Raw genomic sequence first — 224,941 nt, forward strand, 5'->3', positions numbered from 1 at the left:
TGCTGGCCGAGCGCGATGTAGTCGAGGGAGCGCTGCCGCTGGCGCTCGGCGACCAGCGGGCCGACCTGGGTGGCGGGGTCGAGCGGGTGGCCGACGGCGAGCGCGTCCGCGGCGGCGCTGAAGCGCTCGGCGATCTCGTCGTAGCGCGAGCGGGGCGCGAGGATTCGGGTCTGGGCCACGCACGCCTGCCCGTTGATCATCCAGGCGAACGGGGTGATGCCCGCGACCGCCGCGTCCAGGTCGGCGTCCGGGAGCAGGACCGCCGCCGACTTGCCGCCCAGCTCCAGCGTGACGCGGGTGAGATTGCGGGCCGCGACCTCCATGACCCGCTTCCCGGCCGCGACCGAGCCGGTGAAGGAGACCTTGTCGACGCCCGGGTGTCCGACGAGGTACTCGCTGACCTCGCGGTCCGCCGGAAGGATGGACAGCACGCCCTCCGGCAGCCCGGCCTCGCTCGCGATCTCGGCGAGGAGATACGCGTCCAGCGGCGTCTCGGGCGACACCTTCAGCACCGCCGAGCAGCCGCTGAGCAGCGCGGGCGCGAGCTTCGCCGCCGCCGTGAACTGGGGGACGTTCCACGGCACGACGCCCGCGACCACGCCCACCGGCTCCCGCCGCACGAGGAGCGGCCCGAGCACCCCGGCCCGCCGCTCCTCGTACGGGAAGTCCTGGGCGACCTTGATCGCGGTGTCCCACGCCATCATCGCGGCGAGCGACTGGACCATGACGCCGGTCGAGTACGGAGTGCCGTTCTCGGCGCTGATGACGCGGGCGATCTCCTCGCTGCGCACGGCGAAGGCGTCCTTGATCCGGGTGACGACCTCGATCCGCTCCTCCAGGCTCCGCCCCGCCCACACGCCGGAGTCGAAGGCGTGGCGCGCGGCGGCGACGGCCCGGTCGACGTCCGCCCGGGAGGCGTGCGGGACGCGCCCGATGGGCTCCTCGCTGTGCGGCGAGACGACCTCGATCGTGTCACCGCCCGCGGGGTCGGTGAGGACACCGCCGATGTAGAGCTGCGCGTGCTCGACGTACGCGAAGTCGAGGTCCGTTCCCGTTCCCGTTCCGGCCGTCTGGTCCGCCATCGCCCTGCCCCTGTCTCGGCTGCTGTCCGGGCCGCTGACCCGGCTGTGACGCTTCTGACACTGCATCAGAACTAGTACCAGTTCTAGTTCTAGGGGACAATGCCCGCACCGACGAGACTCGTCGCCGTACGGACGACGTACCGGGGACCGGAGTGGGGGAGCCGCCGTTCATGTCTGAGGCACCGACTGAGGCACCGCAGGTCACCGAGCACGGCGGCGGGGTGTGGAGCATCCCGGTGCCCATCCCCGACAACCCCCTCGGGCACACGCTGGTCCATCTCCTCGACACCGGCCGCGGCCCCGTCCTCATCGACACGGGCTGGGACGACCCGGACTCCTGGGACGCCCTCGCCGCGGGCCTCGCCGCCTGCGGCACGGAGGTCTCCGCGCTGCACGGCGTGGTGGTCACCCACCACCATCCGGACCACCACGGGCTCTCCGCGCGCGTACGGGAGGAGTCCGGGGCGTGGATCGCGATGCACGCGGCCGACGCCGCCGTGGTCCGCCGCACCCGCGAGGCCGAACCCACCGCCTGGCTGCGGTACTACACGGAGAAGCTCGCCTCCTCCGGCGCGCCGGAGGCGCACACCGCTCCCCTGCGCGCCGCGCTCGACCGGGGCTGGAGCGGCGGCGACACCGTGCCGGGGCGGCGCGCGGCCCTGCCCGACCGGGAGATCGAGCCCGGCGAGCTGCTCGACCTGCCGGGGCGGCGGCTCCGCGCGATCTGGACGCCGGGGCACACGCCGGGCCACGTCTGCCTGCACCTGGAGGAGCGGCACCCGGGCGCGGTGGCGAGGCCGGAGCACGGGCGGCTCTTCTCCGGGGACCATCTGCTGCCGACGATCACCCCGCACATCGGGCTCTACGAGGACCCGGAGAGCGACACCGCCGCCGACCCCCTCGGCGACTACCTCGCGTCGCTGGAGCGCGTCGGACGGCTCCGCCCGGCGGAGGTGCTGCCCGCGCACCAGTACGCGTTCACCGACGCGGAGGCCCGGGTCGCCGCGCTCACCGCCCACCATGAGGAGCGGCTCTCCGATCTGCGGGCGCTGCTGTCCGCCCGGGCCCTCACGCCCTGGGAGCTGGCCGAGTCCATGCGCTGGAACCGCCCCTGGGCCGAGATCCCCTTCGGCTCCCGCAACATCGCCGTCGCGGAGGCCGAGGCCCATCTCCGCCGCCTGGTCAAGCTCGGCCACGCGGAGACGGTCCCCGGCTCGGACCCCGTCCGCTACCAGGCCGTCGAGGAGTGAGACCGAGGGCGGGCGGGCCTACGGGCCTCCCGTGCCCCTCCCGTGCTCCGTGTCGTCCGTACGCGCGCCGCCGCTGACGTCCTGCGGCAGGAGGCGGGTCAACCGGTCGCTTATCGCGGCGAGTTCGGGGCCGCCGCCCGCCTTGACCGCGCGCCGCCCCCGCGCGATCAGGGCGTCCGCCTCGCCGCGGGAGGCCATCGCGTCGCGCGCGTCGCAGAGCAGCAGGAAGCGCGTCGTCTCCCAGTCGCCGCCCTTGCCCAGCAGCCGTACGCGCAACTCCCGTGCCCTGTCGAGCAGTTCGGCGAGGGTGTCCGCGTCCCCCTCCCCCGCTCCGCCCCCGGCCCTGTTCCAGCCGCGCAGCACGGTGTCCGCGTGGGCGCACAGGTGGTCCAGCTCCTGGCGGTCGTCCGTGTCGCCCTGCGAGGCGGCCTGGTCCTCGCACTCCGCCAGCAGCTCCCGCAGCTCGCGCGCCCGGCGGGGGACGCGGAGGGCGCCCTCGACCGCGTCCAGTTCGGCCTGGAGGCGGCGGAGCCCTGCCGCCGCCCCGGCGGCGGCGCCCGGTTCGCCGCCCGCCGCCGCGCGGACGCGGTCGCGCGCGTCCTCCCTCAGCCGCTCCGTGGCGAGCCGGGCGAGGCGCCGCGCCGCGGACAGGATCCCGGCGTCCTCCGCCTCGGCCCGCAGCCGCGCCAGCCGCGCCCCCGCCTCGCGCAGCACGCACTCCAGCGCCGCCTGCCCCGGCGGCCGTACGGGCGCGGGCCCGCCCTCCGCCGTGAACCGGGAACGGGCGAGCGGGACATCGGCCCGCACGGTGAGCGTATGGTCGACGCCGACCTCGAACGTCACATCCACGTCGCTGCGTTCGGGCAGCCCGGCGCGCCCCTCGCGGGCCCGTATCGCGACGGTGCCGACGGTGGTGTTGCGCTCGACGCGGCCCCGTTCGCCCTCGACGACGGGGATGAGAAGGACGTCGGCGCCCGAGGTGCCCCCGGCCCCGCCGCCGCCCCGCCGCAGCGGTACGGGTGTGCGGTAGGTGCGGGTGCCCGTCGCGGGCAGGACGCTGCCCTTGCGCAGCAGCGGCGCGAAGCTGCCGTCGGGCAGGCCGATGCCGAGGGTGTGCGGCAGCACGGGCGCGTCGACGCGTACCCGTGCCGCCGCACCGGCGGGCCTCGGCGCGCGCTCCCCCGCGCGCGAAGTCCCGCCGTGCTTCTCCCCCTCCGTCCACGCCTCCGCCGCGAGGAGTGCCGCGCCGTGCGCGACCGCCGTCAGCGGATCCGGGCCCGGTACGGCGAGCACGCCGAGCCCCTCGGCGGGGTCGGCCAGCAGTTCGCGCAGGCCGGGCGCGAGGGTCACGCCGCCGGCGCACAGCAGGCCGTCGAGGTCGTCGGGGACGAGCCCGCCCTCGGCGAGCGCCTCCCTGGCCGCGCGGACGGCACGCGCGTAGAACGGCGCGGCGACATCGTCCAGCGCGCCGCGCGTGAGGGTGTACTCGAACGGGACGACGCCGCCCGCGCCGTCGCCCAGCTCGGCCACGAGCCGGACCGAGTCCTGGCGCGAGAGCCGCACCCTGGCCGCCTCGGCGGCGGCCCCGAGCCGGGCGAAGTCGCCGCGCCAGACCGGGTTGTCGCGGGTGAACCCGGCGAGCCCGGCACCGTCTGCGACGGCGGGCGCCAGCAGCGTGTCCACCACGGCACGGTCGAGGTCCCTGCCGCCCAGGTGCGGATCGCCCGCGTGGTGCCGCACCCGGAGCACGCCGTCGCGCCGGGTGACGACGGCCGCGTCGAACGTGCCGCCGCCCAGGTCGAGCACGAGCCAGTGGCCCGTACCGCCGGGGGCGTGGGCGTGCGGCTCGTGGGCGAGCGCCGCGGCGACCGGGTCCCGCACCAGCGCGCAGCGCGGCCCCAGCCCCGCCAGCTCCGCCGCCGCGCGGGCCGCCGCGCACTGGTTGAGGGTGAAGGACGCGGGCACCGTGAGCACCGCCGACTCCGGCGGGCCGCCCAGCCGGTGCGCGGCGTCGTCGCGCAGCGACCTGAGCACCTCGGCGCACAGCTCCACGGGCGTCAGCGCGACGCCCGCGCGCGCGAAGTGCCGCTCGGCGCCCACCGTTCCGAGGTCGGGCTTGAACCCGGCGTGCGCGTCGCCCGGGGCGCTGCCCGTACGCGCGCGGGCCCGCCGTCCGACGTGCACGACGCCCTCGCGGGGGATCCAGACGGCGGTCGGCGTGGTGGCGCGGCCCTCGTGGCTGAGGACGGTGCGCGGTACGCCGTCGGCGCCGACGACCGCGACGGCGCTGGACGTCGTGCCGAGGTCGATGCCGAGCCGTATGCCGCTGCTCCCCGCACCGCTCTCCGCGTCGCCGCCCCCGCCGCCCTCGCCACCGTCCGTACCGGAATCCCGGCTCGCGCCGTCGGATGCCCGCATGACCGTCCCGCCCCCCCCGTTACCGTCCGAACTCCCGGAGGCGGGGTGGGGAGGGGGATCCACCCCGCCGGCTCCCGGATCGCCCCGCGCCGCGCGAGCACGCGAAGGCGGCAGGTCCGCGCCGTGCCGCGCGTACCGCCGCGTCCCCCTGCCGCCGCCGTCGCGGCGGACCGGCCGCCGCTCCCCGCGTCCGTACCGTTCAGCATGCGATTGGCCGTTCGGGCGAACAAGCGGCGGTAGGCACGGCTAAATTCCCCTTGTCACAGGGGAACTTGCCGTGTGCCCCCACCACCGGCGCCGCGGCGGTACGGAGGAGTGTCATGCTGCGGGTCGTCTTCACCGCCGAGGATCTCGCGCGGCTGCGCGTCGCGAGGGAGCCGGACGCCCTGTGGGAGATCACCAACAGCGTGCAGACGCTCCAACGCCGCGACGGGCGCGCCGTCTTCGGCACCTGGCGGCACGCCGTACGGCCCCGGCTCGGGCCCGAGAGCAGGCTCCTCGCCTCCCTCCTCCCGCCCTGCGGCTACTCCCCCGACTTCCTCACCCCCGGCACCCGGGAACCCGCCGCGCTCGACGCCGCCGTGGACACCATGCTGAGCACCCCGCGCCGTACGCTCGCCGCCGACCTGGAGCGGTTCGCCGCCGAGCACGGGCGCGTGCCGCGCTGGGCCGGCGCCCTCGCCGACGCGGGAGGGCGGAGCGGCGCCGAACCGCTGCGGCGCCTGGGCGGCGCGGTGCGCGCGTACTACGACACGGCCGTCGCGCCCTACTGGTCCCGCGTCCACGCGCACGTCGACGCCGACCGCAACCTGCGGCTGCACGCGCTGCTCGACGGCGGCGCGGAGGGGCTGCTCGCCTCCCTCGGACCGCACTTCCGCTGGCGGCCACCGGTGCTGGAGGTCGCCTACCCGGTCGACCAGGAGCTGCGCCTGGAAGGGCGCGGCCTCCTCCTCCAGCCCTCCTACTTCTGCTGGCCCGCGCCGGTCTCCCTCGCCGACCCCGAACGCCCGCCCGTGCTGGTCTATCCGGTCTCCCACGAGCGCGGGGACGGCGGGCCGCCTACGGGCGACGGCCTCGGCGAGCTGCTCGGCCGCACGCGGGCGGCGCTTCTGCGGGCCACGGGGTGCGGCTCCTCCACGACGGAGCTGGCCCGTCTGCTCGATGTGACGGGGCCTGCGGTGAGTCAGCACACGGCTGTGCTGCGGGAGAACGGACTGCTGGTTACTGTCCGTAAAGGAGGCCGCTCCTTTCACAGCGTCACGGCTCAGGGCCGAGCCCTGATCCACGCCGCCGAACACGGCAGCCTGCAGTAGCCCCTCCTTTCCCGAGGCTCCCTTGCCGCGTGCGCGGACCTCGGGGCTGGCTACGGGCTGCCCCGCTGCGCGCATCGCAGGCTGCGACTGCGCCGTGGCTGGTCGCGCAGTTCCCCGCGCCCCTGGAGGGGCAAGCCCCGGTGTGTTGTGACCGGGCGCGCCCACGCGGCGGAGCCGCAAATTGGATACAGGCCCGCGCCCCCTTAGTGGGCAAGCCCCGAAGTCTTGCAGCGGGCGCGCACGCGCGGCGGAGCCGCAGGGGGGCTGGGCGACCTGGGGCCGCTCCCTCACGGGCGTGCGGCTAAAGTGGCGGGGACAGACAGCGTCTCCGTTCGGGGGAAGCCGGTGGGAATCCGGCGCTGACCCGCAACCGTGAGCGGCGAGCGTCCCCGCGACGCCGCGAGCCGGATCGCCCGCCCGGAGGCACAGGCTCCTGCGGTGCCCCGCCGAGCGGGGCACCGCACGGCACCGTCGGGGTATACGGAGCCGAGCCCGGTGTGCCGCCGCGCGGACCCGCGTGGCGGGACGGCCGTGCACGGCTGCGGCCCGCTCCCGTCACGTCACCGTCAGCGAAAGGCACCCGCATGTTCCCGCGCCAGCGCCGCAGCCGCCGCTTCTCCGTGGCCGTCGCCGCCCCCCTCGCGCTCTGCGCGGCAGCAGCGGCAGCGACCGCAGTGGCGGCCGCCCCCACCGCCGTCGCCGACGAGAAGACGCCGCCGGAGCTGTACGGCAAGGCCGACCCGAAGTTCGACGGGGTGTGGCGGCAGTCCGTCGCGCTGCTGGCGCTGGACGCCGCGGGCGCCAAGCCCTCGCCGAAGGCCGTGAGCTGGCTGTCGACGCAGCAGTGCGAGGACGGCTCGTTCCCCGCGTACCGCGCCGACCCCAAGGCGAAGTGCGACGCGAAGAAGACCCCGGCGGACGTGAACGCCACCGCCGTCGCCGTCCAGGCCCTGTCCGCCTCGATCGGCGGGCCGAACGCCGGGACCGACAAGGCCCTGGACTGGCTGAAGTCCGTCCAGAACAAAGACGGCGGCTGGGGCTACAACCCCGGCAGCCCCTCCGACGCGAACTCGGCCTCCGTCGTCGTCGGCGCCCTCGTCTCCGCGGGCGTGAATCCGACCGAGTGGAAGAAGGAGGGGAAGACGGCGTTCGACGCGCTGCTCTCCCTTCAGATCGACAAGGACACCAAGGGCGCGAAGAAGGACGCGTACGGCGCGTTCGCGTACCAGCCCGGCAAGGGCGACGAGCTGGACCCGAACGACGACGCCACGGCCGCGGCGGTGCTCGCCGGGATGCGCCAGGACCTCAAGCTGACCGGCGACAAGGAGGGGCACGGCGCCTCCCCGAAGAAGCAGGCGGACAAGGGCGCCGAGTACCTCGCCGCCACGCTGAAGAAGAACGGCGGCTATCTCAAGGCCGCCACCCCCGGCGCCAAGGGCAAGGGCAAGCCGGACTACGCGAACACCGCCGACGCCGTGATCGCCCTGTCGGCGGCGGGTCACAAGGACGAGGCGAAGACCTCCCTCGACTGGCTCGGCGACAACCTCGGCAAGTGGGACAAGGCCGAGGACGACCCGGCGGCGCTCGGCATCCTGATCCTCGCCAACCGCGCCACGACCGACGGCGACCCGGCGCAGCTCGGCGGCACCGACCTGCTGAAGCGCCTCGCGGCCACCGGCCCGAAGCCCGCCGCGATGCCGTCGCATGAGAAGGACGCGGACAAGGGCGAGGAGAAGAAGGACGACGACGGCGGCTCTTCCCTGCCGACCTGGTCGTTCATCGTCGTGGGCGTGGCCGTCGGCGCGGGCATCGGCATCCTGCTGAGCGGCCGCCGGAAGAAGCAGTCGCTGTGAGGCGCCCCCGGGTCCTGCCCGCCCTCCTGGGCGCGCTGCTCCTCGCCGTCCCCCTGGGCGGCACGGCGCAGGCGGCCGACGACGGCTACCGCTACTGGTCGTTCTGGGAGCGGAAGAAGGACGACGGCGGCTGGGCGTACGCGACGAAGGGGCCCTCGTTGCTGCGCCCCGGCGACGGCGACGTGCTCGGCTTCCGCTTCGCGGTCAGCGAGGACTCCGCGGACGCCACCCGGCCGCGCGGCGAGATCGCCTTCGACGCGGCGTGCGCCCGTACGGAGGAGAAGTCCGGCACGAAGCGGGTCGCGCTGCGCCTCGACTTCGGCACGCGCGGCGACGCGCCCGGCGGGGAGGATCCGCCCCGGGCGCGGACGGCGTGCGCGCGGATCGACGAGGACGGTTCGGCCGCCGACGCGCTCGCGGCCGTCGCCGAGCCGCTCCGCTACAACTCCGACTCCCTCCTGTGCGCCATCGACGGCTACCCCCGCAAGGGCTGCGGCGAGCAGGCGTCCAAGGAGGAGAGCAAGGACAGCGGCGACAGCTCCCCGGGGAAGAAGAAGGACGACGACGGCGGCATGTCCTCGGGACTCGGCATCGCCGCGGGCGTCGCCGCCGTGGCCGTGCTCGGCGCGGCGGCGCTCTGGCAGGCGCGCCGCAGGCGGTGAAGTCGCAGGAGGTGAGGGGCGCCCGCATGGCCGGACCCCGGGCCCGGGCGCTGCGCGCGCCCCTCGCGACCCGCTCCACCTCGCTCCACCCCGGGGCGTGGTGGCTGTGGGCGCTCGGTCTCGCGACGGCGGCCTCGCGCACGACGAACCCGCTGCTGCTCGGCCTGCTGATCGCCGTCGCGGGCTACGTCGTCGCGGCGCGCCGTACGCACGCGCCGTGGGCCCGCTCGTACGGCGCGTTCCTGAAGCTCGGGCTGCTCGTGCTGGGCATCCGGCTGGTGTTCGCGTTCTTCCTCGGCTCGCCGGTGCCCGGGACGCACGTCCTGGTGACGCTCCCCGAGGTGCCGCTGCCCGAGTGGGCGCGGGGCGTCCGGGTCGGCGGCAGGGTCACGGCCGAGGGCATGGTCTTCGCGCTCTACGACGGGCTGAAGCTGGCGGCGCTGCTGATCTGCGTCGGCGCCGCGAACGCCCTCGCCAGCCCGGCCCGCCTCCTCAAGTCGCTGCCCGGCGCGCTGTACGAGGCGGGGGTCGCGGTGGTCGTCGCCATGACGTTCGCGCCGAACCTGGTGGCCGACGTGCAGCGGCTGCGCGCGGCCCGGCGGCTGCGCGGCCGGAGCGACCGGGGCCTGCGCGGGCTGCTCCAGGTCGGACTGCCGGTCCTGGAGGGCGCGCTGGAGCGCTCGGTCGCGCTCGCCGCCGCGATGGACGCGCGCGGCTACGGCCGTACGGCCCGGGTGCCGCGCGCCGTGCGCCGTACGACGGCGGCGCTGACGGTGGGCGGGCTGCTGGGCGTGTGCGCGGGCACGTACGGGCTGCTGGCCTCGGAGGGCGCGTCGTTCGGGCTGCCGGTGCTGCTCGGCGGGCTCGTCCTGGCGCTGGCGGGGCTCGCGCTGGGCGGGCGCCGCACGGTCCGTACCCGCTACCGGCCCGACCGGTGGGGCGTACGGGCCTGGCTGGTCACCGCGTCGGGCGCGGCGGTGGCGGCGGCGCTCCTGACGACCGACGCCGACCTCCACCCACCCGCCGTCCCCCTGACGGCCCCGGAACTCCCTCTGCTCCCGGCCGCGATGATCCTCCTCGGTCTCCTCCCGGCAGCGGTGGCCCCGACCCCGGACTCTCCGCAGAGGAGCGCCCCGGGAAACGCCCCGAGAAGCGCCCCGAAGGGGCGCGGGGAACTGCGCGAGCAACCCTCACCCGCCCGCAGCCCGCGGCGATTCAGCAAGGGGCAGCCCCTGCCCGGTCCCGGGAAAGAGCCCAACCCATGATCCGGTTCGAGAACGTCAGCGTCACTTACGAGGACGCCACGGAAACCGCCCTCCACCACGTGGACGCCCACATCCCGGAGGGCGAGCTGTGTCTCCTCGTCGGCCCCTCAGGAGTCGGCAAGTCGACACTGCTCGGCACCGTCAGCGGCCTCGTCCCGCACTTCACGGGCGGCACCCTGCGCGGCAGGGTCACCGTCGCGGGCCGCGACACCCGTACGCACAAGCCCCGCGAACTCGCCGACGTCGTCGGCACCGTGGGCCAGGACCCCCTGGCCCACTTCGTCACGGACACGGTCGAGGACGAGCTGGCGTACGGGATGGAGTCGCTGGGCCTGCCGCCGGGCACGATGCGCCGCCGCGTCGAGGAGACCCTCGACCTGCTGGGCCTCAACGAGCTGCGCGACCGCCCGATCGCCACCCTCTCCGGCGGCCAGCAGCAGCGCGTGGCGATCGGCTCCGTCCTCACCCCGCACCCGCGCGTGCTCGTCCTGGACGAGCCGACCTCCGCGCTCGACCCGGGCGCGGCCGAGGAGGTCCTCGCCGTCCTGCAGCGCCTCGTCCACGACCTGGGCACCACGGTGCTGATGGCCGAGCACCGGCTCGAACGGGTCGTGCAGTACGCGGACCAGGTGCTGCTCCTGCCCTCCCCCGGCGCCCCGGCCCGGCTCGGCGACCCCGCCGAGCTGATGGCGGTCTCGCCGGTGCGCCCGCCCGTCGTCGAGCTGGGCGCCCTCGCGGACTGGTCGCCGCTCCCGCTGTCGGTGCGGGACGCCCGCCGCCGGGCCGCGCCCCTGCGCGCGCGGCTCGAAGGCCGTACCCCGCCGGCCGCGCCCGCGCCGGCCCCCGAGGCCCCCGTACTGGCGCAGACCGCGCGCCTCACCCTCCTGCGCGAGCGGGTCACGGCGCTGCACGAGGTGACGCTCGCGCTGCGCGCCGGGGAGACGGTCGCCCTGATGGGCCGCAACGGCGCGGGCAAGTCCACGCTGCTGGGCAGCCTCGTCGGCCTCCACGCGCCGACCTCCGGCTCGGTCTCGGTCGGCGGCGCGGCCCCGCACCGTACGCGCCCCGCCGAACTCCTCCGGCACGCCGGGCTCGTACCGCAGGAGCCGCGCGACCTGCTCTACGCGGACACGGTCGCGCGCGAGTGCTCCTCGGCGGACCGGGACGCGGGCGCGGAGCCCGGCACCTGCCGCGCGCTGGTCTCGGAGCTGCTGCCCGGCATCCCCGACGGCACGCACCCCCGCGACCTCTCGGAAGGCCAGCGGCTGGCGCTCGCCCTGGCGATCGTGCTGACGGCGGGCCCGCCGCTGCTCCTGCTGGACGAGCCGACGCGCGGCCTCGACTACGCGGCCAAGTCCCGCCTGGTGGCGCTGTTGCGGGACCTCGCGGCGCGCGGCCACGGCACCGTACTGGCCACGCACGATGTCGAGCTGGCGGCAGAGGTCGCGCACCGGGTGGTGATCCTGGCCCAGGGCGAGATCGTCGCCGACGGCCCGACGGGGGAGATCGTCACCTCGTCCCCGGCCTTCGCCCCGCAGACCTCCAAGATCCTGGCACCGGAGCCCTGGCTGACGGTGCCGCAGGTACGGGAGGCGCTGTGAGGGACATACGCGGACGCGGTCGCGGCGTGCGCGCGATCCGGCTGGGCCCCCGCTCCGTCACGGCCCTGGGGCTGACGAGCGCCATTGGCGTGGCCGCGTTCGGCTGGCCGCTGCTCGCGAGCCGTACCTCGGGGCTGGCCCACTCGCAGGACGCGCCCTGGCTCTTCGCGGCGCTGCTGCCCCTCCTCCTCGCGGTCGTCGTGGCGACGATCGCGGACACGGGGCTGGACGCCAAGGCCGTGGCGATGCTCGGCGTCCTGGCGGCGGCGGGCGCCGCGCTGCGTCCGCTGGGCGCGGGGACGGCGGGCCTGGAGCCGATGTTCTTCCTGATGGTGCTCTCCGGGCGGGTGCTGGGCCCGGGGTTCGGCTTCGTGCTCGGCGCCGTCTCGATGTTCGCGGGGGCGCTGCTGACGGGCGGCGTGGGCCCGTGGATGCCGTTCCAGATGCTCACCATGGGCTGGGTCTCGATGGGCGCGGGCCTCCTCCCGGGGCCCGAACGGCTGCGCGGGCGGCGCGAACTGCTGATGCTGGCGGCGTACGGCGCGGTCGCGGCGCTGCTCTACGGGCTGGTGATGAACCTCCAGGGCTGGCCGTACATCGCGGGCCTGGGCTCCGGGATCTCGTTCGTCCCCGGCGATCCGCTGCACGAGAACCTGGTCCGCTTCGTCGCGTACGTCCTGGCGACCTCGCTCGGCTGGGACGTGCCCCGGGCGCTGCTCACCGTTGTGCTGACGCTCACGCTGGGCGGCACGGTGCTGCGGGCGCTGCGCCGGGCGACGCGCCGCGCGGCGTTCGACGCGAGCCCCGTCTTCACGGAGCGGGTCTCGGAGGCCTCGGCAGCCTCGGCGGCCCCGGCGGCTTCGGCGGAGTCCACGGGCGGGACGCCTCCCGCGTGCCGGTGACGCCGTGTTCCCGTCCTCCCCCGAGCGACGGGAACACGGCTCCCGCCCCCCGGCGGGGTCGGGGCGTCTCTCGCCTTCTTGCCTCCGAGGCAAGAGAACGCCCGTTCTCCCGGGAGGGACCGTAGTCTAGAGAACGCACGTTCTCAAGCGCGGTGGCCTACGGACGGGGAGTGGACGGGGATGGAGACCGAGGATGCCGCGGAGTGCTCGCGCGTACTGGCCGTCGCCGACGGGCTGTTCTACGCGCACGGGATCCAGGCCGTCGGGATGGACCGGATCCGGGACGCGGCGGGAGTCTCGCTCAAGCGGCTCTACCGCTGCTTCCCCTCCAAGGCGGCGCTGGTCGAGGCGTATCTGCGGACGCGGGACGAGTGGGCGCGGAACGAGCTGTCCGCGTATCTGACGGGCATCGAGTCGCCGCGCGAGCGGATCCTCGGGGTCTTCGACTGGCTGCACGCCTGGGCCCAGGGCGCCGACTTCCACGGCTGCGCGTTCCTCAACGCGTACGGCGAGCTGGCCTCGGGCTCCGAGGGCGTGGTGCGCGCGGTGCGCGACCACAAGTCGGCGCTGCGCCGCTATCTGCGGCACCTGGCCGGGACCACCGCGGCGCGCGACCCCGAGACCCTGGCCGCGCAGCTCGCGCTGCTGCTCGACGGGGCGCTGAGCGGCGCCCACGTCAGCGGGACCGCGGCGCCTGCTCTGGACGCGCGCGCCGTTGCCGCGACGCTTCTCGACGCGTCAGGCGCCGGGCGCCCCGCCCCCGCGTGAGGCGCAGCGCGACGAACACGGCGACGGCGAGGGCGACTCCGGCGAGCACGAACTTCGAGTACAGCCCCACCAGATCCGTGACCTCGTGCCAGCGCGCGCCCAGGCCGTACCCGGCGAGGACGAAGAGGGCGTTCCACAGGGCGCTGCCCGCGGTGGTGAGGAGCAGGAAGACGGGCACGGGCATCCGTTCGACGCCCGCGGGGACCGAGATCATGCTGCGGAAGATGGGGATCATCCGGCCGAAGAAGACGGCCTTCGTGCCGTGCCGCGCGAACCAGCGCTCGGTCTTCTCGATGTCGGACACCTTCACCAGCGGCAGCCGCGCGGCCAGCGCCACCGTGCGCTCGCGGCCGAGCAGCGCCCCGACCGCGTAGAGCGCGAGGGCGCCGACGACCGAGCCGACGGTCGTCCACACCAGCACGGCGACGAGGCTCAGGTCCCCCTCGCTCGCGGTGAACCCGGCGAGCGGCAGGATCACTTCACTGGGCAGGGGCGGGAAGAGGTTCTCCAGCGCGATGGCGATTCCGGCGCCTATGGCACCCAACGACTCCATGAGCCCGGCGGCCCACCCGGCGATGCCACCGGTTTCCTCGGCGGCGATGTCGATCAGCATAAGGTAAAAGATAAGCAAAGGACGATCCTTCGCTGTACCCGGGAGGCCGTACGGCCGGGGTGCGGTTTTCCGCACTCCCCCACGGCGGAGCGCCCCGGCCTCTACGATCTTGTGCGGGGATCGGACCAGGACCAGAACCCGGAGCGTCGCGGAGGAAGTCGAGCATGGTGCTGAACGTGGCGGTGGTGGGCGGCAGTGTCGCGGGGTGCGCGGCGGCCCTGGCGGTCTCGCGGGGCGGCGGCGCGCAGGTCACCGTCTTGGAGCGCGCCGCGGGCGAACTCCGCTCCCGGGGCGTCGGGGTGAGCCTCCACGACGACCGTTACGCGGAGCTGGAGGCCGCCGGGTACGTCGACGCGGCGATGCCCTGGGCCGAACTGAACCGCCGGATATGGACCGTCCGGGACGGGGACTCCCCCGAGGGCCGCGCGATAGCCACCCACCCCTTCCCGTTCCGCGCCTACGGCTGGGGATCCCTCTGGAACGAGCTGCGCCGCCGGGTCCCCGACGAGGTCGACTACCGTACGGGCGCCGAGGTCGCCGCCGTCGAGCCGGACGCCGACGGCGTCACGCTGCGGTTCCGGGACGACGGTGGCGACGGTGGCGACGGCCGTACGGAGCGCTTCGACGCGGTGATCGGAGCCGACGGCTACCGCTCGGTGGTCCGGAACACGATGTTCCCCGAGCTGAGCCCCGACTACTCCGGCTATCTCGCCTGGCGCGGCAGCTCCCCCGGCGAGGGCCCCGGCACCGACGCGCGCATCGTGGTCTTCCCCGGCGGCCACTGCATGATCTACCGCATCCCGGGCCCCGACGGGGAGCACCGCGTCAACTGGGTGCTGTACACGGTGCCGCCCCCGCTCGACGGCACCCAGCCGGACCTGCGCACCCCCACCTCGCTCCCCCCGGGCCGTCTCACCGAGGACCTCACGGAGCACCTCCGGGCGCTCGTCGCCGAGCACTTCCCGCCGGTCTGGGCGGAGTGCGTGCTGAGCACCCCGGCCGAGGACACGCTCGTCCAGCCGATCTACGACATGGAGGTGCCCCATTACGCCACGGGCCGTCTCCTGCTGGTCGGCGACGCGGCCACCGTCGCCCGCCCGCACACCGGCGGCGGCAGCGTGAAGGCGCTCCAGGACGCCTGTTCCCTGGAGGCGGCCTGGCGCGCGGGCGGCGGCGACCTGGCGGAGGTCCTCGCCGCGTACGACGCCGACCGCACCTCCGTGGGCGCCACGATGGTCGCCCTCGGCCGCCGCCTCGGCCGCGCCCAGGTCGAGGAGACCCCGGACTGGGCTGCCATGAGCGAGCCGGACCTGGAGGCGTGGTGGCAGCGTCAGCACCAGGGCGACGCCCGCAGCAGCGGCTTCGGCGGCCAGGCCCTGGGCAGGCCCTAGGCAATCCCTGGGAAAGCCCTAGGCCCCGGGCCTCGGGAACTCCCGTACGAGGTCTCCGCCCCGGGGCTCGTAGCACGACATGCCGACGTTCCACCCGAACCCCGTGAGCAGGGCGTGGAGTTCCTCCCACCGCTCCGGCTCGACCTGGCCCGCGAAGCGGATGAGGCCGGGCTGCGAGAGCGTGCCGAGCCGGGCCCAATCGGTGGAGACGGCGGCCTCGCCGCGGAACCGGTCGCTCGGGCCCGTCTCCCAGCCCGCCTGCTCGAAGGTGGTGACGAACTCGTGCAGGGTGGGGCTCAGCGCGCCGTCGGGGCCTTCGGCCTCCGGGTGCACGGCCCCGTAGACGTTGGGGAGCCCGTCCACCTTCTTCCGCAGCCAGTCCGGGACGTTCTCCTCCGCGCGGGGGAAGTACGCGAGGTCCTTCGCGTAGTTCTCGGGCGTGAAGGACGGCGCGTCCGGCTCGTTGTCGTAGTCGTACTGGACCGAGTAGCGCTCCGGGGACATCGTGTACGTCAGCGTGAACCAGGTGCCGCCGGTCTCCGAGTACATCCCCAGCCGCAGCTTCCGGCACAGCTCGGTGATGCCCTTCGGGATGCCCGCCGCAGTGAGGCTGCTGCCGTCCTCCGCGACGACGGCGAGGGAAGCCGACGAGCCGCCCACGGCCAGCTCGGCCCAGCGGAGGGTCGCCTTCGCCCAGCCGTCGGGGAGGCCGCCGCGGAGCACTCCGCCCAGCTCGGCGCATATCTCGGCCTGTTCGGTGGGATCCAGGGCAGGGTGTCGCACGGTGTCACCTTTCCTCGGGTTGCGGTTCACAGAAATCGGGTCAGCGGTTCACAGAAATGGGTCAGGGGCGGGTCAACGCCAGTGCCTCACGCAGCCGTTCGGGGTCGGCCCGCACCTCCGGCCCGGAGAACCGGCCGGTCACCCGCCCCGCGGTGAGCACGCTCACCTCGTCCGCGCACGCGGCCGCGAACCCCGGGCTCGGGGAGACCAGGAGAAGGGTCATCCCCTCCCCCGCGAGCGTCACGACCACCTCGCGCACGCGCCGTACGACGACGGGCGCCAGCCCCTCCGTCGGCTCGTCCAGCAGCAGCACGCGCGGCGCGCCCAGCAGCGCGCGGGCGAGCGCGAGCATCTGCTGCTCGCCGCCGGAGAGCTGGGCGCCCCGGTGGCCGCGCCGCCCGGCGAGGCCCGGCAGCAGTCCGAGGACCCGGTCCGGCGTCCAGTCGCCCTTCCCCCGGTACGAGAGCCGCAGATGCTCGTTCACCGTCAGCCCGGCGAAGACCCGCCGCCCCTGCGGCACGAGCCCGACACCGGCGCGCGCGACCCGGTGCGCGGGGCGGCCCGTCACATCGGCGCCGTCCACGAGGACCGTGCCCGAGGCGGGAGCGAGCAGCCCGGCGACGGCGTGCACGAGGGTGCTCTTGCCCGCGCCGTTGTGCCCGACGACCGCGTGCACGGTGCCCTCGGGCACGGAGAGGCCGACGCCGTGGAGGACGGTGCCGCCGTCGTATCCGGCGGTCAGTCCGCTGAGTTCGAGCACGGCTCGTCGTCCTCCTCCGCCGCCGCGGTCCCCAGGTACGCCTCGCGCACGGCGGGGTGGCTCAGCGCCTCCCCCGTCGGCGCGGTGACCAGCGCCCGGCCCTCGACCAGCACCGTGACGGTGTCGGCGAGGCGGGCGACCAGCTCGGTGTTGTGCTCGACCAGCAGCACGGCGACCTCGTCCGGGAGCCCGCCGAGCAGTTCCACGAACCGCTCGACGTCCTCGTCCGTGAGCCCGGCCGCCGGCTCGTCCAGCAGCAGCACGCGCGGCCGGGCGACGAGCGCCGCGCCCAGGTCGAGCAGCCTGCGCTGGCCGTGGGAGAGCGCGGAGGCGGGCGCGGAGGCGAGGTCGCGCAGCCCCACGGCCTCCAACTGCCGCTCCGCCTCGGCCGCGCACTCCCGGTACCGGCCGGGGCTGCGCCAGGCGCCCCGGCGCCGGGGGTGGTGCCGCCAGACGGCCATCACGAGGTTCTCGCGCACCGTCAGATCCGCGATCACGGACGGCTGCTGGAAACTGCGGGCGATGCCGAGCCGCCCGCGCCGGGCCGGTCCGGCGCGCGTGAGGTCGCGGCCGTCGAGGACGACCCGCCCCCGCTGCGCGCGGGCCGTCCCGGCGATGAGGTTCAGCAGGGTGGACTTGCCCGCGCCGTTGGGCCCGATGACCGCGTGCCGGGCGCCGGTCGCGAGGTCGAGGGAGACGCCGTCGACGGCGGTGAGGGAGCCGTAGCGGCGGGTGAGCCCGGAGAGGGCGAGCCCGGAGGGTACGAGCCCGGAGTCGTCCGTCATACGGCCTCCTCACGGGCGGCGAACGGCAGCCGTACGCCCGCCAGTCCGCGCGGCAGCACGTACACCGCGACCACGAACAGCACGCCCAGCAGCAGCGGCCCGTGTCCCGGCCAGGCCCCGGAGAGCCAGTCGCGGGTGAAGACGATCAGCCCGGCGCCGAGCATCGCCCCGACGACGGAGGTCGTGCCGCCGATGACGGCGGCCAGCAGCGCGAGCGCGGCGATCTCGAAGCCGACGTCCGCCGGGGAGACGTACGCCTGGACGGTGACCATCAGCGAGCCGCCGACCCCGGCGAGGACGCCCGCGCCGATGTGCGCCAGCAGCAGGTACCGCGCCACGGGGTGCCCGGAGGCCCGCATCCGCGCCTCCGCGCCGCGCGTCCCGGTCAGCAGCGTGCCCGCGGGCGAACGCAGCAGGACGAGGGCCGCGGCGAGGACGACCGCCGTCGCGGCCAGGACGTAGCCGTAGACGGCGGTCTCGTCGGCCAGCTCCTCAAGTCCCCACAGCGGTACGGGCGCCGGGAACCCGGCGAGGCCGTCCGTCCCGCCGGTCACGGACTTCATCTGCCCGATGGCGGTGCTGGTCAGTTCGCCGACGGCGAGGGTGATCATGAGTACGGTCGTGCCGCGGGCCCTGATGACCGCGGGTCCGGTGACCGCCGAGAAGAGCGCCGCGGCGGCCCCGGCGAGCGCGAGCTGCGCGACTCCCGTCGTCCACCCGGCGTCGGCGGCCAGCGCGGTCGCGTACGCGCCGACCGCGAACGGCGCGGTCTGTCCGAGCGTGGGCAGTCCGGCGTACCCCGTCATGATGCCCGCGCTCACGGCTACGAGGCCGAGTGCGAGGGCGTACCCGGCGAGGGTGACGCTGTACTCATCGAGCACGTACGGCACGACGGCGCATGCCGCGATCAGCACGACCAGGGGCGCCGCCGCCCGTACCGTTGCCCTCTCCCCGAGGGCCGCGAGGAGACTGCCCCCGCGACTGCTTCGCGGGCTGCGAGCGCGTCGTGGCTGGTCGCGCAGTTCCCCGCGCCCCTTACGGGGCACCTCTGCGTCTCCCCTCTGTGCTTGGGAGGTCTGCCTTTGGGGGTACCTCCCTGCTCGAAGAGCTTGGGGGAGCAGGGCTGGCAAGCGCAGCCGCCGATGCCGGGTACGCACAGGGCCGGGCCCGCCGCCGGGTTCCGGGATCGCCCCGCGTCGGGCGCGGACCGTCAACACCGCCGCCATCGCGGCGAACAGCAAGTAGGGGGCCCAGTCAGGCGCGAGGGAGACGCCGAGCGTCTGGACCTCGCCGACCGCGACGGCGGCGAGCAGGGTGCCCCACAGCGAGCGCAGCCCACCCAGCACCACGACCACGAGCGAAAGCATCAGCACCGTGTCGGCCGTACCGGGCCCGGGGCCCACGATGGGCGCACCCAGCACCCCGGCGGCACCGGCGAGCGCGCCCGCCGCCGCCAGCACCCCGGTGTGGACCGCGCGCGGCCCGATGCCCGTGGTCGCGAGCATCTGCGGATCGTCCGCGGCGGCGCGCACCGCGGCCCCGGCCCGGGTGCGGGTCAGCACCCAGGTACCGAGGCCCGCGAGCACGACGGCCATGACGACGAACACCAGCCGGTACGTCGGATACCGGTGCCCGAGCAGCGTCGTCGAGGCGTCCAGCGCCTCCGGCACCCGTACCGGGATCTCGTCCGCGCCGAAGAACTCGATCAGCAGGTTGCCGCCGATCAGCGCGAGCCCGAACGTGAGGAGGGCCTGCGCGAGGTGGCCGCGCCTGGACAGCGGCGCGGTCGCCACCGACAGCAGCACTCCGGCGGCGGCCGAGCCCGCCGTGCCCACGGCCAGGCCGAGCGCGAGCCCGCCCCAGGTGCCGTCGCTCAGTTCGGCGCCCGTATAGGCGCCGACGGCGTAGAGCGTGCCGTGTGCCAGGTTCAGCACGCCCGCCGTGCCGAAGGCGAGGCTCAGCCCGGCGGCGACGACGAACAGCAGCAGCCCGTAGGCCACGCCGTCGACCGCCGGGACGAAGTGCGCGTCGAGTACCCCCACGTCGAGCCCGTCCGCTCAGTCGCCGAGCGTGGCGAGATCCTCGACCATGACGTTGGCGAGCTTCTTGCCGTCGGGCTTGACCTGGCGCAGGTACCACTTCTGTACGGGCGCGTGGGTGCGGTCGCCGAACTCCCAGGTGCCGCGCGGGCTCTCGATCTGGCCGAGCCCGCCGATGGCCTTGTTGATGCTCTCCGACGTGACCTCCTTGCCGCCCTTGCCCGCCTCGGCGATGGCCTTGTCGAGGACGGCGGCGGCGTCGTACGAGGACATCGCGTAGGTCGTCGGCGACGAGTCGTGCTCGGCGGTCCAGTCGGCGACGAACTTGCGGTTGGCCTCGTTGTCGAGGTCCGCCGCGTAGTTGAGCGAGGAGTAGATGTCCTTGGCGGCCTTGCCCTGCGCGGGCAGAGTGCTGCCCTCGGTGAGGAACCCGGCCGAGTACAGCGGCAGGTCGGCGGCGTCGGACTGGGCGTACTGCTTCACGAAGTCGATGGCGGCCTTGCCCGCGTAGAAGCAGTAGACGGCCTTGGCGCCGGACTTCTTGATGTCGGAGAAGTAGGGGGTGAAGTTGGTGGTCTTGGGGAACGGCGTCCAGCGGGTCTTGCCGTCGGGGTTGGCGAGCTTGCCGCCCGCCTTCTTGAACGCCTCGGTGAAGCCCCGGAGTTCGTCGTGCCCGCCCTGGTAGTCGGGGCCTATCGCGTAGACGGGACCGTCGACCTTCTTCTCGACGTGCTTCGCGATGGCCTCGCCGGGCTCGTCGGACAGATAGCTGGTGTGCCAGACGTTGCTGACGTCCTTGACCTCGGGGCGGCCGTTCGAGCCGACCAGCGGGATCTTGTTCCGCTTGGTGAGGGGCAGCACGGCGTTGAACGAGCCGCCGCCGACGATGCCCGTGAGGACGTCCACCCGGTCCTTCTTGATCAGCTTGGTGGCCGCCGGCACGGCGGTCGGCGGCCCGTCGCCCTCGTCCCCGACGGACAGCTCGACCTCGCGCCCGCCGAGCTTGTTGCCGTGGGTGTCCAGGTACAGCTCGAACCCGGCGCGCATGTCCGTGCCGACGGCCTTGTAGGTGCCCGACAGCGAGGCGAGCAGGCCGATCTTCACCTTCTTGTCGCCGTCCGACCCGGCGCCACCGCCACCGCAGGCCGCGACGGCGGTCAGCGTCAGGGCGAGACCCGCGGCCCAGACGGTCCGCCGCGCGCCACGTGCGGCACGGCTGGATCTGCGTACGTTCACTGTCACGAGGGCTCCCATTCGATCGCGCCTACGACGAGGCGGGCTGCTGGCCGGACTCGCGCATGGCGGGGGACAGCGCGTCGCCGACCTGGTTGATCAGTTCGGACATCATGTAGCTGACCTCGCCGATGTCCGCCTCCCTGGTGGTGGTCACGAGCAGGGAGGCGCCGGTGGAGACGGCCATCGAGAAGAGGTAGCCGCCCTCCATCGCGGTCAGGCTGTGCTCCACGGGGTCCGCCTCCATGAGCTGGGCGGCGCCGGACAGCAGGTTGACGATGCCGGAGGCGATGGCGGCGAGCCTGTCCGCGTCGTCCTGCTCCAGCCCCGTGTAGGCCAGGGCGAGCCCGTCGACGGAGACGGCGATGGCCTGGGTCACCTCCGGGACGCGGTGGGCGAAGTCGGTCAGCAGCCAACTGAGGTCTCTGGCGGAATCGGTGGTCATGAAGTGCTCTGTTCTCCGTTACCTGTCGTCTGCTACCTGTCGTCTGCGTCGTGGGCGGAGGCACCCGCCTCACGGCCGCCTCTGTTGCGCGTGCTCCGGTTGATGCCCTGCGCGTAGGCCGCGAGGACGTCGGAGACCTGCCGGGAGTCCCGGCGGCGCGGCGGGGTGGTCCTGGACCCGCCGCCCTTGGTGCCGCCCTTCGCGCCGCCGCCGGTCCTGCCGCGCTCGGCTCCCGGCTGCGCCGCGGCCCCTGGCCGCTCCTCGGGCAGCGGGCGCCGGCGGATCGGGAGCCCGGACGAGCTGAATCCGGCGACCCTGGCCTCGGCGGGGACCTCGGTCCTGGGCCGCGGCACGCGGCGCGGCGCCCCGCCCCCGGAGCCCGAACCGGAGCCGGTCCCGGCCCCGGTCCCTGTCCCGGCGCTCTCCTTCTCCTCGCCAACGCCGCGCTCCCGAGGCGGGCGGGGAGGAAGGGGCGGCGTCGGGGAAGCCGTCACGACCGGTCCGGCGGGCCCGGCAGGTCCGACAGGCCCGGAGCGCGGCACGTCCGCCGGCTCGCCGGTCCCGTCCGCCCGCTCGCCGGTCCCGTCCGGGTGACCGGCGGCGTCCGGGTGGTCCCCCTGCCCCGGCGCGTCCGCGCGGGTCCGCTTCTCCAGGGCCGCCGACGGCTTCGGCACGCCGTCCCGCGCGGCGACCTCGGCCGCCTTCCGGCGTACGGCCTTCTCCCGTACGGCCCTGTCCCGTACGCCCGTTCCCGCGCCGGGGGCCGTCCCCGCTCCGCCCAGGACGCCGGGGGCGCGGGCGATCTCGGCGAGGCACTTCTCCGGGAGGGTGACCTCCGCGATGGTGCCGGGGCCCGAGGAGACGCGCAGCTCGACCGCGATGCCGTGCCGCCCGGCGATGCGGGCCACGACGTGCAGGCCCATGGAGCGCACGGCCGCGCCGAGGTCGGCCCGAGGCTCGGCCAGGCGTGCGTTGAACGCGAGGCGCCGCTCCTCCGGGATGCCCACGCCCTCGTCCACGATCTGCACCACGGCGCGGTCCCACAGCCGCCACGCCGCGACCCCCACCTTGGTGTCGGGCGGCGAGAACCGGGTGGCGTTGTCGAGGAGTTCGGCCAGCAGATGGGCGACGTCGTCGACATAGCGGGCGGCGATGCCGAGGCCGGGCTCGACATGGCCGAGGGTCACGCGCCCGTACCGTTCGATCTGCTGCGCTGCGGCGAAGACGACGTCCGTGCAGGGCGCGTCGGCGGTGCGGACCTTGCCGCGCCCGTGGCCGCCGAGCACGAGCAGGTTGTTGGTGTTGCGGTCCATGCGGATCGCGAGGTGGTCGAGGGCGAACAGCACGTCCATGCGCTCGGGGTCCAGCTCCTCGCGCTGCACCTGGTCGAGCTGGGAGGCCATGACGCCGGTGAGCACCGCGCCGCGCCGGGCGACGCCGACGAGGGTGTCGGCGAACTGCTCGTGGGAGGCGGCCTGCTGCGCGGCGAGCCGCACGGCCTCGTAGTGCACCGCGTTGAACGCCTGGCCGACCTCGTCGATCTCGTCCTTGCCCGTCGAGGGCAGCGGACTCCCGGCCCGCTCGGCGACCTGCTCGGGCGTGGCGCCGCCGAGCGCGCGGGGCTGGGAAAGGTCCGTCATGACCTCGGGCAGCCGCTTGTGGGCGACGTCGTGCGCGGCGTTCCGCAGGTGGCGCAGGCGGCGGATCATGGCGCGGCCGAGCTGGTAGGCGATGCCGAGCGCGACGGCGAGGGTGAGCAGCACGGCGCAGAGTTCGCCGACGGCCCACCAGATGAGGGTGGTGCGCTTCTCGTTCGCGGTGTCGAGGACGGCGGCGTCGATGCGCCGCTCGACCCCGCGCAGCATCGACAGCCGCTCCGTGGAGGCCGCCTCCCACTTCTTCCAGGAGAGCGTGAGCGGCCGGCCGGCGGCGCTGCGGCCGACCTCGTCCTCCATCCGCTGCGCGGCGAGGGCCTTGGGCCCGGCGAGCGAACGTTCGAGCCAGGAGCGCCACTCGGAGGGGCCGAGCGTGTAGACGTCGCCGGTGGCCTCGGTGTAGCCGAGCCGGGTGGCGTCGAACGAGCGCTGGGCCGCGGGCGTGAGCCCGCCGCCGTCGAGCGCGCGGGCCACCGCGACCTGCTGCTGGCCGAGGTGCTCGGCGGCCTTGGAGAGGGCCGCCGCGGCGCGGATACGGTCGGCGATGCCGGGGTCCACGCCCTCGGCCTGCGCGATGCTGTCCCGGTAGGTGATCAGGTCGGCGACCACGATGCGGTAGCCGAAGGCCAGCGAGGACAGCGCGCCGCTGCCGGACCTGACCTGCGCGCGCAGCGCGGGCAGTTCGGCGAGCGAACGGTCGATCCGCTCCAGCGCGGCACCGCTGCCCTCGGGCGTCGAGGAGACCCGGCCGCGCTGCTCCTGGTACCGCTCGATGCTGCGGTCGGTGGTCTTGGTGCGGCTCTGGAAGCGCGCCGTGGTCCCCTGCGAGGCCACCAGCGAGGTGGCGGCGACGCGTTCGCGCTGGAGCGCGTGGGTCAGCTCGGCCGCCGAGGCGGCGACCTCGATCATCGTCGTCAGGCGGTTCGCCTGGAGGGCCTGGCTGGTGGCCGGGGTGAGCGCGCGCCCGGCGAAGGCGACGGCGACCACCAGCGGCACCGCGACCAGCAGGACGAGCCGGGGAGCGATCCTCACGGCGTGGTCCTCCCGCCTGGTCGGGACGGGAACTTCTGCGACACAACAACACCTGTCGTGCTTGTCGGAGGGCTGACGAGGGCGGCCGCGAACGGCCGCACCTGGTGGAGGAGTTACTGAAGTTTCGGATGTTCCCCCGTGATACGAACACCGATGCTAAGCCCGACGCGGCACGATTCGCGAGGAGTTGACACCACCGAACCGGAGAAACTCCGTCCGACCCTACGACCAGCCACAACGCAAAAGGCAGCGCTTACAATCTCTCTTCCCCCCTCTCGCCCCCGTAAGTCCCGTTCTGCCCGGGGTCACTTACCGCCGAAGTGCCCCACCTCGCAGAACTCGCGCCGCGCGAAGACCATCGGCCCGGCGTCCGGCCGTCCCACCGACGTTCCGACCACGGAACCGACGACGAGCGTGTGATCGGCGACGGCGAGACGGCGCTCCACCCGGCAGTCGAGGACGGCCAGGCTCCGGTCGAGCACCGGGTTCCCCGTCACGGGCGAGGGCGCCCACCCCGCGCACAGGAACGGGTCCTCCTCGGGGTCCGTACGCGCGAACAGCTCGGCGTGGTCCCGCTGGTCGGCGGCGAGGATGTTGACGGTGAAGGTCGGGACGGCCCGGACGATCGCGTGCGTACGCGCCCGGCGGTGGATCGCGACGAGCAGCGTCGGCGGGTCCAGCGAGACCGACATGACCGCGTTCGCCGTCATCCCGTGCGGGCCCTCGGGGCCAGTGGTCGTCAGGACCGTGACCCCGGTGGGAAAGTGCCGCATGACGTCCCGGAACCGCTCCGCGGAGGCCCCGGCTCCGTCCACCGGGACCCCGCCCGCCCCGTCCACCGGGATCCCTTCCGCCGCGGCCCCGTCCACCGCTGCCGCGCACGCGAGTTCGGGCGCTCCGGCCACGCACTCCACGGGCCCCGTCACCACGCGGGCTCCTCCGGCGCGGCGGCCCCGGCGAGCGCGGGGAAGTGCGGGACGACCTCTTCCGCGAGCTGGGCGACGACTTCAGCGGCGGGCCGCGAGCCGTGCTGCACGCCGAGCGCCGCGTGGTTGACGCCCCGCTCCTGCCACCGCCGCAGCACCTCGATCAGCCCCTCCGAGCCGGTCCGCAGGACGAAGCCGCCGCGCAGCGGCGTCGGGCGGGTGCGCGGGTCCTCGGTCAGGTCGATCCACTCGTTGGTGGCGACCGGCTTGAACCGGCCGCCGGGCACCAGCTCCCGCCAGCCCGCGGCCCGTTGGCCGAGCGCGTCGGCACCGGCGAGGGTGTGGCTCGTGCCGGGATAGACCAGCCAGCCGTCGGCGTGCTCGGCGATCCACTCCGGCTTCTGCTGCGAGGAGCCGGTCACCAGCAGCGGCACGCGGCCCGCGTACGGCTTCGGCAACAGGTCCACGCCGTCGAGGCTGCCCAGCGGCGAGGTGAGGCGCGGGCTGCGCGCCTCGGTCAGCTCGCGGAACCAGGCGAACGTGTCGCGGTAGCGCTCGCCCCGCGCGGCGTGGTCGATCCCGTACGCGGGGAACTCCGAGGCGCGGTCGCCGGAGGCCGCGCCCAGCACCAGCCGCCCGCCGCTGAGCTGGTCGAGCGAGGCGGCCTGCTTGGCCAGGTCGACAGGGTGGCGCAGCGGGAAGACCGCGCTGCCCGCCGCGAGCGACACCCGCCGGGTGTGCGCGGCCAGCCAGCCGAGGTACGTCCAGGGGTCGAAGACCTGCCCGGCGTCGCCGAACCCCGGGTCGAAGAGCGGCACGTCGCGCACCCAGACCGCCGCGAACTCCGCCTCGTCGGCGCGCCGGACCGTCTCCGTCTGCCCCTTCATGGCGGCCATGTCGCCCGCGTACTGCCACAGCGGCAGGAAGAGGCCGACGGTCAGCCGCCCGGGAGCGAACATGCGCCCGAACCCCGGGTGCGCGTCAAGAACGGATGAGTTGCTCACTTCGCCTCCACGAAAGACTAGATCGATCGATCTAGTGGGAGAGTAGCAGACTGGATCGATCGATCTATTCGGTAATCTGGCCCCATGGACGACGTCACGGAAGAGCGAGAGCGCAGCGACACCCGCACCCGGCTCGTCGTGGCGACGGCGGCCCTGCTCCAGCGCCAGGGGTACGAGGGGACGAGCATCAAGCGGATCCTCAAGGAGGCCGGAGCCACCTACGGCTCGCTGTACCACTTCTTCCCGCACGGCAAGGAGGAGCTGGCCGCCGAAGCGCTGCGCTTCGGGGCCGACGACTTCGCGCGCCTGCTGCGCGAGGGCCTCGCCTCCTCGCCCGACCCCGCCGAGGCCGTCGCGCACTGCGCGCGGCTGCTGGCGGAGACGCTGCGCGACTCCGACTGGACGGACGGCTGCCCCGTCGCCGCGACCGCGCTGGAGATCATCGGCCGCTCCCCGCTGATCCAGAGCGCCTCGGACGAGGCCCTCAAGCAGTGGCGCGGCATGATCGAGGCGAGGCTCACCGAGGGCGGCGTCCCCGGTGCCAGGGCGGCGGCGCTGGCCTGCACGGTCCTCTCCGCGCTGGAGGGCGCCGAGCTGCTGTGCCGGGTCTCCGGCGACGACGAGCCGCTGCGCTTCGCCGGGGAGCAGCTCGCGGTCCTGGTCCGCGCCAACGCCTGACGAGCCCGCGCCCCACACTGCCGAACTGCGGTTTTCCGCAGTCCCGGGCCGTACGCCGCTCGGCTAACGTGATCGTCCATGCGCCCCCTCCTCCGCTGGTTCAAGACCGCCCTGGCACTCGTCCTGGGCGTTCTCAGCGCGGTCGGCGGGGTCCTCTTCCTCCTCTCGGCCGCGCTCTGCCCACCGGTGCGACGCCGGGCCCCGGCGCTGGCGGCGGTGGAGCGGCGCCGCATCGCGGGCTGCTACGACGCGGAGGTCGGCCCCGTCTCCCCGTCCCCGCACCGCGCGCTGGGCTTCCTCACCGCGCGGCTCGGCCCCGGCCTGCTGGGCGGGCTCGTGCTGTTCGCCGGGGTGATCGGCGCCGGTTACGGCTCGCTGGTCCTCTGGGGCTGGTTCCTGCTCACGATCCACGACCCGCTGAACGTCTTCTGGTCGGCCTGCGCCGGGCTCTTCCTGCTCTTCCTCGCCGTGCAGGGCATGTACGGGGTGGCGCTGCTGGAGGTCCGGATCGCCCGGCGCTTCTACGGGCCCGACGACCGCGCCGAACTCGTGCGCCGCATCGGCGAGCTGGCCGAGAGCCGGGCCGGGGTCGTCGAGGCCGTGCACGACGAGCGGCGGCGCATCGAGCGCCATCTGCACGACGGGGTGCAGCAGCGGCTGGTCGCGCTGGGCCTGGTGCTGGGGCGGGCCCGCCGCTCCGGCGACCCGGCGAAGGCGGACGCGCTGCTGGGCCAGGCGCACGAGGAGGCGCAGCGGGCGCTGGACGAACTGCGCGAGGTGGCCTGGCGGGTGTATCCGGCGACGCTCGACGAGGGCGGGCTCGGCGCGGCGCTGGAGACGGTCGCCGAGCGCGCGGGCATCGCGGGCGTCCCGGTGCGGCTCTCGGTCGGCCTCACGGCCGAACCCCCGGAAGCCGTCCGCGCGATGGCGTACTTCGTCGCCGCCGAGGCCGTCACCAACGCGGTCAAGCACTCCGGCGCGAGCGCCGTCACCCTCGACGTCACCCAGCGCGACACCCCGTCCGGCACCCTGGTGACCGTACGGACCCGGGACGACGGGCGCGGCGGCGCGGATCCGGCGGGCGGCGGCCTGACCGGGCTCCGGCGCCGGGTCGCCGCGCTGGACGGCCGGTTCTCCGTCGACAGTCCCGTCGGCGGTCCCACTCTCATCACCGCGGAGCTGCCGTGCGCGTGACCCTGGCCGACGACTCGACCCTGCTGCGCGAGGGCCTCGCGCGGCTGCTGGCGGACGAGGGACACGAGGTGGTGGCCACCGCGGGGGACGCGGCGGGGCTGCTGGAGGCGGTGGCGCAGGACCCGCCGGACGTGACGGTGGTGGACGTACGGATGCCGCCGACGCACACGGACGAGGGGCTGCGCGCGGCGCTGGAGATCCGCGAGCGCTGGCCCCGGGTCGGGGTGCTGGTGCTCTCGCAGTACGTCGAACGCCGGTACGCCACCGAGCTGCTGAGCCGCCCCGAGGGCGGCGTGGGCTATCTGCTGAAGGACCGGGTGGCGCAGGTCGACGAGTTCCTGGAGGCCCTGGACCGGGTGGCCGAGGGCCGTACGGCGTTCGACCCCGAGGTGGTCAGGCGGCTGCTGGCGCGCAGCACGCACACCGATCCGCTGGAGCGGCTGACGCCGCGCGAGGGCGAGGTGCTGGGCACGATGGCGCAGGGCCACACCAACGCGGCCATCGCGGCGCGGCTGCACCTGTCGCAGAGCGCGGTCGAGAAGTACATCAACTCGATCTTCGCGAAGCTCGATCTGGACAGCTCACAGGGGTACAGCCGCCGCGTCCTCGCGGTCCTGCGCTACCTCGACTCGTGAGAGCCCATGCCCACCGGGACCCGAACGCGACGTCCGGATCGCGCCAGCGGCCCCGGGCATCCGGGGGCATGCTCACGGCATGACGATTGAACATTCAACGGAATCGGTCGCCGTCCTCACCGGCATGTACGCGGCCGAAGCCGCCTACATGGCGGCGGGCGGCCCCGGAAAGGCCGACTTCTCGGCCATGGCCCCGTACTTCGCGCCCGACGCGGTCCTGCACCAGGCCCAGGCCCTGCCGTACGGCGGGGTCTGGCGCGGACACGAGGGCATCGAGGCGTGCGTACGGGCCATGGCCGGGACCTGGGAGACCTTCGCGTTCGTACGCCAGGAGTTCCTCGGCACCGGCCCGACGGCCGTGGTCCTGACCGAGGTCCACGCCCGTTCCCGCGCCACGGGCCGCGAGATCGACTTCCCGATCCTCCAGACGGCCACCGTCACGGACGGCCGCATCACCGACATCCGCCCGTACTACTGGGACACGGCGGCCATCGCGCGCACCTGCGGCCGGGAGGCCGGGAGCCTCTGATTCAAGCTATTGATTATCGATAGGAATCCATCGACAATCGATAGATGCACCGGTACCTCATCGCGACGCTCCGCGTCGGCATAGCGCTCGCCATCCTGCTGGGCCTGTTCGGGCAGACCGTCGTGATCCCCGCGACGGCGGCGAACGAGGTGGAGGTCTTCCCGCCATACGCGCCGTACGAGGGCCCGTACGTGACGGTCGCGATCCTCGGCGTCCTCTGCGTCCAGGTCGCGCTCGTCGCCGTATGGATGCTGCTCACCATGGTCGAGCACGAGGCGATCTTCACCGCGCGGGCCTTCCGCTGGGTGGACCTCGTCATCGGCTCCTCGCTGGTGGCCACGGCGCTGGCGCTCGGCGTCGCCGGGCATCTTGCCGTGGCCGAGATCCCCTCCCCCGACGGCGGGATGCAGGTGGAGAGCGCGCTGGCCGGCGCGGTCGCGTGCGTCGGCGTGGGGGCCGCGTTCGCGATGCTCGTCGTCGTGATGCGCGGCCTCCTGCGCAAGGCCACCGCCCTCCAGACAGAGATGGCCGAGGTGGTCTGATGGCGATCGTCGTCGACCTGGACCTCCAGCTCGCCCGGCGCGGCATGTCCGTCGGTGAGTTCGCCGAGGCCGTCGGCATCACGCCCGCCAACGTCGCCGTGCTCAAGAACGGCCGCGCGAAGGCCGTCCGCTTCACCACCCTCGACGCGATCTGCCGCACCCTCGGCTGCCAGCCCGGCGACGTCCTGCGCTGGGTGCCGGACGAGGAAGAGGAACAGGCCCGCCCCGAGGAAGGGAGCTAACGCGCCAGCGCCTTCCGGTCCGGGCCCGGCAGCCATACGTCCGCGTCGGCCGGGTCCGGCGGGACCGGGAAGGGCAGCGCCTCCAGCAGCGCGCGGAGCTGCGGCGAGGGGTTGTCCCGGCGCCAGACGACCGACCACAGGTGCAGCGGCGTCGGGTCGGCCAGGGGGATGAGGCGGAACTCGTCGTCGAAGGGGAAGTCCGTGCCCGCCTCGCTCACCCCGATCGCGTGCGGCTCGCGGCGGATGCGCTCCCCGTAGTCCCGTCCCCCCACGGCCTGTTCGGTGAAGCGCACCGGCACGCGCAGCTCGTCCGAGAGCCGGGTGAGATAGCCGCGCCACTCCTCCGAGCCGCCCGGGTCCGGCATCGCGATGCCCGCCTCCCTGATCTCGGCGACGCGCAGCATGGAGCGGTCGGCGAAGTCGTGCCCCGTGAAGACGGTCGCGTGGATCGGCTCCAGCCGCACGGGCCGGTGCGCCAGCGCCGCCGGCCACGGCCTGCCGATGTCCCGCGCCCGGCCGAACGCGGCGTCCAGCTCCCCGCTCTCCACGGCGGGCAGCGCCGTCGCGAGCCCGTTGCGCATGCTCAGCTCGACGCGAACACCCGGCAGCCGCGCCAGCGTCTCGCGCAGCACGCGCAGCGGCGTGAACCGCTCCGCGTAGACGTCGATCCGCAGCGGCTCGACGGCGCCCCGGCCCGCCGCGACGGCCGCGTCGTACGCCGCGACCGCGTCCCGCGCCGGGCCCAGGAACCGCTCCCCGGTGGACGTGAGCCGCACCGTGCGCGTCGTGCGCTCGAACAGCGGTGCGCCGAGGGCCTCCTCCAGCCGCCGGACGCGCTTGGACAGCGCCTGCTGGGTGAGGAAGAGGCGGGCTGCGGCACGGCCGAAGTGCAGCTCCTCCGCCGCCGTCACGAACGCGCGCATCCCCGGAAGATCGGGCTCCATGCCCCCAGGCTCGATTGACAACCGCCGGTTGTCAATACGGTGCCGGAAGTTGTTGGACGCACGCGCTGAGCTGGGGTTTCTCTGGGTGCATGACCCTCATGTACGCCGAATCGGCCACCGCCCCCGCCCCGCCCGCCGCCCTCGCCGCCCCGGAACAGCTCTCCCAGCGCCTGCTGCGCGAGCGGATCATCGTGCTCGGGCAGCAGGTCGACGACGAGATCGCGAACCGGATCTGCGGCGAGATGCTGCTGCTCTCCGCCGAGGACCGGCACCGCGACATCCACCTCTACATCAACTCGCCGGGCGGCTCGGTGACCGCGGGCCTGGCGATCTACGACGTCATGCAGTTCATCCCCAACGACGTCGCCACGCTCTCGATGGGCTTCACCGCCTCGATGGGCCAGTTCCTGCTGAGCGCGGGCACGCGCGGCAAGCGGTACGCGCTGCCGCACGCGAGCATCCTCATGCACCAGCCGTCCGCGGGGCTGGGCGGCAGCGCGTCGGACATCCGCATCCAGGCGGAACAGTTCCGCGCCGTCAAGCGGCTCACGCAGCGGCTCACCGCGGAGCACACCGGCAAGACCGTCGAACAGATCGAGGCCGACGCGGACCGCGACCACTACTTCACCGCGGACGAGGCCTTGGCGTACGGCTTCATCGACCACGTCGTCTCGTCCTACGACCAGTTGCGCTGAATCCGGGTTCCGATCAGGGGCTGCCCCGACCTGTGCATTGCGGGCTACGGCTGCGTCGTGGCCGCTCGCGCAGTTCCCCGCGCCCCTGACGGGGCACGTCCACTGCTCCCTGCCGCGCTTACCGGCACTCAGAGCCGCTGCAGGATCGTGGCTGTCGAGAGCGCGCCGCCCGCGCACATGGTGATGAGGGCGAACTCCTTGTCGCGGCGTTCCAGTTCGTGGAGGGCGGTGGTGATCAGGCGGGCGCCGGTGGCCCCCACCGGATGGCCGAGAGCGATCGCCCCGCCGTTCACGTTCACCTTCTCCAGGTCCTGCTCGAAAACCTGCGCCCAGGACAGGACGACCGAGGCGAACGCCTCGTTGATCTCGACCAGGTCGATGTCCTTCAGCGACATGCCCGCCTTGCCCAGCACGGCCCGCGTCGCGTCGATAGGCCCGTCGAGGTGGAAGTGCGGGTCGGCGCCCACCAGGGCCTGGGCGACGATCCGCGCCCGGGGCCGCAGCTTCAGCGCCCGCGCCATCCGCTTCGAGGCCCACAGCACCGCGCACGCCCCGTCGGAGATCTGCGAGGAGTTGCCCGCGGTGTGCACGGCGGTCGGCATCACGGGCTTCAGGCCCGCCAGCGCCTCCATGCTGGTGTCGCGGAGGCCCTCGTCGCGGTCGACGTGCCGCCACATCCCGAGCCCGGCGGCCTGCTCGTCCTCGGTGGTGGGCACCTGGACGGCGAACGTCTCGCGCTTGAACCGCTCCTCGGACCAGGCGACGGCGGCCCGCTCCTGGGAGACCAGCCCCAGCGAGTCCACGCGCTCGCGCGAGAGCCCCCGATGCCGGGCGATCCGCTCGGCGGCCTCGAACTGGTTGGGCAGGTCCACGTTCCACTCGTCGGGGAACGGCTTGCCGGGCCCGTGCTTGGAGCCGCTGCCGAGCGGGACCCGCGACATGGCCTCGACGCCGCAGCCGATGCCGATGTCGATGACGCCGGCGGCGACCATGTTCGCGACCATGTGGTTGGCCTGCTGCGAGGAGCCGCACTGGCAGTCGACGGTCGTGGCCGCCGTCTCGTACGGGAGGCCCATGGCGAGCCAGGCGTTGCGCGCCGGGTTCATGGACTGCTCGCCCGCGTGGGTCACGGTGCCGCCGACGATCTGCTCGACGCAGTCGGCGTGGATGCCGGTGCGGCCGAGGAGTTCGCGGAAGGTCTCGCCCAGCAGATAGGCCGGGTGGAGATTGGCGAGGGCTCCTCCGCGCTTGCCGATGGGGGTGCGTACTGCTTCGACGATGACGGGTTCGGCGGCCATGAGTCGTCCTCTCGGGGCGGCCAACTAGTACGCGTTCTAGTTCTGCGAACAGTCTGGGAACCAGGACCCCCGCCGCGCAAGGGTCGTGCAGCGGCGTGCATGAGTCCGGCACACACTCCCCACGCAAGATGTCCGGGCGTGACCCTTGCCACTTGTAGAACCCGTTACTACCTTCAGGGCACTTCTGATGGACCGTCAGAAAGATCCGGCAGAGCACAGGCAGAGCCCAGACAGGGAGTGGAGCCGCCGATGTCCTCGTGTCCCGCGCTGCCCGACGGGTTCGACTTCACCGACCCGGACGTCTACGAACAGCGCGTACCCCTCCCCGAGTTCGCTCTCCTCCGCGAGACGGCGCCCGTCTGGTGGAACCCCCAGCCGCCCGGCACCGGCGGCTTCGAGGACGACGGCTACTGGGTCGTGACCCGGCACGCGGACGTCAAGGAGGTCTCCACGCACCCGGAGATCTACTCCTCGAACCTCAACACCGCCGTCATCCGCTTCGCCGACTACATGAAGCGTGAGCAGATCGAGGTCCAGCGGCTGATCATGCTCAACATGGACCCGCCCGAGCACACCCGGGTCCGCGGCATCGTCCAGCGCGGCTTCACGCCCCGCGCCATCCGCGCCCTGGAGGAAGCGCTGCGCGCCCGCGCGACCCGTATCGTCGAGGGCGCCAAGGAGCGCGGCACGGGCGACTTCGTCACCGACATCGCCGTCGAACTCCCCCTCCAGGCCATCGCGGAGCTGATCGGGGTCCCGCAGGAGGACCGCGCCCGGATCTTCGACTGGTCCAACAAGATGGTGGCCTACGACGACCCCGAGTACGCCATCACCGAGAAGGTCGGCACCGACTCGGCGGCCGAACTCATCGGCTACGCGATGACGATGGCCGAGGCGCGCAAGGAGTGTCCCGCCAAGGACATCGTGAGCCGCCTCGTGGCCGCCGAGGGGGAAGGGAACCTCAGCTCGGACGAGTTCGGCTTCTTCGTGATCCTGCTGGCCGTCGCCGGGAACGAGACCACGCGCAACGCCATCAGCCACGGCATGCACGCCTTCCTCACCCACCCCGAGCAGTGGGAGCTGTTCAAGCGCGAGCGCCCGGAGACGACCGCCGAGGAGATCGTCCGCTGGGCCACGCCCGTCGTCTCCTTCCAGCGCACCGCCACCCAGGACACCGAGCTGGGCGGCCGGAAGATCAAGGCGGGCCAGCGCGTCGGCCTCTTCTACTCCTCCGCCAACAACGACCCCGAGATCTTCGACTCCCCCGAGGTCTTCGACATCACCCGCGACCCCAACCCCCACCTCGGCTTCGGAGGCGGCGGCCCGCACTTCTGCCTCGGCAAGAACCTCGCCGTGGTGGAGATCAACCTCATCTTCAACGCGATAGCCGACGCCCTCCCGGACATCTCCCTGGAGGGCCCCGACCCCCGCCGCCTCCGCTCCGCGTGGATCAACGGCATCAAGGAGCTGCGGGTGAATTACGGCTGAGGGCTGTCCCGTAATCGATCTACGGAACGTGCGCTGACGTGTTCGTCGTGGGGGCGTGGACGGGATTGTGCAGGCCGGTGATGCCGAGGACTCAGTTCTGGTTCACTGGCCAGACCGCCGCCGGATCGCAGTGGGCCGGGCACGCCAGCAGGTAGACCTCGTTGCCAAGAAACAGCCCGTAGGTGTCGGCCCCAACGCTGTAGGGCTGCTCTGGTTGGCCAGGATGGACCGCAAATTCCATGCCTTCCGGAACCTGGCAGAGGTATTCCAGATCGGCGCCGCACACGCACGTGTAGTACTCGGGATCCTGCGCCCAGGAGGGTGTGCCGCCCACCTTGAACGTCTGGGCTCCAAGCCCGCGTGGGTTGGGGGTGTCCACGAAGGGCTGAAGCGTCAGCGGCAGTGCACATACAGACGGTTCGGGCTCCACAGTTGGAAGCACCGCGTGTTGCTGGAGCAGGACACGCCAGAACGGACGCGGGTAGGGCAGTTGCGGAGCGTCCCAGTACTCGGGCACGAGCCGGCCATCAGCAATTTCGGGTTCGGACGCGTCATTGTGCGCACGGCAGTGGAAGACCAGTAGATGGTCTCCACCAAAAGGCCCCAGGTCCAGGGGCACGTCGAGCTGGAAGAACAAGGCCATCTGCTCCCCGCAGAAACACGAGGGCCACTCCTGTGTGTCGTCGAGGAAGGGCCAGCCGCCAACGGAGTTCCGCGTCGGTCGGTCCAGCGGATCGGACCCGACCTCGACCGCGTGAGCAGGCAGCGCCGCCCGAATCTTCCCCACATCTCGTCCGGCCATCCGCTCACCCTAAGGGCTGCCCTGTGACTGCTGATCGTGGGCGAGAAGGTCTGGCTGTGACTGGTGTGATCACGGCGTCCGAACCATCCTGGATATACCCATTCACCGGGTTGAGCCAGCGCCAGTTCGGGAAGCTGCTGACCGTGCTCCGATGCCAGGACGCTGCAGCGGTGCGACGGGGTCGACCGTGGGGACTCCCCTTGGAGGACCGTCTCCTGCTCGTTGCGGCCTACTGGCGCACGAACTTGACACTGCGCCAACTCGCCCCGCTGTCCGGCACCTCGAAGTCGGCAGCCGACCGCATCATCGGTCAGACCGGTCCGCCTCTCGCGCTGAAACCCAGGCGACGCTTCGCGAAAGACACCGTGCTCATCGTCGGCGGCACCCTTGTCCCGACCCGTGACCATGAGATTGCCGAGCAGTCGAAGAACTACCGATACTCCACCGACCACCAGGTTGTCATCGACGCCGACAGTCGCCTGGTCGTCGTGGTCGGTCGGCCGCTTCCCGGCAACCGCAACGACTGCAAGGCGTGGGAAGAGTCCGGAGCCGAGAGCGCCGTCGGCGCCACTATGACGATCGCTGACGGCGGATGTCCAGGCACCGAGCTTGTCATGCCCCACCGTCGCCGCGCAGGCGAGGAACCGCCCGGCTGGAGAGAAGCACACAACAAGTCTCACAAACAGGTCCGCGCCCGCGTGGAGCACGTCTTTGCCCGCATGAAGACCTGGAAGATCCTCCGTGACTGTCGCCTCAAAGGCGACGGTGTCCACCACGCCATGCTCGGCATCGCCCGCCTCTACAACCTCACTCTCGCCGGGTAGGCGAGCAATCAATATCGCGACCGACCCACGTCTGCATCGACTCGAAGATCGATTACAGGACAGCCCTTAGGACGGAGCAGGTCCTAGCCCGCCGCGCGGAAGGCTCCCGGTGTGATGCCGTAGGAGCGGACGAACCAGCGGTGCAGGTGGCTCTGGTCGGCGAAGCCGGACTCGACCGCCGCGTCCGAGAGGGAGTAGCCCCGCATCAGCAGACGGCGCGCCCCCCGAAGCCGCAGCAGGCGCTGGTAGTCGGACGGCGCCATGCCCAGCTCGGCGCGGAAGGCGCGGTAGAGGGCGTACCGGCTGCATCCGGCGGCCGCGGCGAGCCGTTCCGCCGGTACGTCCTGGTCCCAGGCGTCCTCCAGGAGCGCCCGCGCGCGCCGTACGGCCGACGAACCGGCCGCGCGCTCCCGCGTCCGTACGGGCCCGCGCGCCCCGCGCCGCACCATGGCCAGCACGGTCCGGGTGAGCCGCTCGTCGCGGGCGAGGCCCGTCGCGGCCGTGCCGTCCGCGAGGGCGCCGTGCAGGGACAGCAGCGCGTCCCGCAGCACCGGGTCCTCCCGCACCGGGTGCGGGAAGAGCGGCATGGGCGCGTCGCGCCCCGCCGCGTCCGTGAGGACCTCGCGGACGAGTCCGGGGCCGATGTGGATGATCCGGTACGTGAAGCCGAGGGGCGTGGCGGCCTCGCCGTCGTGCGGGTCGTCGGGGTTGAAGGCCATGACCATCCCGGCGCCGCTGGTGTGCCGTCCGCCCCGGCAGTGGAAGCTCTGGGCGCCGGTCTCGGTCACCGCGAACGAGTACGCGTCGTGGCTGTGCGGATGGAAGCGGTGCCCGGTGAAGTGGGCACGCATGGCCTCCAGGGGCTGCCCCGGCGCCCGCCAGTACCGTGCCCAGTCCTCGGCCATGCCCTCAGTCTCGCACCGCACCAGCGTTCAAGACCCGGGGCCCGGGTCGGCGCCAGGCTCACCGCATGCGTTTCGACACGAAGATCGCCGTCGTGGTCCGCGAGGACCTGGCGGACTGGCAGAAGCTGAACGTGACCGCCTTCCTCGCGGGCGGCGTGGCCCACGCGACCGAGGACGTGGTGGGCGAGGCGTACGAGGACGGCTCGGGCAACCGGTACCTGGCGATGTTCCGCGAGCCCGTGCTCTGCTTCGCGGCCGACGCCGAGGGCCTGTCGAAGGCCCACGGCCGCGCCCTCTCGCGCGGCCTGGCCACGGCGCTCTACACCGACGAGATGTTCGCCACGGACAACGACACCGACAACCGCGCCGCCGTGCGCGCCGTGGAGGCGGAGAAGCTCAGTCTCGCCGGGCTGGCTCTGTACGGTCCGCGGAACTCGGTCGACCGGGCGGTGAAGGGTCTGAAGCTGCACCGCTGACCTCGCCGCCCGAGGCAGGCGCGGCGGGCTTCGCGTCCGGCCGCCGGTTCTGGATCACGCGCTGGATCCCGAACCCGGCCGCGACGACGAGGACGCCGCCGGCCGCGTCCAGCAGGTAGTGGTTGGCGGTGGCCATCACCACGAAGCAGGTGAGCGACGGATAGAGCGCGCCCAGGGCGCGCAGCCAGTGGTTGCGGGTGAGCTTCCAGACGACCACGGCGCACCACAGCGACCAGCCGACGTGCAGCGAGGGCATCGCCGCGTACTGGTTGGACAGCTCGGTCAGCGCGCCGAAGTCCGGGTTGTTCGGGTCCTGCGGGCCGTGCGCCGTGTCCACGTACCCGAGGCCGGGCATCAGGCGCGGGGGCGCGAGGGGGTAGAGCCAGAAGCCGATGAGCGCGAGCAGGGTGGCGAAGCTCAGCGCGGTGCGGGCCTCGCGGTACCGGCCGGGGCGGCGGGCGTAGAGGAAGCCCAGCAGCGTGATGGGCACCAGGAAGTGGAACGTCGTGTAGTAGAAGTCGGAGAAGTCCCGCAGCCAGCCGGTGCGCACGGCCAGGTGGTTGAGGGCGTGCTCCATGTCGATGTGGAGGAACCGCTCGACGGCGAGGATCTGGTCGCCGTGGCCCTCGGCCAGGTGCCGCGAGTCGGGCGCGTGGCCGCGCACCCAGGAGTACGCCCAGTAGCCGACGCGGATCAGCAGCAGCTCCAGCATCAGGTTGGGGCGGCTGAGGAGCCCGGAGCGCTCGGGACTGTCCCAGTACGGCGAGTCGCGGGTGAGGAACGGCATCGCGCAGGCGGCGAGCAGCGCCGCGAGCAGCACGGCGTTGTCGCCGAGCGCCGTGAGCGCGCTGACCTTCGGCACCAGCGCGTCGCCGTCCAGCGACATCACCAGCACCACGAACACCGGCCACACCAGCCGGTCCCCGGAACGCCGTCCGACGCGGCCGACGACGGCGAGCAGCACCCAGAGCTGCTGGTGCTGCCAGGCGGTCGGCGAGACGGCGACGGCGGCGCAGCCCGCGACGGCGGCGGCGAGCAGGAGCTGTCCGTCGCGGGCGTACCGCACGGCGCGGCGCAGCGCGAGCCAGCCGACGGCCGCCACGAGCACGACGAGCAGCACGGCCTCGAACGGGCCGCGCAGCCCGGCACGGAGCAGCGCGCCGTGCAGCGACTGGTTGGCGGTCGCGTCGGCGGGGTCGCCGAGCCCGACGCCCGCGATGTGGTGGATCCAGTACGCGTACGAGTCGTCGGGCATCGCGACCCAGGTGCCGAGCGTGCACAGCGCGAACGTTCCGGCGGCGGCGAGCGCGGCCGGGCGGCGGCCCGTCAGCCACAGCAGCGGCGCGAAGAGCAGTACGGCGGGCTGGAGCGCGGCGGCGACGCCGATGAGGGCGCCGCCTGCCTGCCTGCCCTCGCCCTTCATCAGCCAGCCGACGAGCACCAGCAGCACCGGCAATATGCTCGTCTGGCCGAGGTGGAAGGTGTTGCGGACCGGCACCGAGAGGGCGAGCAGGCTGAGGGCCACGGGCACGGCGAAAAGGGCCGTGCGCCGGGAGACGGGCCGGGGCAGGGCCCGTGCCGCGACGACGCCCACGGCGGCGACGAGCAGCATGGTGCCGAACGTCCACGCGACGCCGAGCCCTTGCTCGGCCGCCCGCGTCAGAGGTTTCAGCACAAAACCGGCAAGGGGCGTCCCGGTGAAGGGCGTCTCTCCGTCGTAGAGCGAGTCCCGCACGCGCAGGACGCCGTTGTCCCCGATCCACGCGAGGAGGTCGACGAGCCTCTCGTCCGGCGGCAGCCGCAGCACAGCCGCCGCCTGCCGCGCGGCCAGGGCCAGCGCGAGCAGCCACAGCCCCACCAGGGCCATGCCCCCGCGTGTCCCCAGCCCCAGTTGGCGGGCGAACCGTCGCCCGTACGAACCCTCCTGGTCGCCGTCCGGGCCCTCCGCCCGGTCGGCCGCCGTCTCCGCCGCCACGCCCCGTGTACTCCGTCCTGTGAGCCCTGTCCGTAACCCGGGGGGTCAGACGCAAGAAACCTACCTGCTACCTGACAAGTTCCCCGGAATAAGGACAAGAGATTTGTAAGGGGTTCGGCCGGTTTCGCCGGAGGGCCCCGGTTCTAGGATGGCGCTCATGAGCATCGTGAAGATCAATGTGCTGACCGTGCCCGAGGAGCAGCGCGAGACGCTGGAGAAGCGTTTCGCCTCGCGGGCGGGCGCCGTCGAGAGCTCGGACGGCTTCGAGTGGTTCGAGCTGCTCCGCCCGGCCGAGGGCACCGACCGCTATCTCGTCTACACCCGCTGGCGCGACGAGGAGGCGTTCCAGGCCTGGATGGCGGGCCCGGCCCAGGCCGCGCACCGGGGCGGCGGGGAGAAGGCCGGAGCCGGCGGGAGCGGGGAGAGCGGCGGGAACGGCGGCAGCGGCGAGGCCCCGAGGAGGCCCGCGGCGTCCGACGCGGAGGTATGGACGTTCGAGGTCGTCCAGCAGGCCGCCCCGAAGGCGTCGTCCCCCGGGGCGGGACAGGAGTAAGAGCGGTAATAAGGGCACGGGTTCACGCCGCCACGTGCAGGGCTATCCGGCCGTCGGGCAGCGCCTCGACCCGGATCTGCGTCAGGTCCCGCACGTGCGCGGTGGGTTCGAGTACCGCCGCCCGCTCGCCGACACCGACCACGCGCATGCCCGCGGCGCGGCCCGCGGCGACGCCCGCCGGGGAGTCCTCGAACACGACGCAGTCGGCGGGCTCGAAGCCCAGCTCGGCGGCGCCCTTGAGGAAGCCCTCCGGGTCCGGCTTGCTGGCGCTCACGGACTCGGCGGTGACGCGGATGTCCGGCATCCGTACGCCCGCCACGCGCATCCGCACCGTCGCCAGGCCGATGTCGGCCGAGGTCACCAGGGCGTGCGGCAGCGGTTCGAGGGCGTCCATGAAGGCGGGGGCCCCGGGCACCGGGACGATGCCCTCGGTGATCTGCGTCTCCTTGGCGAGCAGTTCGCGGTTCTCCGCGTAGTTCTCCTCCATGGACCGGTCCGGGAGGACGGCCGCCATCGTGGCGTGCCCCTGCCGACCGTGGGCGACCCGCATCACCTCGTCGGGGTCGAGTCCGTGCTCGGCGGCCCAGCCGCGCCAGATGAACTCGACGACGGCGTCGGAGTTGACCAGCGTGCCGTCCATGTCGAGCAGGAGGCCGCGAGCGACGAGAGGGCTGGTCGGAGTGGTCGGCATGGGCGCGGGGCTCCTCATCGGGACGGCGATCGGACGGAGCACAAGATGGTTCCGCCCGCCGGTCAGGGACGCCCCTTCCGTCAGGTGAGGGGCACGGGCGGAACCATTTTGTTCTTCCACGATACAAAGCGCGTCGCGTGCCCGCCAGCACGCCCCCCTCCCGGAGGCCTCCGGGAGGCCCGCCGGACTCAGGTACGGGACTCCAGGGAACGGCGCGTGTACGGCCCGTACGCGCCGGGCTCGTCCTCGTCGATCCGGTACGTGACCTGGTACCGGTAGACGCCCTCCTGGACGGTGCTGGAGTAGATGCCGTCCTCCTCCACGTCCTGCGCCAGGTACCCGACCTGCTTGAGCCGCCGCTGGAGGTCGGCCACCGCCGGGCCCGAGTCGCCCACGTTCAGCGTGGCGCCGCCGGGCCGCTCCGGGCGCTGGGGGCGGCGCTCGGGACGCTCGGGGCGCTCCTCGGACGGAGACGAGGCGTCCGCGCTCTCGCGGGGGGACGCGGACGGCGAGGGCCTGTCCTCGCGCTCGGTGTGCGCGTCGTCGTTCCGGTCGGCGCGCGGGGTGCCCGAGGCGCTGGTGCGCGACGGCAGCGAGCTGGGCGACTTCGAGGGCTTCGCGCTCTTCTCGCGCGGCGAGGGGGACGCCGAGTCCGAGGCCAGGCCGTGGGTGGGGGCGCCGGTGGGCCGCTCGCCCAGGGCGCGGTCCTCGGTACTCGTGCCGCTCTCCCCGCCCCGGTCGCCGGTCAGGGCCTGCGTGGTGAGGAGACCGGCGCCGAGCGCGGCGGCCACTCCGGCGGCGGCCAGCACGCCGGTGGCGGGACGGCGGCGCCCGCCCTTGCCCCCGCCCTTGCCCCCGGCGGCGCCCTTGCCGCGCCGGTGCGAGCGGGGCGCGTGGGGCGCGTGGGGCGCGCTGTCCGCACCCGGCCCGACGCCGTGCCCGACGCCCGTCTCCACGTCCGCCTCCGCGGCCGTACGGGCGCTGCGCAGCGCTCTCAGGCCCGCCTCGGCGGACTCCGGGGACCCGTGGGACCCGTGAGCCTCCCGAGACCTCGGGGATCCCTGCGGGACGACGGGGAGTTCGGCCGTCTCGGCCGTGCCCTGGCGGGCGAAGGGCGACAGGTCCGGCATCGCCGTGGTCGCCGCCTCGGCACCCGGCGCGCCGTCCGCCGCGCCCGCGGCATCGTCCTCCGGCAGTCTCACGTACGGGCGTATGTGCAGCGGATCGTCGTGCTCGCCGCCGTTCGCCGTCATGCGGACCCCTCCCCAGGGTTCGGGACCGGGCCGCGCGCGTCACGCCCGCCACGCCCGAATCGCCTGCAACTGTCCAGTGCGGGACCTTACGCGGTCCGGGGCGGTGGGGGTCAAGCGCGCCCGTACCGGATCTTCCTCACGTTTCACGCGGCGCGGGGCGGCCCGGACTTCCCCTCGCCGTTGCGCGGGCTCTCGCTCTCGTCGCCGCTCAGCTCGGTGTTCAACTCGTGGACCAGCTCCGTCAGATCGGTCGGACGGTCCGGGGTCCACCAGTCGCCGAGGAGTTCGGTGAGGGATTCCTCACGTGCGCGCGCGAGCGCGGCGGCCGTCTCCTCGCCCTCCGCCGTCGCCGAGAGCCGCAGCCCCTCCCGTACGGCCAGGCCGCGCTCCTCCAACTGCCGCGCGCCCGCGGCGATGACGTGGCGGGGCACCTGGTGCCGGTCGCCGAGCAGCGCGGGCTCGAACGGGCCGTGGTGGCGCAGGTACAGCAGCATCCAGCAGGCGGCGGGCCGCAGATCGATGCCCGCGCGCGCCGCGATACGCGCGTACAGGTCGCGGCGTCCCTCGCGGGAGCCCAGTTGGGACAGCGCACGCGCGACCTCCTCCGCCGAGGTGCGGTGCACGGGGCCCGGGCCCAGCGTCTCGCTCTCGTCGGGGACCTGGACGCTGCGGCGCAGCGGCGTCCCGCGCAGCAGCCAGGTCAGCAGGAACGCGAGGCAGGCGAGCGGTGCCGCGTAGAGGAACACGTCCGTGATGGCCGAGGAGTAGGCGCCCAGCACGCCCTCGCGGGCGGCGGGGGGCAGCCCGCCGATCGCGTGCGGGTCGTGCCGCAGCGCGTCCGGGGTCACGCCGGGCGGGAGGTCCTGGCCGCGCAGCGCGTCGGTGAGCTTTCCGCCGAGCCGGGAGGCGAAGACCGCGCCGAAGACGGCCACGCCGACGGAGGCGCCGATGGCGCGGAAGAAGGTGACGCCGGAGGTCGCGACGCCCAGGTCGGCGTAGTCCACGGAGTTCTGCGCGGCGAGCACCAGCACCTGGAGCACGAGCCCGAGGCCGAGCCCGAACACGGCGAAGTACGCGCTCATCTCGGCCACCGAGCTGCCCGGGTCCATCCGGTGCAGCAGGAGCAGCCCGGCCGTGGTCAGCGCGGTCCCCAGCACCGGGAAGACCTTCCAGTGCCCGGTGTGGCTGATGAGCTGGCCCGACAGCGTCGAACCGACGATCACGCCCAGCACCATCGGCAGCATGTGGACGCCGGACATCGTCGGCGAGACATCGTGCACGACCTGGAGGAACGTCGGCAGATAGGTCATCGCGCCGAACATCGCGAAGCCGACGACGAAGCTGATCGCCGCGCACAGGCTGAAGGTGTGGACGCGGAACAGCGGCAGCGGGAGCACCGGCTCAGCGGCGCGGCGCTCGGTCCGTACGAACGCGGCGAGCAGGACGACGGCGAGCACGGCGAGCCCGTAGATCTGCGGCGAGTTCCACTCCCAGGTCGTCCCGCCGAGCGAGGTCACCAGGACGACGCAGGTCGCGCAGGCGGCGATCAGGAACGTGCCGAGGTAGTCGATGACGTGCCGGGTCGTGCCGACGCGGATGTGCAGGACGGCGGCGATGACGAGGAGGGCGACGACGCCGATCGGCAGGTTGATGTAGAAGACCCAGCGCCAGTCGAGGTGCTCGGTGAAGAAGCCGCCCAGCAGCGGGCCCAGCACGCTGGTCGTCCCGAACACGGCGCCGAACAGCCCCTGGTACCGGCCCCTCTCGCGGGGCGGCACGAGGTCACCCACGATCGCCATGGAGAGCGTGATCAGCCCGCCGCCGCCCAGCCCCTGGACGGCCCGGAACCCGATGAGCTGCGGCATGTTCTGGGCGACGCCGCACAGGGCCGAGCCGATGAGGAAGATCACGATGGCGGTCTGGAACAGCTTCTTCCGCCCGTACTGGTCGCCGAGCTTGCCCCACAGGGGCGTCACGGCGGTCACGGCCAGCAGATAAGCCGTGACGACCCACGAGAGGTGGTCGAGACCACCGAGGTCGCTGACGATGGTGGGCAGCGCGGTCGCGACGATCGTCTGATCGAGTGCCGCGAGCAGCATCCCCAGGAGGAGCGCGCCGATCGCGAGAAAGACGCTCCGACGTGGGGCCTGCGGAGGCTGCGGGCGCTGCGCGGTCTGCGTCGCCATGGACCCTCCTGTTCGCCTCCCGCCTCCATGCTGACCGCCCCCGCCCACTTCCGCGCGCCGAGAGCGCCCCGAAGGGGCGCGGGGAACTGCGCGAGGAACCACGAAGCACGGAAGGTCTGCGAAGAATCCCAGGTGGCACCCCCTGCGCAGCCCCGGAGAAGAGGTCACGCGGAACTCACCGGTCACCTCACAGAGGCGGAGGCTCCCTCCGGTGCAGCCGCCCACGGGCGACCAGCTCCAGCACCGCGCCCACGGCAATCACCTGCACCAGCACGAAGAGCTGCACCGCGCCCGCCAGCACGGGCGACGCCCCGCCCAGCAGCATCCCGACGAAGGCGCCGGGCAGGGTCACGAGGCCCACGGTCCTGGTCTGGTCGAGCCCCGGCACCAGCGCCCCGGCGGCGGCGGGGCGGGCGATCTCCAGGCGGGCGTCGCGGTCCGGCATGCCGAGGGCCATCGCGGCCTCGACCTCGCCGTGCCGCTGCTTCAGCTCCTCCAGCGCCCGCCGCCCGGCGAGCACGGTGCCGGTGAGGGCGCCGCCGATGAGGATCCCGGCGATCGGGATGAGCGCGACGCCGCGCAACGGCACGAGCCCGGTCAGCACGAGCGTCAGGACGACGGGCAGGACTCCGGCCGCGATCGGCACGGCCGTCCACGCCCAGGTGCGGTTCGGGGTGACGCGGCGCCCGGCGGTCCGTACGGCGACGGCGAACATCAGCAGGACGAACGCGAGCAGCGTCGGCAGGGCGCCCATCACCCAGCCGATCACCAGGGAGACGGCGGCCAGTTGGACGGCGGCCCGCAGCCCGGCCCGTACGATCGCACGCGCGTACGGCTTCCCGTCGTCCTGGACGAGGTGCGCGTACGCCGCCAACACGGCCGCGGCGAGCAGGAGTACGGCCAGCACGGCGCCGAGGGTCGGGGTGACGGGCAGAAGCGCGTCGGCGGCGAGCGGCACCGGATCACCCTACGGCGCGGGCGGCGCGTTCCCGGCGCCCCAACAGCGCGCGACGCGCGCGTCAACGCGACCCCAACAGTGCGAACCGCGTGGCCCATGTGGGGGAAAGAGGGGTGCCGGAAGGGTGCGACACGGGCATGCTCTTGCAGTGACGTGCACACGACGTCACGCTGTCTTGCTCAAGGTCCCCCCACACCAAGGGAGTTCGTATGCCCGGTACGCACCGGATAGGACGGAAGCTCTACGCGCGTCGACGCCGCTGGGCGCTCTCCACGGCCCTCGCGGCCCCCGTCGCGGGGCTGCTCCTCTTCACCACGGGCGGCGCCGCGCAGGCCGAGCCCCCGGCCCCGCCGAGCGCCGCCGAGGCCAAGACGATGCTCGGCGAGATCAGCGAGAAGGCCGAGGGCTCCTCCGACGGCTACTCACGTGACAAGTTCCCGCACTGGATCGACCAGGGCGACGGCTGCAACACCCGCGAGGCGGTCCTCAAGCGCGACGGCGAGGGCGTCGAGACGGGCAGCGACTGCTACCCCACGAAGGGCAGTTGGACCAGCCCGTACGACGGCGAGACCTGGACGCAGCCCGGTGACGTCGACATCGACCACATGGTCCCGCTGGCCGAGGCCTGGCGCTCCGGCGCCTCGGACTGGACCCAGGACAGGCGCCAGGAACTGGCCAACGACCTGAAGACCGCCCAGCTCCTCGCGGTCACGGACAACGTGAACCAGTCGAAGGGCGACAAGGACCCGGCCGAGTGGATGCCGTCGAAGAACGACTACCACTGCACCTACGCGCGAAGCTGGATCTGGGTCAAGCACACCTACGAGATGACGGCGGACTCCGCCGAGAAGGAGGCACTGACCAAAGCGCTCGGCACCTGCTGAGCCGGTAGCGGAGAAACGGTGCTTCTCGCCGCCCCGCGGGGCGGTGGGGGGCACCGTTCGCCGTGCCGGGCCGCCCGGCGCCCTTCGACCGGTACGGAAACTGCTCGGCGCCCTCCGTCGTTCGTACCGTGCGGACGTTCCGTGGCCTGTGGACGTTCCATGGCCTGCGGACGTTCCGTACCGTGCGGACGTTCCGTACCGTGCGACCTGCGTGTGCGGGACGCACCCATACGCGGGGCGGGAGGAGAGAGCGACATGGCCGGGCTACGCCTAGGACCGCTGCTGCGCTACGTCGACGAGGACACGGCGACCGTGTGGGTCGAGACCGAGGGCCCCTGCGAGGCCGAGGTCCACTGCGACGGCACCACGGCGGGCGGCACGGCCCGCACCTGGGAGATCTCCGGGCACCACTACGCGCTGATCACGGTCGTCGGCCTGGAGCCCGGCACGGCGACGCCGTACCGCGTCACGCTGGACGGCGACGAGGTCTGGCCGCTCCCCGGGTCCGCCCACCCGCGCAGCGTCATCCGCACCCTGCGCCCGCCCGAGGAGCGGGACGAGACGCTGCGTGTCGCCTTCGGCTCGTGCCGCTGGGCCGCGCGCCCCGCCGACGCGCGCCACGACCCCGTCGGCCCGGACGCGCTCGACGCCCTCGCCCAGCAGGCCATCGCGGGCGGCACCCTCCCCGACCTGCTGCTCCTCCTCGGCGACCAGGTCTACGCGGACGCGACCTCGGAGCCGGTGCGCGAGAAGCTCGCCCGGCGCCGCGACCTGAGCGAGCCGCCCTGGGACCAGGTCGCGGACTACGAGGAGTACACCGAGCTGTACTACGAATCGTGGCTCGACCCCGAGGTCCGCTGGCTGCTCTCCACCGTCCCGAGCTGCATGATCTTCGACGACCACGACGTCATCGACGACTGGAACACCAGCGAGTCCTGGCAGCGCGACGTCCGCGCGACCGGCTGGTGGCGCGAGCGCGTGCTGGGCGGCCTCACCTCGTACTGGGTCCACCAGCACCTGGGCAACCTCTCCCCCGGCGAACTCGCCGAGGACCCGCTGTTCACGGCCGTACGGGAAGCGGGCGACGAGAGGGCCACGGAGCTGTTGCGCGCGTTCGCCGAGCGCGCCGACCTCGACCCCTCGGCGGCCCGGTGGAGCTACCGCCGCGACTTCGGCCGCGTCAGGCTGCTCATGGTCGACACCCGCGCCGGGCGCGTCCTGACCGAGAACAAGCGCGCGATGCTCGACGACGACGAGATGAGCTGGCTGTACGAGCAGGCGCTGGACGGCGGTCCCGGCGCCGTCGACCATCTGCTGATCGGCTCCTCGCTCCCCTGGCTGCTGCCGCCCGCCGTGCACGGGGTGGAGGTCTGGAACACCGCGCTGTGCGGCGGCGCGCGCGGACCGCGCTGGACGCGCTTCAGCGAGAAGCTCCGCCGGCGCGCCGACCTGGAGCACTGGGCGGCCTTCCCCCGCTCCTTCCGCGAGCTGACCGAGCTGATCGAGCGCGTCGCGACGGGCCCCGAGGCCCCGGCGACGGTCAGCGTCCTGTCGGGCGACGTGCACCACGCGTACGTCGCGGAGCCGGAGTTCCCCGGCACCGGCGCCGCGAACGGCGCCGACGGGACCTCCCACGTCGTGCAGCTCACCTGCTCCCCCATGCACAACAGCATCCCGGCCGTGCTGCGCCCCGCCTTCCGGTTCGGCTGGAGCCGGGCCGGCACGTGGCTCGGCCGCGCGCTGGCCCGGCACGGGCGCGGGGGCCCGCCGCAGGTGAAGTGGCGCCGCACGGGCGGCCCCTGGTTCGGCAACCAGGTCATGACGCTCGCGCTGCACGGCCGCCACGCCGAGTTCAGCCTCGACCAGGCCCGCACGGCGGAGGGGACGGACGCCGGTACGGGCACGGGCGCGGGTGGCACCCGGTCGGCGCTCACGCGGGTGCTGACCCGGTCGCTCACGCCTGCGGGAGGCCGCCGCGCGTCCCGTTAGCCACCCGTGTCAGGACGGGTTCAGGACGGGAGGTCGCCCGACTCGCCCGACGGCATCAGGCCCGGCAGCGGACGGCCGCCCTTGCCGGGCGCCCCGGACTCGAAGGGCACGGTGAAGCAGGCGAGGCGGTCGCCCGCCTGCCCGGCCTTGCCGTTGTGGGTGCTGGTGGCGTGCTCGTGCAGCACCACCGAGCGGGCCTCGCCCTTGCGGAACGTCCACTTCTGCCGGGCGACCGCCGAGCCGCTGCCGTGCTTGTCGGTGGCGAAGTCGAGCCAGACCTCGTTGCGCGGGTTCGCGTAACGGGCGCTGACGGAGGGCTGCCGCGGGTCCTTCCGGTGCTGGTAGTGCGGCCCGGAGGAGTCGGGCTTCGCGCCGCAGGGGCGGGTGTGGACGTGCACGCCGTACGTACGGTTCCGCGCGGCCCCGCGCACCGCGACCTCGATCTTCATGCTCTTGGGCCGGACGCGCTGGCCCACCTGGATCTCCGCGCCGACCGGCACCCGCCGGTCGTAGGTGAGCGCCGCGGAGCCGCCCTTCGCGCGGGGCGCGGCGAACCGGTCGCTGGTCCGCAGCGTGAACGAGCCGCCGGACTTCGAAACGGAGCCGGAGCCTGAGCCGGAGCCGCGGTCGGTGACCGCCGAGCCGGTGTCCGCCGTGCCGGTGATCCCGGAACCGGTGACCGCCGAGCCGGTGGTCCCGGAACCGTTCGCGCTCGCCGCGCCCGCTGTCGCGATCGTCACAGTGACCGCCGTCACCACCGCCACGCGAGTGGCCCTCCCGTGTCGCGCTGCCGCCATCGTGCCCGCCTCTCCGGCCTCTCGGCCCGTTCGTACCCCTGTGGTCCGATTCGGTGCATTTGTATATGGGCGGGTGTGTGAGAGGGGCGCCACGTGGCCCCGGCAGCCCTGTGCGGGGGACCCGGGCGTACGCTGTACGGCGGTAAACGTCAGAGAAACGAGAGCCGGGCAGGGGAGAAACGGGGACAGCGGTGCCGGAAGTCCTGGGGTCTGTGACCGGATCCCCATGGATCTACGCGGTCGTGGCCGCGTCCGTCCTCCTCGATGTCTTCGTGCCGCTGCTGCCCAGCGGCGTCCTCGTCGTCGCCGTCGCCACCGCCGCGGCGGGCACCACGGCAGCCGACGCGGCCGACCTCCCCAGCCACGCGCGCCACGCGGCCGACTACGCGCAGCTCCCCGAGATGCTGCTGCTCGTCCTCTGTGCCGCCTGCGCCTCCGTCGTCGGGGACCTCGCCGCGTACCGGCTCGCCTGGCGCGGCGGCGAGCGCTTCGACCGCGCCATCGCCCGCTCCCGCCGCCTGGCCACGGCGCAGGAACGACTCGGCCACGCCCTGGTCCACCGCGGCGGCGGCGCCCTCGTCGTCCTCGCGCGCTTCGCGCCCGCGGGCCGCTCCGTCGTCAGCCTCACGGCGGGCGCCTCGCACCGGAGCGCACGCGACTTCGTCCCCTGGTCGGCCCTCGCCGGTCTCGCCTGGGCCGCGTACAGCGTGAGCCTCGGCTACTTCGGCAGCCAGTGGCTCGGCGCGAGCTGGCTGGGCACGGCGGTCTCGGTCTGCGCCCTGTTCGCGGCCGGTGCCCTGGCGGCCCACCTGATACGGCGCGAGCCGCACGGCGGCAAACGCGCGAAGACCCCGGCCCCGGCCCCGGCCGCAGCCCGCGCCTCGGCCCTGGAGCCGGAGCCGGACTCCGGTGCGACGGCCACGCACGACCCCGAGTCCGGGGCCGAACCGGGTTCGGCGCCCGTCGCCGCCACGGAGGCGCTCTCCGCCCCGGGGCTGGCCGTCCCCGCCCTGACGGCACTGCCCGTACTCCCCGCACTTCCGACGCTGCCCGCGATGCGCGCGGGCGGCGCCGCGCCCGCCACCGCACCCGCACCCGCACCGTCGGAGGCCCCCTCCGTATGAGTTCCTCCATGAGCACACCCACCTGGTCAGCGCGCCCCGAGCACCCCGACGAGGCGGCCACGGTCCGCCGGATCCTGCTCGACGCGTTCGAGACAGCGGAGGAGGCCGACCTCGTCGACGCGTTGCGCGCCGATGAGGCGGCCTGGCTCGCCCCGTTCTCGTACGTGACGGTCGCGCCGGACGGCGAACCGGTCGCGCAGGCCCTGCTCACCCGCTGCCACGTCGGCGACACCCCGGCGCTCGCCCTCGCGCCGTGCGCCGTGCTCACCGCGTGGCAGCGCCAGGGCGCGGGCGGTGCCGCGATCCGGGGCGCGCTCGCCGCGGCGCGCGCCGCGGGCGAACGTACGGTCGTCGTCCTCGGCCACCCCGCCTACTACCCCCGCTTCGGCTTCGCCTCGGCCTCCGGCTTCGGCATCACGCCGCCCGCGGGCCAGGAGTGGCCGGACGAGGCGTTCCTCGCGCTCGCCCTCGACGGCGGCGCGCTCCCGCGCGGCGAGGTGCGTTACGCGGCGCCGTTCGGCATCTGAGGGTCCCGGCCGGTGATCCCCAGCAGCCGGTCGAGCAGCGGCGCGTCCTCCGGAACGTCGACGGGCGTGCCCCACAGCTCGGGGAGCGGCGCCTTCGGGACGAACTCGGCGACGTGCGCGTAGCAGGCGCGCAGCGTCTCCTCGGGCAGGTCGAAGGGCCGGCCCGTGGCCCGGGCGAGGTCCCAGCCGTGCACCACCAGTTCGGTGAGCACGATCTTTCCCCACAGCGCGTTGGGCAGCTCCACGCCCGCGCCGCCCGACTCCCCTTCCCAGGCCGCCGGGTCGTCCCAGGCCTCGCCGAGCGCCCGTAGCTCCCCGGCCAGCTCCTCGCGCCAGCCCTCCCGCGGCGGCGCGGCGAGCGGCACGGCGGACGTCCCGTCCTGCGCGCCCTCCGCCCGCTCCTTCCGCGCCACGGCGGTGAACCCCCGCGCGACCTGGGCGACGTGGGCGACCAGCGCGCTCACGTCGTACTCCGCGCAGGGCGTGGGCCCGGCGAGCAGGCCGTCCTCCACCCCCGCCACGACCTCGCTCATCCGCCGGCACGCGGGCCTCAGATCGATCACGGTGCGTCCCTCTCACTCGCTCGGCACATACGTTCGCTCCCCGTACCGACCACGGGAACGCCCCGAACTCATCGCTCCGCCGCGCACCGCACGGTAGACATGGCCCATGTATGGGACTGGCAGCGGGCCCGTACCGCCGCCCGGGAGGCGGAACGGGCGGCCGAACGCGCGCGACAGATCCGCGAGGCCCACGAACGCGGCTGAGCCGCGCACGGGCCGCCCCCAGGAGAGGAACAGACATGAGCAGAACGGACCGCGCCGACCGGACCGTCGCGGCACCCCCGGCCGCCGTCTACGGCGCCCTCACGGACCCCCGGGCCCTGGAGAGCTGGCTGCCCCCGGAGGGCATGCGCGGCCACGTCGACCACTGGGACCTCCGGCCCGGCGGCGGATTCCGGATGACCCTCACCTACCTCGACCCCACCGGCAGCCCCGGCAAGACGTCCGACGCCACGGACGTCGTCGACATCGGCTTCGCCGCCCTCGTCCCGCCCGAACGCGTCGTCCAGCGCGCCGTCTTCACCTCCGACGACCCGGCGTACGCGGGCACGATGACGATGACCTGGCACCTCACCCCGACCCCCACCGGCACGAAGGTCACGATCACCGCCGAGGACGTACCCCCCGGCATCGACCAACCCACCCACGAATCCGGCCTGGCCTCCTCCCTGGCCAACCTGGCGGCGTACGTCGAGGCCCGGCAGACGAGCCACCGTCAACCGTGACGCGCCCTGCCTTCGGCACACGCCACAGGGAGTGCCGCCCCTGATTCACTCCCCCTCACGCCGCGCCCGGCGGCGCAGCCACATCACCCATATCCCCGCGACGACGACGGGGAGCCCGCTGTACAGCACCGCCCCCATGGCGATCTCCGCCCACGAATCGTCCGTGAGCCAGCGGTTCAAGGCCAACGCCCCCGCCAACGCGACCCCGTACGCCGCTACTCCCCTGACACGTCTCCCCACGCTCTCCCCCTCCCCCGTCCCACCCGGCACGAGCCCCTCCGGACAACGGAACCATCATCCTCGTGCGGCCTTGGGCATGATGGCGGGTCGTGTGTCGTCGGCCCCGCGGCCCTCAGGAGCCCGGCGAGCTCCATTCCTCGGGGAGACGTATCCCCACGTACGGGCCGCTTGTCGGCAGGCCGGTCGGTGCGTCGCCGCCGGCGCGGCCGAAGTCGAGCGTCCCGCCGGAGAACTCCGAGCCACGGAAGCCGACCGTTCCCTCGGAGAGCACTGCCTCGCTGAATTCGACGCTGCCCCCGGCGAACAGGGACTCGCTGAATTCGACTGCTCCCCCGGCGAACACCGAGTCGTTGAAACTGACGAAGCTGCCGTCGAATATCGCGTTGTCGAAGCGGACCACGGCACCGGCGAACCATGCGCGCTCGAAGAAGACCAGCCCGTGAGGGAAGTGCGCGAAGGTGAAGTCGGCTGTCCCGGCGGTGAACACCGCGTCGCTGAAGGTGACGACGCCGCCGTTGAACGCCGTATCGCGGAAGTCGACCAGAGCACCGGAGAACTCAGCGGAGCGGAAGCTGACCGTCTCGCTGCTGAACTCGGAGCTGCTGAAGTCCACCGTGCCTCCGGAGAACACGGCTTCGCTGAAGTCACCGCCGTCGAAGCGCACGCCTGTGAAGTCGAAGTGGTGCCCCTGCCAGCTTCGGGGGTCTTCGGCGGGAAGCCGTAGGTGATCGCGAATCAGCCGGATGACCGTGAGCCGGACCTCGCGCAGCGCCCGGTACCCGTGCCGGGCCGCCGCGTCGTCCTCCGGGATGTCGGCCTCGGCCGTGTACGGCAGGCGGAGGTACGCGCACAGCACGTCGATACAGGTCTGGCGCAGCTCGCGGGTGGGCGCGTCGTCCGCGAGGCCCGCCAGCGCGTGCACCCCGCCCAGACGCACCGCGGCGGCCTCGTCGCCGAGCTGGGACACGGCGGTGGTGAAGCGCTCGGTGTGCAGACGGGTGGCCTCCCTGAGCGCGCCGTCCTCATCGATGCGCTGCCTCCGGTAGGCCACCACCAGAGCCACCAGCGCCCCCGCCCCGGCGACCACCCCGAAGGAGAGCTTCACCAGGTCGAACAGTGTGCTGGAGGCGAGTCGCCGCTCAGGCCGAAGCCCCTCGACGCCGAGCAGGCCCCACCCCGCGAGGAAGGCCCCGGCCGCGACCAGGACCGCGGCGAGGAACGACAGGACCAGGACCGGACCCACGGGCCACAGCCGTAAGCCGCGCCGCTCCGCCCGGCGCCGGGGCACGTTCGCTCTCACGCCCCAACAGACTTGACGGAGCCGCCGCTCGGTTGCAGCCCCGGGGCCACCCCCGTCCCCCGGCGTGCCCTCACGTCACAGGCATGCACCAGCGCGGAAGAGGCCCCCACGGCTACCCGTGGGGGCCTCTTGTGCGCTGGTCAGAGCCACTATGGCTGAGTGGGCACAACTGGGATCGAACCAGTGACATCCTGCTTGTAAGTCAGTTCCAGGAGCGCTTAGACCAGGATTGGCGGTTGTGCTGGCCTGCTGCGGTCGTCTCTCGACGTTCACCGTTGTTCGCCGCTGTTCGCGACGGTTGTCACGCAGTTGGTCACTCAGCATGAGCGGGCCTGACGGCGTGAGGTCGGTGGAGCGGCTTTGGGCTGGAGCTGCTTTGGGGCGAGAGATCATGGCCCCTTACGCTCGCCAGCGGATCGGGCAGCTTCTAGCCTGCCCGCAATAGCCCGATGTGGGGCCATGATCTTAGAGGCTCGCCCCAAAGTGGCTGCCTAAAGCCGTGGAGCCGACCGCCCCCGCCCCCACCTTCCCTCACCCCTTCGACGCCTCCACCTCCTGCACGCTCCGCAAGGGGCTGTCGCCGTGGCCGCCCCTCGCGTCGGCGCCTGCGTAGGGCCTTCGTGGATCATGCGGAGAGCACTGGAAGGCTCCTAGCCGGGGTGCGGGATCGGCACCGTGGGTGGGGGCGGGTCTCAGCGCTCGTTCCGGTGCAGAGCCCCTGGGCGTGCCAAAGCGTGAAGCGGGATCACCCCGTGGCAGCTATCAGGTGCCGCGGGGCCGGGGGCGCGTCGGCGCGGGCCGGAGGCAGGAGCGCAGGCGCGTCCCCGAGCTGCGCGGCGGCCCGCTGAGCGGGCCGGTGGGGTGTGGTCCCGTAGCGGCGGCTCGAAGGAGCCGATTGGGTCGCCGCACCGGATGCCCGAAAGGGCAAGAGCCCCCGCCCCTTCCCGCAAGCCGAAGACCGCTCCCGAACGGCCGCAGGGCCGCCCCCCGGCGCCCACAGGAAGCAAGAGGAACAACGGGCCCGCCCGCGCCCCCAAGGCCGCGCCCCGGGGCGCTGCGCGGCTCAGACTGCCCCGTCCAGGGTGCCCGTGCGGGAACTCCCGGAAGGGCGTCCCTCCCCCTCCCCGCCGCAGGCGGGGAGCTTGATGAGGTAGTGAAACCTGTAACAACACGGCCGCTACCTGGGCCCCGCTCGCTGCTGTCGGACGCGTCCTTTAGGGTGGAAGCACCCTAGGGAGCATAGGAGGATGATCAATGGCTGAGACCGCGCAGCAGATTGCCGATGACCTGCGGGCGCGGATCGACTCCGGTGAGTTTGCTCCCGGAGATCGCCTACCCGGTGAGCCTGCGCTCGTGCGTCAGTACGGCGTCGCCAAGATGACCGCCAACGGGGCACTGAAGATCTTGGTTGCGGAGGGAATCGCACAAGCACGTACCGGATCGGGTACGTACGTCCGCGAGTTCAAGCCCATTGTCCGCGACGCGGTGAAGCGGCTCGCCCGCTCCCAATGGGCCCTGGGCTCTTCCATCTGGTCCGCCGACGTTGAAGATCGACCGAGGGATGTCGCAGACCTCGACGTATCTGAGATCGAAGCCCCCAAGTGGGTTGCCCGCGCCCTGGGACTGAATGAAGGCGCGACCGTGATCTGCCGTAGCCGTCTGTACCTGGTTGAGGGTGAGCCGGTGCAGTCGGCTATCTCCTACCTGTCCGCTGACCTGGTTCGGGATACGCAGATTGCCCAGCCGGACACCGGCCCCGGCGGCACGTTCAAGCGATTGGAAGAGATCGGCAGCGCGCCTGAGCGGTTCGAAGAGGACTTGCGTGCGCGCATGCCGAGTGCGGAGGAAGCCGAGCGGCTCCAGGTGCCCGCCGGAACGCCCGTGGTGGAGATCTACCGGACGGCCTTCACAGGTGACGGTCGGCCGATTGAGGTCAACCGGATGCTGCTCGACGCCGGTTCGTACGTCATGAGGTACCGCTTCGAGAGCTGAATCGCAGCATGGAACTGGCCCGCTCCGGCGGGCTTTTTTCATGCCCGGGAGCCAAGAGGGTTGACCTCCCTAGGGATATTTGATTCTATCTCCCTAGGGAGGAGCAAGCTCCTCAAAGAGCGGGGCGACGCCCCACCGCCAAGTAGATGCGTCGCCCCTGGTTCCCACGAAGGGAAGTTCCATCATGGCGTCTTTCAAGATCGACCTTTCGACGGCCCTCGTGTTCGTGGCGACGGCTCCTGAGCCGAAGATGGCGAACAAGAAGACCGGGGAACGGGCCATGGACCGGGAGACCGGTGCGGGCCTCTCGACCGTGGGTCTGCTGGTCTCGGATGAAGGTGAGGGCAACCTCTACCAGGTGACCGTTCCGGAGACCGGTCTTCCGGAGGGTCTGGCGCCGGGGATGCCGGTGTCGGTCACGGGGCTGAAGGCGCGGGACTGGGAGAACGAGTTCAACGGCCAGAAGCGCCACGGCATCGCCTTCCGCGCGGTTGCGCTCACGACGGCGGCCTGATCATGTCGGACCTGATGACCGCACTGGAGGTGACCGGCCTCGCGGCCGGTGCCGGGGGTCTCGGCTACGCCAAGCACCGGGCGCCGCGCGTGTACTGGACGCTGGTGGGTCTGCCGGTGACCTGGGGCCGCTTTACCTTCACCTTCCGTTCCACGATGGAGGTGTGCGGGCTGACGGTGCAGGCGTCCGGGCTGAAGGCGGCCATGGCCCGTGCGGCTCGCCGCCAGGTGCGGCCCGCGATGCCGAAGATCCGCCGTGTCCGCGGGACCTCGACGGGTCTGCGGGCTCGGCTGAAGCTGCCCGCGGGGCTGGAGCCTGCGGACGTGTCCGCGTCGGCGGAGCGGCTGCGGCATGCCTGGGGGGTGCGCTCGGTGACTGTGGTCGAGACCCGGCCGGGGATGGTCGAGTTGCGCATGACCGGCTATGACGTGCTGGGCCGGGTGCGGATGCCGCGCCGCTTCAAGCCCGAGGGGCCGATGGTGGTTCCGGTCGCGCTGCGCGAGGACGGCACCGTCTTCATCCGCGACTACCGCAAGGTCCCCATGGCCCTGACGCTGGGCGCCACGCTCTCGGGCAAGTCGATGTACCAGCGCAACCTGATCAAAGGGCTTGCCGAACAGCCGGTCGCCTTGGTCGGCATCGACTGCAAGCGCGGGGTCGAGCAGTCCCCGTATGCGGCCCGCTTCTCCGGCATGGCCACCACCCCGGATGAGTCCGATGGCCTCCTGAAGGCGTTGGTGCGGGAGATGGAAGACCGTTTCGACCTGCTGGGCGACTACGGCGCCGCGAACGTGTGGGAGCTGCCGGACGCGGTACGCCCGGTCCCGCTCGTGCTGCTGGTGGATGAGGTGGCCGAACTGTTCATGGTCGCCGCCCGGAAGGACGAAGAACGCCGGGATCGCATGGTGCAGTACCTCGTGCGCCTGGCGCAGATGGCCCGCGCGGTCGGCATGTACCTGGAGATCTGCGGACAGCGCTTCGGCTCCGAGCTGGGCAAGGGCGCCACGATGCTCCGCGCACAACTCACCGGCCGCGTCGTCCACCGCGTCAACGATCTCCAGACGGCCGAGATGGGCATCAAGGACATCGCCCCCGAGGCACTGCCGGTGGTCACCACGATCCCGCCGGACCGCCCCGGCGTGGCCGTGGCCGGTGACACCTCCGGCGGCTGGTCCCGCATCCGCACCCCAGAGACCTCTCAGGCCGAGGCGGTCGCCGCCTGCCGCCGCTTCGCGCACCTGACCCCGGAGCTGCCCGCGCTGGCCGACTTCCGGCCGCTCGTGGACCCCGAACCGGCCCCCGAGCCGGACCCGGCCCCGGCGCCGGATGACGCCTCGCCGCTGGTTCCGCAGCCGGTGGCCGACTAGGCACCCCTTCTGCTTCACGGTCGGCGCGACCGCTTCGCGCCAGGTCCCTACCCGATTCATGCCCGAAACCGGGCCACACCGAAGGAGACAGATCGCATGGCGAAGAAGAACGAGCGCGAGACCGCCCGCGAGGACACCGCCCGCTTCAACGATCTGACCACCGCCTACCTGCGGGCCGAGGACCACCCGGACGAGGAGTTCATCGGCACGGTCGGCGTCGCGCTTCAGCACGAGCGCTGCGAGCGGCTCAAGGGCAACTACCCGCCCGCCGGTCACGGCTACCCGCGGAAGTGAGGCAGTCATGACGCGTCGTGAGAACGACAGGGACGACCAGGCGCGCACCCTGCGCCTGCTGGACCAGGTGGATTCCTCGTTCGAGTTCGACCCGGACGCCACCTTCGAGCCGGGCACCTTCGAGTCGGTGCTGCTGCACGGCATCGCGGGTGATCCGCGCCAGCCCTACCCGCCCGCCGGTCACAGCTATCCGAGGACGTGATCGCCATGGCTGCGAAGCGGAAGACCGCAGCGAAGAAGCCGTGCGGGCCCTGCAAGGGCACCGGAGAGGCCAGCGTCCGGGTGGTCGTCGGCGCCCGCCGCAAGCGCACCACCGAGCACCAGCAGACCGGGATGTGCCTCAACTGCCTCGGTACCGGCGAGGACCCCAACTGATCACCAACCTGCGGGCCGGGCGGCCGGACCTCGACCCCCGTCCGGCCCGTGCCCCAACTCTGCGAAGGAGGTGAGGACATGGCCCACTCGCTGCCCGTGCGGCTGGATGCCGTACTGGTGCAAGCGGTGATCGCCGGGGCGTTGTCCTTCGCCCACCTGCACGATCTCGCCGCTGCTGCGGGACAGGACGGCTGGAAAGCCTGGGCCTACCCGGTCAGCGTGGACCTGCTGTTGGTCGCCGCCTGGCGCAGGCTGCGCAACGGTGGCCCTGCGCGCCTGGCGTGGTGCTGGTTCCTGATCGCGCTGTTCGCCTCGCTCGGGGCCAACGTCGCCACCGCCGGGTTCCTCGACCTGCAACACCCCCCGGCCTGGCTGCGCTTCGGCGTCGCCGGGTGGCCCGCCCTCGCCTTCCTCGGCGGCACCCTCCTGGCACACGCCGCGGCCGACAAGCCCGACCCCGCACCGGCCCCTGAGACCGTGCCCGAGCCGCCTGCGGACCCCGTGCCCGAACCGGCCCCGGCACCCGCCCCGGAGCCGCGTGAGACCGCATCGCCGGAGACGGCCCCGGCCAAGCCAGTCGTACTCGACCCGGCTCCTGCTGAGCGCCCGGCGCCCGGCGTGCCCCCGGCCCTGCTGGACCACGCCCGGAAGCTCGCCGGTGAGCACCGCACCCGCACCGGCTCCGCCATCGACACCGACACCCTGCGCACCCGGCTCGGAGTCCCCGAACCCCTCGCACAGCAGATCGTCACCCAACTCGCCTGATCGGAAAGGAAATACCGCCATGGCTGGACAGGAACCGACCGCCCAGGACTTCCGGGATGCGGCAGACGAAATGGCCGCGACCGGACACCCCTTCCTCGCTCGCGAACTGATCGCGGAAGCCGAACGCCTCGAAAACCCCGACACCCGCACGGACGAGGAGAGCTGACCATGGCCCGCCCCAAGCGCTTCCACAAGATGATCCGGATCGGCCCGGTCGAGGTCGGCACCTACCGCGACGACCGCGGACGGGAGAAGCACACCGCCGCGTGCACCGCCCCGCGATGCGGCTTCTCCACCGACTACGCCGACCGCTCCGCCGCCGAACTCGCCGCTCGCACCCACCACTGCGCGCCCTGACCCGGGATGGAGGACTGTCATGCACCTGCCCGACGAACAGCTCCGCGCCGGACACATCCCCGCCGACCTGTACCGGCAGATCCCGCCCGGCACCGACCCGCGCAAAGTCGTGATCGTCCAGGAAGCGCCCCGCTCCTACAAGGGCCCCATTCTGGTGATCCTCTTTGGCACCGCCGGGATTGTCGCCGTGCTGCTCGTGCTCGCGTTCGTGGTGCAGATCATCGCAGCATCCATCGTCGCGGTCCTCTCCGCGAGCTGCGGCATCGGCTACACCCTCAACCGCGGCAGCAAGCAGAGCAAGTCCACCCCGCGTCCCGCGGTCAAGGCCCGCTCCCGCGCCCCGCGCAAGCCCGCCCGCCGCCGATCCCCGCGGCCCAAGGGCAAGTCCCTCTACCGCACGTAACGACCGCCCGGGGAGGCCTCTACCGCCAAGTATCCGCCGCCCCGGACGGCCTCCACCTTCCCGATCCACCGGACCCGAAAGGGAGATCCATCATGCCTGTACGCCTGACGACCCGGCACATCTGCGGCCACTGCGACGGCTTCCCCGTCGTCGCCATCACCACCGGCACCCACCACCGCGACGGCTCCCGCATCACCATCCGCGCCACCTGCCCCGACTGCCAGGGCACCGGCCGCGCCCCCACCCGCCCCACCCCGAACCGCACGTGCTGGGAGGTAACCGCGTGACCGACACCGCCACTCTGGCGGGCCTGGCCCCCGAGACCCTTGCCGACGTGCTGAGGGTCGCCGGGGACCCCGGCTTCGATCGCTGGCACGAACAGATCCGCCGCACCGGTGGCTGCTCCGACCCCATCCGGCTGACCGGTACCGCTAAGACGGTGGACCGGGCAACGGGCGCGGTGCTGCACGCCTACTCCACCGACCACGAGCCGGGCGGCATGCTGCGGATCGCCTGCGGCAACCGCCGCGCCTCCCGCTGCCCGGCCTGCGCCTGGACCTACGCCGGAGACACCTACCACCTGATCCGCGCCGGACTGACCGGGGATGAGGCCAAGGGCACCCCGCCGACCGTGCGCGAGCACCCCCGCGTCTTCGCCACCCTCACCGCCCCCAGCTTTGGCCCCGTCCACAACCGGCCCCGCTCCGGCCGCTGCCGCTGCGGCACCCGCCACCCCGAAGACGCCCCGGCCCTTGGCACGGCGCTGGACCCGGCCACCTACGACTACGCCGGGGCCGTGCTGTGGAACAACCACGCCTCTGAGCTGTGGCGGTACTTCACGATCTACCTGCGCCGTGAGATCGCCCGCCGCGCCGGACTCACCCAGGCCGAAGCGCGCGAGACCTCCCGTCTGTCCTTCGGCAAGGTCGCCGAATACCAGAAGCGCGGGGCCGTCCACTTCCATGCCGTGATCCGCTTTGACGGTCCGGACGGGCCCGACTCCCCGCCCCCGCACTGGGCCACCCTCGCGCTGTTGACCGACGCCATCCAGGCGGCAGCGGCTCGCGTCGCGCTCGTCGTCCCCGCCGCTGGCGACCAGCCCGCCCGCACCCTGCGGTGGGGCAAGCAACTCGACGTGCAGCCCATCGGCGCCTTCGGTCAGGGCGAAGACCTCACCGAAGCGGCGGTCGCCTCCTACGTGGCCAAGTACGCCACCAAGGCAGCCGAGACCACCGGCACCGCCGACCGCCGCATCGGCAGCCACGACGCCATTGAACTCCTGGGCATCCCCGAGCACCCCGCCCGGCTGATCGCGGCCTGCCTCGACCTGCACCCGCTCTACCCGGACCGCAAGCTACGCGACTGGGCTCACATGCTCGGCTTCCGCGGCCACTTCAGCACGAAGTCCCGCCGCTACTCCACCACCCTCGGAGCCCTCCGGCAGGTCCGCGCCGACTACCGCGCACGCCAGCAACGCGCACACCTCGGCCTCCCCGACCCCGACGACCACCCCGAGGCCACCACGCTCACCCTCGCGCACTGGACCTACGCCGGACACGGCCACACCCCCGGCGAATCCTGGCTCGCCGCTTCGATCCACCGCGAGATCCAATACAACCGCGAAACCGCCCGCGAAGCCCGCGCCGACCTCGAAAACGCGGAGGTGTGGGATGACTGACGAACTTCTGACTGTTCGCCAGGTCACGGTCACGCTCAAGATCGGCCGAACCAAGGTTTATGACCTGATCCGTACCAAGGAACTGCCCTCGCTGACCATCGGCCGAAGTCGCCGGATCCCGGCTCAAGCGGTGAGGGCCTATCTCGCCTCACGCATGAACCTCGGGGAGGTGGCCTGATGGCGAAGCGGCGCAGTCGAGGTGACGGGGGCCTTCACTGGGACGACAAGCGTCAACGCTGGATCGCCACGGCCAGCCTCGGCTACGACGGTGCTGGCAAGCGCATCGTCAAGCGAGGAAGTGGCCGTACGAAGACCGAGGCGAAAGCCAAGCTGAAGGAGGTGTTGCGGGACCACGAGGATGGGCTGTCCATCGCTCCGGGGGACACCACCGTGGCTGACGCCGTGGCTGACTGGCTCGCCTATGGGCTTGCGGACCGCACGGCGAAGACCGTGAAGGACTACACCGGGTTCTGCCGGACGCACATCGTGCCCGAGCTGGGAGCCCTGAAGCTCCGGGATCTTCGCGCAGAGCACGTAGACAAGTGGCTCGCCGCCAAGTCTCGGACGCTGAGCACCCGTACGCTCCGCATCCTGCATTCGTGCCTGAATCGCTCCGTGAAACGGGCCATGGCTCGGGACAAGGTCAAGCGCAACGTGGTCGAGCTGTGCAGCGTCCCCGTGGGGCAGCCTGGCCGACCGTCCAAGGCGCTCACTCTGGCTCAGGCGCATGCCGTACTCGAAGCGGCAGAGGGCTCGGCGCTGCACGCGTACATCGTCGTCTCTCTCCTCACCGGAGGGAGAACGGAGGAGCTGCGTGCACTCACCTGGGACCACGTTGACTTGCTCGGAGGGCCCGACTTGGCCCCACCCGTACCGCCGTACATCGCGGTGTGGCGTTCCGTCCGCGCCGGATCTGACACCAAGACGCGGAAGTCGCGGCGCACCCTCGCACTACCGGGGCGCTGCGTGGAGGCGCTGACCGCGCATCGGGAGCGACAGGAGCGGCAACGGAAGAAGGCGGGGCAGAGGTGGCAAGAGCACGGCTTCGTGTTCGCCTCCCGTGTCGGGACGAAGCTGCACGCCCGTAATGTGCGCAGGGCCTTCCGCACGGTGCTGCGGAATGTTCCTGGCATCACGGCCTCGGAGTGGACGCCCCGAGAGCTACGACACAGCTTCGTCTCGCTGCTGTCTGACGGCGGAGTGCCCGTTGAGGAGATCTCACGACTGGTCGGCCACCGGAGCACGGCAGTCACGGAGACCGTCTACCGCCACCAGATCCGCCCCGTGATCCAGACGGGAGCCGTCACGATGGACAAGATCTTCAGCGGCGATAGTGAGAAGGTCAACGACGCTTCGGATGCGAGTGGGACACCGGAACCGGAGGCTTAGTCACGCACATAGTCACTCAGCACGAATCAGGGCCCCGCCAATGATCATCGGCGGGGCCCTGACGTGCATCTGTGGAGTGGGCACAACTGGGATCGAACCAGTGACATCCTGCTTGTAAGGCAGGCGCTCTACCGCTGAGCTATGCGCCCGGGAAGTGAGCTGACAGCGTACCTTGCCGCCGGTCTCCGTACGCAATCACCTCGCGAACTAACTAGCTCGTGTGTTCGTTGTCCCCAGGTGGGAGAATGACCACCGATTCACATGACTGCACACGGGAGAGGGTTCGTGACGGCGATGAACGGCGGGGGCACCCGTCGCTGGGGCTGGGGGAGCGGTCGCGCGGAGAATCTGCGGGCCGACGCGCAGACCGCCAAGGACGCCGCAGCCGCTGCCTTCTACGAACTCGACACCGCCCAGCGCGATCTGCGGATCTCCATCGAGACGATCAGCGCGGTCGACAGCTCGCCGGGCGCCCGTAAGGCCGCGAGCGACTTCGCGGAGTTCGGCGCCCGTATCGACCGGGTCAGCCATGACTACATCACCGTGGTCGACGCCCATGATCTCGACAGGGACGATCTCGATTCCGGTACGGCCGCGCGGGCGCGGGCCGAGCTGGACCGGACGCGGCAGGACCTGGAGCGGGTCAAGGCCGAGCTGGACCGGTTCGGGCAGAGCCTGGGCCCGCTGCTGACCCAGGCGGAGAACCAGCTCGCGCGGCTCGCGCCCGCCGTGGAGCGCGCCCGGCAGGGCCTGCTCGCGGCCAGCGGGGCGCTGGACCAGGTGCGTGCGACGGGCCTGAAGGCCGACGATCTCGCGGCGCGCCTCGCCGCCCTCTCCCCCGACCTCACGAAGCTGAACGAGGGCGCGGGCCAGCACGGCGTCCAGGAGACCGTGCAGCGCGCCGACAGGGTCGTGCGCGAGGCCGAGGCCATCCGCGGCGAGGCCGAGCGGCTGCCCGAGAGAGCCGCGGAGATCGACAAGCGCCTCTCCTCGCTCCGTACGCGGGCGCAGGCGCTGCACACGCGCGCCGGGCAGGTCGAGCCGGTGCTCAGTGAGCTGCGCCGCCGCTTCAGCGCCGCCTGCTGGCAGGACCTCCAGCAGGTGCCGCGGCAGGCCGAGCGCTCGGTGGCCCAGGCGGAGGAGAAGCTGCGCGAGGCCCGTACGGCACGGGAGGAGCAGCGCTGGGCGGACGCGACGACCCTGCTGTCGACCGTACGGGCGCTGCTGAACACGACGGACGAGGGCGTGAAGGCCGCGGGCGAGCGCCTCCAGCGGCTCAATGAGGTCTCCTTCGACCACACGAAGGAGGTCGAGCGGACGCGTTTCGCGATCCGCGATGCCCAGCGGCTGGCGATGGCCGGGCGCAGCACGCCCGACCCGCGGCACGCGGCCCCGCTGGACAGCGCCGTCGAGCGCGTCGACCGCGCGGTGGCCTCGCTCACCGGCCGCCACCCCGACTACTGGCACCTGCTGACCGAGCTGGACGCCGTGAAGGAGACGGTGCAGCAGGCCGTGGAGCAGATCCGGCAGGACCGCGCGAGCGGGCACTGAGCCCGTCGGGAGCCCGCAGGAGCCCGCCGGGGTCCCGGTTGAGTTGATGGTCCGGCCCCGCGGGCGGATGCTGGAGGGAAGAGCTGGGCGCCTCCGCCACCGCACCCCCGGGAGGCCCGATCATGGCTGTCCTCCACCACCCGCTCGATCAGGCGAAACGGCATCGGTACGTCCTCGACGAGCATCTCCCCGTGGATCACAGGCTGAGCCGGATCTACCGCGTCGGCGCGGGCCTCGTCGGCCTGCTGCTGCTCGCGTTCGGGATCATGGGCCTGTTCGACAGGATCGGCTTCTTCGACACGAGAGGCGACACCGTCGCCGGGCTCAGCACGAACGGGGCCCTGAGCGTGCTGTCCATCGTCGTCGGGCTGCTGCTCTTCTTCGGCATGGTCCGCGGCGGCAATTTCGCCTCGTCCCTCAACATCGTGCTGGGCACGCTCTTCCTGATCAGCGGTTTCGTGAATCTGGCCCTGCTGGAGACGGGGCTCAACTTCCTCGCGTTCCGCATCCAGAACGTGCTCTTCAGCTTCGTCGTCGGCGTCCTGCTGCTGATCTTCGGGATGTACGGGCGCGTGGGCAGCGCCCTGCCGCACGACAACCCGTACTGGCGCCAGCGCCACCCCGAGCAGGCCGCCCGCGAGCAGCGCGCGCTGGCCACGGCCCGCGGCAAGGAGCTGCGGCGCAGCGCCTCCGTGCGCGGCGGACGGCTGGAAGGGCGACCGCATCCCGGCGGCCTGGAAGGGCAGCGCCCCAGCGGTTAGGAGGGGCCGCCCCGGCGGTTAGGAGGGGCCGCCCCCGGCGGTTAGGAGGGGCCGCGTCCCGGCGGTTAGGAGCCCGCGCGCAGCGCGCCCCTCGCCTCGCGCAGGATGCGCTCGCCCGCCAGTACGCCCCGCTCGGTCAGCGCCCGTACGTGCGGCGCGTCCCAGCCGCTGTCGGCCAGCTCGCCGTGCCCGGGGCGCCAGCCCCGGTCGGCGGCGAGCAGCAGGTCGGCGTCGAGGAGGGCGTCCCCGGCGGCGTACGTGTACGGCGCGTCCGTACGGCGCGCGACCTCGGCGACGGCAGCGCTCTTGGTGAGCGCGTGCGGCACGGCGTAGATCTTGCGGCCCTGGAGCGAGACGCCCCAGCCGCGCTGCCCTGCCCAGTCGGCCAGCTCCTTGAGCCAGGTGTCCGGGAGGAGCGCGCGGTCCACCACGAGGTACGCGAAGAGGTCCTCGGCCGTGCGCTCCTTCAGCAGCCAGTCGGGGTGCGCGGTGCTCCGCAGATGCGCGCGGACCTCGGCGAGCGGGACGCACTCGGTGAGCGTGCGGCGCACCCGCGCGTGCCAGTCGGCGTCGGCCTCGCCGTCGACCAGGATGTGGCCGCCGTTCGCGCACACCGCGTAGCGCGGCGGCGGGCCGGGCAGGCGGATACGCCCGTACTGCTCGCGGGTGCGGGTCGTCGTCGGCACCAGCAGGGCGTGGTCCGCGAGCCCGGTCAGCAGCCCCGCGGCCTCCTCGGTCATGAAGGAGAGCGGCTTGTGCTCGTACGTCTCGACGCACAGCAGCCGGGGCGCCTCGGCGTCCGGCATGGTGAGCGCGAGGGCCGCGGCCGAGTAGATGAGCGTGCGGTCGAGATCGCTGGCCAGGAGCGGAAGCGGAGACGGGAGCGGAGACGGGAGCGGAGACGTCAACGGGCTGCCTTTCCGTCGGCGCCCGTGGCGCCTCTCGTGTAGCGGGGGTGGATCAGTCCGACGCAGGTGTACGGCAGCCCGTCGACCTCCTCGACGGGGACGCCGCGCTGCTCGGCGAGGAGCCTGACGTGGTCGAGGTCGGCCCCGGGGCCGCGCCGTGCGAGGATCCGCCAGGGCACCCGGCGCAGCAGCACGCGCGTGGTCTCGCCGACGCCGGGCTTGACGAGGTTGACGTCGCCGATGCCGTACTCCTCGCTGATGCGTTCGACGGCGCGCCAGCCCTCCCAGGTCGGGGTGCGGTCGGTGGCGCGCAGGGCCCGGACGGCGCCGCCCACGTCCTCGCGGACGGCGTCGAAGTGCCGCTCGACGGCCTCCAGGAAGAGCCCGGAGACGTCGGCGCCGGACAGCTCGCGGTAGAACTTCGCGCCGTGGAAGTCGTCGGGCCCGACGAGCCCCGCGCGCAGGACGGTGCGCGAGATCAGCCCGGAGACGGTGGAGTTGAGGCACGCGGAGGGGATGAGGAAGTCCTCGCGCGTACCGAACGTACGGACGCACGAGCCCGGGTCCGCGAGCACGGCCAGCTCCGGGTCGAAGCCGGGGAACGGCTCCAGGGCCTCCGCCAGCTCGCGGGTGATGGCGCCCTTGCCGGTCCAGCCGTCGACGAACACGACGTCGGCGGGGTCGTGGTGCGCGGCGAGGTAGCGCAGCGCCGTCGTGTCGATGCCCTTGCCGCGCACGATGGAGACCGCGTAGTGCGGCAGCTCCAGGCCGTGCGCCGCGCGCGCCCAGCGGCGCATCAGCACGCCCACCGGCGTACCGGCGCGTGCGAGGGAGACCAGGACGGGGCGCGGGCCGCGCTCGGCCAGCACGGTTTCGGCCACGGTGCCCACGGCGCGCGCGATGCGCAGGGCCGAGGCGTCCAGGGCGCCGTGGAACAGCCGCTGGTACTCCTCGCTGGGCTGGTACTCGACGGGCAGCGACTCGGCGTAGTGCGCGCCGCCGCTCTGGATCGCCTCCTCGCGCTCCTCCGTCGGCGCCTCCAGTTCGACGCCGGAGAGATCCTGGAGCAGCCAGGCGACGTCCTCCGCCGGATACGAGGAGAAGTCCGGCCCGTACAGCGGGCGGGGCAGCGTCTCGTCGGGCAGCTCCCCGCCGTCCGCCGCGTCCGCCTCCGCATCCGCCCCAGCCGCCGTCCCCGCCGCCGGGCGATCCGGCACGGCCGACGACGGAACGTACGACGGGACCACCGCGAGCAGCACGCGCTCCGCGCACCCCGCCAGCGCGTCCAGCAGGCCGCCCGGCGCGTGCAGCTCCGGCCGGTCGCCCTCGCTGTCCACGACGGCGATCACCGTGTCGAAGCCCGCGCCCGCGACGTTGTACGCGTACCGCTCCTCGCCCGTGCCGCCCCCCGTGCCCGTGCCGTCCCCCGTGCGCCCCGGGGCGTCGTGCGCGGGGAAGCGCAGGGCCGTCCGTATCGCGTATCCGGGGTCGTCCACGGGGAGCACGGGCGAGCGCGTCGTGGTGGAGAACCGCACCTCGGCGCCCTTCCCGAGCCGCTGCTCCAGCTCGTGCGCGAGGCGCAGCGGCGCGTACATCAGCTCCTCGGTCCCGAGCACGAGGACACGGCGGGTCCCCTCCAGGGCCGCCAGCAGGCGGTCCGCCATGTCCGGCAGGGCCGCGTCGAGCGCGGCGCGGTGCTCGGGGCCGAAGCCGTGCCGGCCGCCGTCAGGCAGCCCGTCCGGCCAGTCGAGGTCCACGCGCAGGGCCGACGAACCGCCGGAACCGTCCCCTCCGCGCGCGGGGGCCTCCGCGCCGTACCGCTCGACCAGCTCCCGGCCGCGCTCCAGCACATCGTCGGGCAGCTCCACGCCGCCCGCCGCGAGCGCCACCACGTCCAGCCGCGCGCCGAGCCCGGCCGCGAACTTCTCCATCGCGGCCGTGTCGGCGGCCGACCGCATGTCCACCAGCGCGACCACGACGTACCGCTCGCGCGGGTGGAGGGCGTGCAGCGCGGCGATCGTGTTCCGCACGGTCCGGCCCGTCGAGAACTCGTCGTCCACCAGCACCAGCGGGCCGTCCCCCGCGAGCAGCCCCGGGTCCTCCGGCAGCAGCAGGTGGGACGTCGCGTGGCTGTGCTCCTCCTCGAAGCCGCCGACCGGGGCGACCCCGGGCACGGGCCGCCGCGTCGAGTGGAGGTACGGCGCGGCGCCGCCGGGCCCGCGGCCCAGGCCGTCCGCGACGCTGTGGCCGAGGGCGGTCGCCGTCTCCGCGTACCCGAGGACGACCGCGCGGTCGGCCTCCGCGTCCCCGAGCAGGTCGCGCACGCGCCGCCCGAGCCGCGCCCCGGCGCCCAGGACGACCATGGGCCGCTGCGGCACGTGCTTGCCGAGCAGCGTGGAGACGAGCAGGTGGGCGCGCTTGGGGTTGCGGCGCAGGGCCAGCCCGAGGAGACGCTCCGTCCCCTCGCCGCTCAGCCGGACGCCGAGCCTCTCGGTGACCCAGGCGCCGGACCAGACCCGGTCACGGGCCCGTTCGCGATCCTCGTACGTACCAGCCGTATCGCTCACTTGACTCCCGCCGCCAGCAGTTCCACGAAGCTCACGCCCTCGCGCGCCACGCCGAAGACCTCGCCGCGCAGCAGCGTGCGCTCGGCCCAGGCGCGGTGGGGCTTCACCTCGTTCATCTTGTTCGTGTAAGCGGAGCGCATCACTCCGCCGCCGTCGCGCTCCGGGCGCAGCACGTCGGACGCGTCGCAGAACTCCTCGTGGCTCACGACCGACAGCGCGTGCACCGGCGTGACGTGCGAGGGGTGGATGCAGGTCTTGCCCAGCAGCCCGTTGGCCCGGTCGAGCTCGATCTCGCGCAGCAGCCCGTCCATGGCGTGCTCGATCAGTGCCGTACGGATGTCCTCCGCGCGGCCGCTCAGGAACGGACTCTGCCGGAGCTGCGGCTTGAACATCCGCTCCTGCGGCCGGAAATACTCCCACACGGGCCCGGTCACGGTGAATCCGGTGCCGTCGGCCCTCCCCAGCACGTTCACGACGTCCCCGATGACGGAGGCGACGAGCTGCACGTCGTAGGCCGTCATCTCGGGCGTACGCCGCAGGCCGTACGCGGAGCAGAAGTCGGTCACGCCCAGGCGCAGCGCGAGGACCCGGTCCCGGTACTTCTCGACGGTCCTGGCGATCCCCGCGAGGGTCTCGGTCCGCGACTCCAGGTGCAGCAGCTCGGGCGACTCCAGGACGGGCATCCCGAAGAGCCGCAGCCCGTGCGCCGCCTCGGTCTCCGCGAGCGTGTCGAGAAAGGCGACGCCGCGCTCCTCGGTGAACTTGGGCAGCACGAAGCCGGAGAGCAGCCGCGCCGCGCCGCCCATCCTGGCCACCAGGCCCGCGATCTGGGCGGGCTCGCGCACCCGGACGAAGAGCAGCGGCAGCTCCCCGGGCGGGCCGTGCTCGCCGCGCGCCAGCTCCTGGAACTGTCTGACGAGGTTCGCCTCCGCCCTGTCCACGTCGGCGTCGGCTATCGAGTCCTCCAGGCACAGCACCATCGAGACCACGCCGCGGGCGGCCTGCTTCACCACGTCGGCCGCGATCCCGGGGCGGGTCGCGGGGCTGTAGAGCGTGGCGCCGAGGGCGACCGAGAGCGTCCGTGCGGGCGCGTCCGCCGTGAACTCGGCGGGCTCCCGGTGGAACAGCGCGCTCCGGCGCTCAGGCGCGAGGTGCCCGAAATGCCGCATGATTCTCCCCGTCTCGGCCTATGGCCCGTCCGTCTCGTCGTCCCGCCGCCGGACATCCGGCCGCCGGGAAGCCGACCGCCGGGTGCCCGACCGTCGGAATCCCGTCGGAAAACGGCCCCGAGGGCCCTCGCGTGGCCGAATCCGAACGGCGTAGGCCGTTCATCGTACGTACGAAGGCGGGTCAAGAGTTCCCCAAACCCCGAGAACCCGGCTCGTACGCCTTGTAAGAGCGCCCCCTCGGGATCCACGCGCACGCCTCCCCGCGTTGTCGCGCCCCGCGCGCGGAGGGCAGGATGAATCCATGACGCACGCGATGACGAAGGGATCGAACATCCGGCTAGAGGCCACGGCGGTGCGTGCCGTGCTCTGCTGGACGCCGGGTGCGGGCGTGCCGGATGTCGACGCCTCGGCCCTGCTGCTCGGCGAGGACGGTCAGGTGCGGTCGGACGACGACTTCATCTTCTACAACCAGCCGCGGCACCCCTCGGGCCTGGTCCGGCACCTCGCCAAGACCCGCGAGCCCGAGGGCCTGCGGGACACTGTCGAGGCCGACCTCACGGCGCTCGACGCCTCGGTGGACCGGGTGCTGCTGGCCGCCTCGGCCGACGGCGGCACCTTCGCGGACGTCCGGGAGCTGCGGCTGCTGCTGCACGACGGGACGAACGGCTCGGGGGCGCCGGTGGCGCGCTTCGACATCGAGCCCGAGACCGGGGCGGAGACCGCGATGGTCTGCGGCGAGCTGTACCGGCGGGGCGACGGCTGGAAGTTCCGCGCGCTGGGCCAGGGGTACGACACGGGGCTGATCGGCCTCGCCACCGAGTACGGCATCTCGGTCGACGAGGGCGAGCCCAGCCAGGAGACCCCGCCGCCCGCCTCGGACCCGGGCCCCGACCCGGACGCGACGATGGCCCACGTGCCGGGCCCGGACACGCTCGACGCCGACGACTACGCGCTGCGCGCCCCCTCGGCTCCGCCGGTCCCGTCGGTTCCTTCCGCCCCGACGTCCGCCCCGCCCCGGCCCTCCGCTCCCCCGGCGACGCCCGTGCCCGTGGGCTCTGCGCCGGCGGCCCCGGTGCCCGCGGCTTCGGTGCCGCAGCCGCCCTCGGAGCCGGACTTCCCGGAGCCCACGCCGGTCCCGGACCCGGGCCCCGAGCCGCATCCGGGCCCCGGACCCGCTCCGGGCCCCGGTCCAGGGCCCGGCCCGGGTCCCGGCCCCGGTCCCGGCCCGGAGCCGATGCCCGACCCGGGCCCGCTGCCGCCCTCGCCGCCGGAACCGCAGCCCCAGCCGGACCCGGCGGGACAGGGCCCGGCGCACCCGGCCGCGCCGGGGTACGGCTATCCGCAGCCGCCCCAGCCCCAGCAGCCGCCGACGACGCAGCCGGCCTACGGCTATCCGCAGCCCGCCTACGGCTACCCGCAGCCGGACCCGTCGTTCACGCTGCCGCCCCAGGGCCCGCAGTTCCTCAACCGCTGAGCCCAGGGGCGTACGAACCGCCGCGCACGGACGGAACGCGTACGGGCGGGCACGGTCTCCTCAGACCTTGCCCGCCTTGTAGCCCCGGCCCCACTGCAGGCCCCAGCCGTAGAGCCGGTCCAGCTCGGCCTGAAAGCCGTAGACGTACCGCACCTCGCGGCGCACGCTCAGCTCGCCCTTGTTGTTCTCCATCAGCAGCACCGCGCACGAGCGGGCCTGCGGCGCCCGCTCGTCCAGGGCGACCTCGACGCGCGGCCCGTTGCTCGGGAAGAGCGAGAGGACCGCGTGCGTACGGTCGAACGCGGGCGTGCCGTCGTAGATGTAGACGAAGAAGAGCAGCCGCTTGATCTCGTCCTTGTGGTCGAGGTTCACATAGATCGTCTCGCCCGACGGCGAGCCGAACCTGTCGTCGCCGCTGAGCTTCACGTACGGCGGCGCGTTCATGTCGCCCATGAAGCCGCCCAGTGGCTGTACGACGCCCTTGCTGCCGTCCACCAGCTCGTACAGGCACGCGAGGTCCAGGTCGACGTTGACGACGCCCTGGGTGTGCGCCTGCACCACGTCCGGCTTGAACATCTGGAGCGGATGACGGAGCGAGCCGGTCCGCCTCCGCTTCCCGTCGATGTCCGAACTCCGCATGCGCCAGGAGAGGTTCACGCGCATGCTGCCGGAGTCGGCGCTCTGTTTGGTCAGGGACAGCTCGGAATGGCGTTTCGTCAGCTCGACCGCATACGTCGACGGACCGCCGACGGTGTCGAATTTGGGCCCCCGCCGCCCCATCCCCACGCCACTCCGCCAGTTCTCCCACAGGGAGACCATCACGCACCCCCACTCAAGTGCTCCGGATACCCGCCGCGGGGCGGCGCCCGCTCCGGAACGGGCCTGGGCCCGCGCCGGGTACGGATGCCGCCCCGCTGGGAGCGTTCCTCATTCAGGAGACGGTCACACTCCGGACGTCACCTCTGATTCCTTGGATTCGCCCTCGCCTCCCCCGGAGTCATCACCGCCCCCTTCAGCCTCCAGGCGACGGTTGCGCCGCACGGACGACCAGAAGGACGTGGCGATCAGGAGCACGCCGATCGAGCCCGTGATGACCTCGTGGATCTCGTACTTGATCGTGATGAGGAGGATCGCCGCGAGCGCGCCGATCGCGTAGTGCGCGCCGTGCTCCAGGTACACGTAGTCGTCGAGGGTGCCCTGACGGACCAGGTAGACCGTGAGCGAACGGACATACATCGCGCCGATGCCGAGGCCGAGCGCCATCCAGAAGATGTGGTTCGTGATGGCGAAGGCGCCGATGACGCCGTCGAACGAGAAGGACGCGTCGAGCACTTCGAGGTACAGGAACATGAAGAAGGCCGCCTTGCCGGCGAGCCCGACCATGCTCGGATCCTTGCCGGCCCGTTTGGCCGCCTCCTCCGCCTCGTGCTCGCGTTCCTCTTCCTCTTCGAGCTTGTCCTCGAAGTGCCCGGAGAGGCCGCCGACGATCAGATAGGTGATGAGTCCCGCGATGCCGGAGAGCATCACCGTGCCGGACTTGTCGGCGTGCATTCCGCCGTGCTGGTGGGCGCCCGTGGCGATGGTCACGGCCACGACGAGGAGCACGATGAGCGCGAGGCAGACCGAGAGGCCGTTCACCTTGCCGAGCCGGGAGAGCGGGCGCTCCAGCCAGCCGATCCACTTGTGCTCACGCTCGTCGAAGATGAAGTCGAGGAAGATCATCAGCAGGAACATCCCGCCGAAGGCGGCGATGGACGGGTGCGCGTCGGTGACGAGCTGCTCGTACCTGTCCGGATTGTCCAGCGCCACTTCGACGGCTTCGATCGGTCCCACCTTGGCGGTGATGGCGACAATGACGACCGGGAAGACCAGCCTCATGCCGAATACCGCGATGAGAATGCCGATGGTGAGGAAGATCTTCTGCCAGAAGGCGTTCATCTTCTTCAGTACGCCGGCGTTGACGACCGCGTTGTCGAAGGACAGCGAGATCTCCAGGATGGACAGCATCAGCACGAGTACGAACGCTTCCCACCCCCAGAAGAACGCGGCGGCGGCGAGCCCGACGGCGGTGACGCCGAAGGACCAGCCGAAGGTTTTCAGGACCACTGGCTTCCCAATCAGGTATCCGGTCTACGCATGACGTTGATGTCGATGTCGTGACGCTGGCTTATGCGACATTGACGCCGAAGTCTAGGGCGATACCCCTCAGCCCCGACGCGTACCCCTGGCCGACTGCACGGAACTTCCACTCTCCGCCGTAGCGATACAGCTCTCCGAAGATCATCGCAGTCTCCGACGAAGCGTCCTCGGTCAGGTCGTAACGCGCCAGTTCGACGCCGTCCGCCTGATTGATCACACGGATGTACGCATCGGTCACCTGACCGAAGGTCTGGTGCCGCGCGTCGGAGTCGTAGATGGAGACGGGGAAGACCACCTTCTCCACCTGCGTGGGAACCAGCGTGAGGTCCACCAGGACCGTCTCGTCGTCGCCCCCGCTGCCGCCGACCAGCTCGTCACCGGTGTGCTCGACCGAGCCCTCCGGGCTCTTGAGGTTGTTGTAGAAGATGAAGTACTCGTCGCCGAGCACCCGGCCGTTGGCACCGCAGAGCAGCACGCTCGCGTCCAGGTCGAAGTCGGCGCCCGTGGTGGAACGGGCCTTCCAGCCCAGCCCGATCTGGACCTGGGTCAGGTTAGGTGCGGCCTTCGAGAGGGAGACGTTGCCCCCCTTGGCGAGCGTCACGCTCATGTTCCTGGTCCTCTCCCCTGTTCATGTCCCCGATCCGTGCGGGCACGGTGCCCCCAGTGTCCCCGCACCACCAAGCGCCGCACACCTCCAGGTGACGGAAGTCTGCGGCGCCCGTGATTGCCGGTCCGTGACAGCGCGGGGACGTGCTCCGGCGTGAGCCAGCGGTGACTCAGACGTTCACACCGAAGTCCTGCGCGATGCCGCGCAGGCCCGAGGCGTAGCCCTGGCCGATGGCCCGGAACTTCCACTCGGCCCCGTGCCGGTACAGCTCACCGAAGACCATGGCGGTCTCGGTCGAGGCGTCCTCACTGAGGTCGTAGCGCGCCAGCTCGTTGTTGTCGGCCTGGTTGACGACGCGGATGTACGCGTTCCGCACCTGGCCGAAGCTCTGCTGGCGGCTCTCCGCCTCGTAGATGGAGACGGGGAAGACGATCTTCTCCACGTCGGCAGGCACCCCCGCGAGGTTCACCTTGATGACCTCGTCGTCGCCCTCGCCCTCACCGGTCAGGTTGTCACCGGTGTGCTCCACGGAGCCGTCGGGGCTCTTGAGGTTGTTGAAGAACACGAAGTTCTGGTCGCTGCCGACCTTCCCCTGCGCGTTCGTCAGCAGGGCGCTCGCGTCGAGGTCGAAGTCACTCCCTGTGGTGGTGCGCGCGTCCCAGCCCAGACCGACGATCACGGCGGTCAGGTTCGGCGCCTCCTTGGTCAGCGAGACATTGCCGCCCTTGCTGAGGCTGACTCCCACGAGTCCTCCTGAATAATTGTTCGTAAGGAGCACTGCGTGCCCCCGTATTACGGATGCCGTCAGATCAACGATTCGATCCTAGTGAGCGGTTCCCTCCCCTACATCCCTCTGTCGGGAGTGACCGCAATTTTCTGTTACGCGGGGAGAGCGGTCTTGCACGAAACGTTCAGAGAGAGCCCAGGGCCTTCACGTACTCATTGAGGTCACGCGCGTCGGGCAGCCCGTTGACGACGGTCCAGCGCACGGCGCCCTCCTTGTCGATGATGAAGGTCCCGCGCACCGCGCAGCCCTTCTCCTCATCGAAGATTCCGTACGCCCGCGAGGCCTCGCCGTGCGGCCAGAAGTCCGACAGCAGCGGGTACTCCAGCCCCTCCTGCTCGGCGAATACGCGCAGCGAGAACGGCGAGTCGTTGGAAACCGCGAGCAACTGGACGTCGTCGTTCACGAACTTCGGCAGCTCGTCCCGGAGCGCGCACAGCTCGCCGGTGCACACACCGGTGAAGGCGAAGGGGTAGAAGAGCAGCACGACGTTCTTGTCGCCCTTGAAGTCCGAGAGGCGGACGGTCTGGCCGTGCTGGTCCTTGAGCTCGAAGTCCGGGGCCTTGGTGCCGACCTCGATCGCCATGGCGGTGTTCCCTTCGGTGGGCGGGACAGAGTCGCTCCCACCCTATGCACCGAGCCCCCGCCGGCCGGGGGCCGGGCAGGGGCTCGGTGGGAACTCTCGGGAAACCCGGGGAAGGGCCCGCGCTCAGCGCTTGCCCGGCGCCCCCTTGGGCGTGACCAGCCTGCTGCCCGTCCAGTCCTTGGCCGCGTTGAAGCTCTTGGTCTGGGAGAGCCCGGCGGTCTGGGACGCCTCGCCGATCTCGCTCGGCTCGACATACCCCTCACGGCCCGTCTTCGGGGTCAGCAGCCAGACCGGGGCGCCTTCGTCGATCATCGTGGTGGCGTCCACCAGCGCGTCCGTCAGGTCGCCGTCGCTCTCTCGGAACCACAGCACCACGGCGTCGGCCACATCGCCGTAATCCTCGTCGACGAGCTCCTGGCCGGTGATTTCCTCAATGGACTCGCGGAGCTCCTGATCGACATCGTCGTCGTAGCCGATCTCCTGGACCACCTGCTCGGGCTGGAAACCCAGCCTCTCGGCGGGGTTGGTCCGCTCCTCCGCGTGGCCCGCGGTCGCGCTCACGGATTGCCTCCTGTCATGTTTCTCGAATATGGCTTGCGCCCCGCGCGCACGTGGGGCATTGGCCGTAGTCCACACGGGCGGGGCGGATCACGCAAGTACCCGGCCGCCGATCCCGCACAAACGTTGACGTGTCATCCCACAATGCCTGATCGAGAGTGATTCGCACCACATTGAGTCCGCCGGGATCCACCAGGTTTGCCCCGGCTGGACCGGGGGAGCCGTACGGGTGCACTCGACAGCCGAACGGACGTTTGTCCAATGACCCGGGGCTCCGGGCGGCGCTCCGCCATGAGCGTAAAGTTGCGGTTTGGACATCTTTGCGGCGCGATCCGGCCGGCCGTCCTCCGGCCCGCCTCAAGCGGGGTTGGGTTACCTCTCGGTAGAGATGACGTAATCGCGGCAGCGGTACACGATGGAGGCGGCGCGAGACCTGCCGAGACCGCTCCGCGACCGACAGAGACCGACCGCGACCGACAGAGCACGAATCCACCGGCGTGCGCTGCCTTCATTGCGCGCAGAGCACGACACGACCGAAACAGCGAAGGAACAGCGTGGCTTCCGGATCCGATCGCAATCCGATCATCATTGGCGGCCTTCCCAGCCAGGTCCCGGACTTCGATCCCGAAGAGACCCAGGAATGGCTCGACTCGCTCGACGCTGCTGTCGACGAGCGCGGAAGGGAACGAGCCCGTTACCTCATGCTCCGGCTGATCGAGCGCGCCCGCGAGAAGCGCGTCGCCGTCCCGGAGATGCGCAGCACGGATTACGTCAACACCATCGCGACCAAGGCCGAGCCCTTCTTCCCCGGCAACGAGGAGATCGAGCGCAAGGTCCTCAACGCGACGCGGTGGAACGCGGCCGTCATGGTCTCCCGCGCCCAGCGCCCGGGCATCGGCGTGGGCGGTCACATCGCCACCTTCGCCTCCTCCGCCTCTCTCTACGACGTGGGTTTCAACCACTTCTTCCGGGGCAAGGACGAGGGCGACGGGGGCGACCAGGTCTTCTTCCAGGGGCACGCCTCCCCCGGCATCTACGCCCGCGCCTTCCTCCTCGACCGCCTGAGCGAGGCCCAGCTCGACGGCTTCCGCCAGGAGAAGAGCAAGGCCCCGCACGGCCTCTCCAGCTATCCGCACCCCCGGTCGATGCCGGACTTCTGGGAATTCCCGACGGTCTCCATGGGCCTCGGCCCGATCGGCGCGATCCACCAGGCCCGGATGAACCGCTACATGGAGGCCCGCGGCATCGCCGACACCTCCAAGTCCCGCGTCTGGGCCTTCCTCGGCGACGGCGAGATGGACGAGCCCGAGTCCCTCGGCCAGCTCTCCCTGGCGGCCCGCGAGGGCCTGGACAACCTCACCTTCGTCATCAACTGCAACCTCCAGCGCCTCGACGGCCCGGTGCGCGGCAACGGGAAGATCATCCAGGAGCTGGAGTCGTACTTCCGCGGCGCCGGCTGGAACGTCATCAAGCTCGTCTGGGACCGCTCCTGGGACCCGCTGCTGGCCCAGGACCGCGACGGTGTGCTCGTCAACAAGCTGAACACCACCCCCGACGGCCAGTTCCAGACCTACGCCACCGAGAGCGGCGCCTACATCCGCGAGCACTTCTTCGGCGGCGACCAGCGGCTGCGCAAGATGGTCGAGGGAATGACCGACGACCAGCTCCTCCACCTGGGACGCGGCGGCCACGACCACCGCAAGGTCTACGCGGCGTACAAGGCGGCGGCCGAACACAAGGGCCAGCCGACCGTCATCCTGGCGCAGACCATCAAGGGCTGGACCCTGGGCCCCAACTTCGAGGGCCGCAACGCCACGCACCAGATGAAGAAGCTGACGGTCGACGACCTCAAGGGCTTCCGCGACCGGCTGCACCTCCCGATCCCCGACAAGGAGCTGGAGTCCGGCCTTCCGCCGTACTACCACCCGGGCCGGGACTCGGAGGAGATCCAGTACATGCACGACCGGCGCAAGGAGTGCGGCGGCTATGTGCCCACCCGCGTCAACCGGTCGAAGCCGCTGAACCTCCCCGACGACAAGGCCTACGCGGCGGTGAAGAAGGGCTCCGGCCAGCAGCAGATCGCCACCACCATGGCCTTCGTCCGGCTGCTGAAGGACCTCATGCGGGACAAGGAGATCGGCAAGCGCTTCGTGCCGATCGCCCCCGACGAATACCGCACCTTCGGGATGGACTCCTTCTTCCCGTCCGCCAAGATCTACAACCCGCTGGGCCAGGTCTACGAGTCGGTGGACCGCGAACTCCTCCTCGCCTACAAGGAGTCGCCCACCGGCCAGATGCTCCACGACGGCATCTCCGAGGCGGGCTGCACCGCCGCGGCGATCGCCGCCGGGTCCGCCTATGCCACGCACGGCGAGCCGCTGATCCCGATCTACGTCTTCTACTCGATGTTCGGATTCCAGCGCACCGGCGACCAGTTCTGGCAGATGGCCGACCAGCTCTCCCGGGGCTTCGTGCTCGGCGCCACCGCGGGCCGCACGACGCTCACAGGCGAGGGGCTCCAGCACGCCGACGGCCACTCGCAGTTGCTCGCCTCGACCAACCCGGCCGCCGTCGCCTACGACCCGGCCTTCGGCTTCGAGATCGCGCACATCGTCCAGGACGGCCTCCGCCGGATGTACGGCTCCAGCCCCGAACACCCCCAGGGCGAGGACGTCTTCTACTACCTGACCGTCTACAACGAGCCCATCCACCAGCCCGCCGAGCCGGAGAACGTCGACGTCGACGGCATCCTCAAGGGGCTCTACCGCTATCAGCAGGGCGAGAGGGGCACCCACCGGGCGCAGATCCTCGCCTCCGGCGTCGCCCTCCCGTGGGCCGTGGAGGCCCAGCGGATCCTCGCCGAGGAGTGGGACGTCAGGGCCGACGTCTGGTCCGCGACCTCGTGGAACGAGCTGCGCCGCGAGGCCGTGGACGTGGAGCGGCACAACCTGCTCCACCCCGAGGAGGAGCAGCGCGTCCCCTACGTCACGCGGAAGCTCCAGGACGCCGAGGGGCCGAAGGTGGCCGTCTCCGACTGGATGCGGTCGGTGCCGGACCAGATCGCCCGCTGGGTGCCGGGCGCCTACCAGTCGCTGGGCGCCGACGGCTTCGGCTTCGCCGACACCCGGGGCGCCGCGCGCCGCTTCTTCCACATCGACGCGCAGTCGATCGTCCTCGGTGTCCTGACCGAGCTGGCCAAGGAGGGCAAGGTCGACAGGTCCGCGCTGAAGCAGGCGGTCGACCGCTACCAGTTGCTGGACGTGGCGGCGGCCGACCCGGGCGCCGCGGGCGGCGACGCGTAGCCACCGGAGCGCCTTCCGGGCGAGGTCCCGTGGCCGCCGCACGCGGCGGCCACGGGCCGGTTCGCAGACCGAGTCGCGGGCCGGGTCGCGGGCCCGCTCGTGGGCCGATCCGCAGGCCGGGGCGCGGGCCGGGTCGCGGGCCCGCTCGTGGGCCGATCCGCAGGCCGGGGCGCGGGCCCGCTCGTGGGCCGGTCCGCAGGCCGGGGCGCGGGCCGGGTCGCGGGCCGGGTCGCGGCCACGCTCGTGGACGGGTCCCATCTCAGTTCTCCCACACCTTGAACGCCCGGCCCCGGTACGCCGTCTCGGGCGCCCAGGAGCCGGTGGGGTGGGTGACGAACTCGCCCGTCTCCGCGCACTCACGGCTCTGGTACACGGTGACGGGCCGCCCCGTCCTGTTGGCCAGCGAGGCCGCCGAGACCCCCTTGGGGAGGGGCACGCAGCTCTCGATGTCGATCCCGCTCAGCTCATAGGTCCTGCGCTCGCCGCGGAACCCCGTGCGGTCCCACAGGCACAGCTCTCCCGCCGCGCACTTCCCCAGCTTCGGCTGCGCGGACGCGGGTGCGGCGGCGGGCGCGGCGGCGCCCGCGGGCTGGACCGCGGCCGCCAGCGCGGCGACGGCGAGGACACCGGCCGCCACCGGTGCGAGGACGGCGGGCCGGCGCGTGGCGCCCGTGAGGCCCGCGGATTCCGGCGTGGTCACGCCGGTGGAGCCCTGCGCGGACACGTACTTGGGCATGCTGCTCACAGCGGATCACTCCCCCGATTCGGGCCGGACGCGATCTCGCCCGGCGTGTGATCAGCATGTCCAGCGCCGATGTGCCGCGCCAAGAGCAAACGGCCCGGTTCACCGGGACAGGTGGCGGAGTTGTCCACAACTGGCGCGTTCTCCACAGGAGTTCGCGCTTCCGCTTCTGTCCCGGTCAACCGGGCACGTTTTCCGAAGGCTCGGGAGGCTTCAGACAGCTCGGGAGTCTTCCGAAGGCACGGAAGACTCCGGACTCCCCCACTGCCCCTGACGCCCCCGCCGCCCCTCTCGCCTCAGATGTGCACCGAGGGCCCCGCGTCGTTACTGCCGCGGCTGGTGAAGAACGCGACGCCCGCCGCCAGGACCGCGACGATGCCCGCGCAGGTGAAGGCGAGCCCCATGCCGGACATGAACGAGTCGTGCACGACGTTCCGCGTCGCCTCGATCATCTGGGACGGGGTGCCCTTCGGCGCGGGCGGCGCCATGCCGACCTCCGCCGCGCTCTTGAGCCCCGCCTCCTGCTTCGGCGCGAGCGGCGGGAGCTTGGCCTCCTGCCACTTGTCGGAGAAGACGCTGTTGACCTTGGACGCCATGACGGCGCCGAGCACGGCCGTACCGAGGCTGCCGCCGACCTGCATGGCGGCCTGCTGGAGGCCGCCCGCGACACCCGCGTGCTGGATCGGGGCGTTGCCGACGATGACCTCGGTGGCGCCGACCATCACGGGCGCCAGGCCGAGGCCCAGCAGGGCGAACCACAGGGAGGTGATCCCGGCGCCGCTCTCGGTACTCAGCGAGGAGAGCCCGAACATCGCGACGGCGGTCAGGACCATCGCGCCGACGAGCGGCACGCGCGGTCCGATCTTGGTGATCACGGCACCCGCCAGCGGCGAGGCCACGATCATCATCGCGGTGAGCGGCAGCAGCCGGAGGCCGCTGTCGACGGGGCTGAGCCCATTGACGTTCTGGAGGTAGAACGTCACGAAGAAGAGGCCGCCCATGAAGCCGAAGGCCATCAGCACCATCAGCACGGTGCCGGCGCTCAGCGGCACGGAGCGGAACATGCTCAGCGGGAGCAGCGGCTCCTTGGCCTTGGTCTCCCAGACCGCGAACCCGGCGAACGAGAGCAGGGCGATGCCGAGGAAGCCGAGCGTCTTGGGGTCGCCCCAGTGCCAGTCGGGGGCCTTGATGATGGCCCAGACGAGGCAGAACATCGCGACGGACAGCAGCACGATGCCGCCGATGTCGAAGGAGCGCGGGGCGTTCTCCACCCGGTTGGCGAGCAGGATCACCAGGCCCATGGCCAGCGCGAGCGCGCCGACCGGGACGTTGATGAAGAAGACCGATTCCCAGTTCACGTGCTCGACCAGCAGGCCGCCGATGATCGGCCCGGCCGCCGTCGAGGCACCGATGACCGCACCCCAGATGCCGATGGCGGAGTTCAGCTTCTCCGCGGGGAAGGACGCCCTCAGCAGGCCGAGGGCCGCGGGCATCAGCAGCGCACCGCATATGCCCTGGAGCACCCGGAAGGTGATGACGAGGGAGACGGACCCGGCGAAGCCGATCGCCGCGGACGCGGCCGCGAAGCCGACGACACCGACGAGGAAGGTCTGGCGGTGGCCGAAGCGGTCACCGAGCTTGCCCGCCGTGATCAGGGAGACCGCGAGGGCGAGCAGATAGCCGTTGGTGATCCACTGGACGTCGGCGAGCGACGCGCCGAGGTCCTTCTGGATGGCGGGGTTGGCGATGGCGACGATCGTGCCGTCGAGCGCCACCATCGCGACGCCGAACGCGACGGTGACGAGCGTCAGCCAAGGATGCCCGCGAACCCCCTTACGGGTGTCCGGTCCGGCATCCCGTGGACCTGACGGTTCCGGCGCCTCGTGCGCGACGGTGCTGGTCTGGGAACTCATGGCGCGAGAATAGTGACAGCCGCTGACAATTGACAAACCGAATTATTCGCCGGTAAATGTCAGCCCAACACCGCCCCTTGCCCCTACCCCCACCGGCGAGATCTTGAGAGGTTCGGACGTTGACAGGCCTGCGCGAACGGAAGAAGCAGCGCACCAGGGACGCGCTCATCCTGGCTGCCCACGAACTCTTCGTCACGCAGGGCTATGAAGCCACGACCGTCGATCAGATCACCGAGTCCGTCGAGGTCTCCCAGCGCACGTTCTTCCGGTACTTCGCCAACAAGGAGGACGTGGCCCTCGCCCTCCAGAAGATGTTCGCGGAGCGGTTCTTCGAGGCGCTCCACGGGCGCCCCCTGGACGAGGCTCCGATGGACACGCTGCGCGCCACGCTCGACGCGTCCTGGAGCGACTTGGGCGCGGCGGTCGAGGAGATCGTCCCGCTCGACCTCCACATGCGGATGTGGCAGGTCATCGAGGTGACGCCCGCCCTGCTCGCCGCCCATCTGCGGCAGTCGCTGGTCCTGGAGGAGCAGCTCGCCGGCGAGATCGCGCGCCGCGCCGGGCTGGACCCCGAGAGCGACCCCAGGCCGCGAGTCCTGGTCGCCGCCTTCTGTGCCGTCATGGGGGTGGCGGGGCGGCACTGGGCGATGCGGGGCAACGCGTCCCTGGAGGAGGCCCTGAAGGTCACGCGTTCCTATATCGACCATCTGACGCCCGCACTGAGCGCCAACTGGGGCGATGGCGGAGCGTGACGAGGGAACACACCCGCGCCCGGATTGCCACGAGTATCCAGTCCGAAACGTGAGATGACTCACGCGGCCCTCGTGAGCGCGTGGATGCCCGTCGGCATCTCCTAGGGTGGCGCCCCAGTGACTTACTTCTCCGCTCTCGGCAACCCGCTGTCCGGTTCCGACTCCCCCTGGACGGGAGTCCCCGGCAACACCGCTTGGCGCGCACTGCTCGCGCTGGCGGTGGTGTTCGTACTGCTGGTGACCACCGGATGGACGGCCATCCGCAAGCACGAGCAGGCGGAGGGGCCGCGTGCCGCCGCACTGCTCGCCTGGGAGAAGGGCTCGTTCGCCGGACGGCACCTGCCCGACCCCGACTCCCGGGCCTCCGGGATCGCCCGCTTCTTCAGCTCGCTCAGCCCCGAGCAGCAGCACCGTCTCGCAAGGCGCTATCCCCTGGTCGTCGGAAACCTGGGCGGCGCCCCGCTGAAGGTCCGCTACGAGGCCAACCGTGCGGCCCTGGTCGACGCGCGGGACGTCGAGCGCAAGAGGATGGTCGACGACAGGCTGACGGACGAGGGCCGCCAGGAGGCCGGACGCCGGATGCACCGCTTCGAGGCGATGCTCCGTCCCGACCGTCAGATCCTCGCGTTCGACCCCACCGGCCGTGGCCGCGCCGCCGAGGTCTTCGGGGACCTCGACCGCGCCCAGCGGGTCTCCGTCGTCGTCCCCGGCGTCGACACGGACCTGCTCACCTTCCAGCGGAGCTGGCGTCCGTACTCGGCGCCCGTCGGCATGGCCTCGTCCCTCCAGAAGGAGCAGCGCCGCACCGCACCGCAGGTACGTACGGCCACGATCGCCTGGGCCGACTACGAGGCGCCCGTCGGGCTCGGGGTGGACGCGGCTTCGGGAGGTCCCGCCGAGGACGGCGCGAAGCGCCTCAACAGCCTGGTGCGGAGCCTGCCTTCCACCGCGCGCGACTCCCGGGTGGAGGTCGCGCTCTTCTGCCACAGCTACGGCTCGGTCGTCTGCGGGGTCGCCGCCGACGACCTGCCGCGGCGGGTCACCGACATCGCCGTCGCGGGCAGCCCCGGGATGCGCGTGGACGGCGCCGAGGAGCTCGGCACCGCCGCGCACATCTGGGCGATGCGCGACCGGGACGACTGGATCGCGGACGTGCCGCACATGAACTTCGGCGGGCTCGGCCACGGGGCCGACCCGGTCTCCGACAGCTTCGGCTCGCGCCACCTGTCGGCGGGCGCCGCCGTGGGGCACACCGGATACTTTGTGCCACGTACTCGCAGTCTCGCGAACTTCGCGGCCGTTGGTACCGGCTCGTACGGAAACGTCGACTGCGACGCATCCGACCCCGACTGCGCGGCCGTCACGGATTAACGCGCGTAGCGCTTCGGAGGGGGACGTGAAGGCGACCGCCGCATACGATGGCCCACATGGGTGACGTACTGGCTGGAATTCACTCCACCTGGGAGTTCGACACGGACTCCGTGCTCATCCGCTTCGAACGGGGGATCCGCACACCGAAGCTCTTCCACGTGCTCGGGGAGCGGCGCGTCCCGTACGAGGCGCTGAGCTCTGTCGAACTGGCACCGGGTGGACGACGCGGCGCCGTGGCGCTGCGCGTCACTCCGCGCGAGGGGGCCGACCCTCTGCTGGAGGCTGCCGCCGGGCAGCTCAAGGAGGGCAACGATCCGTACCGCCTCGTCATACCCGCCGACCGCGAGACCCTGGCGGACTATTACGCGACGGAGCTGAGTTCCGCGCTCCCCGCGGACGCCGACAAGCCCGTCGAGAGCTACATGGTGGCCGCGCCCTCCGCCCCGCAGAGCTTCAAGGCGTACGACGGCAAGGCGTCGTTCGACGGCAAGGTCGTCACCTTCCGCTGGTTCTGGACCGGCGCGTCCTCCGCGAAATGGAAAGCGGGCGACCAGTTCTTCCCCGTGGGCGAGCTGGAGGACGTCGAATGGCGCTCCCCCGAGGTCTTCAACGGCCATCTGCGGCTGCGCCCACGCGGGACGGAGCCCATGACCGAGGCCGACCAGGACCCCGCCTCCGTGGTCTTCGGGCTCGGCTACGGACCGGTCTACGAGTCGCTGCCGTTCGCCGCCGCCGTCCTGGAGGCGGTGCGCGCCGCAGAGCCGGTCCTCAAGCCCGAGACGCCCGTGTCGCCGCCCCCTTCCGCCTCCAAGAGGCGCTCGGACCCCGCCGATGTCGCCGAGCGCATCCGGCACTTGGGGGAGCTGCACGACGCGGGGCTGCTGACGGACGACGAGTTCACGGCGAAGAAGGCGGAGCTGCTGGCGGAGCTGTGAGCCCGCCCCTCCGTACGCTGGGCACGCGATGTCTTCCTCCGGATCTCCCTCACCCTCGCCGTCTCCCCCGACCGGCACGTCCGGCACATCCGGTACGTCCGGGACGCTGCGGACCGCACGGCACGAACTGCGTGCCCTGGGGAACGCGCTGGCCACTCCCGCACAGCCGTACCGGCCGCCGCTCTCGGGGGCCTCCTCCCGCAAGGTGCGGCTGCTTCCGTACGTGCTCGCGTTCGGCTTCACCGCCGTGCTCCTGCCGGTCACCACCCAGGTGCTCATGCACGACTACCGCCTGGCGGGCGGTATCGCGGGCGCCCTGGGTGTCGCGCAGGCCGCCCCTCTGCTGCTCGCGGTCACCAGGCCGCTCCTCGCCTGGTGGATCGTCTTCGTCGCCGATGTGGCCGGCGCCCTCGCGCTGCTGGGCGCCCCGGGTCTGGCGGAGCGCTCCTGGCCGTGGACGCCCATGGTGATCGTCGGCTATCTGGTGCTGTGCCTGGCGCTGGCGCTGCGCGAGAGCCGTCGCACCCTGGCGGCCGTCTGGCTGGTCACCGTCGTCGCCTCCCTCGTTCTCGGGTTCGTCTCGACGGGGCACAGCGACGGCAGCAACGTCCTGCTGATCGTGCTGAGCGGCGCCATCCTGCTGCTCGGCGCGGCCCTGCGCGAACGGTCGGAGGCACAGCGCCGACTGGCCGAGCAGGAGACGATCAGCGAGGCCGAACGCGCCCAGAGGACGCTCCTCGAAGAACGCGCCCGTATCGCCAGGGAGCTGCACGACGTGGTCGCGCACCACATGTCCGTCATCACCGTGCAGGCCGACAGCGCGCCCTACCGGATCGCGGGCATCCCCCAGGAGGCCCAGGAGGAGTTCGGCACCATCGCGGCCACGGCGCGCGAGTCCCTCGCCGAGATGCGCCGCCTGCTGGGCGTGCTGCGCAGCGAGGAGGCCCAGGGCGAACGTGCCCCGCAGCCCGGCCTCGACCGGCTGGAGCAGCTCGTCGAGGCGACCGTACGGGCGGGCGTACCCGCCGAGCTGACCGTCGAGGGACTGGGCGGCCACGGGAGGGACGGCGACGGCGCGGACCGCGACGGGACGGACCTCGACGGCACAGCGCTGCCCCAGGCCGTCACCCTGTCCGCGTACCGCATCGTGCAGGAGGCCCTCGCGAACGTCGTACGGCACGCTCCCGGCGCGGCCACGCGGGTCTCGGTGACGGGCGGGCCGGACGGACTGACCGTACTGGTCGTCAACGGGCCCTCCCCCGTGCCGGACGGGCAGCCCCTGGAGACCACGGGGACCGGGCACGGCCTGGTCGGCATGCGGGAGCGCGTACGGCTCGTCGGCGGCGACCTGGACACCGGGCCGCTGCCGGACGGCGGGTTCCGCGTCGCCGCCCGGCTTCCCCTCGCCCCCGCGGACGTACCGCAGGACGAGGACGCATCCCACGACTCCGACCGTGACGGAAAGGACCCGACGACGGCATGAGCGGTACCGCTGCCTCTTCCTCGCCCCACGACGTGACCAAGGTGGTCATCGTCGACGACCAGGCCATGGTGCGCGCCGGTTTCGCCGCGCTGCTCGCCGCGCAGAGCGACATCGACGTGGTGGGCGAGGCACCGGACGGCGCCCAGGGCGTCGAACTGTGCCGCCGTACCCACCCGGACGTGGTCCTCATGGACGTCCGTATGCCCGAGATGGACGGCCTGGAGGCGGCCCGGAGACTGCTCGACCCTCCCGCGGGTGTCACCCATGTGCCGAAGGTGCTCATGCTCACCACCTTCGACGTGGACGACTACGTGTACGAGGCGCTCCGGGCGGGCGCCAGCGGCTTCCTGCTGAAGGACGCGCCGCCCGCCGACCTGATCGCGGCGGTACGGGTGGTGGCCGAGGGCGAGGCGCTGCTGGCGCCCTCGGTGACGCGGCGGCTCATCTCCGAGTTCGCCCGGCAGCGGGGCGGCGCCGCTTCCCGCAGGTCGCGTGAGGCGCCCGCGCTGCGTCTGAACGGGCTCACCGAGCGGGAGACCGAGGTGCTGGAGCTGCTGTCGCGCGGACAGTCCAACGGGGAGATCGCCGAGTCGCTCTTCCTGGCCGAGCAGACGGTGAAGACCCATGTCAGCCGGATCTTCTCCAAGCTCGACCTGCGGGACAGGGCGCAGGCCGTGATCTTCGCGTACGAGTCGGGGCTCGTCGCACCCGGCGACCAGTAACCGCAGGGGCCGCGTGGCGCGGACGGAGCCGTTCGGTACCGATCGGTTCCGTCCGCGCCGCGTCTCGTTCTGACCTCCTCCACCCCCTACCCCGGTATCACTCCGCGGTTGGCTCCGTGGTGTGACGCCCGCGTACAAGGCGTCACCGCACTCTTCCTTCCGTCGCACCGCCGGACCTCCCGGCGGCGCGGCAGGAGGAGGGAGAGCAGCCATGAAGCGCCGTCTCAAGCGCGCTCTGATCGCCGCGACGCTCGCCGCGGCCACCGTGGGCGGGACGACCGGCCTGGCCCTGGGCAGCGAACAGACCCCGGTGACGGGACCCGCGCCCGGCGCGGCCTCATGGCGGGCCGACGACTCCCTGGGCACGCCTCTCCCCGACCCGGAGACGGCGAGCCCCGGGCGGATCGCCTCCTTCTTCGCCGGCCTCTCCCCGCGCGAGCGGAAGGCGCTCGCCCACCGCCACCCGCTCACCGTCGGGAACCTCGACGGCGCGCCCGTGAAGCTCCGTTACGACGCCAACCGGCGCGCGCTGAAGACCCAGCGGGTCTCGGCGCTGCGCGCGGCCACCGACCCCGCGCGCACCGTCCAGGACCACAGGCGGGCCGAGGAGAAGGCCGAACGGTACGGCCGACTGCTCGCTCCGGGGCGGCAGATCCTGGCGTTCGACCCGCGTGGCAGGGGCCAGGTCGCCGAGGTCTTCGGCGACCTGCCGCACGCCGACCGTACGGCCGTGATCGTGCCGGGCTCCGACATCGACCTGGCGTCCTTCGACCGCGGGGGCAAGAACCGGTACGGCAAGCCCGCCGGGATGGCCAGGTCCCTGCGCGCCGGGATGACGGAACAGCGGCCCGGCACGCGGACGGCCGTCATCGCGTGGGTCGGCTACACGACGCCCGTGGGCCTCGGCCCCGACGCGGCGACCGGACGGCTCGCGGAGGCGGGCGCACCGCGCCTGGAGCGCTTCCTGCACGGCCTCGCCCGGACCGGGGCGCCCGCGCCCGCCGTCTTCTGCCACAGCTACGGCTCGGTCGTCTGCGGCGAGGCCGCGGACGGACTGACCCGGCGCGACGCCGCGGACCTCGTGGTCCTCGGCTCCCCCGGGATGCGCGCGGGCTCGGTCTCCGCGCTCCGCACGCCCGTACCGGTGTGGGCGACGCGGGATCCGGGCGACTGGATCGGCAAGGTGCCGAACGTCGAGGTCCTGGGCCTCGGCCACGGCGCCGACCCGGCCTCGCCCGCCTTCGGCGCCCGGGTCGTGACCTCGGCCGGGGCCGACGGGCACGCGGGCTACTTCGCGCCCGGCACCGACTCGCTCGCCAACTTCTCGTCCATCGCGCTCGGTTCCTACAGCTCCGTCCACTGCTCCGCCGCCTCCGAGGAGTGCCGCCATGCCCACTGAGACCCTGATCCGGCGGAAGGCCGGTGCGGCCGTCGCGGCCATCGAGGAGCGCACTCCCGCGCACCGCGACCGCGCCATCGACGGGCTGCGTGCCCTGGCGCTGCTCGCCGTACCGACCGGGCACTGGCTGCTCGGCGGCTTCACGCGGGACGCGGACGGCACGCTGCACAACGCGAGCCCCCTTGCCACGCTCGGCTACTTCGCGCCCATGAGCTGGGTGCTGCAGATGCTCGGGATCTTCTTCCTGGTGGGCGGCTACTCGTCGGTGCTGTCCTACCGGCGTTCGGCCGCGCGGGGCGAGTCCACGGGCCGCTGGATGCGCGGACGGCTCGTCCGGCTGGGCCGTCCCGTCCTGGGCGTGACCGCCGTCTGGGCGGCGCTCGTGCCCCTCCTGTCGGCCATGGGCGTACCGGGCGGAACGGTGCGTACGGCCGCCGTACTCGTCGTCCAGCCCTTGTGGTTCGTCGGGATCTACGCGGGCGTCACCGCGCTCACCCCGTACTGCGTCAGGGCCGCACGACGGCTCGGCGCGTGGGCGGCGGCACCGCTCTTCGGCACGGTCGCCGTGGTCGACCTGCTGCGCTACGGGCCGTACGGGGACGCGATGCCCTCCTGGCTCGGCATGGTCAATCTGGTGCCCGGATGGCTCTTCGCGTACCAGATCGGTGTCTCCTGGGGCGAGGGAAAGCTGGGCAAGAGGGGCGGCGCCCTTCTGCTCGGCTCAGGTGCCGCCCTCTTCGCGCTCCTGCTGCTCGTCTTCCACTACCCGGCGTCCATGGTCGGCGTCCCCGGGGAGACACGGACGAACTCGCACCCCCCGTCGCTCCTGGTGCTCGCCCTGGCCACGTTCCAGTGCGGCGCCGCGGTGCTGCTGCGCGACCGTCTGGCGAAGGTGCTGCGCCGCCCCGCGCTGTGGGCGCCCGTCGTGGTCGTCAACCTGTCGGCGATGACCATCTTCTGCTGGCACCAGTCGGCGATGCTGGCGGCGGCCGTGCCCAGCTCGTTCCTGGGGACGTTCGCCGGGCTGACGACGGCGCCGGACTCCCTGGGCTGGCTGCTGGCCCGGCTCGCCTGGATGCCGGTCTTCGCCCTCGCGCTCGTCGCGATCGGCAGCGTGACGCGCCGTTTCGACGCGCCCTGGAAGGGCGTGAACCGGGGACGGCGGGCGGTGGCCGCCGTCCTGGCCGGTGCCTTCGCGCTCTACGCGTTCGCCGTCGTATAGATGTCGATCTTGTGGTCGAGGACCGCGAGGGTGTCCTGCAGCTCCGTGATGCGGCGCCGGACGTCCTCGCGGGTGGCCAGGAGCAGTTCCTTGCGCTCCCCGAAGGTGCTCTCGCCCTCCCGGACCAGCTCGGCATAGCGCACCATGTCGGCGACCGGCATGCCCGTCAGCCGCAGCTTGCCCACCAGCCCGAGCCAGTCGAGGTCCTTGTTGCTGAAGCGCCGCTGGCCCGTGTGGGACCGGTCGACGTGCGGCATCAGCCCGATGCGCTCGTACCAGCGCAGCGTGTGCGCGCTGAGCCCGCTGATGGCCGCGACCTCGCTGATCGTGTAGCGGTCGTCACCGTCCGGACGGGGGTGGCGCCGGCCCTCCCCCTGGCAGTTCATGGGCTCCGTGTCCACGCTCGCTGTATCCATCACGGTCATAAGTGAACGCTACGGAGTTCGAGCGCACTCCAAGCAAGGGCAAAAACGGCGTGAAATCCCGACCGTTAGGCTCGGGGGCATGGACAGCCTGCGGATGATCGAGACCTGGCCGGTGCCCACGGCCGCCGCTGCCGTCGTACGCGCGGACGGCACCGTGGCCGGTACCCACGGCCCCATGGAGCGCCGTTTCGAGCTGGCCTCCGTCACCAAACCGCTGGCCGCCTACGCGGTGCTGGTAGCCCTGGAGGAGGGCGCGGTGGAGCTGGACGAGCCCGCGGGCCCCGAGGGCTCCACCGTCCGGCACCTGCTGGCCCACACCTCCGGGCTGGCCTTCGACGAGCACCGCACGATGGCGGAGCCGGGCACCCGGCGGATCTACTCCAACGCGGGGTTCGAGACGCTCGCCGACCACGTGGCCAAGGCGACGGAGATCCCCTTCCCGCAGTACCTGCGCGAGGCGGTCCTCGACCCGCTGGGCATGGCGGACACCGAGCTGCCCGGTTCGGCCGCCAAGGACGCCGTCTCGACCGCGTCCGACCTGACGCGCTTCGCGGCCGAGCTCCAGGCGCCCCGTCTGCTGCACCGTACGACGCTCGACGAGGCGACCTCCGTGGTCTTCCCCGGGCTCGGTGGAGTGCTGCCCGGGTACGGCAACCAGAAGCCGAACGACTGGGGGCTGGGCTTCGAGATCCGCGACTCCAAGTCGCCGCACTGGACGGGCGCTTCCTCGTCCCCCAGGACGTTCGGCCACTTCGGCCAGTCCGGCACGTTCCTGTGGGTGGACCCGGACGCGGGCGCGGCCTGTGTGGCGCTGACGGACCGCGCGTTCGGCCCGTGGGCGGTGGAGGTCTGGCCGGCGTTCACGGACGCCGTACTGGCCGATCTGGGTGCGGTACGGCCGTGACGGACGGTCGTTGAGCACTCGCTCAACGGCAAGAGGACGCCCGCGCGCTCAGCCGTAGCTCGGCTCGGCGTGCATCTCCCACATCAGCAGCTCGGCCGAGCCCTGCCCGCGCACCTCCAGGTCTCTCGCGTCGGCGATCCGCGCGGCGTCCCCCGTCCGCAGGGTCGCGCCGTCCAGCACGGCCTGGCCCCGCACCATATGGACGTACATCCAGGCCGCGTCGGGCACGGCCGTACGCTCCCCGTCGCCCAGGCGCCGTACGTGCAGGACCGCTTCCGTGCGCGGCAGCGCGAAGGGCGTGCCGTCGGCGATGCCCCGGACGACCTCGTACTCGGGCTCGGTCCCGAACGTGCCGGGCACGAGCCACATCTGCACGAAGCGCAGCGGCTCGTCCCCCGCGTTGCGCTCGACGTGCCGTACGCCGCTGCCCGCACCGAGGCGCTGCACGTCGCCGGGGCGTACGAGCGAGGTCTCTCCCAGGGAGTCCTGGTGCTCCAGCAGTCCTTCAGCGACCCATGTCACGATCTCGACGTCCCGGTGCGGGTGGAGCGGGAAGCCGGCGCCCGGGGCGAGCCGTTCCTCGTTGCAGGCCACCAGCAGGCCGAAGTTCACGTTGTCCGGGTCGTAATGGCCCGAGAAGGAGAAGGCGTGCCGGGTGTCGATCCCGGCGTCCGCGTCCCCGCCCCGGTACCGGTCGTCCGCTCGCCACACCTGCGTCATGGCCCCACCGTAGACCGCGGCCGGGGGCCGCTGTCCGCCCCAGCGCCCTCCCGCGCCTTCCGATAAGGCAGGCTTGTCCCGTGCCAGAACCCACAGACCCGTCTCAGCATCCGCATACCGCCACGCTCCGCAGGCTGGAGCAGTCCTCCGGCAAACTCGCGGCCGCCGCCATCGCGCGCATGGACGAGCAGCTCCCCTGGTACCGCGCGATGCCCCCGGAGAACCGTTCGTGGATCGGCCTCGTCGCGCAGGCGGGCATCGCCGCGTTCACCGAGTGGTTCCGGCACCCCGAGACGCCGCAGGCCATCAGCACGGACGTGTTCGGCACGGCCCCGCGCGAGCTGACCCGCGCGATCACCCTGCGGCAGACCGTCGAGATGGTGCGGACGACGATCGAGGTCGTCGAGGCCGCCATCGACGAAGTCGCGGCCCCCGGGGACGAGTCGGTGCTGCGCGAGGCCCTCCTCGTCTACGCCCGCGAGATCGCCTTCGCCACCGCACAGGTCTACGCGCAGGCGGCCGAGGCACGCGGCGCGTGGGACGCCCGGCTGGAGTCCCTGGTGGTCAACGCGGTGCTCTCCGGCGAGGCCGACGAGGGCGCCGTCTCCCGCGCGGCGGCCCTGGGCTGGAACTCCCCGGAGCACGTCGCCGTGGTGCTCGGCACGGCACCGGACGGCGACAGCGAGCTGACCGTCGAGGCGATCCGCAGGGCCGCACGGCACGCCAAGCTCCAGGTGCTGACGGGCGTGCTCGGCAGCCGTCTGGTGGTGATCGCGGGCGGCTCGGACGATCCGCTGCGGTCCGCGAAGTCCCTGATCGGGCCGTTCGCGGCCGGTCCCGTGGTGGCGGGCCCCGTGGTGGGCGACCTGCTCGCGGCGACGCGCTCGGCGCAGGCCGCGATGGCCGGGCTGAAGGCCTGCGCGGCCTGGCCGGACGCGCCCCGTCCGGTCCTCGCGGACGATCTCCTGCCGGAGCGCGCGATGGCGGGTGACCCCGTCGCCCGCGAGCTGCTGGTGGAGGAGATCTACAGACCGCTGGAAGAGGCGGGGTCGGCCCTGCTGGAGACACTGAGCGTCTATCTGGAACAGGCGAGTAGCCTGGAGGGCGCGGCTCGGATGCTCTTTGTGCACCCCAACACCGTGCGCTACCGGCTACGACGTGTGACAGACGTCACGGGCTGGTCGCCTTCCGATGTGCGCTCCGCCTTCACACTGCGTATCGCGCTCATCCTGGGACGTCTCGCCGACTTCGGGAGCCGTCCGTAGGTTCAAGCGCGCCTTTTGTCGAGGGCCCACAATTCCCCTCACCGTTCTTCGTCCCGGTCCTCACCGGCGGGGACCACAGCCCACAAGAGAGAGTGAGAGAGTGCTCGTACTCGTCGCTCCCGGCCAAGGCGCCCAGAAGCCTGGCCTCCTGAAGCCCTGGCTCGAACTCCCCGGTTTCGCCGACCGGCTCGCGGAGTGGTCGGCCGCGATCGGCCTCGACCTCGCCCACTACGGGACCGAGGGCGACGCCGACCAGATCCGCGACACCGCCGTCGCCCAGCCGCTGCTCGTCGCCGCGAGCCTGCTGTCCGCCGAGGCGCTGCTCGACTGGCGCCCCGGCCAGGAGTCCCCCGGCTCGCTGGACGCCGCGGGCGCGCTCGCCGGCCACAGCGTCGGTGAGCTGGCCGCCGCGGCCCTGGCGGGCGTGCTGACGCCCGACGACGCCATGAAGGTCGTCCGGACCCGCGGCAAGGCCATGGCGGACGCCGCCGCCGTCACCGAGACCGGCATGGCCGCGGTCCTCGGCGGGGACGCGGAGAACGTCGTCGCGCACCTGGAGAAGCTGGGCCTGACCCCGGCGAACATGAACGGCGCGGGCCAGATCGTCGCCGCCGGAACCGCCGAGCAGATCGCGGCCCTCGGGCAGGACAAGCCCGAAGGTGCCCGTGTGATGCCGCTCAAGGTCGCCGGTGCCTTCCACACGGAGCACATGGCCCCGGCGGAGCCCGCGATGAACGAGGCCGTCAAGGGCATCGAGCCCGGCGACCCCGCCGTGCGGTACGTGTCCAACCTCGACGGACAGGTCGTCGACTCGGGCTCCGAGGTCGTTCGACGGCTGGTCCACCAGATCTCGGCCCCCGTGCGCTGGGATCTGTGCATGGAGACCTTCCAGGAGCTGGGTGTCACCACCCTCATCGAGCTGTGCCCCGGTGGCACGCTCACCGGGATCGCCAAGCGTGCCCTCCCGGGTGTCCGCACGCTGGCGCTGAAGTCCCCCGACGATCTCGAAGCTGCTCGCGCGCTCATCGCCGAGCACGCGTCGTCCTGAACCCGAGGAGTCCCTGAGTAGCATGACCGCGAAGATCAAGCCCGCACAGGGCTCCCCGTACGCCCGTATCCTCGGCGTCGGCGGCTACCGGCCGACCCGCGTCGTGCCGAACGAGGAGATCCTCAAGCACATCGACTCCTCCGACGAGTGGATCCGCTCGCGCTCCGGGATCGCCACCCGGCACTGGGCCGGTCCGGAGGAGACGCTCGCGGAGATGACGCTGACGGCCGCGGGCAAGGCCGTGGCCGACGCGGGCATCACCGCGGACCAGGTCGACGGGGTCATCATCGCGACGGTCTCGCACTTCAAGCAGACCCCGGCCATCGCCACCGAGATCGCGGACCGTATGGGCGCGGGCAAGGCCGCGGCCTTCGACGTCAACGCGGGCTGCGCGGGCTTCGGCTACGGCCTGACGCTCGCCAAGGGCATGGTCGTCGAGGGCAGCTCGAAGTACGTGCTCGTCGTCGGCGCCGAGCGGCTCTCGGACCTGACGGACCTCACGGACCGCTCCACCGCGTTCCTGTTCGGCGACGGCGTGGGCGCCGTGGTCGTGGGCCCCTCGGAGGAGCCGGGCATCGGGCCGACTGTCTGGGGCTCGGAGGGCGACAAGGCGGACGTCATCTCGCAGACCGTCCCCTGGGACGACTACCGGGTCGGCGACGTCTCGCAGCTCCCGGTCGACGAGAAGGGCGAGCTGAAGTTCCCCGCGCTCCGGCAGGAGGGCCAGACGGTCTTCCGCTGGGCCGTCTTCGAGATGGCGAAGGTCGCCCAGCAGGCCCTCGACGCCGCCGGACTGGCGCCGGAGGACCTGGACGTCTTCATTCCGCACCAGGCCAACATGCGGATCATCGACTCGATGGTGAAGACCCTCAAGCTGCCGGACAGCGTCACGGTCGCCCGTGACGTGGAGACCACCGGCAACACCTCGGCCGCCTCCATTCCGCTCGCGATGGAGCGGCTGCTGGCGACCGGGCAGGCGAAGAGCGGCGACACCGCCCTCGTCATCGGATTCGGGGCGGGTCTCGTTTACGCGGCTACGGTCGTTACTCTCCCTTAGTCAAGATCCAAGCAGCCCCGTACAAAGGCGTCGGGCGCTGCGGACTCACCGCACATACCGAAGGAGCGCCGAATGGCCGCCACGAAGGAAGAGATCGTCGAGGGTCTCGCCGAGATCGTCAACGAGATCGCCGGGATCCCCACCGAGGACGTGCAGCTCGAAAAGTCCTTCACCGACGACCTGGACGTCGACTCGCTGTCCATGGTCGAGGTGGTCGTCGCCGCCGAGGAGCGTTTCGGCGTGAAGATCCCGGACGACGACGTCAAGAACCTGAAGACGGTCGGGGACGCGACCAACTACATCCTCGAACACCAGAGCTGAGACATCCGTTGACGCGTTTGTCGCCACCCGGCCGACGGGTGGCTCAAACGAGGTCACCCCTACCAGTGGAGAAAGAATTCCAGTGAACGCGACCAATCGCACCGTGGTCGTCACCGGTATCGGCGCAACCACACCGCTGGGTGGCGACAGCGCATCGACCTGGGAAGGTCTCGTCGCGGGACGCTCCGGCGTCCGGCTCCTGGACGAGGAGTGGACCGCCGACCTTCCCGTGCGGATCGCCGCCCGGGTCGCGGTGGAGCCGACCGAGACCATCCCGCGCGCGCAGGCGAGGAAGCTGGACCGCTCGGCCCAGTTCGCGCTGGTGGCGGCCCGCGAGGCCTGGGCCGACGCGGGCTTCAACGCCCGTGCCGGTGAGGACACCGCCGTGGACCCGGACCGGCTCGGCGCCGTCGTGGCCTCCGGCATCGGCGGTGTCACCACGCTGCTCAGCCAGTACGACACGCTGCTGGAGAAGGGTTTCCGCAGGGTGTCCCCGCACACCGTGCCGATGCTCATGCCGAACGGCCCCGCCGCCAACGTCGGCCTGGAGGTCAACGCCCGTGCGGGCGTGCACACTCCGGTCAGCGCCTGCGCCTCGGGCTCCGAGGCCGTGGGCTACGGCATCGAGATGATCCGCACCGGCCGCGCCGACGTGGTCGTCGCGGGCGGTACCGAGGCGGCGCTGCATCCGCTGCCCGTAGCGGCGTTCGCCAACATGATGGCGATGTCCAAGAACAACGACGACCCGCAGGGCGCCTCGCGCCCGTTCGACGTGGACCGCAACGGCTTCGTCCTCGGTGAGGGCGCGGGCGTGGTCGTCCTGGAGTCGGAGGAGCACGCGCGGCGGCGCGGCGCCCGGGTCTACGCCGAGGCGATCGGCCAGGGCATCTCGGCCGACAGCCACGACATCGTGCAGCCCGAGCCCTCCGGCAACGGCATCGCGCACGCCCTCCAGAACCTCACGGCGAACACGAGCCTCGACCCGTCGGAGATCGCGCACATCAACGCGCACGCGACCTCCACCCCGCAGGGCGACCTCGCGGAGCTGAAGGCGCTGCGCAAGGTCTTCGGCGACGACGTGGACCACATGGCCATCTCCGCCACCAAGTCGATGACCGGCCACCTGCTGGGCGGCGCGGGCGGCGTGGAGACCGTGGCCACGCTGCTGGCACTGCACTACCGCCTGGCTCCGCCGACCATCAACATCGACACCCTCGACCCCGAGGTGGACGCCGACATCGTGCGCGGCGAGACACGCGCCCTCCCGTCCGAGGGCCGTATCACCGCGCTGAACAACTCGTTCGGCTTCGGTGGCCACAACGTCGTGCTGGCGTTCCGCACGGTCTGATCCAGCACGCGTACGCGTGGGTAACGCGCTATAGGCGTACGTGTAAGGGGCGTCCTCCTCGGGAGGGCGCCCCTTACACGTTCCGCTTACACGTCCTGCTTACACGTTCCGCTGGGGCGCGTCAGTCGAAGCTGGCGAAGTAGGAGGCCGCCGCGTCCTCCCTGCCGTGCCCCCGCTCCTCCGCGCGGCGCAGCCGTGCGGCACCCGCGGGAGCGAGGTCCAGCCGGACGCCCGCCTCCTCGGCGGCACGGGAGATCAGTTCGGCGTCCTTGCGGGCCCCGGCGAGCGGAAAGCTGGCGGAGAATTCGCCGTCGAGGATCAGTCCGGCCTTCATCCGCAGGTACGGCATGTCCAGCGGGCCCCCGCCGACGGCTTCCAGGAACGAGCGGGGGTCGAAGCCGAACCCCTCCGCGAGGGCGAGAGTTTCCGCCGTCCCGTTGATGACGGTGAGCACCCAGTTGTTGACGACCAGCTTGAAACGGCTGGCGGCGCCCGGTTCCGTGCCGAGCCAGAGCGTCTTCTGCCCGATCGCGTCGAAGACCGGCGCGGCGTCGTCCCGTACGTCTTCGGGGGCGGCGGCGAGCACGGTGAGCTGCCCGGACTCCGCGGGCGCCTTGGTGCCGAGCACCGGGGAGTCGACGAAGCGGAGCCCGTGCTCCCCGGCGAAGCCGGTCAGCGGCGGGATGCCGTCCGGGCCGACGGTGCTGGCCTGCGTCCAGAGGGTGCCCTCCGCGAGGCCGGGCGCCGCGGCCCCCATCGCCTCCAGCACGGAGGGCGCGTCGAACAGCACGGTGAGCACCACGTCGGCGCCCCGCACCGCGTCGGCCGCGTCCTCCGCGACACGGATCCCCTCGTCCGCGAGGGGCAGGGCCTTGGCGTGGGTGCGGTTCCAGGCGCGGACGTCGAGCCCGGCGCGCGCGAGGTTGCGCGCCATGGCGGCACCCATGGTCCCGGTGCCCAGGACGGCTACTGAGGTTCGGTCAGACATGTCCGGCACGGTACGGCTTGGAGCACGCTCCAGGGCAAGCACGACGCCCCGGCGCGGCCCCCGGCACGAGGACGGGCACGGGACGCGTACGGGCGGGACGCGGCACGGGTGGGTGCGAGCCGTCGCGGGCCGCGACGCCCCTGGCAGGGGCGACCCCGTGAGCCCGGCAGGGGCGACCCCGCAAACCCGGCAGGGGCGACCCCGTGTGCCGCCTACACGACCTGGTGCAGCCAGCGCACGGGCGCGCCCTCGCCCGCGTACCGGAACGGCTCCAGCTCGTCGTCCCAGGGCTTGCCGAGCAGCCGGGAGATCTCGGCCTCCAGGTCGCTCTCGCCGCGCGAGGCGCGGGCCACGGCGGCCCTGAGGCGGTCCTCCGGGATGAGGATGTCGCCGTGCATGCCGGTCACGGCGTGGAAGATCCCCAGCTCGGGCGTCGAGCTGTACCGCTCGCCCTCGGCCGTCGGGCAGGGCTCGGCGGTCACCTCGAAGCGCAGCAGGTGCCAACCGCGCAGCGCGGAGGCGAGCTTGGAGGCGGTGCCGGGATCGCCCTGCCAGGAGAACTCGGCGCGCCAGGTGCCCGGGGAGGCGGGCTGTCTGATCCAGTCGAGGTTCACGCGCGCGCCGAGGACGCCCGCCACGGCCCATTCGACGTGGGGGCACAGCGCGCGGGGCGCCGAGTGGACGTACAGAACTCCACGTGTCGTCACCGGGACCTCCAGTGCGGTCCGAGGGTCGCCTCGCCGAGCGGCCTCGATCACCTACCGGTCATGCGCCGGTTCAGCGCCTGACATTTTTGCACCATCGGTCACTTCCCTACCAGCTCCCGAGGTTACGAATAGTAAACACCACCGCGCTCAAATATCCCCGAAAGGGACAGGAAGTGACGCGAGGTAATATTTACCAGCCGCTGTGCGCCCCCGCGTCAGCCAGTCACGGCCAAGCTACCGTGCGACGGCGCACGGTGAGTGACGTACCGTCGGATGGGGACCAGCGAACAGGGGGCCGGATGACGGACAGCCGCAGCGACACCGACAACCCGTCCCACGGGCTTACCCGCTCCTCCGGCCGGACACGCACCCGGACCGTCACCATCTGCGCCTTCGCCGCGATGCTCGCGGGCGGCCTCGGACTCGCCGCCGCCTGCGGGGACCCCGGAGGTGGCGGAAGCGACAGCTCCGCACAGCGTGCCGGTTCCTCCGCGCGTCCCCAGCACAAGCCGTCGCCGTCCCCCACCCCGATCTGGGACAGGAAGCCCGAGTCCCTCGCCGCCGTGGGTGACTCCATCACGCGCGGCTTCGACGCCTGCTCGGTGCTCGCCGACTGCGTGAAGGTGTCCTGGGCCACGGGGACCGAGCCGGAGATCGACAGCCTGGCCAGCCGCCTGTTCGACGACCCGCGGGGCAAGAGCTGGAACCACGCGGTGAGCGGGGCGGTGATCGCCGACCTGCCCGACCAGATGCGCAAGGCGGCCGCCTCCGGCCCCGACATGATCACCGTGATGAGTGGCGCCAACGACGCGTGCAGGCCGTCCGTCGGGGAGATGACCCCCGTCGAGGACTTCCGCGCGAGCTTCCGCGAGTCCCTGCGCGTGCTCCGTACGGAACAGCCGAAGACGCAGGTCTATGTCTCCAGCGTGCCCAACCTCAAAAGACTGTGGGAGCAGGGCCGGAAGAACCCCATAGGCCACCGGATATGGAACCTCGGCATCTGCCAGTCGATGCTCAAGGACCCCAACGCGATGGACAAGGCGGCCCAGGACCGCCGCCAGCAGGTCTACGACCGGGTGGTCGCGTACAACTCCGTTCTCAAGGAGGAGTGCGCCAAGGACCTGCGCTGCCGGTACGACAACGGCGCCGTCTTCCGCTTCCGCTTCACCGGTGAACAACTGAGCAACTGGGACTGGTTCCACCCGAGCAAAAAGGGGCAGCACAGTCTCGCGGAGCTGGCCTATCGGGAGATCACCTCTCCTCGCACCGCGCGCTAGTGGGTGAAGGGAGCCGTCAGTGACCACTGCCGCAGGACCGGCCGGGGCGCCCGGCCGGGCGGGACCGCCGGCGTCGGGGAGTGCCCGCGCCGTCGTGGTCGACCGGCCGGGCGAGCACCGGATCGTGAGCGGGCCGCAGCCCCTGCCGGAACCCGGCGAGGTGCGGATCGCCGTGCACGCGGCCGGGATCTGCGCCGGCGACCGCGAGCTGTACGACGGCACCCGGCACCCGGACTACGTGCGCTATCCCGTGACACCCGGACACGAGTGGGCGGGGACCGTGGATGCCGTGGGCGAGGGCGTGGACCCGGCTCTGGTCGGGCGGAAGACCGTCGCGGAAGGCTTCCGCGCGTGTCTGGCCTGCGAGCGCTGCCGGGAGGGCGCCACCAACCTGTGCGCGGGCGGGTACGACGAGACGGGCTTCACCCAGCCCGGCGCCTTCGCCGACCGGCTGGTGCTGCCCGCACGGCTGCTCCATCCACTGCCCGACGGCGCCGACCTGCGCGCCGCCGCGCTGCTGGAGCCCGCGGCCGTCGCCGCGGCGGCGGTGCTGGCGGGCGCGCCCCGGCCCGGTGACCGCGTGGCCGTCGTCGGCGCGGGAACGCTCGGCCTGCTCGCCGTCCAGCTCCTCGCCGCCTCGTCCCCCGCGGCCCTCCTCACGGTGGAGCCCCGCTCCGCGCGCGCCGAGGAGGCGCTGCGGCTGGGCGCCGACCGGGCGTGCGCGCCGGAGGAGGCGGGCAAGGAGGCGGGCGGTTACGACGTCGTCCTGGAGACGGCGGGCGCCGACGTGTCCGCGCAGGACGCGTGCATGCTGGCGCGGCGCGGCGGGCGTGTCATCCTCACCGGCATGTTCGACCCGGGGGCGCTCGGTGTGGATCCCCTGCACCTCGTCGTGAACCAGCTCACCGTCGGTTCCGTGTTCGGCGCCTCGTCCGCCGCGTGGTCCTTCGCCGTACGGGCGTTCACGGGCGGGCTGCTGGACCCCGCGCCCCTGATCACGCACGAACTCCCTCTGACATCCTTCGGGGAGGCGATGGCGGTGGTCGGCGCCGAGGGGCCGGACACCGGCAAGGTGCTGCTGCGGCCCTGAGCCTCTGAGTTACGGACGCCGACCGGCCAGCATGCGGTGGGGGCCGCTCCGTCGCTCGGGACGGGGCGGCCCCCACGTAGGTCCTGCCGCGCCGGTTACTTCACGCTGAGCGTGACCTCGATGTTCCCCCGGGTGGCGTTCGAGTACGGGCAGACCTGGTGGGCCTTCTCCAGAAGGGACTTGGCGGTGTCCGCGTCCACGTTCGGAATGGTGGCCGAGAGGGCGACGGTGAGGCCGAAGCCGCCCTCGGGGGTGCTGCCAATGCCGACCTCCGCAGTCACGGTGGAGCCGGAGATGTCGGCGCCCTCCTTGCGCGCGACGACGCCGAGCGCGCCCTGGAAACAGGCGCTGTACCCGGCGGCGAAGAGCTGCTCCGGGTTGGTGCCCGCGCCGCTTCCGCCCATCTCCTTGGGCGGGTTGACGACGACGTCGAGCTTGCCGTCGTCGGTGGCGACGCGGCCGTCCCGGCCGTTCTCCGCGGTGGCGACGGCCGTGTACTTGACGTCTATGGGCTGGATTGCCATGGGTCCTCCTGTCGGTGGCACGGCCGGGGGACTCGCGCCCAAATCCCGCCGGCCGGTGCCGAGCCTAGTCGCCCGCTGGTGAGGCGTCCTCCGGAGGTCAGTCCGCGAGACTGACGATCATCTTGCCCGTGTTCTCGCCCTTGAGGACGCCGAGGAAGGCATCCACCCCGTTCTCGATCCCCTCGACGATCGTTTCGCGGTACTTCAGCTCGCCGGACCGGACCCAGGCGGAGACCTCCTCGAAGAACTGCGGCTGGAGCGCGGTCTCGTCGCTCACGAGCATCCCCTGGAGACGCAGGCGCTTCCCGATGATGAGGGCCAGGTTCCGAGGGGCGGGGGTGGGCTCCGTCGCGTTGTACTGCGAGATCATGCCGCAGATGGTCGCGCGGCCGAAGGTGTTGAACGAGCTGATGGCGGCCTCCAGATGGTCGCCGCCGACATTGTCGAAATAGACATCGATGCCGTCGGGGGCGGCCTCGCGGAGCTGGTCCGCTACGGGAGCCGACTTGTAGTTGAACGCGGCGTCGAACCCGTACTCCTCCCTCAGGAGGCGGACCTTCTCGTCGGAGCCCGCGCTGCCGATGACGCGGGCCGCGCCCTTGAGCTTGGCGATCTGGCCGACCTGACTGCCGACCGCGCCCGCGGCGCCGGAGACGAAGACGGTGTCGCCCTCCTTGAAGGAGGCGGTCTTCAGCAGTCCGGCATACGCCGTGAGGCCCGTCGTGCCCAGGACGCCGAGGAAGGCGGTGAGCGGGGCGATCTCCGCGGAGACCTTGGTGGCGTACTTCGCGGGCAGCGTCGCGTACTCCCTCCAGCCCACGAAGTGCGCGACATGGTCGCCCGGAGCGAAGCCCTCGGCCCGGGAGGCGACCACGACGCCGACCGCGCCGCCGTCCATGGGCTCGTCGAGCTTGAAGGGGGCGATGTAGCTCTTCACATCGTTCATCCGCCCCCGCATGTACGGGTCGACGGAGAAGTGGAGATTCCGCACGACGATCTCGCCCTCGGCGGGCTCGGCGACGGGCACCTCGCGCAGTGCGAAATCGTCAGGGGTCGGCCAGCCCGAGGGGCGGGCGACGAGGTGCCAGGCCCGGGCGGTGGCCGGAAGGGACGCGTCGGCGGGCTGGGGCGATGCGGATGCGCTCATGGTGACGTGCTGCCTCTCCAGAACATTTCAGGTACTGAAACAACCATGCACCTCGATATTTCACCTTGTCAAGCATTGGAGTACCCTGGAGTCATGGCAGCCCGCTCTTCAGCACGCACCCGTCCCGCCGACGCGCTCACCCTCGAGGTTCTCGAACTGGTCGGCACGGTCGTCGCGCGTTATCACGAGGAGTACGAACTGGCCGCGGCGGAGCACTCGTTGACCGGTGCCCAGGCGCGCGTGCTGGCGCTGATCTCCCGCGAGCCCACCCCCATGCGCAAGCTGGCCCAGCGGCTCAAGTGCGAGCCGTCGAACGTGACGGGGATGGTCGACCGCCTGGAGTCGCGCGGCCTGGTGGAGCGCCGCGCCGACCCCGCCGACCGCCGGGTCAAGGTCGCCGCGGCCACCGACGAGGGCCGCACCACCGCGTCCCGTCTCCGCAGCGCCCTCGACTTCGCGGGAGAGCCCCTCGCCGGGCTGACGCCCCTGGAGCGCACCCTCCTGCGCGATCTGCTCAAGCGGATGCTCGGCCAGGAGCCGGAGGGAGCGGAGGGAGCGCAGGGGACGGACGAGCAGGCAGGGACGGAAGCCGCCGAGACGGCAGCGGGAGCGAAGAAGCCGGAAGAAGCGGGGGAAGGATCGCGGCCCTAGCCCAGCTCGCCTCGGAGCCGCATCGAGCGCAGGACCAGCTCCAGCTCGAAGCGGCTGTCCGGGTCGTCGATGTCGTCGCCCCACAGCTCCCGGATCTGGCGGAGCCGGTAGCGCACCGTCTGCGGGTGGACGCCCAGCCGTCCCGCGACCTCGGGGGCTCCGCCCCGGGTCTCCAGCCAGGCCAGCAGGGTCTCCGCCAGACGGCGGCTGTGCGTGGGCCCGCATTCGGCGAGAGGCGCGAGTCTGCGCCGGGTCAGTCCGGCGATGAGCTCCTCCGGGGGCAGCAGGACGAGCGCCTCGGTGTGCTCCGTGCAGTAGAGCAGCTCTCCGCCGGGGAGCAGGCCGCGCTCCATCAGGCCGACGGCGGCCTGGGCCCACCGGAGCGACTTGACCGCGTCGGCGAGCGGCACGGGAGGACCGACGGCTCCGGCCCATCCGGTCGTCGCCCTGCGCAGCAGTTCCGTCCGCCCCGGGGCCTCCGGTTCGGGCACGACCATGCGTGGCTGCTCGCAGTCCATGTCGAGCAGGACCTCGTCCCCGACGGCGGGCGGCACGGCCGACCGCGCGGGCCGTACGAGCACGGCGACGGCGACTGTACGGGGCACGCGCCAGCCGATGCGGGCCGCGCGGTCCGCGAGCAGGTCGGAGGGCTCACCGGCGGAACGGTGGTGATGGTGCTCGGAGAGGAGCAGGTCGAGCAGGCGCCGCTGGAGGCGCAGCCGCTCCCCCGCCTGCCGGGCCGCGGCCTCGGCGTAGCCCCGTACGGACTCGGCGACCAGTCCGTCCAGGTACTGGAAGCCCGACTCGGCCAGCTCGTACATCGCGGGCGGCGGGATCTCCATCTGGGTGCCGATCTCGGCGAGCCGGCGCCAGGCGAGGCGGATGCCGAGGCGGTAGATGGCCTGGAGGGAGTCCAGGCTGCGTCCCTGGAGCACCTCTCCGCGGCCGAACTCCTGGAAGACCTGTGGCGGCACGTGCGGGGCCTCCAGGCCCGTCGCCAGGTGCTCGACGAAGTGCTCCAGGGCGCGGCGGATGCCGATGAGGGCCATGGGTTCGCCCGAGTCGTCCAGGACGAGCGGGAGCCCGGGGTACTCACGGCGGATGGCGCCGAGGATGTCCTCGGCGAGCACGGGCACCTCGGCCATGGCGCGCTCGGCGAACTTTCGCACGCGCAGGGGCGGGACGTCCTGCCAGGCCGAACGGACCGGAGCGGCCTTCACGGGATCATTCCCCCGGTTCGGGTGAGGCGTCGGCGGAGCCGGATGCTCCGCCTCCGGGCTCATCCGGGGAGCCTCCCTGGGACGGCTCGGCCGAGCTTCCGGCCGCTCCTGCGGTCCCTGCCGATTCGCCGGGAGAGCTGTCCGGCGACCCGCTGGGGGAGCCGCTCGGTGATGCCTTGGGAGAGCCGCTCCGCGACGGCGAGGCCGACGGCGCAGCGGACTCCAGACCGGGCACCTCGTCCGGCGACGAGTGGAAGTGCACCAGGGGAACGTTGGGCTGGTCGGGAGTCGCGTTGAGCGAGGCGACGATGCCGAGGCCCGCGCCGACGGCTAGTGCCGCGGCGACCGCACTCGTGAGTGCGGCGGCGAGGAGTCTGTGCATGGCGGCGGCGAACCTCTCTTCGTGAGTGCCGTGACGGCCGTGATGGTCGTGCTGGCCAATACGGACCGCGCGCACACGGCCCTACGGCTCCGCCCCAGGAGCCAACCCCTCTTGAGTTGCCGAGTGTCGGTAACCATTGACTCCGTGTCAAGGGACGGCCTACGGTTTCCGGCCCATAAGGACCGTACCCACGAGTACTCCACGCTCTTCACGGACCGACCGTCGTTCGTGCACCTCTCCGCCGCAGCACCGCACCTGCCCCAGGACCACCCCTGCCGCAGGACAAGACCACCCTCGGAGTGCCCCGCCATGCGCCGTCACGCTTCGCCCCTCGCCCTGGTTCTGCTGGGCCTGGGTGTCTTTCTGCTCGTGCTCGCACCGATGCTCGCCTACTACGTCGAGCCACGTGCCAAGCGGAATCCCACGGACGTCAACATCACCTCGGTCTTCTACGGCAAGGGGAAGTACTTCGACCAGGGAGAGCTGAAGACCAAGAGCGACCAGAAGCTCAAGGTCACGCGGCGGGTGCTCGGCAATGTCGCGGCGAGCGAGAAGAGCGGCCGCGCGGTGTGGGACGTCTCCCAGACGATCGACAGCCCGAAGACGGTCAAGCTGGATGATCCTCGCAAATCGTTCCAGTGGACCAAGGAGCGCTGGGTGACCGACCGGAAGACCAACCGCCCGGTGCGCTGCTGCAAGGCGAAGCCCTCGGCGGGCAAGGTCTTCAGCGGTGAGGCCTACCTGAAGTGGCCCTTCGACGTCGAGAAGCGCGACTACACCTGGTGGGACAGCACCCTGGGCGGCACGGTCCCGCTGCACTACAAGGGCAAGGCCAAGGTCCGCGGGTACGAGGGCCTGCGCTTCACCGGGACCGTCGAGGCCAAGCGGGCGGGCTCCCGGCAGGTGCCCGGGATGCTGGTGGACCGCCCCAAGAGCGGGCAGGTCTTCGCCGAGCAGTGGTACTCGAACTCGGGCCTGGACTTCATCGTGGACGAGCGCACGGGCCGCATCCTGTACGCCGCCACGGGCCCCCGGATGACCCTCCGGGCGCCCGGCGGCAAGAAGGACAAGGTGACCCTGCTCCAGAGTGACAAGCTCGCGTTCGACGCCAAGACGCAGCAGGAGGCGGTGGACCTCGCGAAGGACGACAACGACCGTCTGGAGCTGGTCAGCAGCACGGCCCCGCTGGGTGCCGTCATTGCCGGTGGCGTCCTCGCGGTGGCCGGTGCGGTGCTGGTGATCCGGGGCAGGCCGGCCCGCGGTGGAGGGCAGGCCGCCACGGGCGGGATGTGACGACGACATGTGCGCGACGCACTCCGCGAATCCCGAGGAGAAGCCCGGAGAACCGAACATGGCGCTTACACGGGCTTCCCTCGGAGCGCGAAGTGATGAAGTATCAGTCCGATTCAGCGCCAAAATTGTCACCCCGGTGAGTAGCCACTCACGAACGGCGCGACGAACACTGAGCCATCCAACGTGCACCGCCCCCGCACACCCCCTGCGCACAGCCCCCGCACCGCGCACGCAAGGACTGGTCCCTACCGCACCCTGAGAACGAGTTGGAGCACGCATGCCCCAGCACGTACGACACTCCCTGGTCCCCCCACACGGCCCCCACGCCGCCTCCGCGCCCGTCGCGTCCGTCCCCACCGGCGCGCCCCACCGCAGGCAGCGTGCGACCGATCCAGGGTCCCCGCGCCGCATCGTGTTCCTGGCACGGCGTGATCTCGGCAATCCGGCCGCAGGCGGCTCCGAGCTGCTCATCGACCGGATAGCCGAGGGGCTCACCGCACACGGCCATCAGGTCACCCTCCTGTGCGGCGGCCCCGCCGCCTACCGCGACTACCGTGTCGTCTCCGCAGGGAGCGACGCGGGCCACTTCCTGCGTGCCCGCAAGGCCTTCGCCCGCCAGATCGGCGACTGCGACCTGCTGGTCGAGGTCTGCAACGGCATGCCGTACCTGGCGCCGCTGTGGCACCGCGGGCCGACGCTCTGCTTCGTCAACCATGTGCACACCGACCTGTGGGGAATGCGCTACCCGGCCCCCGCCGCCCGTCTGGGGCGCCAGTTGGAGCACTGGGCGCTGGCCCGCAACCACCGTGACAACCTGAAGGTCGCCGTCTCCGGGTCCACCGCCGAGGCGCTCACCCAGCTCGGCGTCCCCTCGGACGAGATACGCATCGTCCACAACGGCGTCGAGGACCCGGGCCCGCTGCACCCCAAGTCGTCCGAGCCGCTGTTCCTCGCCATGGGCAGGCTCGTCGAGTACAAGCGCATCGACCTGCTCCTGCGGCTCTGGGAGCGCGTCAGGCCCGTCACGGGCGGCCGCCTGGTCATCGTGGGCGACGGGCCCGAGAGAGGCCGCCTGGAGGCCATGGCGGGCCCCGACGTGACCTTCACGGGGCACATCAGCGAGGGCGAGAAGCACCAGCTCCTGTGCCAGGCGTGGATGCTGCTCCACCCCTCGCTCGTGGAGGGCTGGGGCCTGGTCGTGACCGAGGCCGCCGCGCGGGGCACGCCCGCGATCGGCTTCGACATCCCCGGGCTGCGCGATTCCGTCGAGGACGGGGCCACGGGCCTGCTCGCCCGGGGCGAGAGCTCCTTCGCCGCGCACTGGTGCGCGCTCGCCCTGTCCGCCGAGCGCCGCGAGGCCCTGGGCCGCGCCGCCGAGCGCAGGGCGGCACGCTACCGCTGGGCGAACACGGTACGGAGCTTCCGTGCCGTCGCCGCCGAGGCGTACGCTCGTGCCGCGTCGGCCAAGGCGTCCCCCCACGCTTCCCCCCAACCGATCTCCGTTGGGCGGTGATACGACCGTGCGGGACCCCTCTATCCGAAGATCCGTCGCTCTCTTCCGCGCCTTCATGCAGGAGCAGGCCGATCCGGAGTACTGCTACGGCCTGCTCGCGCGCGATGCCGCGCAGCAGGTCGAGAAACACGTCCCGCTGAAGGGCGCGACCGTCGTCGACATCGGCGGCGGCAGCGGGCACTTCACCGAGGAGTTCCGCCGCAGGGGCGCGCAGTCGTTCCTGTTCGAACCGGACCCGGGCGAGCTGTACGGGCACGGGCGGAAACCCGAGGGAGCGGTGGTGGCGGACGGCTATCTGCTGCCCCTCGCCGACGGCACGGCGGACGTGACCTTCTCGTCCAACGTGCTGGAGCACGTATCCGACCCGCAGACGTTCCTGTCCGAGATGGTGCGCGTGACGCGCCCGGGCGGGCTCATCTACGTGTCCTTCACCAACTGGTACTCCCCCTGGGGCGGTCACGAGACCGCTCCCTGGCACTATCTCGGTGCCGAGCGCGCCCGCGCCCGCTATGAGCGGCGCACCGGCCGCGCGGCCAAGCACACCCTGGGCGAGAACCTCTTCGCCGTGCACGTCGGGCCCACCCTCCGGCACGTCCGCTCACGCGACGACGTACGGATCGTCTCGGCCCGTTCCCGCTACTGGCCCTTCCTCGCCGGTGCCATCACCCGCGTACCGGGCCTGCGGGAATTCGCCACATGGAACCTCCTTCTCATCCTCCGGCGGTGTCCCTCATGACCACGACCGTCCAGGCGCCTCCCCAGGCCCCGGCTCCCACCCCCGAGCCCGCTCCCCCTCCGGAGCGGCCGCGGAGCCGACGCTGGCTGTTCGGCTTCTGGGCGGTCGTCCTCGTCGCCTTCCTGGCCAAGTCGCCGGGGAAGATGACGTTCGAGACCAAGCTGGGGGTCGCCACCGACCCCTGGCAGTTCCTGGGCGACCTGGGCCAGCTCTGGCACGACAGGGGCGGCTTCGGCGGGATCGCCGACCAGTACGTCGGCTATCTCTTCCCGTCGCTGCCGTACTACGGCCTGACGGACCTGCTCCAGATACCCACCTGGCTGGCGGAGCGGCTGTGGATGTCGCTCATCATCGCCGCCGCCTTCTGGGGCGCTCTGCGGCTCGCCGAGCGGTTCGGTGTGGGCACGTCCCAGACCCGGCTGTTCGGCGCCGCGGTGTACGCCCTGTGGCCGACGTACACCATCGTCGTCGGCTCGACCTCCGCCGCCGCGCTGCCCGGCGCCGTGCTGCCGTGGGTGCTCCTCCCGCTGGCCTCCGTCGCGGTCTCGCCCCGAGTGGCCGCGGCCCGTTCGGCGCTGGCCATCCCGTTCATGGGCGGCGTCAACGCGGCCTCCACCCTCGCCGCGCTGCTGCCCGCGCTGCTCTACGTCGCCAGCCGTACGGGCCGCAGGCGCAAGACCCTGCTCGCCTGGTGGCTGCCCGGCGTCATTCTCGCGACCATCTGGTGGTGGGTGCCGCTCCTCCTGCTCGGCGCGTACGGCGAGGACTTCATGCCGTACGTCGAGAACGCCCAGACGACCACGGGCACCATGTCGGCCACGGAGATGCTGCGCGGCAGCGGCAACTGGACGGCCTACCTGAACTTCGGCGACCCCTGGCTGCCCGCCGGCTGGACGGTCGCCGCGAGCTGGCTCGCGATCCTGGGCGGCGCCTTCGCCGCCGCGCTGGGCCTGGCCGGGCTCGCCCGACGCGACCTGCCCGAGCGGCGCTGGCTCGTGCTGACCGTCGTCACCGTCACCGGCATCATGCTGGCGGGGTACGGCGGCGCCCTGGGCGCACCGTTCTCCGGCGACATCCAGGGCTGGCTGGACGGCTGGCTGCGGCCCTTCCGGAACATCTACAAGTTCCAGCCCGGACTCGCCCTCGCCCTCGTCCTCGGGCTCGCCCATCTGACAGGGGTCGCACTCAGCACGAGAGGCACCCGACCGCTGCCCGGACGGCGCGCCCTCCTGTGGGTGGCGGTGCTGGCCGTCCTGCCGGGACTGTTCCTGCCCTACGCGAACGGTGACATCCTCCAGGCCGGTGCCTTCAAGAAGCTGCCCAAGCACTGGGAGCAGACGGCCGACTGGCTGGAGAAGCACTCGCCCCACACGCGGGCCTATGTGACGCCCGCGACGGCGCACGGCGTCTACACCTGGGGCTCCCCCATCGACCAGCCCCTGGACGTGCTCGCCAAGTCGCCCTGGGCGCAGCGCGACTACGTGCCGTTCGGCACGCCCGGCAACCGCAGGGCCACCGACGCGGTCGAGCAGGCCCTGATGAGCGGCGGCGAGGTGCCGGGCCTGGCCGACTTCCTGGCCCGCGCGGGCCTGTACGACGTGGTGGTCCGCAACGACCTCGACCCCGACCAGATGGGCTATGTGCCGCCCCAGACGGTCAAGCAGACGCTGGAGGCGTCCGGCTACAAGAAGGTCAAGTCCTTCGGCCCGGAGCTGACGGGCGGCCGTATCCCCTCCAACACGCCGCTCCAGGTGGCCGGCTTCTACCCGCGCCAGCGGGCTGTCGACATCTACGAGCCCGTCAAGACGGAACGTCCCAAGGACGTCGCCCTGCACCCCGTGTCGAAGACCGCCCAGGTCAGCGGCGGGCCCGAGTCCCTGCTGCCCCTCTCCGGCGACGACCGTCTCAAGGGCCGTCCGACCGTCCTGACCGGTGACAACCACCCCGGGGTCGCCAAGCCGGACCTCCAGGTCAACGCGGACGGACTGCGCCGCGCGGACACCCGTTTCGGCCTGGTCAACACCAACACCTCGTACACGTACACCGCGAACGAGAAGAACCATCCGGACAGCCTCCAGGACCCCGGGAAGAAGCCGAAGCAGATCCTGCCCACCGAGGGCAAGGGGCATCAGACGGTGTCCGTGCTGCGCGGCGCCAAGTCCGTGACGGCCTCCAGCAGCGGCAACTGGCTCTTCCATCTGCCCCAGTTCGACCCCGTGGGCGCCTTCGACGGCAACCCCGACACCGCCTGGGCGGAGGGTTCGGCGGGCGACCCGGTCGGACAGTGGGTCCGTGCCGACTTCAAGGGGACGGTCGACATCCCGTCCACCCTGAACGTCACGCCTCTTCCCGCCGACCAGACCCGTGCCGCGCCCACACGCGTACGGATCGAGACGAACCACGGCAGCAAGACCAGTGCCCTCCAGACGACGGGCAAGCGGCAGCAGGTCGCGGCGCCCAAGGGCGCGGCCCGCTGGCTGAAGGTCACCATCGTCGCCTCGGAGAACCCCCGCCCCGGTCTGTCCGGTGCGGGCTTCTCCGAGATCTCCCTCCCGGACACGCAGGTGACGCGGCTGCTCAAGCTGCCCACCGACGCGCAGCGGGGCGCCTCGGACAGCGAGCTGATCTCGCTCCACCGCGGCGACGACCCGGGCGGCCTCTCGCCGGTCTCGGCCGAGGTCGGGCTGCACCGCCAGTTCACGACGCAGGAGTCGAGCGAGTACGACGTCCGGGCGCGTGCCCTTCCGGTGCCCAGTGAGGAGCTGGACGAGCTGCTGGACGAGGCGGCCCCCGGATCCCGCGACAGGGTGAGGGCCACCGTCGACTCCACCGCCAAGACGGGCCGTTCGCTCGGCGGGCGCAACCTGGTGGACGGCAACCTGTCCACCGCGTGGATCGCCGGGGACAAGCCGACGATCCGGCTGCGCTGGCCGGAGAAGAAGGAGGTCGACGAGATCGTCCTCGCCGCGGCCGGAGGCATCTCGGCGGCGGCCCAGGAGGTCCGGATCACCTCTCCGGACGGCGCGACCACGGCTGCCGTGGACAAGAACGGGCAGGCCAGGTTCGAGGGCATCGAGACGGACCGGATGACCATCACGGTCACCAAGACGAAGTCCCTCACCGTGCACAACCCGATCGCCGACCGGAACCTCCAGCTCCCCGTGGGCCTCAGCGAGGTCTACGTTCCGGCGCTGGAGGAGTATCGGGTGCTCGCGCCCGACCCGAACGACAAGTTCGAGCTTCCCTGCGGCAAGGGCCCGATGCTCGCCGTCGACGGCACGCTCCACGCCACCAAGGCCGAGGGCAAGGTCCGCGACCTGACGCAGCGGCGCCCCATCGACGTCGAACTGTGCGCGGGCGAGGCACGGAAGGGCAGCCTGGAGCTGGACGCGGGCACCCACACGGTCGAGGCCGGTGACACCGGTCCCCTGGCGCTCACCGACGTGACGCTCGGCCGTGGCGACAGCGGCACGGCCACGGACGACTCCACCTCGGGCACCGGCGCCGGCCAGGCGGCGGCCGCCGACGAGCGTTCCGTCACCACGCACGACTGGAAGGGCGACGAGCGCACCGTCGAGGTCGGTGACGGCCCCGCCTCGTACCTCCAGACGCACGAGAACGCCAACGAGGGCTGGAAGGCCACCCTCAACGGCAAGGAGCTGACCTCGCTCCGTCTGGACGGCTGGCAGCAGGGCTTCCTCGTCCCGGCGGGCGAGACGGGCACCGTCAAGCTGGAGTACGAGCCCTCGGGCCTGTACGAGGGCGGGCTGTTCGCCGGCGGCGCCGGGATCCTGGCCCTGCTCGGCCTGGCGTTCGTCAAGATGCGCGGCGGCAGGCCCCTGGGCGACGACGACACCGACGTGCCGCCGACCGGCCTGGTGCTCGGCACCGTCGTGCTCACCCTCGTCGTCGCGCTGGTGGCGGGCCCGTACGCGCTGATCGTGCCCGCGCTCGCGGTGCTGGCCCGGTTCAAGCCCTGGGTGCTGGTGCCGGTGGCACTGGTGGCCATGGTGGGCGCCGGGGTCCTCGCCGCGGTCGGCGCCGGTACGGCCATCGACGAGGGCAAGGGCGCCTTCGGGCACGTCGCGCAGGCGCTGGCGCTGCTGGCACTGGCCGCGGCACTGGTGACACTGCCGTGGCGGGACCGCGAGCCCGCGCCGGACCTGGTGGCCCACCCCGCGCCGACGACGCCGGTCTTCGGGCCGCGTCCGCCGGAGTTCGGCGGGCCGGAGATGCCGCAGCCGCCCGTGCCGCCTCAGACGCCCGTACAGGCGCCCGCGCCGCCGCCTCCCGCCGGACCCCCGGCCGGGCCGCCCACGCCGCCTCAGACGCCGCCCACGGCCCCTCCGGGGGCGGGAGCGCCCGGCGCGGCCGGTGACGATCCGACGACGACCCGGCTCGGGCAGGTCAGCCCGCCGCCGGGCCGCCCGGACCTGACCAAGCCCGGCGGCGGGGACGAGCCGGACGACGCGAACTACTCGCCGGACCAGGGGGAGGAACCCACTCCATGACGGCACCGCACCGAGGCATCGGGGACAGAGCCGCCGGAGAGCCGGAGACACCGGACCCCGGGAACGGCGGCCTGTCCGGCGTGCCGGGCGACGGCGCGCACGGCGGCGGAACGGGCGGGGACGGGCACGACGCCCCGCGCCCCGCCCCCGCCGCCCCGGCCCCGCGCGGTCCCGAACGGCGCATCCCCTTCCCGACGGTCGACGAGATCACCCGGCACTGCCTCACGGACGACGAGCCGGAGACGGTGCACGTGGAGATCCACCTGCCGTCCCGTCCCGAACCCGACCGGCTGCGCGCCGCGTTCGCCGAGGCGATGCGGCGCCATCCGCGCATCCTGATGCGCGAGGCGCCCACCCGCTGGTGGCGCGCCCGGTACGAGTGGGTGCTCACCAGCGAGCCGGACCGCGACCCCGTCTCGTATCCGGGCGGCACCCTGGAGGAGGCGCGGCGGCGCGCCATCGCGGACTGCCCGTCCCTGGACGCCTCACCGCCGTTCCGCGCGGAGGTCATCGAGCACGACGGCCGGTGGGTGCTGCTGGTCACCATCAACCACACGGCGCTCGACGGGCCCGCCTGTCTGCGCGTGGTCGCCACGGCGGCCGAACTGTACGGCGGCGCGGACAACTCGCCCGCGCCGCCGCCCGTACGGAAGCCCGCCCGCGCCGACGGCACGGAGGGCGGGCACGCGGATCCCGAGCCGTCGACGTCCCACTGGACGCGCCCCGCGCGGGTCGCCGCTGACACGCTGCACCCGGGAGCGCCGGGCAACGGCATGCTCATCGCTGACCTGCCGGTCCCCGCACGGCCGCCGCGCGAGCCCGGGAAGCCGAGCGCGTACACGGTCAACGACCAGCTCCTGGTCGCCACTTGGATCATGGTCGCCCGCTGGAACCGGCTGCACGAGCAGCCCCAGCGGCCGGTCCGCATCACCATGCCCGTCGACGACCGTCCGCGCACCATGGAGATGCCCATCGGGAACGGGACGCGCCTGGTGGAGGTCACGTTCGGCGCGGAGGAGCGCGAGCTGCACGACACGCTGACCGCGCCCGGCGCACCGGACCGCGCGGCCATCACGCGCATGCTCCGCGTGACCTCGGCCCGTACGCGTGCCCTCAAGGCGGCCGACAGGCCCCAGCTCGGCTTCAGCGGCGACCTGCTGACGGCGCCGGTGCTGCCCATCGGGCTCCGCGCGGCGGGCATCCGCACCCTCCGCAACGCCGCGGGGCCCTGGGCCTCCAGCACGCTGCTGTCCAACATCGGACGCATCCCCTACCCCCTCGACTTCGGGGACGCGGGCCGCGCCGAGGCCGTCTGGTTCTCCGCCCCCGGGCGGATGCCGCGCGGCCTGTCGGTGACCACGGTCTCCACGGGCGGGCGGCTGCAGCTCGCGCTGCGCTGGTCGCACGCCCGCCTCGACGACGCCGCGGGCAACCGTCTGGGGGCGCTCTTCGCGCGCGCCCTGGACTCCACGGCGTACATACCGGAAGACCAGGAGGGAGAGGGCCGATGACCGGAACGGCGACGAACGACTCGTCCCAGGCCGGGACCCCGACCGATGCCGGAACCGGGACCGGCGCCGGTGCGGACGCCGGAGCCCGCCCCAGCAGCCTCCAGCAGCTCTACGAGGACCCGCAGACGCCCGTCGCCTCGGGGCCCGACAGGTCGCGCCGCCAGGCGGCGATCCTCGCGCGGGCCCTGGGCAGCACGCCCGGCACCATCCTGGACATCGGCTGCGGCGACGGCACGGCGGCGGCCACCGCGTCCCGTACGCTCCACCGTCACCGCATCGTGGGCGTCGACTGGTCCCAGGACGCGCTGCGGCGCGCCTCCGACCATCTGACGGCGGTGCGTGGCGAACTGTCCGAGCCGGGGCTGCCGTTCCGTACGGGCTCGGCCGACGCGGTCCTCTTCTCCGAGGTGATCGAGCACCTGGTGGACCCGGACGCGGCACTGGACGAACTGCACCGCGTGCTCCGCCCCGGCGGCCATCTGCTGCTGTCCACGCCGAACCTGGCCGCCTGGTACAACAGGGCGCTGCTCCTGTTCGGCACGCAGCCCGTCTTCTCCGAGGTGTCCCTGCGCGGCATCCACGGCCGTCCCGGCTCCCAGGTGGTCGGCCACCTGCGGCTGTTCACGGCGCGGGCGCTGCGCTCGATGCTCCCTGCCGCCGGGTTCGAGGTCGTCCGTATCACCGGCGCCCCGTACCACGACGTGCCCCGTCCCTTCCGGCCGTTGGACAGGGCCGCGTGCCACACGCCCTCCCTGGCCTCCATCCTGCTCGTCCATGCGAGAGCCGTACGCCGACCGGCCCCCGCGGAGGGCGCCTCCTGATGCTGTGGGGCGTCGCGGCGGCCCTGGTCGCCAATCTGCTCTTCAGCGCGGGCTTCGTCATCGAGAAGCGGGCGCTGTCCTCCCTGCCGCCCCTGTCCGCGGGACGTCCCGCGCGGCTGGTGCTGCACCTGCTGCGCAGCCCCCTGTGGATCGTCGGCGCCGGTTCCCTGCTGCTGGGGTTCGCCGCGCAGCTCGCGGTCTACCGGACGCTCCCTCTGGTCGCCGCGCAGGGACTCTTCGTCACCGGCCTGGTGATGCTGCTCCTCCTGTCGACGTTCTTCCTGGGCGAGCGGGCGAGCGGCCGGGAACGACAGGGCATGGCGGCGATCCTGGGTGCCCTGGTGATGATCGTGTTCTCCCTGCACAACAGCAAGGAGACGATCAGCAGGATCGCGCCCGTACCCGTCCTGCTCATGATCTGCCTGCCCTCGCTCGCCCTGGGCGTAGGGCTGTTCCTTTCCGCCGAGCGCCGTTCCAAAAGGCGGCACCGTCTGCCGACAGCGGGCGTCCCGTACGGCGTCGCCGTCGGGTTCCTCTACGGGGTCAGCTCTCTCGCCATCAAGGGCGTGGCCGGACTGCTGGACTTCGCCGACATCGGCGGCACCGTCCGGGCCCTGCTGACCTCTCCGTATCCGTACATCCTTCTGTTCACCGGTTCGACGGGTCTCGTCCTGTCGCAGACGGCGCTCCAGCGCTGCCGCGCCTCCCTGATCGTCCCGGTGTGCACCACCGTCAACTTCCTCTACGCCACGATCAGCGGCACCGTCGCCTTCGACGAACCGCTCCCCTCCGAGCCCCTCCGGCTCGGCCTGCGGCTCGGCGGCGCGGCGCTCGCGATCTCCGTCCTGGTGACCCTGCCCCGCCACGAGCCGGAGGCGGCGCCGAACGGGGAGGGCGGGCCACAGGACGTACCGAAGCCCGAACTTCCGGCGGCGGAACGGGCGATGGCCGAGGGTGAGGACAGCGGCCGGGACAGCGGCGTCGGCGGCGAAGGTGCCACGGGGGCTCACGAAGCACCCGCGTCAGCATCCGGGCCCGAGCCTGAGTCCGAGTCCGAGTCCGAGTCCGAGCCCGAGTCCGACTCCGGTTCAGGGCCCGCGCCCGAATCCGACTCCGGGCCCGAATCCGACTCCGGTTCGGGGGATGAGCCCGACCCGCCGGGGCCGGATCCGGGCCCCGAGGACCCGCACGACCCTCTCAAGGCCGGGAAACAGCGGCAGAGCGCCCGGGAGGGGAAGGCCGGGGCCACCGCCCCCGGCGAGGAGCCGAAGCGCCCCGAGAAGGCCGCGCCGCACGAACCTCCGGCTCTCCCGCCCGCCGGCCGCCCGCTCTCCGCGACCCTGCCACCAGTCCAGCCCGAGAAAGGCACTGACCATGCCCCGCATGTCCGCTGACGATCCCCTCCTCAAGATCCTTGCCTGTCCCCTCGACAAGGGCCCGCTCACCCTGCTCCAGCCCGAAGAGGCGCTCTACAACCCCCGCCTGCGCCGCCGCTACCCCATCGTGGACGGGATCCCGCAGCTCCTCCCGTCCTCCGGCGAGCCGGTCGGGGACGAGGAGCACGCCCAGTTCCTCAAGCGCGTCGACGGGCCCGACGCACCGGACGCCCCGGAGGACCACCCCTCATGACCCTCGCTTCCCGACTCGGCCCGCATCTCCCCGGGGCCCTGCTGACCCGTGCGACGGACCTGCTCTATCCGCGCTTCGAGCCCGAACTGCGCCGCCTCGCGGACTTCTGCCCGCGCGGGGGCACGGCCGTCGACATCGGCGGCTGGTACGGGCCGTGGACGCGCCGTCTCGCCCGGCGGGCCGACCGCGTGGTCACCATCGAGCCCGTCCCCCATCTGGTCCGTCACCTGCGTGCCGCCGCGCCGCCGAACGCGGAGGTCCTCCAGGCCGCCGCGAGCGACCGTTCGGGCCGCGCCACCCTGTGGCTGCCCCCGGACGGCCGGGGCGACCGGGGCGTCTCCTCGCTCGTACGGCGCGAGGTCCACGACACGGCGCTCGACGTGCCGTGCCTGCCCCTGGACGAGCTGGGTCTCACGGACGTGACCCTGCTGAAGATCGACGTAGACGGCAGCGAACTCGCGGTCCTGCACGGCGCGGAGACCACCGTCAAGCGTGAACAGCCGGCGCTCTTCATCGAACTGGAGCTGCGCATCCAGCCGCTCGCGCCGGTGCTGTCGCTGCTCTCCTCGCTGGGCTACACGGGCTGGGTGCTGCCCGCCCACGACTGGCTGCCCCTGAACGACTTCGACCTGGAGGCGCACCAGCAGCGGACGGCGCACGTGGCGGAGCACGGCCTGCTCCGGCGCTCCCTCGCGCCCCATCGCCGCTACGTGAACTCGGTCCTCTTCCTCCCGGAGGGCCGCCGCCCGGGGACGGACTCCGGGGCCGCGAACGGCTGACCGGAGCCCGGCGCCACGGTCCCCGCCCGCCCCCCTCAGGCGGTCTTCTTCGTCCGCGTGCTGCCGGTGCTCTTCTTCGCGGCCGTCTTCTTGGAGGACGTCTTCTTGGCCGCGGTCTTCTTGGTGGCCGCTGCCCCGGAGGAGGCCGTCTTCTTCGCCGCCGTCTTCTTGGACGAGGCGGACTTCGAGGACGACGCGGACTTCTTCGCGGCCGTCTTCTTGCCGGAAGCCGCCTTACCGCCCCCCGAGGCCGCCTTCTTCCCTGACGACGCGGTCTTCTTGCTCCCTGCCGTCTTCTTCGCGGAGCGTCTGGTCGACAGCTCGTGGACCGTCGCCTCGCCCTCCTCGCGGGTCCCCTTCGCTTCCTTGACGCTCTTCTCCAGGACGGCCATGAGGTCGACGAGCTTGCCGGACCCCTCCCCTGCCCCGGTGCCCTCCCTGGACGCGCTGGGCTCCTTGCCTGCGGCCTTCTCGGCGACCAGTTCCTCCACGGCCGCCCGGTACTCGTCGTGCAGCTCGTTCCAGTCCAGCTCCCCCAGCGTCTCCATCAGGGTGTCCGCGAGGTCCAGCTCGGCGTCCCGTACGGTCACACGTTCCTCGGGGGCGACCCCGCTCACCGAGCGGATCTCGTCCGGCCAGAGCATCGTGTGCAGCGCCAGCGTGTCCTCGTACACCCGGAGCATCCCCAGGCTCTCCCTGCCGCGCATGGCCAGCTTGGCGACGGCCACCTTGCCCGACCGGGTGAGCGCCTCGCGCAGCAGGACGTACGGCTTGTCCGCGCTCTTCCCGTCGGCCGCCAGGTAGTACGAGCGGTCGAGCTGGATCGGGTCGATGTCCTCCTCCGGGACGAACCCGAGGATCTCCACGGTCTTCGCCGTCGGCAGCGGCAGGGCTGCCATATCGGCGTCCGACAGCAGTACGGTCGTACCGTCGCCCGTCTCGAAGCCCCTGCCGATCTCCTCGCGCGGGACTTCCTCCCCGTCCAGCTCGCACACCTTCCGGTATCGGACCCGGCCGCCGTCGGCGGTATGCACCTGGTGGAAGGAGACGCTGTGGTTCTCAGTGGCGGAGACCACCTTGATCGGGATCGAGACCAGCCCGAAGGAAATGGACCCTTTCCAGATGGAACGCATACTTTGTCCCTTCTATGGGACTCTCAGGGTATGCCGCACACGGAGATCGAGGGCCACCGTCTCTCCCTCAGCAACCTCGACAAGGTGCTCTATCCGTCGACGGGGTTCACCAAGGGTGAGGCGATCCACTACTACGCGTCGATCGCGGAGACCGTCCTGCCCCACCTCGAAGGACGCCCCCTGTCCTTCCTCCGCTACCCGGACGGCGTGGAAGGCCAGAAGTTCTTCACCAAGCACGTCCCGCGCGGCACGCCCGAGTGGGTGACCGTGCACGAGATCACCGTCGCCAGCAAGACGCCCATGCACCAGGTCTTCCTCCAGGACAAAGCCTCCCTTGTCTGGGCGGCCAATCTGGCGGCCCTGGAGCTGCACACCCCGCAGTGGCAGGTGGACCACCAGGGACTGGCGGACCGCCTCGTCTTCGACCTCGACCCCGGTGAGGGCGCCGACATCCTGGACTGCCGCACGGTCGCCACCTGGCTGCGCGACCGCACCGCCGAGGACGGCGTGACCCTGCTGCCCAAGACCTCGGGCTCCAAGGGGCTCCATCTGCTCGCACCCATCGAGCGCAGAGACGCGCTGGAGGTGTCGGCGTACGCCAAGAAGCTGGCCCGCGAGGCGGAGGACGGCCTGCCCGACCTGGCGGTCAGCAAGATGGCCAAGGACCTGCGCGGCGGCAAGGTCTTCGTGGACTGGTCGCAGAACTCGGCCGCGAAGACGACGGCGGCGCCCTACACCCTGCGCGCGAAGGAGCGCCCCACCGTCTCGACCCCGGTGACCTGGGAAGAGCTGGACGCGGCGAACTCCGCCGACGACCTCGTCTTCCTCACCACCGACCTGCCGCCCCGCCTCAAGTCGTACGGCGACCTGCTCGCGCCCCTGCTGGACCTCTTCAGCGGGGGCAAGAAGGGCACGAGCAAGGACGAGGGCTTCCGGGCCCGCCTGCCGAAGGCCTAGCCGGACCCGGAAGCCCTGTCCCGGACACCCTGCCCCGGACGCCGAGGCCCCGGCGCTCCGACCCGTCAGGTGTTACTGGGGCCCCAGTCGTCGTCAGCCGGGCCCCTCGCGGGTGCGGTGCGCCGCCCGCCGGACGAGCTGAACCTGTCGGTCACCGCGCCGGGCAGCCGGTGGCCCACCTTCTCGCCCACCGTGCCCGCCGTCTTCGCGGCGGCCCTCCTGCCGGTCAGCGCGGCGGCCTCGCCCACGTTGCGGACGGCCGGGTTCTCGGCGATCCTCCGCGCCCCCTTCCGGAGCTGCTCGTAGCGCTCACGCCCCGCTCGCGTGCCCAGCACATACCCGACGGCCAGTCCTGTCACGAACGTGAGCCGGTACCGCATGGCCAACCCCTTCTCTCGGCTCCCGGGGTGCGTCGCCGTGGCAGTCGCCGTGGCGGCGGCAATACCGATTTCGGAGCACCCCCTGGCATGCGCTAATGTATTCCTCGCCGCAAGGGAACGCCCCCGGAGACGGGGCGCGGGTCCGGGCGGATCGGTCCCGTGTAGCTCAATCGGCAGAGCAGCCGGCTGTTAACCGGCAGGTTACTGGTTCGAATCCAGTCGCGGGAGCACCACCCAAAAGGGCCCCTCCGAGGGGCCCTTTTTCCTGTTCTTCCTCTCCCCGCAAGGAAGTTGGGCCCGAGCGGGAACCGATCACCCCTTGATCGGGGTCCTCACCTGCGTAGATCTCCCCCGGCACGGGCGGCAGATCGTATGAGCAGCTATGCTGCGGCAGACGGCGCGCACAGATGTGCGCGGTGCGCCGTTTCGGGGCGGTAGCTCAGCCGGTTAGAGCAGCGGACTCATAATCCGTCGGCCGTGGGTTCGAGTCCCACCCGCCCCACCACTGCTCAGTCCTGCAGAAACGTTCTGAGCAGCATGAATGCGCCCCTGGGGGCCGCCACCGACCGGTGGCGGCCCCCAGTCGCGTTTTCGGGGAAGTCTCGTCAACCAGGGTTGACATCCGAACGTTGTCATCTTAGGTTGACAGACATGGTCGAACCAGGTGCACAGGAAACCGTGGATACGGCCGAGGCCGCGCTGAACAGTGATCCCCAGGTGGGGCTCAAGGCAGTGGCCGCCCTGCGGCGGCTGGCGGAGCACCTGGAGGCGCTCCAGGTGGACAGCGCGCGGGGCCAGGGCTGGTCCTGGGACGAGATCGGCGCGGCACTCGGAGTGAGCAGGCAGGCCGTGCACAAGAAGCACGCGAAGCGCACAGGGAGGTAGGTGCCCATGTTCGAGCGGTTCACCAAGGAGGCGCGGGACACCGTCCGCCGCGCGCAGGAGGAGGCACGAGATCTGCGGCACGGCTGGATCGGCACCGAGCACCTGCTGCTGGCGTCCCTCCGCCGCCCGGAGCAGCCGGGCGTGGCCACGCTCGCGCGGCTCGGGGTCACCGCCACCTCGTGCCGGGGCGCGGTCGCGGGCGTGGTGTCGGCCAGGAGCGGGGCGCTGGGCCCCGAGGACGCGGAGGCCCTGCGGGCGTTCGGGATCGACCTGGACGAGGTCTCGCGCAAGGCGGAGGAGAATTTCGGTCCCGGCGCACTGCACGGGCCCCTGGACGACCCCGAGCCGGGGCGCCGTCCACGTGGTGTCTTCGGGCGCCGCTCCCGGGACGGCGAGGACGATACCGGCGCGGGGGCCGTCAAGGGGCACATCCCCTTCTCGCCGCGGGCCAAGAAGGCGCTGGAGCTGACGCTGCGCGAGGCCGTCGCGCGCAACGACCGCCGGATCGGCCCGGAGCACCTCACGCTCGCGCTGCTGCGCTCCGACGACCGCATCACCCGGGCCGTGTTCGACCGGCTCGGCATCGCTCCGAAGGACGTACGTGAGCTGGTGCTCGACGATCTGCGGCAAGCCGCGTAGGGCGATCAGCCGTGCGCCGGACGGCAGTTGACGGATTCCTCCGGAGCGGACGTACAACCCCGCGCCACCCCCACGTGTCTCACTGGGTATACGGGGCAACGACCACATACCTCGTATAGACCTTTCATCAGGACTCGTTGAGATTCATCATGAAAGTGGGGGAAAACCTTATGCGTTCCACGCGACTGTCGAAGAGTGCGCTCGCCGCCGTGACCGGCGCGCTGATCCTGCTGCCCGCCGGCGCGGCCTACGCCGGGAGCGGTCCCTCGGCCCCGGCGCCCGAGAAGACCAAGAGGTCGGCGGCGCCCTCGCCCGAGGGCAACCCGGTCAGCACGAAGGCCAAGGCGGCGGGCGTCTGCGACGACGCCGTCGAGATCGGACAGAAGGGGCTGATCAAGCGGAACGGCACGACCATCGCGTCCGTGAAGCAGTTCTACTCGAAGAAGTGCAAGGAGAACTACGGCTACCTGTGGGTGTGGGACAGCTTCCACACCAACGCGAAGCCGTACGACGTCTCGCTCGGTGTCTACAACTACGCCGACGACACGACCCACGGGAAGGGCGACTGGAAGGCCACGACCCAGCAGGAGTTCTGGTCCGTCGGCACGGCGACGGTCGACGACTGCACCTCGGCGTCCGGCTCCCTGCGTCCCTCGGGCTCGCCCCAGGCGTACCAGGCGGTCTCGTCCAAGCGCTGCTGACCCGCTGAGCGGCGTCCGCACGGCTGACCCGCCCTGACCCGTCCCGGCACGACCGCCGGTACGGCAGCACGGAAATACGGCATGGCAGAAGAGGGGCCCGGCACCGTCGCGTGGTGCCGGGCCTCTCGTCGTGGGGAGGGCGCGCAGGGCCCCTGATGTGACATCCGGGCGGGGCTCAGGCCGCCGACGCCATCCGGCGCACGGCCTCCTCCAGCACCTCGGGGGACGCCGCGAGATTCAGCCGTACGTGTCCCGCGCCGCCCGTGCCGAACGACGGTCCGGAGTTCAGGGCCACCCGTCCGCGCTCCAGGAAGACCGCCGCGGGGTCGTCGCCGAGGCCCAGGGCACGGCAGTCGAGCCAGGAGAGGATCGTGCCCTCCTGCGGCCTGTAGCGGACCTCCGGCAGGTGTTCCTCCAGCAGCCGGGAGAGCAGCCGCCTGTTCTCGTCGAGGCCGTCGAGCAGGCTGTCGAGCCATCCGGTCGCGTGCCGCAGCGCGGCGGCGTGGGCCAGGATGCCGACGTGGCTGGGGCCGTGGCTGACCTCCTCGGGCATCGTCGCGAGGTCCACGGCCGCTTCGGGCCCCGCGACGGCGAGGGCCGCCTTGAGGCCCGCCAGGTTCCACGCCTTGGAGGCGGACAGCAGGGAGAAGGCCCGCTCCGCGCCGGGCACGGTGAGGAACGGCACATGGGTCGCGCCCGGCAGCACCACGGGGGCGTGGATCTCGTCGGCGACCACCCGTACCCCGTGCGCGTTCGCCAGGGCGGCCGCACCGGCCAGTTCCTCGGCCGTATGGACCGTTCCCGTGGGGTTGTGGGGGCTGCACAGCAGGAAGGCCGCACGGCGCCCGGACGACGTGGCCTGGGCGAAGGCGGTGTCCAGGGTGGCGTGGTCCAGCCGTCCCTCCGCCGTCAGGGGCGCCTCGATCACCCGTCGGTCCATATGGGAGACGAACTGGTAGAACGGCGTGTAGACGGGCGAGTTGACGACGACCGCGTCGCCCGGGTCCGTCACCAGCCTGAGCACCTCGACGATGCCGAGCATCACGTCCGGCACGATCGCCGTACGGTCCGCGGGGATCCGCCATCCCCAGCGCCGGGCGGCGAAGTCGTCCAGGGCGTCCGCGTAGACCGTGCCCGCCGGATATCCGGTGTCGCCCAGTGCCAGGGCCTCGCGCACCGCGTCGGCGACCGGCTCGGCGACGGGCACGTCCATTTCCGCCACCCACAGGGGCAGCACGTCGGGCGGGTAGGCCCGCCACTTCATGCTGGTGCGCTTGCGCAGGTCCTCCAGGGAGCACCGCAGCAGCGGGTTGGCGGGACGGCCGTCGGCGGACGCGCCGGCCGTCCCGGCACCGGCACCGTCGAGATCGGATATGCGCAACGGAAACCTCTTCCCTCGTCGTCCGACTCGCTCTCGTCGTGCCAGTTCACACGTCCTGACCGCTCCACGCTAGAACGCGTGAGCCCCTCGCGCACCGGGCCCTACGCGGGCGTGCGCCCCGCCCCTCCCCGGGGTCCTGGCACCGGACGGCCGCCCATAAGGCATCATTCCCGTCCATGGGGATAGTCGCGGGGCTGGACAGCTCAGCCGAGTACACAAGCATCGTCGTCTGCGACACGGAGTCGGGCGCCGTCGTCAAGCACGGCCACGCCGAGCACCCCGGCGAGCGCGACGACCCGCAGTCGTGGCTGATCTCGCTCGGCAAGGCGGCCAGCACCGGCCAGCTCGCCGACGTCCAGGCCATCGGGGTCTCGGGACAGCAGCAGGGGCTCATCGCGCTGGACGGCGGGGGCGTGCCGGTGGGCCCCGCACTGGTCGGCAACGACCAGCGGGTGCAGACCTCGGCCGCCGACCTGGTGGACGCGCTCGGCGGGCGCGAGGCGTGGGCGCAGGCCGTGGGCACCGTCCCGCAGGCCGCGCACCCCGTCTCCAAGCTGCGCTGGCTCGCCCGTGAGCAGCCGGAGGCGGCGAGCCGGGCCGCCGAGGTGATGCAGCCGCACGACTGGCTGGTGTGGCAGCTCCTCGGCCGTCCCGCGCGGCGCGTCACCGACCGGGGCGACGCCTCGGGCACCGGCTACTGGTCGGCGGCCACCGAGTCCTACCGTCCCGACCTGGTCGAGCTGGCCCTCGGGCACCAGGTGGGGCTCCCCGAGGTGATCGGCCCGGCCGAGCCGGCGGGCCAGACGCCCGAGGGGCTGCTGATCTCCGCCGGTACGGGCCAGACCATGGCGGCGGCCTTCGGCCTCGGGGTCGGCATCGGCGACGCCGTGATCTCGCTGGGCGCGACGGGCTCCGTCTGCGCCGTCCACCACGAGGCGCTGTCCGACCCGACGGGCACGATCACCTCGTACGCCGACGCCACGGGCATGCACCTGCCCGTCGTGCGGACCCTCAACGCGACGCGTGCCCTGCGCGGCACGGCGGAGCTGCTGAGCACCGACCTGGAGGGCCTGGACGAGATGGCGGCGCGCTCCACGCCGGGCGCGTCCGGTCTGGTCCTGCTGCCCTATCTGGAGGGCGAGCAGACCCCGCAGCTCCCCCACACCGCCGGTTCGCTGCACGGGCTGCGCCGGGAGAGCATGAAGCCCGACTTCCTCGCGCGGGCGGCCGTGGAGGGCATGCTGTGCGGTCTCGCGGACGCGCTGGACGTGCTGCGCGGCCGGGGCGTCCAGGTGCGGCGCGTGTTCCTGCTGGGCCAGGCGGCCGGTCTCGCGTCCGTCCGCGCGGCGGCCCCGGGCCTGCTGGGCGCCCAGGTCGTGGTGCCCGAGCCCGCCGACTACGCCGCGATCGGCGCCGCGCGCCAGGCCGCGTGGGTGCTCGCGGGCGGCGGGCAACCCCCGCAGTGGCCCGCCGCGTCCTGCCAGGTGTTCGAGGCCGGTGAGGAGATGGCGATGGGACAGGCAGTGCGACAGCAGTACGTGACCGTGCGCGAGCAGACGTACCCCGGAGCCTTCTCCGTCTGACAGTCCGGGGCCCTCCCCGTCTGACGGTTCCCTCCGGCGCGGGCGGCCCTGTACGGACGGCCCCGCACAGGCGGCCCCGTACGGACGGCCCCGCACGGGGGTCGCTCGTACGTCCGGCGTGCCTGTGTTCCGTGAATCCCCGCCGCCTGCCAGGGAAATCATTGGAAGGGCGGAGCACGGAAGTGCTAGACCACTCCAGCGTGCACGGTGGGAGGTTCAGCTCCCAGCGATCAGGGGCCACTTTGCCGGAGCTTGGCGGACCGTGCGCGGACGGTACTCGAAAATGGGGGCGGCTTTCCTGATCTTCCGTTCCCTTTCACGCCACCTGCTGAGGAACTCCGTGTGCTGATACGCGTTCTCCGTGCCCGGCTCCGCCCGCACCGGCGGCCGATCGCGATGCTCGTCCTGCTGCAACTGATCCAGACGTCCGCCACGCTCTATCTGCCGACCCTCAACGCCGACATCATCGACAACGGTGTCGTGAAGGGGGACACCGGTTACATCCTGCGGTTCGGCGGACTGATGCTCGCGGTCTCGGTGGTGCAGGTGGTCTGCAACATCGCCGCCGTGTTCCTGGGGGCACGTACGGCCGCCGCCCTCGGGCGTGACATCCGGGCCGACGTGTTCGACCGTGTGCAGTCCTTCTCGGCGCGCGAGGTCGGCCAGTTCGGCGCCCCCTCGCTCATCACCCGCACCACGAACGACGTGCAGCAGGTGCAGATGGTGACGCTGATGTCGTTCACCCTGATGGTGTCGGCGCCCATCATGTGCGTCGGCGGCATCGTGCTCGCCCTGGGGCAGGACGTGCCGCTCTCCTCGGTGCTGCTCGCCGTGGTCCCCGTACTGGGCATAGCGGTGACCCTTCTCGTCCGCCGGATGCGGCCGCTCTTCCGCGCCATGCAGGAACGGCTGGACAACGTGAACCGGGTCCTGAGGGAGCAGATCACCGGCGTCCGCGTGATCCGTGCCTTCGTCAAGGACGACTACGAGCGGCGGCGGTTCCACCGCGCCAACGCGGACCTGACCGACGTCCAGTTGCGGGTCGGTCAGCTCATGGCGCTGATGTTCCCCATCGTCATGACCGTGGTGAACGGTTCGAGCATCGCGGTCGTCTGGTTCGGCGCGCACCGCATCAACAGCGGGGACATGCAGATCGGCGCCCTGACGGCGTTCCTGGCGTACCTGATGCAGATCGTGACGTCCGTGATGATGGCCACGTTCATGTTCATGATGGTCCCGCGCGCCGAGGTCTGCGCGGAGCGCATCCAGGAGGTCCTGGACACCGATTCCAGCGTGGTGCCGCCCAAGGCGCCCGTACGGGAGCTGCGCCGGCACGGCCATCTGGAGCTGCGCGGCGCCGGATTCGGCTATCCGGGGGCCGAGTCGCCCGTCCTCAGGGACGTCGATCTGGTGGCCCGTCCCGGGGAGACCACGGCGGTCATCGGTTCGACGGGCAGCGGCAAGTCGACGCTGCTCGGCCTGGTGCCACGGCTGTTCGACGCCACGGAGGGACAGGTCCTCGTCGACGGCGAGGACGTCCGGACGCTGGACCCCGAACTGCTGGCCGAGACGGTGGGCCTGGTCCCGCAGCGGCCGTACCTCTTCTCCGGCACGGTCGCCTCCAACCTGCGGTACGGCCGTACGGACGCGACCGACGAGGAACTGTGGGAGGCCCTGGAGGTCGCGCAGGCCAAGGAGTTCGTGGAGCGCATGGAGGGCGGCCTGGAGGCGTCGATCTCGCAGGGCGGCAGCAATGTGTCGGGCGGGCAGCGGCAGCGGCTCGCCATCGCGCGCGTCCTGGTGCACCGCCCCGAGATCTACCTGTTCGACGACTCCTTCTCCGCCCTGGACTACGCGACGGACGCGGCCCTGCGTTCCGCGCTGTCGCGCGAGACGGCCGAGGCGACGGTCGTCATCGTGGCCCAGCGCGTGGCGACCATCCGGGACGCCGACCGGATCCTCGTGCTGGACGAGGGGCGCGTGGTGGGCGCGGGCCGCCATCACGAACTGATGGAGGACAACGAGACGTACCGGGAGATCGTGCTCTCCCAGCTCACCGAGCAGGAGGCCCGGAGCGACGTACGTGCGGCCGCCGGGCCGCGGACAGCGGCGATACCCGCGCACAGCCGCGCGGGCGGAGAAGCGACCGAAATGGACAGAGCGTGAGTGCGCCGGGAATGGGAGCGCCGCCGCGGCGGTCCCTGGACTTCAAAGGGTCGGGCAAGAGGCTGCTGCGGCAGTTCCGTCCGGAGCGCGTCTGGCTGCTGGCGATGGTGCTGCTCGTGCTCGTGAGCACCGCGATGAGCGTGCTGGGACCGAAGATCCTGGGCCACGCCACGGACCTGATCTTCGCGGGCTTCATCGGCAAGAACATGCCGGACGGCATCACCCGCGAGCAGGCGCTGGAAGGGCTGCGGCGCTCGGGGGACGACGGGGCCGCCGACATGCTCTCCGGGATGGACTTCACGCCCGGTGCCGGGATCGACTTCGAGGCCGTCGGGGTCGTCCTGCTGGGCGTGCTCGTGGTCTATCTCGTGGCGGGTGCCCTGATGTACGCGTCCGGCCGTATCTCGGCCCGCGTCATCAGCAGGACCGTGTACCGGCTGCGCCAGGACGTCGAGGCCAAGCTGTCGCGGCTGCCGCTCTCCTACCTCGACAAGCAGTCGCGCGGCGAGGTGCTGAGCCGGGTCACCAACGACATCGACAACATCGGCCAGACCCTCCAGCAGTCCATGGGACAGATCATCAACTCGCTGCTGACCATCGTCGGCGTCCTGGTGATGATGTTCTGGATCTCGCCGCTGCTGGCGCTGGTGGCGCTGGTCACCGTGCCGCTGTCGGTCGTGGTCGCCACCCGCGTGGGCAAGCGCGCGCAGCCGCAGTTCGTGGCGCAGTGGCAGTCCACGGGCAAGCTGAACGCGCACATCGAGGAGATGTACACCGGCCACAGCCTGGTGAAGGTCTTCGGACGGCAGCGCGAGTCCGCGGAGGCGTTCCGCGAGCAGAACGACGAGCTGTACAGGGCGGGCTTCAAGGCCCAGTTCATCAGCGGGATCATGCAGCCCGCGATGATGTTCGTCAGCAACCTGAACTACGTGATGGTCGCGGTCGTCGGCGGGCTGCGCGTGGCGTCCGGGGCGCTGTCGATCGGCGACGTACAGGCGTTCGTGCAGTACTCGCGCCAGTTCAGCCAGCCCCTCAACCAGGTCGCCTCCATGGCGAACATGATCCAGTCCGGTGTCGCCTCCGCCGAGCGCGTCTTCGAACTGCTGGACGCCGAGGAGCAGTCGCCCGACCCGGAGGGCAGCGCGGCGGAACGCCCGTCCGAACTGTGCGGCCGTGTGGAGCTGAAGGACGTCTCCTTCCGCTACGAGGAGGACAAGCCCCTCATCGACGGTCTGTCCCTCTCGGTCGAACCGGGCCAGACGGTCGCGATCGTCGGCCCTACGGGCGCGGGCAAGACGACACTGGTCAATCTGCTGCTGCGGTTCTACGAGGTCCGCGACGGGCGCATCCTGCTGGACGGCACGGACATCGCCGCCATGTCGCGCGAGGAACTGCGCTCCGGGATCGGCATGGTGCTCCAGGACACCTGGCTGTTCGGCGGCACCATCGCGGAGAACATCGCCTACGGCACGGAGGGCGCCACCCGCGAACAGGTCGAGGAGGCGGCACGGGCCGCGCACGCGGACCGTTTCATCCGCACGCTGCCCGAGGGCTACGACACGGTGCTGGACGACGAGGGCGGCGACGGCACGGGCGTGAGCGCGGGCGAGAAGCAGCTCATCACCATCGCCCGGGCCTTCCTCTCCGACCCGGTCATCCTGGTGCTGGACGAGGCGACGAGTTCGGTGGACACCCGCACGGAGGTGCTGATCCAGCGGGCGATGTCCCGCCTCGCCTCGGAGCGCACCAGCTTCGTGATCGCCCACCGCCTCTCCACCATCCGGGACGCGGACGTGATCCTGGTGATGGAGAACGGCTCGATCGTCGAACAGGGCGCCCACGCCGAGCTGCTCGCGCAGGACGGGGCGTACGCGCGGCTCTACAAGGCGCAGTTCGCCGAGGCCGTGGCGGAGGTCGACTGACGGCTCCGGGGCCGCCTGACGCCCGCGGGGCCCGTACGACGGGGCTCGTACGGGCGTGACGGGGGCCGTACGGGCTCGGCGGGGCTCGTACGCCTCCTGCGGGCCCGGTGACGCGCGTGCGCCGTACGTCCGTGGGGGAAGCGCTCCCCCACGGACGTACGGCGCGAGAAGACTCACTGGACGGCCGCGGGCCCGCCGGGTCCCGCGGACGGTGGGCGTCAGCCCAGTTCGCCGGCCGCCTTCTTGATGTCGGCCGCGAAGTTGCTCACCTCGGTGTAGACGCCCGGCTTGCCGGGACGGGCGCAGCCCTCGCCCCAGCTCACGATGCCGACCTGGACGAGCTTGTCGGCGTCGTCCTTGCGGAACATCGGGCCGCCGGAGTCGCCCTGGCAGGAGTCGACGCCGCCGGCCTCCAGCTCGCCGGCGCAGATCTCCTCGCCCTCGATCAGGTTGGAGTAGGCGCCCTTGCAGGTCGCGTCGTCCACGAACGGCACCTGGGCCTTGAGGAGCTTGGTCTGCTGCTCGCCGCCCTCCTTGTCGGCGCCCCAGCCGGCGATGGTGAAGTCGCCCTTGTTGTACGCGTCGTCCTCGGCTATCGGCAGGGTGGGCTGGTCGATGGCCTTCTCCAGCTTGATGACGGCCCAGTCCTTGCCGTTGCCGTCGTAGCCGGGGGCCTGGATGACCTTGGTGGCCTTGACTTCCTGGGCGTCCGGGGACTCCAGGTCCACGACGCCGCCGATGGCGGTGATGTCGGGGTTGTCGCTGCTGCCGTCGACGCAGTGGGCGGCCGTCAGCACGACGTCCTTCTCCAGCAGCGAGCCGCCGCAGCCCATGGAGAGCCGGACCATGAACGGGAATTCGCCCTGCTCGGCCGGGGTACCGCCGACGATCTTGGTGCGGGGCCCGCCGTCGCCGCCGGGTCCGTCGGTGGGCATCGCCCAGGAGTTGGCGGGGTTGAGGCTGAACGCGGCGAGGGTGACGGCGCCGACGGCAGCGGCTCTCTTGAGGTACGTGACCGTGTTCTTCAACGGGCTTCCTCTCGTGGGGGGTGGGCACTCTGAAGGGCTCATGTCAACCCCTCGACCGGAGGCGCCCGACGGAAGAACCGCGTGAGAAACGGCAGTTGACCGCAAGGTGTCCGGGCCCTGTGGGGTGAGCCCGAGAAATGCTTCCGCGATTATGCGGACCGATCGAACGGCGTGGCAAGAGTGCCTGCGACGTATCCCGCGCAACTCGCACCGGCCGCACGACACTTCTGCCCCCAACGGGCACAGGTCAGTCCGGCACGGGGCGAACTGTTCGAGAGAAAGCTCCGGGAGAGAACCGGAAGGGACGGGCGGCGCGGCGAGAAGCCCGGACCGCTATTCGAGATAGCCCCTGAGCTGGTCCGCGAAGGCGTGGTCGCGCAGCTTGTTGAGGGTCTTGGACTCGATCTGCCGGATGCGCTCACGCGTCACCCCGAAGAGCCTGCCTATCTCCTCCAGCGTGCGAGGACGGCCGTCTATCAGCCCGTACCTCAACTGCACCACCTTGCGCTCCCGCTCCCCCAGCGTGGAGAGCACGGCCTCCAGGTGCTCGCGCAGCAGCAGGAACGCGGCCGACTCGACGGGCGAGGGCGCGTCGCCGTCCTCGATGAGGTCGCCGAGATTGACGTCGTCCTCCTCGCCCACCGGGGCGTGCAGCGAGACGGGCTCCTGCGCGAGCCTCAGGACCTCGCTCACCCGCTCCTCGGGCAGGTCGAGATGGACGGCGACCTCCTCGGGCGTCGGCTCGTAGCCACGCTCCTGGAGCATCCTGCGCTGGACACGCACCACGCGGTTGATCAGCTCGACGACGTGCACGGGCACGCGGATCGTCCGCGCCTGGTCGGCCAGGGCCCGGGACATGGCCTGGCGGATCCACCAGGTCGCGTACGTCGAGAACTTGTACCCGCGGGCGTAGTCGAACTTCTCCACCGCGCGGATCAGTCCCAGGTTGCCCTCCTGGACGAGGTCCAGCATGGTCAGACCCCGGCCCACGTACCGCTTGGCGACGGAGACGACGAGGCGCAGATTCGCCTCGATGAGGCGGCGCTTGGCCATCCGGCCCATCACGACGAGCTGGTCGAGGTCCAGCGCGAGCTGCCCGTCCAGCTCGGGCGTCCGTGTGAGCTTCTCCTCGGCGAAGAGCCCCGCCTCCACCCTGCGGGCCAGCTCGACCTCCTCGGCGGCCGAGAGCAGCGGGATACGGCCGATCTCGCGCAGGTACTGACGGAACAGGTCGGCGGACGGACCACTGCCCGGCAGCTCCTGCTTGGGCGGGGCCTCCGGGGCCTCCACCTCGGCCTCGGGCGGGCCCGGCTGCGCGGGAACGGTCTCCTGTACCTGGTCCGGCACCTTCTCGGGGTGCCCGGCGGGCGGCGCGGATGGTGCTGACGGCACGGTGGACGACGGCACCGTGGGGAGCGTAGGCGCGGCCGGGGCCGCGGTTGTCAGGGTCTGGGTCTGCACGGGGGCGACCTCCAGTGTGATCGCTGCCGGTTCGGGGGCGGCGTGCGAGACGGGGACGGCTGCGGCCGGGCCGCGCTCCATCCCATGCGTACTGTTCGGATCCGCGGGGGACTCCGGCCCCTCCTGGCCAGCACCGCCCCGCTCCGAGGACTCAGGCACCGCAAACCAGTGTGGAGTACGACACACTCCCGCCACGAGGGTCGTGCGGGCAGTTTTTCCACGAACTCGTGACGGGCTGCGCATGATCCGACACGATGGGGTGGCCATCGCGGACCGCGCGCGCCGGGGCGCGGCACCCCGCGCCCCTCGGCTCCGCAGATCCGCCGGATCCGCCCACAGGCGGCCGGGCCCGCCCTAGAGGGCCGCGGCCCCTCGCTCGCGCAGGGCCGTGCCGTACTGCTGGAGGGTCCAGATCTGCTGCCGTACGGGCGCGGAGCCCTCGTAGTCCTGCCGGGCCTCCAGACGGCGCGCGGCGCCCTCCAGATCGGCGATACGGGCATTGACCGCGGCGATACGGACGGCCACCAACTGCTCCCCCGCGTACGCCTCGTCGACCCCTCGGCTGCGCGGGCTGCGCAGCGGCTCCACGGTCAGCTCGGTCACCAGGGAGCGCACCGTGTCGTCCGGCGCCGCGTCCCGTACGCGCGCCAGATAGCCGCTGTCCTTGTCGCCGCCCTCGGCGCCGCCCGCGGCCTCGATGGCCTGGCGGATCACCGCGTAGGGCGGGGCGGTGAACTCGTCGGCCCCATAAGCGTCGAAGGCGGGCGAGACCAGCTCGGGGCGCTGGAGGGCGAGCTTGAGCAGCTCGCGCTCGACGCGGTGCGCCGGGCTGCGCAGGTTGAGCGCCGGGCCGCGCGGGAGGGACGGCGCCTGCCCCTCGGGCGCCCCCGCGCCCGCCGACGGCGCCGCGGCCCGGCGGGAGCCCTGCGGGCCCTCGCGCCCGCGCTCGCGCGCCCAGCGCGCGAGCTGCGCCACGCGCCGCACCACGAACTGCTCGTCCACGATGCCGAGGAGCCCCGCGAGCCGTACGGCACTCTCGTGCTGGATCGAGCCGTCCTTGATCTGGGCGACGACCGGGGCGGCCTCCTCCAGCGCGGCCGAACGGCCGCCCGCCGTGTCCAGGTTGTGCCGGTCGACGATCGAGCGCATCGCGAACTCGAAGAGCGGCGAGCGGCTCTCGACGACCTTGGCGACCGCCTCGTCGCCCTCCGCGAGCCGCAGGTCGCAGGGGTCCATGCCGCCGGGGGTGATCGCGATCCAGGTGCGTGCGGCGAACTTCTGGTCGTCCTCGAAGGCCCGCAGCGCGGCCTTCTGGCCGGCCGCGTCGCCGTCGAAGGTGAAGACGACCTCCGACTGCGAGTTGTCCATCAGGACGCGGCGCAGGATCTTCACGTGCTCGCCGCCGAAGGCGGTGCCGCAGGTCGCGATGGCCGTCGTCACCCCGGCGAGATGGCAGGCCATCACGTCGGTGTATCCCTCGACGACGACCGCGCGGTTGGCCTTGGCGATCTCGCGCTTGGCCAGGTCGATCCCGTAGAGCACCTGGGACTTCTTGTAGATCGGCGTCTCCGGCGTGTTCAGGTACTTCGGGCCCTGGTCGTCCTCGCGGAGCTTGCGGGCGCCGAAGCCGACCACGTCGCCCGTGATGTCCCGGATCGGCCACAGCAGGCGGCCCCGGAAGCGGTCGATCGGGCGCCCGTTCCGCGCCTCCTGGGCCAGCCCCGAGAGGGTCAGCTCCTTGTCGCTGAAGCCCCGCCCGCGCAGGAACCGCACCAGGTGGTCCCAGCCCGCAGGGGCGTACCCGATGCCGAAGTGCTGGGCGGCCGTCTGGTCGAAGCCGCGCTCGGCGAGGAAACGGCGGCCGATCTCGGCCTCGGGGCTGCCGAGCTGCTCGGCGTAGAACTCCGCGGCGACCTTGTGCGCCTCGACGAGGCGGGTGCGCTCGCCCTGCTGGGACGCGCGCCCGTATCCCCCCTGCTCGTACCGGAGGGTGATCCCGGCGCGGGCCGCGAGGCGCTCGACGGCCTCCGAGAAGGACAGGTGGTCGACCTTCATCACGAAGTCGAGGGTGTCCCCGCCCTCCTGGCAGCCGAAGCAGTGGTAGAACCCCTTGCTCGGGCTGACGTGGAAGGAGGGGGACTTCTCGTCGTGGAAAGGGCAGAGGCCCTTGAGATTGCCGCCGCCCGCGTTCCGCAACTGGAGGTATTCGGAGACGACGGAGTCGATCGGGACCGCGTCCCTGACCGCCTTCACGTCTTCATCGTTGATCCTGCCAGCCACGGAAAGAGTCTACGGCGCCCCGCTGACACTCCCGCCCGGGCCTCCCCGCGGGGAGGCCCGCGGGGAGGCCCGCGACGATCATGGCCGGGGGATGTTCCGGAGGTTCGAGCGGGCCATCTGCACCATGCGGCCGACCCCGCCGTCGAGGACGGTCTTGCTCGCGGAGAGCGCGAAACCGCTGATCTGCTCGCGGGTGATCTTGGGCGGCAGGGAGAGCGCGTTCGGGTCGGTGACGATGTCGATCAAGGCCGGCCCCTTGTGCTTGAGCACGTCCCGCAGCGCGCCACGCACATGCTTGGGCTTCTCGACCCGCACCCCGTACGCGCCCGCCGCCTGGGCGACCGCCGCGAAGTCCGGGTTGCGGTTGGTCGTGCCGTAGGAGGGCATGCCGTCGACCATCATCTCCAGCTCGACCATCCCGAGCGAGGAGTTGTTGAAGAGCACGACCTTCACGGGAAGGTCGTACTGGACGAGCGTCAGGAAGTCGCCCATCAGCATGGTGAAGCCGCCGTCCCCGGACATCGAGATGACCTGCCGGTTCCGGTCGATGAACTGGGCGCCGATGGCCTGGGGCATCGCGTTCGCCATGGAACCGTGGGTGAAGGAGCCGATGACGCGGCGGCGCCCATTGGGCGTGAGGTAGCGGGCCGCCCACACGTTGCACATGCCTGTGTCGACCGTGAAGATCGCGTCGTCCGCCGCCTCCTCGTCCAGCACGGAGGCGACGAACTCGGGGTGGATGGGCGTGTGCTTCTCGACCTTGCGGGTGTACGCGCTGACGACGCCCTCCAGCGTGTCGGCGTGCTTCTTGAGCATCCGGTCGAGGAACTTGCGGCTCGTCTTGGCGCGCACCTTCGGCGTCAGGCAGCGCAGCGTCTCGCGCACGTCGCCCCAGACGGCCAGGTCGAGCGTGGACCTCCGGCCCAGGTTCTCGGGCCGGACGTCGACCTGGACGATCCGCACGTCCTTCTGCGGCAGGAACGCGTTGTACGGGAAGTCGGTGCCCAGCAGGATCAGCAGGTCGCACTCGTGGGTGGCCTCATAGGCCGCGCCGTATCCGAGCAGACCGCTCATGCCGACGTCGCACGGGTTGTCGTACTGGATCCATTCCTTGCCGCGCAGCGCGTGGCCCACGGGGGACTTCACGCGCTCGGCGAACTGCATGACCTCCTCGTGCGCTCCCGCCGTGCCGCTGCCGCAGAACAGGGTCACCTTCTCGGCGTCGTCGATCATGCGCGCCAAGGCGTCGATCTCCGCGTCACCGGGGCGTACCCGGGGGCGCGCGGTGACCAGGGCGTGCTCCTCCGGGCTCTCGGGCGCGGGCTGGGCGGCCAGGTCGCCGGGGAGCGCGAGGACGCTGACGCCCTGCCGTCCGATCGCGTGCTGGATGGCCGTCTGGAGCACCCGCGGCATCTGGTGCTCGCTGGAGATCAGCTCGCTGTAGTGACTGCACTCGCGGAAGAGCTGGTCGGGATGGGTCTCCTGGAAATAGCCCGTCCCGATCTCGCTGCTGGGGATGTGCGAGGCCAGGGCGATCACCGGCGCCATGGAGCGGTGCGCGTCGTAGAGCCCGTTGATCAGGTGGAGGTTGCCGGGGCCGCAGGAGCCCGCGCAGGCCGCGAGCGTGCCCGTGAGCTGGGCCTCGGCGCCCGCGGCGAAGGCGGCGACCTCCTCGTGCCTGACCTGGACCCAGTCGATGGCCGAGTTGCGCCGGATGGCGTCCACGACAGGGTTGAGACTGTCGCCCACCACCCCGTAGAGCCGCTTGACCCCGGACCGCGCGATCGTGTCGACAAACTGCTCGGCCACCGTCTGCTTCGCCATTGCTCACTCGTCCTTAGCTCGCCGTGCGGGTTAGCGCGCCATGCGGTTTCGCAGCACTATGGGCAATTTATCCCGCGGGTGTCCCCAGAGCATCACGCGGTACCCAGGGACTCCAGGGGCACACCCGGGTCGGCCAGCGAATGCGGATCGACGGTCGCTCCCGTACGGATCAGCTCCTGGATGGGCCCGGTGACGTCCCACACGTTCACGTTCAGACCGGCGAGCACATGGTTGTCCCGCAGCCAGAAGGCGATGAACTCGCGCTTGCTGACGTCGCCCCTGCAGACCACCTGGTCGTACGAGCCGGGCGGCGCGTATCCGCTGTACTCCAGGCCGACGTCGTACTGGTCGGAGAAGAAGTACGGCACCCGGTCGTAGGAGACCTCCTTGCCGAGCATGGCCTTCGCGGCGGCCGGGCCGCTGTTCAGCGCGTTCGCCCAGTGCTCGACCCGGAGCCGCTGCCCGAGCAGGGGATGCTGTACGGCCGCCACGTCCCCGGCGGCGAAGATGTCCGGGTCCGAGGTGCGCAGGGAGGCGTCGACGGCGATGCCTCCGCCGGGCCCCTCGGCGAGCGTGAGGTCCGCCGCCTCGGCGAGCGCGGTGCGCGGCTTGGCCCCGATGGCGGCCAGCACGTCGTGGGCCGGATGCTCGTCCCCGTCGTCCGTGTGGACCGCGCGCACCATGCCGCCCTCGCCCTCGATGGACGTCAGCCTGGCGCCGAAGTGGAAGCGCACCCCGTGCTCGCGGTGCAGGTCGGCGAAGAGGGCGCCCAGCTCGGGCCCGACGACCGTGTGCAGCGGGGTCGGCTCGGGCTCCACGACGGTGACCTCGGCCCCGTACGAGCGGGCCGCCGCCGCGACCTCCAGGCCGATCCAGCCCGCCCCGGCGACGACCAGATGGCCGTTCTCCTGTCCGAGCGCGGAGAGCACCCCGCGCAGCCGGTCGGCGTGCGCGAGACGCCGCAGATGGTGCACCCCCGCGAGGCCGGTGCCGGGGATGTCCAGCCGGCGCGGCTCGGCCCCCGTGGCGAGCAGGAGGGTGTCGTAGTGGATGCGCGTTCCGTCACCCAGACGGACGGACTTGTTCGCGCGGTCGAGCTGCACGGCGGGCTGGCCGAGATGCAGCTCGATGTCGGCACCCGCGTACCAGGCGGGCTCGTGAACGAAGACACTGTCGCGCTCGTCCGCACCCGTGAGGTACCCCTTGGAGAGCGGAGGCCGCTCATAGGGATGGTCGCGTTCGTCGCCGATCAGTATGACGCGGCCGGTGAACCCTTCCGCGCGCAGGGTCTCGGCGGCTTTCGCCCCTGCCAGTCCCCCGCCGATGATGACGAACGTCCGGTGTGCGTCGACCACTTGAAGCCTCCTCGCTGACGGCTGTGCTGTCCGGCCATACGGACGTGCGGACGCGCGGACGCCCGGATGCGAGCTGAAGCCATTGAACACCTGACTCCCTGCCGTGCGCTTGGGCGCATGCGGCCCGCGCGTGGTTCCCGCGCGGCTGCCGGAGCCGCCTCGTCCACACGTGAGCGTCCCGCATCGACGGGAAGGCGGGAAGGGGCAGGGGGTGCCGTCCGGGCCGTCAGAGGGCGCACGGAGGCCCGGCGGGGGCCCGGACGGCGCGGGCCGCGCGCACGGCGCGGGCGGGATGCCACAGCCCCGTCACGGGCGAAACCGGATGATGGCGGAGCCCCGTCTCCCCCGAGGACGGCTCCGCCATCACCCCATAAGCGTCGTGCCGGCGCGGAGGGTTCGGGGCGGTTTCGTGGAGAACGCAAACGGAATTGAGCAGTCCGGTCCGGGATCTCCCTACGGTCGGGGGACACGGCCGTGAGGCACGGGCCGGGAGCGCGGTCGGGGGACGGCCGGAGGGGACGGATGCGCATGCTGCGGATCGAGTTCAGCAGCGAGGAGCTGAACGGGCTCAGGCTGGCCGACGGGCCTGACCCCCTCTGGGAGACCGTGCTCAGTTTGCACATCCTCCAGACCAGGGACGCCCCGCTCGCCTTCGACCCGTGGCGCGCGGCGGCGCGCGGCGCACTCGCGCGCGCCGGCCTCACCCGTACGGCGGAGGCACTGATGCGGCTGTGCCCGGCCGCCTCGTACTTCCCGGACTTCCTCACCCCCGGACAGGGCAGCCCCTACGGCAGCGAGACGGACGTGCTGCGGCACTCCGTCGAGCAGGTGCTGTGCACGCCCAAACGCCGTCTGAGGAGCGAGCTTTCACGGCTCTGCGCCCACGTGCCCGGTCCGGTCCCGCCCGGCGCCCGGCAGCTCGCGGAAGGCGATCCGGAGGCTCTGCGCCGTCTGGGTGAGGCCCTGCGGCGCTACTACGCGACGGCGGTCGAGCCCTATCTGCCCGCCATCCGGCACGCCGCGGCCGAGGACCGCGCCCGGCGCGCCGACGCGGCCCTCTCCGCGGGCCCCGCGGGCCTGCTCGGCAGCTACACCACGGAGCCCGTCTGGCAGCAGCCCGACGACGCCGTCACGGACGCGGAGAACGACGCCCGTACGGACCCGACGGGCGGCGGCGTACTGGAGGCCCCGTATCCGACCAGCCGCAGGCTGCCGCTGCACGGACGGGCACTCACCCTGGTCCCGTCGCTCTTCTGCGTCCGTACGCCCGTCGCTCTCGTCGACGAGAGCCTGCCGCCCGTCCTGGTGCATCCCCTGAGGCCGCGTCCCGGCTGGTGCGCGCCGCCCGTACGGACGGAGGGCGAGCCCCTCGCCCAGCTCATCGGGGCCTCACGGGCACGCCTCCTGGAGACGCTGGACCGTCCGATGACGACCACCGGAGTGGCCGAGGCGCTGCGGCTGGCCGTGTCCACGGCGAGCCGCCATACGGCCGTCCTGCGCGAGGCGGGACTGGTGCACTCCCTGCGGCAGGGGAACGCCGTTCTGCACGCCCGTACTTCGCTGGGCGAGGCGCTGCTCTCCGGGGGTGGTCCCGCCCGGTGAGACAGTCAGCAGCGTGATGCCGCCCCGGCACCGTCAGCGCTTGATGCCGTCAGCGGCGTGATGCCGTCAGGGCCCTGTGGAGCGCGCGGGCGGAGGTGTCCGTGAGGGACGAGATCTGGTCGACCACCACGCGCAGCCGGGCGGCGTCCCCGTCGGCCTCCGCGTGGAGCGCGCGGTACTGCGGGTCGAGACCCTCGGGCGCGCGGGCGAGCAGGGCCTGGGCCAGCTCGCCCAGGACGACGCGCTGTTCGGCGCGGAGCCGTTCCAGGTCGGGCCGCTGCATCACATAGCGGTCCGCCACCGCCTTGAGGACGGCGCACTCCAGCCGCACTCCGCGCGGGACGACCAGTTCGGCCGCGTAACGGGCCAGCCGTCCCGTCCCGTAGGCCTCCCGGGTGGCTCCCTCGGCGGCGAGGCAGAAGCGTCCGATGAGCTGGCTGGTGGCGTCCTTGAGGCGGGCCTGCGCGAGCGCGGTGCCGTCGTACGCGTGCGGCCACCAGTCCTGCGCGAGGAGCCGGTCCAGGGCCTCGGCCAGCTCGTCCTCGGGGGCGCCGGGCGCGTAACGGGCGGCGGCCACCGCGAAGATGTCGCGCCGTTCGGGGCGCGCGTGCAGCATGCCGGGGTCGAGATGGCCCGCCTGCATGCCGTCCTCGACGTCGTGCACCGAGTACGCCACGTCGTCGGACCAGTCCATGACCTGGGCCTCGAAGCAGCGCCGCCCGTCGGGCGCGCCCTGGCGGAACCAGTGGAAGACGGGCAGGTCGTCCTCGTACACCCCGAACTTCGGCGAGTCCGGGTCGTCCGGGCAGCCGCCGCGCGGCCAGGGGTACTTCGTGGCGGCGTCCAGGGCCGCGCGGGTCAGGTTGAGGCCGACGCTCTCCCGTTCACCGCCGTCCCCGGTGAAGCGCTTGGGCTCCAGCCGGGAGAGCAGCCGGAGGGACTGGGCGTTCCCCTCGAAGCCGCCCGCGGGCCCCGCGATCTCGCTCAGGGCGCGTTCCCCGTTGTGCCCGAAGGGCGGATGGCCGAGGTCGTGCGCGAGGCAGGCGACCTCGACGAGGTCGGGGTCGCAGCCGAGCGCGGCCCCCAGCTCCCTGCCGACCTGCGCGCACTCCAGGGAGTGCGTCAGCCGGGTGCGCGGCGTGATGTCCGCCAGCGGCGCCCCGGGCGTGACGACCTGGGTCTTGCCCGCGAGACGGCGCAGCGCGGCCGAATGCAGGACGCGGGCGCGGTCGCGCTGGAAGGCGGTGCGCCCGAGCCGCTTGTCGGGTTCGGGGACCCAGCGCTCCGTGTCGGCAGGCGTGTAGCAGGGTCCGGGCGGCCCGTCAGCGGCCTCCGGGATGGGTGTGCCGTACGTGCCGTGCATACGCCGACCGTAACCGGCACACGCCCCGTGGCGCCGGGCGCGGGGGCTCCGGAGGGGGTGGCGGCGGAATACCGCGAGGGGCAGGATGTTATGCCTATTAGGAATATGCATCCCCGGCATATCCCCCATCTTCATGGGTTACGGACATCAGGAAGAAGCGAGGCGAGCATCACCATGGCTGCTGATCTCGAGGGCAAGGTCGTCGTCGTCACGGGCGGAGCGCGCGGGCTCGGCGCCGCGGCGGCGAAGGCGGTGGTCGAAGGCGGCGGCCGCGTCGTCCTCACCGACGTGCTGGAGGACGAGGGACGCGCGACGGCGGAGGCGCTCGGCGACGCTGCGCGCTTCGTCCGCCACGACGTCACCAGCGAGGACGACTGGCGCACGGTGCTCGATCACGCCGTGTCCGAGTTCGGCGCGGTCCACGGCCTGGTGAACAACGCGGGGGTGTCCACCGGCGGCACCCTGGAGGAGGAGTCCGTCGAGCACTTCCGCAAGGTGATCGACATCAACCTCGTCGGCGTCTTCATCGGCATGAAGACGGTCCAGCCGCTGATGCTCCGGGCGGGCGGCGGCTCCGTCGTCAACATCTCCTCGGCCGCCGGGCTCACCGCCCTCGCGATGACCGGCGCGTACGGAGCCTCGAAGTGGGGCGTACGGGGCCTGTCGAAGATCGGCGCCGTGGAGTGGTCCGCGTCCGGGATCCGCGTGAACAGCGTGCACCCCGGGATGGTCTACACCCCGATGACCGAGGTCACCGGCATCCGGCGCGGCGAGGGCAACTACCCGGGCGCCGCCATGGGACGTGTCGGCGAGCCGGAGGAGATCGCCTCCGCCGTCGCCTACCTGCTGTCCGACGCGGCGTCCTACGTCTCCGGCGCGGAGATCGCCGTGGACGGCGCCTGGACCGCGGGCAAGACGGTCCGGGACCTGACGGGGCAGGGCTGAGCCCCGGGGCTCCCCCGGCGGCGCTGAGCCTGCCGGGGAGGCCCGGGCGGGCCGCTTAGGCCTCTCAGGCGGGTGCCAATTAGGCGGGCCGGGGAGGCCCGCTCAGGCCGTCTCCTCCGCGACCCACGCCAGGTAGTCGTCGCCGCCCCGGACGACCGGGGTGGCGATGATCTCCGGCACGTCGTAGTCGTGCGCCTCGCGGAGGTACGCCTCCAGCGCGTCGTACCGCGCGGCCGTCGTCTTGAAGAGCACCTGCCACTCCGGGTCGGACTGAACGGCACCCTCCCAGCGGTAGAACGACTGCACGGCGGAGCCCACTTGGGCGCACGCCGCGACCCGCCGCTCGATGGCCCCGGCGGCGAGCGCGCGCGCCTTCTCCTCGCTGTCGATGGTGGTCAGGACGGTCAGGATCTCCGGCATGCGCCCACCGTAACGGCGCCCCGGCGGCCAGAGGAGCGGACCTGCGGCCGACGTCCGATTCGTTCAAGACGGCGGGAGACGGGCCCGCCTACGGTGCTCGCATGACACCTCGATTCGACCTCATCGGCATCGTCACCTCCGACATGGCGGCCTCCCTCGCCTTCTACCGGCGACTCGGCCTCGACATCCCTGCCGACGCGGACGGCGAGCCGCACGTCGAGGCGGAACTGCCGGGCGGGCTGCGCATGGCCTGGGACACGGAGGCGACCGTCCGCTCCTTCGAGCCGGAATGGGACCCGGGCGACGGCAACGGCCGCATCGGGCTCGCGTTCCTCTGCGACAGCCCCGCCGACGTGGACAAGAACTACGCCGAGCTGACCGCCGCGGGCTACACCGGCCACAAGGAGCCCTGGGACGCGTTCTGGGGCCAGCGCTACGCGGTGGTCCTCGACCCGGACGGCAACTCGGTGGACCTCTTCGCCCGCCTCGACGAGTCGTGAGCCGGGCCGCGCGGGCCGGCGGCCCCGCCGCCCCGTAACGGCCGCGAACGCCCCTCAACGACCCGTACGAGCCCGGCACGGCCCTCCGGACGCGTCACGCGCGTATGAGCCCCGTCATGGACGTGCCCGCCAGCGCTCTGACCTCGCGGGCGAGGTGGGCCTGGTCGGCGTATCCGGCGCGGAACGCGGTCTCGGACAGGGGCGTGCCGCCGTCGGCGAGGCTCAGCGCCCGGCGCATGCGCAGCACACGGGCCAGGGTCTTCGCGCCGTAACCGAACGCGTCCAGGCAGCGGCGGTGCAACTGGCGCTCGCTGAGTCCCACTTCGCGGGCGACCTCCCGCACCCCGTACCCCCGCCTGAGCAGCTCGACGACCGCGTCCGCGAGCGGGCCTTCGGCCCCCTCTGCGCGTGCCCCGGGCGCCGTGCCCTCCGCGGCGGCGGCCAGCCGCCGGCCGGCGACGGACTCCAGCGCCGCGCCCGGGTCGGGGGCGGCCAGCATCCGCTCGGTCAGCTCACGCACCTCGCGCGCGGGCCATATCCCGGCCAGCGGCACCCGCTGGTCCCGCACCTCGAACGCCCTGATCCCGAAGACGCGCGGGCCCGCTCCCGGAGCCAGGCGCAGGCCCGTGATGCGGTGCTCGGGGCGGCGCGAGAACTCATGGGCGCGGGTGTCGGGACCGGCGACGACCAGCTCCCCGTTCCACAGCAGGAGGTCCATGCAGCCGTCCGGCAGCACGAGCCCGGTCCCGGCGGGCGCGGCGCCGTGGGACCAGACCACCGCCCCGGGGATCCGCGAAGGCCGTTCCTGGTACATGCCTCAAGGATGCCGCGCACCACTGACAACGGGCTCCCCGGCGCCGGACTCCCCCGCACCGGGCTCCCCCGTACCGGCCCCGGCCCCGGGCGGGACCGTGGCCGCACGGTGCTCGGCCGGGCTCACTCCGCGTACGCGCTTGAACGCGGCGCTGAGCGCGAAGGCGTCGGCGTACCCGACGCGGCGGGCCACCGCGCCGACCGTGCTGCCGGGCTCGCGCAGCAGCCGCGCGGCGAGGTCGATGCGCCACTGCGTGAGGTACGCCATCGGCGGCTGTCCCACCAGGTCGCTGAAGCGGCGGGCCAGACTCGCCCGGGAGACCCCGCACTTGGCCGCGAGCGTCGCCACGGTCCAGCCGTGCGCGGGCTGTTCGTGCATCATCCGCAGCGCCCCGCCGACCACGGGGTCGCTCTGCGCCCGGTACCAGGCGGGGGCGCGCGCCTCGGGCCGCGCGAACCATGCCCGCAGCACCGAGATCAGCAGCAGGTCCAGGAGCCGGTCGAGCACCATCTGCTGCCCCGGCTCCTCCTTGACGACCTCAGCGGCGACCAGCGGCATCAGAGCGGAGTCCCAGTCGCGCTCCTTCAGCAGCAGGACGGGCGGCAGCGCGTCGAGCAGCCGTGCGGAGACGTCGCCATGGAACTGGTAGTTGCCGCTGAGCACGAGATGCGGTTCGTCGTGGCTCTTTCCCCAGGTGCGGACGCCGAGGCTCAGCTCCTCGCACATGTCCACGCCGTTCAGGTCGGTGAAGCAGTCGCCGGGGTTGACGATCAGCTCCGGCACGGTCGCGGGATCGTCGGCCACGACGTACGGCTCGGGGCCGCGCAGCACGACGATGTCGCCGCGCTCCATCCGTACGGGCTCGCCCCGGCTCGGGAGCACCCAGGCCTCGTCCCCGCGCAGCAGGGAGGCGAGGGCGAGCGGCGCGCCGTCCTGCACGCGCAGCGCCCAGGGGGGCGCGAGCACCGCCTGGTGGAAGAGGCCGCCCCGTGCCCGTGCTCCGCTCAGCACATCGGTCAGCGCCTCGGCCAGCACGTCCTCGGCGGAAGTGTTCACCGTTCCGTCCACGCTCGTCAGCTTAGACGCGGCCCGGGCCCGGTTGCGCTGTCCCGGTGGCCCGCGAGGATGGAGGGATGGATGACCTCACCACACTCGCGGACGAGCACATGGCGTTGGCCGGGAGCGACCCGCGCGGTCGCAGCGCGCACCTGTTCCTCCAGGACGGGCCGCTGCGGCAGAGTGTGATCGCCCTGGTCTCCGGGGCGTCGCTGGAGGAGCACAACGCTCCCCCCGCCGCCAGTCTGCAGGTGCTGCGCGGCTATGTGCGCCTCACGTCGGACAGCGGGCACAAGGAGGTCGCCGCCGGGCAGGTGCAGCGCATCCCGCAGGAGCGGCACGGGCTCACCGCGATCGAGGACTCGGTCGTCCTGCTGACGGCGGTGACGGGTACGGAGTGACGGGCCCCCGGTGGCTGTGCCACGTCCGCCGGGCTAGGGATGCTCCGCCGCGCCCTCCACCGCGCCACCGGGCACGCGGTCGGGTGCCGGGGGCGCGGCCGGGCTCACGGTCAGCACGAGCAGCGTCGCCACGACGGCGCTCGTCCCGGCGAGCCCGGCGGCGAGCTTGTGCCGTGCCCGGCGGGGCCGTACCGAAGGGGCGGGCGTTCCTGGCTGCTTGCGGTGCTGCTTGCGGTGGCGTGCCATCGCGAGGTGACCTCGGCTCTCTCGTCGGGGCAAGGGGATGCGGGGAGACTCAGGGCGGGCAGGCAGGACAGGGCAGGGCAGGTCCGATCACCTCCGTCAGAACGCGAACTCCTCGGAGTGGATCCGTCCCCGCGGCACCCCGCAGCGCGCCAGCGCGGCGACGGCGGCCCTGGTCATGCCGGGCGGCCCGCACAGGTACACGTCGTGGTCGGACAGGTCGGGCACGAGTGCGCGCAGCGCCCCGGGGGCGAGCGGATCGTACGGTCCGTCCGAAGGGCCCAGCAGGTAGTGCAGGTTGGCGCCGCGCCGTACGGCGAGGGCCTCCAGTTCCTCGCGCAGGACGAGCTGTTCGGGGCCGTTCGCGCGGTACAGGAGCGTCAGTTCGCCGGGCGCGCACGGCAGTGTCTCGAACAGCGCGCGCATGGGCGTGATGCCGACCCCTCCGGCCAGGAGCAGCACCTTGCTCCGGGTGCGCCGGTGCGCGGTCATCGCCCCGAACGGGCCCGTGGCCAGTACCCGTACGCCCGGACGGAGACGGCGCATACGGCGGGTGTGGTCGCCCAGTGCCTTGACGGTGATGCGCAAGGTGTCGTCCCTCACGGGCGCGGAGAGCGAGAACGGAAGGGCCGTCCGCCACAGGCGCGGTGCGAGAAAACGCCAGCGGAAGAACTGCCCGGCCTCCGCCTGGAGCGCGTCGACACCCCTTCCCCGCATGGTGACGGACACGACCCCGGGCCCCTCGGGCCGTACGTCCACCACACGCAGGGCGTGCCGGAACGCCTGCCGTACGGGCACCACCGCGCGGTACCAGAGGAGCAGCACGGCGACCGTGGCGTGCAGCAGCGCCCACAGCCAGGAGACGAACGCGCTGCCCGCGATGTCGGGCCCGGAGAGCTGATGGGCGAAGGCCAGCCCGGCGGCGACGTACATGAGGAGGTGGGCCGAGCGCCACGCCTCGTGCGAGACCCGTTGGCGCACCGCGCGGGCCGAACTCGCGCCCAGGGCGGCCATCATGAGCGTGCCGCCCGTCGCGGCGGCGAGGGCGGGGTATCCGGCGAGCGCCTTCGCCGCGCTGACCAGGTCGGTGCCGGTGTGCGCGGCGTAGCCGCACAGGGCGAGCAGCGCGTGGAGGGCGCACATCAGCACCACGGAGCGGCCGCTCCGGGCGTGCCAGCGCGCCAGCCGGTCGGCGCCCACCCCGTGCTCGACGGCGGGGACGCGCGCCATCAGGAAGAGCATGACGAGCACGCCGTACCCCGCGAGCAGCCCGGCGAGATGCGCTCCCGTGGCGAAGACCGCGTCCAGACGGGCGGAGGAACGCGCCTGTACGGCCCACAGGGCGACGACGGCGAGCCCGCCGAGCACCAGCCCGGCCGCGAGCGCGCGGGGCGGCACACGGGGCGTCTCGGGGAACGGCGCGGGGGACGCGGGCGTACCGGGCGGCGCCGACGTACCGGCGGTGAGGGGCATGGCGCCAACCTAGCCGCCGGAAAATCGACGAAAGTCCAGGTCAGCGCCCGGGAGGCGATCCTTACGGAGCGCTTAAGGATGGCCTTAAGGGCGGTTAAGCCCGCCCTTCCTTCCGCCATTCCCCGATGCGGTGGAGAACGGAGCGCAGCGCCAGCTCGTACCCGAAGACGCCGTGTCCGGAGACCATGCCCTGGCACACGGGGGCCGTCACGGAGGTGTGCCGGAAGGGCTCGCGGGCGTGCACGTTCGAGATGTGCACCTCGACGCAGGGCACGCCCATTCCGGCGACCGCCTCGAGGGCGTCGCGCAGGGCGTAGCTGTAGTGCGAATAGGCGCCGGGGTTGAAGACGATGCCGCTGTCCCCGTTCCTGGTGCTGTGCACATGGTCGATGAGCGTGCCCTCGCTGTTGCTCTGCGCGCAGCGCACCTCGGCGCCCAGCTCGCGCCCCAGGGCCGTGGTCCGCTCCTCGACGTCCCGCAGCGTGGTGCTGCCGTACGTGGCGGGGTCGCGCTCGCCGAGAAGGTTGAGGTTGGGGCCGTGCAGGAGCAGCACGCGAGGGGTCGCAGTCATGGAAACACCCTAGAGGGACGGTCCGTACGGGTGCGCCCGAAGGACGGGCCCCCGCACTGCCTCGACCGCGCGGTGACGTGCGGCTAGCCTCCGGACTGAAGGCGACCCGGGAGTCAGTGACGAGGCGAGGAGCACGGCTGGCATGGGCTGGACAGCACGCAGGATCCCGGACCAGAGCGGCCGCACGGCGGTGGTGACGGGGGCGAACAGCGGCATCGGCTTCGTCACGGTCCGTGAGCTGGCCCGCAGAGGCGCCCGCGTCGTCCTGGCGTGCCGGAGCGAGCAGCGCGGCACGGAGGCCCTGGAGCGGCTCGTGAACGAGCTGCCGGAGGCGGCGTCCCGTACGGAGCTGCGGACGCTCGACCTGGCGGACCTGGCGTCCGTCCGCTCGTTCGCCAAGGAGCTGCCCGACGCGCGCGTGGACCTGCTGATCAACAACGCGGGCGTCATGGCCCTGCCGTTCCGCAGGACCGCCGACGGCTTCGAGACGCAGTTCGGCGTCAACCATCTGGGGCACTTCGCGCTCACCGGGCTGCTGCTGGACCGTCTGCTGGCGGCGGAGGCACCCCGTGTCGTCGCGGTCTCCAGCTTCATGCACGTGCTGGCCAACATCGACATCGGCGATCTCAACAGCGAGCGCGGCTACCAGCGCTGGACGGCCTACGCGCGCTCCAAGACCGCCAACCTGCTGTTCGTCCACGAGCTGGCCCGCCGTACGGCCAGGACGGCGCTGGTGGCGGCCGCCGCGCACCCGGGGTACTCCTCGACGAGTCTCCAGACCGGGGGTCCCCTGATGGAGGACCGCAGGGCGGCGGAGCGTATCTTCAGGCTCGGCAACAGCCTGGTGGCCCAGTCCGCCGAGGCGGGCGCGCTGCCGACGCTCTACGCGGCGACGGCGCCCGGCGTCCGCGGTGACTCCTTCACGGGCCCCCGGCTGGGCTGGCGCGGCACCCCCGCGCCGTCGTGGCGCGCGCCCTGGACGCGCAGCGACGCGGCGTCCGAGCGGCTGTGGGTGGCGTCGGAGCAGCTCACCGGGGTCAGCTACGGCTGAGGCCGCGCACAGGCAGCGAGAGGCGGGAGAGCGAGTGATCCGCGTCCTGGTCGTGGACGACGACTTCATGGTGGCGAAGCTCCACAGCACCCTGGTGTCGCGCGTCCCCGGGTTCGAGGTCGCCGGGGTGGCGCACAGCGGCTCCGACGCGCTCTCCTCGGTGCGCGAGCTGCGCCCCGACCTCGTGCTGCTGGACCTGTACCTGCCGGACCTGAGCGGCCTGGAGGTGCTCCGCAGGCTGCGGGGCGACGAAGCGCCGGGCGGCGGTCCCGACGTGCTGGTCATCACGGCCGCCAGGGATGCCGCGAGCGTCCGTGCGGCGCAGCACGGAGGGGCGGTGCAGTACGTCGTGAAGCCCTTCGAGGGCAAGCTCCTCCAGGAGCGTCTCGTGCGGTACGCGGAGCGGCGCCAGGAGTTCGAGGCGCTGGCCTCGGCCGGGCAGGACGAGGTGGACCGGATCATCGGCGGCCCCGCGGCGGCGGACGCCACAGGGCCCGCCCTCTCGGCGCCCGCTCCGGCCCTGCCGAAGGGCCTCACGGAGCAGACCGCCGAGCTGGTGCGGGGCGCGCTCGACGCCAGCCCGGAGGGCGAGGGCCTGTCGGCCTCCGAGTGCGCCGAGCGCAGCGGCCTCTCCCGGGTGAGCGCACGGCGCTATCTGGAGCACTTCGTCACGACCGGGACGGCGCGGGTGACGCTCCGGTACGGCACGACGGGCCGTCCGGAGCGCCGCTACCACCGCGCGTGAGCGCCGTCCGGGTGGTCCGGCCCGTGTCCGGGCGGTCCGGCCTGTCCGGCTCTCTCAGCCCTTGCCGAGCAGTTCCAGTCCGGGACCGAGTCCGAGGGCGTCCACGCGCTGCTGGAACGCGTCGTAGGCGAGCCCCGCCGCGTCGCCGCTCCACATCTTCTGGGCGAGCACTCCGAGCGTCTTGTTCACCATGGTGTGCACGTCCCGTTCGGTGTACGGATGGTGCACGAGGTCGTTCCATACGGCGAAGAGCGAACCGCGCAGCGCGGGGTCGAAGGGTTCGACGCTCTGTCCGTCCGGGAAGACGTGCGGTGCCCATTCCTCGTACAGGTAACGCCCGTCCAGCCCTTGCCCGTGGTAGTAGTCCGCGTAGGGGACGATGTAGAGGGTCGCGTCGTTGATGTTGACGAACTCGTAGCCGTCCCTCTTGATGGCGTCCGGGCCGTACCAGCCGTTGTTCCAGCTATAGATCCGTACGTCCTTGTCGAAGCCTTCGGCCGTACCGCCCAGTTCGCTCAGGCTGCCCCATGCGGCGGGCTGCTTGCCCAGGTCCCTCAGATGCGCGGCGAGGGCGTTGAAGTAGCCGCGGTACTGCTCGACGGGGCCGCCGTACTCGTCGGCGCCGTAGTGGACGACGGGGCTGCGGAACCAGGGGACGAAATGGGTGAACAGGTCCCTCATGAAGGCCGTGGACGCCGGTTTGGCCAGGTCCAGGTGGTCGGAGTTCCCGCCGTCCAGCCCGATGTCGGGCCGGTACTTCACGAAGGCGCGGGAGTGCGCGGGGGCGTCGAACTCGGGGGTGAGCCGCACGGCGTGCGCCTCGGCCAGGTCCTCGAACCCGTCCCAGGTGGCGCGGTCGTACGAGCCGTCGCGCGCGGCCAGGCCCGACCAGGCCGGGTCGTCGCTGGCGAGCCGGAACGCGGACTGCGCCTTGCTCCAGTCGCCGCCGGGCGGCTTGATCTCGTTGTCGTTGAGGTGGATCTGGAAGTCGTTGAACTTGAACCAGCTCAGGGCGCGGATGTAGTCGCGCAGGAACTCGGGCGTGAAGAACCTCCGCCCCACGTCGAGCATGAAGCCCCGGCGCGCGTAGTCCGGCCAGTCCACGGCGGTTCCGGCGGGGAGCGCGCGGCGCTCGTCGCGCAGGAGGATCTGCAGGAGGCTGCGGGTGGCGTGGAAGGCGCCCGCGTAGGCGGGAGCCGTGACGGTCACGTGCCGGGCCGTGACGGCCGTTCTGCTGCCCTCCTCGCGGTAGCGCTCGCCGCCCTCCGAGTGGCTGTCCGAGGGGTCCAGGAGGAGCCGTATCTCGCCCTGGTCGGGGCGTCCGTTGTCGGTGCCGGGGGCGCGCAGCCGGACGCCGGTCAGCTCCTCCAGCTCGGCGGTGAGCGATCTGGCGAGCTTCCGCAGCCGCGCGTCGCCCCGCGAGACGACCACGCGGCCGGCGGGCGTGAGGCGGAACTCCCCGTTCCCGGCCTCCCACTTCTGGAGCGCGGGGACCACGAAGGGAGCGCCCTCCGCGCGTCCGCGCGATGACCGCGCCTCGGCGCTGCCGGACAGCGGTACGGCCAGTCCGCCCGCGGTGAGTCCGCCGGCGGCCAGGGCGGCGAGACCGGTCGTGAGGGTGCGTCTGCTCGGTTGGAACTTCTCGTTTTCTGTCATGGGGGGCCTCTCGGAGGTGACAGGAGCGAACGGAAACCAACGTGCCTCAGTGGTAGATACCAGTTCCCTCCGCGCCGGGACACCCCTTGTGCTGGCCTTGACGTCGGCGTCAATGCTTAGCGTGTGGCACGCGGTACGGAGGGAGCGAGCTGGAATGCGCATCGGTGAACTGGCGAAGCGCGCGGGGACGACCACACGGACCCTGCGCTACTACGAGTCGCGCGGGCTGCTGACCGTACGGCGGGACGCGAAGGGCTACCGGACCTTCGGCGAGGAGGATCTGAGGCTCCTGCGGCAGATCAGGATGCTGCGGGACTCCGGATTCGACCTGGAGGAGACCCGGCCCTTCGTCGAGTGCCTGCGGGCCGGTTTCCCGACCGGCGACTCCTGCCCGGCCTCCCTGGAGGCGTACCGCAAGAAGCTCGCCGAACTGGACGACTGCATCACGCAGCTCCAGGACGTACGGGACAGGGTGCGCGCCGACCTGGCGCGCGCCGAGGTGGAGTCCGCCGCGCGGTCGGCGGAGGCCCCCGCGCCCCGCTGCGAGCTGGCGCCCCGGACCGGGGCGTCCGTCACGGGAGAACCGGCAGAGGGGAACACGACATGACGCAGACGGCGATGCTGACGGAGGTCACCGACGAGACGTTCGACGAGGAGGTGCTGCGCTCGGACGTGCCCGTCCTCGTCGACTTCACGGCCTCCTGGTGCCCGCCCTGCAAGATGGTCGCGCCCGTACTGGCCGACATCGCGGCCGAGAGGGAGGGCACGCTGAAGGTCGTCTCCCTGGACGTGGACAGCAACCCGCGCACCCAGGCGGCCTACGGGGTGATGTCGATGCCGACCCTGATGGTCTTCCGCGACGGCGAACCGGTGCGCTCCGTGGTGGGCGCACGCCCGAAGGCCCGGCTGCTCAAGGACTTCGAGGACGTGCTCTGATCCTCAAGTTCCGGCCATTGAACGGCCGTTGCTGAACCTTCGACGCCCTCAGCCGCGTGTCACCGACCGGTGGGCCCCAGGCGTGCCTGGGCCGTGCCGTACAGGCAGTTCGCCGGTGCCGCGTCCCGCGCGGCCGGCGAGATCCGTCGGCGAGAAGGGCACTGACATGAGCAAGCAGCGCATGCGGGCTGGAATGGTCGCGGCTGTCACCGCCGTGGCGACACTTTCGGGTGTCGCCACGGCCGGGGCGACACCGGCCGGTCCCGGTGTGGAAGGCAAGACCATCTGGCAGAAGACGGTGGGCGACAAGGACTACATCATGCGGCGGATCACCATCCCCGCCGGTCAGGGCACGGGCTGGCACTTCCACAGCGGCACCCTGCACGGATACGTCCAGCAGGGCACGCTCAGCCACTTCGACTCCACCTGCGAGTCCGACGGGGTCTACAAGGAGGGCAGCTCGCTGACCGAGCCCGCCGGACCTCAGAACGTCCACATAGGACGCAACCTCGGTACCAGACCTGTCGTCCTGGACGTGCTGTACGTCCTCCCCCATGGCGCGCCGCTCTCCGAGGACGCGCCCAACCCTGGGTGCGACTTCGAGTAGCCGAACGGTTTCTCCGTACGCATGGGGAGGGGGCGGCTCCTCCGCACAGGGCCGCCCCCTCCGGGGTCCCGGGCCCCGCTGCCGCAGTGAGGGACATGCGGCGCAAGGGTCCGGTGGTACGTCGATCCGTCGTCAGCGCGTCCCGCGCGCCGCCGCCCTGCCCGCCTCCAGGCGGGCGACCGGGATCCGGAACGGCGAGCAGGACACGTAGTCCAGCCCCGCCTCGTGGAAGAAGTGCACCGACTCGGGGTCGCCTCCGTGCTCGCCGCAGACGCCCAGCTTGAGGTCGGGCCGCGTGGCCCTTCCGGCCGCCGCCGCGTCCCGTACGAGCGAGCCGACGCCGTCCTTGTCGATCGTCTCGAACGGAGAGACCCCGAAGATGCCCTTCTCCAGGTACGCCGTGAAGAAGCTGGCCTCCACGTCGTCCCGGGAGAAGCCCCACACGGTCTGGGTGAGGTCGTTCGTGCCGAACGAGAAGAAGTCGGCCGACTCGGCGATCTGGGCGGCCGTCAGCGCGGCACGCGGCAGCTCGATCATCGTGCCCAGGGACAGCTTCAGTTCGACGCCGTACTCGCGCTCGACCTCGGCGATGACCTGCTCGGCCTCCTCGCGGACGATCTCCAGCTCCTGGACGGTGCCCACCAGCGGGATCATGATCTCCGCGCGCGGGTCGCCGTTGGCGTTCTTCCGCTCGGCCGCCGCCTCGGCGATGGCCCGTACCTGCATGGTGAACAGGCCCGGGATGACCAGCCCGAGGCGCACTCCGCGCAGGCCCAGCATCGGGTTCTGCTCGTGCAGCCGGTGGACGGCCTGGAGGAGCCGCAGGTCGTTCTCGTTGGCGTCCCTGCGGGACTCGGCGAGCGCGACCCGTACGGACAGTTCGGTGATGTCCGGCAGGAACTCGTGCAGCGGCGGGTCCAGCAGCCGTACGGTCACGGGCAGCCCGTCCATCGACTCGAACAGCTCGACGAAGTCGCCCTTCTGGAGCGGCAGCAGCCCCTGGAGCGCCTTGTCCCGCTCCTCCTTGGTGTCGGCGAGGATCAAACGCTCGACCATTTCGCGCCGTTCACCGAGGAACATGTGCTCCGTACGGCACAGACCGATGCCCTGAGCTCCGAAACGGCGGGCCCTGGAGGCATCTTCGGCGTTGTCGGCGTTCGCGCGAACGCGCAGCCTGCGGACGCGGTCGGCGTAGGCCATGATCCGGTGGACGGCCTTGACCAGCTCGTCGGCGTCCTCGGCACCCGCGTGCATCCGGCCCTCGAAGTACTCGACCACGGGGGACGGCACGACCGGGACCTCGCCCTTGTAGACCTTGCCGCTGGAGCCGTCGATGGAGACGACGTCACCCTCCTCGATGACGAGACCGCCCGGTGCCGTCATCCGCCGGCGCTTGGTGTCGACCTCCAGCTCCTCCGCGCCGCACACGCAGGTCTTGCCCATGCCCCGGGCCACGACGGCCGCGTGTGAGGTCTTGCCGCCGCGCGAGGTGAGGATGCCCTCGGCCGCGATCATGCCGTCCAGGTCGTCGGGGTTGGTCTCCCGGCGGATGAGGATGACCTTCTCCCCGGAGCGCGACCACTTGATGGCGGTGTACGAGTCGAAGACCGCCTTGCCGACGGCCGCACCCGGCGAGGCGGCGATGCCCCAGCCGATCTGCTCGGCCTTCGCGTCCACGTCGAAACGGGGGAACATGAGCTGCGCGAGCTGCGCCCCGTTGACCCGCTGAAGGGCCTCCGCCTCATCGATCAGCCCCTGGTCGACGAGCTGCGTGGCGATCCGGAAGGCCGCTGCGGCCGTGCGCTTGCCGACGCGCGTCTGGAGCATCCACAGCTTGCCGCGCTCGATGGTGAACTCGATGTCGCACAGGTCCTTGTAGTGCGTCTCCAGGGTCTCCATGATCTGCATGAGCTGGTCATAGGAGGCCTTGTCGAGCTTCTCCAGCTCCGCGAGCGGAACGGTGTTGCGGATGCCCGCGACGACGTCCTCGCCCTGCGCGTTCTGGAGGTAGTCGCCGTACACGCCCTGCTGCCCGCTGGCCGGGTCGCGGGTGAAGGCGACGCCCGTACCGGAGTCCGGGCCGAGGTTCCCGAAGACCATGGAGCACACGTTGACGGCCGTGCCCAGGTCGTGCGGGATGCGCTCCTGGCGGCGGTAGAGCTTCGCCCTGTCGCCGTTCCACGAGTCGAAGACCGCGCGGACGGCGAGGTCCATCTGCTCGCGCGGGTCCTGCGGGAAGTCCCGGCCGGTCTGCTTGGCGACGATGCCCTTGAACTGCTCCACGAGCTGCCGGAGATCGTCCGCGCACAGGTCCACGTCGGTGGCCGCGCCGCGTACCTTCTTGGCCTCCTCCAGCGCCTCCTCGAAGAGGTCGCCGTCGACGCCCAGCACCGTCTTGCCGAACATCTGGATGAGGCGGCGGTACGAGTCCCAGGCGAACCGCTCGTCGCCCGCCTGCGCCGCGAGACCGTGCACGGACTCGTCGGAGAGGCCGATGTTGAGGACCGTGTCCATCATTCCGGGCATGGAGAACTTGGCGCCCGAACGGACCGAGACCAGCAGGGGGTCGTCGGCCTGGCCGAGCTTCTTGCCCATCCGCTCCTCAAGGGCGGCGAGATGGGTGCTGACCTCGTCGCGGAGGGGGGCGGGCTCGGAGCCGGATTCGAGATAGACCTTGCACGCCTCGGTGGTGATCGTGAATCCCGGAGGGACGGGAAGCCCGAGGTTGGTCATCTCGGCGAGGTTGGCCCCCTTCCCACCAAGGAGGTCCTTGAGGTCCTTGTTGCCCTCGCTGAAGTCGTAGACGAACTTCTGCTGTTCTGCGCCTGATGCGTTCTTCGCGTGAACTGGCACCGGACTCGGCTCCTCGTGGTCGGTTGCCCTGACGGCGGGGAGCGTACCCAGATCAAAGGCGTTGAGGTACGTCCAGCGGCACGTCACACGGCTGTAACCACCCATGTGCCGAGAGATCGAAAGTGTGGGCCCTTTCCGCTTACTTGAGAGCGCCATCCATCTAGTGGAGCAATGGTCTCGGAGAGCGAGCACTGATATTCCTGATCTCACTCAGAGCACTATTCGTATTCAAGTAATGAATCTAGAGCCAGTAAAGTCGCGCCCCGCTCTTTGGAGATCTACAGCTCACAACTGAGCGCTCATCCGAGCGCGCCCCTTATCAAGGTGGCGCGAATCACGCGCCCGAGCGAGTGAACGTCTCACCATGCGGACAGTCGCCCATGGCCGTAACCACGCATTCACGACACGGCACCCCAGGGGGCGCGCAGTAGATTCGGCCTGCGAAGCGACAGTCCCTGTCCCCGCCCAACTCCTAGGTGGATTGCCCCTTATGACCAACCCCACGCTCCAGGTGCGGCTCGCCCGCCTCGCGCCCGGTGCCGACGTCCTGTTCGTCTACGGCACCCTGCGCTTCCCCCGGATCCTGACGGCCCTGCTCGGCAGGGTGCCGACCGGAACGCCCGCGGTCGTGTCGGGCTGGCGGGCCGCCGCGCTCAACGACAGGCCGTACCCGGGACTCGTCGAGGCGCCGGGCGGCAGAGCCTCCGGTCTGCTGCTGGCGGGGCTGACCGTCCGGGAGTGGCGCATACTCGACGACTTCGAGGACGACGAGTACGACCTGCGCAAACTGCCCCTGGACGGCCCCCAGCACGACGGGACGCCGGGCACCGGCTGGGCGTACACCTGGGAGAGCCCGGACGCGATACGCCCCGAGGACTGGGACGCCGACGCGTTCGCCTCCGGCCTGCTCGACGCGTACGCGGCACGCCTGGAGGCGGCGGACTGACCCGGCGGTGATTCCGCTGTGAGCGTGCGGCCGTTCCGCGGACGGCCCGCGACGGGCAGAGTCGGCGCATGAGACTTCTTGTGCTGGGCGGGACGGAGTTCGTGGGGCGGGCCGTCGTCGAGGCGGCGCTCGGACGCGGCTGGGAGGTGACGGTCTTCCACCGGGGCCGCCACGAACCGCCGCCGGGCGTCGGGGTTCTGCACGGGGACCGGACGGCCGAGGGCGGGCTGAAGGCGCTCTCCGGCCCGGACCTGGCGCCCTGGGACGCCGTGGTGGACACCTGGAGCGGCGCGCCCACCGCCGTACGCGACAGTGCCCGCCTGCTGGCCGACCGTGCGGGACGGTACGTCTATGTGTCGAGCGGTTCCGTCTACGCGTTCCCGGCAGCGCCCGGAAGGGGCGAGGACCGGCCCGTCGTGGAAGGCTCGCCGGACGACGGCGGCGACGTGGACTACGCACGCGCCAAACGGGGCGGCGAACTGGCCGCGACGGACGCCTTCGGAGAACGTGCCCTCCTGGTGCGCGCGGGGCTCATCCTCGGGCCCTGGGAGAACATCGGACGGCTGCCCTGGTGGCTCAACCGTGTCGCCCGCGGCGGCGAGATCCTGGCCCCCGGGCCGCCCGGACTGGAGCTCCAGTACATCGACGTCCGCGACCTCGCCGACTGGACGCTCGACGCGGCAGAGGCCGGACTGCACGGCCCGTACGGACTGGTCAGTCCGCCCGGACACACCACCATGCGGGAGCTGATGGAGACGATGGTCCGGGTCACCGGTGCGGACGCGGAACTGCGCTGGGCGGACCCGGACTTCCTCACGCGTGCCGGAGTCGAACCCTGGACCGAGCTGCCCGTATGGGTGCCGCCGGGCGGCGACCTGTACGACACGCTCCACCGCAGCGACGTGACGAAGGCACTCGCCGCCGGGCTGCGCTGCCGTCCGTTCGCGGAGACGGCGGCGGGGACGTGGGAGTGGCTGTGCTCGCTCGGCGGCGAGGCGCCGCTGCGGCCCGACCGGCCGCGGCACGGGCTCGCGCCGGAGCGCGAGGCGGAGCTGCTGCGCTCGCTCGCGGGGTGAGCGGCTGACCGCCGCCACGGCCCCCGGTGTCCTCCGGGCCCCGGGGTCTCCTCGGGACTGTGGTGACCTCCGGAGCCGTGGTGGCCTCTGGAGCAGCGGTGCTTACGGAGCCGTGGTGGCCTCCGGAGTCACGGAGCCGTGGTGGTCTCCGGAGTCGTTGCCCTACGGAGCCCGTGGTGGCGGTCAGCCGCCGGAGGTCTCCAGCTCGGCGTCGGGCGCGAGGGCGCCGCACTCGTAGGGATCGTCCAGCCAGCCCTCGGGGAGCACGACCTTGTTGCGGGAATGCGTCCTGCCCCGGGGGCCGTCGGCGCTTTCCGGCCACTCCTGGTCGAGGTCCAGCCCGTCCAGGAGGGTGCGCAGCTCCTCCAGCGAACCGGCGACGGCCAGCCGCTTGCGCGCCTCGGAGCCGACGGAGAAGCCCTTCGTGTACCAGGCGACGTGCTTACGGAAGTCGATGACGCCCCGCGCCTCGTCGTTCAGCCACTCCCCCAGCAGCCGCGCGTGCCGCACCATCACGTCGGCGACCTCGCGGAAGGTGGGACGGGCGAACTCCCGCGACCCGTCGGGCGACAGGGCCGCCACCAGATCGCCGAACAGCCAGGGCCGGCCGAGGCAGCCGCGCCCGACGACCACGCCGTCGCAGCCGGTCTCGCGCATCATCCTGACCGCGTCGTCGGCGGACCAGATGTCGCCGTTGCCCAGCACGGGAATCTCCGGGACCGCCTCCTTGAGGCGCGCGATGGCGTCCCAGTCGGCCGTCCCGCCGTAGTGCTGCGCGGCGGTGCGGCCGTGCAGGGCGATGGCCGTGACGCCCTCGTCCACGGCGATCCGGCCCGCGTCCAGATAGGTCAGATGGTCATCGTCGATGCCCTTGCGCATCTTCATGGTCACGGGCAGTCCGCCCGCGTTGCTCACGGCCTCGTGGAGGATGGCGCGCAGCAGCGGCCGCTTGTACGGCAGCGCGGAGCCGCCGCCCTTGCGGGTCACCTTGGGGACGGGGCAGCCGAAGTTGAGGTCGATGTGGTCGGCCAAGTCCTCGTCCGCGATCATGCGCGCGGCCTTGCCGACGGTCACCGGGTCCACGCCGTAGAGCTGGATGGAGCGCGGCTTCTCGGTCTCGTCGAAGTGGACGAGCTGCATCGTCTTCTCGTTGCGCTCGACCAGCGCCCGCGTGGTGATCATCTCGCTGACGAACAGGCCCTGCCCGCCGGAGAACTCCCTGCACAACGTCCGGAACGGCGCATTGGTGATCCCCGCCATGGGAGCCAGCACCACGGGCGGCTGAACGGCGTGCGGTCCGATGCGGAGCTGCTGGGTCATAGGGCGGGCGTCCTCCGGCGGTCAGGGGCAGACCCCCTATTGTCCCCCATACGGGCGGGTGCCCGACCAGCGTGTTTTCCGGCGGCCGGCTGTCGTGCCGGTCGGCGCTCCGGTCTTTCCGGGGCTCGCGCCGATCCGCTGCTGTGGCCCATGCTCATGCTGCCCTGCTCTGCCCTGGCCTGCCCTGGCCTCGTCCCGGAACGGGCTCACGGTGCTCACTCCTCGCCGTCGGGGCCGTCTTGAGAGTCCGCGCCGGTGAGGCGGGCGGCGGCCCGGCGCTGCCTCCTGGTCGCCTCGCTGATGAACCGGGCGACCAGCTCCAGCTCCTCGGTGCTGAACTCGGAGTGCAGCTCGTCGACCTCGTGCTTGAAGTCCTCGAACAGCACTCCCAGGTCGGCCTGCCCCTCCGGGATGACCTCGATGAGCACGCGCCGCTGGTCGCTGGGGTGCGGGACACGGCGGACGTACCCCTTCTTCGTGAGCCGGTCGACCAGGCCGGTGACCGAGGCGGGCGCCAGCCCTGAACGGTTCACCAGCTCCTTGGCGGTGAGCGCCCCGTCCCGGTCGAGCCAGTCCAGCGTCTTGGTCTCGATCGCGCTCAGCCCCCGCTTCTCGGCGAGCGCGCTGTGGAACATCACCGCGACCGAGCTCATCTCCCGCTCGGCCTGGATCAGCTCGCCTATCACCTTGGCCCGACGCCCCTCGCCCTCGCCCTCGCCGTCAGTGCCGTGCGCGTCCTCACTGTCCATGTCGCCACCTTAGCAAGGAATTTCGTTCGCCCGAACGAAGTACTTGCGTGAGGGAGGTTCCGCGTGCCAGCATTTATTTCGTTAGGACGAACGAAAGAATCTGCGGGCCTCCTCACTCGGGGCCCTCGACGAGACGGAGCCCTGAGATGCCCGCCCAGACCCTGCCCACGTCCCCGGTGTCCGCGCCGGACCCCGCTCCCCCGCCGCATCCGCGCCGCTGGGCGGCCGCGGTGGTGATGATGGTCGCCGCGCTGATGGACATGATCGACATCACGATCGTCAACGTGGCGCTGCCTTCCATAGGCCGCGATCTGCGCGCCCCGGAGAGCGCCCTCCAGTGGCTCATGTCGGCGTACATGCTGGGTTTCGCCGCGACGCTGATCGTCGCCGGACACCTGGGCGACCGGTACGGACGCAAGGCCCTGTTCCTGCTCGGCACCGGCGGCTTCGGGCTGGCGAGCCTGGCCTGCGGCATCGCCCAGTCGCCGGGCCAGCTCATAGCGGCGCGCGCGGTGCAGGGGGTCGCCGCCGCCCTGGTCCTGCCGCAGGTCCTCGGCTCGTTCCGCACCCTCTTCCAGGGCAAGGAGCGCGGCGCGGCCTTCGGGATGTACGGGGCGGTGGCGGGCTTCGCCTCCGCGGTGGGGATCCTGCTCGGCGGCGTGCTCACCGACGCGGACCTCTTCGGCTGGGGCTGGCGCTCCATATTCCTGATCAACGTTCCGGTGGCGGCGGCCACCCTGATCGCCGGTCTCCTGGTCGTCCCCGCCACACGGGAGAAGGGGACCCGGCACCCGGACGTGCTCGGGAGCCTGGCGCTGGCCGCGGGGCTGGTCGCCGTCGTGCTGCCGCTGGTGCAGGGGGACGGCTGGGGGTGGCCCGCCTGGGGCTGGCTGTGCATGGCGGCCGGGGTGCTCGTGATCGTGGGTGTCGCCGTCGTCGAGTCACGCCGCCGGGGACTGACCACGCCGCTGCTGCCCGCGCGGGCCTTCCGCAATCCGGCGTTCTCCGTGGGTGTGCTGGTGCAGATGCTGTTCGCCGTCGGCCTCCAGGGCTTCTTCCTGATCTTCGCCCTGTGGCTCCAGGCCGGCGAGGGTTACACCCCGCTCCAGGCCGGCCTGGTCACGGTCGCCTTCTCCGCCGGAGGCTTCCTGACCGCCCCCGCGGCCTCCGGCCTCGCGGTGCGCTTCGGGCGCTGGCTGCTCGTCGCGGGTGCGCTGATGATGACGGGCGGCTTCGGGTGGCTGTGGTCTGCGGCCGACGGTGCCTCCGCCGCGCACACCGGCGCCTGGCCGCTGGTCCCGGGGCTGGTGCTGGCGGGAGCAGGGCTGGGCTTCCTCGTCGTCCCGTTGGTGAACGTGGTGCTGTCCGCCGTGCCTGCCGACCTCGCCGGGGGCGCCTCCGGGATCTTCTCGACGGCCCAGCAGTTCGGCGGTGCGGTGGGGGTCGCGGTCATCGGCTCGGTCTTCTTCCGGCACACCGACGGCGGCATGACCGACGCGTTCGTGCACGCCGTGCCCTGGGCAGCGGGAGCAGCCGCCTGCTGCGCCCTGCTCTGTCTGTGGCTCCCGCGCACGGCCGTCGCCGAGGACGAGGCGCTGTGAGGAGAGGTTAGTGAGGGGGCGGGGGCACGATGGCTGCGGATCGGGGTCCGGGGGCCCTGAGCCCAGGGCCGGGTCCGGGGCCCGGGCCGGGGGCCGGGGGCCGGGCCGGGGCCTGAGGTCTGGGGTCGAAGTCGGCCCGGTCCGGGGCCCGGGCCGGGACCTGAGGTCTGGGGTCGAAGTCCAGGGCCCAGGGTTAGGTCTGGGCCGGGGCGGTGGTCCCGGGCCCAGAGCTGCGTCCAGGGGCCGGACCAGTCCGGCGGTCGAAACCGGGTGGCTCGCGGGACTCCTCGTCAGCCGCCGCTATCGGCCGCCGGCCTGTCCTCGAACCCGGCCACGGCCAGTGCCAGGGCCCCAAGTCCGGTTCCGGCTTCGGTCCGCGGGCCGACCTTGAGTTCACCGTCGACCGCGGCTTCGTCCCTGGTCACCAGGGCGTGCAGCCGCTCCACTCGCTCCTGGGACTGTTCGTCCACCGGGACGTACACGCCCATGCGGGCGCCCTCGACAGGGTTCAGCCAGAGGCCGTGATACGTGAAATGGAGCATGCCGACATGGGGGTTGAGGAACCGCTTGGACTTGTCGACGGCGCGGGCCACCTCGTGTCGCTGCCACACGTCGCGGAATTCGGGCCAGGCCTGGAGCCGCTTCAGCAGCGCCTTCCAGGCGGGCTCCGCGAGGTGCTCGGCCATCCGGGCGCGGAAGCGGGCGGCCATCAGGCGGACCGTCTCGTCCCGGTCGGGCATGCCCGCTCCCCAGTCGGGGTCGGTGAAGGCGAGCCACATGCAGTTGCGGTCGCTCGGGGGGTGGGCGTCGAGGTCGCCGAGGAGACGTCCGTAGACGCGGTTGTAGGCGAGGATGTCGTAGCGGGCGTTCTGGACGCAGGCCGGGAAGGGTTCGAGCTGCCTGAGCATCTTCCGGACTCCGGGCGGCAGGACGGTGGTGTCGTCCGTCGGCATCGGGTCGGCCGTTCCGGCCAGGGCGAAGAGGTGGGCGCGTTCGCTGGTGTCGAGCATCAGGGCCCGGGAGAGCGCGTCCAGGACCTGTGCCGAGACATGGATGTCACGCCCCTGTTCGAGCCAGGTGTACCAGGTGACGCCCACCGTCGAGAGATGCGCGACCTCTTCGCGCCGCAGCCCGGGGGTGCGGCGGCGGGGGCCGCGCGGGAGGCCGGCCTGCTCGGGGGTGATGCGTTCGCGGCGGCTGCGCAGGAAGGCCGCGAGCTCGCTCCGGCGGACCCGGTCGGCGGCGGGTGTCTCGGGCCGGGACTCGGGCGGGGACTCGGGGGCGCTGGCGCTCATGGACCCAGCTTGCGACATGAGGGGAGGCGTATGCCAGGTAGTGCTGGTACCAGGATAAAGAGCGTCTGGTACCAGGTTCGCGGGGCGATCACTGTCGGGTGTCGTGAGCGACAACGTCACCACCTCAGTCACAGTCACTACCGATGCCGACCGCCCCTCCCCGTCCTCTCCGACTCGGCCCGCCCCTCCGTCCCACCCGGGCTCTCCATCCCACCCGCCCTCCTCGTCCCGGCCCCCGGCGCGCGGTGCGGCCGACGGCAAGCCGGCGGCCGCGGCGGCGCTGAGCCCGCTCGGGCTGGTGACCGTGCTGCTCGGCGCGGCGCTGCCGATGGTGGACTTCTTCATCGTCAACGTCGCCTTTCCCAGCATCCAACGCGATCTGGACGCCTCCCCGGCCGCGCTCGAAATGGTCGTCGCCAGCTACGCGGTCGCATACGCGGCCCTGCTGGTCCTGGGCGGACGGCTCGGCGACTCCCATGGGCGCAGGCGGCTCTTCCTCTGGGGCGTCGCCGCCTTCGGGGTCACCTCGCTCGCGTGCGGGCTCGCGCCGAACGCGTGGTCGCTGATCCTGGCGCGGCTCACCCAGGGCGCCGCCTCCGCGATGATGCTCCCGCAGGTGCTCGCCACCATCCACGCGACCACCGAGGGTCGTCGGCGCAGCCGGGCCATCGCGCTGTACGGCTCGGTCGGCGGTATCTCCATGGTCCTGGGGCAGGTGCTGGGCGGGGTCCTCGTCGCCGCGGACCTGGGGGGCTCGGGCTGGCGTGCGATCTTCCTCGTGAACGTGCCCGTCGTACTGTTCGCTCTGCTGCTCGGTGTGCGGAGCGTGCCCGACAGCCGTTCGGACAGGCCCGCGCGGGGTGACATTCCGGGCACCGTGCTGCTGACGGCCGCGCTGGTCGCCCTTCTGCTGCCGCTCACCGAGGGGCGGGCCGCGGGATGGCCGCTGTGGTCTGTGGCCGCGCTGGTCGCGGCGCCCTTCCTGGGCTGGGCGTTCTTCGCGGTCGAGGCGCGGGCCGAGCGGTCGGGCGGCAGTCCGCTGCTGCCTCCGTCGTTGCTGCGCGAACCGGGTGTCCGGCGTGGCCTGTTGGCCGGGCTGCCGTTGTTTCTGGGGTTCAGCGCCTGGATGTTCGACATCGCTCTCGTTCTGCAACAGGGTCTGCGGTACGGGGCGCTGCAGGCCGGACTGACGCTGGTACCGCTGGGGATCGCGCAGTTCGCGTCGTCGGTCGCGGCGCCACGGATCACCGAGCGCCTCGGGACGGGCCGCGTGCTCGCTCTCAGTGCCGTCGTCCATTCCGCCGGTCTCGCCCTGGTCGGGCTCGCCGCGCTGGCCTGGTGGCCCGAGCTCTCCTGGGCCGGCCTCGCGCCCGGCTTCGTCCTGTGCGGCCTGGGGCAGGGGCTGCAGTTGCCCTCGTACTTCCGTCTGGTGCTCTCGGCCGTTCCCGCGTCCCACGCGGGCGCGGGCAGCGGGCTCGCCGCGACGACCCAGCAGTCCTGCCTGGCCCTCGGGGTGGCCGCGCTCGGTTCGCTCTTCCTGGCGCTGATCCCGGTGCTGGGCATGCGGGACGCGCTCCTCGTCGCACTGTCCGTGCAGGTCGCCGGGTTGGCCGGGCTCTTCGCGGTGGGGCTCCGTGTGCCGACGGACGTCACGTCCGAGGGGTGACGGGGAGGGGCGGCCCCTGTCCTGGACCGGACCGGACCGCACCGCCCGGCCGCCCCTCCCTCGCGTTCACGGTCCCGGCCGCCTGTACGAACCACGGATCGCGGATCGCGGATCGCGGATCGCGCATCTCGCATCTCGCATCTCGCATCTCGCATCTCGCATCTCGCATCTATACGGATCGCGTATAGGCGGCCCAGGCTGTGTATTTCTGCCCTCCCCCGCACCCGCATAGCGTCCCGGACGTGGCGCCACAGCTCGTTCACCACCACGTCTCACGCAAGGACCACCCGTGCGTCTCGTTCTTCTGCTGGCTCTCGGTACGTTCGCGCTCGGCCTCGACGCGTACGTCACCGCCGGGCTGCTGTCCGCCATGGCCGACGATCTCGGCACCTCGGTCTCCGCGACCGGCCAGACGGTGACCGCCTTCACGCTCGCCTACGCGCTCGTCTCTCCGCTGTGCGCCACCCTTCTGTCCGCCGCGCGGCAACGGACCGGGCTGCTGGTCTCCCTCGCGGTGTTCGCCCTCGCCAACGCGGGCAGCGCGCTCGCGCCCTCGTTCGCCGCGCTGCTGGTCACCCGTGCCGTGGCGGGCGTCGGCGCGGGGCTGTACCTCGCGCTGGCCGCCTCCTGCGCGACCACGCTTGTGAGCGCGGAGCGCAGAGGGCGGGCACTCGCCATGATCATGGGCGGGATGAGCAGCGGCACCGTGCTCGGCGTGCCCGTGGGGGTGCTGCTCGCGCGGCACGCGGGCTGGCGGGCCACGCTGTGCCTGGTGGCCGTTCTGGGCGTGCTGTCGCTCGCGGGGCTGGCCGTGCGGCTGCCGCGTCTCCTGGGCGACACGGCATCCTCGCCGTCCCTGCGCGACAGGCTGGCCGTGCTGGCCGACGGGCGGGTGGCGTCGGTCGTGACCGTCTCGTTCCTCGCCGCCGTCGGGAGCCTCGGGCTCTACACGTATCTCGCGCCCGTCATGGAGTCCCGCGAGATGGGCGGGGTGCACGGCATCACCCCGTACCTGTGGGCCTGGGGCGTCGGCGGAGTGCTGGGCAGCGTGCTGATCGGCCCGCTGGTGGACCGTTTCCGGCGTCCGTACGCGCTGGTCGTGGGCGTGATGGCCGTACTGTGCTGCGCCCTGGCCGCGTTCCGGGTCACCGCCTCCGTCACGCCGCTGCTCGCCCTCCTCCCCCTGGCCGTGTGGGGCGCGGCCGGATGGGCGCTCCAGGTGCCGCAGCAGCACGAGCTGACGACCGCGCGGGGAACGGGCGGCGGAACGGTCGCCGTCGCGCTCAATGAATCCGCGCTCTATCTGGGCAGCGCGGTGGGCTCGGGGCTGGGCGGCCTCGCGTTCGGGCTCGGCTGGGACGCGTCCGTGCTGCCGCTCTGCGCGGCGGGCTTCGCCCTCCTCGGCCTCCTCACGCAGCTCACCTGGGTGCGTACGGCCACGCGGCGGGCACGTCCTACGCTGGCCGCACAGGACTGAACCAGCGTGCCGGGCCGGGACGCGGGGACGCGACGGGGGCCGGGACCGGCCGGATCGGCCAGGCTGACCGGACTGGCCCGAGCGGCCAACGCGGCCGGAAGCCGGAAGCCGGTAGCCGTAGAGGGAGGAACGGGCGTGCTCGACCGGAACATCGGGCTGCGGCAGCTCCGCGCCTTCCTCACCCTCGCCGAGACGCTCAACTTCACACAGGCGGCGGCCGAACTGGGCACATCCCAGCCCACCCTCACCCGCACCGTCCACCGCCTGGAGGAAGAGCTGCGGGTCCGGCTCCTCGACCGTACGACGCGGCAGGTCGCGCTCAGCCCGGAGGGCGAACGGCTGCGGGGCGAGCTGCTCGTCCTGCTGCCGCGCCTGGAGGCGGCCCTCTCGCCCGCCGCCGGTCCCGCCCCGGTGCGGCTCGGCTTCACCTGGCTCCTGCCGGGCGACTGGCTGCACGAGGCCATCGGGCGTTTCGAGGAGGAGACGGGCGTCTCCGTGGAGCTGTCGCGCAAGGACGAGCTGCACGCCGGCGTGACACAGGGCGCCGTGGACGTGGCGCTGTTGCGCACCAAGGAGGTGCCGCGCGGCCTGCGCTCCCTGGAGCTGGGCAGGGAACGGCAGGTCGCCGCGGTGGCGCAGGGCTCGCCCCTCGCGGGACGCGCGTCCCTGGAGTGGACGGAGCTGGCCCGGCACGCCATCGTCGCCAACACGGTCAGCGGCACCGTGCGCGGCGACTGCTGGCCCGCCGCGCACCGCCCCGGAACGGTCGTGGAGTGCGGCAACTTCGACGAGTGGCTGGAGCTGATCGCGGCGGGCCGGGGCATCGGCGTCGGGCCGGCGCTGCTGCGCAGGCGGCGCCCGCACCCCGCCGTCACGTTCGTCCCGCTCACCGGCGTCGACCCGGTGCCGCTGCGGCTGGTGCGCCCCGTGCAGGGCGCGCATCCGTACGCGGACCGGCTGATGCGCCTCGCTCGGGTGGTTCTAGCCGAACATCGCTCCGCGCACATCCCCCCACGGTCGGTCATCCCGCAGGGCGAAGCGGAGCGCTGACCGCGTCGGTACCGTGAATCGCGTGGCTCACTCCCGTCGTTGGCGCGAGCTGGCCGTCCGTCCGCTGCGCCGAAGCGAGCTGCTGGGGCTGGACTGCCTGGCCGCCGCCGAACTACTCGTTCTGTATCTGTCCGTTCCCTTCTCCACCCCGCGCGCGGACGAAGTCCCGCTCCCCGTCCGGCTGCTGCTCGTGGCGGCGATGGCGCTGCCCCTCGCGGTCCGCCGTCTGTGGCCGGTGCCGGTGCTTGCCGTCGTGACGGTGGCCTCGTTCGCCGGTGCCGTGTCGGGCGTGGTCGCCGAGCCCCTGCTCGCGATCTCCTTCGCGCTGTATTCGGTGGCGGTCGTCTCCGGGCGCACCCGCTGGGTCCCCACCCGAGCGATAGCCGTCGCGAGCGTGCTCGTCCTGATCTCCACCTTCGTTCTCGGTCCCCGCATGGACCTGCGGCCCGCGGTCGTCCATGTCCTGGGCGTCGTCCTGGCGGGCGCGGCGTGGACGACGGGACGGGCCGTGCGCGAGCGCCAGGCGTACGTGGAGCGGTCGGCGCGGCAGCTCGCGGCGAGCGCCGTGACGGAGGAACGGCTGCGCATAGCCCGCGAGCTGCACGATGTGGTCGCCCACCACATCGGCGTGATCGCGGTGAAGGCGGGCGTGGCCAACCATGTGCTGGCCGCACGGCCGGAGGAGGCGGGCGAGGCGCTGACCGCCATAGAGGCGTCGAGCCGGACCGCGCTCGCGGAGATGCGGCAGATGCTGGGGGTGCTGCGGGCCACCGGCGCGGGCGAGGGCAGGGGAAGCCCAGGAGGAGAGCCCTCGGCCGCACTCGGCCCGGTGCCGGACCTGTCGGCGCTGCCGACCCTCATCGAGCACGCGGCCACGGCGGGAGTGACGGTCGAGCTGGCGGGCGGCCCGCACCATCAACTGCCCGAGGCTGTCAGCCTGTCGGCGTACCGGATCGTGCAGGAGGCAGTAACCAATGTGATGAAACACGCGGCGCCCGCGCGGTGCCGGGTCGATCTGGACACGGACGGAGAGGAGTTGCGGATCGACGTCACCGACGACGGTCCGGGCAGGCCCCGAGAGCCGCAGAAGGCGCTGGCAGGACGCGCCGTCCACGAGGAGGTGACAACCGGACACGGGCTCGTGGGGATGCGGGAGCGGGTCGCCCTGCACGGGGGCGAGTTCGAGGCGGGGCCGGGAGAGAGCGGCGGATTCGCCGTCCGCGCGCGGATACCCTTCACGTCCCGGACGAGGGGGCACCCATGACAGACACGACCAGCGCGACACCGGCCGAAGCGGGCGGCACGGAGGGGACGATCCGTGTGCTCATCGCCGACGACCAGGCGTTGCTGCGCGGGAGTTTCCGGGTGCTGATCGAGGCGGAGCCCGGCCTCACGGTCGTCGGTGAGGCGGGCACCGGGGCGGCGGCCGTGGAGCAGGTGCGGCGGCACCGGCCCGACGTGGTCCTCATGGACATCCGGATGCCCGAGATGGACGGCATCGAGGCCACGCGGGCGCTGCGCGGGACCGGCGTGCGGGTGGTGATGCTGACGATGTTCGGGCTGGACGAGTACGTGTTCGCGGCGCTGCGCGCGGGGGCGAGCGGGTTCCTGCTCAAGGACATCCCCCCGGCCGAACTCCTCCACGCGATCAGGGTGGTGGCGGCCGGTGAGAGCCTGCTCTCGCCGTCGGTGACCAGTCGGCTGATCGCCGAGTTCTGCACGCAGCCCGAGCAGGCGCCGCGTGTGCCCGCCACGCTGACGTCGCTGAGCCGGCGGGAGCGCGAGATCCTGCTGCTCGTCGCCCGCGGCCTGACCAACGCCGACATCGCCCAGAAGCTCCGGGTGAGTCCGGCGACGGTGAAGTCGCACATCTCGCATCTGTTCAACAAGCTCGACGTCCGCGACCGCGTCCAGTTGGTCATCCTCGGATACGAGTGCGGGCTGATCCGGCCCGGAGTGGGCTCCGGCACGGTCTGACGACGCGGACACGGGCACAGTCACGGGTACGCCCCGCCCCTCCCGCGCCATCCCCTCCCGTCTCGTCCCCTCCCGTGCCGTGCCGTGCGGAAAAGATGAGGCGGGTGGGAGGTGCGGTCTGCGACGCTGCCCGGATGGACAGACAGAAGCGCTCTCTCCTCGCCCACACCGACCACCCCATCGCGGCCCCGCTCGACGACGACTCCGTGACCCGGCTCCTCCAGCACGCCGTGCGGCGTGGGGACGAGCGGTTGCTCGACCTGGGATGCGGTGAGGCGGCCTGGCTGCTGCGGGCCCTCGCCGAGCACCCCGGGGTGTCGGCGGAGGGTGTGGACATCTCGGAGGCGGCGCTGGAGCGGGCCCGTGCGCTGGCCGGGCAGGCGGGGGTCGGGGACCGGCTGACGCTGCACCGTACGGAGGGGGACGGGTTCGCGTCGCCGCATCCGTTCGACGTCGTGCTGAGCGTCGGTGCCACCCATGCCTTCGGCGGGCTGCTCGGCACGCTCGAAGCGGCGCGCGCTCATCTGGCGCCCGGCGGGACGGTGCTGGTCGGCGATGCGTACTGGCTGGAGGAACCGAGCACGGAGGCACGGGAGTTGCTCGGCGAGTACGACGATCTGGCGGCGACCGTGGACAAGGTCGTGGCCGAGGGCTGGGTGCCGGTGTACGCGCACCTCAGCACCCGGCACGAGCTGGACGACTACGAGTGGTGCTGGACCGGTTCGCTGTCGCGCTGGGCCCTGGACCACCCCGAGGACCCTGACGCGCCGCAGGCACTGGAGGCCGCGCGGCAGCACAGGGACGAGTGGCTGCGCGGGTACCGCGACAGCTTCGGCTTCGTGTGTCTGGTGCTGCGCCGGGACTGACCCTCAGCGGCAAGGGAGAAGGGCCGGCGGAACCAGGTTCCGCCGGCCCTTCTCCCTTGCCGTTCCGCCGAGCCACAGAGCCACAGAGTCGCGGCCCAGCAGCCCGTCAGCGGGCTGTCAGCAGCCGATCAGGCGGCTCGCGAGGTAGCCCTCGATCTGGTCCAGCGAGACACGCTCCTGCTTCATGGTGTCGCGCTCACGCACCGTGACGGCGTTGTCGTCGAGGGTGTCGAAGTCGACGGTGACACAGAACGGCGTGCCGATCTCGTCCTGGCGGCGGTAGCGGCGGCCGATGGCGCCCGCGTCGTCGAACTCGATGTTCCAGTGCTTGCGCAGCGTGTCCGCGAGGCCACGGGCCTTCGGCGACAGCTTCTCGTTGCGCGAGAGCGGGAGCACGGCGACCTTGACCGGCGCGAGGCGCGGGTCGAGGCGCATGACCGTGCGCTTCTCCATCTTGCCCTTGGCGTTGGGCGCCTCGTCCTCGACGTAGGCGTCGAGCATGAAGGCGAGCATCGCGCGGTTCACGCCGGCCGCGGGCTCGATGACGTACGGGAACCAGCGCTCGCCGGCCTCCTGGTCGAAGTACGACAGGTCCTGGCCGGACGCCTTCGAGTGGGCGGAGAGGTCGAAGTCCGTGCGGTTGGCGATGCCCTCCAGCTCACCGAACTCGCTGCCGCCGAACTGGAAGCGGTACTCGATGTCGGCGGTGCGCTTGGAGTAGTGGGAGAGCTTCTCCTTCGGGTGCTCGTACCACCGGATGTTCTCCTCGCGGATGCCCAGGTCGCGGTACCAGGCCCAGCGCTGCTCCATCCAGTACTGCTGCCACTCCTCGTCCTCGCCCGGCTTGACGAAGAACTCCATCTCCATCTGCTCGAACTCGCGGGTGCGGAAGATGAAGTTGCCCGGCGTGATCTCGTTCCGGAACGACTTGCCCATCTGGGCGATGCCGAACGGGGGCTTCTTGCGCGAGGTCTGCTGCACCTGCGCGAAGTTGGTGAAGATGCCCTGGGCCGTCTCGGGGCGCAGGTACGTGACCGAGCCGGAGTCCTGGGTGGGGCCGAGGTGCGTGGAGAGCAGGCCGGAGAACTGCTTGGGCTCGGTGAAGCCGCCCTTGTTGCCGCAGTGCGGGCAGTTGATGTCCGCCAGGCCGTTCTCGGGCTCGCGGCCGTGCTTCGCCTCGTACGCCTCGATCAGGTGGTCGGCGCGGAACCGCTTGTGGCACGAGGTGCACTCGGTGAGCGGATCGGTGAAGGTGGAGACATGACCGGACGCCTCCCAGACCTCGGGGGCCAGAATCACCGACGAGTCGATTCCGACGACGTCGTCGCGCGAGGTGACCATGGCGCGCCACCACTGGCGCTTGATGTTCTCCTTGAGCTCCACACCGAGCGGCCCGTAGTCCCAGGCGGCCCGCTGACCGCCGTAGATCTCACTGCACGGGTAGACGAAGCCACGGCGCTTGCTCAGGCTGACGATTGTGTCGATCTTGTCGGCGGCCACGGTGCTCTCTTCATTAACGACGACGGAATACCTCAGATTACTGGGACCGGAGGGGGGCGGATCAAATCGGTTCCGGATACGTGGGGGTTCGGGGTTCGGGGCCGCTGTTCACGGAGCGCAAAGCTTTAGTTGACAATCGTTTCCATCTAGGGTGAAAATGAGTGTCATGAACACCCACCTGCGCCCTCGTCGGCTGATACGCACCGCTGCCGCCGCCACCGTTCTCGGCGTCGGCTCGCTCTCCCTGGCCGCCTGCGGGAGCGACGCGGCCGACGACGGCAAGGTGCACGTCTCCGCCTCGTTCTATCCGATGCAGTTCCTCGCCCAGCAGATTGGCGGGGATCATGTGAGCGTCGACAACCTCACCAAGCCCGGCGTCGAGCCGCACGACCTGGAGCTGAGCCCGAAGCAGACCGGCAAGCTCAGCGAGGCGGACGTGATCGTCTATCTCAAGGGGCTCCAGCCCGCCGTCGACGAGGCCGTCAAGCAGTCCGAGGTCGAGAACGTCGCGGAGGCCACCTCCTTCACCTCCCTCGAAAAGCACGGGACGGACGTGCACGGCGAGGAGGGCCACGGCCACGACCACGAGGAAGAGGGCCACGGGGACGAAGGCCATGGCGAGGAGGGACACGAAGGGCACGATCACGGGGACGACGCCGCCGGTGACCCGCACATCTGGCTGGACCCGGTGCGTTACGCGGAGGTCGCCGAGGGTGTCGGGAAGACGCTCCAGAAGGCCGACCCCGACCACAAGGCCGAGTACAAGAAGAACACCACCGCGCTCGTGAAGCGGCTGCACAGCCTCGACAAGGACTTCAAGAACGGGCTCAAGAAGAAGAAGTCCGACACCTTCATCACCACGCACGCCGCCTTCGGCTACCTCGCCGAGCGCTACGGGCTGCACGAGGAGGCCGTCTCCGGCATCGATCCCGAGTCCGAGCCCAGCGCGGCCCGGATGAAGAACCTCCACGAGATCGCCAAGGAGGACGACGTCGACACCGTCTTCTTCGAGGACACCGCCAGCGACAAGACCGCCAAGACGCTCGCGAAGGACCTGCGGCTGAAGACCGCCGTCCTCAGCCCCCTGGAGAGCCTCAAGGACCCCAAGGAGCAGGACTACTTCTCAGTGATGCACCAGAACCTGACCGCTCTCCAGATCGCGCTGCGCGCGCAGTGAGGAAGGCCCCCATGGGTTCGCCCCAGGACTCGGACCCCGCCATAGCGGCGGATCCCGCCATAGCCCTGCGCGACGCGCACGCCGTGCTCGGCGCGCGCGAGGTGCTGCGCGGCGTCGATCTGACCGTGCGGCGCGGCGAGACCGTCGCGCTGCTCGGCGCCAACGGTTCCGGCAAGTCGACCACCATCCGGGCCGTGCTGGGCCAGGTGCCGCTGACGGACGGCACGCTGGAGCTGTTCGGCACGCCCTTCCGGCGCTTCCGCGACTGGAAGCGGCTCGGCTATGTGCCGCAGCGTTCGACGGCCGCCGCCGGTGTGCCCGCGACCGTGCGCGAGGTCGTCTCCTCCGGGCGGCTCGCGCGCCGTAAGCTCCGGCCGCTGGGCAGCGCGGACAAGGACGCGGTCGAACGGTCGCTGGAGCTGGTCGGCATGGCGGACCGCGCCAAGGACCCGGTCGACGCGCTCTCCGGCGGCCAGCACCAGCGCGTGCTGATCGCCCGCGCGCTGGCCGGTGAGCCCGAGCTCCTGATCATGGACGAGCCGCTGGCGGGCGTGGACCTCGCGAGCCAGCAGGTGCTGGCGCGCACGCTGCGCGAGCAGGTGGGCAAGGGCAGCTCCGTTCTGCTCGTCCTGCACGAGCTGGGGCCGCTCGCGCCGCTGATCGACCGGGCCGTGGTCCTCAGGGACGGCCGGGTCGAACGCGTGGAGAACCCGGACCAGTTGCACGACCTGGCCTGCCACCCGCACGGCGACGAGCCCGCGCCGGGCGCCGAGACCGCGCCCAAGATCGAGACGGGGTCCCTCACATGATCGAGATGCTCGACTACCCGTTCATGCAGCGGGCGCTGCTCGCCGCGCTGCTGGTGGGCATCGCGGCCCCCGCCGTGGGGATCTACCTCGTCCAGCGCCGCCAGGCGATCATGGGCGACGGCATCGGCCATGTCGCGCTGACCGGCGTCGCGCTGGGCTTCCTGCTGAGCACGAACCCGGTGTGGATGGCGGTGCTCGTCTCCTCGCTGGGCGCGATCGTGATGGAGCTGATCCGCTGGTACGGGAAGGCGCGCGGCGATCTCGCGCTCGCGATGCTCTTCTACGGGGGCATGGCGGGCGGCGTCATGATCATCAACCTCTCGCCGAACGGCTCCAATGCCAACCTGACCACGTATCTCTTCGGTTCGATCACGACCGTGGGCGACTCGGACATCGTCGCGATCGTCTGCCTGTCCGTGTTCGTGCTGGCGGTCTCGCTGGGGCTGCGGCGGCAGCTCTTCGCGATCTGCCAGGACGAGGAGTTCGCGCGGGTGACCGGGCTGCCGGTGCGGGTGCTGAACCTGCTGCTCGCGGTGACGGCGGCGGTCACCGTGACCGTCGCGATGCGCGTGGTCGGGCTGCTGCTGGTCAGCGCGCTGATGGTGATCCCGGTGGCGGCGGCACAGCAGGCCACGCGCGGCTTCGCCGCGACGCTGGGCCTCTCGGTGGTCTTCGGGGTGCTGGTGACGCTGTCCGGCACGACGCTCTCGTACGAGGCCGACGTCCCGCCGGGTGCCAGCATCGTCGTGCTCGCCATCGCGCTGTTCGCCGTCGTGACGGCGCTCGCGACTCCCTTGGCGCGGCGGAGGGCGAGGTCTGTCGCGAGGGGGGAGGAAGAGGGCACCCTGGAGGGCGGAGAGGGGACGGTTGGCGTGGAGGCCACCCGTCGCACCACCAGGGTGTAATGACCGCTCCGGGGGAGCGCCTGGCACAATGGCCCGACGCAGTGCGTGAGAACGCGACGCCCACGGAGCCGACGAACGAAGGAGCCAGCGCGTGACCACCGCAGGTCCCCCTGTACGCGGCCGGTCGACCCGGCAGCGCGCCGCCGTCTCGGCGGCTCTCGCCGAGGTCGAGGAGTTCCGCAGCGCGCAGGAACTGCATGACATGCTCAAGCATCGCGGCGACTCGGTCGGACTGACCACGGTCTACCGCACCCTTCAGGCCCTCGCCGACGCGGGCGAGGTGGACGTCCTGCGTACCGACGAGGGCGAGGCCGTCTACCGGCGCTGCCACAGCGACGACCACCACCATCACCTCGTCTGCCGCGCGTGCGGCAAGGCCGTCGAGGTCGAGGGCCCGGCGGTCGAGAAGTGGGCCGAGTCGATCGCGGCCGAGCACGGATTCGTCAACGTGGGGCACACGATCGAGATCTTCGGTACGTGCGGAGAGTGCGCCGCCGCCGGAAAGTGACCCCACCCTCCTGAGGCCTCCCCGGAACCGGGGAGGCCTCAGGTATCAGCGGGCACGCGCGGGCGTCAGCGGGCATCAGCGATCCTCCGCAGGCATCAGCGGGCATCCGCAGGCATCCGCAGGCATCCGCAGACGTCAGGACGACGCTCCGGGCCCCTCCCCCTCCGCCTCCCTCTCGCCCCGCCTCGCCATGTGCAGTTCCACGCCGTCGAGGATCCGGGCCAGGCCGAACTCGAAGGCGGTGCCCTCCTCCTCGACCTCGGCGCCGTCCTGGCCGCCCAGCTCGCCGCTCTCCAGCAGCGCCGTGATCGCCGGGAAGCGCTCGCGGTCCGTGAGCTTGTCCAGCAGCGTCCAGTACCGCCGTTCGACGTTCTCCCACGTGCCCCCGTCCGCGCTGGCCGCCGCCTGGATGTCCGTACTGAGCGAGACCTGCTGGCGCACGTAGCCGCCGAGCAGGGTGAGGACGCCGAGCTGCTCCTCCGCCGAGAGGCCCGTACCGGCCAGGTAGGAGAGGGCCAGCTCCATCCACTCGACGCTGTGCGGCGACAGCGGCGGTGTGCTGATCGGGATACGCATGATCCAGGGGTGCTGCTCGTAGACGGCGCGGATGCCCTGCGACCAGAACTCCAGTCCCGCGCGCCAGCCGTCCTCGACGGGCGGGCCCGGCGAGGGTGAGGCGACCGCCGCGTCCTCCATGAGGATCAGCAGGTCGTCCTTGCTCGCGACGTAGCGGTAGAGCGCCATCGTCGAGACGCCGACGCCCTTGGCGACGCGGCCCATCGAGACCGCGCCGAGCCCCTCCGCGTCCGCGACGGCGATCGCGGCCTCGACGATCCGCGGGACGTCCAGCCCGCGCGCGGGCCCCCGCGGCGCCCGGACGCGCAGCCCCCAGGCAGTCTCGACGCCCGCCGGGAGCCCGGTCTCCCCCGCCGTGTCCTCCGCGGCCCCTGCGGCCTCCGCGCCCTCCTCGTGTTCCGCCATCGCCGCCCTCCGCTCTCGTGCCGTTCCCTCTCGACATGTGTATAGCATACGCAGTAGCGTGTATGGCATACACAGATTCGTGTACGGTCTACGCAGTAGCAGCGACGACGAAGGGGGAGGGGCCATGGACCCCACGCCGACGGGGAGTTGGGCCGTCGAGGCGCTCGGCCTGGAGAAGAGCTACGGGGACGTGCGGGTGCTCGCGGGGCTCGATCTGCGCGTGCGGCGCGGCAGCGTCTTCGCCCTGCTCGGGCCGAACGGCGCGGGCAAGACGACGACCGTCCGCGTCCTCACCACGCTCACCCGCGCCGACGCGGGCCGGGCACGGGTCGCGGGGCACGATGTGGTGGAGGACCGCTCCCGCGTGCGCCGCGCGATCAGCCTCACGGGGCAGTACGCGGCGCTCGACGAGGAGCAGACCGGCGAGGAGAACCTGCGGATGATGGGGCGGCTGCGCGGCCTCCCCCGGCGCCGGGCCGCCCGGCGCGCGGCCGAGCTGCTGGAGCGCTTCTCCCTCACCGACGCGGGCGGGCGCCGCGTGTCCACGTACTCGGGCGGGATGCGCCGTCGGCTGGACATCGCCGCCGGGCTCACCGGCGAGCCCGAGGTGGTCTTCCTGGACGAGCCGACGACGGGTCTGGACCCGCGCAGCCGCCGCACGATGTGGGAGGTCGTGGGCACCCTGGCGCGGTCCGGCGTGACGGTATTCCTCACCACGCAGTACCTGGAGGAGGCCGATCAGCTCGCCGACCGCGTCATGCTCCTGGACAGGGGCCGGGCCATCGCCGAGGGCACGCCCGACGAGCTGAAGAAGCGGGTCGCGGCGCAGCGGCTCGACCTGACGATGACCGACCGCCACGCCTACGACGCGATGGCGGCCCGGCTCGACGGCGCCGCGGTGCATCTCGCGCCCGAGGAGCTGCTGATCGGCGTCGCGACCGACGGCACCGCGCCGCACGTGCGCACCCTCCTCGACGAACTGGACCCCAGCCGGGTGGAGATCTCCCGCTTCGCCGTGCACGGCGCCACCCTCGACGACGTCTTCCTGGAGCTGACCCATGAGTGACTACGCCGTGATGGCGGGCCGCAGTGTGCGGCTGAGCAGGCGCAACCTGGACGCGGTCATCACCTCGCTGGTGCTGCCCGTGCTGCTGATGCTGGTCTTCGTCTATTTCTTCGGCGGCGCGATCGAGACGAGCACCGGGAAGTACGTGACGTACGTGGCGCCCGGCGTCCTCGTCCTCTGCGCGGGCTACGGCGCCTCGATGACGGCGACCAGCGTCACCAACGACATGACGAACGGCATCATCGACCGATTCCGCTCCATGGACACCGGGGGAACGGCCGTGCTGGCGGGCCATGTGACCGCGAGCGCCGTGCGCAACGCGGTGGCGACCGCCGCCGTGCTCGCCGTCGCCTTCGCGATCGGCTTCCGGCCGCACGCGGACGCGCTCGAATGGCTCGCGGCCCTGGGCATCCTGCTGCTCTACATCGTCACGCTGTCCTGGCTGGCGGCCGTGGCGGGCCTGCTGGCCAGGACACCGGAGGCGGCGGGCGGGTTCACCTTCTTCGTCCTGTTCCTGCCCTACCCCAGCAGCGCGTTCGTGCCGATCGACACCATGCCGAGCTGGCTGCACGGCTTCTCGGAGCACCAGCCCGTCACGCCCGTCATCGAGTCGATACGCGCCCTGCTCCTCGACCAGTCCGCGGGCAGCAGCCCGTGGCAGGCGCTCGCCTGGTGCGCGGGGCTGCTGGCGGTGACTGTGCCGCTGTGCGCGGTGCTGTTCCGCAGGAGGACGGGCTAGGAGTCGGCCCATGCGTCCTCCAGCAGGGCGGAGAACGGGATGGGCTCCCGGCCCGTCAGTCCGGCCAGCGTCGGATCGGCGGCGGCGAACTCCCCGTCCCGCGCCGCCGCGAAGATGCTCAGCATCATGTCGGCGGCCAGGGCGGGGACGCCGCGCGCCAGGGCCTGCTCGCGGAAGGCGTCGTCGGCGACGACGGTGCGGACGAACGGCCGTCCGGTGGCCCGCGCCGCTATCCCGGCGACGGCGTCGAAGTCGAGCGCGGCCGGGCCGGTGAGCGGCGGGGTGGGCCCCTCGAAGCGGCCCTCGTCGGCGAGGATCGCCGCGGTGGCCTCGGCCAGATCGTCGTGACCGGTCCAGGCGACCGGGCCGTCGGCGGGGAGGGCGATGTCGCCGGTGCGGCGGGCGGGCTCCAGGAACCGCAGGGCACTGGTGGCATAGAACCCGTTGCGCAGGGCGGTCCAGGGCAGGCCGGTGGCGCGCAGCAGGTCCTCGGTCGCGGCGTGGTCGCGGCACGCCTGGAAGCGGGAGTCATGGGCGGCGCCCATCTGACTGGTGTAGAGCACGCGGCCGGCGCCCGCCTTCACGGCGGCGTCGATCGCGGCGCGGTGGCCGGTGACGCACTCCTCGCCGAGGCGGTCGAGGGAGACGAGGAGCACCTGCGCGGCGCCCTCGAAGGCGTGCACGAGCGAGGCGGGGTCGTCGAAGCTGCCCTGCCGGACGCGGACGCCCCGGGCGGCGAGGTCCTGCGCCCCGCGGGGGTCGCGGACGCTGACGCCGACGCGCTCGGCGGGGACGCGCTCCAGGAGGCGCTCGACGGTGCGGCGGCCGAGCTGTCCGGTGGCTCCGGTCACGATGATCACGGTGTTCTCCCCACGCTGGTTCCAGTGGAATCAACTCCACGATAACACCGATACTAACGCTGGAATCACGTCTGCGATATCGTTGATTCATGGCTACCCGTGACACCACCGACAGCTCCCGCCTCCGCATCGTCGAGGCGGCCGTCGAGCTGCTGGAGAGCGGCGGGCCGGACGCGGTGAGCACGCGCGCGGTCGCCGCGGCGGCCGGAGTGCAACCCCCGGCGATCTACCGCCACTTCGGCGACAAGGACGGACTGCTGGAGGCCGTCGCCGAGCACGGCTACGCCCAGTTCCTGGAGAGCAAGCGCGCGCGGCTCGACCCCGCGCCGGACGATCCGGTGGAGGAGCTGCGGCGCGGCTGGGACATGGTCGTGGAGTTCGGCGTCTCGCGCCCCGAGCTGTTCGCGGTGATGAACAGGGCCACGGGCCGGGGCTCGGACCTGGCGCACCGCGCGGGCCTGGAGATCCTCCGCGGCCGGGTGCGGCGGCTGTCGGCCGGGGGCTGGCTGCGGGTCGGCGAGGAGCTGGCCGCCCAGATCATCCAGGCCACGGGCCAGGGCGCGGTCATCACCTGGCACTCGACGCCCCCGGAGCGCCGCGATCCGGCGCTGCTGACCGTCCTCCGCGAGACCATGGTCACCGCCGTCACCCGCGCCGAACCGGCGATCCCCGCCGCGGAGTCCGGCTCCGGCCCCGCGGCGGCGGCCCGCGCGCTGCGCGCCGCGCTCCCCGAGGAGGCCGATGACGCCGCCGACGATGCCGCCGCCCTGAGCGGCGCCGAGCGGCACCTGCTGCGCGAGTGGCTCACCCGCCTGGCCACGACCGGTGGCGCGACACGGGACTGACGCGCCGCCGGACCGCACCCCGAAGGGACCGTAGGAGCCGAAAGGACCGTAGGAACCGAAAGGACCGTAGGAACCGAAAGGACCGTAGGAGCCGAAGGGGCGGCGCCGGAGCGGCCGCCCTCTACCCCGTCTCCGACATCCAGTGGCGGCGCCCCAGGCTGATCAGGCGGAGCTGGCGGCGGGCCGTGCGGGCGACGTGCTCCTCGTCGGGGCCCTCGCCCTGGGCCGCCTCCAGGAAGGCGGAGGCGGTCATCACCATGTGGTCGACGTACGTCTCGCCGAGCATGCGCAGGTCGTCGCGGGTCCAGCCGCGGGAGATCTCGTCCCGCTCCAGCACCCCCGCGACCTCCTCGGCGAAGCCGTCGAGCTGGGCACCGATCGCCTGGCGCACGGGGGCCACTCCGCCGTGCCGCTCGCGGACGAGGAACCGTACGTGCTCGGGGTGGGCGCGGACATGGGCCGCGAGCGCGTCGACGGCGTGGTCGATCCGGTCGGCGTCCGCGCCGTACTCGGCCAGGCCCGCGCGGATCAGCTCGCGCAGCCCGTCGAGCGACTCCTCGACGAGCGCGACACCGAGGTCGGCGACGTCGTGGAAGTGCCGGTAGAAGGCCGTGGGCGAGACGCCGACGGCGCGGGCGATCTCGCGCAGGCCCAGGCTGCTGAGGCTCTGGTGCTCCAGCAGCGCGAGGCCCGCGTCCAGCAGCGCGCGGCGGGTCCTGGCCTTCTGCGCCGCTCTCTGCGAGGCGGCGGGCGGCGCGCCCGACTGCGCCCCCGACGACGCTCCCGACGGTGCCCCTGACGTCGTACTCATGCGACTCAGTTAACAGTTGTGCGCCGAAGCACGCAAGAGGTAGCCTCGGCTCAGTGAACAGTTGTCCTCACAGTTGTTCACCGAGAGAGGAGAGGAGGCACCCGATGCTCTTCCTTGTCGCCGCATTCCTGCTGCTGGGCATCCTGGTGGGACCGCCGGCGCATCTTCCGCCGCCCGTCACGGCGACGGCGGGCGCGGTCGTCGCCGCCTGGCTGCTCGTCTTCGCGGTCCGCGAGCGCAACCGGCGTCACCGGCAGAGGAGTTGACGATGAGCACGCTCACGCACGACACCCGGCCCACCGGCCGTGCGGCCGCCGACGACATGGCCGTCGCGGCGTTCGTCATGGGGCTGGTGGGCCTGGTGGTCTTCAACCTGGTCCTCGGGCCCTGCGCCCTCGTCCTCGGCGGGCTCGCGCTCGCCCGGCGCACCACCCGGCGCGGGCGCGCCGCGCTCGGGATGGCGCTGGGCGCCGCCGATCTGGTCGTCCTGGCCACGCTGGTCACCGCGAACGGGACCGTGGCCTGGAACTTCGGCTGACCTGCCCCCGTAAGGGCTAAGCCTTCGCGGCGTCCGGCTCGTTGGGCTGGGCGCCGCCGAAGCGGCGGTCGCGCTGTGCGTACTCCAGGCAGGCCCGCCACAGGTCGCGCCGGTCGAAGTCCGGCCACAGCACGTCCTGGTAGACCATCTCGGCGTACGCGCTCTGCCAGATCAGGTAGTTGGAGGTGCGCTGCTCGCCGGAGGGGCGCAGGAAGAGGTCCACGTCCGGCATGTCGCGGTAGTACAGATACTTCGCGACGGTCTTCTCGTTCACCTTCGACGGGTCGAGCTTGCCCGCCTTCACGTCCTGCGCGATCGCCTGCGCGGCGTCGGCGATCTCGGCACGGCCGCCGTAGTTCACGCAGAAGTACAGCGTCATCGCGTCGTTGTCCTTCGTCTGCTCCTGCGCGACCTGGAGCTCTTGGACGACGGACTTCCACAGCTTGGGCATCCGGCCGACCCAGCGGATACGGATGCCGAGCGCGTCCATCTCGTCGCGGCGGCGGCGGATGACGTCGCGGTTGAAGTTCATCAGAAAGCGCACCTCTTCGGGTGAGCGCTTCCAGTTCTCGGTCGAGAAGGCGTAGAGCGAGAGGTTCTTGACGCCCATCTCCAGGCAGCCCTTGAGGACGTCCATGACGACGGCCTCCCCCACCTTGTGGCCCTCCGTGCGCGGCAGGCCGCGCTGCTTGGCCCAGCGGCCGTTGCCGTCCATCACGACCGCCACGTGGCCGGGCACCAGCTCGCCGGGGATCTTCGGGGGGCGGGCGCCCGAGGGGTGCGGCTCGGGCTTCTGGTACTCGCGCTGCTGCGACCAGGACAGCATTCCGCGGCGTGCCATCTCGCTTCTCATCTCCAGCGTGCCGTACGGGTGTGGGGAACCCGGCCGAGCCTAACCGTTCAGGCCCTGCCGGACGTACCTGAGCGAGCGCAGCCCCCGCTCCAGGTGCCAGTGCAGATAGGCCGAGACCAGCCCGGAGCCCTCGCGGCAGTGCCGGGACTCCGCCGCGTCCGCCGTCTCCCAGTCGCCCGTCAGCAGCGCGCCCAGCAGCCGGAGCGCCTCCGGCGAGGGGACGACGCTGCCGGGGACGCGGCAGTCGCCGCATATCACTCCGCCCGAGGCCACCGAGAAGAACCGGTTCGGGCCGGGAAGGCCGCACTTGGCGCAGTCGCCGAACGACGGGGCGTAACCGCCCATGGCGAGGGAGCGCAGCAGGAACGCGTCCAGCACCAGGTTCGGCCCGTGCTCGCCCGAGGCGAGGGTGCGCAGGCCGCCGACGAGCAGCAGATACTGCTGGACGTTCGGCTCGCCCTCGTGGTCGGTGAACCGCTCGGCGGTCTCCAGCATGGCCGTGCCCGCGGTGTAGCGGTCGTAGTCCGCGATGATCCCCTGGCCGTACGGGGCGATGGTCTCCGTCTGCGTGCAGAGCGGGAGGCCGCGGCCGACCAGGTCGCTGCCGCGCGCGAAGAACTGCACGTCGACGTGGCTGAACGGCTCCAGCCGTGCCCCGAACTTCGACTTGGTGCGCCGGACGCCGCGCGCTACCGCCCGTACCCGGCCGTGACCCCGTGTGAGCAGCGTGATGATGCGGTCGGCCTCGCCCAGCTTCTGGGTGCGCAGCACGATGCCGTCGTCGCGGAACAGGGTCATGGGGGCATTCTCCCTTATCCCCGGACTCGGCATCGGGGCTGCGAACGGGCTGCCCCTTGCCGAATCCGTCGCAGTCCGCGGGTACGCGCGGGCCGGGCGCGCAGTTCCCCGCGCCCCTGACGGGGCTCCCTCACGGCGCCGTTCCCGGCGTCACCAGGCCCGACTCGTACGCCGCTATGACCAGTTGCGCCCTGTCCCGCACCGCGAGCTTGCCCATGATGCGGCTCACATGGGTCTTGGCAGTGAGCGGGGAGAGGGTGAGGGCCTCGGCGATCTCCGTGTTGTTCAGGCCACGGGCGACGAGGGCGAGGACCTGGCACTCGCGGTCGGAGAGCATGTCCAGCACTCCCCTGCCGCGTTCGCCGGGCCGCGGGGCCTCAGGGGAGCGCAGCACCCGGGCGATCAGCCGGGACGTGGGGCCGGGCGAGAGGAGCGCCTCGCCCGAGGCGACCGTACGGATGCCCTCCAGCAGCTCGGCCGGTCTCGTGTCCTTGACCAGGAAGCCGGAGGCGCCCGCGCGCAGCGCCTCGACCACGTGCTCGTCGGTGTCGTACGTGGTGAGCACGAGGACCTTCACGCCGCTCAGCTCCGCGTCGGCGGCGATGGCGCGCGTGGCCTCGATGCCGTCGAGGTCGGGCATGCGGATGTCCATCACGACGAGGTCGGCGCGGGTCTCGCGGACGAGCGCCAGCGCCTCCCTGCCGGTCGCGGCCTCGCCGACGACGGACATGCCGGGGGCGGAGGCGACGAGCATCGCGAAGGCCGCGCGCACCAGGGTCTGGTCGTCGGCGAGGACGACACGGATCGGCGGGGCGGGCGGCTGCGCGGACGGGGAGGGGGACGGCTGCGGGGGCGTCATGCGGTGGCCTCTCGTCGGGCGGTGGTGTCGAACGGGAGATGCGCGGTCACCTGGAAGCCGGGGCCGGCGAAGCCCGCCTCCAGGGTGCCGCCCACGCTGCGGGCGCGTTCGCGCATCCCGACGATGCCGAACCCGCCCTCTCCGGGCGGCACTTCCCGGTCGCGCGGTTCGCCGCCGTCGTCCCGTACGGAGATCCGCAGGCCGCCCCCGGCGGCCTCCACGGCGGCCCGGATCCGGACGGCCGCGCCCGCGTGCCGTACGGCGTTGGTGAACGCCTCCTGCACGATGCGGTACGCGGCGGCGCTCACCGCGGCGGGCGGCGCGGCGGCCAGCGCCGTGTCGTGGACGGTGAGTTCGACGTGCGCGCCCGCGCCCTTGGCCGCGCGGGCGAGGTCCGGGAGGCCGGAGAGGCCGGGCAGCGGGCCGTGGCTCTCCGTGTCGTCGGCGCGCAGCACCTCCAGGGTGGTGCGCAGTTCGGCGCGGGCGTCGCGGCAGGTGTCGGAGATCCCGTCGAGGGCCTTGGCGACGGCCTCGCGGTCGAGCCGTTCGGGGTCGGCGACGAGGACGTGCGCGGCCACGGAGGTCTGCACGCCGATCAGGGTGATGCTGTGCGCGAGGAGGTCGTGCAGGTCGCGGGCGATCCGCAGCCGTTCCTGGGCGACGCGCCGGGCGGCCTCCTCCTCCCGGGTGCGCTCGGCGCGTTCGGCCCGTTCGACGATGGCCGCGATGTAGTTCCGGTGGATGCGCACGGACTCCCCGACGAGGACGCAGGCGACCAGCCAGCCGGAGATCCGCAGCATCTCGCCCAGGTCGTGGGCGTCGCCCATGCCGATCGTCACGCCCGCCAGCGCGCCCAGGATGATGAGGAGCGCGACGAACGAGCGCACCGGCGGGCCCGCCGCCGAGAGCGAGTACAGCGCGACGAACGAGGCGGGCACGACGGCGGTGTGGACGTAGTCCTGCGCGTGGTACGGGGCGACCAGCGCGATCATCGCGAACATGGTCAGCCCCGGCGCCCACCGGCAGGACATCACGAGGAGGGAGCTGCCGACGAGCAGCAGCCAGCCGACCGCGCCCGGCGCGCGGCCGTCGCCCGGGGGCATGCTCACGGCCAGCGTCGACTGGAGCGCGAGCATGCCCAGCGCGAGCAGGACGTCGCCGCGCGAGAGACGCGGTGCCCGCTGCTGCGGCAGGAAGGTGCGGGCCATGGCGGCCGCTAGATCCTGAGGCATCGGCACGCTCCCATCCTCGCTCAGCCCCTCTTCGCCCCGGGCTCCGCCCGGAAGAGGCGTCCCGGCCACCACATCCAGCGCTTCAGCAACAGACTGGCAGAGGTGACGAGATACGTGCGCACCAGGAAGGTGTCCAGCAGCACGCCGACCGCGATGACGAAGCCCATCTCGGCCATCATCACCATCGGCATCGAGGCGAGCACGCAGAACGTCGCCGCGAGCACGATGCCCGCCGAGGCGATCACGCCGCCCGTCGTGCGCAGCGCGGTCAGCGCGGCCTCGGGGACGGGGGCGCCGCGCAGCGACTCCTCGCGCATCCGGTGCATCAGGAAGATCCCGTAGTCGACGCCGAGCGCGACGAGGAAGACGAACGTCAGCAGCGGTATTGCCGGATCGAGCCCCTCGAAGCCGAGTACGGGCCCGAAGACGAGCCCGCCGAGGCCCATCGCGGCCCCCCAGGACGCGACGACGGCGACGACGAGGATGAGCGGCGCTGTCAGGCTGCGCAGCAGCGCGATCAGGATGAGCAGCACGGCGCCGAGGGCCAGCGGGATGACGATGCGGCGGTCGTCGGCGTTCGTCGTGGCCAGGTCGAGCTGTTCGGCGCTGGGGCCGCCGACGAGCGCCTCTGCGCCGTCGAGGGAGGCGAGTTCGCCGCGCAGGGCGCGGATCGTGTCCTTCTCCCCCGCCGACTCGGGTGCGTCGCGGGCGAAGACGCTCAGCTCGGTCCAGCCGCCGCCGCTGCGCCCGCGTTCGACGCGGGCGACGCCGTCGGTGGCCTTCGCGGTGCTCTCCGCGGGGCCCGCCTCGGCGGTGCGCGCCAGGACGGTGACGGGCTGGCTGCTGCTCTCCGGGAAGGACTTCTCGACGGTCGCGAGCGCGGAGACCGACTCGGGGGTGCGGGTGAAGGTGTCCTCCTGGCGCAGGGTGCCGGGGAGCGCGGTCGTGCCGAGCGCGAGCGTGCCGAGCAGCACGGCGCCGCCGATCAGCACGGTGGCGGGGCGGCGCCCGGCGGAGCTGCCCATGAGGGTGAACAGCGAGCGCCGCGCGGGCGGTTCGCTGCCGTACGCCGGGATCAGCGGCCAGAAGACGCGGCGCCCCAGCAGGACCAGCAGCGCGGGCAGCAGCGTCATCATGGCGGCCAGGGCGCAGACGACGCCCACGGCGCCGACGGGCCCGAGCGAGCTGCTGCTGTTGAGGTCGGCGGCGAGCAGGCACAGCAGCCCGGCGGCGACCGTGCCCGAGGAGGCGAGGATCGCGGGCCCGCAGCCGCGCAGCGCGGCCAGCATGGCGGCGTACGGGCGTTCGTGGCGTCGGAGTTCCTCGCGGTAGCGGGCGACGAGCAGCAGCGCGTAGTCCGTTCCGGCTCCGAAGATCAGCACCGTCATCACGGAGGTGTTCATGGTGCTGACGTTCATGTCGAAGCCCTGCACGAGCCCGTAGACGACGGCCATGGCGACCACCGAGGAGACGCCGACGACCGCCAGCGGGACGAGCCACAGCACGGGGCTGCGGTAGGTCAGGATGAGCAGCACGGCGACGACGGCGGCCGTGCCGAGCATCAGGACGCTGTCGGCGGACTCGAAGATCTCGTCCATGTCGGAGGCGAGCGCGCCGGGCCCGCCGACCTCGACGCTGAGCCCCTCCCCGGGTTCGTCGAGCCGTTCCCGTACGTCGGCCACCGCCTCGCCCCTGGAGTCCTCGTCCAGCCCGGTCAGGGAGAGGGCCGTCAGCAGGGTCGTGCCGTCCTTGGCGGGGACGGTGCGGGGTGTGGCGGGGCCGCTGTGCTCGTAGGCGCCCGCGATCTCGCGGGCCTGCGTGGCGGCGAGCCGCTTGTCGGCGGCGGTGAGTCCGCCGTCGCGGTGGTGGACCAGGAGCAGATCGGTCGTGCCGCCGCCGGGCAGCTTGTCCACGAGTTCCTGGACGCGGGTCGAATCGGCGCCGGCCGGCAGGTAGTCGGCGGGCTGGTCGCGGGTGACGCCTCCGAGCTTGCCGCTGAACGGCAGCGCGAGGGCGACGGCGGCGATCCACAGTCCGATCACCGCCCAGGGCAGGAGTCTTCCGCGGCGTTTCTCCCCCGTGCGGGGCGGTGCCGCCCCGGGGGTCTCCGTGAGCACGGACCCCATGCGCGTTCCCTTCGTCTGTACGGATTCCGGTCGTCGACCAGCCTTCCGCCGGAACGGCGCCCGGTCCTCGCTCGCGGGGGCGAAGTCGGCGCTACGGCACGGGGCGGTACGGGGGCGGCGTTACTCCCCCGGGCGTAATCCGGGGGGAGGCAGCCCCGTACGGCCGGAGGGCTCAGTCCACGCCGCGGATCCGGCGGACCAGGACGGCGCCCGCGAGCCCGACCAGCGCGGCCGTCACGTACAGCACCGGGTAGCCGCCGAGGTGGGTGACGATCGGCGCGGCGAGCACAGGGGCCGCGACCTGGGGAAGGGAGTTGGCGATGTTGATGACGCCGAGGTCCTTGCCGCGGCTGGCGGCGGCGGGCAGCACGTCGGCCATCAGCGCGAAGTCGACGGAGGTGAAGACGCCGAAGCCGATGCCGAGCAGCGCGGCGGCGACGAGCACCCCGGTCCAGGTCTGCCAGAAGGCCATCATCCCGGTGGCGCCCGCCATCAGGACGCCCGCCCACAGCACGAACGGCTTACGGCGTCCCACGCGGTCCGACCAGACGCCGCCGACGAGCACGGTCGCGAGCAGAAGTGCCGAGTAGAGGGCGGTCAGCAGGAGCACGCCGTTCTCGGGGTCCTCGGCGTGGAGGACGTCGCGCAGGAAGTAGAGCAGGTAGAGCAGCGCGAGGGAGTTGCCGAGATTGACGAGGAAGCGGGTGAGCCAGGCCCAGCCGAAATCGGGGTTTGAACGCGGACTTATCCAGAAGCCCCGGGTGAATTCCCGCCATCCCAGGGGCGGACGGAGCGACACGGGCAACGGTGTGTCCTGCCGCAGCAGGACGTACGGAACGACCGCGAGCACCGTGAAGAGCGCGCACGCGGCATAGCCCAGGGCGATGCCGCCCGCCGCCATGGCGAGCCCCGTGCCCAGGACGATGCCGAGGGTCTGGGAGACGCCCAGCCAGCCGCCGACCTCGCCGCGCTGCCCGGTCGGCACACGGTCGGGCACGGCCGCGACGACGGCGGCGAACGTCGCGTTCAGCGCGAGCTGCACCAGGCACCAGCCCAGCACCATGACGGCCACCCGGTCGGCGGCGGCCAGCACGCCCAGTCCGGCGGCGCCCCCGAGGACGCCCGCGACGATCCAGGGCGTACGCCGCCCGTAACGGGAGACCGTACGGTCCGACAGCGCGCCGAAGACGGGGTTGGCGACGAGCGAGACGGCGGCGCCGACGCCGGTGACCCAGGCGAGGACGGACTCCTTGCTCCAGCCGTGCGGGGCGAGTTCGTCGGCCTGGAGGGCGAGCAGCACCTGGATCGGGCCGTACCAGCCCACCCACACCGAGGCGTTGGCCAGGGACAGCGCGGCCGTCCAGCGGGGCGCGACGCGGACGGTGGGCTCGGCGAGCGGGTCGGGGGGCGCCGCCTCGTCCGCCCCGTCATCCACGTGTCGGGGAACGGTCACCGCTCGCGCTGTGCGCGCAGGACGTCCCGCAGCCAGCGGTAGGAGTCCTTGGGCGTGCGCTCCAGCGTCTCGTAGTCGACGTGGACGAGGCCGAAGCGCTGGCTGTTCCCCTCGGCCCACTCGAAGTTGTCCATCAGCGACCAGACGAAGTAGCCGCGGACGTCGGCCCCGTCGTCCATCGCGACGCGCAGCTCGCGCAGATGGCCGTCGAGGAAGGCGATACGGCGCGCGTCCTCGGTCTTCTCGGGGTACGCGCAGCCGTTCTCGGTGATCATGACGGGCGGCAGCCGGTCACCGTAGCGGTCGCGGAAGATCCGGAGTGTCTCGGACAGGCCCTCGGGGACGACCGCCCAGTTGAACCCTGTGCGTTCCCGGCCGGGTATCTCCCGTATCCCGAAGGGCAGTTCGGCGGGCATGCCGATCCCGGCGAACTCGCCCGCCTGCTCGACGGGGTCGGGGGCGCCGACGAGGGTCGGCTGGTAGTAGTTGATCCCGTACCAGTCCAGCGGCTCGGCGATCGTCTTGAGGTCGTCCTCGACGGGGCCCGGCAGCATCGCGGCGAGCCCCTCGTCGGGGTAGCGCCCGAGGAGCACGGGGTCGGCGAACATCCGGTTCGTGATCACGTCGTACAGCTCCGCGGCGCCCTTGTCCTCCTCGCCCCCCGAGAGCGGCCAGACGGGGCCGTGCGAGTTGGCGATGCCGATCGAACGGGCGCCGCGCGCACGGAGCGCCTGGACGGCCAGGCCGTGGCCGAGGAGCTGGTGGTGCGCGACGGGCAGCGCGTCGAACAGGAGCCGCTTGCCGGGCGCGTGCTCGCCCAGGCCGTAGCCGAGGAGCGTCAGCTCGGCGGGCTCGTTGAGGGTGATCCAGTGGGCGACGCGGTCGCCGAGCCGGCCCGCGACGGCGTCCGCGTACTCCGCGTACAGCCGCGCCGTGTCCCGCGCGAGCCAGCCGCCGCGCTCCTCCTCGACGGGGAGCGGGGTGTCCCAGTGGTAGAGCGTGACGACGGGCTGGATGCCGGACTCTGCGAGGGCGTCGACGAGACGGTCGTAGAAGTCCAGCCCCCGGACGTTGAGTTCGCCGCCGCCGGAGGGGAAGACGCGCGGCCAGGCGACCGAGAAGCGGTACGCGCCGACGCCGAGGTCCTTCATCAGCGCCACGTCTTCCCGCCAGCGGTGGTAGTGCCCCGTGGCGGTACGCGCCGTCGTCCCGTCCTTGACCCGGCCCGGCTCGGCGGTGAACGCGTCCCAGGTCGCCGGGCCCCGCCCGTCCTCGTCGACGGCACCCTCGATCTGGAACGCGGAGGTGGAGACCCCCCAGAGGAACCCCTCGGGAAACTCCGGCAACGTTGTCGGCCTCGTCATGCAGGGACTCCACCAGTGCGTTGAACGAGAGTCAATACCCGTGCGTAGCCCCGCCTTTGCGGTGAGCCTGTGCCGGGGGCCGAGAAGGGGTTGCCCCTTACGGTGCATCGCGGACTCCCCGTCCGTTGCGGTCGCTCGCGCAGTTCCCCGCACCCCTGACGGGGCACTCCTGGGTGAGACCTAAAGGGGCGCGGGGAACTGCGCGCCCCGGCCATGGCACCGGTCGCGGACGGCGAATCACGGCAAGGGGCAGCCCAATAGCCGCCCGCGGGGAAACGCGGTCGCCCTCAGAAGGGCATACGGGCTTCGGCAAGCAGCCGGTCGACGTCCTCGGCCCCGATCTCCAGGGCACGCCCGACCGCCGCCAGCACCTCCCGCTCCGCGGCCTGGTACATCCCGTCGGCCAGCGCGATCCGCGCGCCCTGGAGGAGCAAGCTCTCACGGCCGGGCACGGCGAGGTGCGCGGCGAGCGGCGTCAGCACCTCGTGCAGCTCGATCTCCATCGAGACCCGCCCCTCGGCGGACAGCGCCGCGAGCAGCGTCGTCAGCTCCTCCTCCGTGCAGCCCGGGAAGCCCGCGCCGCGCACGGCGTCGACGGCGGTCTCGCGCGCGGAACGCGCGTCCGCGCCGCCCGCGACCAGTACCGCGAGCGCGACGCTGTGCACGGCGTCGCGGAGCATCGACGACAGCCGCGTGGTGGTCGGATGGTCCAGCGCGTCGGTGCCGAAGTGGCCCCGGCAGTCCACGCATTCGACGACGGGCGGCGCCGCGCCACGCGGCAGCAGCGGGATACCGAGGAAGACGAAGCGGCGGTGGCCCGTACGGCGCCGGTAGCGGCGGTCGCCGCCGCACTCCGCGCAGAAGAAGTCACCGTCGTCGACCGTGCGCCAACTGGTGCGGACGCCCGCCAGACGGACTCGGGGCGTACGTGGGTGCATGGCACCGCACCTCCATCACGATTCGGCAACGTCGCCGGGTGACGTGATGTTAACCACAGTTCGAGCGCTCCGTCAGCACTCCCTGCGCGACGATCCCCGCGCGGGCATGCCGAAGAGGCGTCCCGCGCACGGCCGTACGCCGTGCGGAACGCCCCGGTGGCACGGCGAAGGCCCGGGTCAGAGGCCGTGTCGCGCGGGGACGACGGTCGTCGGGCCGTCGTACGGATCCTCGAAGACGTGGGCCTTCAGTCCGAAGCAGTCGTCCAGCAGTTCGGAGGTGACGACCTCCGAGGGACTGCCCTCCGCCACCAGCCGTCCCTCCTTCATCACCACGAGGTGGTCGCTGTAGCGGGCGGCGAGGCTGAGGTCGTGGAGCACCGTGACGATCGTCCGGCCGGTGTCGCGGCACAGCGCGACGACGAGTTCGAGCACGTCGACGGCGTGGGCGAGGTCGAGATGGGTGGTCGGCTCGTCCAGGAGCAGCACCTCCGTCTCCTGCGCGAGGGCCATGCGACCCGGGCGCGCTGCCGCTGCCCGCCCGAGAGTTCGTCGAGCGGGGCGTGCTGGAGGGCCTCGACGCCGGTCGCGCGCGTCGCGGCGGCGGCGATGCGGTCGTCCTCGGGGCTCCAGGCCCGGTACCAGGGCTGGTGCGGCTGCCGTCCGCGCGCGGCGAGTTCGCCGACGGTCATGCCCTCGGGCGCGGCGGGGCTCTGCGGCAGCATCGCGAGCCGCCGGGCGATCTCGCGGGGCCGCAGCGCGTCCAGGTTCAGCCGAGTAGGGGCTGCCCCTTGGCGCCGCCTGCGGACTGCGGCTTTCGCCGTGGCCGGTCGCGCAGTTCCCCGCGCCCCTGGAAGTACGCGGCGAACTGTGCGACAAGCCATCGCGGGGGCAGCCCCTGCTCAGTGGCTACCGCGAGGCGCGGTTCACCGCGGAGACCACTGCCTTCAGGGAGGCCCGAGTGGTGTTGGCGTCGATGCCGATGCCCCAGAGGACCTTGCCGTCGATCGCGCACTCGATGTACGACGCGGCCTGCGCGGACGCGCCCTCGCTCATCGTGTGCTCCTGGTAGTCCAGGAGACGGGCGTCGATGCCGATGCCCTGCAGGGCGTGGAAGAACGCGGAGATCGGGCCGTTGCCCGTACCGGCCAGGGTGCGGGGCTCGCCGTCGACGTCCGCCTCGACCGTGAGCGTGTCCACGCCGTCCTTGTCGGTCGTCGTCTGACCGTTCCGGACCTGGATGCGGCCCCAGGGGTTCCCCGGGTTGGGCAGGTACTCGTCCTGGAAGGCCGACCAGATCGCGGCGGGCGTGACCTCGCCGCCCTCGCTGTCCGTCTTCTCCTGGATGATCTTCGAGAACTCGACCTGCATCCGGCGCGGCAGGTCCAGGCTGTGCTCGCCCTTGAGGACGTAGGCGATGCCGCCCTTGCCGGACTGGGAGTTGACCCGGATGACGGCCTCGTACGAGCGGCCGACGTCCTTCGGGTCGATCGGCAGGTACGGCACGGCCCACTCGATGTCGTCCACCGTCTTCCCGGCCGCGGCCGCGGTGGTCTCCATCGCCTCGAAGCCCTTCTTGATGGCGTCCTGGTGGGAGCCGGAGAAGGCGGTGTAGACCAGGTCGCCCGCGTAGGGGTGGCGGGGGTGGATCTCCATCTGGTTGCAGTACTCGGCGGTGCGGCGGATCTCGTCGATGTTCGAGAAGTCGATCATCGGGTCGACGCCCTGGCTGAACAGGTTCATGCCCAGGGTGACCAGGTCCACGTTGCCGGTGCGCTCGCCCTGTCCGAACAGGCAGCCCTCGACGCGGTCGGCGCCCGCCATCACGGCCAGCTCGGCGGCGGCCACGGCCGTGCCCCGGTCGTTGTGCGGGTGGACGGACAGGCAGACGTGCTCGCGGCGCGACAGGTGGCGGCCCATCCACTCGAAGCGGTCGGCGTGGGTGGACGGAGTCGAGCGCTCGACGGTGGCGGGCAGGTTCAGGATGATCTCCCGGCCCTCCTCCGGCTCCCATACGTCCATGACGCCCTCGCAGACCTCCAGCGCGAAGTCCAGCTCGGTGTCGGTGAAGATCTCGGGGCTGTACTGGTATCCGAAGACCGTGCGGTCGTCGAGCAGCTTCTCGGCGTACTCCATCACCAGCCGGGTGCCGTCGACGGCGATCTGCTTGACCTGGTCGCGGGTGCCGCGGAAGACGACCTCGCGGAAGACGGGCGCCGTCGCGTTGTAGAGGTGGACGGTGGCGCGGTGGGCGCCGACCAGGGACTCCACGGTCCGCTCGATCAGCTCCTCGCGGGCCTGGGTCAGGACGGAGATCGTCACGTCCTCGGGGATCGCGCCCTCCTCGATGATCGAGCGCACGAAGTCGAAGTCGGTCTGGCCCGAGGAGGGGAAGCCGACCTCGATCTCCTTGAAGCCCATCCGCACCAGCAGGTCGAACATCTCCCGCTTGCGGGCCGGGGACATCGGGTCGATCAGTGCCTGGTTGCCGTCCCGCAGATCGGTGGACAGCCAGCGGGGCGCCTGGGTGATGCGCTTGCCCGGCCAGGTGCGGTCGGGGATGTCGACGGCCTCGTACTGGCCGTACTTGTGGAGGGGCATGCCCGAGGGGCGCTGCAGTACGGAGGAGGCGGTGATGGGCGTGGCACGGCCGATGGAGGCGTGGGACGTCATGATGCGTAGGGCTCCAGGGAGGTGGCGCGTGGTGGGACGCGCAGGGCTTCGAAGGGCCGACGAGGACAGCACCGCACTCCGCGGGGAGGGGGTCGGCCTTCCGGCTACAGACCCTCGCCGCGGCAGCTAAGAAGAAGCAGCCCGTAACGCATGGTCTCGCCAGCATAACCCTGCCCGTCACACACGCCAGCCGTGTATCACTATGCGATACACCGCATCGGACCGGCGGTCAGCACGCGCCCCGGAGCGCCACCCCTTCTTACGAATCATGGCGGCGGGCAGTGACATACCCATGACGTAGTGCCACATTGCGCGCTATGACCGCATACCGCGCACCCGCCACCCGTCCCGCCCATCCCGTCTTCTGCACGATCGTCCCGCCGCACGTCCTCGACCACGTCTCCCGGTCCTCGGACTCCGCGCTCGCGGGCCCCGCGCGCCGCACGCTGGAGCAGGACGCCGCCCAGCGCACCCGCCGCCGCATCACCACGGTGCGGATGCCGCACGCCACCCCGAGGGCGCTGGACGAGGCCGCCGAGAAGAAGCCCCAGCGGACGATCTACGACGCCAAGCACAAGGAGTCCCTGCCCGGCAGGAAGGTCCGCGGCGAGGGCAGCAAGCCCGTCAAGGACGCCACCGTCAACCGCGCGTACGCGGGCCTGGGCGCCACCTTCGAGCTGTACCTGTCCGTATACGAGCGCTTCTCGATCGACGGCGCAGGGCTGCCGCTCGACGCCACCGTCCACTACGGCGAGAACTACGGGAACGCCTTCTGGGACGGCGAGCGCATGGTCTTCGGCGACGGGGACGGGGAGATCTTCCGCGACTTCACCCTGCCGGTCGACGTGATCGGCCACGAGCTGACCCACGGCGTCACGCAGTACACCGCCAACCTGGAGTACTTCGGCCAGTCCGGCGCGCTCAACGAGTCGCTGTCCGACGTCTTCGGCTCGCTCATCAAGCAGTACGGGCTCGGCCAGGACGCCGCCCAGGCCGACTGGCTGATCGGCGCGGGGCTCTTCACGGACCGCGTCGAGGGCGAGGCCCTGCGCTCGATGAAGGCGCCCGGCACGGCGTACGACGACGACGTGCTCGGCAAGGACCCGCAGCCCGCCACGATGGACGACTACGTCCACACGGGCCAGGACAACGGCGGGGTGCACATCAACTCCGGCATCCCCAACCACGCCTTCTACCAGCTCGCCACCGAACTCGGCGGCCACGCCTGGGAACGCGCGGGCCAGATCTGGTACGACACGCTCACCGCGGGCACTCTCAAGCCCGACACGGACTTCGCCGGCTTCGCGCGCGCCACCCTCGACGCCGCCGCCTCCCGCTACGGCGAGAGCGGCGAGGAGGCCGAGGCGGTACGCAAGTCCTGGTCCCAGGTGGGCGTGACGCCCGCGGAGCAGGCGGACAAGAAGGAGTCCGGCTCTTAACGCGCGGCACCCCGCGCGGAGAGGATGCCTCCATGCACATCACGGTCATCCGCACCGGCGGCTTCGGCGGGCTCACCCGCCGGGCCACCCTCGACACCGCGGGACGCGCGGACGCCGCCGAGCTCGCCTCGCTGGCCCGCGACTCCCTGGTCCAGGGACGGGGCCAGCGCCCGATGGGCGTGCCCGACGGCTTCCACTACGAGATCGTCGTGGACGGCAACACCGCCTACTGCGCCGATCCGCGCCTGACCGAGTCCCAGTCGGCGCTGATCAGCAAGGTGCTCAAGGAAGGCGATCAGGAAAGGTGATCACGGCAGGTAGTACATGGGGTTCGGGAGCTTGACCTTCCGCTGGGCGTGGCCGCCCTTCAGGTCGCTGTACTGGTCGCCGAAGTTGGCCAGGATGTCGTAGCCCCGGGATTCGATGTGGGCGCGGGTGCCCGACTTGTACTCGACGGTCGTGCACTCGTTGCCGCACTCCAGGTACGGGGGCGGGTTCTTCTCGTCCTTCAGGTAGAAGTGCTCCTTGTCGACGGGCACCTCGTATCCGGCCTTCTTGAGGTTCCGGACGCTCCAGTCGCGCTGGTACTCCTTGCGGCCGGTGAGGAAGAAGACCGTGATCCCCTTCTTGTGGGCCCAGTTGACGAGCTTCGTCATGCCGAAGACCGGGTCCATGTCGGTCGTCCGCAGGTACTCGTCCTGGGCCTTCTGGCTGAAGTTGTAGCCGATGCGCCGCTCGAAGTTGTACGTGAGCAGGGTGGTGTCGTCGACGTCGAGGACGATCGCGGGCTTGCCGTGCGTCTTCGCGCCCTTGCCGTGACCCTTGGCGTGCCCCTTGCCGAGGCCCTTCTCCAGGTCCTCGCGCGCGTCGGACGCGAGGCCCCGGACCTGCTCGGCGTAGTTGCTCTTCGGCGAGGCGTAGTGCTCGCCGTCCTCGGTCTCGATGTCCCCGTAGTACGCCTCGATCTTCTCCTTGACCTGGTCGAGGTTGGGGATCTCCTTGTCGCTGCGGGGCACGGAGCGCTCGGCGGTCGCCTGGCCGACGCCGAAGAAGGCGGTACCGGCCACGGCGGCGACGGCGACGAGGGGGAGGGCGGTTCTCAGGGGGCGGCGCATGCGCGGCTCCTCGGTTGGCAGGGGCATGGCGGTCGCCGGGAACCTAACACCGCAGCCAACCCGCCATCTACGCGCGGAGATTCAACGTTCCGTAAAGGCGGCCGGACCCTTGACCGGGTCAAGTTCAGGTCCATAACCTGCGTACGCATACATAAACATGCCTCGCCTGCGCCGGGAGCCGCCGCATGAGCACGCCCGCGAAGGACCTGACCATCACCGACGTACGGCTCACGCCCGTGCTCGTCGCCGACCCCCCGCTCCTCAACACCCAGGGCGTGCACCAGCCGTACACCCCGAGACTGATCGTCGAGGTGGAGACGGCGGGCGGGCACACGGGCGTCGGGGAGACCTACGGCGACACCAAGTACCTGGAGCTGGCCCGCCCGTTCGCCGACTCCCTCCCGGGGCGCCGGGTCAGCGACCTGAACGGGCTCACGGAGCTGGCCGGCCAGGTCTCCGTGGCCGCGCGCCGCGTCGAGACCGGCGTGGACGTCGGCGGGCTGCGGGGCGTCCAGACCGCGGAGAAGCTGCGGCTGTCCGTCCTCTCCGGCTTCGAGGTCGCCTGCCTGGACGCGCTCGGCAAGGCGACGGGGATGCCGGTGCACGCCCTGCTCGGCGGCAGGGTCCGCGACCGCGTGGAGTACAGCGCGTACCTCTTCTACCGCTGGGCGGAACACCCCGGCGGCGCGGGCGAGCCGGACGGCTGGGACGAGGCCACCGACCCCGCGGGCGTCGTCCGGCAGGCCCGGCGCCTCGCGGACGAGCACGGCTTCACCTCGTTCAAGCTCAAGGGCGGGGTGTACGAGCCGGAGGAGGAGATCGCCGCCGTCCGCGCGCTCGCCGAGGCGTTCCCCGGCTGCCCGCTGCGGCTCGACCCCAACGGCGCCTGGTCGGTGCCGACCTCGCTCCAGGTCGCCGACGCGCTGCGCGGCACGCTGCAGTATCTGGAGGACCCGGCGAGCGGCACCCCCGCGATGGCGGAGGTCGCCCGGGCCGCCGGGATCCCGCTCGCGACGAACATGTGCGTGACGACCCTCGGCGAGATACCGGAGGCGTTCTTCCAGGGGGCCGTCCAGGTCGTGCTCAGCGATCACCACTACTGGGGCGGGCTGCGTGCGACGCGCGAACTGGCGGCCCTCTGCCGTACGTTCGGCGTCGGGCTGTCCATGCACTCCAACACGCACCTGGGCATCAGTCTGGCCGCGATGACGCACGTCGCGGCGACAGTCCCCAACCTCGACTACGCGTGCGACAGCCACTATCCCTGGCAGACCGAGGACGTCCTGACCTCCCGCCTCGCTTTCCGCGACGGCCACGTCACGGTCTCCGACGCGCCGGGACTCGGCGTCACCCTCGACCCCGACCGCCTCGCGGTCCTCCACGAACGGTGGCTCTCCGACGACGGCACGATGCGCGACCGCGACGACGCCGCCGCGATGCGGGTCGCCTCCCCGGCGTGGGTCACGCCGAACGTGCCGCGCTGGTGAGGAGACCTCCCGCGCGCCCCTGACGGAGCGCACCGAACAGTGCCCCCGGGCCAAGACCTCAGAGCTTGCCCCGTCAGGGGCGCGGGGCTGTGTCTGATGTGCGGCTCCGCCGCGCGAGCGCGCCCGGTCACCACACCACGGGGCTTGCCCCCTCAGGGGCGCGGGGAACTGCGCGACCAGCCACGATGCGGGCGCACCCCGCGAAGCACAGCCCGGGGCACCCCGAACCCGGCCCTCACACGAGGGGCACCCGGCGAAGAGGGCTGCGCTTGCCAACCCTGCGCCTTGCGCAGACTTCCCAAGCTTCGCGGGAGGGAAAAGTGGGGCGCGCCCCTTCAGGGACGCTTAGTAGCCGGCGTGGTGCAGGATGCGGGCGGCTACCGCCGGGGAGTCGACCAAGGGGTGGAGGGCGAGAGCCCTCAGCGCCGCACGGTGGGAGCCGTCGAGCGCGGCCTCGACGGCTCCCAGTTCCACCGCCTTGAGCTGAAGCATCAGGCCCAGTTCGGCCTCGCCCAGAGGCGCGACCGGCAGTGGACGGGGCCCCGCCCCGTCCACCTCGCAGACCGTCTCCACGATCGCGTCCGGCGTCAGCGCGGGGACCGTGGATCCGTTGCGTACGTTCAGCACGAGCCGGGCCCGCTCCCCGCGGGCGATCGCCCGCATGAGGGCCAGCGCCACCTGGTCGTAGCCGCCGCCGTCGAGGTCGCACGTGTCGCGCGCCCAGCCCCCGGTGGCCTCGCGGCTCTCGGCCATGTACGTCTCCTCGCGCTCCAGCCGGGTGCGCTCCCACAGGGCGTACGCGTCGTCCGTACCGGCCGCCGCCCGCGCGAAGAAGTCGCCCTGCTGCTGGTCGAGGAACTCCCCGCGCGTCGACTCCGCCGTACGGACCGCGTCCAGCGTCTCGCGCCGGAAGTAGTAGTAGTGCAGGTACTCGTTGGGCAGCTCCCCCAGCGCGCGGAGCCACTCCGCGCCGAAGAGCTTGCCCTCCTCGAAGGAGGTCAGCGCCTCCGTGTCCGCCAGGAGACCCGGCAGCAGTTCGTGCCCCGTCTCGTCCCGCAGCGAGCGGAGCCAGCCGAGGTGGTTGAGGCCCGTGTAGTCGTAGGACACGGTGTCCGGGTCGGCCCCCGCCGCGCGCGCCGCGCGCCGCACCAGGCCGACCGGCGAGTCGCAGATGCCGATGACCCGCTCGCCCAGGACGCGTGCCATGGCCTCGGTCACCATCCCCGCCGGGTTGGTGAAGTTGATGACCCACGCGCCGGGGGCGAGCGCCCGTACCCGTTCGGCGATACGGACGGCCACCGGGACCGTACGGAGCGCGTAGAGGACGCCGCCCGCGCCGACCGTCTCCTGGCCGAGCACGCCCTCCGAGAGGGGGATGCGCTCGTCCCTCACGCGCCCCGCCGTGCCGCCCACGCGGATCGCGGAGAAGACGAAGTCCGTGCCGCGCAGCGCGTCGTCCAGGTCGTCCGCGATCCGTACGGACGGCGCGTCCGGCACGCCCTCGGCCTGCGCGGACAGTACGGACGCGATCACGGCCAGCCGGTCACGGTCCGTGTCGTGCAGGACGAGTTCCGTGCAGCGCCCGGGAGTTCCGGCGCGGGCCTCGGCCAGCAGCGAGCGGTGGACCAGGGGGACGCGGAACCCGCCCCCGCCGAGAATCGTCAGCCTCATACGGCGGAACGTACCTCACGGGGAGATCGCATTCCCGGGGGGCACGGGCCCGCGACCGACTATGGTCGGCCGTACCGCTGGAGTGGCACCGACCTCGCGGCGACCTCGCGGTACGGCCCGCACCCCGACAGGGAGAGCACGTTGAGTACGCGCAAGACCCCCAGCTCACGAACGCCCCGCCAGCGCCGGTTCGACCCGCTGGCGCGGCTCCGCACGCCCGGTGACCCCCGGTGGGACGTCTATCTGACGGGCACGGTCTTCCTGGACATCATCTTCACCGGCCTCGACTCGGCGCCCGTGCGCGGCACGGAGTCCTGGGCGCGCGGCATGGGGTCGAGCCCGGGCGGCATCGCGAACATGGCGACGGCCCTGGCCCGTCTCGGCCTGCACACCTCGCTGGCCGCCGCCTTCGGCGACGACATGTACGGCGACTACTGCCACGACGCCCTGGAACACGGCGAGGGCATCGACCTCTCCCTCTCGCACACCGTGCCCGGCTGGCACTCCCCCGTGACCGTCTCGATGGCGTACGAGGGCGAGCGCACGATGATCTCCCACGGCCACGAGGCCCCCGCGAAGGAGGCCGCCGCCGGTTACGACCCCGAGGCCCCCGAGTGCCCGCCCGCAGCGCGGGCCTGCGTCTCCTCGCTCGTCCCCGGCCGCCCCCAGGAGTGGATCGCGACGGCCGCCCGGCGCGGCAGCCTGATCTTCGCCGACGTCGGCTGGGACGAGACGGGCCGCTGGGACCTGAAGGCCCTCGCCGAGCTGGGCGACTGCGAGGCGTTCCTGCCGAACGCGGTCGAGGCCATGCGCTACACGGGCGCCGACTGCCCCCGCTCCGCCGCGCACGTGCTGAGCGAGTACGTGCCGCTGGCCGTCGTCACCATGGGCCCCGAGGGCGCCTACGCGGTCGACGGGCGTACGGGCGAGACCGCCGACGTCCCGGCCATCGCCGTCGAGGCCCTGGACACGACGGGCGCGGGCGACGTCTTCGTGGCGGGCTTCGTCACCGGCAGCCTCGCGGGCTGGCCCCTCGCCGACCGCCTCGCCTTCGCGGGCCTCACCGCCTCGCTCTCGGTCCAGGAGTTCGGCGGCTCGCTCTCCGCGCCGAGCTGGGCGGAGATCGCCGAGTGGTGGCACCGGGCGCGTGCCGCGCGCCCCGCCGGAACGGACTCGCCGTACGCCTTCCTGGACACCCTCCTCACCGGCTGCGACCCGGCCCCGCCGCCCCGCCGCGCGGTGCCGACGCTGGGCTTCCGCTCGGGCTAGGAAGCGCCCGCCCTCTCGCCGCCAGGAACCGCCCCGACCCGGCACCTCGTCCCCTCCCGCAACGGGAGAGAGGAGACGGCCGTGTGGCTGCTGGTGCTGTGTCTGCTCACAGGGCCCGTCATCATCGGGCTCGGCATCCGCGAAGAGGCGCACCAACGCCGTCTCCGGCGCGAGGGGATCACCGCCGAGGGCCGGGTGGTCCGCCACCGCAGCTCGCGCCACCAGGGCAGCGTCAGTTACTTCGCGGTGGTCCGCTTCGTCGACGAACGGGGCGGCCCGCACGAGTTCGAAGCGAAGGTGTCCGGCGTCACGGGCCTGCCCGTGGGCGGCCCGGCCCCGGTCCGCTACCTCCCCGGCGCCCCGAAGACCGCCCGGCTCGACGGTTCCGGCCAACGCTTCTGGGGCCTCGCGCTCCCGCTCCTGATCGGCACCGCCTTCACGGCCGCCGGGATCTGGGGCGTCACCACGGGCGCCTGAGCCCCGGCCCGCCCGCCACCTCCGCCCAGACCGTCTTGCCCGGCCCCTCACGGCCGGTCACGCCCCAGCTCTCCGCGAACGCGTCCACCAGGACCAGGCCGTACCGACCCTCCGTCCGTACGGGCAGCGCCGGATGGGTATCGGACACCTCGATCCGTACGGGCCCGCGCGGGTCCTCCAGGGACATCGTCACCTCGAAGTCCCTGCCGGGCACGCGCCCGTGCAGTACGGCGTTGGCGGCGAGTTCGGCGACGACGAGGGCGACCTTCTCCGACAGCTCGCTCCCGAAGGGGACGCCCCATGCGTCGAGCTGGCATACGGCCAGTCTGCGCGCGAGCCGTGCCCCGCGCCGGGTCGCGGAGAAGCGCTGGACGAACACACGGACGGTGATGGGCTCATGGGCCCGTGGTGCTGACATGAGCCCAGGCTCCTGGGCGCACCCTCCGCCCCTCCAGGTACGGCACCCATACAGTTCCCGTTGTATGGGTTGACTCTCTGGACTGGGTGGCTCACTACCCGTGACCATGGCCGGGTGACAGAACCCGAAGTCTCGGACAGCCTCAAGACCTTCGGCGTGGTCCTCAAAGCGCTCCGCGACGAGACGGGCCTCACCCAGGAGGAGTTCGCCCACCGCGTGGGTTATTCCCCCGGCTACGTCGCCAAGATCGAGCAGGGCAAGAGATTCCCGCCACGCGACCTCGCCGAACGGGCCGAACCGGTCCTCGGCCCCCTCGCCGCGAAGCTCCTGCGCGCCGCCGCGCGCAGCCTCACCCGCAAGGTGGGCCTCGCCTCCTGGTTCCACGAGTGGGCCGCGATCGAGGAGGAGGCGGTGTCCCTCTACGCGTACGAGTGCCGCGTGATTCCTGGGCTGTTGCAGCCCGAGCCGTACATCCGGGCGATCTTCGAGAGACGGCTGCCGCCGCTGTCGGAGGAGCAGTTCGAAAGCCAGGTCGCCGCCCGACTGGCACGCCAGTCCCTCCTGGAGGAGCGCCCGAACAGTTCGTTCACGTTCATGATCGAGCAGGCGCTGCTGGAACGGCGGTTGGGCGGCGACGCGACGACCGACGCGCTCATCGACAACCTGCTCACGCAGGGGGCCCGACGGAACGTAGAGGTCCAGATCATGCCGCTCCGGCAGGAGGACCACTTTGGCGCTGGCGGTCCGATGTACCTCGCTGAGACACCCAGCAATCAGTGGATCGGCTACTTCGAGGGGCACGACAGCAGCCTCTTGCAGACCGACCGGAAAGCGGTCAGCTCAATGCTCCGGCGCTATGACAAGATGCGCGCACAGGCGCTGAGTCCGAGAGATTCGGCGAGCCTGCTGGAGCAGATGCGAGGAGCCCAATGAGCACCACCGAGCTGGACTGGTTCAAGAGCAGCTACAGCGGCGACGGGGGCGACAACTGCGTCGAGGTCGCGGTCGAGTCCCGGGCCGTCCACGTCCGGGACTCGAAGGACAAGGGGATCAGCCCTCTCACGGTCTCCCCCGCGGCGTGGACGGCGTTCATCGTGACCGCTCGGTCACGCACCGCACGCGGCCGGTAATTCCGTGAGGGCTGTCGGTGCCCCGTCGTACTCTTGAGGTCCAGAGAAGACTCGGCGCGACGAGGGAGATGAGCTGGCCCCAGAGGCCGCCCATGGCACAGACAACCCAGAATCAGAACGGATCCGGGCGGGGAACCACCCCTGAGACGACCGCCCGCTTCACCGTTCCCGCCAAGCACCCGATGGTGACGGTGCTGGGCTCCGGTGACTCCCTGCTGCGCGTGATCGAGAGCGCGTTCCCGAAGGCGGACATCCATGTCCGGGGGAACGAGATCAGCGCGACGGGCGATGCCCGCGAAGTCGCCCTGATCCAGCGGCTTTTCGACGAGATGATGCTGGTGCTGCGCACCGGCCAGCCCATGACGGAGGACGCGGTGGAGCGTTCCATCGCGATGCTCCGCGAGCAGGAGGACGGGACGGGGGCGGCGGACGAGACCCCGGCGGAAGTCCTCACGCAGAACATCCTGTCGAACCGTGGGCGTACGATCCGCCCCAAGACGCTCAACCAGAAGCGTTACGTGGACGCGATCGACAAGCACACGGTCGTCTTCGGTATCGGCCCCGCCGGCACCGGCAAGACGTATCTCGCGATGGCGAAGGCCGTGCAGGCGCTCCAGTCGAAGCAGGTCACCAGGATCATCCTGACGCGGCCTGCCGTGGAGGCGGGCGAGCGTCTCGGCTTCCTGCCCGGGACGCTGTACGAGAAGATCGACCCGTATCTGCGCCCGCTCTACGACGCGCTGCACGACATGCTGGACCCGGACTCGATCCCGAGGCTGATGGCGGCCGGGACGATCGAGGTGGCACCCCTCGCATACATGAGGGGAAGAACGTTGAATGATGCATTCATCATCCTCGACGAGGCGCAGAACACGAATCCCGAGCAGATGAAGATGTTCCTCACCCGGCTCGGCTTCGAGTCGAAGATCGTCGTGACGGGTGACATCACCCAGGTCGATCTCCCGGGCGGGACGAAGAGCGGGCTGCGGCAGGTCAAGGAGATCCTGGAGGGCGTCGAGGACGTGCACTTCTCGCAGCTCGACAGCACGGATGTCGTCCGGCACAAGCTGGTCGGCCGTATCGTCGACGCGTACGACCGTTACGACAACGGCCACGAGCACGGCTCCCGCGAGCACGGCTCTCGCGACCACAGGAAGTAAGCCACCCGCACCATGTCGATCGACGTCAACAACGAATCCGGCCGCACGGTCGACGAGGAGGCCCTCCTCGACATCGCGCGGTACGCGCTGGCACGGATGCGCATCCACCCGCTCTCGGAGCTGTCGGTGATCGTCGTCGACGCCGACACGATGGAGCGGCTGCACCTGCAGTGGATGGACCTGCCAGGGCCCACCGACGTGATGTCCTTCCCGATGGACGAGCTGCGACCGCCGTCGCGGGACGAGGAGGAGCCCCCGCAGGGTCTCCTCGGGGACATCGTGCTCTGCCCCGACGTCGCGGAGAGGCAGGGCGCCGAGGCGCCGACGCAGCACTCCATGGACGAGGAGATGCAGCTCCTCACCGTCCACGGAGTGCTGCACCTGCTGGGGTACGACCACGAGGAGCCCGCGGAGAAGGCCGAGATGTTCGGCCTTCAGGCCGCGATCGTCGACGGCTGGCGCGCCGAGCGCGGCCTGGAGGGGCCCTCCCCGGCTCCGACCACGACCTCGTGAGCGCCTCATGAGCACGGTCACCGCGCAGCTCGTCGCCTCGGGCGTGCTGCTCGTCGTCGTGGCGTGGCTCGCCGCCTGCGCGGAGGCGGGCCTCGCGCGCACGACGAGCTACCGCGCGGAGGAGGCCGTCCGGCAGGGGCGGCGCGGCAGCGCCAAGCTGGCCGCCGTCGCCGCCGACCCGACCCGCTATCTGAACCTGGCGCTGCTGCTGCGCGTGGCCGCCGAAGTCGCGGCGGGCGCCCTGGTGACGTACGCGTGCCTGCGCGCCTTCAAGGAGAACTGGGAGGCGCTGACCGTCGCGATCGTCGTGATGGTCCTGGTCAGCTATGTGGCCATCGGCGTCTCGCCGCGCACCATCGGCCGTCAGCACCCACTGAACACGGCGACGGCCGCCTCGTACGTGCTGGTGCCGCTGGCCCGCATCCTGGGCCCGGTCCCGCAGCTCCTGATCCTGCTGGGCAACGCGCTGACGCCCGGCAAGGGATTCCGCAAGGGCCCGTTCGCGAGCGAGGCCGAGCTGCGCGCGATGGTGGACCTCGCCGAGCGCGAGTCGCTGATCGAGGCCGAGGAGCGGAAGATGGTCCACTCCGTCTTCCAGCTCGGCGACCGTCTGGTGCGCGAGGTGATGGTGCCGCGCACGGACCTGATCACCATCGAGCGTTTCAAGACCATCCGCCAGGCCCTGACGCTCGCGCTGCGCTCCGGCTTCTCCCGTATCCCGGTGGTGGGGGAGAACGAGGACGACGTCGTCGGCATCGTCTATCTCAAGGACCTCGCGCGGAAGGTCCACATCAGCCGCGAGGCCGAGACAGAGCTGGTCTCGACGGCGATGCGTCCCGCGACGTTCGTCCCCGACACCAAGAACGCGGGCGATCTGCTGCGCGAGATGCAGCAGGACCGTATCCACGTCGCGGTCGTCATCGACGAGTACGGCGGCACGGCCGGGATCGTCACGATCGAGGACATCCTGGAGGAGATCGTCGGCGAGATCACCGACGAGTACGACCGCGAGCTGCCGCCCGTCGAGGACCTGGGCGAGGACCGCTACCGCGTCACCGCGCGCCTCGACATCGGCGACCTCGGCGAGCTGTACGGGCTGACAGGGCTGGACGACGAGGACGTCGAGACGGTCGGCGGGCTCCTCGCGAAGTCCCTGGGCCGGGTGCCGATCGCGGGCGCGACGACGACGGTCGACGTCACCGAGGACCGCCTCGACCCCACGCTGACCGCGCTGCGGCTGACGGCGGAGGCCCCGGCGGGGCGGCGGAACAAGATCGTGACGGTGCTGGTCGAGCCGGTGCGCTCCGCGCGGGCGGCCGAGGAGGAGAGCTGACGGTGAGGGCCTCGTGACCCCGGACGAGCTGAAGGCGTACTGCCTCGATCTGAACGGGGCATGGGAGGACTTCCCCTTCCCCCGGAACCCGGAGCTGTCCACGTTCAAGGTGAAGGACAAGATCTTCGCCTTCTCCTCGCTCGAAGCGAGCCCCCTGACGGTCAGCCTGAAGTGCGAACCGGAGCTGGCCGTCCAGTTGCGCGAGGCCCACGCGGCCATCGCCCCGGGCTGGCACCTGAACAAGCGCCACTGGAACACGGTGACGCTCGACGGCTCCCTTCCCGACGGGATGGTCCGCGACCTGATCGAGGACTCCTACGACCTGGTCGTCGCCGGGCTGCCGCGCGCGGAACGGCTCCGCCTCGACCGGCCGTAGACCCGACCGGCCGTAGACCCGAGCGGCCCTTTTCGGCTCGCGGGCGGGCGCCGGGGCTGGTGGGCTGGGGCCATGCCCCGCGCTCTTCCGCCGCGTACGACCGCCGCCCTCGCCGTCCTTGTCCTCGCGCTCGTCCCGACCGCCGGGTGCGGGGGCGACGAGTCCTCGTCGTCCGGCGGCTCCGGCTCCTCGCCCTCCGCGAGTCCCACGCGTCCCCCGGGCGCGCTGAGCAAGGCGGAACTGAAGAAGGCGCTGCTCACCGAGCAGGACTTCCCGTCCGGCTGGGCGGCGACCGATCTGGGCGCGAGCGACAAGGCGGGCGACCTCGGCGCCGACAACAAGCAGTGCCAGGGGCTGCTGGACGCCGTGTCCGGGGACAAGTCCCGTACGGAGGCCACGCGGGACTTCGAGAAGTCGGAATCGGGCCCGTTCGTCTCGAACGGCGTCGCCTCGTACGGGAAGAGCGGCGCGAAGAAGGCCCTGCGCGACTTCAAGCGGCTCAGCTCGCGCTGCAAGGGCTTCACCTCGAAGGGCGGCGGCGGCGCGGTGACGTTCACCGTGGCCCCCATGACGCTGCCCGCCTTCGGCGACGAGAGCGCGGGCCTGCGCCTCACCGGCAGGGCCAAGGGCGGCCCCGCCGACGGGCTGGCCCTCTCCATGCAGCTCCTCGTGGCACGCGTCGGGCCGAGCACGACGGGCGTGGCCCATATGTCGGTGCTCGGCCCGGACGGGAAGATCACATCGAAGCTGATGCGGAGGGCTGTGGAGCGGCTGCGTGAAAGTGCCCCGTAAGGCGCGCGGGGAACTGCGCGGCCCGCCACGGCACACCCGCGGCCCGCTACGAACGGGCAGGGGCAGCTTCTGAACGGTTGCTCCGGCGCAGGGCGAAGAAGACCAGCACGCCTGCCGCGGTGACCGCCACGGCGTCCACACCGAGGCCCAGCTTGATGCCGCTCAGAGCGGCCTCCGCGGCCGGCGTACCGCCGTCACGGAGCATGCCGGACCAGCTCACCGACAGCGCGCTCAGCAGAGGAATGCCCAGGGCCATGCCGAGCTGCATCGCGCTGGTGACCAGCGAGGTCGCGCGGCCCTGGTCCTCGTCGGCGAGGCCGGAGGTCGCGGTCACGCCGTAGGTGACGACGGCCACCAGGTGCATGGCGCTGGCGAGCGACAGGCCGACGACGACCAGCCACAGGCCGGAGTCCACGCCGATGCCGAGCAGCGTCGCCGTCAGCACGCCCTGGCCCACCAGGCCGAGCGCGAGGGTGCGCGGGGCGCCGATCCGGCGGGCGATACGGGGCGCGACGGCGCCGCCCGCGATCGAGGCCACGCCCTGGACGCCGAAGACCAGCCCGGAGACGAGCGGGGAGACGCCGAGGGTGTCCTGGAGGTAGAGGGTGAGCAGGAAGACGGCGGCGGTCATCATCGAGACGGTGGCGAGCCCGCCCAGGTTGCCGAACGCGACGGTCGGGCGGCGCAGCATCCACAGCGGAAGCAGCGGCTCGGGGCTGCGGGCCTCGATCCGGATGAACGAGCCGAGCAGCACGAGGCCCAGGACGAGCGCCGTGAGGACGTCGGGGCGGGTGAAGCCCTCCTCGGCGGCGGTGGACAGGGCGTAGACGACGCCGAGGAGTCCGCCGGTGACGGTGAGGGCGCCGGGGATGTCCAGCCGGGTGCGCTCGCCCCGGCTCTCGGCGAGCATGCGCGGCGCGACGAGCAGCACGGCCGTGCCGCCGACGCCGAGCAGGCCCATGGTGGAGCGCCAGCCGAGGGTGTCGGTGAGGATGCCGCCGACGACCATGCCGACGGTGAAGCCGAGCGCCATCAGCGAGCCGTTGATGCTGAGGGCCTTGGTCCGCTTGGGGCCCTCGGCGAACGAGGTGGTGATCAGCGCCATGCCGGTGGGCACGAGCGCGGCGGCGCCGAGCCCCTGGAGCGCGCGTCCGGCGAGGAAGAGCGGGGCGTTCGGGGCGAGCGCGGCCAGCACGGAGGCGGCCGTGAAGAGGGCCAGGCCCGTGAGGAACGTACGGCGGCGGCCGAGCTGGTCGCCGAGGCGGCCGAAGAGGAGCAGGAAGCTGCCGGTCGGCAGGGCGAAGGCGGTCACGGCCCACTGCAGGCCCGCCTCGCCGAGGCCCAGGTCGGGGCCGAGGACGGGGAGGGCGACGTTGAGGACGGAGAAGTCGAGCGCGACCAGGAACTGGGAGGCGCAGAGCACGACCAGGACCAGCTTCTCGCGGGCGGTGAACCGCGCGGGCGCGGGCTCGGTCGCGGACTCGGGCGCGGGCTCGGTGGGGGTCGGCGACGCGGCGGTTGCCGTCTCCGTGTCGTAGGGATCCCGGGGTGCGGTCTTGGTTGGCATGTGCGAGATCCTGCTGTGGCGGAACAGACCGTAGGGAGCCGCTGTTTATGGTGGTGGTACGACCACCAGCCAGGGAGGGGACCGACAGGTGGCAGTCGGCGAGAGCACACGGCCCGCGAGGGCGTCCAGCGAGAAGACGCGTCGCGGCGCGGAGCTGCGCGAGTTCCTGCGGTCGCGCCGTGCGCGGGTCAGCCCGGCCGAGGCGGGGCTCCCCGACGGCGGGGCCCGGCGCCGCACGCCGGGGCTGCGCCGCGAGGAGGTGGCGGTGCTCGCCGGGGTGGGCGCTTCCTGGTACCAGTGGCTGGAGCAGGGCCGGGACATCACGGTCTCGCCGCAGGTGCTGGACGCGGTCGCGCGCGTGCTGCGGATGAGCGCCACGGAGCGGCGCCACCTGTACATGCTGGCGGGGCTCAACCCCCCGCTCCCCCGCTCCGACCACGACCGCGACTATCTGTGCGACGGCATGCAGCGGCTGCTGGACGGATGGCTGCCGAACCCGGCGGTGATCCTCGATCCGTACTGGAACGCCGTCGCGCTGAACGAGACCGCGAGGCACACCTTCGGCATCCGCGAGCAGGACAACTGCATCCTGGACTTCTTCCTCAACCCGCACTATCGGGTCCGCGCCAAGAGCTGGGAGCAGAACGCGCCGCACATCGTCGCGCAGCTCCGCGCCTCGCTCGCCGAGTGGCCCCAGGACGAGGGGTTCCAGGAGCTGTTCGAGCGGCTCCAGGGGGAGAGCGAGGAGTTCGGGGAGCTGTGGGCGCGGGGCAATGTGTGCCAGCCCGGTCTGCTCCTCAAGGAGGTCGAGCACCCGACGGTCGGCACGCTGCGCTTCGAGTCGACGACGCTCCAGGTGCCCGCGCGGCCCGATCTGAAGGTCGTGCTGCACAACCCGGTGCCGGGCTCGGGCACGAACGAGCGGCTGGAGCGGCTGCTGAGGCCCGAGGTGCTGCGTTCCGCGATCCGCCCCGTGGCGAGCTGAGCGGCGCGCCCGCATATCCTCGCTGTCATGACGGAGCAGGAGCTGGACCCCGAAGACCGCAAGATCCTCACCCTGGCGCGCAGCGCCCGCGCCCGCAACGCCGTGCCGGAGGGCGCGGCCGTACGGGACGAGACGGGGCGTACGTACGTCGCGGGCTCCGTCGCGCTGCCCTCGCTCCAGCTCTCCGCGCTGCGCACGGCGGTGGCCATGGCCGTCGCCTCGGGCGCGACGTCACTGGAGGCCGCGGCCGTCGTCGCGGACGCCGACGCGGTGCCGGACGAGGACCTGGCGGCCGTACGGGACCTGGGCGGCCCGGCCACGCCCGTCCTCCTCGCGGGCCCCGACGGGACCCCGCGCGCGACGGTCACGGCGGGCTGACGACGCGGGGCCGGTCGCCGTGCCGGGGGCTGTGGGTCCGGGTCGGGGGCGGGCCCCGCATCGGGGACAATGGTCGGCATGAACGCATCCTCCGCCGCCCCCTCCGAGGTCTCCGAAGCCGCCGGTGAGCCGCACCGCTCGGGCTTCGCCTGCTTCGTCGGCCGCCCGAACGCGGGCAAGTCGACGCTGACCAACGCGCTGGTGGGCACGAAGGTCGCGATCACCTCCAACCGCCCGCAGACGACCCGGCACACGGTGCGCGGCATCGTGCACCGCCCCGAGGCGCAGCTCGTCCTCGTCGACACCCCGGGCCTGCACAAGCCGCGCACGCTGCTCGGCGAGCGGCTCAACGACGTCGTACGGACGACCTGGGCCGAGGTCGATGTGATCGGCTTCTGCCTGCCGGCCGACCAGAAGATCGGTCCGGGGGACCGTTTCATCGCCGCCGAGCTGGCGGAGCTGAAGCGGACGCCCAAGGTCGCGATCGTCACCAAGACGGACCTGGTCGAGAACGACGCGCTCGCGGAGCAGCTCATCGCCGTCGACCAGCTCGGCAAAGAGCTGGGCATCGAGTGGGCCGAGATCGTCCCGGTCTCGGCGACCGCCGACAAGCAGGTCGGGCTGCTGGCCGATCTCCTGGTCCCCCTCCTCCCCGAGGGCCCCGCGCTCTACCCGGACGGCGACCTCACGGACGAGCCCGAGCAGGTCATGGTCGCCGAGCTGATCCGGGAGGCCGCGCTGGAGGGCGTACGGGACGAGCTGCCGCACTCGATCGCCGTGGTCGTCGAGGAGATGCTGCCGCGCGAGGGGCGCCCGGCGGACAAGCCCCTGCTGGACGTCCACGCCAACATTTTCATCGAGCGCCCCAGCCAGAAGGGGATCGTCATCGGTCCCAAGGGCAAGCGGCTGAAAGAGGTCGGCACGACCTCGCGCCGCCACATCGAGGCCCTGCTCGGCACGCCGGTCTACCTCGACCTTCATGTGAAGGTCGCCAAGGACTGGCAGAGAGACCCCAAACAACTCCGCCGCCTCGGCTTCTGACCCTGCGTCCCTGACGGGGCACGTCTGCTCCTCCCTTCCGCGAAGCTTGGGCAGTCTGCCACTGGGGGTGCCCCCTGCTCGAAGAGCTTGGGGGAGCAGGGTGGGCAAGCGCAGCCCTCTTCGCCGGGTGCGCGCACAACAGGGCCGGGCAGAGGCTGCCCCGGACTGTGCTTCGCGGGGCGCGCCCGCGTCTGTGGCCGGGCGCGCAGTTCCCCGCGCCCCTTAGCTCCTTCGCTTGGGAACCGGGACCCGGGTGAGGTCCTCCGCCACCGTGAGTTCGCCCTCGAAGCCCGCCTCGCGGGCCTCCCGGGCGAAGGCCGAGGGATCCGAGTAGCGCTGCGAGAAGTGGGTGAGGACGAGGTGGCGGACGCCCGACTCCGCGGCGACCGCACCCGCCTGACGGGCAGTCAGGTGCCCGGAGTCGTAGGCCAGCGCAGCGTCCTCGTGCAGGAACGTGGACTCGATCACCAGCATGTCGCAGCCCTCGGCGAGCGCGTGGACGCCGTCGCAGAGGCGGGTGTCCATGACGAAGGCGAAGCTCTGCCCGGGGCGCGGCTCGCTGACGTCCTCCAGGCGCACGCCCCGCAGCGAGCCCTCACGCTGGAGGCGGCCGACGTCCGGGCCCGTGATGCCGTGCGCGGCGAGCCGTACGGGGTCCATGCGGCGCCCGTCCGGCTCGGAGAGGCGGTACCCGAACGCGGGGACGCGGTGCGACAGTTCGTGCGCGGACAGCGTGAACGGCAGCTCGTCCGGCGCCGCCAGGACGCCGGGCGCCCGCACGGGGGCCTCGCGCAGATCCGCCGTCTCGTGGTACGGCGTGGCGTGCCGCAGCCGTGCGAACCAGCGCTGCCCGCTCGCCGGGTAGTGCGCGGTGACCGGGTGCGGCACCCGGTCGAGACTGAGGTGCTGGACGACTCCGGGCAGGCCGAGGCAGTGGTCGCCGTGGAAGTGCGTCAGGCAGATCCGGGTGAGGTCGTGCGCGGCGACGCCCATCCGCACCATCTGGCGCTGGGTGCCCTCGCCGGGGTCGAAGAGGATGCCCTCGCCGTCCCAGAGCAGGACGTACCCGTTGTGGTTGCGGTGCCGGGTCGGCACCTGGCTGGCGGTGCCGAGCACGACCAGTTCTCGCGCGGACAAGCTCCGTACGTCCCCGTTACCCGGGCGGCCATTCGAGGCCGCGGCCCCCGAGGACGTGCGCGTGGACGTGGAAGACGGTCTGGCCCGCGCCCGTACCGGTGTTGAAGACCACCCGGTATCCGGTGCCGGGGCCGCCCTCGCGGACGGCGATCTTCTCCAGCGCGGCGACCTCGCCCGCCTCGCGCAGCACGTCCGCCATGAGCTGCGGGGACGCGGCGGCGAGGGAGGCGGCGTCCTGGTGGTGCTCCTTGGGGATCACCAGGACGTGCGTGGGCGCCTGCGGGTTGATGTCCCGGAACGCGACGGTCGTGTCGGTCTCCCGGACGACGGTCGCCGGGACCTCGCCCGCGACGATCTTGCAGAACAGGCAGTCAGCCACATCAGGTTCTCCAGCCATGGAACGGGATGCTACCTGTCGGCTCCCACGGGCTCGTGCTCAGGCGTGGGATCGTCGTCCTCGTCGCAGCCGCAGGTGGGGCTCGACGTCGGCGTCGGAGTGCCGGTGACGGTCACGGTGACGGGCGGCTTCTCGCTGGGCTCGCTCGGCTCGCCGGTCCCGGTCGGCGTCTCCGGCGGCTCCGTCGGCGGATCCACGGTCCTGGTGACCGTCGGGCGGTCGGTCGGGCGGTCCGTCGGCCCGTCCGTCGGGCGCGGCGGCCGCGTCGTACGGGTCGGGTCCGCGTCGCAGTTGCCGAGCACGCTGGCCTTGAACAGCGTGCGGCTGCCCGACGTGGCGACCAGGTCGCCGCGCACGCAGCGCCCGTCCTTCTCCTCGGTGACCCGGCCCTTGATGGCCAGCTTCTTGCGGTTGGTGGTCTCGCCCTCGCACTCGACCCGGGCGACCTCGCCGCCCCGGGACGAGCGGGTGGCCGTGGCGGTGCCGGGGCGGGTGCCCATGTGGGCCGTGCAGCTCATCCACTGCACCTCGACCCCCGCCCGCTCCAGCGCCTCGGTGCCCGCCTGGTCCGTGGCCAGCGCGACGGAGGCGGTGCTGAGGCCGCCGCCGGCACCGGGCTCGCAGGCGGTGACGGCGAGGACCGCCGCGGTGGCGGCGCCCGCGGCTCCCGCTGCCCGCCCTAATCGCCGGATGGTTCGTGAAGCGCCCATGCACGGCAGAGTGCCACCGGCCGGGGCATGCCGGAAGACCCCGATTCGCCTTCCCCGTACGGGTGATGCGGGCGCAAGCCCCCCGCCCGCGCTCCGCCCTGCCGGAAGGATCGGCCCCGTGCTCACGACCACGCTCACTCTCTTCGTGACCCTCACCTCCCTGGCCCTCTTCGGCATAGCCTCGCTCACCCTCTGGTGGCAGATGTACGCGTGGCGCACCCCGGAGACGTACGCCGCCACCCACTTCGCCCCTCCCGACGGGGGCCGGGAGCTGTCGTTCTCGCTCCTCCTGCCCGCGCGCCACGAGAAGGACGTACTGGCCGCGACCGTCCGCCAGTTGCTGCGCACGGAGCATCCGCGCTACGAGATCCTGCTGATCGTCGGCCACGACGACCCCGGGACCCGCGCCGTCGCCGAACTCCTCGCCGCGCGGGCCCCGGACCGCGTCCGGGTGATCGTCGACCGGCACGCGGTCAAGAACAAGCCACGGGCGCTGAACACCGCGCTGCCCCACTGCCGGGGCGAGGTCGTCGGCGTGATCGACGCCGAGGACCAGGTCGACGCGCGGCTGCTCACCCACGTCGATCACACGTTCCGCACTACTGGCGCCGACGTCGTGCAGGGCGGCGTGCAGCTCATGAACTTCCAGTCGAGCTGGTACAGCCTGCGCAACTGCCTGGAGTACTTCTTCTGGTTCCGCAGCCGCCTGCACCTCCAGGCCGCCAAGGGCTTCATCCCGCTCGGCGGCAACACCGTCTTCGTCCGCACCGCGCTGCTGCGCGACGCGGGCGGCTGGGACCCCGACTGCCTGGCCGAGGACTGCGACCTGGGCGTCCGGCTCTCCAGCGGCGGCGCCCGCACGGTCGTGGCGTACGACCCGATGCTCGTCACCCGCGAGGAGACGCCCGGCTCGCTCGTCGCGCTGCTGAAGCAGCGCACCCGCTGGAACCAGGGCTTCCTCCAGGTCTACCGGAAGCGCGACTGGGCCGAACTGCCCACGTTCTCCCAGCGGATGCTGGCGCGGTACACGCTGGCGACGCCGTTCTTCCAGGCGTTCACGGGGCTGCTCGTCCCGGTGAACCTCGCGGTCGCGCTCTGGGCACAGGTCCACCTCGGCGTGACCGCGCTGAGCTTCCTGCCCGCGCTGACCTGCGTGATGACGCTCGTCTTCGAGGGCGTCGGCCTGCACGACTTCGGACGGCAGTACGAGTCCTACGTCCGCCCGTCCGACTACGTGAAGCTCGTGCTGGGCGGTCCCGCCTACCAGCTCCTGCTCGCCGCCGCGGCGCTGCGCGCGGTCTGGCGCGAGTGCCTCGGCCGCTCCGACTGGGAGCTGACGCCCCACACGGGCGCCCACCTCCGGCCGGAGGAGACCGCGCCGAAGGAGGCCGCGCCCGTACGGCCGCTTCCCGTACAGCCAACGCCACAGCCAACGCCACAGCCAACGCCACCGGTCCCGGGCCCCCTGAGCGGCACGCGCGGCAAGGTGCGTGAGGGGGCGCTGCGGTGACCGCCGTGTCCGCTCCACCCGCGCCCCCGCCGACCGCCGGGGGCGCGGCGCCGCCCGGCCCGGCACGCGCACGGCGCCGCGTGCGCCACCCCGACCTGCTGCTGTGCGGGGGCCTGCTCCTCGTCCACCTCGCGGTGCAGGGCGCCAACCTGACGGGCTTTCCCGAACTCGCCGACGACGAGGGCACGTACCTCGCGCAGGCGTGGGCCGTGCAGCAGGGCGAGGGCCTGGCCCACTACACGTACTGGTACGACCATCCGCCGCTCGGCTGGATCCAGCTCGCGTTCCTCACCTGGCTGCCCGCGCTGATCTCCCCCGAGTCGCTCACCGTCGCCCCGTCCCGCACGGCGATGGTGGTGATCGGCGGCGTCAGCGCGGTGCTGCTGTACGTCCTGGCGCGCAGGCTCCAACTGCCACGCTGGGCGGCCGGGCTGGCGATGGCCCTCTACGGGCTCTCACCGCTCTCCGTGGAGCTGCTGCGGAAGGTGTTCCTGGACAACATCGCGGTCCCCTGGATGCTGCTCGCGTTCATCCTCGCCGCCTCGCCCAGCCGCCATCTGTGGCACCACTTCGCCGCCGGTCTCGCCGCCGCCGTGTCCGTCCTGTCCAAGGAAACGATGCTGCTGGTGCTGCCCGCTCTGCTGGCGACGATGTGGACGCACAGCCACCGCGACACCCGGAAGTTCGCGGTGACGGGCGCGATCGCCGCGTGCGCGCTGGCGGGCCTGTCGTACCCGCTCTACGCGCTGCTGCACGGCGAACTCCTGCCCGCCGACGGCCGGGTGTCGCTCAGCGACGCGCTCGTCTTCCAGCTCACCCGGCCGGGCTCGGGCAGCATGCTCGACCCCGAGTCGGCCGCGCGCCGCACCGTCGGCGCCTGGCTGCACTACGACCGGGTGCTGCCGCTGGCGGGCGGGGTCGCGGCGGTGGCGCTCGTCGAGACCGCGCGCTGGTCGCGCGCGGCGCGGGCGCTGGCCGGTCCCGCGCTGGCCGTGCTGCTGCTCGCCGCGTCCGTCACGCTGCGCCCGTCGGGCTACATCCCGGCCATGTTCGTCATCCAGGCACTGCCCTTCCTCGCCCTGTCGCTGGCCGGTACGGCGGCCGTCCTGGCGCGGGCCGTGCTGCGGGCCGGACGGCACCGGATGGAACACCTGTCCGTCACGGTCGTCCGGTGGACGCTCGTATGGATCCTGGCCGGGGCAGCCGTCTGGTCCGCCGCGCCGCGCTGGTTCGCCGCCGACCGGGCCGCCCTCACGACGGACGCGAACGGCCCCTACCGGCAGGCCGCCGCCTGGATGGCCACCTACGCCGAACACCCGCGCTCCGCGCGCGTCCTGGTCGACGACAGGCTGTGGCTCGATCTCGTGCACGAGGGCTTCCGGCCGCGCACGGGCGCCATCTGGTTCTACAAGGCGGACCTCGACCCGGCCGTCGCCCGCTCCCTGCGGCACGGCTGGCGCTCCGTCGACTACGTCGTCTCCAGCCAGTCGCTCCGTACGGACGCGCCCCGGCTGCCCACCGTCAGCGCGGCGCTCGCCGGTTCCTCGCGGGTCGCGGTCTTCGGCTCCGGGCCGAAGCGGGTCGAGATCCGCGAAGTGGACCCCGACACGTACGCGAGGGCCGGGCGCGGCTGGGCGCGGGCCGGTGTGCCGTTCAGCTCCAGCGTCCGGTCCGGGCCAGTAGCACCGCCGCGGCGGCCGTCCCCGCCGTAGAGGTACGCAGCACGGTCGGGCCCAGCTTGTACGGCACCGCGCCCGCCTCCTCGAAGGCCCTCAACTCCTCGGGCGAGACCCCGCCCTCGGGGCCCACGACCAGCACCAGGTCGCCGTCCACGGGGAGTTGGGCAGTGGCCAGCGGCACCTCGCCCGACTCGTGCAGCACCCCGGCGAAGGCCGCGCCCGCGAGAAGCTCCGCCACCTCGCGGGTGGAGGCCTGCCCGGCGACCTCGGGAAAGCGCGTCCGGCGGGACTGCTTGCCCGCCTCGCGCGCGGTCGCCCGCCACTTGCCGAGCGACTTGAGACCGCGCTCGCCCTTCCACTGGGTCACACAGCGCGACGCCGCCCAGGGCACGATCGCGTCCACCCCGGTCTCGGTCATGGTCTCCACGGCCAGCTCGCCCCGGTCGCCCTTGGGCAGCGCCTGCACGACGGTGATCCGGGGCCGGGGCGCGGGCTCCGACCGTACGGCCGCGACGGTGACGTCCATCCGGTCCTTGCCGGAGACGGCCGCCACGGTGCCGTCGGCCGCCGTCCCGGCGCCGTCGGTCAGCACGACCTCCTCGCCCGCGCGCAGCCGCCGTACGGACACCGCGTGCCGCCCCTCCGGGCCCTCCAGCGCGAAGGTGTCGCCGGGCGCGAGGGCGTCGAGCGCGCCGGGGTCGGTGACGAAGACGGGCGCGGTCACTCGTGCACGCTCCCGCCGCCCATGGTTCCGCCGCCCGCGCTTCCGCCGCCCCCGCCCCCGCTTCCGCCGCCGCGCGCCGCCGAGAGCGCCTCGCGCGCGACGGACAGCTCGGCGGCCAGCACCTCCACGAGCTGCCCCGCGGGCAGCGCGCGGGCGAGCCGGTGCCCCTGGCCCGCCCACAGGTTCATGCCCTGCGGATCGCCCGCCCTGGCCGCGGCCTTGCGCACCTCGGCCGTGAGGTAGTGCACCTGCGGATAGGCGGCGGGCGCGTACGGCCCGTGCTCCCGCATGAAACGGTTCACCAGGCCGCGCGCGGGCCGCCCGGAGAACGCGCGGGTCAGCTCGGTGCGCGCGAAGAGCGGATCCGTCATCGCCTGCTTGTGCAGCTCGTGCGCGCCCGACTCCTCGCAGACGAGGAACGCGGTGCCGAGCTGGGCCGCGCTCGCGCCCGCCGCCAGCACGGCCGCGACCTGGCCGCCGCGCATCAGCCCGCCCGCCGCGATGATCGGAAGCTGCGTCGCCTCCTTGACCTGCGTCACGAGCGCCAGCAGCCCGAGCCCGGCGCCCGAGCCGTCCGACTGCGGATCGTCCTTGTGCGTGCTCTGGTGGCCGCCCGCCTCGATCCCCTGCACGCACACGGCGTGCGCGCCCGCCTCCTGCGCCGCCTGCGCCTCGGCGACGGTCGTCACGGTGACGACCGTGTACGTGCCGAGCTTGCCGAACCGCTCCAGCACCCGCCGCTGCGGGCAGCCGAACGCGAAGGAGACCACGGGGACCGGGTCGTCGAAGAGGATCGCGAGCTTCGCCTCGTACGCGTCGTCGGTGCCCCGGTCCGTGTCGCCCAGCACCGTCTCGTACCAGGTGGCCTCGCCCGCGAGCTGCTCCCGGTACACCTCGACGGCCGCCGGGTCGGCGGTCGGGGGCTGGGGCATGAAGAGGTTGACCCCGAAGGCCCGGTCGGTCAGCCGGCGGACCTGCCGGACCTCCTCGTACGTCGCCTCCGGCGTCTTGTACCCGGCGGCGAGGAAACCCAGCCCGCCGGCCTCGCTCACCGCGGCGGCGAGCGCGGGGCAGGAGGCGCCCCCGGCCATGGGCGCCTGGACGAGTGGATGCTCGATCAGCTCGGTCAGCGAGGGCAACGCGGTGGACATGCGCTCATCCTGTCACGCGGTGCCGCGCCCCCGACCACCCGTCACCACACCCCGCCCCGCACGCCCCGAGGCCCTGAGCCCAGGCCCCCTCAGCGACCGTGGAACGCGTCCTTCAGGCGGGACTCCATCCCCCGGGGGACAACCCCCGGACCCCCGGCCGACGCGGCACACCCGCACCGCCTCAGCGACCGTTGAACGCGTCCTTCAGGCGGGACTCCACCCCCCGGGGGACAACCCCCGGACCCCCGGCCGACGCGGCACACCCGCACCCCCTCAGCGACCGTTGAACGCGTCCTTCAGGCGGGAGAAGAGACCCTGCTGTCCGGGTTGGAACTGGCCCGTCGGGCGTTCCTCGCCTCGGAGCTTGGCGAGGCGGCGGAGGAGTTCCTCCTGCTCGGGCTCCAGCTTGGTCGGGGTCGTGACCTCGACGTGGACGATGAGCTGGCCCCGGCCGCCGCCCCGCAGATGCGTGACGCCGCGCTCGTGCAGCGGGATCGACTGGCCCGACTGCGTGCCGGGACGGATGTCGATCTCCTCCACCCCGTCGAGCGTCTCCAGCGGCACCTTCGTGCCGAGCGAGGCCGCCGTCATCGGGATGGTGACCGTGCAGTGCAGGTCGTCGCCGCGGCGCTGGAACGTGGGGTGGGGGTTCTCGTGGATCTCCACGTAGAGGTCGCCTGCGGGGCCGCCGCCGGGGCCGACCTCGCCCTCGCCCGCGAGCTGGATCCGCGTCCCGTTGTCCACACCGGCCGGGATCTTGACCGTCAGGCTGCGCCGCGACCGCACCCGGCCGTCGCCCGCGCACTCCGGGCACGGGGTCGGGACGACCGTGCCGAAGCCTTGGCACTGAGGGCACGGGCGCGAGGTCATGACCTGGCCGAGGAACGAGCGGGTCACCTGGGAGACCTCGCCCCGGCCCCGGCACATGTCACAGGTCTGCGCCGAGGTGCCCGGCGCCGCGCCCTCGCCGCTGCACGTGGTGCAGACGACGGCCGTGTCGACCTGGATGTCCTTGGTGGTGCCGAACGCCGCCTCTTCGAGGTCGATGTCCAGCCGGATCATGGCGTCCTGGCCGCGGCGCGTGCGCGAGCGCGGGCCGCGCTGCGAGGCCGTGCCGAAGAAGGCGTCCATGATGTCGCTGAAGTTGCCGAATCCGGCGCCGAAGCCGCCCGCGCCACCGGCCGCCGCGCCCGAGGTCGGGTCGCCGCCGAGGTCGTAGACCTGCTTCTTCTGCGGGTCCGACAGCACCTCGTAGGCGGTGTTGATCTCCTTGAACCGCTCCTGGGTCTTCGGATCCGGGTTCACGTCCGGGTGCAGCTCGCGCGCGAGCCTGCGGAAGGCCTTCTTGATCTCGTCCTGCGAGGCGTCGCGCTGCACGCCGAGGACCGCGTAGTAGTCCGTCGCCACTTACGACTCCGCGAGGATCTGTCCGACGTACCGTGCCACTGCGCGTACAGCTCCCATCGTTCCGGGGTAGTCCATGCGGGTCGGTCCGACCACGCCGAGCTTGGCGACTGCTTCGTCGCCCGAACCGTAGCCGACCGAGACGACCGATGTGGAACTCAGTCCCTCATGGTGGTTCTCGTGCCCGATTCGTACGGTCATGCCCGAGTCGTTGGACTCCCCGAGCAGTTTGAGCAGCACGACCTGCTCCTCCAGCGCCTCCAGTACGGGGCGGATGGTGAGCGGGAAGTCGTGCCCGAAGCGGGTGAGATTGGCGGTGCCGCCGATCATCAGCCGCTCCTCCGTCTCCTCGACAAGGGTCTCCAGCAAAGTCGCCAGCACCGCGGAAATGGTTCCCCGGTCGTCGGCGTCGAATGCCTCGGGGAGGTCCTGGACGAGAGACGGCACCTCGGTGAAGCGCTGGCCCACCACCCGGCTGTTGAGCCTGGCACGCAGATCCGCCAGGACCGTTTCGCCGATCGGCGCCGGGCAGTCGATCATGCGCTGCTCGACCCGGCCCGTGTCGGTGATCAGCACCAGCATCAGCCGCGCGGGCGCGAGCGCCAGCAGCTCGACGTGCCGCACGGTCGAACGGGTCAGCGAGGGGTACTGCACGACGGCGACCTGGCGGGTGAGCTGGGCCAGCAGCCGCACCGTGCGCCCCACGACGTCGTCGAGGTCGACGGCGCCGTCGAGGAAGTTCTGGATCGCGCGCCGCTCCGGTGAGGACAGCGGCTTGACGCCCGCGAGCTTGTCGACGAAGAGGCGGTACCCCTTGTCGGTGGGGATGCGGCCCGCGCTGGTGTGGGGCTGGGCGATGTATCCCTCGTCCTCCAGCGCCGCCATGTCGTTACGGACAGTGGCCGGGGAGACCCTCAGGTTGTGCCGCTCGGTGAGCGCCTTGGAGCCGACGGGCTCCTCCGTGCCGACGTAGTCCTGGACGATGGCGCGGAGCACCTCAAGTCTGCGCTCGCTGAGCATGGCGCACACCTCCCGTCCGGCCGCTCTTCTCGTGTTCCGTCGTGCCGCCCCTGGCACTCTCCGCGGAGGAGTGCCAGCTTCCCTGTGCCAGTGTACGGCCGGTCACCACAGGCACGGCAAGGGCCGCCCGCTCGCGTCCGACGACGCTATCGCGCTCCTCGCCGCACGCGGGCGTGGCCGACCACGTGCGGTTAGCGTCGTCGTATGAAGGCGCATTGGGAAGACCGGGCGCAGGAACCGGGACGCGGAGACGGTGCCACGGGCGCCCCGGACGGCGGCACGGCGGACGGCACGGGGGACCGTACGGCCGAGGAGCGCTGGGAGCGGATCGCGCCCGGTGTGGCGCGGCGCAGGCTGCCGGTCTGGGACGCCACGGTCGGCGTCGTGACCGGGGACGACGGGGTCCTGGTGATCGACACCGGCTCCTCGCTGCGGGAGGGCGCGGCCGTCCGCGCGGACGTACGCGCCCTGTACGGCCGCGCTGTGACGCATATCGCGCTGACCCACCCGCACTTCGACCACGTGCTCGGCACGGCGGCGTTCGCCGGGGTGCAGGTCTACGGCGCCGTCGGCATGGACGAACTCCTCGCGCGCCGCAAGGACTCGCTCCGCGACGACGCCGTCCGGCACGGGCTCAGGCAGGACGAGGCGGCGGAGGCGACGGATGTGCTCGTACGGCCGCACCACCTGGTCTCCGGCGACATGACCGTCCCCCTGGGCGGCGGGCGCGAGGTGCTCCTCGCCAACCTCGGCCCCGCGCACTCGGGCCACGACCTGGTGGTGCTCGTGCCGGGGACGCCGGACGTGGTCTTCTGCGGCGACCTGGTGGAGGAGTCGGGCGAGCCCCAGGCCGGGCGCGACGCCCATCCCGCCCGCTGGCCCGAGGCGCTGGACCGGCTGCTGGCACTGGGCGGCGAGGAGGCGGTGTACGTACCGGGGCACGGCGCGCTGGTGGACGCGGCGTTCGTCCGGCGGCAACGGGACCGCCTCGCCCGCCGGTTCGACGCCGCATAGCAGAATGGCCCCATGCGCAACGACCGCTACCGCAGCCTCGACCTCACCCCGCCGTGGAAGCGGCGCAAGCCCGCCCCCGAGGTGCCCGCCGAGGCGGACCTCGTGGTGGAGGAGGTCACGACCGGGTTCTGCGGCGCGGTGATCCGCTGCGAGAAGACGGCCGGGGGCCCGACGGTCACCCTGGAGGACCGCTTCGGCAAGCACCGGGTCTTCCCGATGGAGCCCCGCGGCTTCCTGCTGGAGGGCAAGGTCGTGACGCTGGTCCGGCCGAGCGCCGCCGCCCCCGCGCCCTCGGGGCCGCGGCTCACCGCCTCCGGCTCGCTCGCCGTCCCCGGCGCGCGGGCGCGGGTGGCGCGGGCCGGGCGCATCTACGTCGAGGGGCGGCACGACGCCGAGCTGGTCGAGAAGGTGTGGGGCGACGACCTGCGCATCGAGGGCGTCGTCGTGGAGTACCTGGAGGGGGTGGACGACCTCCCCGCGATCGTCGACGCCTTCTCCCCCGGCCCCGACGCCCGCCTGGGCGTCCTGGTCGACCACCTGGTGCCGGGCTCGAAGGAGTCCCGTATCGCCGCCGAGGTCACGGGCGACGACGTCCTGGTCGTCGGCCACCCGTACATCGACATCTGGGAGGCCGTGAAGCCCTCCTCGCTCGGCATCCCCGCCTGGCCCCGCGTGCCCAAGGGCCAAGACTGGAAGACGGGCGTCTGCCGCGCGCTGGGCTGGCCGGAGAACACGGGCGCGGCCTGGAAGCGCGTCCTGGGCGCCGTCTCCACCTACAGGGACCTGGAGCCGGCGCTCCTGGGCCGCGTCGAAGAGCTGATCGACTTCGTCACCGCTCCGGCCGACTGACCGCTCCCGCCGACTGACCGCTCCGGCCGACTGGCGGGAACGGTCGTCGGGAGTGGTGCAATGGAGAGATGCCCTCCGCACTTCCCGACGGCGAGCCCGTGCCCGATGACGGGTCGCTCCCGCAGCGCGCCCTCGACGGCGCCGCCGACCGCCCCCTCGGCTTCTACCTGCACGTTCCGTACTGCGCCACGCGCTGCGGGTACTGCGACTTCAACACCTACACCGCCTCCGAGCTGGGCGGCACCTCGCGGGACGACTACGCGGCGACCGTCGTCGAGGAGATCCGGCTGGCCCGGAAGGTGCTGGGGGACGACCCCCGGCCCGTCGAGACCGTGTTCGTGGGCGGCGGTACGCCGACGCTGCTGGACCCCGCCGACCTGGGGCGGATGCTGGCGGCGGTCAAGGACGAGTTCGGGCTCGCCGACGGCGCCGAGGTGACGACCGAGGCCAACCCGGAGTCGGTGGGACCCGCCTCGCTCGCCGCGCTGCGGGAGGCGGGGTTCAACCGGATCTCGTTCGGAATGCAGAGCGCCCGGCAGCACGTGCTGCGGGTGCTGGACCGCACGCACACCCCGGGGCGCCCCGAGGCGTGCGTGGCGGAGGCGCGGGCGGCCGGATTCGGCCATGTGAACCTCGACCTGATCTACGGCACGCCCGGCGAGACCGACGACGACTGGCGGGCCTCGCTCGACGCGGCTCTCGGCGCGGGCCCCGACCACATCTCGGCGTACGCGCTGATCGTCGAGGAGGGCACGCAGCTCGCACGCCGCATCCGCCGGGGCGAGGTCCCGATGACGGACGACGACGTGCACGCGGACCGCTATCTGCTGGCCGAGGAACGACTGTCGGCGGCGGGCATGGAGTGGTACGAGGTGTCCAACTGGGCCACCGCGGACGACCGATCGGCCCGCTGCAGACACAACGAGCTGTACTGGACGGGCGCCGACTGGTGGGGCGCCGGTCCCGGCGCGCACAGCCATGTCGGGGGCGTGCGGTGGTGGAACGTCAAGCACCCCGCCGCGTACGCGCGCGCCCTGGCCGAGGGGCGCTCGCCGGGCGCCGGACGCGAGGTCCTCACGGACGAGGACCGGCGCGTGGAGCGCGTCCTGCTGGAGCTGCGCCTCTCCCAGGGCTGCCCGCTCTCCCTCCTCGCCCCCACGGGCGCCGAGGCGGCACACCGCGCCCGGGACGAGGGCCTGCTGGAGCCGGAGCCGTACGAGCGCGGGCACGCCGTCCTCACCCTCCGCGGCCGCCTCCTGGCCGACGCGGTGGTCCGCGACCTGGTGGACTGACCCGCGCGGACGCGCCCCGAAGGGGCGCGGGGAACTGCGCGACCGGCCACGACGCAGCCGCACCCCGCAAGGCACAGGCGGGGGCAGCCACGGTCGTGCCGGGCACCGACCGTGCCCCGAAGGGGCGCGGGGAACTGCGCGACCGGCCACAACGCGGTCGCGCCCCGCAAAGCACAGGCAGGGGCACCCCGTGCCCGGGCACAACGGCACCAGCCGCACCCCGCGAGGCACAGGCAGGGGGACCCCCGGGGGCCCGCACCGGGCGGCAGCCCGCAAAGCACAGGCGGGGGGGGCACCCCAGTCCCGGCCCCCGGCACAGGGCGCAGCCCGAAAGGCACAGGGCGCACCGGAATGCGCCGGGCAGGCCCTGTTCAGGCAGGAGCCCTCAGCACAAGCAGCGCGAGGTCGTCCGTCGGGCGGCCCGGGGCGAAGTCGTGGACCGCGCGCCGGACGCGCTCGGCCGTGGCCGCCGCGTCCAGGCCCTCGCAGGTGCCGAGGACGGTCGCGAGGCCGTCGCCGTCGTCGAACAGCCGCCTCCCGGACCGCCGTTCGGTCACGCCGTCGGTGACGCACAGCATCGTGTCGCCCGGCTGGAGCGTGAAGAGCTGGCAGTCGTAGGCGACGTCCCGCATCACGCCGAGCAGGATCTGCGGCAGCGCCGCGACCCGCACTCCCCCGGCGGCGTCCCGGATCAGCGGCAGCGGGTGGCCCGCGCAGACCACGGAGCAGTCCACGCCGCCCTCGTCCTCGGGGCGGAAGGACAGCTCGCCGTAGAGGAGCGAGAGGAAGCGTGCCTGCTCGCCGATCTCCCGGTTGAGCCGGTCCATGGTCTCGGTGACGGAGAAGCCCTCGCGTGCGAGCAGCCGCAGGACGGGGCGGGCGAGGCCGGTCACCACGGCGGCCTCGGGGCCGTTGCCCTGCACGTCGCCGAGGGCGAAGCGCCAGCGGCCGTCGGGGAGTTCGAGCAGATCGTAGAAGTCGCCGCCGGCCCAGGCCCCCTCGCCCGAGGGCTCGTAGACGACTGCCGTGTCCAGGCCCGGGATCGCCGCCTCGCCGCTGGGCAGGAGGCCGCGCTGGAGGATCTGGCTGATGGTGGCCTGGCGCGTGTAGCGGCGCGCGGAGAGCACGGCGAGCGCCACCCGGCGCGCGAAGTCCTCGATGAGGCCCATCACTTCGTCGGGGATGCGCAGCAGGCCCGCACGGCCGATCAGAAGCGTGCCGACGACCCGTCCGCCGACGACCAGGCGGCACGCGGCGGACGCGCCGCCCGGCGCGGTCGAGGCCGCGCCCGTGGGCCACCGCCAGGGCAGCGCCTGCCCGGGAAGGGAGCGGGCGGTCAGCGCAGGCGGGTCCTTCTGCAGCTCGGCCCGCAACTCCTCGATGCGGTCCTCCTGCGCGTGCCAGACCCGGGCCAGCCGGGGGACGGCCCCCTCGTCCGGGTCCTCCAGCCACACGGCGCACCAGTCGGCGAACCGGGGCACCATCAACTGGCCCGCCAGCGAGGCCACCTTGTCCTCGTCGGTGTGACCAGCGAGCAGGTCGGACGCCTCGGCGAGGAAGGAGAGCGCCCCATGGCTGGTCCACTCCGCCGCCGCGTACGGCCGCGTGAGGCGGGGCGCCCGGTGCTCTCCCGGCGCGCGGGGCCCGTGCCCCGGCGCGAGGTATCCGGCGTGCCCCAGCTCCGCGCCGCCGTCCTCGTCGTCGTGGTACGACCCGTGCGGGCCCCGTCCGGCGGGCCCCAGCCGGAACCAGACGGTCTTGCGGTCCTTCCGGTAGCTGATCCCCCACTCCTTGGCGAGCGCCGAGATCAACCGCAGGCCGTAGCCGTGCCCCTCGTCGGCGCGCGCGAGGACCGCGCGCGCCGGGTGGCGGTCGGAGACCTCGGCGACGAGTATCCCGTTCGCCTGGCGGCACTCCAGGTCGACGGCGGTGCCCGCGTGCACGACGGCGTTCGTCACCAGCTCGCTGACGAGCAGGACCGCGTCGTCCACCAGCATGCCGCGCAGCCCCCACTCGCGGAGCGCGGCCTCGACGAAGCTGCGCGCGGCGGCCGCCGCCAGCGCGTTGCCCGGCAGTTCCGTGCACGCGCTGCGGACCGTGCCGCCCGGCTCGCGTGCTCCCGGAACGCGTGATTCCCCCTGGAGCGCGGCGTCGCCCGGCCCTCTGGCCCGGCCTTCCTCCCCGCGCCTCCTGGCTCCCATCCCCACCGCTGCTCCCCAAAGTTCTGCCATTGCGCTCAGCGCAGTAGGGCAAGAGTGACAGACTGGGCGCGCTCATACGCACCGAGTAACGGAAGTGGTGGGAATTGAGCCATGTCTGCCCTGCCTTCCGAGTCTTCCGGACCGTCCGTCCCGTCCGCCCCGTCCGCGCCGCTTGTCCATCCTGTGCTGACCACTCTGCGGTCGCTGTGCGAGGGGGACTTCCGGGCGCGCGTCGCGGCGGACGACGTATCGCACAGCGCCGCCGGGCCGGACGGTGTCACGCCAGGCCGCGCCGCGGCCCCGGTGCCCGGGGAGGACACCGGCGGCGCTCCCCACGACCTCGGCCAGGACCGGGCGTTGGCCGATGCCGTGAACTGTCTGGCCGCCCGGCTCCAGCACCTCGCCTCCGAACTGGTGCGCGTGAAGCTGGAGGTGATCCGGCACGGGCGGCTGGACGAGCGGATCACCGCGAGCCCCGGCCCGGGCATGTGGGCGGACAGCGTGGACGCGGCCAACGCGCTGCTGGACGCGGTCACCTACCCCATCGCCGAGGCCACCAGGGTGCTCACCGCCGTCGCCGAGGGCGACCTCTCGCAGCGCATCGAGCAGTACGACGGCCACCGTCCCGTCCGCGGCGAACTGCGCCGCCTGGGCCGCACCGTGAACCGTGTGACGGGCCAACTGGCGCTCTTCACCAGCGAGGTGACGCGCGCCGGGCGCGAGGAGGACACGGAGACCGAACGCCCGCCGCAGCCGCACACCTCGCTGCGCGGCCTGTCGGGGAGCTGGCGCGACGCCGCAGAGGCGGTCAACCGCATGGTCTCGGACCTGCGCGAGACGACCCGTGCCAAGGAGTGGCTGGAGTCCAACCTGACCCGGCTCGCCGCGCTGATGCAGGGCCGCAGGGACATCAGGGACGTCGCCGAGATGATCATGCGGGAGCTTCCGCCGCTGGTCAGCGCCCAGTACGGCGCGCTGTACCTCTCCGGTGACCTCGCGGCGCGGCCGGAGGCGGCCGGCGGCCCCAGGGGCGCGGGCGCGGACGGACGCGCCCCGGCGTTCCCGCCCGTCCCGGCGGCCCCGGCCGCCCCGACGGTCCCGGCGGCGCGGCGGGAGCAGGGCGGCCCGCCCCGGCTCTCGTACGTCGCGGGGTACGGCACCTCGGCGTTCGAGCAGGACGCGCGGCTGGTGCCGGGGGCTCCGGGACAGGGGCTGGTGGCGCAGGTCGCGGCGCAGAAGCGGCGGCTGCTGCTGACGGACGTACCGACCGGCTATCTGCCCATCGCCTCGGGCCTGGGCTCCGCTCCCCCGGCGTGCGTGGTGATCCTCCCGCTGATGTACCAGGACCGGGTGCTGGGGGTGCTCGAACTCGCCTCCTTCAGCCCGTTCAGCGACATCCATCTCGCCTTTTTCGACCAGTTCATGCACACGATGGGCGTGGCCCTGCACACCATCCGCGCGAACACCGAGCTGTCGGAGAAGGCGGCGCTGCTGGCGGCCTCGTCCGAGTACAAGACGCAGTTCCTCGCGAACATGTCGCACGAGCTGCGCACTCCGCTCAACTCCCTGCTCGTCCTGGCCCGGCTGCTCGCCGACAACGAGTCGGGCAACCTCTCGGACGAGGAGGTCCGCTTCGCGCAGACCATCCACCGCTCCGGCACCGACCTGCTCCAGCTCATCAACGACGTCCTGGACCTCTCGACCGTCGAGGCGGGCCGGATGGAGGTGCGTCCGCAGCGGCTGGCGCTGCTCAAGCTGCTGACGTACGTGCACGACACCGCGCGCCCCCTCGCGCTGAGCCGGGGGCTCGGCTTCACGGTGGACGTGGCCGACACCGTCCCGCGCGAGCTGTACAGCGACGAGCGGCGGATCCAGCAGGTGCTGCGCAATCTGCTCTCGAACGCCTTCAAGTTCACATCCGAGGGCCGCGTCGAACTCCGGGTCACCGCCGCGGAGGTGGCCGGGCAGGGCGC

Annotated in this window: 212 protein-coding genes and 3 tRNA genes (2 of these 215 running past the window's edge); 125 read left to right on the forward strand and 90 right to left on the reverse strand. The window is 72.3% G+C overall.

Translation table 11 applies throughout. From position 1 onward, the window contains the following. Positions 1-1,082: the 5' portion of an aldehyde dehydrogenase gene (locus tag ABD343_RS25055; RefSeq protein ID WP_344531580.1), read on the reverse strand. 424 nt of this gene lie to the left of the window's left edge; 1,082 of the gene's 1,506 nt are visible here — the first part of the coding sequence; its start codon is at positions 1,080-1,082; the stop codon falls past the left edge of the window. Between the two features lie 170 nt (positions 1,083-1,252). On the opposite strand from ABD343_RS25055, the gene ABD343_RS25060 reads away from it, so the two are divergent. After that, on the forward strand, positions 1,253-2,332 hold the full coding sequence (locus ABD343_RS25060) for a Strvi_7410 family MBL fold metallo-hydrolase (RefSeq protein WP_344531581.1): 1,080 nt from the start codon (positions 1,253-1,255) through the stop codon (positions 2,330-2,332). Positions 2,333-2,350: 18 nt separating this feature from the next. Here ABD343_RS25060 and ABD343_RS25065 read toward each other — a convergent pair whose 3' ends face one another. Continuing rightward, positions 2,351-4,750 carry an Hsp70 family protein gene (locus ABD343_RS25065; protein ID WP_344531582.1) on the reverse strand — a complete coding sequence of 800 codons (2,400 nt, stop codon included), beginning with the start codon at positions 4,748-4,750 and terminating at the stop codon, positions 2,351-2,353. Between the two features lie 320 nt (positions 4,751-5,070). Here ABD343_RS25065 and ABD343_RS25070 point away from each other — a divergent pair, with 320 nt between their 5' ends. From ABD343_RS25070 to ABD343_RS25100, 7 genes are all read left to right on the forward strand, one after another. Beyond that, positions 5,071-6,063, forward strand: a complete 993-nt coding sequence (locus tag ABD343_RS25070; protein WP_344531583.1) for an ArsR/SmtB family transcription factor — start codon at positions 5,071-5,073, stop codon at positions 6,061-6,063. A 584-nt stretch (positions 6,064-6,647) separates the two neighbouring features. After that, the gene (locus ABD343_RS25075; protein WP_344531584.1) at positions 6,648-7,916 is read left to right on the forward strand and encodes an SCO2321 family membrane protein; all 1,269 of its coding nucleotides are present in this window, start codon (positions 6,648-6,650) and stop codon (positions 7,914-7,916) included. Further along, positions 7,913-8,578, forward strand: a complete 666-nt coding sequence (locus ABD343_RS25080) for an SCO2322 family protein (RefSeq protein ID WP_344531585.1) — start codon at positions 7,913-7,915, stop codon at positions 8,576-8,578. The genes ABD343_RS25075 and ABD343_RS25080 overlap by 4 nt, the downstream gene beginning before the upstream one ends. Before the next feature lie 26 nt (positions 8,579-8,604). Then, the gene (locus ABD343_RS25085; protein WP_344531586.1) at positions 8,605-9,843 is read left to right on the forward strand and encodes an energy-coupling factor transporter transmembrane component T; all 1,239 of its coding nucleotides are present in this window, start codon (positions 8,605-8,607) and stop codon (positions 9,841-9,843) included. Beyond that, the gene (locus ABD343_RS25090) at positions 9,840-11,444 is read left to right on the forward strand and encodes an ABC transporter ATP-binding protein (RefSeq protein ID WP_344531587.1); all 1,605 of its coding nucleotides are present in this window, start codon (positions 9,840-9,842) and stop codon (positions 11,442-11,444) included. Before ABD343_RS25085 ends, ABD343_RS25090 begins: the two co-directional genes overlap by 4 nt. Then, on the forward strand, positions 11,441-12,346 hold the full coding sequence (locus ABD343_RS25095) for an ECF transporter S component (protein ID WP_344531588.1): 906 nt from the start codon (positions 11,441-11,443) through the stop codon (positions 12,344-12,346). Before ABD343_RS25090 ends, ABD343_RS25095 begins: the two co-directional genes overlap by 4 nt. A 180-nt stretch (positions 12,347-12,526) precedes the next feature. Further along, positions 12,527-13,114 carry a TetR/AcrR family transcriptional regulator gene (locus tag ABD343_RS25100; protein WP_344531589.1) on the forward strand — a complete coding sequence of 196 codons (588 nt, stop codon included), beginning with the start codon at positions 12,527-12,529 and terminating at the stop codon, positions 13,112-13,114. Here the strand turns inward: ABD343_RS25100 and ABD343_RS25105 are convergent. Beyond that, a complete protein-coding gene (locus ABD343_RS25105) occupies positions 13,023-13,667 on the reverse strand; it encodes a DedA family protein (protein WP_344532233.1) in 645 nt (214 codons plus the stop codon). The genes ABD343_RS25100 and ABD343_RS25105 overlap by 92 nt on opposite strands. Positions 13,668-13,891: 224 nt before the next feature. Between ABD343_RS25105 and ABD343_RS25110 the strand changes: the two genes are divergently transcribed. Beyond that, the gene (locus ABD343_RS25110; RefSeq protein ID WP_344531590.1) at positions 13,892-15,118 is read left to right on the forward strand and encodes an FAD-dependent monooxygenase; all 1,227 of its coding nucleotides are present in this window, start codon (positions 13,892-13,894) and stop codon (positions 15,116-15,118) included. 18 nt (positions 15,119-15,136) lie between these two features. On the opposite strand, the gene ABD343_RS25115 is transcribed toward ABD343_RS25110, so the two are convergent. The 9 genes from ABD343_RS25115 to ABD343_RS25155 all read right to left on the reverse strand — a co-directional run bounded on the left by ABD343_RS25115 (position 15,137) and on the right by ABD343_RS25155 (position 25,735). Further along, the gene (locus ABD343_RS25115; protein ID WP_344531591.1) at positions 15,137-15,901 is read right to left on the reverse strand and encodes a hypothetical protein; all 765 of its coding nucleotides are present in this window, start codon (positions 15,899-15,901) and stop codon (positions 15,137-15,139) included. A gap of 61 nt (positions 15,902-15,962) precedes the next feature. Then, positions 15,963-16,661 carry an ABC transporter ATP-binding protein gene (locus ABD343_RS25120; RefSeq protein ID WP_344531592.1) on the reverse strand — a complete coding sequence of 233 codons (699 nt, stop codon included), beginning with the start codon at positions 16,659-16,661 and terminating at the stop codon, positions 15,963-15,965. Beyond that, the gene (locus ABD343_RS25125; protein WP_344531593.1) at positions 16,640-17,446 is read right to left on the reverse strand and encodes an ABC transporter ATP-binding protein; all 807 of its coding nucleotides are present in this window, start codon (positions 17,444-17,446) and stop codon (positions 16,640-16,642) included. The genes ABD343_RS25120 and ABD343_RS25125 overlap by 22 nt, the downstream gene beginning before the upstream one ends. Continuing rightward, positions 17,443-19,488 carry a branched-chain amino acid ABC transporter permease gene (locus ABD343_RS25130; protein WP_344531594.1) on the reverse strand — a complete coding sequence of 682 codons (2,046 nt, stop codon included), beginning with the start codon at positions 19,486-19,488 and terminating at the stop codon, positions 17,443-17,445. The genes ABD343_RS25125 and ABD343_RS25130 overlap by 4 nt, the downstream gene beginning before the upstream one ends. A 15-nt stretch (positions 19,489-19,503) precedes the next feature. Then, complete coding sequence (locus ABD343_RS25135; protein WP_425578263.1) at positions 19,504-20,739, reverse strand: ABC transporter substrate-binding protein; 1,236 nt, start codon at positions 20,737-20,739, stop codon at positions 19,504-19,506. Positions 20,740-20,749: 10 nt separating this feature from the next. Further along, the gene (locus tag ABD343_RS25140; RefSeq protein WP_344531595.1) at positions 20,750-21,163 is read right to left on the reverse strand and encodes a roadblock/LC7 domain-containing protein; all 414 of its coding nucleotides are present in this window, start codon (positions 21,161-21,163) and stop codon (positions 20,750-20,752) included. A gap of 32 nt (positions 21,164-21,195) precedes the next feature. Continuing rightward, positions 21,196-23,850: a sensor histidine kinase gene (locus ABD343_RS25145; protein ID WP_344531596.1), complete on the reverse strand. Its 2,655-nt coding sequence runs from the start codon at positions 23,848-23,850 to the stop codon at positions 21,196-21,198. Positions 23,851-24,155: 305 nt separating this feature from the next. Next, on the reverse strand, positions 24,156-24,779 hold the full coding sequence (locus ABD343_RS25150; protein ID WP_344531597.1) for a flavin reductase family protein: 624 nt from the start codon (positions 24,777-24,779) through the stop codon (positions 24,156-24,158). After that, entirely contained in the window at positions 24,773-25,735 is a 963-nt protein-coding gene (locus ABD343_RS25155; protein ID WP_344531598.1) for an LLM class oxidoreductase, read from the reverse strand. Before ABD343_RS25155 ends, ABD343_RS25150 begins: the two co-directional genes overlap by 7 nt. A 129-nt stretch (positions 25,736-25,864) precedes the next feature. Between ABD343_RS25155 and ABD343_RS25160 the strand changes: the two genes are divergently transcribed. The 6 genes from ABD343_RS25160 (at position 25,865) to ABD343_RS25185 (ending at position 29,600) form a co-directional block, all read left to right on the forward strand. Then, on the forward strand, positions 25,865-26,458 hold the full coding sequence (locus ABD343_RS25160; protein ID WP_344531599.1) for a TetR/AcrR family transcriptional regulator: 594 nt from the start codon (positions 25,865-25,867) through the stop codon (positions 26,456-26,458). A 78-nt stretch (positions 26,459-26,536) separates the two neighbouring features. Continuing rightward, on the forward strand, positions 26,537-27,652 hold the full coding sequence (locus tag ABD343_RS25165; RefSeq protein WP_344531600.1) for a sensor histidine kinase: 1,116 nt from the start codon (positions 26,537-26,539) through the stop codon (positions 27,650-27,652). Further along, positions 27,643-28,287, forward strand: a complete 645-nt coding sequence (locus ABD343_RS25170) for a response regulator transcription factor (protein WP_344531601.1) — start codon at positions 27,643-27,645, stop codon at positions 28,285-28,287. Before ABD343_RS25165 ends, ABD343_RS25170 begins: the two co-directional genes overlap by 10 nt. Before the next feature lie 79 nt (positions 28,288-28,366). Next, entirely contained in the window at positions 28,367-28,816 is a 450-nt protein-coding gene (locus ABD343_RS25175; RefSeq protein WP_344531602.1) for a nuclear transport factor 2 family protein, read from the forward strand. A 44-nt stretch (positions 28,817-28,860) separates the two neighbouring features. After that, a complete protein-coding gene (locus ABD343_RS25180; protein WP_344531603.1) occupies positions 28,861-29,358 on the forward strand; it encodes a DUF2975 domain-containing protein in 498 nt (165 codons plus the stop codon). Further along, complete coding sequence (locus ABD343_RS25185) at positions 29,358-29,600, forward strand: helix-turn-helix domain-containing protein (RefSeq protein WP_344531604.1); 243 nt, start codon at positions 29,358-29,360, stop codon at positions 29,598-29,600. The genes ABD343_RS25180 and ABD343_RS25185 overlap by 1 nt, the downstream gene beginning before the upstream one ends. Here the strand turns inward: ABD343_RS25185 and ABD343_RS25190 are convergent. Next, positions 29,597-30,544, reverse strand: coding sequence for a LysR family transcriptional regulator (locus ABD343_RS25190; RefSeq protein ID WP_344531605.1), 948 nt, complete (start codon positions 30,542-30,544; stop codon positions 29,597-29,599). The genes ABD343_RS25185 and ABD343_RS25190 overlap by 4 nt on opposite strands. Before the next feature lie 98 nt (positions 30,545-30,642). On the opposite strand from ABD343_RS25190, the gene ABD343_RS25195 reads away from it, so the two are divergent. Then, entirely contained in the window at positions 30,643-31,239 is a 597-nt protein-coding gene (locus ABD343_RS25195) for an ATP-dependent Clp protease proteolytic subunit (protein WP_344532235.1), read from the forward strand. Positions 31,240-31,367: 128 nt separating this feature from the next. Here the strand turns inward: ABD343_RS25195 and ABD343_RS25200 are convergent, their stop codons facing one another. Next, positions 31,368-32,537, reverse strand: a complete 1,170-nt coding sequence (locus ABD343_RS25200; RefSeq protein ID WP_344531606.1) for a steroid 3-ketoacyl-CoA thiolase — start codon at positions 32,535-32,537, stop codon at positions 31,368-31,370. A 249-nt stretch (positions 32,538-32,786) separates the two neighbouring features. On the opposite strand from ABD343_RS25200, the gene ABD343_RS25205 reads away from it, so the two are divergent. Continuing rightward, on the forward strand, positions 32,787-34,025 hold the full coding sequence (locus ABD343_RS25205; protein ID WP_344531607.1) for a cytochrome P450: 1,239 nt from the start codon (positions 32,787-32,789) through the stop codon (positions 34,023-34,025). A gap of 91 nt (positions 34,026-34,116) precedes the next feature. Here ABD343_RS25205 and ABD343_RS25210 read toward each other — a convergent pair whose 3' ends face one another. Beyond that, a complete protein-coding gene (locus ABD343_RS25210; protein WP_344531608.1) occupies positions 34,117-34,827 on the reverse strand; it encodes a hypothetical protein in 711 nt (236 codons plus the stop codon). Positions 34,828-34,883: 56 nt separating this feature from the next. Between ABD343_RS25210 and ABD343_RS25215 the strand changes: the two genes are divergently transcribed. Next, a complete protein-coding gene (locus ABD343_RS25215; protein ID WP_344531609.1) occupies positions 34,884-35,651 on the forward strand; it encodes a transposase in 768 nt (255 codons plus the stop codon). 83 nt (positions 35,652-35,734) lie between these two features. Here ABD343_RS25215 and ABD343_RS25220 read toward each other — a convergent pair whose 3' ends face one another. Then, entirely contained in the window at positions 35,735-36,556 is an 822-nt protein-coding gene (locus tag ABD343_RS25220; RefSeq protein WP_344531610.1) for an AraC family transcriptional regulator, read from the reverse strand. A gap of 65 nt (positions 36,557-36,621) precedes the next feature. Here ABD343_RS25220 and ABD343_RS25225 point away from each other — a divergent pair, with 65 nt between their 5' ends. Next, positions 36,622-37,032 (forward strand): DUF2000 family protein, encoded by a 411-nt coding sequence (locus tag ABD343_RS25225; protein WP_344531611.1) that lies wholly within the window; start codon positions 36,622-36,624, stop codon positions 37,030-37,032. Here the strand turns inward: ABD343_RS25225 and ABD343_RS25230 are convergent. Further along, on the reverse strand, positions 36,953-39,007 hold the full coding sequence (locus ABD343_RS25230; protein ID WP_425578264.1) for a bifunctional glycosyltransferase 87/phosphatase PAP2 family protein: 2,055 nt from the start codon (positions 39,005-39,007) through the stop codon (positions 36,953-36,955). The two genes, ABD343_RS25225 and ABD343_RS25230, sit on opposite strands and share 80 nt — an antisense overlap. 157 nt (positions 39,008-39,164) lie before the next feature. Between ABD343_RS25230 and ABD343_RS25235 the strand changes: the two genes are divergently transcribed. Continuing rightward, positions 39,165-39,560, forward strand: a complete 396-nt coding sequence (locus ABD343_RS25235; RefSeq protein WP_344531612.1) for an antibiotic biosynthesis monooxygenase family protein — start codon at positions 39,165-39,167, stop codon at positions 39,558-39,560. Between the two features lie 22 nt (positions 39,561-39,582). Here ABD343_RS25235 and ABD343_RS25240 read toward each other — a convergent pair whose 3' ends face one another. The 4 genes from ABD343_RS25240 to ABD343_RS25255 all read right to left on the reverse strand — a co-directional run bounded on the left by ABD343_RS25240 (position 39,583) and on the right by ABD343_RS25255 (position 44,648). After that, positions 39,583-40,251, reverse strand: a complete 669-nt coding sequence (locus ABD343_RS25240) for an HAD-IA family hydrolase (protein ID WP_344531613.1) — start codon at positions 40,249-40,251, stop codon at positions 39,583-39,585. A 188-nt stretch (positions 40,252-40,439) separates the two neighbouring features. Beyond that, positions 40,440-41,504 (reverse strand): peptidoglycan-binding protein, encoded by a 1,065-nt coding sequence (locus ABD343_RS25245; RefSeq protein ID WP_344531614.1) that lies wholly within the window; start codon positions 41,502-41,504, stop codon positions 40,440-40,442. 143 nt (positions 41,505-41,647) lie between these two features. Then, entirely contained in the window at positions 41,648-43,690 is a 2,043-nt protein-coding gene (locus ABD343_RS25250) for a DHA2 family efflux MFS transporter permease subunit (protein WP_344531615.1), read from the reverse strand. 187 nt (positions 43,691-43,877) lie between these two features. Then, positions 43,878-44,648 (reverse strand): ABC transporter permease, encoded by a 771-nt coding sequence (locus tag ABD343_RS25255; RefSeq protein ID WP_344531616.1) that lies wholly within the window; start codon positions 44,646-44,648, stop codon positions 43,878-43,880. A 209-nt stretch (positions 44,649-44,857) separates the two neighbouring features. Here ABD343_RS25255 and ABD343_RS25260 point away from each other — a divergent pair, with 209 nt between their 5' ends. Together ABD343_RS25260 and ABD343_RS25265 are read left to right on the forward strand one after the other, a co-directional pair. Next, positions 44,858-45,532, forward strand: coding sequence for an HNH endonuclease family protein (locus ABD343_RS25260; RefSeq protein ID WP_344531617.1), 675 nt, complete (start codon positions 44,858-44,860; stop codon positions 45,530-45,532). A 255-nt stretch (positions 45,533-45,787) separates the two neighbouring features. Further along, positions 45,788-47,521, forward strand: a complete 1,734-nt coding sequence (locus ABD343_RS25265; RefSeq protein ID WP_344531618.1) for an alkaline phosphatase D family protein — start codon at positions 45,788-45,790, stop codon at positions 47,519-47,521. Positions 47,522-47,541: 20 nt separating this feature from the next. Here ABD343_RS25265 and ABD343_RS25270 read toward each other — a convergent pair whose 3' ends face one another. Next, complete coding sequence (locus ABD343_RS25270) at positions 47,542-48,261, reverse strand: superoxide dismutase family protein (RefSeq protein ID WP_344531619.1); 720 nt, start codon at positions 48,259-48,261, stop codon at positions 47,542-47,544. A 269-nt stretch (positions 48,262-48,530) separates the two neighbouring features. Here ABD343_RS25270 and ABD343_RS25275 point away from each other — a divergent pair, with 269 nt between their 5' ends. Both ABD343_RS25275 and ABD343_RS25280 read left to right on the forward strand, forming a co-directional pair. After that, positions 48,531-49,442, forward strand: a complete 912-nt coding sequence (locus ABD343_RS25275) for a DedA family protein (protein WP_425578265.1) — start codon at positions 48,531-48,533, stop codon at positions 49,440-49,442. Positions 49,443-49,450: 8 nt separating this feature from the next. Continuing rightward, positions 49,451-49,969: a GNAT family N-acetyltransferase gene (locus ABD343_RS25280; protein WP_344531620.1), complete on the forward strand. Its 519-nt coding sequence runs from the start codon at positions 49,451-49,453 to the stop codon at positions 49,967-49,969. Here the strand turns inward: ABD343_RS25280 and ABD343_RS25285 are convergent. Next, positions 49,945-50,532, reverse strand: a complete 588-nt coding sequence (locus ABD343_RS25285; RefSeq protein WP_344531621.1) for a TIGR03086 family metal-binding protein — start codon at positions 50,530-50,532, stop codon at positions 49,945-49,947. The two genes, ABD343_RS25280 and ABD343_RS25285, sit on opposite strands and share 25 nt — an antisense overlap. Before the next feature lie 239 nt (positions 50,533-50,771). Here ABD343_RS25285 and ABD343_RS25290 point away from each other — a divergent pair, with 239 nt between their 5' ends. Next, positions 50,772-51,257 carry an SRPBCC family protein gene (locus ABD343_RS25290; protein WP_344531622.1) on the forward strand — a complete coding sequence of 162 codons (486 nt, stop codon included), beginning with the start codon at positions 50,772-50,774 and terminating at the stop codon, positions 51,255-51,257. A gap of 45 nt (positions 51,258-51,302) precedes the next feature. On the opposite strand, the gene ABD343_RS25295 is transcribed toward ABD343_RS25290, so the two are convergent. Both ABD343_RS25295 and ABD343_RS25300 read right to left on the reverse strand, forming a co-directional pair. Next, a complete protein-coding gene (locus ABD343_RS25295; protein WP_344531623.1) occupies positions 51,303-51,437 on the reverse strand; it encodes a hypothetical protein in 135 nt (44 codons plus the stop codon). A 172-nt stretch (positions 51,438-51,609) separates the two neighbouring features. Beyond that, positions 51,610-52,797, reverse strand: a complete 1,188-nt coding sequence (locus ABD343_RS25300; RefSeq protein ID WP_344531624.1) for a pentapeptide repeat-containing protein — start codon at positions 52,795-52,797, stop codon at positions 51,610-51,612. 1,254 nt (positions 52,798-54,051) lie between these two features. Here ABD343_RS25300 and ABD343_RS25305 point away from each other — a divergent pair. From ABD343_RS25305 to ABD343_RS25370, 14 genes are all read left to right on the forward strand, one after another. Continuing rightward, a complete protein-coding gene (locus ABD343_RS25305; RefSeq protein ID WP_344531625.1) occupies positions 54,052-54,789 on the forward strand; it encodes a GntR family transcriptional regulator in 738 nt (245 codons plus the stop codon). Between the two features lie 184 nt (positions 54,790-54,973). Further along, positions 54,974-55,303, forward strand: a complete 330-nt coding sequence (locus ABD343_RS25310; protein WP_344531626.1) for an SCO3933 family regulatory protein — start codon at positions 54,974-54,976, stop codon at positions 55,301-55,303. Positions 55,304-55,305: 2 nt separating this feature from the next. Next, a complete protein-coding gene (locus tag ABD343_RS25315; protein WP_344531627.1) occupies positions 55,306-56,670 on the forward strand; it encodes an FtsK/SpoIIIE domain-containing protein in 1,365 nt (454 codons plus the stop codon). A 96-nt stretch (positions 56,671-56,766) separates the two neighbouring features. After that, entirely contained in the window at positions 56,767-56,964 is a 198-nt protein-coding gene (locus ABD343_RS25320; RefSeq protein ID WP_344531628.1) for a hypothetical protein, read from the forward strand. A gap of 7 nt (positions 56,965-56,971) precedes the next feature. Next, the gene (locus tag ABD343_RS25325; RefSeq protein ID WP_344531629.1) at positions 56,972-57,166 is read left to right on the forward strand and encodes a hypothetical protein; all 195 of its coding nucleotides are present in this window, start codon (positions 56,972-56,974) and stop codon (positions 57,164-57,166) included. Positions 57,167-57,171: 5 nt separating this feature from the next. Beyond that, entirely contained in the window at positions 57,172-57,339 is a 168-nt protein-coding gene (locus tag ABD343_RS25330) for a hypothetical protein (protein ID WP_344531630.1), read from the forward strand. A gap of 78 nt (positions 57,340-57,417) precedes the next feature. Beyond that, entirely contained in the window at positions 57,418-58,104 is a 687-nt protein-coding gene (locus ABD343_RS25335) for a DUF2637 domain-containing protein (protein ID WP_344531631.1), read from the forward strand. Positions 58,105-58,123: 19 nt separating this feature from the next. Beyond that, the gene (locus ABD343_RS25340; protein WP_344531632.1) at positions 58,124-58,270 is read left to right on the forward strand and encodes a hypothetical protein; all 147 of its coding nucleotides are present in this window, start codon (positions 58,124-58,126) and stop codon (positions 58,268-58,270) included. A gap of 2 nt (positions 58,271-58,272) precedes the next feature. Further along, the gene (locus tag ABD343_RS25345) at positions 58,273-58,461 is read left to right on the forward strand and encodes a mobile element transfer protein (RefSeq protein WP_344531633.1); all 189 of its coding nucleotides are present in this window, start codon (positions 58,273-58,275) and stop codon (positions 58,459-58,461) included. Between the two features lie 19 nt (positions 58,462-58,480). Beyond that, entirely contained in the window at positions 58,481-58,864 is a 384-nt protein-coding gene (locus ABD343_RS25350; RefSeq protein ID WP_344531634.1) for a hypothetical protein, read from the forward strand. 92 nt (positions 58,865-58,956) lie between these two features. Further along, the gene (locus ABD343_RS25355) at positions 58,957-59,151 is read left to right on the forward strand and encodes a hypothetical protein (protein ID WP_344531635.1); all 195 of its coding nucleotides are present in this window, start codon (positions 58,957-58,959) and stop codon (positions 59,149-59,151) included. Beyond that, a complete protein-coding gene (repSA, locus tag ABD343_RS25360; protein WP_344531636.1) occupies positions 59,148-60,542 on the forward strand; it encodes a replication initiator protein RepSA in 1,395 nt (464 codons plus the stop codon). Before ABD343_RS25355 ends, repSA begins: the two co-directional genes overlap by 4 nt. Next, positions 60,535-60,720 carry a helix-turn-helix domain-containing protein gene (locus ABD343_RS25365; RefSeq protein WP_344531637.1) on the forward strand — a complete coding sequence of 62 codons (186 nt, stop codon included), beginning with the start codon at positions 60,535-60,537 and terminating at the stop codon, positions 60,718-60,720. The genes repSA and ABD343_RS25365 overlap by 8 nt, the downstream gene beginning before the upstream one ends. Next, positions 60,720-61,931, forward strand: coding sequence for a site-specific integrase (locus ABD343_RS25370; RefSeq protein ID WP_344531638.1), 1,212 nt, complete (start codon positions 60,720-60,722; stop codon positions 61,929-61,931). The genes ABD343_RS25365 and ABD343_RS25370 overlap by 1 nt, the downstream gene beginning before the upstream one ends. 77 nt (positions 61,932-62,008) lie before the next feature. Here the strand turns inward: ABD343_RS25370 and ABD343_RS25375 are convergent. Next, positions 62,009-62,080 (reverse strand) — tRNA-Val (locus ABD343_RS25375). A 145-nt stretch (positions 62,081-62,225) separates the two neighbouring features. Here ABD343_RS25375 and ABD343_RS25380 point away from each other — a divergent pair. Both ABD343_RS25380 and ABD343_RS25385 read left to right on the forward strand, forming a co-directional pair. Further along, positions 62,226-63,482: a coiled-coil domain-containing protein gene (locus ABD343_RS25380; protein WP_344532238.1), complete on the forward strand. Its 1,257-nt coding sequence runs from the start codon at positions 62,226-62,228 to the stop codon at positions 63,480-63,482. 122 nt (positions 63,483-63,604) lie between these two features. Continuing rightward, positions 63,605-64,243 (forward strand): DUF4383 domain-containing protein, encoded by a 639-nt coding sequence (locus tag ABD343_RS25385; RefSeq protein ID WP_344531639.1) that lies wholly within the window; start codon positions 63,605-63,607, stop codon positions 64,241-64,243. A gap of 65 nt (positions 64,244-64,308) precedes the next feature. On the opposite strand, the gene ABD343_RS25390 is transcribed toward ABD343_RS25385, so the two are convergent. The 3 genes from ABD343_RS25390 to ABD343_RS25400 are packed head-to-tail and all read right to left on the reverse strand — an operon-like array spanning position 64,309 to position 68,887. Next, positions 64,309-65,151, reverse strand: coding sequence for an HAD family hydrolase (locus ABD343_RS25390; RefSeq protein ID WP_344531640.1), 843 nt, complete (start codon positions 65,149-65,151; stop codon positions 64,309-64,311). Continuing rightward, positions 65,148-67,718, reverse strand: a complete 2,571-nt coding sequence (locus ABD343_RS25395) for a phosphoribosyltransferase (RefSeq protein WP_344531641.1) — start codon at positions 67,716-67,718, stop codon at positions 65,148-65,150. Before ABD343_RS25395 ends, ABD343_RS25390 begins: the two co-directional genes overlap by 4 nt. Next, entirely contained in the window at positions 67,715-68,887 is a 1,173-nt protein-coding gene (locus ABD343_RS25400) for an HpcH/HpaI aldolase/citrate lyase family protein (protein ID WP_344531642.1), read from the reverse strand. The genes ABD343_RS25395 and ABD343_RS25400 overlap by 4 nt, the downstream gene beginning before the upstream one ends. A 301-nt stretch (positions 68,888-69,188) precedes the next feature. Here ABD343_RS25400 and ABD343_RS25405 point away from each other — a divergent pair, with 301 nt between their 5' ends. After that, positions 69,189-70,361: a TerD family protein gene (locus ABD343_RS25405; RefSeq protein ID WP_344531643.1), complete on the forward strand. Its 1,173-nt coding sequence runs from the start codon at positions 69,189-69,191 to the stop codon at positions 70,359-70,361. Positions 70,362-70,421: 60 nt separating this feature from the next. Here ABD343_RS25405 and ABD343_RS25410 read toward each other — a convergent pair whose 3' ends face one another. From ABD343_RS25410 to ABD343_RS25435, 6 genes are all read right to left on the reverse strand, one after another. After that, positions 70,422-71,180 (reverse strand): TerD family protein, encoded by a 759-nt coding sequence (locus ABD343_RS25410; RefSeq protein WP_344531644.1) that lies wholly within the window; start codon positions 71,178-71,180, stop codon positions 70,422-70,424. A gap of 123 nt (positions 71,181-71,303) precedes the next feature. Next, positions 71,304-72,467: a DUF475 domain-containing protein gene (locus tag ABD343_RS25415; protein ID WP_344531645.1), complete on the reverse strand. Its 1,164-nt coding sequence runs from the start codon at positions 72,465-72,467 to the stop codon at positions 71,304-71,306. A 61-nt stretch (positions 72,468-72,528) separates the two neighbouring features. Then, positions 72,529-73,107: a TerD family protein gene (locus ABD343_RS25420; protein WP_344531646.1), complete on the reverse strand. Its 579-nt coding sequence runs from the start codon at positions 73,105-73,107 to the stop codon at positions 72,529-72,531. A 169-nt stretch (positions 73,108-73,276) separates the two neighbouring features. Beyond that, complete coding sequence (locus ABD343_RS25425; protein ID WP_344531647.1) at positions 73,277-73,852, reverse strand: TerD family protein; 576 nt, start codon at positions 73,850-73,852, stop codon at positions 73,277-73,279. Between the two features lie 166 nt (positions 73,853-74,018). After that, positions 74,019-74,477, reverse strand: a complete 459-nt coding sequence (locus ABD343_RS25430) for a peroxiredoxin (RefSeq protein WP_344531648.1) — start codon at positions 74,475-74,477, stop codon at positions 74,019-74,021. Positions 74,478-74,600: 123 nt separating this feature from the next. After that, on the reverse strand, positions 74,601-75,038 hold the full coding sequence (locus ABD343_RS25435) for a DUF3052 domain-containing protein (RefSeq protein ID WP_344531649.1): 438 nt from the start codon (positions 75,036-75,038) through the stop codon (positions 74,601-74,603). A 551-nt stretch (positions 75,039-75,589) separates the two neighbouring features. On the opposite strand from ABD343_RS25435, the gene aceE reads away from it, so the two are divergent. Then, positions 75,590-78,337 carry a pyruvate dehydrogenase (acetyl-transferring), homodimeric type gene (gene aceE / locus ABD343_RS25440; protein WP_344531650.1) on the forward strand — a complete coding sequence of 916 codons (2,748 nt, stop codon included), beginning with the start codon at positions 75,590-75,592 and terminating at the stop codon, positions 78,335-78,337. Between the two features lie 259 nt (positions 78,338-78,596). Here the strand turns inward: aceE and ABD343_RS25445 are convergent, their stop codons facing one another. Both ABD343_RS25445 and ABD343_RS25450 read right to left on the reverse strand, forming a co-directional pair. Beyond that, positions 78,597-79,073: a peptidase inhibitor family I36 protein gene (locus ABD343_RS25445; protein ID WP_344532239.1), complete on the reverse strand. Its 477-nt coding sequence runs from the start codon at positions 79,071-79,073 to the stop codon at positions 78,597-78,599. Between the two features lie 302 nt (positions 79,074-79,375). Beyond that, on the reverse strand, positions 79,376-80,992 hold the full coding sequence (locus tag ABD343_RS25450) for an MFS transporter (protein WP_344531651.1): 1,617 nt from the start codon (positions 80,990-80,992) through the stop codon (positions 79,376-79,378). Between the two features lie 119 nt (positions 80,993-81,111). Between ABD343_RS25450 and ABD343_RS25455 the strand changes: the two genes are divergently transcribed. From ABD343_RS25455 to ABD343_RS25485, 7 genes are all read left to right on the forward strand, one after another. After that, positions 81,112-81,744, forward strand: a complete 633-nt coding sequence (locus ABD343_RS25455; protein WP_344531652.1) for a TetR/AcrR family transcriptional regulator — start codon at positions 81,112-81,114, stop codon at positions 81,742-81,744. A 117-nt stretch (positions 81,745-81,861) separates the two neighbouring features. Further along, positions 81,862-83,115: an alpha/beta hydrolase gene (locus ABD343_RS25460; protein WP_344531653.1), complete on the forward strand. Its 1,254-nt coding sequence runs from the start codon at positions 81,862-81,864 to the stop codon at positions 83,113-83,115. 56 nt (positions 83,116-83,171) lie between these two features. Next, positions 83,172-84,050, forward strand: coding sequence for a DUF4429 domain-containing protein (locus tag ABD343_RS25465; protein ID WP_344531654.1), 879 nt, complete (start codon positions 83,172-83,174; stop codon positions 84,048-84,050). A 28-nt stretch (positions 84,051-84,078) separates the two neighbouring features. Then, complete coding sequence (locus ABD343_RS25470) at positions 84,079-85,533, forward strand: sensor histidine kinase (protein ID WP_344531655.1); 1,455 nt, start codon at positions 84,079-84,081, stop codon at positions 85,531-85,533. Next, positions 85,530-86,255: a response regulator gene (locus ABD343_RS25475; RefSeq protein ID WP_344531656.1), complete on the forward strand. Its 726-nt coding sequence runs from the start codon at positions 85,530-85,532 to the stop codon at positions 86,253-86,255. Before ABD343_RS25470 ends, ABD343_RS25475 begins: the two co-directional genes overlap by 4 nt. A gap of 211 nt (positions 86,256-86,466) precedes the next feature. After that, positions 86,467-87,654, forward strand: a complete 1,188-nt coding sequence (locus ABD343_RS25480; RefSeq protein ID WP_344531657.1) for an alpha/beta hydrolase — start codon at positions 86,467-86,469, stop codon at positions 87,652-87,654. Further along, complete coding sequence (locus ABD343_RS25485; protein ID WP_344531658.1) at positions 87,644-88,876, forward strand: acyltransferase family protein; 1,233 nt, start codon at positions 87,644-87,646, stop codon at positions 88,874-88,876. Before ABD343_RS25480 ends, ABD343_RS25485 begins: the two co-directional genes overlap by 11 nt. On the opposite strand, the gene ABD343_RS25490 is transcribed toward ABD343_RS25485, so the two are convergent. Continuing rightward, positions 88,855-89,301 carry a MerR family transcriptional regulator gene (locus tag ABD343_RS25490; RefSeq protein ID WP_425578266.1) on the reverse strand — a complete coding sequence of 149 codons (447 nt, stop codon included), beginning with the start codon at positions 89,299-89,301 and terminating at the stop codon, positions 88,855-88,857. The two genes, ABD343_RS25485 and ABD343_RS25490, sit on opposite strands and share 22 nt — an antisense overlap. 79 nt (positions 89,302-89,380) lie before the next feature. Here ABD343_RS25490 and ABD343_RS25495 point away from each other — a divergent pair, with 79 nt between their 5' ends. Then, on the forward strand, positions 89,381-90,205 hold the full coding sequence (locus tag ABD343_RS25495; protein WP_344531659.1) for a serine hydrolase domain-containing protein: 825 nt from the start codon (positions 89,381-89,383) through the stop codon (positions 90,203-90,205). Positions 90,206-90,253: 48 nt separating this feature from the next. Here the strand turns inward: ABD343_RS25495 and ABD343_RS25500 are convergent, their stop codons facing one another. Beyond that, a complete protein-coding gene (locus ABD343_RS25500) occupies positions 90,254-90,925 on the reverse strand; it encodes a pirin family protein (RefSeq protein ID WP_344531660.1) in 672 nt (223 codons plus the stop codon). 62 nt (positions 90,926-90,987) lie between these two features. On the opposite strand from ABD343_RS25500, the gene ABD343_RS25505 reads away from it, so the two are divergent. The 5 genes from ABD343_RS25505 (at position 90,988) to ABD343_RS25525 (ending at position 95,964) form a co-directional block, all read left to right on the forward strand. After that, complete coding sequence (locus ABD343_RS25505) at positions 90,988-92,190, forward strand: PucR family transcriptional regulator (RefSeq protein WP_425578294.1); 1,203 nt, start codon at positions 90,988-90,990, stop codon at positions 92,188-92,190. Positions 92,191-92,290: 100 nt separating this feature from the next. Continuing rightward, the gene (locus tag ABD343_RS25510) at positions 92,291-93,238 is read left to right on the forward strand and encodes an ACP S-malonyltransferase (protein WP_344531662.1); all 948 of its coding nucleotides are present in this window, start codon (positions 92,291-92,293) and stop codon (positions 93,236-93,238) included. Positions 93,239-93,260: 22 nt separating this feature from the next. Continuing rightward, entirely contained in the window at positions 93,261-94,295 is a 1,035-nt protein-coding gene (locus tag ABD343_RS25515) for a ketoacyl-ACP synthase III (protein ID WP_344531663.1), read from the forward strand. 72 nt (positions 94,296-94,367) lie between these two features. After that, complete coding sequence (locus tag ABD343_RS25520) at positions 94,368-94,616, forward strand: acyl carrier protein (protein ID WP_344531664.1); 249 nt, start codon at positions 94,368-94,370, stop codon at positions 94,614-94,616. A gap of 82 nt (positions 94,617-94,698) precedes the next feature. Beyond that, a complete protein-coding gene (locus ABD343_RS25525; protein ID WP_344531665.1) occupies positions 94,699-95,964 on the forward strand; it encodes a beta-ketoacyl-[acyl-carrier-protein] synthase family protein in 1,266 nt (421 codons plus the stop codon). Positions 95,965-96,085: 121 nt separating this feature from the next. Here ABD343_RS25525 and ABD343_RS25530 read toward each other — a convergent pair whose 3' ends face one another. Both ABD343_RS25530 and ABD343_RS25535 read right to left on the reverse strand, forming a co-directional pair. Then, positions 96,086-96,952 (reverse strand): NAD(P)-dependent oxidoreductase, encoded by an 867-nt coding sequence (locus tag ABD343_RS25530; protein WP_344531666.1) that lies wholly within the window; start codon positions 96,950-96,952, stop codon positions 96,086-96,088. A 212-nt stretch (positions 96,953-97,164) separates the two neighbouring features. Beyond that, complete coding sequence (locus ABD343_RS25535; RefSeq protein WP_344531667.1) at positions 97,165-97,659, reverse strand: DUF3145 domain-containing protein; 495 nt, start codon at positions 97,657-97,659, stop codon at positions 97,165-97,167. A gap of 299 nt (positions 97,660-97,958) precedes the next feature. On the opposite strand from ABD343_RS25535, the gene ABD343_RS25540 reads away from it, so the two are divergent. Next, positions 97,959-98,936 (forward strand): SGNH/GDSL hydrolase family protein, encoded by a 978-nt coding sequence (locus ABD343_RS25540; protein WP_425578267.1) that lies wholly within the window; start codon positions 97,959-97,961, stop codon positions 98,934-98,936. A 94-nt stretch (positions 98,937-99,030) separates the two neighbouring features. After that, complete coding sequence (locus ABD343_RS25545) at positions 99,031-100,026, forward strand: zinc-dependent alcohol dehydrogenase (RefSeq protein ID WP_425578295.1); 996 nt, start codon at positions 99,031-99,033, stop codon at positions 100,024-100,026. Between the two features lie 95 nt (positions 100,027-100,121). Here ABD343_RS25545 and ABD343_RS25550 read toward each other — a convergent pair whose 3' ends face one another. Further along, positions 100,122-100,550 (reverse strand): organic hydroperoxide resistance protein, encoded by a 429-nt coding sequence (locus ABD343_RS25550; protein ID WP_344531669.1) that lies wholly within the window; start codon positions 100,548-100,550, stop codon positions 100,122-100,124. Positions 100,551-100,647: 97 nt separating this feature from the next. After that, complete coding sequence (locus tag ABD343_RS25555; RefSeq protein ID WP_344531670.1) at positions 100,648-101,697, reverse strand: NADP-dependent oxidoreductase; 1,050 nt, start codon at positions 101,695-101,697, stop codon at positions 100,648-100,650. 93 nt (positions 101,698-101,790) lie between these two features. On the opposite strand from ABD343_RS25555, the gene ABD343_RS25560 reads away from it, so the two are divergent. Further along, positions 101,791-102,348, forward strand: a complete 558-nt coding sequence (locus ABD343_RS25560; RefSeq protein WP_344531671.1) for a MarR family winged helix-turn-helix transcriptional regulator — start codon at positions 101,791-101,793, stop codon at positions 102,346-102,348. Here ABD343_RS25560 and ABD343_RS25565 read toward each other — a convergent pair. Beyond that, positions 102,345-103,568, reverse strand: a complete 1,224-nt coding sequence (locus ABD343_RS25565) for a PucR-like N-terminal domain-containing protein (RefSeq protein ID WP_344531672.1) — start codon at positions 103,566-103,568, stop codon at positions 102,345-102,347. The genes ABD343_RS25560 and ABD343_RS25565 overlap by 4 nt on opposite strands. 691 nt (positions 103,569-104,259) lie before the next feature. Between ABD343_RS25565 and pgfA the strand changes: the two genes are divergently transcribed. The 9 genes from pgfA (at position 104,260) to ABD343_RS25610 (ending at position 116,743) form a co-directional block, all read left to right on the forward strand. Further along, positions 104,260-105,243 (forward strand): cell envelope lipid trafficking protein PgfA, encoded by a 984-nt coding sequence (gene pgfA / locus ABD343_RS25570; RefSeq protein ID WP_344531673.1) that lies wholly within the window; start codon positions 104,260-104,262, stop codon positions 105,241-105,243. A 277-nt stretch (positions 105,244-105,520) separates the two neighbouring features. Further along, entirely contained in the window at positions 105,521-106,756 is a 1,236-nt protein-coding gene (locus tag ABD343_RS25575) for a glycosyltransferase family 4 protein (RefSeq protein ID WP_344531674.1), read from the forward strand. 7 nt (positions 106,757-106,763) lie between these two features. Beyond that, a complete protein-coding gene (locus ABD343_RS25580) occupies positions 106,764-107,492 on the forward strand; it encodes a class I SAM-dependent methyltransferase (RefSeq protein ID WP_344531675.1) in 729 nt (242 codons plus the stop codon). Next, on the forward strand, positions 107,489-112,003 hold the full coding sequence (locus tag ABD343_RS25585; RefSeq protein WP_344531676.1) for an alpha-(1->3)-arabinofuranosyltransferase domain-containing protein: 4,515 nt from the start codon (positions 107,489-107,491) through the stop codon (positions 112,001-112,003). Before ABD343_RS25580 ends, ABD343_RS25585 begins: the two co-directional genes overlap by 4 nt. Then, complete coding sequence (locus tag ABD343_RS25590; protein ID WP_344531677.1) at positions 112,000-113,514, forward strand: condensation protein; 1,515 nt, start codon at positions 112,000-112,002, stop codon at positions 113,512-113,514. The genes ABD343_RS25585 and ABD343_RS25590 overlap by 4 nt, the downstream gene beginning before the upstream one ends. Then, positions 113,511-114,335 carry a class I SAM-dependent methyltransferase gene (locus tag ABD343_RS25595; RefSeq protein WP_344531678.1) on the forward strand — a complete coding sequence of 275 codons (825 nt, stop codon included), beginning with the start codon at positions 113,511-113,513 and terminating at the stop codon, positions 114,333-114,335. Before ABD343_RS25590 ends, ABD343_RS25595 begins: the two co-directional genes overlap by 4 nt. Next, on the forward strand, positions 114,335-115,729 hold the full coding sequence (locus tag ABD343_RS41030) for a DMT family transporter (RefSeq protein WP_425578268.1): 1,395 nt from the start codon (positions 114,335-114,337) through the stop codon (positions 115,727-115,729). Before ABD343_RS25595 ends, ABD343_RS41030 begins: the two co-directional genes overlap by 1 nt. Further along, positions 115,719-115,964 (forward strand): Trm112 family protein, encoded by a 246-nt coding sequence (locus tag ABD343_RS25605; protein ID WP_344531679.1) that lies wholly within the window; start codon positions 115,719-115,721, stop codon positions 115,962-115,964. Before ABD343_RS41030 ends, ABD343_RS25605 begins: the two co-directional genes overlap by 11 nt. Beyond that, positions 115,961-116,743: an FkbM family methyltransferase gene (locus ABD343_RS25610; RefSeq protein WP_344531680.1), complete on the forward strand. Its 783-nt coding sequence runs from the start codon at positions 115,961-115,963 to the stop codon at positions 116,741-116,743. The genes ABD343_RS25605 and ABD343_RS25610 overlap by 4 nt, the downstream gene beginning before the upstream one ends. A 35-nt stretch (positions 116,744-116,778) precedes the next feature. Here ABD343_RS25610 and ku read toward each other — a convergent pair whose 3' ends face one another. Then, positions 116,779-117,876, reverse strand: coding sequence for a non-homologous end joining protein Ku (gene ku, locus ABD343_RS25615; protein WP_344531681.1), 1,098 nt, complete (start codon positions 117,874-117,876; stop codon positions 116,779-116,781). A gap of 30 nt (positions 117,877-117,906) precedes the next feature. Here ku and ligD point away from each other — a divergent pair, with 30 nt between their 5' ends. Next, positions 117,907-118,833, forward strand: coding sequence for a non-homologous end-joining DNA ligase (gene ligD / locus ABD343_RS25620; protein WP_344531682.1), 927 nt, complete (start codon positions 117,907-117,909; stop codon positions 118,831-118,833). A 65-nt stretch (positions 118,834-118,898) separates the two neighbouring features. Here ligD and ABD343_RS25625 read toward each other — a convergent pair whose 3' ends face one another. Next, positions 118,899-119,213, reverse strand: coding sequence for a YtxH domain-containing protein (locus tag ABD343_RS25625; RefSeq protein WP_344531683.1), 315 nt, complete (start codon positions 119,211-119,213; stop codon positions 118,899-118,901). A 155-nt stretch (positions 119,214-119,368) separates the two neighbouring features. Here ABD343_RS25625 and ABD343_RS25630 point away from each other — a divergent pair. The 5 genes from ABD343_RS25630 (at position 119,369) to ABD343_RS25650 (ending at position 121,438) form a co-directional block, all read left to right on the forward strand. After that, a tRNA-Asn gene (locus ABD343_RS25630) sits at positions 119,369-119,441 on the forward strand. Between the two features lie 200 nt (positions 119,442-119,641). Then, positions 119,642-119,718, forward strand: a tRNA-Ile gene (locus ABD343_RS25635). Between the two features lie 146 nt (positions 119,719-119,864). Next, a complete protein-coding gene (locus ABD343_RS25640; RefSeq protein ID WP_344531684.1) occupies positions 119,865-120,098 on the forward strand; it encodes a hypothetical protein in 234 nt (77 codons plus the stop codon). Positions 120,099-120,104: 6 nt separating this feature from the next. After that, positions 120,105-120,737, forward strand: coding sequence for a Clp protease N-terminal domain-containing protein (locus ABD343_RS25645; RefSeq protein WP_344531685.1), 633 nt, complete (start codon positions 120,105-120,107; stop codon positions 120,735-120,737). 170 nt (positions 120,738-120,907) lie between these two features. Further along, positions 120,908-121,438 carry a hypothetical protein gene (locus ABD343_RS25650; RefSeq protein WP_344531686.1) on the forward strand — a complete coding sequence of 177 codons (531 nt, stop codon included), beginning with the start codon at positions 120,908-120,910 and terminating at the stop codon, positions 121,436-121,438. A 175-nt stretch (positions 121,439-121,613) separates the two neighbouring features. Here ABD343_RS25650 and ABD343_RS25655 read toward each other — a convergent pair whose 3' ends face one another. After that, positions 121,614-122,702: a MalY/PatB family protein gene (locus ABD343_RS25655; RefSeq protein ID WP_344532242.1), complete on the reverse strand. Its 1,089-nt coding sequence runs from the start codon at positions 122,700-122,702 to the stop codon at positions 121,614-121,616. A 293-nt stretch (positions 122,703-122,995) separates the two neighbouring features. On the opposite strand from ABD343_RS25655, the gene ABD343_RS25660 reads away from it, so the two are divergent. The 3 genes from ABD343_RS25660 (at position 122,996) to ABD343_RS25670 (ending at position 128,490) form a co-directional block, all read left to right on the forward strand. After that, positions 122,996-124,402 (forward strand): FGGY family carbohydrate kinase, encoded by a 1,407-nt coding sequence (locus ABD343_RS25660; protein WP_344531687.1) that lies wholly within the window; start codon positions 122,996-122,998, stop codon positions 124,400-124,402. Between the two features lie 342 nt (positions 124,403-124,744). Then, on the forward strand, positions 124,745-126,568 hold the full coding sequence (locus ABD343_RS25665; RefSeq protein WP_344531688.1) for an ABC transporter ATP-binding protein: 1,824 nt from the start codon (positions 124,745-124,747) through the stop codon (positions 126,566-126,568). Between the two features lie 11 nt (positions 126,569-126,579). Beyond that, positions 126,580-128,490 (forward strand): ABC transporter ATP-binding protein, encoded by a 1,911-nt coding sequence (locus ABD343_RS25670; RefSeq protein WP_344532243.1) that lies wholly within the window; start codon positions 126,580-126,582, stop codon positions 128,488-128,490. A 218-nt stretch (positions 128,491-128,708) separates the two neighbouring features. On the opposite strand, the gene ABD343_RS25675 is transcribed toward ABD343_RS25670, so the two are convergent. From ABD343_RS25675 to ABD343_RS25695, 5 genes are all read right to left on the reverse strand, one after another. Beyond that, positions 128,709-129,518 carry a S1 family peptidase gene (locus tag ABD343_RS25675; protein WP_344531689.1) on the reverse strand — a complete coding sequence of 270 codons (810 nt, stop codon included), beginning with the start codon at positions 129,516-129,518 and terminating at the stop codon, positions 128,709-128,711. A gap of 333 nt (positions 129,519-129,851) precedes the next feature. After that, complete coding sequence (locus tag ABD343_RS25680) at positions 129,852-131,138, reverse strand: RNA polymerase sigma factor (protein ID WP_344531690.1); 1,287 nt, start codon at positions 131,136-131,138, stop codon at positions 129,852-129,854. Between the two features lie 195 nt (positions 131,139-131,333). After that, positions 131,334-133,259, reverse strand: a complete 1,926-nt coding sequence (dnaG, locus tag ABD343_RS25685; protein ID WP_344531691.1) for a DNA primase — start codon at positions 133,257-133,259, stop codon at positions 131,334-131,336. Positions 133,260-133,337: 78 nt separating this feature from the next. Beyond that, entirely contained in the window at positions 133,338-135,083 is a 1,746-nt protein-coding gene (locus ABD343_RS25690; RefSeq protein WP_344531692.1) for a pyruvate dehydrogenase, read from the reverse strand. 92 nt (positions 135,084-135,175) lie between these two features. Further along, a complete protein-coding gene (locus tag ABD343_RS25695; RefSeq protein WP_344531693.1) occupies positions 135,176-136,438 on the reverse strand; it encodes an NAD(P)/FAD-dependent oxidoreductase in 1,263 nt (420 codons plus the stop codon). Between the two features lie 528 nt (positions 136,439-136,966). Between ABD343_RS25695 and ABD343_RS25700 the strand changes: the two genes are divergently transcribed. Continuing rightward, positions 136,967-138,040: an ArsR/SmtB family transcription factor gene (locus tag ABD343_RS25700; protein ID WP_344531694.1), complete on the forward strand. Its 1,074-nt coding sequence runs from the start codon at positions 136,967-136,969 to the stop codon at positions 138,038-138,040. 49 nt (positions 138,041-138,089) lie between these two features. Here ABD343_RS25700 and ABD343_RS25705 read toward each other — a convergent pair whose 3' ends face one another. Continuing rightward, positions 138,090-139,403, reverse strand: coding sequence for a deoxyguanosinetriphosphate triphosphohydrolase (locus ABD343_RS25705; protein ID WP_344531695.1), 1,314 nt, complete (start codon positions 139,401-139,403; stop codon positions 138,090-138,092). Between the two features lie 174 nt (positions 139,404-139,577). On the opposite strand from ABD343_RS25705, the gene ABD343_RS25710 reads away from it, so the two are divergent. Then, positions 139,578-140,348: a glucose 1-dehydrogenase gene (locus ABD343_RS25710; RefSeq protein WP_344531696.1), complete on the forward strand. Its 771-nt coding sequence runs from the start codon at positions 139,578-139,580 to the stop codon at positions 140,346-140,348. Positions 140,349-140,450: 102 nt separating this feature from the next. Here the strand turns inward: ABD343_RS25710 and cutA are convergent, their stop codons facing one another. Beyond that, positions 140,451-140,768, reverse strand: coding sequence for a divalent-cation tolerance protein CutA (gene cutA / locus ABD343_RS25715; protein ID WP_344531697.1), 318 nt, complete (start codon positions 140,766-140,768; stop codon positions 140,451-140,453). Between the two features lie 101 nt (positions 140,769-140,869). Here cutA and ABD343_RS25720 point away from each other — a divergent pair, with 101 nt between their 5' ends. Beyond that, positions 140,870-141,268, forward strand: coding sequence for a VOC family protein (locus ABD343_RS25720; RefSeq protein ID WP_344531698.1), 399 nt, complete (start codon positions 140,870-140,872; stop codon positions 141,266-141,268). 94 nt (positions 141,269-141,362) lie between these two features. Here the strand turns inward: ABD343_RS25720 and ABD343_RS25725 are convergent, their stop codons facing one another. Next, on the reverse strand, positions 141,363-142,082 hold the full coding sequence (locus ABD343_RS25725) for a helix-turn-helix transcriptional regulator (protein ID WP_344531699.1): 720 nt from the start codon (positions 142,080-142,082) through the stop codon (positions 141,363-141,365). 3 nt (positions 142,083-142,085) lie between these two features. Continuing rightward, positions 142,086-143,150, reverse strand: coding sequence for an AraC family transcriptional regulator (locus tag ABD343_RS25730; RefSeq protein ID WP_344531700.1), 1,065 nt, complete (start codon positions 143,148-143,150; stop codon positions 142,086-142,088). Positions 143,151-143,215: 65 nt separating this feature from the next. Here ABD343_RS25730 and ABD343_RS25735 point away from each other — a divergent pair, with 65 nt between their 5' ends. Further along, positions 143,216-143,539, forward strand: coding sequence for a cupin domain-containing protein (locus tag ABD343_RS25735; protein ID WP_344531701.1), 324 nt, complete (start codon positions 143,216-143,218; stop codon positions 143,537-143,539). A 33-nt stretch (positions 143,540-143,572) separates the two neighbouring features. Here the strand turns inward: ABD343_RS25735 and ABD343_RS25740 are convergent, their stop codons facing one another. The 3 genes from ABD343_RS25740 to aroQ form a co-directional block, all read right to left on the reverse strand. Then, entirely contained in the window at positions 143,573-143,785 is a 213-nt protein-coding gene (locus ABD343_RS25740) for a hypothetical protein (protein WP_344531702.1), read from the reverse strand. A gap of 96 nt (positions 143,786-143,881) precedes the next feature. Next, entirely contained in the window at positions 143,882-145,255 is a 1,374-nt protein-coding gene (locus tag ABD343_RS25745; RefSeq protein ID WP_344531703.1) for a ferredoxin reductase family protein, read from the reverse strand. Positions 145,256-145,349: 94 nt separating this feature from the next. Further along, positions 145,350-145,826, reverse strand: coding sequence for a type II 3-dehydroquinate dehydratase (aroQ, locus tag ABD343_RS25750; RefSeq protein WP_344531704.1), 477 nt, complete (start codon positions 145,824-145,826; stop codon positions 145,350-145,352). Positions 145,827-145,968: 142 nt separating this feature from the next. Here aroQ and ABD343_RS25755 point away from each other — a divergent pair, with 142 nt between their 5' ends. Together ABD343_RS25755 and ABD343_RS25760 are read left to right on the forward strand one after the other, a co-directional pair. Further along, positions 145,969-146,877 carry an oxidoreductase gene (locus ABD343_RS25755; RefSeq protein ID WP_344531705.1) on the forward strand — a complete coding sequence of 303 codons (909 nt, stop codon included), beginning with the start codon at positions 145,969-145,971 and terminating at the stop codon, positions 146,875-146,877. Positions 146,878-146,911: 34 nt separating this feature from the next. Then, complete coding sequence (locus ABD343_RS25760; RefSeq protein WP_344531706.1) at positions 146,912-147,622, forward strand: response regulator; 711 nt, start codon at positions 146,912-146,914, stop codon at positions 147,620-147,622. 54 nt (positions 147,623-147,676) lie between these two features. On the opposite strand, the gene ABD343_RS25765 is transcribed toward ABD343_RS25760, so the two are convergent. Beyond that, entirely contained in the window at positions 147,677-149,278 is a 1,602-nt protein-coding gene (locus tag ABD343_RS25765) for a family 20 glycosylhydrolase (RefSeq protein WP_344531707.1), read from the reverse strand. Between the two features lie 154 nt (positions 149,279-149,432). On the opposite strand from ABD343_RS25765, the gene ABD343_RS25770 reads away from it, so the two are divergent. From ABD343_RS25770 to ABD343_RS25780, 3 genes are all read left to right on the forward strand, one after another. Continuing rightward, positions 149,433-149,885, forward strand: a complete 453-nt coding sequence (locus tag ABD343_RS25770; protein ID WP_344531708.1) for a MerR family transcriptional regulator — start codon at positions 149,433-149,435, stop codon at positions 149,883-149,885. Then, entirely contained in the window at positions 149,882-150,214 is a 333-nt protein-coding gene (trxA, locus tag ABD343_RS25775; RefSeq protein WP_344531709.1) for a thioredoxin, read from the forward strand. Before ABD343_RS25770 ends, trxA begins: the two co-directional genes overlap by 4 nt. Before the next feature lie 166 nt (positions 150,215-150,380). Then, positions 150,381-150,821, forward strand: coding sequence for a cupin domain-containing protein (locus ABD343_RS25780; protein ID WP_344531710.1), 441 nt, complete (start codon positions 150,381-150,383; stop codon positions 150,819-150,821). A 132-nt stretch (positions 150,822-150,953) separates the two neighbouring features. Here ABD343_RS25780 and ppdK read toward each other — a convergent pair whose 3' ends face one another. Further along, positions 150,954-153,674 carry a pyruvate, phosphate dikinase gene (ppdK, locus tag ABD343_RS25785; protein ID WP_344531711.1) on the reverse strand — a complete coding sequence of 907 codons (2,721 nt, stop codon included), beginning with the start codon at positions 153,672-153,674 and terminating at the stop codon, positions 150,954-150,956. Positions 153,675-154,164: 490 nt separating this feature from the next. On the opposite strand from ppdK, the gene ABD343_RS25790 reads away from it, so the two are divergent. Both ABD343_RS25790 and ABD343_RS25795 read left to right on the forward strand, forming a co-directional pair. After that, positions 154,165-154,620 carry a gamma-glutamylcyclotransferase family protein gene (locus tag ABD343_RS25790; RefSeq protein ID WP_344531712.1) on the forward strand — a complete coding sequence of 152 codons (456 nt, stop codon included), beginning with the start codon at positions 154,165-154,167 and terminating at the stop codon, positions 154,618-154,620. Positions 154,621-154,688: 68 nt separating this feature from the next. Further along, positions 154,689-155,696: an NAD-dependent epimerase/dehydratase family protein gene (locus tag ABD343_RS25795; RefSeq protein ID WP_344531713.1), complete on the forward strand. Its 1,008-nt coding sequence runs from the start codon at positions 154,689-154,691 to the stop codon at positions 155,694-155,696. A gap of 183 nt (positions 155,697-155,879) precedes the next feature. On the opposite strand, the gene dusB is transcribed toward ABD343_RS25795, so the two are convergent. Both dusB and ABD343_RS25805 read right to left on the reverse strand, forming a co-directional pair. After that, the gene (dusB, locus tag ABD343_RS25800; RefSeq protein ID WP_344531714.1) at positions 155,880-157,016 is read right to left on the reverse strand and encodes a tRNA dihydrouridine synthase DusB; all 1,137 of its coding nucleotides are present in this window, start codon (positions 157,014-157,016) and stop codon (positions 155,880-155,882) included. 215 nt (positions 157,017-157,231) lie between these two features. Further along, positions 157,232-157,765: a MarR family winged helix-turn-helix transcriptional regulator gene (locus tag ABD343_RS25805; RefSeq protein WP_344531715.1), complete on the reverse strand. Its 534-nt coding sequence runs from the start codon at positions 157,763-157,765 to the stop codon at positions 157,232-157,234. A 146-nt stretch (positions 157,766-157,911) separates the two neighbouring features. On the opposite strand from ABD343_RS25805, the gene ABD343_RS25810 reads away from it, so the two are divergent. After that, positions 157,912-159,366, forward strand: coding sequence for an MFS transporter (locus ABD343_RS25810; RefSeq protein WP_344531716.1), 1,455 nt, complete (start codon positions 157,912-157,914; stop codon positions 159,364-159,366). 290 nt (positions 159,367-159,656) lie between these two features. Here the strand turns inward: ABD343_RS25810 and ABD343_RS25815 are convergent, their stop codons facing one another. After that, complete coding sequence (locus ABD343_RS25815) at positions 159,657-160,661, reverse strand: helix-turn-helix transcriptional regulator (protein ID WP_344531717.1); 1,005 nt, start codon at positions 160,659-160,661, stop codon at positions 159,657-159,659. Between the two features lie 298 nt (positions 160,662-160,959). On the opposite strand from ABD343_RS25815, the gene ABD343_RS25820 reads away from it, so the two are divergent. From ABD343_RS25820 to ABD343_RS25845, 6 genes are all read left to right on the forward strand, one after another. After that, a complete protein-coding gene (locus tag ABD343_RS25820) occupies positions 160,960-162,327 on the forward strand; it encodes an MFS transporter (RefSeq protein WP_344531718.1) in 1,368 nt (455 codons plus the stop codon). Between the two features lie 289 nt (positions 162,328-162,616). Then, positions 162,617-163,804 (forward strand): MFS transporter, encoded by a 1,188-nt coding sequence (locus tag ABD343_RS25825; RefSeq protein ID WP_344531719.1) that lies wholly within the window; start codon positions 162,617-162,619, stop codon positions 163,802-163,804. Positions 163,805-163,939: 135 nt separating this feature from the next. Beyond that, positions 163,940-164,854 (forward strand): LysR family transcriptional regulator, encoded by a 915-nt coding sequence (locus ABD343_RS25830; RefSeq protein ID WP_344531720.1) that lies wholly within the window; start codon positions 163,940-163,942, stop codon positions 164,852-164,854. A gap of 22 nt (positions 164,855-164,876) precedes the next feature. Then, positions 164,877-166,118 carry a sensor histidine kinase gene (locus ABD343_RS25835; RefSeq protein ID WP_344531721.1) on the forward strand — a complete coding sequence of 414 codons (1,242 nt, stop codon included), beginning with the start codon at positions 164,877-164,879 and terminating at the stop codon, positions 166,116-166,118. Continuing rightward, positions 166,115-166,831, forward strand: coding sequence for a response regulator (locus tag ABD343_RS25840; protein WP_344531722.1), 717 nt, complete (start codon positions 166,115-166,117; stop codon positions 166,829-166,831). Before ABD343_RS25835 ends, ABD343_RS25840 begins: the two co-directional genes overlap by 4 nt. 134 nt (positions 166,832-166,965) lie before the next feature. Next, positions 166,966-167,697, forward strand: a complete 732-nt coding sequence (locus tag ABD343_RS25845) for an SAM-dependent methyltransferase (RefSeq protein WP_344531723.1) — start codon at positions 166,966-166,968, stop codon at positions 167,695-167,697. 117 nt (positions 167,698-167,814) lie between these two features. Here the strand turns inward: ABD343_RS25845 and ABD343_RS25850 are convergent, their stop codons facing one another. Further along, positions 167,815-169,197 (reverse strand): glycine--tRNA ligase, encoded by a 1,383-nt coding sequence (locus ABD343_RS25850; RefSeq protein ID WP_344531724.1) that lies wholly within the window; start codon positions 169,195-169,197, stop codon positions 167,815-167,817. Positions 169,198-169,363: 166 nt separating this feature from the next. Here ABD343_RS25850 and ABD343_RS25855 point away from each other — a divergent pair, with 166 nt between their 5' ends. The 4 genes from ABD343_RS25855 to ABD343_RS25870 all read left to right on the forward strand — a co-directional run bounded on the left by ABD343_RS25855 (position 169,364) and on the right by ABD343_RS25870 (position 172,596). After that, the gene (locus ABD343_RS25855) at positions 169,364-170,374 is read left to right on the forward strand and encodes a metal ABC transporter substrate-binding protein (protein WP_344531725.1); all 1,011 of its coding nucleotides are present in this window, start codon (positions 169,364-169,366) and stop codon (positions 170,372-170,374) included. Positions 170,375-170,385: 11 nt separating this feature from the next. Next, positions 170,386-171,183 carry a metal ABC transporter ATP-binding protein gene (locus ABD343_RS25860; protein ID WP_344531726.1) on the forward strand — a complete coding sequence of 266 codons (798 nt, stop codon included), beginning with the start codon at positions 170,386-170,388 and terminating at the stop codon, positions 171,181-171,183. Then, a complete protein-coding gene (locus tag ABD343_RS25865; RefSeq protein WP_344531727.1) occupies positions 171,180-172,088 on the forward strand; it encodes a metal ABC transporter permease in 909 nt (302 codons plus the stop codon). Before ABD343_RS25860 ends, ABD343_RS25865 begins: the two co-directional genes overlap by 4 nt. Positions 172,089-172,179: 91 nt before the next feature. Beyond that, entirely contained in the window at positions 172,180-172,596 is a 417-nt protein-coding gene (locus tag ABD343_RS25870; protein ID WP_344531728.1) for a Fur family transcriptional regulator, read from the forward strand. A 135-nt stretch (positions 172,597-172,731) separates the two neighbouring features. Here ABD343_RS25870 and ABD343_RS25875 read toward each other — a convergent pair whose 3' ends face one another. Continuing rightward, positions 172,732-173,577: a TetR/AcrR family transcriptional regulator gene (locus ABD343_RS25875; RefSeq protein WP_344531729.1), complete on the reverse strand. Its 846-nt coding sequence runs from the start codon at positions 173,575-173,577 to the stop codon at positions 172,732-172,734. 124 nt (positions 173,578-173,701) lie between these two features. Here ABD343_RS25875 and ABD343_RS25880 point away from each other — a divergent pair, with 124 nt between their 5' ends. Both ABD343_RS25880 and ABD343_RS25885 read left to right on the forward strand, forming a co-directional pair. Continuing rightward, complete coding sequence (locus ABD343_RS25880; RefSeq protein ID WP_344531730.1) at positions 173,702-174,643, forward strand: ATP-binding cassette domain-containing protein; 942 nt, start codon at positions 173,702-173,704, stop codon at positions 174,641-174,643. Continuing rightward, entirely contained in the window at positions 174,636-175,382 is a 747-nt protein-coding gene (locus tag ABD343_RS25885; RefSeq protein ID WP_344531731.1) for an ABC transporter permease, read from the forward strand. Before ABD343_RS25880 ends, ABD343_RS25885 begins: the two co-directional genes overlap by 8 nt. On the opposite strand, the gene ABD343_RS25890 is transcribed toward ABD343_RS25885, so the two are convergent. Next, positions 175,379-176,242 carry an SDR family oxidoreductase gene (locus tag ABD343_RS25890; RefSeq protein WP_344531732.1) on the reverse strand — a complete coding sequence of 288 codons (864 nt, stop codon included), beginning with the start codon at positions 176,240-176,242 and terminating at the stop codon, positions 175,379-175,381. The two genes, ABD343_RS25885 and ABD343_RS25890, sit on opposite strands and share 4 nt — an antisense overlap. A gap of 89 nt (positions 176,243-176,331) precedes the next feature. On the opposite strand from ABD343_RS25890, the gene ABD343_RS25895 reads away from it, so the two are divergent. Then, entirely contained in the window at positions 176,332-177,087 is a 756-nt protein-coding gene (locus ABD343_RS25895; protein ID WP_344531733.1) for a TetR/AcrR family transcriptional regulator, read from the forward strand. 121 nt (positions 177,088-177,208) lie between these two features. Here ABD343_RS25895 and ABD343_RS25900 read toward each other — a convergent pair whose 3' ends face one another. After that, complete coding sequence (locus ABD343_RS25900) at positions 177,209-177,898, reverse strand: TetR family transcriptional regulator (protein WP_344531734.1); 690 nt, start codon at positions 177,896-177,898, stop codon at positions 177,209-177,211. A 104-nt stretch (positions 177,899-178,002) separates the two neighbouring features. Between ABD343_RS25900 and ABD343_RS25905 the strand changes: the two genes are divergently transcribed. Next, entirely contained in the window at positions 178,003-178,164 is a 162-nt protein-coding gene (locus ABD343_RS25905) for a hypothetical protein (RefSeq protein ID WP_344531735.1), read from the forward strand. A gap of 2 nt (positions 178,165-178,166) precedes the next feature. Continuing rightward, positions 178,167-178,436, forward strand: a complete 270-nt coding sequence (locus ABD343_RS25910; protein ID WP_344531736.1) for a DUF4190 domain-containing protein — start codon at positions 178,167-178,169, stop codon at positions 178,434-178,436. Positions 178,437-178,452: 16 nt separating this feature from the next. On the opposite strand, the gene ABD343_RS25915 is transcribed toward ABD343_RS25910, so the two are convergent. From ABD343_RS25915 to leuA, 10 genes are all read right to left on the reverse strand, one after another. Next, on the reverse strand, positions 178,453-179,277 hold the full coding sequence (locus ABD343_RS25915; protein WP_344531737.1) for an isoprenyl transferase: 825 nt from the start codon (positions 179,275-179,277) through the stop codon (positions 178,453-178,455). Between the two features lie 51 nt (positions 179,278-179,328). Further along, complete coding sequence (gene recO, locus ABD343_RS25920) at positions 179,329-180,087, reverse strand: DNA repair protein RecO (protein ID WP_344531738.1); 759 nt, start codon at positions 180,085-180,087, stop codon at positions 179,329-179,331. Between the two features lie 130 nt (positions 180,088-180,217). After that, a complete protein-coding gene (locus ABD343_RS25925) occupies positions 180,218-180,946 on the reverse strand; it encodes a response regulator transcription factor (protein ID WP_344531739.1) in 729 nt (242 codons plus the stop codon). Next, positions 180,943-182,178: a sensor histidine kinase gene (locus ABD343_RS25930; protein ID WP_425578269.1), complete on the reverse strand. Its 1,236-nt coding sequence runs from the start codon at positions 182,176-182,178 to the stop codon at positions 180,943-180,945. The genes ABD343_RS25925 and ABD343_RS25930 overlap by 4 nt, the downstream gene beginning before the upstream one ends. Before the next feature lie 20 nt (positions 182,179-182,198). Next, a complete protein-coding gene (locus ABD343_RS25935) occupies positions 182,199-184,304 on the reverse strand; it encodes an MMPL family transporter (protein WP_344531740.1) in 2,106 nt (701 codons plus the stop codon). A gap of 172 nt (positions 184,305-184,476) precedes the next feature. Continuing rightward, the gene (locus ABD343_RS25940) at positions 184,477-185,757 is read right to left on the reverse strand and encodes an MFS transporter (RefSeq protein WP_344531741.1); all 1,281 of its coding nucleotides are present in this window, start codon (positions 185,755-185,757) and stop codon (positions 184,477-184,479) included. Further along, entirely contained in the window at positions 185,754-187,121 is a 1,368-nt protein-coding gene (locus ABD343_RS25945; protein WP_344531742.1) for a GH1 family beta-glucosidase, read from the reverse strand. The genes ABD343_RS25940 and ABD343_RS25945 overlap by 4 nt, the downstream gene beginning before the upstream one ends. Positions 187,122-187,408: 287 nt before the next feature. Further along, entirely contained in the window at positions 187,409-188,059 is a 651-nt protein-coding gene (locus ABD343_RS25950; RefSeq protein ID WP_344531743.1) for a TerB family tellurite resistance protein, read from the reverse strand. Positions 188,060-188,236: 177 nt separating this feature from the next. Continuing rightward, positions 188,237-188,569, reverse strand: coding sequence for an ABC transporter ATP-binding protein (locus ABD343_RS25955; protein WP_344531744.1), 333 nt, complete (start codon positions 188,567-188,569; stop codon positions 188,237-188,239). A gap of 396 nt (positions 188,570-188,965) precedes the next feature. After that, positions 188,966-190,729, reverse strand: a complete 1,764-nt coding sequence (leuA, locus tag ABD343_RS25960) for a 2-isopropylmalate synthase (protein WP_344531745.1) — start codon at positions 190,727-190,729, stop codon at positions 188,966-188,968. A gap of 317 nt (positions 190,730-191,046) precedes the next feature. On the opposite strand from leuA, the gene ABD343_RS25965 reads away from it, so the two are divergent. Next, positions 191,047-192,168, forward strand: coding sequence for a M4 family metallopeptidase (locus tag ABD343_RS25965; RefSeq protein ID WP_344531746.1), 1,122 nt, complete (start codon positions 191,047-191,049; stop codon positions 192,166-192,168). Positions 192,169-192,200: 32 nt separating this feature from the next. Then, positions 192,201-192,476 carry a protealysin inhibitor emfourin gene (locus tag ABD343_RS25970; protein WP_344531747.1) on the forward strand — a complete coding sequence of 92 codons (276 nt, stop codon included), beginning with the start codon at positions 192,201-192,203 and terminating at the stop codon, positions 192,474-192,476. On the opposite strand, the gene ABD343_RS25975 is transcribed toward ABD343_RS25970, so the two are convergent. Continuing rightward, positions 192,477-193,283, reverse strand: coding sequence for an HAD family acid phosphatase (locus ABD343_RS25975; RefSeq protein WP_344531748.1), 807 nt, complete (start codon positions 193,281-193,283; stop codon positions 192,477-192,479). Between the two features lie 185 nt (positions 193,284-193,468). Here ABD343_RS25975 and ABD343_RS25980 point away from each other — a divergent pair, with 185 nt between their 5' ends. Then, positions 193,469-194,770 carry a glucarate dehydratase family protein gene (locus ABD343_RS25980; protein ID WP_344531749.1) on the forward strand — a complete coding sequence of 434 codons (1,302 nt, stop codon included), beginning with the start codon at positions 193,469-193,471 and terminating at the stop codon, positions 194,768-194,770. A 345-nt stretch (positions 194,771-195,115) separates the two neighbouring features. Here the strand turns inward: ABD343_RS25980 and ABD343_RS25985 are convergent, their stop codons facing one another. After that, on the reverse strand, positions 195,116-196,441 hold the full coding sequence (locus ABD343_RS25985; RefSeq protein WP_344531750.1) for a family 4 glycosyl hydrolase: 1,326 nt from the start codon (positions 196,439-196,441) through the stop codon (positions 195,116-195,118). A gap of 141 nt (positions 196,442-196,582) precedes the next feature. Between ABD343_RS25985 and ABD343_RS25990 the strand changes: the two genes are divergently transcribed. Both ABD343_RS25990 and ABD343_RS25995 read left to right on the forward strand, forming a co-directional pair. After that, entirely contained in the window at positions 196,583-197,710 is a 1,128-nt protein-coding gene (locus tag ABD343_RS25990) for a carbohydrate kinase family protein (RefSeq protein WP_425578270.1), read from the forward strand. Between the two features lie 81 nt (positions 197,711-197,791). Next, positions 197,792-198,187, forward strand: a complete 396-nt coding sequence (locus ABD343_RS25995; RefSeq protein ID WP_344531751.1) for a DUF3592 domain-containing protein — start codon at positions 197,792-197,794, stop codon at positions 198,185-198,187. On the opposite strand, the gene ABD343_RS26000 is transcribed toward ABD343_RS25995, so the two are convergent. Then, a complete protein-coding gene (locus ABD343_RS26000) occupies positions 198,171-198,605 on the reverse strand; it encodes an ATP-binding protein (RefSeq protein WP_344531752.1) in 435 nt (144 codons plus the stop codon). The two genes, ABD343_RS25995 and ABD343_RS26000, sit on opposite strands and share 17 nt — an antisense overlap. A 114-nt stretch (positions 198,606-198,719) precedes the next feature. Between ABD343_RS26000 and ABD343_RS26005 the strand changes: the two genes are divergently transcribed. From ABD343_RS26005 to ABD343_RS26035, 7 genes are all read left to right on the forward strand, one after another. After that, the gene (locus ABD343_RS26005; RefSeq protein WP_344531753.1) at positions 198,720-199,538 is read left to right on the forward strand and encodes a helix-turn-helix domain-containing protein; all 819 of its coding nucleotides are present in this window, start codon (positions 198,720-198,722) and stop codon (positions 199,536-199,538) included. After that, positions 199,535-199,735, forward strand: a complete 201-nt coding sequence (locus ABD343_RS26010) for a DUF397 domain-containing protein (RefSeq protein WP_344531754.1) — start codon at positions 199,535-199,537, stop codon at positions 199,733-199,735. The genes ABD343_RS26005 and ABD343_RS26010 overlap by 4 nt, the downstream gene beginning before the upstream one ends. 92 nt (positions 199,736-199,827) lie before the next feature. Further along, positions 199,828-200,895: a PhoH family protein gene (locus tag ABD343_RS26015; RefSeq protein ID WP_344531755.1), complete on the forward strand. Its 1,068-nt coding sequence runs from the start codon at positions 199,828-199,830 to the stop codon at positions 200,893-200,895. A gap of 12 nt (positions 200,896-200,907) precedes the next feature. Beyond that, positions 200,908-201,408, forward strand: a complete 501-nt coding sequence (ybeY, locus tag ABD343_RS26020; protein ID WP_344531756.1) for an rRNA maturation RNase YbeY — start codon at positions 200,908-200,910, stop codon at positions 201,406-201,408. Positions 201,409-201,415: 7 nt separating this feature from the next. Beyond that, positions 201,416-202,741, forward strand: coding sequence for a hemolysin family protein (locus tag ABD343_RS26025; protein ID WP_344531757.1), 1,326 nt, complete (start codon positions 201,416-201,418; stop codon positions 202,739-202,741). A 13-nt stretch (positions 202,742-202,754) separates the two neighbouring features. Beyond that, positions 202,755-203,117 carry an MmcQ/YjbR family DNA-binding protein gene (locus tag ABD343_RS26030; RefSeq protein WP_344531758.1) on the forward strand — a complete coding sequence of 121 codons (363 nt, stop codon included), beginning with the start codon at positions 202,755-202,757 and terminating at the stop codon, positions 203,115-203,117. A 72-nt stretch (positions 203,118-203,189) separates the two neighbouring features. Then, positions 203,190-203,909, forward strand: coding sequence for a hypothetical protein (locus ABD343_RS26035; RefSeq protein ID WP_344531759.1), 720 nt, complete (start codon positions 203,190-203,192; stop codon positions 203,907-203,909). A gap of 46 nt (positions 203,910-203,955) precedes the next feature. On the opposite strand, the gene ABD343_RS26040 is transcribed toward ABD343_RS26035, so the two are convergent. Beyond that, the gene (locus tag ABD343_RS26040; protein ID WP_344531760.1) at positions 203,956-205,476 is read right to left on the reverse strand and encodes an MFS transporter; all 1,521 of its coding nucleotides are present in this window, start codon (positions 205,474-205,476) and stop codon (positions 203,956-203,958) included. 88 nt (positions 205,477-205,564) lie between these two features. Between ABD343_RS26040 and ABD343_RS26045 the strand changes: the two genes are divergently transcribed. The 3 genes from ABD343_RS26045 (at position 205,565) to era (ending at position 207,880) form a co-directional block, all read left to right on the forward strand. Continuing rightward, positions 205,565-206,461, forward strand: a complete 897-nt coding sequence (locus ABD343_RS26045) for a helix-turn-helix transcriptional regulator (RefSeq protein WP_344531761.1) — start codon at positions 205,565-205,567, stop codon at positions 206,459-206,461. 27 nt (positions 206,462-206,488) lie between these two features. Further along, positions 206,489-206,839, forward strand: a complete 351-nt coding sequence (locus ABD343_RS26050; protein WP_344531762.1) for a cytidine deaminase — start codon at positions 206,489-206,491, stop codon at positions 206,837-206,839. 78 nt (positions 206,840-206,917) lie between these two features. Then, positions 206,918-207,880, forward strand: a complete 963-nt coding sequence (gene era / locus ABD343_RS26055) for a GTPase Era (protein WP_344531763.1) — start codon at positions 206,918-206,920, stop codon at positions 207,878-207,880. A 222-nt stretch (positions 207,881-208,102) separates the two neighbouring features. Here the strand turns inward: era and ABD343_RS26060 are convergent, their stop codons facing one another. From ABD343_RS26060 to ABD343_RS26070, 3 genes are read right to left on the reverse strand one after another with little or no spacing between them, the layout of a single operon-like run. After that, complete coding sequence (locus tag ABD343_RS26060) at positions 208,103-209,017, reverse strand: ribonuclease Z (RefSeq protein ID WP_344531764.1); 915 nt, start codon at positions 209,015-209,017, stop codon at positions 208,103-208,105. 16 nt (positions 209,018-209,033) lie between these two features. After that, on the reverse strand, positions 209,034-209,414 hold the full coding sequence (locus ABD343_RS26065; RefSeq protein ID WP_344531765.1) for a histidine triad nucleotide-binding protein: 381 nt from the start codon (positions 209,412-209,414) through the stop codon (positions 209,034-209,036). A gap of 11 nt (positions 209,415-209,425) precedes the next feature. Then, the gene (locus ABD343_RS26070; RefSeq protein WP_344531766.1) at positions 209,426-210,124 is read right to left on the reverse strand and encodes a hypothetical protein; all 699 of its coding nucleotides are present in this window, start codon (positions 210,122-210,124) and stop codon (positions 209,426-209,428) included. A 109-nt stretch (positions 210,125-210,233) separates the two neighbouring features. On the opposite strand from ABD343_RS26070, the gene ABD343_RS26075 reads away from it, so the two are divergent. Next, a complete protein-coding gene (locus tag ABD343_RS26075; RefSeq protein WP_425578296.1) occupies positions 210,234-211,634 on the forward strand; it encodes a glycosyltransferase in 1,401 nt (466 codons plus the stop codon). 5 nt (positions 211,635-211,639) lie between these two features. After that, positions 211,640-213,346 carry an ArnT family glycosyltransferase gene (locus ABD343_RS26080; RefSeq protein WP_425578271.1) on the forward strand — a complete coding sequence of 569 codons (1,707 nt, stop codon included), beginning with the start codon at positions 211,640-211,642 and terminating at the stop codon, positions 213,344-213,346. Here the strand turns inward: ABD343_RS26080 and ABD343_RS26085 are convergent. From ABD343_RS26085 to hrcA, 4 genes are all read right to left on the reverse strand, one after another. Continuing rightward, positions 213,288-214,037, reverse strand: a complete 750-nt coding sequence (locus ABD343_RS26085) for a 16S rRNA (uracil(1498)-N(3))-methyltransferase (protein ID WP_344531768.1) — start codon at positions 214,035-214,037, stop codon at positions 213,288-213,290. The two genes, ABD343_RS26080 and ABD343_RS26085, sit on opposite strands and share 59 nt — an antisense overlap. Further along, positions 214,034-215,188: a nitronate monooxygenase gene (locus tag ABD343_RS26090; RefSeq protein ID WP_344531769.1), complete on the reverse strand. Its 1,155-nt coding sequence runs from the start codon at positions 215,186-215,188 to the stop codon at positions 214,034-214,036. The genes ABD343_RS26085 and ABD343_RS26090 overlap by 4 nt, the downstream gene beginning before the upstream one ends. 273 nt (positions 215,189-215,461) lie before the next feature. After that, the gene (dnaJ, locus tag ABD343_RS26095; protein WP_344531770.1) at positions 215,462-216,595 is read right to left on the reverse strand and encodes a molecular chaperone DnaJ; all 1,134 of its coding nucleotides are present in this window, start codon (positions 216,593-216,595) and stop codon (positions 215,462-215,464) included. After that, on the reverse strand, positions 216,596-217,612 hold the full coding sequence (hrcA, locus tag ABD343_RS26100; RefSeq protein WP_344531771.1) for a heat-inducible transcriptional repressor HrcA: 1,017 nt from the start codon (positions 217,610-217,612) through the stop codon (positions 216,596-216,598). It abuts the gene before it with no gap. 204 nt (positions 217,613-217,816) lie between these two features. On the opposite strand from hrcA, the gene ABD343_RS26105 reads away from it, so the two are divergent. From ABD343_RS26105 to hemW, 3 genes are all read left to right on the forward strand, one after another. Further along, positions 217,817-218,626: an MBL fold metallo-hydrolase gene (locus ABD343_RS26105; protein ID WP_344531772.1), complete on the forward strand. Its 810-nt coding sequence runs from the start codon at positions 217,817-217,819 to the stop codon at positions 218,624-218,626. A gap of 12 nt (positions 218,627-218,638) precedes the next feature. Further along, a complete protein-coding gene (locus ABD343_RS26110) occupies positions 218,639-219,475 on the forward strand; it encodes a DUF3097 domain-containing protein (RefSeq protein ID WP_344531773.1) in 837 nt (278 codons plus the stop codon). 68 nt (positions 219,476-219,543) lie between these two features. After that, a complete protein-coding gene (gene hemW, locus ABD343_RS26115; protein WP_344531774.1) occupies positions 219,544-220,767 on the forward strand; it encodes a radical SAM family heme chaperone HemW in 1,224 nt (407 codons plus the stop codon). A 371-nt stretch (positions 220,768-221,138) separates the two neighbouring features. Here the strand turns inward: hemW and ABD343_RS26120 are convergent, their stop codons facing one another. Then, positions 221,139-222,968 carry a SpoIIE family protein phosphatase gene (locus ABD343_RS26120; RefSeq protein WP_344531775.1) on the reverse strand — a complete coding sequence of 610 codons (1,830 nt, stop codon included), beginning with the start codon at positions 222,966-222,968 and terminating at the stop codon, positions 221,139-221,141. A gap of 486 nt (positions 222,969-223,454) precedes the next feature. On the opposite strand from ABD343_RS26120, the gene ABD343_RS26125 reads away from it, so the two are divergent. Then, on the forward strand, positions 223,455-224,941 hold the 5' portion of the coding sequence (locus tag ABD343_RS26125) for an ATP-binding protein (protein WP_425578297.1). 811 nt of this gene lie beyond the right edge of the window; 1,487 of the gene's 2,298 nt are visible here — the first part of the coding sequence; its start codon is at positions 223,455-223,457; its stop codon lies off the right edge, out of view.

Source organism: Streptomyces albiaxialis (assembly GCF_039530985.1).
GTDB classification, from domain to species: Bacteria; Actinomycetota; Actinomycetes; order Streptomycetales; family Streptomycetaceae; genus Streptomyces; species Streptomyces albiaxialis.

Excerpts from the sequence above, each read along its gene's own strand:
- ABD343_RS25135 (WP_425578263.1), bottom strand. The coding sequence starts at position 20,739 with ATGGGAGCCCTCGTGACAGTGAACGTACGCAGATCCAGCCGTGCCGCA.
- ABD343_RS25490 (WP_425578266.1), bottom strand. The coding sequence starts at position 89,301 with ATGACCGTGATGGATACAGCGAGCGTGGACACGGAGCCCATGAACTGC.
- ABD343_RS25085 (WP_344531586.1), top strand. The coding sequence starts at position 8,605 with ATGGCCGGACCCCGGGCCCGGGCGCTGCGCGCGCCCCTCGCGACCCGC.
- ABD343_RS25175 (WP_344531602.1), top strand. The coding sequence starts at position 28,367 with ATGACGATTGAACATTCAACGGAATCGGTCGCCGTCCTCACCGGCATG.
- ABD343_RS25400 (WP_344531642.1), bottom strand. The coding sequence starts at position 68,887 with ATGCGGCATTTCGGGCACCTCGCGCCTGAGCGCCGGAGCGCGCTGTTC.
- ABD343_RS25495 (WP_344531659.1), top strand. The coding sequence starts at position 89,381 with ATGGACAGCCTGCGGATGATCGAGACCTGGCCGGTGCCCACGGCCGCC.
- ABD343_RS25260 (WP_344531617.1), top strand. The coding sequence starts at position 44,858 with ATGCCCGGTACGCACCGGATAGGACGGAAGCTCTACGCGCGTCGACGC.
- ABD343_RS25555 (WP_344531670.1), bottom strand. The coding sequence starts at position 101,697 with ATGAGCGCATCCGCATCGCCCCAGCCCGCCGACGCGTCCCTTCCGGCC.
- ABD343_RS25475 (WP_344531656.1), top strand. The coding sequence starts at position 85,530 with ATGAGCGGTACCGCTGCCTCTTCCTCGCCCCACGACGTGACCAAGGTG.
- aroQ (WP_344531704.1), bottom strand. The coding sequence starts at position 145,826 with ATGACTGCGACCCCTCGCGTGCTGCTCCTGCACGGCCCCAACCTCAAC.
- ABD343_RS25075 (WP_344531584.1), top strand. The coding sequence starts at position 6,648 with ATGTTCCCGCGCCAGCGCCGCAGCCGCCGCTTCTCCGTGGCCGTCGCC.
- ABD343_RS25645 (WP_344531685.1), top strand. The coding sequence starts at position 120,105 with ATGTTCGAGCGGTTCACCAAGGAGGCGCGGGACACCGTCCGCCGCGCG.
- ABD343_RS25845 (WP_344531723.1), top strand. The coding sequence starts at position 166,966 with ATGGACAGACAGAAGCGCTCTCTCCTCGCCCACACCGACCACCCCATC.
- ABD343_RS25985 (WP_344531750.1), bottom strand. The coding sequence starts at position 196,441 with ATGAGGCTGACGATTCTCGGCGGGGGCGGGTTCCGCGTCCCCCTGGTC.
- recO (WP_344531738.1), bottom strand. The coding sequence starts at position 180,087 with ATGACCCTGTTCCGCGACGACGGCATCGTGCTGCGCACCCAGAAGCTG.
- ABD343_RS25705 (WP_344531695.1), bottom strand. The coding sequence starts at position 139,403 with ATGCACGGCACGTACGGCACACCCATCCCGGAGGCCGCTGACGGGCCG.
- ABD343_RS25105 (WP_344532233.1), bottom strand. The coding sequence starts at position 13,667 with ATGGAGTCGTTGGGTGCCATAGGCGCCGGAATCGCCATCGCGCTGGAG.
- ABD343_RS25450 (WP_344531651.1), bottom strand. The coding sequence starts at position 80,992 with ATGAGTTCCCAGACCAGCACCGTCGCGCACGAGGCGCCGGAACCGTCA.
- ABD343_RS25875 (WP_344531729.1), bottom strand. The coding sequence starts at position 173,577 with ATGGCGGAACACGAGGAGGGCGCGGAGGCCGCAGGGGCCGCGGAGGAC.
- ABD343_RS25595 (WP_344531678.1), top strand. The coding sequence starts at position 113,511 with ATGACCGGAACGGCGACGAACGACTCGTCCCAGGCCGGGACCCCGACC.
- pgfA (WP_344531673.1), top strand. The coding sequence starts at position 104,260 with ATGCGCCGTCACGCTTCGCCCCTCGCCCTGGTTCTGCTGGGCCTGGGT.
- ABD343_RS25560 (WP_344531671.1), top strand. The coding sequence starts at position 101,791 with ATGGCAGCCCGCTCTTCAGCACGCACCCGTCCCGCCGACGCGCTCACC.
- ABD343_RS25200 (WP_344531606.1), bottom strand. The coding sequence starts at position 32,537 with ATGGCCGCCGAACCCGTCATCGTCGAAGCAGTACGCACCCCCATCGGC.
- ABD343_RS25910 (WP_344531736.1), top strand. The coding sequence starts at position 178,167 with ATGAGCACGCTCACGCACGACACCCGGCCCACCGGCCGTGCGGCCGCC.
- ABD343_RS25925 (WP_344531739.1), bottom strand. The coding sequence starts at position 180,946 with ATGACGCCCCCGCAGCCGTCCCCCTCCCCGTCCGCGCAGCCGCCCGCC.
- ABD343_RS25245 (WP_344531614.1), bottom strand. The coding sequence starts at position 41,504 with ATGACGGCGAACGGCGGCGAGCACGACGATCCGCTGCACATACGCCCG.
- ABD343_RS25315 (WP_344531627.1), top strand. The coding sequence starts at position 55,306 with ATGTCGGACCTGATGACCGCACTGGAGGTGACCGGCCTCGCGGCCGGT.
- ABD343_RS26000 (WP_344531752.1), bottom strand. The coding sequence starts at position 198,605 with ATGTCAGCACCACGGGCCCATGAGCCCATCACCGTCCGTGTGTTCGTC.
- ABD343_RS25070 (WP_344531583.1), top strand. The coding sequence starts at position 5,071 with ATGCTGCGGGTCGTCTTCACCGCCGAGGATCTCGCGCGGCTGCGCGTC.
- ABD343_RS25265 (WP_344531618.1), top strand. The coding sequence starts at position 45,788 with ATGGCCGGGCTACGCCTAGGACCGCTGCTGCGCTACGTCGACGAGGAC.
- hrcA (WP_344531771.1), bottom strand. The coding sequence starts at position 217,612 with ATGCTCAGCGAGCGCAGACTTGAGGTGCTCCGCGCCATCGTCCAGGAC.
- ABD343_RS25930 (WP_425578269.1), bottom strand. The coding sequence starts at position 182,178 with ATGCCTCAGGATCTAGCGGCCGCCATGGCCCGCACCTTCCTGCCGCAG.
- ABD343_RS26120 (WP_344531775.1), bottom strand. The coding sequence starts at position 222,968 with ATGGGAGCCAGGAGGCGCGGGGAGGAAGGCCGGGCCAGAGGGCCGGGC.
- ABD343_RS25605 (WP_344531679.1), top strand. The coding sequence starts at position 115,719 with ATGTCCGCTGACGATCCCCTCCTCAAGATCCTTGCCTGTCCCCTCGAC.
- ABD343_RS25190 (WP_344531605.1), bottom strand. The coding sequence starts at position 30,544 with ATGGAGCCCGATCTTCCGGGGATGCGCGCGTTCGTGACGGCGGCGGAG.
- ABD343_RS25520 (WP_344531664.1), top strand. The coding sequence starts at position 94,368 with ATGGCCGCCACGAAGGAAGAGATCGTCGAGGGTCTCGCCGAGATCGTC.
- ABD343_RS25110 (WP_344531590.1), top strand. The coding sequence starts at position 13,892 with ATGGTGCTGAACGTGGCGGTGGTGGGCGGCAGTGTCGCGGGGTGCGCG.
- ABD343_RS25945 (WP_344531742.1), bottom strand. The coding sequence starts at position 187,121 with ATGACGAGGCCGACAACGTTGCCGGAGTTTCCCGAGGGGTTCCTCTGG.
- ABD343_RS25880 (WP_344531730.1), top strand. The coding sequence starts at position 173,702 with ATGGACCCCACGCCGACGGGGAGTTGGGCCGTCGAGGCGCTCGGCCTG.
- ABD343_RS25935 (WP_344531740.1), bottom strand. The coding sequence starts at position 184,304 with ATGGGGTCCGTGCTCACGGAGACCCCCGGGGCGGCACCGCCCCGCACG.
- ABD343_RS26010 (WP_344531754.1), top strand. The coding sequence starts at position 199,535 with ATGAGCACCACCGAGCTGGACTGGTTCAAGAGCAGCTACAGCGGCGAC.
- dusB (WP_344531714.1), bottom strand. The coding sequence starts at position 157,016 with ATGACCCAGCAGCTCCGCATCGGACCGCACGCCGTTCAGCCGCCCGTG.
- ABD343_RS25430 (WP_344531648.1), bottom strand. The coding sequence starts at position 74,477 with ATGGCGATCGAGGTCGGCACCAAGGCCCCGGACTTCGAGCTCAAGGAC.
- cutA (WP_344531697.1), bottom strand. The coding sequence starts at position 140,768 with ATGCCGGAGATCCTGACCGTCCTGACCACCATCGACAGCGAGGAGAAG.
- ABD343_RS25855 (WP_344531725.1), top strand. The coding sequence starts at position 169,364 with ATGAACACCCACCTGCGCCCTCGTCGGCTGATACGCACCGCTGCCGCC.
- ABD343_RS25780 (WP_344531710.1), top strand. The coding sequence starts at position 150,381 with ATGAGCAAGCAGCGCATGCGGGCTGGAATGGTCGCGGCTGTCACCGCC.
- ABD343_RS26070 (WP_344531766.1), bottom strand. The coding sequence starts at position 210,124 with ATGGGCGCTTCACGAACCATCCGGCGATTAGGGCGGGCAGCGGGAGCC.
- ABD343_RS25710 (WP_344531696.1), top strand. The coding sequence starts at position 139,578 with ATGGCTGCTGATCTCGAGGGCAAGGTCGTCGTCGTCACGGGCGGAGCG.
- ABD343_RS25335 (WP_344531631.1), top strand. The coding sequence starts at position 57,418 with ATGGCCCACTCGCTGCCCGTGCGGCTGGATGCCGTACTGGTGCAAGCG.
- ABD343_RS25610 (WP_344531680.1), top strand. The coding sequence starts at position 115,961 with ATGACCCTCGCTTCCCGACTCGGCCCGCATCTCCCCGGGGCCCTGCTG.
- ABD343_RS25410 (WP_344531644.1), bottom strand. The coding sequence starts at position 71,180 with ATGGTCTCCCTGTGGGAGAACTGGCGGAGTGGCGTGGGGATGGGGCGG.
- ABD343_RS25280 (WP_344531620.1), top strand. The coding sequence starts at position 49,451 with ATGAGCACACCCACCTGGTCAGCGCGCCCCGAGCACCCCGACGAGGCG.
- ABD343_RS25640 (WP_344531684.1), top strand. The coding sequence starts at position 119,865 with ATGGTCGAACCAGGTGCACAGGAAACCGTGGATACGGCCGAGGCCGCG.
- ABD343_RS25735 (WP_344531701.1), top strand. The coding sequence starts at position 143,216 with ATGGATGACCTCACCACACTCGCGGACGAGCACATGGCGTTGGCCGGG.
- ABD343_RS25405 (WP_344531643.1), top strand. The coding sequence starts at position 69,189 with ATGACGCACGCGATGACGAAGGGATCGAACATCCGGCTAGAGGCCACG.
- ABD343_RS25470 (WP_344531655.1), top strand. The coding sequence starts at position 84,079 with ATGTCTTCCTCCGGATCTCCCTCACCCTCGCCGTCTCCCCCGACCGGC.
- ABD343_RS25060 (WP_344531581.1), top strand. The coding sequence starts at position 1,253 with ATGTCTGAGGCACCGACTGAGGCACCGCAGGTCACCGAGCACGGCGGC.
- ABD343_RS25380 (WP_344532238.1), top strand. The coding sequence starts at position 62,226 with ATGAACGGCGGGGGCACCCGTCGCTGGGGCTGGGGGAGCGGTCGCGCG.
- ku (WP_344531681.1), bottom strand. The coding sequence starts at position 117,876 with ATGCGTTCCATCTGGAAAGGGTCCATTTCCTTCGGGCTGGTCTCGATC.
- ABD343_RS25810 (WP_344531716.1), top strand. The coding sequence starts at position 157,912 with ATGCCCGCCCAGACCCTGCCCACGTCCCCGGTGTCCGCGCCGGACCCC.
- ABD343_RS26015 (WP_344531755.1), top strand. The coding sequence starts at position 199,828 with ATGGCACAGACAACCCAGAATCAGAACGGATCCGGGCGGGGAACCACC.
- ABD343_RS25065 (WP_344531582.1), bottom strand. The coding sequence starts at position 4,750 with ATGCGGGCATCCGACGGCGCGAGCCGGGATTCCGGTACGGACGGTGGC.
- ABD343_RS25205 (WP_344531607.1), top strand. The coding sequence starts at position 32,787 with ATGTCCTCGTGTCCCGCGCTGCCCGACGGGTTCGACTTCACCGACCCG.
- ABD343_RS25305 (WP_344531625.1), top strand. The coding sequence starts at position 54,052 with ATGGCTGAGACCGCGCAGCAGATTGCCGATGACCTGCGGGCGCGGATC.
- ABD343_RS25320 (WP_344531628.1), top strand. The coding sequence starts at position 56,767 with ATGGCGAAGAAGAACGAGCGCGAGACCGCCCGCGAGGACACCGCCCGC.
- ABD343_RS25125 (WP_344531593.1), bottom strand. The coding sequence starts at position 17,446 with ATGACGGACGACTCCGGGCTCGTACCCTCCGGGCTCGCCCTCTCCGGG.
- ABD343_RS25725 (WP_344531699.1), bottom strand. The coding sequence starts at position 142,082 with ATGTACCAGGAACGGCCTTCGCGGATCCCCGGGGCGGTGGTCTGGTCC.
- ABD343_RS25485 (WP_344531658.1), top strand. The coding sequence starts at position 87,644 with ATGCCCACTGAGACCCTGATCCGGCGGAAGGCCGGTGCGGCCGTCGCG.
- ABD343_RS25365 (WP_344531637.1), top strand. The coding sequence starts at position 60,535 with ATGACTGACGAACTTCTGACTGTTCGCCAGGTCACGGTCACGCTCAAG.
- ABD343_RS25100 (WP_344531589.1), top strand. The coding sequence starts at position 12,527 with ATGGAGACCGAGGATGCCGCGGAGTGCTCGCGCGTACTGGCCGTCGCC.
- ABD343_RS25650 (WP_344531686.1), top strand. The coding sequence starts at position 120,908 with ATGCGTTCCACGCGACTGTCGAAGAGTGCGCTCGCCGCCGTGACCGGC.
- ABD343_RS25720 (WP_344531698.1), top strand. The coding sequence starts at position 140,870 with ATGACACCTCGATTCGACCTCATCGGCATCGTCACCTCCGACATGGCG.
- ABD343_RS25885 (WP_344531731.1), top strand. The coding sequence starts at position 174,636 with ATGAGTGACTACGCCGTGATGGCGGGCCGCAGTGTGCGGCTGAGCAGG.
- ABD343_RS25330 (WP_344531630.1), top strand. The coding sequence starts at position 57,172 with ATGGCTGCGAAGCGGAAGACCGCAGCGAAGAAGCCGTGCGGGCCCTGC.
- ABD343_RS25180 (WP_344531603.1), top strand. The coding sequence starts at position 28,861 with ATGCACCGGTACCTCATCGCGACGCTCCGCGTCGGCATAGCGCTCGCC.
- ABD343_RS25500 (WP_344531660.1), bottom strand. The coding sequence starts at position 90,925 with ATGACGCAGGTGTGGCGAGCGGACGACCGGTACCGGGGCGGGGACGCG.
- ABD343_RS25195 (WP_344532235.1), top strand. The coding sequence starts at position 30,643 with ATGTACGCCGAATCGGCCACCGCCCCCGCCCCGCCCGCCGCCCTCGCC.
- ABD343_RS25350 (WP_344531634.1), top strand. The coding sequence starts at position 58,481 with ATGCACCTGCCCGACGAACAGCTCCGCGCCGGACACATCCCCGCCGAC.
- ABD343_RS25160 (WP_344531599.1), top strand. The coding sequence starts at position 25,865 with ATGGACGACGTCACGGAAGAGCGAGAGCGCAGCGACACCCGCACCCGG.
- ABD343_RS25770 (WP_344531708.1), top strand. The coding sequence starts at position 149,433 with ATGCGCATCGGTGAACTGGCGAAGCGCGCGGGGACGACCACACGGACC.
- ABD343_RS25515 (WP_344531663.1), top strand. The coding sequence starts at position 93,261 with ATGACCGCGAAGATCAAGCCCGCACAGGGCTCCCCGTACGCCCGTATC.
- leuA (WP_344531745.1), bottom strand. The coding sequence starts at position 190,729 with ATGACGTCCCACGCCTCCATCGGCCGTGCCACGCCCATCACCGCCTCC.
- ABD343_RS25310 (WP_344531626.1), top strand. The coding sequence starts at position 54,974 with ATGGCGTCTTTCAAGATCGACCTTTCGACGGCCCTCGTGTTCGTGGCG.
- ABD343_RS25585 (WP_344531676.1), top strand. The coding sequence starts at position 107,489 with ATGACCACGACCGTCCAGGCGCCTCCCCAGGCCCCGGCTCCCACCCCC.
- ABD343_RS25860 (WP_344531726.1), top strand. The coding sequence starts at position 170,386 with ATGGGTTCGCCCCAGGACTCGGACCCCGCCATAGCGGCGGATCCCGCC.
- ABD343_RS25795 (WP_344531713.1), top strand. The coding sequence starts at position 154,689 with ATGAGACTTCTTGTGCTGGGCGGGACGGAGTTCGTGGGGCGGGCCGTC.
- ABD343_RS25660 (WP_344531687.1), top strand. The coding sequence starts at position 122,996 with ATGGGGATAGTCGCGGGGCTGGACAGCTCAGCCGAGTACACAAGCATC.
- ABD343_RS25240 (WP_344531613.1), bottom strand. The coding sequence starts at position 40,251 with ATGCCGACCACTCCGACCAGCCCTCTCGTCGCTCGCGGCCTCCTGCTC.
- ABD343_RS25815 (WP_344531717.1), bottom strand. The coding sequence starts at position 160,661 with ATGAGCGCCAGCGCCCCCGAGTCCCCGCCCGAGTCCCGGCCCGAGACA.
- ABD343_RS26105 (WP_344531772.1), top strand. The coding sequence starts at position 217,817 with ATGAAGGCGCATTGGGAAGACCGGGCGCAGGAACCGGGACGCGGAGAC.
- ybeY (WP_344531756.1), top strand. The coding sequence starts at position 200,908 with ATGTCGATCGACGTCAACAACGAATCCGGCCGCACGGTCGACGAGGAG.
- ABD343_RS25235 (WP_344531612.1), top strand. The coding sequence starts at position 39,165 with ATGAGCATCGTGAAGATCAATGTGCTGACCGTGCCCGAGGAGCAGCGC.
- ABD343_RS25250 (WP_344531615.1), bottom strand. The coding sequence starts at position 43,690 with ATGGCGACGCAGACCGCGCAGCGCCCGCAGCCTCCGCAGGCCCCACGT.
- ABD343_RS25465 (WP_344531654.1), top strand. The coding sequence starts at position 83,172 with ATGGGTGACGTACTGGCTGGAATTCACTCCACCTGGGAGTTCGACACG.
- ABD343_RS25355 (WP_344531635.1), top strand. The coding sequence starts at position 58,957 with ATGCCTGTACGCCTGACGACCCGGCACATCTGCGGCCACTGCGACGGC.
- ABD343_RS25590 (WP_344531677.1), top strand. The coding sequence starts at position 112,000 with ATGACGGCACCGCACCGAGGCATCGGGGACAGAGCCGCCGGAGAGCCG.
- ABD343_RS25670 (WP_344532243.1), top strand. The coding sequence starts at position 126,580 with ATGGGAGCGCCGCCGCGGCGGTCCCTGGACTTCAAAGGGTCGGGCAAG.
- ABD343_RS26110 (WP_344531773.1), top strand. The coding sequence starts at position 218,639 with ATGCGCAACGACCGCTACCGCAGCCTCGACCTCACCCCGCCGTGGAAG.
- ABD343_RS25290 (WP_344531622.1), top strand. The coding sequence starts at position 50,772 with ATGAGCAGAACGGACCGCGCCGACCGGACCGTCGCGGCACCCCCGGCC.
- ABD343_RS25530 (WP_344531666.1), bottom strand. The coding sequence starts at position 96,952 with ATGTCTGACCGAACCTCAGTAGCCGTCCTGGGCACCGGGACCATGGGT.
- ABD343_RS25090 (WP_344531587.1), top strand. The coding sequence starts at position 9,840 with ATGATCCGGTTCGAGAACGTCAGCGTCACTTACGAGGACGCCACGGAA.
- ABD343_RS25900 (WP_344531734.1), bottom strand. The coding sequence starts at position 177,898 with ATGAGTACGACGTCAGGGGCACCGTCGGGAGCGTCGTCGGGGGCGCAG.
- ABD343_RS25700 (WP_344531694.1), top strand. The coding sequence starts at position 136,967 with ATGCTGCGGATCGAGTTCAGCAGCGAGGAGCTGAACGGGCTCAGGCTG.
- ABD343_RS41030 (WP_425578268.1), top strand. The coding sequence starts at position 114,335 with ATGCTGTGGGGCGTCGCGGCGGCCCTGGTCGCCAATCTGCTCTTCAGC.
- ABD343_RS25625 (WP_344531683.1), bottom strand. The coding sequence starts at position 119,213 with ATGCGGTACCGGCTCACGTTCGTGACAGGACTGGCCGTCGGGTATGTG.
- ABD343_RS25805 (WP_344531715.1), bottom strand. The coding sequence starts at position 157,765 with ATGGACAGTGAGGACGCGCACGGCACTGACGGCGAGGGCGAGGGCGAG.
- ABD343_RS25445 (WP_344532239.1), bottom strand. The coding sequence starts at position 79,073 with ATGCCCAAGTACGTGTCCGCGCAGGGCTCCACCGGCGTGACCACGCCG.
- ABD343_RS25385 (WP_344531639.1), top strand. The coding sequence starts at position 63,605 with ATGGCTGTCCTCCACCACCCGCTCGATCAGGCGAAACGGCATCGGTAC.
- ABD343_RS25895 (WP_344531733.1), top strand. The coding sequence starts at position 176,332 with ATGGCTACCCGTGACACCACCGACAGCTCCCGCCTCCGCATCGTCGAG.
- ABD343_RS25165 (WP_344531600.1), top strand. The coding sequence starts at position 26,537 with ATGCGCCCCCTCCTCCGCTGGTTCAAGACCGCCCTGGCACTCGTCCTG.
- ABD343_RS25345 (WP_344531633.1), top strand. The coding sequence starts at position 58,273 with ATGGCCCGCCCCAAGCGCTTCCACAAGATGATCCGGATCGGCCCGGTC.
- ABD343_RS26025 (WP_344531757.1), top strand. The coding sequence starts at position 201,416 with ATGAGCACGGTCACCGCGCAGCTCGTCGCCTCGGGCGTGCTGCTCGTC.
- ABD343_RS25370 (WP_344531638.1), top strand. The coding sequence starts at position 60,720 with ATGGCGAAGCGGCGCAGTCGAGGTGACGGGGGCCTTCACTGGGACGAC.
- ABD343_RS26035 (WP_344531759.1), top strand. The coding sequence starts at position 203,190 with ATGCCCCGCGCTCTTCCGCCGCGTACGACCGCCGCCCTCGCCGTCCTT.
- ABD343_RS25755 (WP_344531705.1), top strand. The coding sequence starts at position 145,969 with ATGGGCTGGACAGCACGCAGGATCCCGGACCAGAGCGGCCGCACGGCG.
- ABD343_RS25975 (WP_344531748.1), bottom strand. The coding sequence starts at position 193,283 with ATGCGCCGCCCCCTGAGAACCGCCCTCCCCCTCGTCGCCGTCGCCGCC.
- ABD343_RS25950 (WP_344531743.1), bottom strand. The coding sequence starts at position 188,059 with ATGCACCCACGTACGCCCCGAGTCCGTCTGGCGGGCGTCCGCACCAGT.
- hemW (WP_344531774.1), top strand. The coding sequence starts at position 219,544 with ATGCCCTCCGCACTTCCCGACGGCGAGCCCGTGCCCGATGACGGGTCG.
- ABD343_RS25965 (WP_344531746.1), top strand. The coding sequence starts at position 191,047 with ATGACCGCATACCGCGCACCCGCCACCCGTCCCGCCCATCCCGTCTTC.
- ABD343_RS25765 (WP_344531707.1), bottom strand. The coding sequence starts at position 149,278 with ATGACAGAAAACGAGAAGTTCCAACCGAGCAGACGCACCCTCACGACC.
- ABD343_RS25185 (WP_344531604.1), top strand. The coding sequence starts at position 29,358 with ATGGCGATCGTCGTCGACCTGGACCTCCAGCTCGCCCGGCGCGGCATG.
- ABD343_RS25905 (WP_344531735.1), top strand. The coding sequence starts at position 178,003 with ATGCTCTTCCTTGTCGCCGCATTCCTGCTGCTGGGCATCCTGGTGGGA.
- ABD343_RS25690 (WP_344531692.1), bottom strand. The coding sequence starts at position 135,083 with ATGGCGAAGCAGACGGTGGCCGAGCAGTTTGTCGACACGATCGCGCGG.
- ABD343_RS25155 (WP_344531598.1), bottom strand. The coding sequence starts at position 25,735 with ATGTTCGCTCCCGGGCGGCTGACCGTCGGCCTCTTCCTGCCGCTGTGG.
- ABD343_RS25340 (WP_344531632.1), top strand. The coding sequence starts at position 58,124 with ATGGCTGGACAGGAACCGACCGCCCAGGACTTCCGGGATGCGGCAGAC.
- ABD343_RS25325 (WP_344531629.1), top strand. The coding sequence starts at position 56,972 with ATGACGCGTCGTGAGAACGACAGGGACGACCAGGCGCGCACCCTGCGC.
- ABD343_RS26040 (WP_344531760.1), bottom strand. The coding sequence starts at position 205,476 with ATGCCAACCAAGACCGCACCCCGGGATCCCTACGACACGGAGACGGCA.
- ABD343_RS25655 (WP_344532242.1), bottom strand. The coding sequence starts at position 122,702 with ATGAAGTGGCGGGCCTACCCGCCCGACGTGCTGCCCCTGTGGGTGGCG.
- ABD343_RS25980 (WP_344531749.1), top strand. The coding sequence starts at position 193,469 with ATGAGCACGCCCGCGAAGGACCTGACCATCACCGACGTACGGCTCACG.
- ABD343_RS26050 (WP_344531762.1), top strand. The coding sequence starts at position 206,489 with ATGACGGAGCAGGAGCTGGACCCCGAAGACCGCAAGATCCTCACCCTG.
- ABD343_RS26090 (WP_344531769.1), bottom strand. The coding sequence starts at position 215,188 with ATGTCCACCGCGTTGCCCTCGCTGACCGAGCTGATCGAGCATCCACTC.
- ABD343_RS25220 (WP_344531610.1), bottom strand. The coding sequence starts at position 36,556 with ATGGCCGAGGACTGGGCACGGTACTGGCGGGCGCCGGGGCAGCCCCTG.
- ABD343_RS25865 (WP_344531727.1), top strand. The coding sequence starts at position 171,180 with ATGATCGAGATGCTCGACTACCCGTTCATGCAGCGGGCGCTGCTCGCC.
- ABD343_RS25575 (WP_344531674.1), top strand. The coding sequence starts at position 105,521 with ATGCCCCAGCACGTACGACACTCCCTGGTCCCCCCACACGGCCCCCAC.
- trxA (WP_344531709.1), top strand. The coding sequence starts at position 149,882 with ATGACGCAGACGGCGATGCTGACGGAGGTCACCGACGAGACGTTCGAC.
- ABD343_RS25540 (WP_425578267.1), top strand. The coding sequence starts at position 97,959 with ATGACGGACAGCCGCAGCGACACCGACAACCCGTCCCACGGGCTTACC.
- ligD (WP_344531682.1), top strand. The coding sequence starts at position 117,907 with ATGCCGCACACGGAGATCGAGGGCCACCGTCTCTCCCTCAGCAACCTC.
- ABD343_RS25225 (WP_344531611.1), top strand. The coding sequence starts at position 36,622 with ATGCGTTTCGACACGAAGATCGCCGTCGTGGTCCGCGAGGACCTGGCG.
- ABD343_RS25915 (WP_344531737.1), bottom strand. The coding sequence starts at position 179,277 with ATGGCACGCCGCGGAATGCTGTCCTGGTCGCAGCAGCGCGAGTACCAG.
- ABD343_RS25550 (WP_344531669.1), bottom strand. The coding sequence starts at position 100,550 with ATGGCAATCCAGCCCATAGACGTCAAGTACACGGCCGTCGCCACCGCG.
- ABD343_RS25840 (WP_344531722.1), top strand. The coding sequence starts at position 166,115 with ATGACAGACACGACCAGCGCGACACCGGCCGAAGCGGGCGGCACGGAG.
- ABD343_RS25420 (WP_344531646.1), bottom strand. The coding sequence starts at position 73,107 with ATGAGCGTGACGCTCGCCAAGGGGGGCAACGTCTCCCTCTCGAAGGCC.
- ABD343_RS25955 (WP_344531744.1), bottom strand. The coding sequence starts at position 188,569 with ATGGCCCTCGCGCAGGAGACGGAGGTGCTGCTCCTGGACGAGCCGACC.
- ABD343_RS25210 (WP_344531608.1), bottom strand. The coding sequence starts at position 34,827 with ATGGCCGGACGAGATGTGGGGAAGATTCGGGCGGCGCTGCCTGCTCAC.
- ABD343_RS26065 (WP_344531765.1), bottom strand. The coding sequence starts at position 209,414 with ATGGCTGGAGAACCTGATGTGGCTGACTGCCTGTTCTGCAAGATCGTC.
- ABD343_RS25140 (WP_344531595.1), bottom strand. The coding sequence starts at position 21,163 with ATGACCACCGATTCCGCCAGAGACCTCAGTTGGCTGCTGACCGACTTC.
- ABD343_RS25790 (WP_344531712.1), top strand. The coding sequence starts at position 154,165 with ATGACCAACCCCACGCTCCAGGTGCGGCTCGCCCGCCTCGCGCCCGGT.
- ABD343_RS25970 (WP_344531747.1), top strand. The coding sequence starts at position 192,201 with ATGCACATCACGGTCATCCGCACCGGCGGCTTCGGCGGGCTCACCCGC.
- era (WP_344531763.1), top strand. The coding sequence starts at position 206,918 with ATGAACGCATCCTCCGCCGCCCCCTCCGAGGTCTCCGAAGCCGCCGGT.
- ABD343_RS25745 (WP_344531703.1), bottom strand. The coding sequence starts at position 145,255 with ATGCCCCTCACCGCCGGTACGTCGGCGCCGCCCGGTACGCCCGCGTCC.
- ABD343_RS25740 (WP_344531702.1), bottom strand. The coding sequence starts at position 143,785 with ATGGCACGCCACCGCAAGCAGCACCGCAAGCAGCCAGGAACGCCCGCC.
- ABD343_RS25480 (WP_344531657.1), top strand. The coding sequence starts at position 86,467 with ATGAAGCGCCGTCTCAAGCGCGCTCTGATCGCCGCGACGCTCGCCGCG.